The 225,796-nt window shown below is 73.5% G+C and carries 207 protein-coding genes, 3 tRNA genes and 1 riboswitch (1 of these 211 only partly in view); of the genes, 101 read left to right on the forward strand and 109 right to left on the reverse strand.

The genetic code is table 11. The features are described from left to right. The first annotated feature begins 373 nt into the window (after window positions 1-373). Window positions 374-889, forward strand: coding sequence for an FBP domain-containing protein (locus ACFVS0_RS07260; protein ID WP_430584532.1), 516 nt, complete (start codon window positions 374-376; stop codon window positions 887-889). Between the two features lie 114 nt (window positions 890-1,003). Here ACFVS0_RS07260 and ACFVS0_RS07265 read toward each other — a convergent pair whose 3' ends face one another. Then, on the reverse strand, window positions 1,004-1,480 hold the full coding sequence (locus ACFVS0_RS07265) for an SRPBCC domain-containing protein (protein ID WP_430587569.1): 477 nt from the start codon (window positions 1,478-1,480) through the stop codon (window positions 1,004-1,006). Window positions 1,481-1,496: 16 nt separating this feature from the next. Here ACFVS0_RS07265 and ACFVS0_RS07270 point away from each other — a divergent pair, with 16 nt between their 5' ends. After that, complete coding sequence (locus tag ACFVS0_RS07270; RefSeq protein WP_430587570.1) at window positions 1,497-1,835, forward strand: ArsR/SmtB family transcription factor; 339 nt, start codon at window positions 1,497-1,499, stop codon at window positions 1,833-1,835. An 18-nt stretch (window positions 1,836-1,853) separates the two neighbouring features. On the opposite strand, the gene ACFVS0_RS07275 is transcribed toward ACFVS0_RS07270, so the two are convergent. The 8 genes from ACFVS0_RS07275 to ACFVS0_RS07310 all read right to left on the reverse strand — a co-directional run bounded on the left by ACFVS0_RS07275 (window position 1,854) and on the right by ACFVS0_RS07310 (window position 9,856). Then, window positions 1,854-2,516: a GPP34 family phosphoprotein gene (locus ACFVS0_RS07275; RefSeq protein ID WP_430587571.1), complete on the reverse strand. Its 663-nt coding sequence runs from the start codon at window positions 2,514-2,516 to the stop codon at window positions 1,854-1,856. Between the two features lie 43 nt (window positions 2,517-2,559). Beyond that, entirely contained in the window at window positions 2,560-4,059 is a 1,500-nt protein-coding gene (locus ACFVS0_RS07280; RefSeq protein ID WP_430587572.1) for an aldehyde dehydrogenase family protein, read from the reverse strand. A 10-nt stretch (window positions 4,060-4,069) separates the two neighbouring features. Next, window positions 4,070-5,071, reverse strand: a complete 1,002-nt coding sequence (locus tag ACFVS0_RS07285; protein ID WP_430587573.1) for a proline racemase family protein — start codon at window positions 5,069-5,071, stop codon at window positions 4,070-4,072. A gap of 54 nt (window positions 5,072-5,125) precedes the next feature. Beyond that, window positions 5,126-6,043 carry a dihydrodipicolinate synthase family protein gene (locus tag ACFVS0_RS07290; protein ID WP_430563544.1) on the reverse strand — a complete coding sequence of 306 codons (918 nt, stop codon included), beginning with the start codon at window positions 6,041-6,043 and terminating at the stop codon, window positions 5,126-5,128. A gap of 87 nt (window positions 6,044-6,130) precedes the next feature. Continuing rightward, window positions 6,131-7,603 (reverse strand): NAD(P)/FAD-dependent oxidoreductase, encoded by a 1,473-nt coding sequence (locus ACFVS0_RS07295; RefSeq protein ID WP_430587574.1) that lies wholly within the window; start codon window positions 7,601-7,603, stop codon window positions 6,131-6,133. Next, on the reverse strand, window positions 7,600-7,899 hold the full coding sequence (locus tag ACFVS0_RS07300) for a (2Fe-2S)-binding protein (RefSeq protein WP_430550795.1): 300 nt from the start codon (window positions 7,897-7,899) through the stop codon (window positions 7,600-7,602). Before ACFVS0_RS07300 ends, ACFVS0_RS07295 begins: the two co-directional genes overlap by 4 nt. Further along, the gene (locus ACFVS0_RS07305; protein ID WP_430587575.1) at window positions 7,896-9,095 is read right to left on the reverse strand and encodes an NAD(P)/FAD-dependent oxidoreductase; all 1,200 of its coding nucleotides are present in this window, start codon (window positions 9,093-9,095) and stop codon (window positions 7,896-7,898) included. The genes ACFVS0_RS07300 and ACFVS0_RS07305 overlap by 4 nt, the downstream gene beginning before the upstream one ends. A gap of 83 nt (window positions 9,096-9,178) precedes the next feature. Further along, window positions 9,179-9,856: a GntR family transcriptional regulator gene (locus ACFVS0_RS07310; protein ID WP_429762740.1), complete on the reverse strand. Its 678-nt coding sequence runs from the start codon at window positions 9,854-9,856 to the stop codon at window positions 9,179-9,181. A 303-nt stretch (window positions 9,857-10,159) separates the two neighbouring features. Between ACFVS0_RS07310 and ACFVS0_RS07315 the strand changes: the two genes are divergently transcribed. The 8 genes from ACFVS0_RS07315 to ACFVS0_RS07350 all read left to right on the forward strand — a co-directional run bounded on the left by ACFVS0_RS07315 (window position 10,160) and on the right by ACFVS0_RS07350 (window position 20,391). Beyond that, complete coding sequence (locus tag ACFVS0_RS07315) at window positions 10,160-12,097, forward strand: glycoside hydrolase family 127 protein (protein WP_430587576.1); 1,938 nt, start codon at window positions 10,160-10,162, stop codon at window positions 12,095-12,097. An 86-nt stretch (window positions 12,098-12,183) separates the two neighbouring features. Continuing rightward, complete coding sequence (locus ACFVS0_RS07320; RefSeq protein ID WP_430587577.1) at window positions 12,184-13,899, forward strand: ABC transporter substrate-binding protein; 1,716 nt, start codon at window positions 12,184-12,186, stop codon at window positions 13,897-13,899. A gap of 3 nt (window positions 13,900-13,902) precedes the next feature. Further along, on the forward strand, window positions 13,903-14,859 hold the full coding sequence (locus tag ACFVS0_RS07325; protein ID WP_430563550.1) for an ABC transporter permease: 957 nt from the start codon (window positions 13,903-13,905) through the stop codon (window positions 14,857-14,859). Continuing rightward, window positions 14,859-15,857 (forward strand): ABC transporter permease, encoded by a 999-nt coding sequence (locus tag ACFVS0_RS07330; protein WP_430550789.1) that lies wholly within the window; start codon window positions 14,859-14,861, stop codon window positions 15,855-15,857. The genes ACFVS0_RS07325 and ACFVS0_RS07330 overlap by 1 nt, the downstream gene beginning before the upstream one ends. Before the next feature lie 10 nt (window positions 15,858-15,867). Further along, window positions 15,868-16,722, forward strand: a complete 855-nt coding sequence (locus ACFVS0_RS07335) for an ABC transporter ATP-binding protein (protein ID WP_430587578.1) — start codon at window positions 15,868-15,870, stop codon at window positions 16,720-16,722. Further along, on the forward strand, window positions 16,719-17,690 hold the full coding sequence (locus ACFVS0_RS07340) for an ATP-binding cassette domain-containing protein (protein WP_430587579.1): 972 nt from the start codon (window positions 16,719-16,721) through the stop codon (window positions 17,688-17,690). Before ACFVS0_RS07335 ends, ACFVS0_RS07340 begins: the two co-directional genes overlap by 4 nt. Next, a complete protein-coding gene (locus tag ACFVS0_RS07345) occupies window positions 17,687-18,970 on the forward strand; it encodes an alpha/beta fold hydrolase (protein WP_430587580.1) in 1,284 nt (427 codons plus the stop codon). The genes ACFVS0_RS07340 and ACFVS0_RS07345 overlap by 4 nt, the downstream gene beginning before the upstream one ends. Then, on the forward strand, window positions 18,967-20,391 hold the full coding sequence (locus ACFVS0_RS07350) for an aminopeptidase P family protein (RefSeq protein WP_430587581.1): 1,425 nt from the start codon (window positions 18,967-18,969) through the stop codon (window positions 20,389-20,391). The genes ACFVS0_RS07345 and ACFVS0_RS07350 overlap by 4 nt, the downstream gene beginning before the upstream one ends. A 102-nt stretch (window positions 20,392-20,493) precedes the next feature. Here ACFVS0_RS07350 and ACFVS0_RS07355 read toward each other — a convergent pair whose 3' ends face one another. Then, window positions 20,494-20,718 carry a hypothetical protein gene (locus ACFVS0_RS07355; RefSeq protein ID WP_430550784.1) on the reverse strand — a complete coding sequence of 75 codons (225 nt, stop codon included), beginning with the start codon at window positions 20,716-20,718 and terminating at the stop codon, window positions 20,494-20,496. A 64-nt stretch (window positions 20,719-20,782) separates the two neighbouring features. After that, the gene (locus ACFVS0_RS07360; protein WP_430587582.1) at window positions 20,783-24,886 is read right to left on the reverse strand and encodes a phosphodiester glycosidase family protein; all 4,104 of its coding nucleotides are present in this window, start codon (window positions 24,884-24,886) and stop codon (window positions 20,783-20,785) included. A 275-nt stretch (window positions 24,887-25,161) separates the two neighbouring features. On the opposite strand from ACFVS0_RS07360, the gene ACFVS0_RS07365 reads away from it, so the two are divergent. Beyond that, a complete protein-coding gene (locus ACFVS0_RS07365) occupies window positions 25,162-25,884 on the forward strand; it encodes a PAS and ANTAR domain-containing protein (protein WP_430563556.1) in 723 nt (240 codons plus the stop codon). 10 nt (window positions 25,885-25,894) lie between these two features. Here the strand turns inward: ACFVS0_RS07365 and ACFVS0_RS07370 are convergent, their stop codons facing one another. After that, a complete protein-coding gene (locus ACFVS0_RS07370) occupies window positions 25,895-26,836 on the reverse strand; it encodes a helix-turn-helix transcriptional regulator (RefSeq protein WP_430563557.1) in 942 nt (313 codons plus the stop codon). 161 nt (window positions 26,837-26,997) lie between these two features. Here ACFVS0_RS07370 and ggt point away from each other — a divergent pair, with 161 nt between their 5' ends. Continuing rightward, on the forward strand, window positions 26,998-28,878 hold the full coding sequence (gene ggt / locus ACFVS0_RS07375; protein WP_430563558.1) for a gamma-glutamyltransferase: 1,881 nt from the start codon (window positions 26,998-27,000) through the stop codon (window positions 28,876-28,878). 19 nt (window positions 28,879-28,897) lie between these two features. Here ggt and ACFVS0_RS07380 read toward each other — a convergent pair whose 3' ends face one another. Beyond that, window positions 28,898-29,185, reverse strand: a complete 288-nt coding sequence (locus tag ACFVS0_RS07380) for a hypothetical protein (RefSeq protein WP_430563559.1) — start codon at window positions 29,183-29,185, stop codon at window positions 28,898-28,900. 26 nt (window positions 29,186-29,211) lie between these two features. Next, window positions 29,212-29,697 (reverse strand): MarR family winged helix-turn-helix transcriptional regulator, encoded by a 486-nt coding sequence (locus ACFVS0_RS07385; protein WP_430563560.1) that lies wholly within the window; start codon window positions 29,695-29,697, stop codon window positions 29,212-29,214. 39 nt (window positions 29,698-29,736) lie between these two features. Between ACFVS0_RS07385 and ACFVS0_RS07390 the strand changes: the two genes are divergently transcribed. Then, window positions 29,737-30,696, forward strand: a complete 960-nt coding sequence (locus tag ACFVS0_RS07390; protein ID WP_430587583.1) for a DMT family transporter — start codon at window positions 29,737-29,739, stop codon at window positions 30,694-30,696. Here ACFVS0_RS07390 and ACFVS0_RS07395 read toward each other — a convergent pair. Both ACFVS0_RS07395 and ACFVS0_RS07400 read right to left on the reverse strand, forming a co-directional pair. Beyond that, window positions 30,654-33,548 carry an FAD-binding and (Fe-S)-binding domain-containing protein gene (locus ACFVS0_RS07395; protein WP_430587584.1) on the reverse strand — a complete coding sequence of 965 codons (2,895 nt, stop codon included), beginning with the start codon at window positions 33,546-33,548 and terminating at the stop codon, window positions 30,654-30,656. The genes ACFVS0_RS07390 and ACFVS0_RS07395 overlap by 43 nt on opposite strands. Continuing rightward, window positions 33,545-34,579, reverse strand: a complete 1,035-nt coding sequence (locus tag ACFVS0_RS07400) for a serine hydrolase domain-containing protein (protein ID WP_430563563.1) — start codon at window positions 34,577-34,579, stop codon at window positions 33,545-33,547. Before ACFVS0_RS07400 ends, ACFVS0_RS07395 begins: the two co-directional genes overlap by 4 nt. Before the next feature lie 134 nt (window positions 34,580-34,713). Here ACFVS0_RS07400 and ACFVS0_RS07405 point away from each other — a divergent pair, with 134 nt between their 5' ends. Together ACFVS0_RS07405 and ACFVS0_RS07410 are read left to right on the forward strand one after the other, a co-directional pair. Next, complete coding sequence (locus ACFVS0_RS07405) at window positions 34,714-35,268, forward strand: AAA family ATPase (protein WP_430587585.1); 555 nt, start codon at window positions 34,714-34,716, stop codon at window positions 35,266-35,268. Window positions 35,269-35,381: 113 nt separating this feature from the next. Then, entirely contained in the window at window positions 35,382-36,638 is a 1,257-nt protein-coding gene (locus ACFVS0_RS07410; RefSeq protein WP_430549476.1) for an ion channel protein, read from the forward strand. On the opposite strand, the gene ACFVS0_RS07415 is transcribed toward ACFVS0_RS07410, so the two are convergent. The 8 genes from ACFVS0_RS07415 to ACFVS0_RS07450 all read right to left on the reverse strand — a co-directional run bounded on the left by ACFVS0_RS07415 (window position 36,625) and on the right by ACFVS0_RS07450 (window position 45,074). Then, the gene (locus ACFVS0_RS07415; RefSeq protein ID WP_430549475.1) at window positions 36,625-37,296 is read right to left on the reverse strand and encodes a GAP family protein; all 672 of its coding nucleotides are present in this window, start codon (window positions 37,294-37,296) and stop codon (window positions 36,625-36,627) included. The two genes, ACFVS0_RS07410 and ACFVS0_RS07415, sit on opposite strands and share 14 nt — an antisense overlap. 66 nt (window positions 37,297-37,362) lie before the next feature. Further along, a complete protein-coding gene (locus ACFVS0_RS07420; protein ID WP_430549474.1) occupies window positions 37,363-37,800 on the reverse strand; it encodes a (deoxy)nucleoside triphosphate pyrophosphohydrolase in 438 nt (145 codons plus the stop codon). Between the two features lie 119 nt (window positions 37,801-37,919). Further along, window positions 37,920-38,150 (reverse strand): LuxR C-terminal-related transcriptional regulator, encoded by a 231-nt coding sequence (locus tag ACFVS0_RS07425; RefSeq protein ID WP_430549473.1) that lies wholly within the window; start codon window positions 38,148-38,150, stop codon window positions 37,920-37,922. Between the two features lie 250 nt (window positions 38,151-38,400). Next, the gene (gene gcvH / locus ACFVS0_RS07430) at window positions 38,401-38,769 is read right to left on the reverse strand and encodes a glycine cleavage system protein GcvH (RefSeq protein WP_430587586.1); all 369 of its coding nucleotides are present in this window, start codon (window positions 38,767-38,769) and stop codon (window positions 38,401-38,403) included. A gap of 63 nt (window positions 38,770-38,832) precedes the next feature. Then, on the reverse strand, window positions 38,833-39,987 hold the full coding sequence (gene gcvT / locus ACFVS0_RS07435; protein ID WP_430587587.1) for a glycine cleavage system aminomethyltransferase GcvT: 1,155 nt from the start codon (window positions 39,985-39,987) through the stop codon (window positions 38,833-38,835). A 33-nt stretch (window positions 39,988-40,020) separates the two neighbouring features. After that, on the reverse strand, window positions 40,021-42,945 hold the full coding sequence (gene gcvP / locus ACFVS0_RS07440; protein WP_430587733.1) for an aminomethyl-transferring glycine dehydrogenase: 2,925 nt from the start codon (window positions 42,943-42,945) through the stop codon (window positions 40,021-40,023). Window positions 42,946-43,249: 304 nt separating this feature from the next. Continuing rightward, window positions 43,250-43,356, reverse strand: a riboswitch (glycine riboswitch). 78 nt (window positions 43,357-43,434) lie between these two features. Further along, a complete protein-coding gene (locus ACFVS0_RS07445; RefSeq protein WP_430549470.1) occupies window positions 43,435-44,094 on the reverse strand; it encodes an HdeD family acid-resistance protein in 660 nt (219 codons plus the stop codon). Between the two features lie 71 nt (window positions 44,095-44,165). Continuing rightward, complete coding sequence (locus tag ACFVS0_RS07450; RefSeq protein WP_430549469.1) at window positions 44,166-45,074, reverse strand: LysR family transcriptional regulator; 909 nt, start codon at window positions 45,072-45,074, stop codon at window positions 44,166-44,168. A gap of 184 nt (window positions 45,075-45,258) precedes the next feature. On the opposite strand from ACFVS0_RS07450, the gene ACFVS0_RS07455 reads away from it, so the two are divergent. Then, a complete protein-coding gene (locus ACFVS0_RS07455) occupies window positions 45,259-45,702 on the forward strand; it encodes a hypothetical protein (RefSeq protein ID WP_430584500.1) in 444 nt (147 codons plus the stop codon). Between the two features lie 42 nt (window positions 45,703-45,744). Here ACFVS0_RS07455 and ACFVS0_RS07460 read toward each other — a convergent pair whose 3' ends face one another. The 3 genes from ACFVS0_RS07460 to ACFVS0_RS07470 all read right to left on the reverse strand — a co-directional run bounded on the left by ACFVS0_RS07460 (window position 45,745) and on the right by ACFVS0_RS07470 (window position 48,402). Further along, complete coding sequence (locus tag ACFVS0_RS07460) at window positions 45,745-46,242, reverse strand: DUF6328 family protein (RefSeq protein ID WP_430549467.1); 498 nt, start codon at window positions 46,240-46,242, stop codon at window positions 45,745-45,747. Next, a complete protein-coding gene (locus ACFVS0_RS07465) occupies window positions 46,239-47,018 on the reverse strand; it encodes an endonuclease/exonuclease/phosphatase family protein (RefSeq protein ID WP_430587588.1) in 780 nt (259 codons plus the stop codon). The genes ACFVS0_RS07460 and ACFVS0_RS07465 overlap by 4 nt, the downstream gene beginning before the upstream one ends. 202 nt (window positions 47,019-47,220) lie before the next feature. Then, window positions 47,221-48,402 carry an aminotransferase class I/II-fold pyridoxal phosphate-dependent enzyme gene (locus ACFVS0_RS07470; protein ID WP_430587589.1) on the reverse strand — a complete coding sequence of 394 codons (1,182 nt, stop codon included), beginning with the start codon at window positions 48,400-48,402 and terminating at the stop codon, window positions 47,221-47,223. A 76-nt stretch (window positions 48,403-48,478) separates the two neighbouring features. Here ACFVS0_RS07470 and ACFVS0_RS07475 point away from each other — a divergent pair, with 76 nt between their 5' ends. From ACFVS0_RS07475 to ACFVS0_RS07490, 4 genes are read left to right on the forward strand one after another with little or no spacing between them, the layout of a single operon-like run. Further along, a complete protein-coding gene (locus ACFVS0_RS07475) occupies window positions 48,479-49,024 on the forward strand; it encodes a DUF1992 domain-containing protein (RefSeq protein ID WP_430587590.1) in 546 nt (181 codons plus the stop codon). Window positions 49,025-49,031: 7 nt separating this feature from the next. After that, entirely contained in the window at window positions 49,032-49,616 is a 585-nt protein-coding gene (locus ACFVS0_RS07480; RefSeq protein WP_430584499.1) for an AAA family ATPase, read from the forward strand. Continuing rightward, window positions 49,613-50,395, forward strand: a complete 783-nt coding sequence (locus ACFVS0_RS07485; RefSeq protein WP_430563574.1) for an HAD-IIA family hydrolase — start codon at window positions 49,613-49,615, stop codon at window positions 50,393-50,395. The genes ACFVS0_RS07480 and ACFVS0_RS07485 overlap by 4 nt, the downstream gene beginning before the upstream one ends. A 31-nt stretch (window positions 50,396-50,426) precedes the next feature. Beyond that, complete coding sequence (locus tag ACFVS0_RS07490) at window positions 50,427-51,278, forward strand: Nif3-like dinuclear metal center hexameric protein (RefSeq protein WP_430587591.1); 852 nt, start codon at window positions 50,427-50,429, stop codon at window positions 51,276-51,278. Here the strand turns inward: ACFVS0_RS07490 and ACFVS0_RS07495 are convergent. Continuing rightward, window positions 51,266-51,682, reverse strand: coding sequence for a RidA family protein (locus tag ACFVS0_RS07495; RefSeq protein ID WP_430563576.1), 417 nt, complete (start codon window positions 51,680-51,682; stop codon window positions 51,266-51,268). The two genes, ACFVS0_RS07490 and ACFVS0_RS07495, sit on opposite strands and share 13 nt — an antisense overlap. A gap of 107 nt (window positions 51,683-51,789) precedes the next feature. Here ACFVS0_RS07495 and ACFVS0_RS07500 point away from each other — a divergent pair, with 107 nt between their 5' ends. From ACFVS0_RS07500 to ACFVS0_RS07515, 4 genes are read left to right on the forward strand one after another with little or no spacing between them, the layout of a single operon-like run. Next, window positions 51,790-53,136, forward strand: coding sequence for an amino acid deaminase (locus ACFVS0_RS07500; protein ID WP_430587592.1), 1,347 nt, complete (start codon window positions 51,790-51,792; stop codon window positions 53,134-53,136). Between the two features lie 10 nt (window positions 53,137-53,146). Continuing rightward, window positions 53,147-54,763 (forward strand): amidohydrolase family protein, encoded by a 1,617-nt coding sequence (locus ACFVS0_RS07505; RefSeq protein ID WP_430587593.1) that lies wholly within the window; start codon window positions 53,147-53,149, stop codon window positions 54,761-54,763. Between the two features lie 17 nt (window positions 54,764-54,780). Next, window positions 54,781-56,223 (forward strand): gluconate:H+ symporter, encoded by a 1,443-nt coding sequence (locus ACFVS0_RS07510; protein ID WP_430549457.1) that lies wholly within the window; start codon window positions 54,781-54,783, stop codon window positions 56,221-56,223. Between the two features lie 57 nt (window positions 56,224-56,280). After that, on the forward strand, window positions 56,281-57,450 hold the full coding sequence (locus ACFVS0_RS07515) for an alpha/beta hydrolase (protein ID WP_430587594.1): 1,170 nt from the start codon (window positions 56,281-56,283) through the stop codon (window positions 57,448-57,450). Here ACFVS0_RS07515 and ACFVS0_RS07520 read toward each other — a convergent pair. After that, window positions 57,383-57,928, reverse strand: coding sequence for a GNAT family N-acetyltransferase (locus ACFVS0_RS07520; RefSeq protein ID WP_430563580.1), 546 nt, complete (start codon window positions 57,926-57,928; stop codon window positions 57,383-57,385). The genes ACFVS0_RS07515 and ACFVS0_RS07520 overlap by 68 nt on opposite strands. 55 nt (window positions 57,929-57,983) lie before the next feature. After that, entirely contained in the window at window positions 57,984-58,523 is a 540-nt protein-coding gene (locus tag ACFVS0_RS07525; RefSeq protein ID WP_430587734.1) for a low molecular weight protein-tyrosine-phosphatase, read from the reverse strand. A gap of 80 nt (window positions 58,524-58,603) precedes the next feature. On the opposite strand from ACFVS0_RS07525, the gene ACFVS0_RS07530 reads away from it, so the two are divergent. Further along, entirely contained in the window at window positions 58,604-59,527 is a 924-nt protein-coding gene (locus ACFVS0_RS07530) for an SDR family oxidoreductase (protein ID WP_430549454.1), read from the forward strand. Window positions 59,528-59,843: 316 nt separating this feature from the next. On the opposite strand, the gene ACFVS0_RS07535 is transcribed toward ACFVS0_RS07530, so the two are convergent. Further along, a complete protein-coding gene (locus ACFVS0_RS07535; protein WP_430549453.1) occupies window positions 59,844-60,803 on the reverse strand; it encodes a diguanylate cyclase domain-containing protein in 960 nt (319 codons plus the stop codon). Between the two features lie 181 nt (window positions 60,804-60,984). On the opposite strand from ACFVS0_RS07535, the gene ACFVS0_RS07540 reads away from it, so the two are divergent. Both ACFVS0_RS07540 and ACFVS0_RS07545 read left to right on the forward strand, forming a co-directional pair. Beyond that, a complete protein-coding gene (locus ACFVS0_RS07540) occupies window positions 60,985-64,365 on the forward strand; it encodes a DUF5979 domain-containing protein (protein ID WP_430587595.1) in 3,381 nt (1,126 codons plus the stop codon). 22 nt (window positions 64,366-64,387) lie between these two features. Further along, window positions 64,388-65,185, forward strand: a complete 798-nt coding sequence (locus ACFVS0_RS07545) for an alpha/beta hydrolase (protein ID WP_430587596.1) — start codon at window positions 64,388-64,390, stop codon at window positions 65,183-65,185. 10 nt (window positions 65,186-65,195) lie between these two features. Here ACFVS0_RS07545 and ACFVS0_RS07550 read toward each other — a convergent pair whose 3' ends face one another. The 5 genes from ACFVS0_RS07550 to ACFVS0_RS07570 all read right to left on the reverse strand — a co-directional run bounded on the left by ACFVS0_RS07550 (window position 65,196) and on the right by ACFVS0_RS07570 (window position 72,268). Next, window positions 65,196-66,119, reverse strand: a complete 924-nt coding sequence (locus ACFVS0_RS07550; protein WP_430587597.1) for an ornithine cyclodeaminase family protein — start codon at window positions 66,117-66,119, stop codon at window positions 65,196-65,198. Then, a complete protein-coding gene (locus ACFVS0_RS07555; protein ID WP_430563584.1) occupies window positions 66,116-67,453 on the reverse strand; it encodes an MFS transporter in 1,338 nt (445 codons plus the stop codon). The genes ACFVS0_RS07550 and ACFVS0_RS07555 overlap by 4 nt, the downstream gene beginning before the upstream one ends. A gap of 113 nt (window positions 67,454-67,566) precedes the next feature. Further along, window positions 67,567-68,310, reverse strand: coding sequence for a GntR family transcriptional regulator (locus ACFVS0_RS07560; protein WP_430587598.1), 744 nt, complete (start codon window positions 68,308-68,310; stop codon window positions 67,567-67,569). Between the two features lie 186 nt (window positions 68,311-68,496). Next, a complete protein-coding gene (locus ACFVS0_RS07565) occupies window positions 68,497-71,199 on the reverse strand; it encodes a hypothetical protein (RefSeq protein ID WP_430563585.1) in 2,703 nt (900 codons plus the stop codon). Window positions 71,200-71,410: 211 nt separating this feature from the next. Beyond that, window positions 71,411-72,268, reverse strand: coding sequence for a DUF3800 domain-containing protein (locus ACFVS0_RS07570; protein WP_430563586.1), 858 nt, complete (start codon window positions 72,266-72,268; stop codon window positions 71,411-71,413). Window positions 72,269-72,484: 216 nt separating this feature from the next. On the opposite strand from ACFVS0_RS07570, the gene ACFVS0_RS07575 reads away from it, so the two are divergent. Beyond that, window positions 72,485-73,054, forward strand: a complete 570-nt coding sequence (locus ACFVS0_RS07575; protein WP_430563587.1) for a small multidrug efflux protein — start codon at window positions 72,485-72,487, stop codon at window positions 73,052-73,054. Window positions 73,055-73,061: 7 nt separating this feature from the next. Here ACFVS0_RS07575 and ACFVS0_RS07580 read toward each other — a convergent pair whose 3' ends face one another. Together ACFVS0_RS07580 and ACFVS0_RS07585 are read right to left on the reverse strand one after the other, a co-directional pair. Next, complete coding sequence (locus ACFVS0_RS07580; RefSeq protein ID WP_430563588.1) at window positions 73,062-73,637, reverse strand: dihydrofolate reductase family protein; 576 nt, start codon at window positions 73,635-73,637, stop codon at window positions 73,062-73,064. Window positions 73,638-73,740: 103 nt separating this feature from the next. Then, the gene (locus ACFVS0_RS07585) at window positions 73,741-74,568 is read right to left on the reverse strand and encodes an NAD(P)H-dependent oxidoreductase (RefSeq protein WP_430587599.1); all 828 of its coding nucleotides are present in this window, start codon (window positions 74,566-74,568) and stop codon (window positions 73,741-73,743) included. Between the two features lie 153 nt (window positions 74,569-74,721). Here ACFVS0_RS07585 and ACFVS0_RS07590 point away from each other — a divergent pair, with 153 nt between their 5' ends. Continuing rightward, the gene (locus tag ACFVS0_RS07590; protein ID WP_430587600.1) at window positions 74,722-75,693 is read left to right on the forward strand and encodes a cupin domain-containing protein; all 972 of its coding nucleotides are present in this window, start codon (window positions 74,722-74,724) and stop codon (window positions 75,691-75,693) included. A 324-nt stretch (window positions 75,694-76,017) separates the two neighbouring features. On the opposite strand, the gene ACFVS0_RS07595 is transcribed toward ACFVS0_RS07590, so the two are convergent. Both ACFVS0_RS07595 and ACFVS0_RS07600 read right to left on the reverse strand, forming a co-directional pair. Further along, window positions 76,018-76,794, reverse strand: a complete 777-nt coding sequence (locus tag ACFVS0_RS07595) for a hypothetical protein (protein WP_430587601.1) — start codon at window positions 76,792-76,794, stop codon at window positions 76,018-76,020. 601 nt (window positions 76,795-77,395) lie between these two features. Further along, window positions 77,396-77,479 (reverse strand) — tRNA-Leu (locus ACFVS0_RS07600). 254 nt (window positions 77,480-77,733) lie between these two features. Between ACFVS0_RS07600 and ACFVS0_RS07605 the strand changes: the two genes are divergently transcribed. The 8 genes from ACFVS0_RS07605 to ACFVS0_RS07640 are packed head-to-tail and all read left to right on the forward strand — an operon-like array spanning window position 77,734 to window position 87,926. Further along, the gene (locus ACFVS0_RS07605) at window positions 77,734-78,453 is read left to right on the forward strand and encodes an FhaA domain-containing protein (RefSeq protein WP_430549440.1); all 720 of its coding nucleotides are present in this window, start codon (window positions 77,734-77,736) and stop codon (window positions 78,451-78,453) included. A 10-nt stretch (window positions 78,454-78,463) separates the two neighbouring features. Beyond that, window positions 78,464-78,961, forward strand: a complete 498-nt coding sequence (locus ACFVS0_RS07610) for an FHA domain-containing protein (protein ID WP_430587602.1) — start codon at window positions 78,464-78,466, stop codon at window positions 78,959-78,961. A 7-nt stretch (window positions 78,962-78,968) separates the two neighbouring features. After that, window positions 78,969-80,384, forward strand: a complete 1,416-nt coding sequence (locus tag ACFVS0_RS07615; RefSeq protein ID WP_430587603.1) for a Stp1/IreP family PP2C-type Ser/Thr phosphatase — start codon at window positions 78,969-78,971, stop codon at window positions 80,382-80,384. After that, entirely contained in the window at window positions 80,381-81,955 is a 1,575-nt protein-coding gene (locus ACFVS0_RS07620; RefSeq protein ID WP_430587604.1) for an FtsW/RodA/SpoVE family cell cycle protein, read from the forward strand. The genes ACFVS0_RS07615 and ACFVS0_RS07620 overlap by 4 nt, the downstream gene beginning before the upstream one ends. Beyond that, a complete protein-coding gene (locus tag ACFVS0_RS07625; protein WP_430587605.1) occupies window positions 81,952-83,415 on the forward strand; it encodes a peptidoglycan D,D-transpeptidase FtsI family protein in 1,464 nt (487 codons plus the stop codon). Before ACFVS0_RS07620 ends, ACFVS0_RS07625 begins: the two co-directional genes overlap by 4 nt. Then, window positions 83,412-84,959: a protein kinase gene (locus ACFVS0_RS07630; RefSeq protein ID WP_430587606.1), complete on the forward strand. Its 1,548-nt coding sequence runs from the start codon at window positions 83,412-83,414 to the stop codon at window positions 84,957-84,959. The genes ACFVS0_RS07625 and ACFVS0_RS07630 overlap by 4 nt, the downstream gene beginning before the upstream one ends. Further along, on the forward strand, window positions 84,960-86,978 hold the full coding sequence (pknB, locus tag ACFVS0_RS07635; protein ID WP_430549434.1) for a Stk1 family PASTA domain-containing Ser/Thr kinase: 2,019 nt from the start codon (window positions 84,960-84,962) through the stop codon (window positions 86,976-86,978). Window positions 86,979-87,026: 48 nt separating this feature from the next. Then, the gene (locus tag ACFVS0_RS07640) at window positions 87,027-87,926 is read left to right on the forward strand and encodes an aminoglycoside phosphotransferase family protein (protein WP_430587607.1); all 900 of its coding nucleotides are present in this window, start codon (window positions 87,027-87,029) and stop codon (window positions 87,924-87,926) included. A gap of 32 nt (window positions 87,927-87,958) precedes the next feature. Here the strand turns inward: ACFVS0_RS07640 and ACFVS0_RS07645 are convergent, their stop codons facing one another. Both ACFVS0_RS07645 and ACFVS0_RS07650 read right to left on the reverse strand, forming a co-directional pair. After that, window positions 87,959-88,639 (reverse strand): aminodeoxychorismate/anthranilate synthase component II, encoded by a 681-nt coding sequence (locus ACFVS0_RS07645; RefSeq protein WP_430549432.1) that lies wholly within the window; start codon window positions 88,637-88,639, stop codon window positions 87,959-87,961. 107 nt (window positions 88,640-88,746) lie between these two features. After that, window positions 88,747-89,478 (reverse strand): DUF881 domain-containing protein, encoded by a 732-nt coding sequence (locus ACFVS0_RS07650; protein WP_430587608.1) that lies wholly within the window; start codon window positions 89,476-89,478, stop codon window positions 88,747-88,749. A 130-nt stretch (window positions 89,479-89,608) separates the two neighbouring features. Between ACFVS0_RS07650 and ACFVS0_RS07655 the strand changes: the two genes are divergently transcribed. Beyond that, window positions 89,609-89,869 (forward strand): cell division protein CrgA, encoded by a 261-nt coding sequence (locus ACFVS0_RS07655; protein ID WP_430549430.1) that lies wholly within the window; start codon window positions 89,609-89,611, stop codon window positions 89,867-89,869. Window positions 89,870-89,943: 74 nt separating this feature from the next. Here the strand turns inward: ACFVS0_RS07655 and ACFVS0_RS07660 are convergent, their stop codons facing one another. Beyond that, complete coding sequence (locus tag ACFVS0_RS07660; protein ID WP_430587609.1) at window positions 89,944-90,612, reverse strand: rhomboid family intramembrane serine protease; 669 nt, start codon at window positions 90,610-90,612, stop codon at window positions 89,944-89,946. A 363-nt stretch (window positions 90,613-90,975) separates the two neighbouring features. Then, the gene (locus tag ACFVS0_RS07665) at window positions 90,976-91,515 is read right to left on the reverse strand and encodes a peptidylprolyl isomerase (RefSeq protein WP_430549428.1); all 540 of its coding nucleotides are present in this window, start codon (window positions 91,513-91,515) and stop codon (window positions 90,976-90,978) included. 105 nt (window positions 91,516-91,620) lie between these two features. On the opposite strand from ACFVS0_RS07665, the gene ACFVS0_RS07670 reads away from it, so the two are divergent. Further along, a complete protein-coding gene (locus tag ACFVS0_RS07670) occupies window positions 91,621-92,631 on the forward strand; it encodes a hypothetical protein (protein ID WP_430587610.1) in 1,011 nt (336 codons plus the stop codon). Between the two features lie 84 nt (window positions 92,632-92,715). Here the strand turns inward: ACFVS0_RS07670 and ACFVS0_RS07675 are convergent, their stop codons facing one another. The 7 genes from ACFVS0_RS07675 to gyrB form a co-directional block, all read right to left on the reverse strand. Further along, window positions 92,716-93,084 carry a YciI family protein gene (locus ACFVS0_RS07675; protein ID WP_430549426.1) on the reverse strand — a complete coding sequence of 123 codons (369 nt, stop codon included), beginning with the start codon at window positions 93,082-93,084 and terminating at the stop codon, window positions 92,716-92,718. Window positions 93,085-93,226: 142 nt separating this feature from the next. Beyond that, window positions 93,227-93,302: transfer RNA gene (locus ACFVS0_RS07680), tRNA-Ala, on the reverse strand. 30 nt (window positions 93,303-93,332) lie between these two features. Next, on the reverse strand, window positions 93,333-93,470 hold the full coding sequence (locus ACFVS0_RS07685; RefSeq protein ID WP_430587611.1) for a DLW-39 family protein: 138 nt from the start codon (window positions 93,468-93,470) through the stop codon (window positions 93,333-93,335). A 45-nt stretch (window positions 93,471-93,515) separates the two neighbouring features. Further along, window positions 93,516-93,589 (reverse strand) — tRNA-Ile (locus ACFVS0_RS07690). A gap of 116 nt (window positions 93,590-93,705) precedes the next feature. Continuing rightward, complete coding sequence (locus tag ACFVS0_RS07695) at window positions 93,706-94,575, reverse strand: DUF3566 domain-containing protein (RefSeq protein WP_430587612.1); 870 nt, start codon at window positions 94,573-94,575, stop codon at window positions 93,706-93,708. Next, complete coding sequence (gene gyrA, locus ACFVS0_RS07700) at window positions 94,575-97,169, reverse strand: DNA gyrase subunit A (protein WP_430587735.1); 2,595 nt, start codon at window positions 97,167-97,169, stop codon at window positions 94,575-94,577. The genes ACFVS0_RS07695 and gyrA overlap by 1 nt, the downstream gene beginning before the upstream one ends. Window positions 97,170-97,312: 143 nt before the next feature. Next, the gene (gene gyrB, locus ACFVS0_RS07705; protein WP_430587613.1) at window positions 97,313-99,424 is read right to left on the reverse strand and encodes a DNA topoisomerase (ATP-hydrolyzing) subunit B; all 2,112 of its coding nucleotides are present in this window, start codon (window positions 99,422-99,424) and stop codon (window positions 97,313-97,315) included. 442 nt (window positions 99,425-99,866) lie between these two features. Between gyrB and ACFVS0_RS07710 the strand changes: the two genes are divergently transcribed. Beyond that, window positions 99,867-101,426 (forward strand): LPXTG cell wall anchor domain-containing protein, encoded by a 1,560-nt coding sequence (locus ACFVS0_RS07710; protein WP_430587614.1) that lies wholly within the window; start codon window positions 99,867-99,869, stop codon window positions 101,424-101,426. Between the two features lie 81 nt (window positions 101,427-101,507). On the opposite strand, the gene ACFVS0_RS07715 is transcribed toward ACFVS0_RS07710, so the two are convergent. The 5 genes from ACFVS0_RS07715 to dnaA all read right to left on the reverse strand — a co-directional run bounded on the left by ACFVS0_RS07715 (window position 101,508) and on the right by dnaA (window position 107,461). Beyond that, window positions 101,508-102,002 (reverse strand): DUF721 domain-containing protein, encoded by a 495-nt coding sequence (locus ACFVS0_RS07715; protein WP_430549500.1) that lies wholly within the window; start codon window positions 102,000-102,002, stop codon window positions 101,508-101,510. A gap of 100 nt (window positions 102,003-102,102) precedes the next feature. Continuing rightward, entirely contained in the window at window positions 102,103-103,293 is a 1,191-nt protein-coding gene (recF, locus tag ACFVS0_RS07720; protein WP_430587615.1) for a DNA replication/repair protein RecF, read from the reverse strand. A gap of 32 nt (window positions 103,294-103,325) precedes the next feature. Beyond that, window positions 103,326-104,219: a phosphogluconate dehydrogenase (NAD(+)-dependent, decarboxylating) gene (gene gnd / locus ACFVS0_RS07725; protein WP_430587616.1), complete on the reverse strand. Its 894-nt coding sequence runs from the start codon at window positions 104,217-104,219 to the stop codon at window positions 103,326-103,328. A gap of 44 nt (window positions 104,220-104,263) precedes the next feature. Continuing rightward, window positions 104,264-105,397 (reverse strand): DNA polymerase III subunit beta, encoded by a 1,134-nt coding sequence (dnaN, locus tag ACFVS0_RS07730; RefSeq protein WP_430549419.1) that lies wholly within the window; start codon window positions 105,395-105,397, stop codon window positions 104,264-104,266. A gap of 648 nt (window positions 105,398-106,045) precedes the next feature. Next, window positions 106,046-107,461, reverse strand: a complete 1,416-nt coding sequence (gene dnaA, locus ACFVS0_RS07735) for a chromosomal replication initiator protein DnaA (protein WP_430549418.1) — start codon at window positions 107,459-107,461, stop codon at window positions 106,046-106,048. A 407-nt stretch (window positions 107,462-107,868) separates the two neighbouring features. Here dnaA and rpmH point away from each other — a divergent pair, with 407 nt between their 5' ends. From rpmH to ACFVS0_RS07775, 8 genes are all read left to right on the forward strand, one after another. Next, window positions 107,869-108,006 (forward strand): 50S ribosomal protein L34, encoded by a 138-nt coding sequence (gene rpmH / locus ACFVS0_RS07740; RefSeq protein ID WP_013840089.1) that lies wholly within the window; start codon window positions 107,869-107,871, stop codon window positions 108,004-108,006. Between the two features lie 3 nt (window positions 108,007-108,009). Beyond that, window positions 108,010-108,399: a ribonuclease P protein component gene (rnpA, locus tag ACFVS0_RS07745; protein WP_430549417.1), complete on the forward strand. Its 390-nt coding sequence runs from the start codon at window positions 108,010-108,012 to the stop codon at window positions 108,397-108,399. Then, window positions 108,396-108,719, forward strand: a complete 324-nt coding sequence (gene yidD, locus ACFVS0_RS07750) for a membrane protein insertion efficiency factor YidD (protein ID WP_430549416.1) — start codon at window positions 108,396-108,398, stop codon at window positions 108,717-108,719. Before rnpA ends, yidD begins: the two co-directional genes overlap by 4 nt. 57 nt (window positions 108,720-108,776) lie before the next feature. Continuing rightward, window positions 108,777-109,712, forward strand: a complete 936-nt coding sequence (gene yidC / locus ACFVS0_RS07755) for a membrane protein insertase YidC (RefSeq protein WP_430544843.1) — start codon at window positions 108,777-108,779, stop codon at window positions 109,710-109,712. Window positions 109,713-109,735: 23 nt separating this feature from the next. Next, entirely contained in the window at window positions 109,736-110,266 is a 531-nt protein-coding gene (locus ACFVS0_RS07760; RefSeq protein WP_430549415.1) for a protein jag, read from the forward strand. Window positions 110,267-110,342: 76 nt separating this feature from the next. Continuing rightward, window positions 110,343-111,005, forward strand: a complete 663-nt coding sequence (gene rsmG / locus ACFVS0_RS07765) for a 16S rRNA (guanine(527)-N(7))-methyltransferase RsmG (RefSeq protein ID WP_430587617.1) — start codon at window positions 110,343-110,345, stop codon at window positions 111,003-111,005. A gap of 289 nt (window positions 111,006-111,294) precedes the next feature. Further along, complete coding sequence (locus tag ACFVS0_RS07770) at window positions 111,295-112,239, forward strand: ParA family protein (RefSeq protein ID WP_430587736.1); 945 nt, start codon at window positions 111,295-111,297, stop codon at window positions 112,237-112,239. Window positions 112,240-112,405: 166 nt separating this feature from the next. Beyond that, a complete protein-coding gene (locus ACFVS0_RS07775) occupies window positions 112,406-113,824 on the forward strand; it encodes a ParB/RepB/Spo0J family partition protein (RefSeq protein WP_430587618.1) in 1,419 nt (472 codons plus the stop codon). Between the two features lie 2,180 nt (window positions 113,825-116,004). On the opposite strand, the gene trxA is transcribed toward ACFVS0_RS07775, so the two are convergent. The 6 genes from trxA to ACFVS0_RS07805 form a co-directional block, all read right to left on the reverse strand. Next, a complete protein-coding gene (gene trxA, locus ACFVS0_RS07780; RefSeq protein ID WP_429762817.1) occupies window positions 116,005-116,337 on the reverse strand; it encodes a thioredoxin in 333 nt (110 codons plus the stop codon). Between the two features lie 34 nt (window positions 116,338-116,371). After that, complete coding sequence (gene trxB / locus ACFVS0_RS07785) at window positions 116,372-117,421, reverse strand: thioredoxin-disulfide reductase (RefSeq protein WP_430549411.1); 1,050 nt, start codon at window positions 117,419-117,421, stop codon at window positions 116,372-116,374. A gap of 106 nt (window positions 117,422-117,527) precedes the next feature. Further along, on the reverse strand, window positions 117,528-119,465 hold the full coding sequence (locus ACFVS0_RS07790) for a hypothetical protein (protein ID WP_430587619.1): 1,938 nt from the start codon (window positions 119,463-119,465) through the stop codon (window positions 117,528-117,530). 148 nt (window positions 119,466-119,613) lie between these two features. After that, window positions 119,614-121,437 (reverse strand): murein biosynthesis integral membrane protein MurJ, encoded by a 1,824-nt coding sequence (gene murJ, locus ACFVS0_RS07795; RefSeq protein WP_430584466.1) that lies wholly within the window; start codon window positions 121,435-121,437, stop codon window positions 119,614-119,616. After that, window positions 121,434-123,809 (reverse strand): DUF6049 family protein, encoded by a 2,376-nt coding sequence (locus ACFVS0_RS07800; protein WP_430587620.1) that lies wholly within the window; start codon window positions 123,807-123,809, stop codon window positions 121,434-121,436. The genes murJ and ACFVS0_RS07800 overlap by 4 nt, the downstream gene beginning before the upstream one ends. Window positions 123,810-123,834: 25 nt before the next feature. After that, window positions 123,835-124,485: an NUDIX hydrolase gene (locus ACFVS0_RS07805; protein WP_430549407.1), complete on the reverse strand. Its 651-nt coding sequence runs from the start codon at window positions 124,483-124,485 to the stop codon at window positions 123,835-123,837. A gap of 83 nt (window positions 124,486-124,568) precedes the next feature. Between ACFVS0_RS07805 and ACFVS0_RS07810 the strand changes: the two genes are divergently transcribed. Both ACFVS0_RS07810 and ACFVS0_RS07815 read left to right on the forward strand, forming a co-directional pair. Next, window positions 124,569-126,065, forward strand: coding sequence for a CCA tRNA nucleotidyltransferase (locus ACFVS0_RS07810; protein WP_430587621.1), 1,497 nt, complete (start codon window positions 124,569-124,571; stop codon window positions 126,063-126,065). Window positions 126,066-126,161: 96 nt separating this feature from the next. Further along, window positions 126,162-127,484: an MFS transporter gene (locus ACFVS0_RS07815; RefSeq protein WP_430587622.1), complete on the forward strand. Its 1,323-nt coding sequence runs from the start codon at window positions 126,162-126,164 to the stop codon at window positions 127,482-127,484. A gap of 90 nt (window positions 127,485-127,574) precedes the next feature. On the opposite strand, the gene ACFVS0_RS07820 is transcribed toward ACFVS0_RS07815, so the two are convergent. After that, a complete protein-coding gene (locus ACFVS0_RS07820; RefSeq protein WP_430587623.1) occupies window positions 127,575-129,152 on the reverse strand; it encodes an MDR family MFS transporter in 1,578 nt (525 codons plus the stop codon). Between the two features lie 258 nt (window positions 129,153-129,410). Then, on the reverse strand, window positions 129,411-130,745 hold the full coding sequence (locus ACFVS0_RS07825; RefSeq protein WP_430562212.1) for an MFS transporter: 1,335 nt from the start codon (window positions 130,743-130,745) through the stop codon (window positions 129,411-129,413). A 211-nt stretch (window positions 130,746-130,956) separates the two neighbouring features. Between ACFVS0_RS07825 and ACFVS0_RS07830 the strand changes: the two genes are divergently transcribed. From ACFVS0_RS07830 to ACFVS0_RS07865, 8 genes are read left to right on the forward strand one after another with little or no spacing between them, the layout of a single operon-like run. Beyond that, a complete protein-coding gene (locus ACFVS0_RS07830; RefSeq protein WP_430587624.1) occupies window positions 130,957-132,498 on the forward strand; it encodes an alkaline phosphatase D family protein in 1,542 nt (513 codons plus the stop codon). Window positions 132,499-132,508: 10 nt separating this feature from the next. Then, entirely contained in the window at window positions 132,509-133,363 is an 855-nt protein-coding gene (locus ACFVS0_RS07835) for a hypothetical protein (RefSeq protein WP_430587625.1), read from the forward strand. A gap of 35 nt (window positions 133,364-133,398) precedes the next feature. Next, on the forward strand, window positions 133,399-135,888 hold the full coding sequence (locus ACFVS0_RS07840) for an ROK family protein (protein WP_430587626.1): 2,490 nt from the start codon (window positions 133,399-133,401) through the stop codon (window positions 135,886-135,888). Window positions 135,889-135,916: 28 nt separating this feature from the next. Next, window positions 135,917-137,218: an ABC transporter substrate-binding protein gene (locus tag ACFVS0_RS07845; RefSeq protein WP_430587627.1), complete on the forward strand. Its 1,302-nt coding sequence runs from the start codon at window positions 135,917-135,919 to the stop codon at window positions 137,216-137,218. Beyond that, window positions 137,215-138,189 carry a carbohydrate ABC transporter permease gene (locus tag ACFVS0_RS07850; protein WP_430562100.1) on the forward strand — a complete coding sequence of 325 codons (975 nt, stop codon included), beginning with the start codon at window positions 137,215-137,217 and terminating at the stop codon, window positions 138,187-138,189. Before ACFVS0_RS07845 ends, ACFVS0_RS07850 begins: the two co-directional genes overlap by 4 nt. Beyond that, window positions 138,182-139,069: a carbohydrate ABC transporter permease gene (locus ACFVS0_RS07855; protein ID WP_430587628.1), complete on the forward strand. Its 888-nt coding sequence runs from the start codon at window positions 138,182-138,184 to the stop codon at window positions 139,067-139,069. Before ACFVS0_RS07850 ends, ACFVS0_RS07855 begins: the two co-directional genes overlap by 8 nt. A gap of 8 nt (window positions 139,070-139,077) precedes the next feature. Next, window positions 139,078-140,151 carry a Gfo/Idh/MocA family protein gene (locus ACFVS0_RS07860; protein ID WP_430562102.1) on the forward strand — a complete coding sequence of 358 codons (1,074 nt, stop codon included), beginning with the start codon at window positions 139,078-139,080 and terminating at the stop codon, window positions 140,149-140,151. Continuing rightward, window positions 140,148-141,188, forward strand: a complete 1,041-nt coding sequence (locus ACFVS0_RS07865) for a Gfo/Idh/MocA family protein (protein ID WP_430587629.1) — start codon at window positions 140,148-140,150, stop codon at window positions 141,186-141,188. Before ACFVS0_RS07860 ends, ACFVS0_RS07865 begins: the two co-directional genes overlap by 4 nt. Window positions 141,189-141,243: 55 nt before the next feature. Here the strand turns inward: ACFVS0_RS07865 and ACFVS0_RS07870 are convergent, their stop codons facing one another. Next, window positions 141,244-142,335 carry an inositol-3-phosphate synthase gene (locus tag ACFVS0_RS07870; protein WP_430549395.1) on the reverse strand — a complete coding sequence of 364 codons (1,092 nt, stop codon included), beginning with the start codon at window positions 142,333-142,335 and terminating at the stop codon, window positions 141,244-141,246. After that, entirely contained in the window at window positions 142,332-143,006 is a 675-nt protein-coding gene (locus ACFVS0_RS07875) for a helix-turn-helix transcriptional regulator (RefSeq protein WP_430549394.1), read from the reverse strand. The genes ACFVS0_RS07870 and ACFVS0_RS07875 overlap by 4 nt, the downstream gene beginning before the upstream one ends. A gap of 311 nt (window positions 143,007-143,317) precedes the next feature. On the opposite strand from ACFVS0_RS07875, the gene ACFVS0_RS07880 reads away from it, so the two are divergent. The 5 genes from ACFVS0_RS07880 to rplI all read left to right on the forward strand — a co-directional run bounded on the left by ACFVS0_RS07880 (window position 143,318) and on the right by rplI (window position 147,788). Further along, a complete protein-coding gene (locus ACFVS0_RS07880) occupies window positions 143,318-145,867 on the forward strand; it encodes a transglycosylase domain-containing protein (RefSeq protein ID WP_430587630.1) in 2,550 nt (849 codons plus the stop codon). A gap of 157 nt (window positions 145,868-146,024) precedes the next feature. Next, window positions 146,025-146,315 carry a 30S ribosomal protein S6 gene (gene rpsF / locus ACFVS0_RS07885; RefSeq protein WP_430549392.1) on the forward strand — a complete coding sequence of 97 codons (291 nt, stop codon included), beginning with the start codon at window positions 146,025-146,027 and terminating at the stop codon, window positions 146,313-146,315. A gap of 129 nt (window positions 146,316-146,444) precedes the next feature. Then, on the forward strand, window positions 146,445-146,996 hold the full coding sequence (locus ACFVS0_RS07890) for a single-stranded DNA-binding protein (RefSeq protein WP_430549391.1): 552 nt from the start codon (window positions 146,445-146,447) through the stop codon (window positions 146,994-146,996). An 86-nt stretch (window positions 146,997-147,082) separates the two neighbouring features. Next, the gene (rpsR, locus tag ACFVS0_RS07895) at window positions 147,083-147,319 is read left to right on the forward strand and encodes a 30S ribosomal protein S18 (protein ID WP_100422261.1); all 237 of its coding nucleotides are present in this window, start codon (window positions 147,083-147,085) and stop codon (window positions 147,317-147,319) included. Between the two features lie 19 nt (window positions 147,320-147,338). Further along, window positions 147,339-147,788, forward strand: a complete 450-nt coding sequence (rplI, locus tag ACFVS0_RS07900; protein ID WP_429731013.1) for a 50S ribosomal protein L9 — start codon at window positions 147,339-147,341, stop codon at window positions 147,786-147,788. 77 nt (window positions 147,789-147,865) lie between these two features. Here the strand turns inward: rplI and ACFVS0_RS07905 are convergent, their stop codons facing one another. Further along, window positions 147,866-151,978 (reverse strand): carboxypeptidase regulatory-like domain-containing protein, encoded by a 4,113-nt coding sequence (locus tag ACFVS0_RS07905; RefSeq protein WP_430587631.1) that lies wholly within the window; start codon window positions 151,976-151,978, stop codon window positions 147,866-147,868. A 281-nt stretch (window positions 151,979-152,259) separates the two neighbouring features. Between ACFVS0_RS07905 and ACFVS0_RS07910 the strand changes: the two genes are divergently transcribed. Then, the gene (locus ACFVS0_RS07910) at window positions 152,260-152,838 is read left to right on the forward strand and encodes a winged helix-turn-helix domain-containing protein (RefSeq protein ID WP_430562106.1); all 579 of its coding nucleotides are present in this window, start codon (window positions 152,260-152,262) and stop codon (window positions 152,836-152,838) included. Between the two features lie 51 nt (window positions 152,839-152,889). Here the strand turns inward: ACFVS0_RS07910 and ACFVS0_RS07915 are convergent, their stop codons facing one another. Beyond that, on the reverse strand, window positions 152,890-154,194 hold the full coding sequence (locus ACFVS0_RS07915) for an MATE family efflux transporter (RefSeq protein ID WP_430562213.1): 1,305 nt from the start codon (window positions 154,192-154,194) through the stop codon (window positions 152,890-152,892). Between the two features lie 432 nt (window positions 154,195-154,626). Here ACFVS0_RS07915 and dnaB point away from each other — a divergent pair, with 432 nt between their 5' ends. Together dnaB and ACFVS0_RS07925 are read left to right on the forward strand one after the other, a co-directional pair. Beyond that, window positions 154,627-156,417 (forward strand): replicative DNA helicase, encoded by a 1,791-nt coding sequence (dnaB, locus tag ACFVS0_RS07920; protein WP_430549388.1) that lies wholly within the window; start codon window positions 154,627-154,629, stop codon window positions 156,415-156,417. A 585-nt stretch (window positions 156,418-157,002) separates the two neighbouring features. Continuing rightward, window positions 157,003-157,725 carry an AAA family ATPase gene (locus ACFVS0_RS07925; RefSeq protein WP_430584452.1) on the forward strand — a complete coding sequence of 241 codons (723 nt, stop codon included), beginning with the start codon at window positions 157,003-157,005 and terminating at the stop codon, window positions 157,723-157,725. A 35-nt stretch (window positions 157,726-157,760) separates the two neighbouring features. On the opposite strand, the gene ACFVS0_RS07930 is transcribed toward ACFVS0_RS07925, so the two are convergent. Beyond that, on the reverse strand, window positions 157,761-158,258 hold the full coding sequence (locus ACFVS0_RS07930) for a MarR family winged helix-turn-helix transcriptional regulator (RefSeq protein ID WP_430562108.1): 498 nt from the start codon (window positions 158,256-158,258) through the stop codon (window positions 157,761-157,763). Window positions 158,259-158,410: 152 nt separating this feature from the next. Between ACFVS0_RS07930 and ACFVS0_RS07935 the strand changes: the two genes are divergently transcribed. Continuing rightward, window positions 158,411-159,169, forward strand: coding sequence for an SDR family NAD(P)-dependent oxidoreductase (locus ACFVS0_RS07935; RefSeq protein WP_430587632.1), 759 nt, complete (start codon window positions 158,411-158,413; stop codon window positions 159,167-159,169). Window positions 159,170-159,422: 253 nt separating this feature from the next. Next, entirely contained in the window at window positions 159,423-160,124 is a 702-nt protein-coding gene (locus ACFVS0_RS07940) for a DUF6518 family protein (RefSeq protein WP_430587633.1), read from the forward strand. Window positions 160,125-160,221: 97 nt separating this feature from the next. Here the strand turns inward: ACFVS0_RS07940 and ACFVS0_RS07945 are convergent, their stop codons facing one another. The 3 genes from ACFVS0_RS07945 to ACFVS0_RS07955 form a co-directional block, all read right to left on the reverse strand. Beyond that, window positions 160,222-162,078, reverse strand: coding sequence for a glycosyl hydrolase family 28-related protein (locus ACFVS0_RS07945; protein ID WP_430587634.1), 1,857 nt, complete (start codon window positions 162,076-162,078; stop codon window positions 160,222-160,224). Window positions 162,079-162,234: 156 nt separating this feature from the next. Beyond that, on the reverse strand, window positions 162,235-163,338 hold the full coding sequence (locus tag ACFVS0_RS07950; RefSeq protein WP_430587635.1) for a Gfo/Idh/MocA family protein: 1,104 nt from the start codon (window positions 163,336-163,338) through the stop codon (window positions 162,235-162,237). Continuing rightward, window positions 163,323-164,030, reverse strand: coding sequence for a ThuA domain-containing protein (locus ACFVS0_RS07955; RefSeq protein ID WP_430562113.1), 708 nt, complete (start codon window positions 164,028-164,030; stop codon window positions 163,323-163,325). The genes ACFVS0_RS07950 and ACFVS0_RS07955 overlap by 16 nt, the downstream gene beginning before the upstream one ends. 151 nt (window positions 164,031-164,181) lie before the next feature. Here ACFVS0_RS07955 and ACFVS0_RS07960 point away from each other — a divergent pair, with 151 nt between their 5' ends. Beyond that, the gene (locus tag ACFVS0_RS07960) at window positions 164,182-165,219 is read left to right on the forward strand and encodes a LacI family DNA-binding transcriptional regulator (protein WP_430587636.1); all 1,038 of its coding nucleotides are present in this window, start codon (window positions 164,182-164,184) and stop codon (window positions 165,217-165,219) included. A gap of 1 nt (window position 165,220) precedes the next feature. Here ACFVS0_RS07960 and ACFVS0_RS07965 read toward each other — a convergent pair whose 3' ends face one another. The 8 genes from ACFVS0_RS07965 to ACFVS0_RS08000 all read right to left on the reverse strand — a co-directional run bounded on the left by ACFVS0_RS07965 (window position 165,221) and on the right by ACFVS0_RS08000 (window position 173,850). Continuing rightward, on the reverse strand, window positions 165,221-166,075 hold the full coding sequence (locus ACFVS0_RS07965) for a sugar phosphate isomerase/epimerase family protein (RefSeq protein WP_430587637.1): 855 nt from the start codon (window positions 166,073-166,075) through the stop codon (window positions 165,221-165,223). After that, on the reverse strand, window positions 166,072-166,977 hold the full coding sequence (locus tag ACFVS0_RS07970; RefSeq protein ID WP_430587638.1) for a hypothetical protein: 906 nt from the start codon (window positions 166,975-166,977) through the stop codon (window positions 166,072-166,074). Before ACFVS0_RS07970 ends, ACFVS0_RS07965 begins: the two co-directional genes overlap by 4 nt. A gap of 20 nt (window positions 166,978-166,997) precedes the next feature. Further along, complete coding sequence (locus ACFVS0_RS07975; RefSeq protein WP_430562117.1) at window positions 166,998-168,290, reverse strand: ROK family protein; 1,293 nt, start codon at window positions 168,288-168,290, stop codon at window positions 166,998-167,000. Next, the gene (locus ACFVS0_RS07980; RefSeq protein WP_430587639.1) at window positions 168,287-169,555 is read right to left on the reverse strand and encodes an enolase C-terminal domain-like protein; all 1,269 of its coding nucleotides are present in this window, start codon (window positions 169,553-169,555) and stop codon (window positions 168,287-168,289) included. Before ACFVS0_RS07980 ends, ACFVS0_RS07975 begins: the two co-directional genes overlap by 4 nt. Before the next feature lie 8 nt (window positions 169,556-169,563). Continuing rightward, the gene (locus tag ACFVS0_RS07985; protein ID WP_430587640.1) at window positions 169,564-170,484 is read right to left on the reverse strand and encodes an NAD-dependent epimerase/dehydratase family protein; all 921 of its coding nucleotides are present in this window, start codon (window positions 170,482-170,484) and stop codon (window positions 169,564-169,566) included. Further along, window positions 170,481-171,470 carry a carbohydrate ABC transporter permease gene (locus ACFVS0_RS07990; RefSeq protein ID WP_430549374.1) on the reverse strand — a complete coding sequence of 330 codons (990 nt, stop codon included), beginning with the start codon at window positions 171,468-171,470 and terminating at the stop codon, window positions 170,481-170,483. Before ACFVS0_RS07990 ends, ACFVS0_RS07985 begins: the two co-directional genes overlap by 4 nt. Next, on the reverse strand, window positions 171,467-172,402 hold the full coding sequence (locus tag ACFVS0_RS07995; protein ID WP_430587641.1) for a carbohydrate ABC transporter permease: 936 nt from the start codon (window positions 172,400-172,402) through the stop codon (window positions 171,467-171,469). Before ACFVS0_RS07995 ends, ACFVS0_RS07990 begins: the two co-directional genes overlap by 4 nt. A gap of 62 nt (window positions 172,403-172,464) precedes the next feature. Beyond that, entirely contained in the window at window positions 172,465-173,850 is a 1,386-nt protein-coding gene (locus ACFVS0_RS08000) for an extracellular solute-binding protein (protein ID WP_430587642.1), read from the reverse strand. 124 nt (window positions 173,851-173,974) lie between these two features. On the opposite strand from ACFVS0_RS08000, the gene ACFVS0_RS08005 reads away from it, so the two are divergent. The 4 genes from ACFVS0_RS08005 (at window position 173,975) to ACFVS0_RS08020 (ending at window position 176,768) form a co-directional block, all read left to right on the forward strand. Continuing rightward, window positions 173,975-175,138 carry a Gfo/Idh/MocA family protein gene (locus ACFVS0_RS08005; RefSeq protein ID WP_430587643.1) on the forward strand — a complete coding sequence of 388 codons (1,164 nt, stop codon included), beginning with the start codon at window positions 173,975-173,977 and terminating at the stop codon, window positions 175,136-175,138. A gap of 132 nt (window positions 175,139-175,270) precedes the next feature. Continuing rightward, on the forward strand, window positions 175,271-175,582 hold the full coding sequence (locus tag ACFVS0_RS08010; RefSeq protein WP_430587644.1) for a dihydrofolate reductase family protein: 312 nt from the start codon (window positions 175,271-175,273) through the stop codon (window positions 175,580-175,582). Window positions 175,583-175,636: 54 nt separating this feature from the next. Then, complete coding sequence (locus ACFVS0_RS08015) at window positions 175,637-175,969, forward strand: hypothetical protein (RefSeq protein WP_430549369.1); 333 nt, start codon at window positions 175,637-175,639, stop codon at window positions 175,967-175,969. Between the two features lie 52 nt (window positions 175,970-176,021). Next, window positions 176,022-176,768: a sulfite exporter TauE/SafE family protein gene (locus ACFVS0_RS08020; RefSeq protein ID WP_430549368.1), complete on the forward strand. Its 747-nt coding sequence runs from the start codon at window positions 176,022-176,024 to the stop codon at window positions 176,766-176,768. A 10-nt stretch (window positions 176,769-176,778) separates the two neighbouring features. Here the strand turns inward: ACFVS0_RS08020 and ACFVS0_RS08025 are convergent, their stop codons facing one another. The 4 genes from ACFVS0_RS08025 to ACFVS0_RS08040 all read right to left on the reverse strand — a co-directional run bounded on the left by ACFVS0_RS08025 (window position 176,779) and on the right by ACFVS0_RS08040 (window position 179,844). Beyond that, window positions 176,779-178,146, reverse strand: coding sequence for a threonine/serine exporter ThrE family protein (locus ACFVS0_RS08025; protein WP_430562123.1), 1,368 nt, complete (start codon window positions 178,144-178,146; stop codon window positions 176,779-176,781). Between the two features lie 95 nt (window positions 178,147-178,241). Continuing rightward, window positions 178,242-178,364, reverse strand: a complete 123-nt coding sequence (locus ACFVS0_RS08030) for a hypothetical protein (RefSeq protein ID WP_430549366.1) — start codon at window positions 178,362-178,364, stop codon at window positions 178,242-178,244. Further along, entirely contained in the window at window positions 178,361-179,383 is a 1,023-nt protein-coding gene (locus ACFVS0_RS08035) for an alpha/beta hydrolase (protein WP_430587645.1), read from the reverse strand. Before ACFVS0_RS08035 ends, ACFVS0_RS08030 begins: the two co-directional genes overlap by 4 nt. Window positions 179,384-179,388: 5 nt before the next feature. After that, window positions 179,389-179,844: a nitroreductase/quinone reductase family protein gene (locus ACFVS0_RS08040; RefSeq protein ID WP_430549364.1), complete on the reverse strand. Its 456-nt coding sequence runs from the start codon at window positions 179,842-179,844 to the stop codon at window positions 179,389-179,391. Between the two features lie 235 nt (window positions 179,845-180,079). On the opposite strand from ACFVS0_RS08040, the gene ACFVS0_RS08045 reads away from it, so the two are divergent. Continuing rightward, window positions 180,080-181,330 (forward strand): MFS transporter, encoded by a 1,251-nt coding sequence (locus tag ACFVS0_RS08045; protein ID WP_430587646.1) that lies wholly within the window; start codon window positions 180,080-180,082, stop codon window positions 181,328-181,330. Further along, a complete protein-coding gene (locus ACFVS0_RS08050; RefSeq protein WP_430549360.1) occupies window positions 181,327-181,911 on the forward strand; it encodes a TetR/AcrR family transcriptional regulator in 585 nt (194 codons plus the stop codon). Before ACFVS0_RS08045 ends, ACFVS0_RS08050 begins: the two co-directional genes overlap by 4 nt. On the opposite strand, the gene ACFVS0_RS08055 is transcribed toward ACFVS0_RS08050, so the two are convergent. The 3 genes from ACFVS0_RS08055 to ACFVS0_RS08065 form a co-directional block, all read right to left on the reverse strand. Then, complete coding sequence (locus ACFVS0_RS08055) at window positions 181,905-183,077, reverse strand: D-alanyl-D-alanine carboxypeptidase family protein (protein ID WP_430587647.1); 1,173 nt, start codon at window positions 183,075-183,077, stop codon at window positions 181,905-181,907. The genes ACFVS0_RS08050 and ACFVS0_RS08055 overlap by 7 nt on opposite strands. Before the next feature lie 208 nt (window positions 183,078-183,285). Then, complete coding sequence (locus ACFVS0_RS08060) at window positions 183,286-183,933, reverse strand: DUF305 domain-containing protein (protein WP_430587648.1); 648 nt, start codon at window positions 183,931-183,933, stop codon at window positions 183,286-183,288. 80 nt (window positions 183,934-184,013) lie between these two features. Then, window positions 184,014-184,454 (reverse strand): hypothetical protein, encoded by a 441-nt coding sequence (locus ACFVS0_RS08065; RefSeq protein ID WP_430587649.1) that lies wholly within the window; start codon window positions 184,452-184,454, stop codon window positions 184,014-184,016. A 115-nt stretch (window positions 184,455-184,569) separates the two neighbouring features. Between ACFVS0_RS08065 and ACFVS0_RS08070 the strand changes: the two genes are divergently transcribed. Next, on the forward strand, window positions 184,570-184,887 hold the full coding sequence (locus ACFVS0_RS08070) for a DUF4235 domain-containing protein (RefSeq protein ID WP_430549356.1): 318 nt from the start codon (window positions 184,570-184,572) through the stop codon (window positions 184,885-184,887). A 4-nt stretch (window positions 184,888-184,891) separates the two neighbouring features. Further along, on the forward strand, window positions 184,892-185,809 hold the full coding sequence (locus ACFVS0_RS08075) for a hypothetical protein (RefSeq protein ID WP_430587650.1): 918 nt from the start codon (window positions 184,892-184,894) through the stop codon (window positions 185,807-185,809). A gap of 19 nt (window positions 185,810-185,828) precedes the next feature. Here ACFVS0_RS08075 and ACFVS0_RS08080 read toward each other — a convergent pair whose 3' ends face one another. Together ACFVS0_RS08080 and ACFVS0_RS08085 are read right to left on the reverse strand one after the other, a co-directional pair. After that, window positions 185,829-186,122 carry a DUF4287 domain-containing protein gene (locus ACFVS0_RS08080; protein WP_430549354.1) on the reverse strand — a complete coding sequence of 98 codons (294 nt, stop codon included), beginning with the start codon at window positions 186,120-186,122 and terminating at the stop codon, window positions 185,829-185,831. Continuing rightward, on the reverse strand, window positions 186,122-186,472 hold the full coding sequence (locus ACFVS0_RS08085) for a cupin domain-containing protein (protein WP_430562134.1): 351 nt from the start codon (window positions 186,470-186,472) through the stop codon (window positions 186,122-186,124). Before ACFVS0_RS08085 ends, ACFVS0_RS08080 begins: the two co-directional genes overlap by 1 nt. Before the next feature lie 188 nt (window positions 186,473-186,660). Between ACFVS0_RS08085 and ACFVS0_RS08090 the strand changes: the two genes are divergently transcribed. The 6 genes from ACFVS0_RS08090 (at window position 186,661) to ACFVS0_RS08115 (ending at window position 193,495) form a co-directional block, all read left to right on the forward strand. Continuing rightward, window positions 186,661-187,836: an ROK family protein gene (locus ACFVS0_RS08090; RefSeq protein ID WP_430587651.1), complete on the forward strand. Its 1,176-nt coding sequence runs from the start codon at window positions 186,661-186,663 to the stop codon at window positions 187,834-187,836. Window positions 187,837-187,861: 25 nt separating this feature from the next. Continuing rightward, window positions 187,862-189,109 carry a Gfo/Idh/MocA family protein gene (locus tag ACFVS0_RS08095; RefSeq protein WP_430584427.1) on the forward strand — a complete coding sequence of 416 codons (1,248 nt, stop codon included), beginning with the start codon at window positions 187,862-187,864 and terminating at the stop codon, window positions 189,107-189,109. A 101-nt stretch (window positions 189,110-189,210) separates the two neighbouring features. Beyond that, window positions 189,211-190,131, forward strand: a complete 921-nt coding sequence (locus ACFVS0_RS08100) for a carbohydrate ABC transporter permease (RefSeq protein ID WP_430549350.1) — start codon at window positions 189,211-189,213, stop codon at window positions 190,129-190,131. A 12-nt stretch (window positions 190,132-190,143) separates the two neighbouring features. Next, a complete protein-coding gene (locus ACFVS0_RS08105) occupies window positions 190,144-191,103 on the forward strand; it encodes a carbohydrate ABC transporter permease (protein ID WP_430549349.1) in 960 nt (319 codons plus the stop codon). A gap of 11 nt (window positions 191,104-191,114) precedes the next feature. After that, window positions 191,115-192,470: an ABC transporter substrate-binding protein gene (locus ACFVS0_RS08110; RefSeq protein ID WP_430587652.1), complete on the forward strand. Its 1,356-nt coding sequence runs from the start codon at window positions 191,115-191,117 to the stop codon at window positions 192,468-192,470. Between the two features lie 32 nt (window positions 192,471-192,502). Next, on the forward strand, window positions 192,503-193,495 hold the full coding sequence (locus tag ACFVS0_RS08115; RefSeq protein ID WP_430587653.1) for an ArsR/SmtB family transcription factor: 993 nt from the start codon (window positions 192,503-192,505) through the stop codon (window positions 193,493-193,495). A 12-nt stretch (window positions 193,496-193,507) separates the two neighbouring features. Here ACFVS0_RS08115 and ACFVS0_RS08120 read toward each other — a convergent pair whose 3' ends face one another. Beyond that, a complete protein-coding gene (locus ACFVS0_RS08120) occupies window positions 193,508-193,921 on the reverse strand; it encodes a type II toxin-antitoxin system VapC family toxin (protein WP_430587654.1) in 414 nt (137 codons plus the stop codon). Beyond that, complete coding sequence (vapB, locus tag ACFVS0_RS08125; protein WP_430549345.1) at window positions 193,918-194,148, reverse strand: type II toxin-antitoxin system VapB family antitoxin; 231 nt, start codon at window positions 194,146-194,148, stop codon at window positions 193,918-193,920. The genes ACFVS0_RS08120 and vapB overlap by 4 nt, the downstream gene beginning before the upstream one ends. Before the next feature lie 64 nt (window positions 194,149-194,212). Here vapB and ACFVS0_RS08130 point away from each other — a divergent pair, with 64 nt between their 5' ends. The 7 genes from ACFVS0_RS08130 (at window position 194,213) to manD (ending at window position 201,198) form a co-directional block, all read left to right on the forward strand. After that, window positions 194,213-195,400, forward strand: coding sequence for an MFS transporter (locus ACFVS0_RS08130; protein ID WP_430587655.1), 1,188 nt, complete (start codon window positions 194,213-194,215; stop codon window positions 195,398-195,400). A 62-nt stretch (window positions 195,401-195,462) separates the two neighbouring features. Continuing rightward, window positions 195,463-195,807, forward strand: a complete 345-nt coding sequence (locus ACFVS0_RS08135; RefSeq protein ID WP_430549343.1) for a DUF5808 domain-containing protein — start codon at window positions 195,463-195,465, stop codon at window positions 195,805-195,807. A 41-nt stretch (window positions 195,808-195,848) separates the two neighbouring features. Continuing rightward, window positions 195,849-196,646 (forward strand): FadR/GntR family transcriptional regulator, encoded by a 798-nt coding sequence (locus tag ACFVS0_RS08140; protein ID WP_430587656.1) that lies wholly within the window; start codon window positions 195,849-195,851, stop codon window positions 196,644-196,646. A 246-nt stretch (window positions 196,647-196,892) separates the two neighbouring features. Continuing rightward, entirely contained in the window at window positions 196,893-198,065 is a 1,173-nt protein-coding gene (locus ACFVS0_RS08145) for an ABC transporter substrate-binding protein (protein ID WP_430562141.1), read from the forward strand. Next, on the forward strand, window positions 198,065-199,042 hold the full coding sequence (locus ACFVS0_RS08150) for a carbohydrate ABC transporter permease (protein WP_430549340.1): 978 nt from the start codon (window positions 198,065-198,067) through the stop codon (window positions 199,040-199,042). Before ACFVS0_RS08145 ends, ACFVS0_RS08150 begins: the two co-directional genes overlap by 1 nt. Continuing rightward, a complete protein-coding gene (locus tag ACFVS0_RS08155; protein ID WP_430549339.1) occupies window positions 199,039-199,920 on the forward strand; it encodes a carbohydrate ABC transporter permease in 882 nt (293 codons plus the stop codon). The genes ACFVS0_RS08150 and ACFVS0_RS08155 overlap by 4 nt, the downstream gene beginning before the upstream one ends. 51 nt (window positions 199,921-199,971) lie before the next feature. Beyond that, a complete protein-coding gene (gene manD / locus ACFVS0_RS08160; protein WP_430549338.1) occupies window positions 199,972-201,198 on the forward strand; it encodes a D-mannonate dehydratase ManD in 1,227 nt (408 codons plus the stop codon). Between the two features lie 46 nt (window positions 201,199-201,244). Here manD and ACFVS0_RS08165 read toward each other — a convergent pair whose 3' ends face one another. The 3 genes from ACFVS0_RS08165 to ACFVS0_RS08175 all read right to left on the reverse strand — a co-directional run bounded on the left by ACFVS0_RS08165 (window position 201,245) and on the right by ACFVS0_RS08175 (window position 203,726). Further along, the gene (locus ACFVS0_RS08165) at window positions 201,245-202,024 is read right to left on the reverse strand and encodes a thioesterase family protein (protein ID WP_430587657.1); all 780 of its coding nucleotides are present in this window, start codon (window positions 202,022-202,024) and stop codon (window positions 201,245-201,247) included. 62 nt (window positions 202,025-202,086) lie between these two features. Further along, entirely contained in the window at window positions 202,087-202,785 is a 699-nt protein-coding gene (locus ACFVS0_RS08170) for a hypothetical protein (protein ID WP_430587658.1), read from the reverse strand. Between the two features lie 53 nt (window positions 202,786-202,838). Then, a complete protein-coding gene (locus tag ACFVS0_RS08175; protein ID WP_430587659.1) occupies window positions 202,839-203,726 on the reverse strand; it encodes a helix-turn-helix domain-containing protein in 888 nt (295 codons plus the stop codon). Between the two features lie 113 nt (window positions 203,727-203,839). On the opposite strand from ACFVS0_RS08175, the gene ACFVS0_RS08180 reads away from it, so the two are divergent. Further along, window positions 203,840-205,069, forward strand: a complete 1,230-nt coding sequence (locus ACFVS0_RS08180; RefSeq protein WP_430587660.1) for a multidrug effflux MFS transporter — start codon at window positions 203,840-203,842, stop codon at window positions 205,067-205,069. A gap of 25 nt (window positions 205,070-205,094) precedes the next feature. Continuing rightward, on the forward strand, window positions 205,095-206,114 hold the full coding sequence (locus tag ACFVS0_RS08185) for a zinc-dependent alcohol dehydrogenase family protein (protein WP_430587661.1): 1,020 nt from the start codon (window positions 205,095-205,097) through the stop codon (window positions 206,112-206,114). 12 nt (window positions 206,115-206,126) lie between these two features. On the opposite strand, the gene ACFVS0_RS08190 is transcribed toward ACFVS0_RS08185, so the two are convergent. The 6 genes from ACFVS0_RS08190 to ACFVS0_RS08215 form a co-directional block, all read right to left on the reverse strand. Next, a complete protein-coding gene (locus tag ACFVS0_RS08190) occupies window positions 206,127-206,768 on the reverse strand; it encodes a LysE family translocator (protein WP_430562148.1) in 642 nt (213 codons plus the stop codon). Between the two features lie 62 nt (window positions 206,769-206,830). After that, a complete protein-coding gene (locus ACFVS0_RS08195; protein WP_430587662.1) occupies window positions 206,831-207,601 on the reverse strand; it encodes a hypothetical protein in 771 nt (256 codons plus the stop codon). Between the two features lie 41 nt (window positions 207,602-207,642). Then, entirely contained in the window at window positions 207,643-208,818 is a 1,176-nt protein-coding gene (locus ACFVS0_RS08200) for an FAD-dependent oxidoreductase (RefSeq protein WP_430587663.1), read from the reverse strand. After that, the gene (locus tag ACFVS0_RS08205; RefSeq protein WP_430587664.1) at window positions 208,808-209,041 is read right to left on the reverse strand and encodes a helix-turn-helix domain-containing protein; all 234 of its coding nucleotides are present in this window, start codon (window positions 209,039-209,041) and stop codon (window positions 208,808-208,810) included. The genes ACFVS0_RS08200 and ACFVS0_RS08205 overlap by 11 nt, the downstream gene beginning before the upstream one ends. After that, the gene (locus ACFVS0_RS08210) at window positions 209,041-209,520 is read right to left on the reverse strand and encodes a DUF2975 domain-containing protein (protein ID WP_430587665.1); all 480 of its coding nucleotides are present in this window, start codon (window positions 209,518-209,520) and stop codon (window positions 209,041-209,043) included. Before ACFVS0_RS08210 ends, ACFVS0_RS08205 begins: the two co-directional genes overlap by 1 nt. 86 nt (window positions 209,521-209,606) lie before the next feature. Continuing rightward, on the reverse strand, window positions 209,607-210,269 hold the full coding sequence (locus ACFVS0_RS08215) for a hypothetical protein (RefSeq protein WP_430587666.1): 663 nt from the start codon (window positions 210,267-210,269) through the stop codon (window positions 209,607-209,609). 57 nt (window positions 210,270-210,326) lie between these two features. Here ACFVS0_RS08215 and ACFVS0_RS08220 point away from each other — a divergent pair, with 57 nt between their 5' ends. Further along, complete coding sequence (locus ACFVS0_RS08220) at window positions 210,327-211,559, forward strand: low temperature requirement protein A (protein WP_430587667.1); 1,233 nt, start codon at window positions 210,327-210,329, stop codon at window positions 211,557-211,559. Here ACFVS0_RS08220 and ACFVS0_RS08225 read toward each other — a convergent pair. Continuing rightward, window positions 211,498-212,346 (reverse strand): alpha/beta fold hydrolase, encoded by an 849-nt coding sequence (locus tag ACFVS0_RS08225; RefSeq protein ID WP_430562154.1) that lies wholly within the window; start codon window positions 212,344-212,346, stop codon window positions 211,498-211,500. The genes ACFVS0_RS08220 and ACFVS0_RS08225 overlap by 62 nt on opposite strands. Before the next feature lie 92 nt (window positions 212,347-212,438). On the opposite strand from ACFVS0_RS08225, the gene ACFVS0_RS08230 reads away from it, so the two are divergent. Together ACFVS0_RS08230 and ACFVS0_RS08235 are read left to right on the forward strand one after the other, a co-directional pair. Continuing rightward, window positions 212,439-213,035, forward strand: a complete 597-nt coding sequence (locus ACFVS0_RS08230) for a sugar O-acetyltransferase (RefSeq protein WP_430549320.1) — start codon at window positions 212,439-212,441, stop codon at window positions 213,033-213,035. Window positions 213,036-213,093: 58 nt separating this feature from the next. After that, window positions 213,094-214,314 (forward strand): MFS transporter, encoded by a 1,221-nt coding sequence (locus tag ACFVS0_RS08235; RefSeq protein WP_430587668.1) that lies wholly within the window; start codon window positions 213,094-213,096, stop codon window positions 214,312-214,314. Here the strand turns inward: ACFVS0_RS08235 and ACFVS0_RS08240 are convergent. Beyond that, the gene (locus tag ACFVS0_RS08240; protein ID WP_430584410.1) at window positions 214,268-214,699 is read right to left on the reverse strand and encodes a VOC family protein; all 432 of its coding nucleotides are present in this window, start codon (window positions 214,697-214,699) and stop codon (window positions 214,268-214,270) included. The two genes, ACFVS0_RS08235 and ACFVS0_RS08240, sit on opposite strands and share 47 nt — an antisense overlap. Before the next feature lie 69 nt (window positions 214,700-214,768). On the opposite strand from ACFVS0_RS08240, the gene ACFVS0_RS08245 reads away from it, so the two are divergent. Further along, window positions 214,769-215,824, forward strand: a complete 1,056-nt coding sequence (locus tag ACFVS0_RS08245; RefSeq protein ID WP_430587669.1) for a YdcF family protein — start codon at window positions 214,769-214,771, stop codon at window positions 215,822-215,824. Window positions 215,825-215,864: 40 nt separating this feature from the next. On the opposite strand, the gene ACFVS0_RS08250 is transcribed toward ACFVS0_RS08245, so the two are convergent. The 3 genes from ACFVS0_RS08250 to ACFVS0_RS08260 form a co-directional block, all read right to left on the reverse strand. Beyond that, on the reverse strand, window positions 215,865-216,647 hold the full coding sequence (locus ACFVS0_RS08250) for an oxidoreductase (protein ID WP_430587670.1): 783 nt from the start codon (window positions 216,645-216,647) through the stop codon (window positions 215,865-215,867). 73 nt (window positions 216,648-216,720) lie between these two features. Then, complete coding sequence (locus tag ACFVS0_RS08255) at window positions 216,721-217,299, reverse strand: TetR/AcrR family transcriptional regulator (RefSeq protein WP_430587671.1); 579 nt, start codon at window positions 217,297-217,299, stop codon at window positions 216,721-216,723. Between the two features lie 145 nt (window positions 217,300-217,444). Then, window positions 217,445-218,935: an MFS transporter gene (locus ACFVS0_RS08260; RefSeq protein ID WP_430587672.1), complete on the reverse strand. Its 1,491-nt coding sequence runs from the start codon at window positions 218,933-218,935 to the stop codon at window positions 217,445-217,447. A 93-nt stretch (window positions 218,936-219,028) separates the two neighbouring features. Between ACFVS0_RS08260 and ACFVS0_RS08265 the strand changes: the two genes are divergently transcribed. From ACFVS0_RS08265 to glmS, 4 genes are all read left to right on the forward strand, one after another. Further along, window positions 219,029-219,520, forward strand: coding sequence for a MarR family winged helix-turn-helix transcriptional regulator (locus tag ACFVS0_RS08265; RefSeq protein WP_430587673.1), 492 nt, complete (start codon window positions 219,029-219,031; stop codon window positions 219,518-219,520). A gap of 172 nt (window positions 219,521-219,692) precedes the next feature. Continuing rightward, complete coding sequence (locus ACFVS0_RS08270) at window positions 219,693-219,944, forward strand: hypothetical protein (protein WP_430587674.1); 252 nt, start codon at window positions 219,693-219,695, stop codon at window positions 219,942-219,944. A gap of 84 nt (window positions 219,945-220,028) precedes the next feature. Beyond that, window positions 220,029-220,289 carry a hypothetical protein gene (locus ACFVS0_RS08275; protein WP_430549311.1) on the forward strand — a complete coding sequence of 87 codons (261 nt, stop codon included), beginning with the start codon at window positions 220,029-220,031 and terminating at the stop codon, window positions 220,287-220,289. Window positions 220,290-220,317: 28 nt separating this feature from the next. Further along, window positions 220,318-222,156 (forward strand): glutamine--fructose-6-phosphate transaminase (isomerizing), encoded by a 1,839-nt coding sequence (gene glmS / locus ACFVS0_RS08280; protein WP_430549310.1) that lies wholly within the window; start codon window positions 220,318-220,320, stop codon window positions 222,154-222,156. Between the two features lie 39 nt (window positions 222,157-222,195). Here the strand turns inward: glmS and ACFVS0_RS08285 are convergent, their stop codons facing one another. From ACFVS0_RS08285 to ACFVS0_RS08300, 4 genes are all read right to left on the reverse strand, one after another. Then, window positions 222,196-222,612 carry a VOC family protein gene (locus ACFVS0_RS08285; RefSeq protein WP_430587675.1) on the reverse strand — a complete coding sequence of 139 codons (417 nt, stop codon included), beginning with the start codon at window positions 222,610-222,612 and terminating at the stop codon, window positions 222,196-222,198. 151 nt (window positions 222,613-222,763) lie between these two features. Beyond that, complete coding sequence (locus tag ACFVS0_RS08290) at window positions 222,764-223,357, reverse strand: hypothetical protein (RefSeq protein WP_430587676.1); 594 nt, start codon at window positions 223,355-223,357, stop codon at window positions 222,764-222,766. Between the two features lie 124 nt (window positions 223,358-223,481). Continuing rightward, window positions 223,482-224,255 (reverse strand): alpha/beta fold hydrolase, encoded by a 774-nt coding sequence (locus ACFVS0_RS08295; protein ID WP_430587677.1) that lies wholly within the window; start codon window positions 224,253-224,255, stop codon window positions 223,482-223,484. Window positions 224,256-224,257: 2 nt separating this feature from the next. Beyond that, a complete protein-coding gene (locus tag ACFVS0_RS08300) occupies window positions 224,258-225,514 on the reverse strand; it encodes an MFS transporter (RefSeq protein WP_430587678.1) in 1,257 nt (418 codons plus the stop codon). Between the two features lie 103 nt (window positions 225,515-225,617). Here ACFVS0_RS08300 and ACFVS0_RS08305 point away from each other — a divergent pair, with 103 nt between their 5' ends. Further along, on the forward strand, window positions 225,618-225,796 hold the 5' portion of the coding sequence (locus tag ACFVS0_RS08305; RefSeq protein ID WP_430587679.1) for a LysR substrate-binding domain-containing protein. 667 nt of this gene lie beyond the right edge of the window; 179 of the gene's 846 nt are visible here — the first part of the coding sequence; it begins with the start codon at window positions 225,618-225,620; its stop codon lies beyond the right edge, outside the window.

A 225,796-nucleotide genomic window follows, 5' to 3' on the forward strand; every position in this document is an offset into this window, starting at 1 on the left:
GGCCGGCTCGACCTTTTACCCCCTCCACACCAGGCTGTTTCCTGCTTTCGGAGTTTTCAGAACGTGCGCAACCGCATGGTCGGCGGGTCTTGGCGCCGGGGGTGACGGAATAGACGTCGACCCGGGCGACGGTCCCGTGCCACCATGGAGGGGCCGGTCGTGCCCTCGGGGCGCGAGCGGACCACGACTTTTCACACGAGCGAGGAGACAGCGATGCCGGGCGTCGCAGGGAGCGGGGTGGGCCACCAGGCCTGCTCGGGCAGTCCCGCCTGCCCCGGCACCGCCTCCGTCTGAGCCCCCGCAGGGGCCGGCAGATGAGGCGGTGCGGGGCTTCGTCCTGCCCACCCCTCGCTCACCTGAAAGCCGATCCCTCATGACCCCACTCACCGAGCAGCAGCTCCGTGCCTCCCTCGTCAACGCCACCCGCAGCGAGCGGCAGCGCATGATCGTCCCCGACCTCGCCGACGTCGACTGGGACCGCCTCGACTACCTGGGCTGGCGCGACCGCAAGCAGCCCCTGTCCGCGTACGTCGTCATGACGCTCGACGACGCGCCCGACGCCGAGCCCGTCGGCGTCCTCCTGCGCGCGGCCGAGCGCACCGGCCCGCGCCGCGCCGCCATGTGCGCGTGGTGCGAGGACGTCGTCGAGACGCGCGACGTGCAGCTCTTCGTCGCCAAGCGCGGCGGCGCCGCCGGCCGCAAGGGCGACACCATCGGCACGCTCGTCTGCGGCGACTTCCGCTGCTCCCGCAACGCGCGTCGTCGTCCCACCCTCGCCGAGGCGGGGCGCGACGACCCCGGCGTCCGCGAGGCGATCGTCGAGCGGCGCGTCGCCGCCCTGCGCGAGCACACCCGCAAGTTCCTCGCCGAGGTGCGCAGCACCGCCTGACCTTCCCCGGGCTCCTGTCACTGCCGAACAGGCGGTTGACACCGTTATCGGGGGCCGTCGCCCGCGATAACGGTGTCAACCGCCTGTTCGGCGGACTGCTCGGTGCGGGCAGTCCTACCGGTAGAAGCCCTCGCGGAGATTGATGCCGTGCTCGACCCACGCCTTGAGCGCGGCGAGCATGCCGGTCCAGCCCTCGCAGTTGCCGAACGCGTTCTTCGCGCCGTCCGGCGTGAGGGCCCACGAGGACTCGGTGATGGTGACGAGGGTGCGGGTGTCGTCGTCGAGCGGCTCGAGCTCGAACGTGGTCGTGGTCTCGGCGGAGCCGTCGGCGGTGTCGGTACCCTCCCACCGGACGACGATGCGGCGGGGCGGGGCGGCCTCGACGACGGTGACGGGGAAACGGCCGGGGAAGTCCGCGAAGTCCCAGGACACGTCGACCCCGGGCTCCAGGCGCCCTCGGGCGCCGCCGGTCGTGAAGTACTGGGACAGCTGTGCGGGGTCCGCGATGGCCTCGTAGACGTCACGACAGGGTCGCGAGACGCGGCCCGAGACCGTGAAGGTGAGCTCGGTGAGTGCCTGCTTCTCGTTCATGTTGTATTTTTATCACATGAACTCCTCGCCGCCCAGGGATGACGACGACCCGGCCGACGACGACGCCGTGTTCAAGGCCCTCGCCGCCCCCGTGCGCCGGCGAATGCTGGACGCGCTCAAGGAGTCCACGCGCACCACCGGCGAGCTGTGCGCGCTGTTCCCCGAGCTCGACCGCACCACCGTGTTGCAGCACCTGCGCGTGCTCGAACGGGCCGAGCTCGTCACCGGCCGCAAGGTCGGGCGCGAGCGCCACCTCGCGCTCGCGCCCCTGCCCATCAAGCGCCTCCACGACCGGTGGATCGGCGAGTACGCCCGCGCCGCCGTCGACCTGCTCGGGCGGCTGGACGACGCCTGACCGCCCGGGCGGCGCGCGTCAGGTGGCGGCGGGCAGCACCAGGGTCGCGGCGCTGACGACGCCCACGACGGCCGCGGCGACCGCACCGGCCGCCTCCCGCGCCGTGCTCCCCCGCCACCACGTCGCCGCCAGCTCCCGCATCCGGGCGTCCGCCTCGCGACGGCGGTCGCGCGGCACGGGCGGCCGGAGCCAGCCGGAGCCCTCGGCGAGGGTGAGGAGCGCAGCGGTGCGGTCGTCGGGCACCGCGCCGTCGAGCAGGACGCCGTGCACGCGGCGGCGCAGGGCGGCGACCGCCGGCCCGTCGACCGTGCGCCACCGGGTGCTGCGGAGCACGCCCCAGACGGCACGGTCCTCGCGCCGGAGCAGGCCCTGCGCGACGAGCCCGTCCAGCAGCGGCCGCTCGACGCGGCGGGCCAGCACGTCGACGAGCTCCGTCGCGCGCCGGGGTGCCGAGGCGGCGAGGTCGAGGACGTCGTCGAGCTCCCGGCGCCCCGTCGGCGCGCGGTCGAGGACCACGACCGGCCCGTCGTCGCCGGGCACCGGGCGCAGGGCGGCCCGGCCCGCGATCACCAGCTCGACGAGCAGCGCACCGGCCAGCCGGTAGGGCGCGTCGTCGAACAGCGACGGACCGGTGCGCAGGTCGTCGTGGGCCAGGAGCAGCAGCTCTTCGCCGATGAGCACGTGGTCGGTCCTCCCGTGAAGCGCCTGGTCGTGGCCTCGCTGCCTACCAGTGCGCCGACTCTGCCACACCCGACCGCGCCTGCGGGACCCCCCACGGGTTACCGTCCTGCAACGGCGCGGGGAGCGCGGCCTGCGGGGCGTCCTGGAAGGTGATGCCGCGCAGGAACCGGCCGATCGCGGCGGTGCCCACGGACGTCGCGTCGCTCGTCGTGGCCGGCCACGGGCCGCCGTGCTGCATCGCCGGCGTGACGGCCACGCCGGTGGGCCAGCCGTCGACGAGCACGCGGCCCGCGTGCCGGCCCAGGGTGGCCAGCAACCCGGCCACCTCGGCGTCCTCGTCCGGCCCGCGGTGCACGGTCGCGGTGAGCTCGCCGGGGAAGAGCTCCGCGACGACGGCCCCCAGGTCGGTCCCCTCCGGGTAGGTGACGAGCACGGCGAAGGGCCCGAACACCTCCTCCAGCAGGGTCCCCCGGTGCTCGCGGAGCGAGGCCAGGTCCGTCTCGACGAACGTCGGCGTCGCGCTCACGACGCCGTCCTCCCCGGTCCGCGCGGACCCCTCGGCCAGGACGACGACGCCAGGGGCGCCCAGGACGGCTGACCGACCGGCGACGTACCCCGCGCCGACGCGGGGGTTGAGCAGCGCGTGCTCGGGCACCGCGGCCGCCGCCTCGGCGACGACCGGCCCGAGGTCGTGCCCCTCGGGGACGAGCAGGAAGCCGGGCTTGGTGCAGAGCTGGCCGGCCGAACCGCTCACGGACCCGACCCAGCCGCGGGCGATCTCCTCGCCGCGGTGGGCGAGGGCGGCGGGGCGCACGAGCACCGGGTTGAGCGAGCCGAGCTCGCCGTAGAACGGGATCGGGTCGGGGCGGGCCGCCGCGGCGTCGGCGAGCAGCCGGCCGACGCGCGTGGAGCCGGTGAACGCGGCCGCCCGGACCGCGGGATGCTCCAGCAGGTCACGACCGGCCTCGTCGCCCTCCACGAGCGCGAACGTGCCGTCCGGCAGCCCGGCGCCGGCGAGGGCCTCGGCCATGAGGTCGGCGACGCGGCGGGACAGCCCGACGTGCCCGGGGTGCGCCTTGACGATCACGGGGCACCCGGCGGCGAGCGCGGCCGCGGTGTCGCCGCCGGGCACGGAGAACGCGAACGGGAAGTTGCTCGCCGCGAAGACGAGCACGGGCCCGACCGGCCACAGCGTGCGGCGCAGGTCGGGGCGGGGGCCGAGCACGAACTCCGGGTCGGCGGCGTCGAGCCGGACGTCGAGGTAGGCGCCGGACTCGACCACGCGGGCGAACAGCCGCAGCTGCACGCGGGTGCGCTTCAGCTCGCCGCGCAGCCGCGCCTCGGCCAGCCGGGTCTCGGCCACGGCGAGCGCGACCAGCTCGTCCTCGTGCGCGCCGAGGACGTCGGCGACGGCGCGCAGGGCGTCGGCCCGCGTCGACGGCGGGAGGTCCGCGAGGAGGGGCGCGGCCGCGGCGGCGGCGCGGGCCGCCTCGTCCGCCTGCGCGGGAGCGGTCGTCGTCGGGGCACCTGTCGGGGTCGTCATCGTCTGCACCTCAGAACTGGAAGCCGGTGGGGAACGGGTCGCTCGGGTCGAGCAGGTAGGTGCCCAGGCCGGTGACCCAGGCGCGGCCGGTGATGGTGGGCACCACGGCGGGGATCCCGGCGACCTCGGTCTCCCCCACCAACCGGCCCACGAAGCGCGAGCCGATGAAGGACTCGTTGACGAAGTCCGTGTCGAGGGCGAGCTCGCCCCGCGCCCACAGCTCCGCCATCCGGGCGGACGTGCCGGTGCCGCAGGGCGACCGATCGAACCACCCGGGGTGGATCGCCATCGCGTGCCGGGAGTGCTCCGCGGTGGAGCCCGGTGCGATGAACTCGACGTGGTGGCAGTGGTCCACGCCCGCGATCGTGGGGTGCGACGGCGGGGCCGTCGTGTTGATCGCGTCCATGATCGCGAGCCCGGCGGCGAGGATGTCCTGCTGCCGGGCGCGGTCGAACGGGAGCTTCACGTCATCGAGGTCCACCATCGCGTAGAAGTTGCCGCCGAACGCCAGCGAGTAGGCGACGGTGCCGAGCCCGGGCACGTCGACCTCGTCGTCGAGCCGCACGACGAAGCTGGGCACGTTCTCGATCGTCACCGACTCGGCGTGCCCGTCGCGCACCTCCACCCGGGCGACGACCACCCCGGCCGGCGTGTCCAGCCGGATGGTGGTCGTCGGCTCGGTGACGGTCACCATGCCGGTCTCCACCAGCACGGTGGCGACGCCGATCGTGCCGTGCCCGCACATCGGCAGGCAGCCGGAGACCTCGATGTACACGACGCCCCAGTCGCAGTCGTCGCGCGTCGAGGGCTGCAGGATCGCGCCGCTCATCGCAGCGTGCCCCCGCGGCTCGTTGACGAGCAGCTTCCGCACGTCGTCGAGGTGCTCGATGAAGTGCAGCCGCTTGTCGTTCATCGTCGCGCCGGGGACGACCCCCAGCCCGGACGTGACGACGCGGGTGGGCATCCCCTCGGTGTGCGAGTCGACGGCGGTGAAGGTGCGGGACGATCGCATGGTCGGCCTCTCTGGGTGACGGGCCCGGTGCCGGGCTCAGGGCGATGTACAGGCTCAGCGCTGGGCGATGTACGCGAGGGCCTTCTCGGTGTCGGCGCGCACGGCGGCCTCCTGCTCCGGGGACAGCGGTCCGCGCGGCGGGCGGGTCTCGATGCCGAACGGGCGCCCCGCGATCTGCGTGGACAGCTTGATGGCCTGCACGAACTCGGTGCGCGAGTCCCAGCGGAACATGGCGACGACGTTCTCGTACAGGTCCCGCGCGTCGGTGATCTTCCCGGCCCGCACCAGCTCGTACAGCTCGACGGCGACCTCGGGGATCGCGTTCGGGTAGCCGGCGAACCAGCCCGTCGCGCCCATGACGAGCGACTCGAACAGCAGGTCGTCGGCGCCGGCGATGACGTCGATGTCGGCCACCTCGCGCAGCTCGGAGATCCGGCGCACGTCGCCCGAGAACTCCTTGATGGCCACCACGTTCTCGAGCTGCGCCAGCTCGGCCACGAGATCGGGCGTGAGGTCGACCTTGGTGTCGAACGGGTTGTTGTAGACCATGATCGGCAGGCCCACCTCGTTCACGCGGCTGTAGTGCTCGACGATCTCGCGCCGGTTGGCGCGGTAGATCGTGGGCGGCAGCAGCAGGACGGCGTCGGCGCCGTCCTCCTGGGCGAGCTCGGCCCAGTGCTGGGCCTGGTGCCAGCCCACGCCGTGCACGCCCGCGATGACGATGCCGCGGCCCGCGACGGCCTCGACGGCGGTCTGCACGACCTTGCGGCGCTCCTCGTCCGTGAGGGACGAGTACTCCCCGAGCGAGCCGTTCGGCCCGACGCCGCGGCAGCCGGCGTTCATGAGGTGGTCGACGTGCGCGGCGTAGCCCGCGTAGTCGACGGCGAGCCCGGCGGGCGCCGCGTCGTCGGGGGTGAACGGCAGCGTCGTCGCGACGACGACGCCGCCCAGGTCGATCTTCTGGGAGCTCATGCGGTGTCCTCTCGGTTCACGCGCCTCCGGACTCGGGGCGCGAGGGTCGGTGTCGGGATGAGGTCGGTGTCGGGATGGCGGTCGGAGTCAGGGGGTGTCGGCCGCCGGGTCGTCGGGCAGGGTGGCGAGGTCGCCGAGCCGGACGGGCACCACGAGGGGCCGTCGGTCGGGCACCGCGGGCGCCGCCCCCGTGCCCTCGCCGGCCGCGGGATCCGCGACCCCGACGAGCTCCGCGACCGTGCGGCCGCAGATCCTCGCCTGGCAGGGGCCGAGCCCGGCGCGGCTCGTGAGGCGCACGGAGCGCAGGTCGGTCGACGCGGTGGCGCAGGCGGCCGAGCGCAGCGTGCCGGCGTCGACCTCCTCGCAGCGGCAGACGAGCGTGTCGTCGCGCAGCCACGACGTCCAGCCGCTGCGGATGCCGTGCGCGGCCTCGAGCCGGCGCGCGAAGTCGGCGGACCGGCCGCGACGGCGCACCGCGCGGGCGAGCGCGGCGTCCTCGGGCACGGCCTCGTCGGAGGGGGCGGACGGGCCGGTCGCGGCGTGGTGCCCGGCCACCCAGCCCTCGGCGAGCGCGGCCTCGGCCCCGCCGATGCCGGTCAGCTCGCCGGCGGCCCACACGCCGGGCGCCGTCGTGCGCTGCCGGTCGTCGACGACGACGAAGCGGTCGGGCGAGATCGCGCACGCGGCCGCGACCGCGAGCTCCAGCCGCGGCGTGAACCCGTGCGAGACGCACACCGCGTCCGCCGCGACGGTGCGCTCGGTGCCCGGCAGGGGTGCCCAGCGGTCGTCCACGCGCGCGACCGTCACCTCCTCGACCCGGCCGTCCCCGCGGGCGGCGACCACGGCCTCGCCGAGGCGGTAGGCCACCCGGTGGCGGGCGAGCGTCCCGACGTACGCGCCGAGCTCGCCGGTCTTGTGCGCCGCGCCCAGCAGCCCGGCCGGCCGCGCGCCCCAGCCGCGGGCCAGCGACGCCGGGGTCGCGGCCTCGTGCACCGACAGCACGCGGGCGCCGATGCGCAGCAGCGACGTGGCCACGGGCAGCAGGAACGGGCCCGCCCCCGCGACGACGACACGGTCCCCCACGGCCACACGCTCGGCCTTGGCGAGGGCCTGGGCCGCGCCGGCCGTCGTGACGCCGGGCAGCTGCCAGCCCGGGAAGGGCAGCGTGCGGTCGTGCGCGCCCGTCGCGAGCACCAGGGCGTCGGGGGTCAGGGTGAGGTGCTCGCGCCCGGCGGCGTCGGCGGGCCCGACCAGCACGCGCAGCCGTACTCCGTCGTCGAGCCGCTCGAGCGCCCACACCTGGGCCGAGGTCAGCAGCGCGATCCGCGGGTGCGACGCCACGACGTCGCGCAGGGCCGTGAACGTGCCCCAGCCGTGGTGGAAGGAGGCCTCGTCGGGCGCCGTGCCGCCGCCCGGGAGCACCCGGTGCCGCCAGAACTGGCCGCCCACCTGGTCCGACGCGTCGAGCAGCGTCACCTCCGCGCCGGCGCGGGCCGCGGCGCGCGCGGCGGACAGGCCCGCCGGCCCGGCGCCGACGACGACGACCGTCCGGCGGCTCACGACGCCACCCCCGGCAGCGGGTCGTGCTGCGTCTCGACGACGTCCCCGTCGGCCGCGCGGCGCAGGCATGCCCGCACGTCGCGCGCGCCGTTGACGGTGACGAGGCAGTCGAAGCACACCCCGATGCCGCAGAACACGCCGCGCGGGGCGGCCTCGACGCTGGTGGTGCGCCACGACCGCCGCCGGGCGGCCAGCAGCATCCCCGCGATCGTCTGCCCCTCGGTGCCCGCGAAGGGCTCGCCGTCGAGCGTGATGGTCAGCGCGCGCGGTCCGGCGTCCGGCCGGTGGGTGGTCATGAGGCCTCCCCTGAATTCTCGATGGACGAGCCGGCGGCGAGCACCGCCGGCCGGTCGACGCGGAACGGCGCGGGGTCGACCTCGGGCTCCGCGCCGGTGAACAGGTCGGCGAGCAGCTCGCCGCTGACAGGCCCCAGCCCGATGCCGGCGCCCTCGTGCCCGGTCGCGACCCAGAGGCCGGGGGTCCTGGGGTCCGGCCCGACGATCGGCAGGTGGTCGGGCACGTACGGGCGGAAGCCGAGATAGGTGCGCATGACGCTCGCGTCGGCGAGGAACGGGAACAGGCGCACGGCGCGCGCGGCCATCTCGCGCAGCACGACGGCGCGCAGCCGGTCGTCGAAGCCGACCTGCTCGCGGCTCGAGCCGATGAGGACGGTGCCGGCGGCGGTCGACTCGACCACGCTCGACGTCTGGAGCGCCGCGTCGCCGGACTGCGTGGCGCCCACGTAGTCGCCGTCGTAGACCTTGTGCCGCACGACGTGCGGCATCCGGGTGGTCACCAGCACCATCCCGCGGCGCGGGCGCACGGGCAGCGCGGCCCCGAGCCGGGCGGCGACGACGCCGGACCACGGCCCCGCGGCGAGCACGACGGCGCCCGCGGGCACGTCGCCGGCGGTGGTGCGGACCCCGACGAGACGGTCGCCGTCGCGCAGCGCCCCCACCACCTCGACACCGGTGCGCACCCGCGCCCCCGCGCGCCGGGCGGACGCGAGCAGCGCCTCCGCCGCCGCGACGGGCTGGACCTGCGCGTCCTCCGGGTACCAGACCGCGGCGGTGAGGCCGGGGTTGAGCGCCGGCTCGAGCTCGAGCGCGCGGGTGACGTCGACCTCCCGTGCGTCCACCCCGGCGCCCCGCTGCCGGGCGGCGAAGTCCCGCAACGGCTGGGCGCCCTCGGGGGTGGTCGCGGCGACGAGGCCGCCCTTCGGGTCGTACTCGACGGCGGGGAAGCGGGGGCCGAGCTCGTCGGCCAGCTCCGCGACGAGGGACGGCCAGCGGCGGGCCGCGTGCCGCGCGAGCGCCAGCTCGGGGCCGGGCTCCTTGTCGGAGACGAGCAGGTTGCCCTCGCCGTGGGCGGTGGTGCCCGACGCCGCGCCGCCGCGGTCGAGGACGGTCACGGCGAGCCCGCGCCGGGCGAGCGCGCGGGCGCATGCGGCGCCCACGATGCCCGCTCCCACGACCACGACGTCGACGGTCATCGGCTGCTCCTTGGGTAGATGGGCAGTAATATGTCACATACCAAGACAGGTGAGGGGCCGGCCACGTCGCCCACCCCGGCGGGTCAGTCCTCCTCGGGGCGCCCCGCCCACCAGCCGGTGGTGTGGCCGATGTGGCGGCGCATGAGATCCCGTGCGCCGGCGGCGTCGCCGGCGGCGAGCAGGTCGAGCAGCTCGTGGTGCTCGGCCGCCGACTGCTCCAGATGATCGGTGGCGACCATCTGGGACAGGCCGAGCAGCCGCGCACGGCTGCGCAGGTCGGCCACCACGTCCACCAGCAGGGGGTTGCCCGCCAGCGTCGTGAGCCGCAGGTGGAAGTCGCGGTCCGCCTCGAGGTAGGTCACCAGGTCGCCCGAGCGCGCGCCCGTGACGATGGCGTCGGCCTGCTCGCGCAGTGCCGGCAGCGCACCCTGCGGGAAGCGCCCCGCCAGCTTCTCCATCGCCGGCGGCTCGAGGAGCTGGCGCACCTCGGCGATGTGGCTCAGCATCTCCGGCGACACCTCGGTGACCCGGAAGCCCTTGTTGCGGACCGCCGTGACGAACCCGCGCTTCTCGAGGTCCAGCATCGCCTCGCGCACGGGCGTCGCCGACACGGCGAAGCGCGCGGTGAGCGACGGCACGGAGACCAGCGTGCCCGGGGCGAGATCGCCCGAGACGATCGCGGCGGTGAGGGCCCGCGACACGGTCTCGCGCAGGCTCACCGGCGCCTCGATGCGGCGGAACGACGCTACGGCTTCCGACATGAGCACTTCCTCACGGGGGCTGATCCGGGGGTGGTGGACATCACAGTAGTGCATGATATGTTACCGCCCACATCGGCTGGCAGGTCAAGGCGACCCGCCCGGCGACGGGCACAGGGACCGCGACCCGGCACCCGGCCCACCTGCAGGAACGGCGCGGTTCCGGGCATGATCCGGGGCCGAGGTCGACCCGCCGGACGCGAGGACGCGGACGGCGGCAGCGGTACCGGACGACGACGTCACGCCGGCTCGCCCTGGGCGACGTGGGCGTCCATGTGCAATGTGATATACCACCGAGGAGATTTCGTGGCCGTCACCCCGAACCTGGCTCCCCTCCCGACCCGCGCCCCCGCCGTCGCGGCGGCCGGCCGCGCCGGCACCCCGCTCGGCACGGACCGCGTGCGCCTGACCGGCGGCCTGCTCCACGACTGGCAGCGGCGCAACCGCCTCGTCACCGTGCCGCACGTCGTCCGCGAGGTCCGGCAGGCCGGGAACCTCGACAACTTCCGCCGGCTCCTCGACCCGTCGGTCGGCGACTACCGCGGGCGCTACCCGTTCCTCGACACCGACGTGTACAAGACGCTCGAGGGGATCGCCTACGAGCTCGGCCGCGACCCGGCCGACGACGGCGAGGCGGCGGCGCTGGAGGCGGCCCGCGACTTCTTCGAGGAGGCCGTGGCGCTGATCGAGCGGGCCCAGCGCCCCGACGGCTACCTCGGCACCTTCTACCAGTCGCCGCAGAGCCCCAAGGAGCCCTGGCAGGACCTGTCGTGGGGGCACGAGATGTACAACCTCGGCCACCTCGCCCAGGCCGCCGTCGCCGCCTCCCGCCAGCTCGGCGACCGCCGCCTGCTCGACGTCGCCACCCGGTTCGCGGACCTCGTCGTCGAGCGGTACGGCCCCGACGGCGAGGCGGCGTACTGCGGCCACCCCGAGGTGGAGATGGCCCTCGTGGAGCTCGCCCGCGAGACGGGCGACCGCCGCTACCTGGAGCAGGCCCGCCTGTTCGTCGAGCGCCGGGGCGCCGGCACGCTCGCGCACACGATCTTCGCGGCGGACTACTTCCAGGACGCCGTGCCGCTGCGCGAGCTGGGCTCCGTCACCGGGCACGCCGTGCGCATGGTCTACCTCGCGGCCGGGGCCACCGACGTCGCCCTCGAGACGGACGACGACGGGCTCCTCGCCCACCTCGAGCACCTGTGGGACGACATGGTCGCCCGCAAGTCCTACCTCACCGGCGGCATCGGCTCCCGGCACTCCGACGAGGCGTTCGGCGACCGGTTCGAGCTGCCCGCAGAGCGCGCGTACGCCGAGACGTGCGCCGCGATCGGGACGGCGCAGTGGGGCTGGCGGCTCTTCCTCGCCACGGGCCGCGCCGACGTCCTCGACCACGTCGAGCGGGTGCTGCACAACGCGTACGCCGTGGGGCTGTCGGAGGACGGCGCCGCCTTCTTCTACGACAACCCGTTGCAGCGCCGCCCGGACCACGAGCAGCGCAGCGGCGCGGAGAAGGACGGCGAGCTGCTGCGCCGGGCCTGGTTCGGCTGCCCCTGCTGCCCGCCCAACGTGGTCCGCTGGATGTCGGAGCTCCAGGACCACCTGGCCGTGGCCGACGACGACACCCTCACCCTCGCCCTGTACGCGAGCGCCGCGATCGACTCCCCCGCGCTCGACGTCGACGTGACGACGGACCTGCCGTGGGACGGCCGCGTCACCGTGCGGGTGCGCCGGGCCTCGGACGGCCCCGCGACCCTCGCGCTGCGCGTGCCCGCGTGGGCCGAGGGCGCCACCGCCACGGTGGACGGCGAGCAGGTCGCCGAGCTCCCGGTCGACGGCTGGCTCCGCCTGACCCGCGCCTGGACGGCCGGGCAGACGGTCGTGCTCGACCTGCCGATGCCGGTGCGGGCGGTCACCGCCCACCCGCACCTGGACGCCGCGCGCGGCAGCGCCGCCGTCCTGCGCGGGCCGCTCGTGTACTGCGTCGAGCAGCAGGAATCGCCCGCCCCGGTGGACGACCTGCTCCTCGGGGCCGACGACGTGGCGCGCCTGACCGTCGACGACGCCCACCCGTGGCGCGTGCTGCGCGGCGACCTCGCCGTCGCACCCCCGACGGACGACGACCCGTACCCCCCGCTGGGCGCCACGGCGCCCACCACGCACCGCGCGCCGGTGGCCTTCGTGCCCTACGCGCTCTGGGGCAACCGCGAGGTGGGCGCCATGCGCGTCTTCCTCCGGACGTCCTGAACCGCACCACCGCACCCGCACCACCGCACGTCCCGACCGACCCGTCGCACCATCCCCACCCTGGGAGGTTTTCCATGACACGACGAGTGACCAGACCAGCCCTCCGTGCCGCAGCGTTCGGCGTCGCGGCCCTCCTCGCGCTCGGCGCGTGCTCGTCCGGGGGCGGAGGCGGCGGCTCGACGGCGAGCACCGCCGGCGGCCTCGAGGGCCAGCCCGCCGAGGGCGGCGTCGTCCAGGTGCTGCAGAACGCCGACTTCTCCTACCTCGACCCGGCCAAGGGCTGGGACGGCGGCGTCAACAACTTCTACCGCCTCGTGTACCGCACCCTCACGACACCGGCGTCCGGCAGCGCCGAGGACCCGAACGAGATCGTGCCCGACCTCGCCACGGACACCGGCACGGTGTCGGACGACGGCCTCACCTGGACGTTCACGCTCAAGGACGGGCTGAAGTTCGACGACGGCACGCCCATCACGTCCGCCGAGGTGAAGTTCGGCGTCTCGCGGGCCTGGGACCCGGAGATCGGCATCGGCTCCCCGTACGCCAAGCAGGTCATCGACGCGCCGGAGGACTACGAGGGGCCGTACAAGTCCGGCGACCTGAAGACCATCGAGACGCCCGACGACACCACGATCGTCTTCCACCTCAAGGCGCCGTTCCCCGACTTCCCGGCCGTCGCGTCGCAGCCCAACTTCGCGCCGTTCCCCGTGGGCTCCGGCGCCGGCGACGAGTTCCTCAACGACCTCGTCGCGTCCGGCCCGTACACGCTCGACGAGTACACCCCCGGCAGCGTCATCAAGCTCGTGCGCAACGAGAACTGGGACGCGGCCACCGACGAGGTGCGCACCGCCAAGCCGGACGGCTGGAACTTCCAGCTCGGCCTGGACCCGGCCACCATCGACGAGCGCCTGCTCGCCGGCCAGGGCACCGACGTCAACGCCATCGGCGGCAACCTGCAGCCCGCCACGCTCGCGCGCCTGCAGGACCCCAAGTACAAGGACCGGCTGGTCGACTGGCCGGGCGTCTGCACGACCTACATGGGCCTGAACACCACCAAGAAGCCCTTCGACGACGTCAAGGTACGTCAGGCGATCTCGTACGCGGTGGACAAGGCGGCCGTGCAGAACGGCACCGGCGGCACGATGCTCGCCGACATCGCCAGCACGACGATCCCGCAGTCGGTGGCCGGGTTCAAGGACTTCGACCTGTACCCCAGCGAGGGGAACACCGGCGACGTCGACAAGGCCAAGGAGCTGCTCGCCGAGGCCGGCTACGCCGACGGGTTCGAGATGACGCTCGACATGCGCACGCAGCCCAAGCTGCAGGCGCAGGCCGAGGCCGTGCAGCAGTCGCTGTCCCGCGTGGGCATCAAGGTCACGTTCAACCCGATCGACACCTCGAAGTTCTACGAGACGATCGGCACGCCCAAGCTGCAGAACGATGCCGCGATCACGGGCTGGTGCCCGGACTGGGCGTCGTCGGCGAGCACCGTGATCCCGCCGCTGTTCGACGGGCGCCGCATCACGGACAAGGGCAACTCGAACCTCGCCCAGATCGACGACCCGGCGATCAACTCCGCCATCGACGACGCGCTCGCCGTCACGGACCCGACGGCGGCGAACGAGGCGTGGGGCAACCTCGACGAGCAGGTCCTCACCGAGGCGCCGATCGTGCCGCTGCTGGTGGAGAAGGTCGTGCTGCTGCCCGGGGAGAACGTCACCGGGGTGTACTCCAGCCCCGGCGTCGCGACCGGTGGGCTCGACTACACCGGCGTCGGGCTCAAGGACCCGAGCAAGGGCTGAGCCATGACCCTCAGCATGACCACGCTCGAGACCGAGGCCGGGGGCGCGCCGTCCGTCGGCGCCGCGCCCCCGGCGCGCCGGCAGGGGGTCTGGCACCACCTGCTCCGCCACCGCGGGGCGGTGCTCGCCCTGTCGTACATCGCGCTCGTCGCGCTCCTGGCCGTCGCCGCGCCGCTCGTCGTCCAGCTCTCGGGCTGGGGCCCGTACGAGTTCGACCAGACCGCCATCGACCCGAACCTCGGCGGCCTGCCGATCGGACCGCTCGGCGGGATCAGCGCCGAGCACTGGTTCGGCGTCGAGCCCGGCACGGGCCGCGACCTGTTCGCGCGCATCGTCTACGGCGCGCGCACCTCCATGCTCATCGCGCTGGCCGCCACCGCCCTCACCACCCTGCTCGGCGTCCTCTTCGGGCTCCTCGCCGGGTACCACGGGGGCAAGGTCGACCAGGTCGTCTCGCGCGTCATGGACTTCCTCATGGCGTTCCCCGCGCTGATCTTCATGATCGCGATCCTGTCGGCGCTCCCCGCGAGCAACCGGGCGCCGTTGCTGGTGCTGGTCATCTCCGTGTTCGGGTGGCCGTACCTGGCGCGCGTCGTACGGGGGCAGACGATGACGATCACCCAGCGCGAGTTCGTCGAGGCGGCCCGGGCCTCCGGGGCGTCGGGCTGGCGGATCGTGCTGCTGGAGATCCTGCCGAACCTGCGCTCCACGATCATCGTCATGACGACGCTCGCCGTGCCCGGGTACATCGGCACGGAGGCGGGGCTGAGCTTCCTCGGCGTGGGCGTGGTCCCGCCGACCCCGTCCTGGGGGCAGATGATCGCGCAGTCGATGAGCTGGTACGCCGTCGACCCCATGTACTTCCTGATCCCCGGAACCTTCCTGTTCCTGCTCGTGCTGTCCTTCACGGTCCTCGGCGACCGGCTCAAGGACGTCGTCGACGCGGGGGAGAGGCGCTGATGGTCCGCTTTCTCGTGACGAGGCTCGCCGGCATGGTGGGCGTGCTGTTCCTCGTCGTCCTGTTCACGTACGCGATCTTCTTCGCGCTCTCCCCCGACCCTGCCGTGCAGATCTGCGGCAAGAACTGCACGCCCGAGCTGATCGACCAGATCCGCACCAACCTGGGCCTCGACCGGCCGTTCTACGAGCAGTTCTTCGGCTTCCTGTCCGGGCTGTTCGTCGGCACCACCTACGGCACGGGCGCCAACGCGATCGACTGCGCCGCGCCCTGCCTGGGCTACTCCTTCCAGACCGGGCAGCCCGTGCTCGAGATGTTCGAGCAGCGCTTCGGCGTCTCGGCCACGCTCGCCGTGGGCGCCGCCGTGCTGTGGCTGCTCATGGGCGTCTCGGGCGGCATGATCGCGGCGATCAAGAAGGGCACCTGGTTCGACCGGGCGGCGACCGGCGCCGCGCTGGGCGGCGTCTCCATCCCTAACTACGTGCTCGCCCTGGTGCTCCAGTACGTGCTGGTGGTCAGGCTCGGGTGGCTGCCGTTCCCCCAGGCGGTGCCGTTCGCCGCCGACCCCGGGCAGTGGTTCCTCAACTTCGTCATGCCGTGGCTGGTGCTCGCGTTCACCTACGCGTCGATGTACCAGCGGCTCACGCGGGCGAACGTGCTCGACACCCTGGACGAGAACTTCGTGCGCACGGCGCGCGCCAAGGGGCTCGCGCCCCGGCTGGTGTGGCGGCGGCACGCGCTGCGGCCCGCGCTGACGCCGGTCGTGACGCTGTTCGGCATGGACTTCGCCGGCCTGCTGGGCGGCGCGATCATCATCGAGACCGTCTTCGGCCTCAACGGCATCGGCAAGATGGCGTCCGACTCGATCACCAAGAACGACCAGCCGGTCATCATGGGCGTCACGCTCGTCGCGGCGTTCCTGGTGATCGTCGGGAACGTGATCGTCGACATCGTCTACACGACCATCGACCCGCGCGTCCGGGTCGGGGCCAGGGCATGAGGGGGCCGGCATGAGCACGCTGCTCGAGGTCGAGGACCTCACCATCACCTTCCGGACGGCGCACGGGCCGGTCGACGTCGTGGACGGGCTCTCGTTCACGCTGGAGCAGGGCGCGTCGCTGGGGATCGTCGGCGAGTCGGGCTCCGGCAAGTCGATGACGTCGCTGGCCGTCATGGGGCTGCTGCCGCCCACGGCGAGCCTGCGCGGCCGGGTGTCCCTGGACGGCGCGGACCTGACGTCGCTGCCCGAGTCGAAGGTGCGGCGCCTGCGCGGCGACCGCATGTCGATGATCTTCCAGGACCCGCTGTCGTCCCTGAACCCGTACTACTCCGTGGGGATGCAGATCGAGGAGGCCTACCGGGCGCACCGGCCCGGGGTCACCCGGCGCCAGGCGCGCAAGGTCGCGGTCGAGGCGATGGAGCGCGTGCACATCGCGGACGCCGCCCGGCGGGTGGACCACTACCCGCACCAGTTCTCCGGCGGGATGCGCCAGCGCGTGATGATCGCGATGGCGCTGTCCACCGAGCCGGACCTGCTCATCGCCGACGAGCCCACCACGGCCCTTGACGTCACCGTGCAGGCCCAGATCCTCGACCTGCTCCAGGAGGTGCGGCGGGAGACGGGGACGGCGCTCATCCTCATCTCGCACGACCTCGCCGTCGTGTCCGAGATCGCCGAGGACGTCGTCGTCATGCGGCACGGCGTGGCCGTGGAGCAGGCACCGGCCGAGCGGCTGTTCTCCGACCCGCAGCACCCGTACACGCGGGCGCTGCTCGACGCCGTCCCCCGGATCGACGACGAGATCGGCGAGCTGCGCGGCATCGACAGCACCGCCGGCACCGCCGGCGTGGGAGGGAAGCCATGAGCACGACGAGCACCGGGCAGAGCACCGGGGCCGACGCCGTCGCCCCCGCGAGCGCCCCGGCGTCGGCGACGTCGCGCGACGCCGGGCCGCTGCTGCGCGCCACCGACCTGGTCAAGGAGTTCGCGGTGCCCGGCACCGGCGGGCTGCTGGGCCGCGCGGACACGTTCCGGGCGGTCGACGGGGTGAGCCTCGAGGTGCACGCGCGGGAGACGCTGGCCCTGGTCGGCGAGTCGGGGTCCGGCAAGTCGACGACGGCGCGGATCGTCGCGCGGCTGACGGACGCGACGTCGGGCGAGGTCGTCTTCGACGGCGAGCCCGTGACGCACGCGAAGGGCGACCGGCTGCGGCGGTTCCGCAGCGACGTGCAGGTGGTCTTCCAGGACCCGTACTCGTCGCTCAACCCCCGGCACACCGTGGAGCGCATCGTCACCGCGCCCCTGGTCTACCAGGGGCGCGAGGTGCCGGGCGGCGCGCGGGCGTTCACGCAGCAGCTCATGGAGCGGGTGGGCCTGGACCCCGACCACCACCGTCGCTACCCGTCGCAGTTCTCCGGCGGCCAGGCGCAGCGCATCGGCATCGCCCGCGCGCTCGCGGTGTCGCCGCGGCTGGTGGTCTGCGACGAGGCGGTCTCCGCGCTCGACGTGTCCGTGCAGGCGCAGATCATCAACCTGCTGCGCCGGCTGCAGCGCGAGGAGGGGTTCAGCTACCTCTTCATCGCGCACGACCTCGCCGTGGTGCGGCAGATCGCCGACCGGGTCGCCGTGATGTCGCAGGGCCGCATCGTCGAGCAGGGCGAGCGCGACGCCGTCTTCGACGACCCGCAGCACGAGTACACCCGGACCCTGCTGGCCGCCGTGCCGCGCATCCGGCCCGAGTGGGAGCGGGCGCGCCGCGAGGCGGCCGCGGCGCGGGCCACCACGACGAGCGAGCCCACCGCCACCGCCACCGAGGAGGAGACGACCGCGTGACCACCTATCACCTGCCGGGCCTGCACGTCACCGAGCACAGCACCACCGTCCCTCTCGACTGGTCGCGGCCCGACGGCGAGCAGATCCGCGTCTTCTGGCGCGAGCTGGTCGACCCGGACCGGCGCGGCGACGACCTGCCCCTGCTCGTGTACCTGCAGGGCGGGCCGGGCGGTGCGTCGCCCCGCCCCCTGAAGCGCGACGGCTGGATCGACGAGGCCCTGACGACGTACCGCGTGATCCTGCCGGACCAGCGCGGCACCGGCCGCAGCACGCCGTTGGACGGCGAGGCCGTCGCGGGCCGCGGGGACGCCGTCGCGGGCGCCGACTACCTGGCGTGCTTCCGCGCCGACTCGATCGTGGCCGACCTCGAGCACGTGCGCCGCACGCACTACGACGGCCGCCGGTGGGCGAGCCTGGGCCAGTCGTTCGGCGGCTGGATCACGCTCGCCTACCTCTCGACCGCGCCGGAGGGTCTGGCGGCCTGCTACGTCACGGGCGGCATCCCCGGCACGCCCGCGAGCGCCGACGAGGTCTACCGGCGCACGTTCGCGCGCGCCGAGGCCAAGACGCGCCGCTACTACGACCTGTACCCGCAGGACGTCGACGCCGTGGCCGCGGTCGCCGACCGGCTCGCCGAGGGCGACGTGCGCCTGCCCGACGGCGACACCCTCACGGTGCACCGGTTCCAGTCCCTGGGGATCGACCTGGGGATGAAGCCCGGCACGGAGCGCCTGCACTGGCTGGTCGACGAGGCGTTCGTGCGCCCCGGCCGCTTGTCGCACGCGTTCCTGGAGCAGGTGCTGGTGCGCTCGTCGTCGGCGTCGAATCCGCTGTTCTGGACGCTGCAGGAGTCCATCTACGGCGACGGCGCGAACGGCCCGACGGCGTGGGCGGCGCAGCGCGCCCGCGACGAGCGGCCGCAGTTCGGGCCCGACGAGCGACCGCTGCTGCTCACGGGCGAGATGGCGTTCCCGTGGATGTTCGACGAGGTGCGGCTGCTGAGGCCCTTCGCACCGGCGGTGCACGAGCTCGCCGCGCGCCGGGAGTGGAGCCCGCTGTACGACGTCGAGCGGCTCGCCGCGAACGACGTGCCGCTGGCCGCCGCCGTGTACTTCGACGACATGTACGTGGACTCGGGCCTGCAGCTCGACACCCTGTCCAGGCTGGGGAGCTCCCACGCGTGGGTGACCAACGAGTACGAGCACGACGGACTCGGCGACCCCCGGGTGCTGCGGCGCCTGCGGGAGCTCGTCCGGGACGCGGGAGGAGAACGACGATGACGCAGCACCAGAGCCACCGGCCGCCCCACTCGGGGAACCGGACCCCGCGCCTCACGGAGGTGCCGGCCTTCACCGAGATGATCGCCCAGGGCTGGTCCGCCGACGTCGTGCCCGCCCGGGTGCCCGACGGCGCGGCCGAGGCCGCCGCGGCCCACCGCGCCCGGCTGGCCGAGCGGCTCGGCGGGCGGACCGTCGTCGTCGGCGCAGGGCGAGCGCCGGTGCGCAGCAACGACACGTCGTACGACTTCCGCGCCGACAGCGACTTCGTGTGGCTCACCGGCTGCCAGCTCGAGGACGCCGTGGTCGTGCTGCACGGGGCGGACGCCGTGCTCTACGCGCCGCCGCCGGCCCGGCCGGGCGACCCGGCGTTCTTCTCCGACGCGATGCACGGCGAGCTGTGGGTGGGCGCCTCCCCCGGGCTCGGCGAGTGGGAGCAGGCGCTGGGCGTCCCGGTGCGCCCGCTGGCGGAGCTCGACGACGCGCTCGCGCACGGCTCCGGCTGGTGGGCCGGCCGCGCGGTCCCGGCCGACGTCGTGGCGCGGCACGGGCTGGAGCCGTCGGCCGAGCTCGCCCGCGCGTGCGCGGACCTGCGCATGGTCAAGGACGCGTGGGAGGTGGCGCAGCTGCGCGCCGCCGTCGACCACACGGTGACGGGCTTCGAGGCCGTGGCCCGGGAGATCCCCGCGGCGGTGCGGTCCGGCGGCGAGCGCTGGCTGCAGGGCACGTTCGACCGGCACGCCCGCACCACCGGCAACGGGCCGGGCTACGCCACGATCGTCGGCAGCGGCCCGCACGCGCCCACCCTGCACTGGGTGCGCTGCGACGGCCCCGTGCTGCCCGACGCGGCCCTGCTGCTCGACATGGGCGTCGAGACCGACACCCTGTACACCGCCGACGTCACGCGCACCGTGCCGCCGTCGGGCCGGTTCAGCGCCGAGCAGCGCGCCGTGCACGACCTGGTCGAGAAGAGCCACCGCGCGGGGATGGCGCACGTGAAGCCCGGGGTGAACTACCTCGACGTCCACTACGCGGCGATGGAGGTCATCGCCCAGGGCCTGCACGACTGGGGCCTGCTGCCCGTGTCCGTCGACGAGGCGCTGTCCCCGCAGGGCCAGCACCACCGCCGCTGGCTGGTGTGCGGGATCGGCCACCACCTGGGGCTCGACGTGCACGACTGCGCGCACAGCGACTGGAAGGACTACATGGGCGCCGACCTGGAGCCGGGCGTCGTCATGACCGTCGAGCCGGGGCTGTACTTCCACGCCCACGACCTCACCTTGCCGCCGGAGCTGCGCGGCATCGGCGTGCGGCTGGAGGACGACCTGCTGGTCACCGAGGACGGCCACGAGGTGCTCTCCGACGCCCTGCCCATCGACGCCGCCGGCGTCGAGGCCTGGACGTCGGCCCTGCTGAGCCCCTGACCGCCCCCGCAGCACGACGAACAGGCGGTTGACACCGTGATCGAGCGAACTGGCGCTCGATAGCGGTGCCAACCGCCTGTTCGGCAGTGCGGTGTGGCGGGGTCAGCCGCGCTCGTGCGCGCCGATCATCGGCAGGCCGAAGGCCAGCGAGACGGCGAGGATGCCGCCGACGACGAAGTAGGGGTCCAGGGTCGGGTTCCCGCCGGAGACGCCGGAGCCGAACAGCACGAGGCCGCCCAGGAAGAGCACGAACGCGCCGAGGAAGCGCCCGAGGACGGCACCGGTGGGCTCGGACTTGACGCGCGGGTTGACCTGGAAGTCGCTCATGCTCCGAGGATAGGCCGACCGCGGCGGGCGGGGCGAACGCCTGCCGCGGTCGGCGCCGGCGTGCTCAGCGGCGCACGCGGACCGTCAGCTCCTTGCTGCGGGTCTCGCCCGCGGCGTTGGTGAGCACGGCGACGTACCGGTAGGTGCCCGGCTCCCGGCCCGTCACGGCGGTGGTGGCGTGCTGCGCCTCTCCCCCGGCGCCGGGCACGAGCTCCTGTCGGTCGATCTCGACGCCGTCCTCGTACAGCACGTATCCGGTGGCCTGCGTGCCCCACCACTTGGTGGTGGTGACGGCGTAGTCCCCGTCCCCGTCGTGGTTGTCGTGGGAGAGCACCGGCGTGCCCGGGTTCGCGTCCACGACGCGCACGGTGTGCGGGCCGGCGCACGGCGTGGTCCCCGCGGCGTTGACCAGCTCGCACGTGTACACGTACTCGCCGTTCGGCCTGCCCGTCACCGGGACGGCGACCCGCTGCGCGTCGGTGCCGCCGTGCGTCAGCCTCTCCGTGTGGATGAGCTCGCCGTCCTCGTAGAGCCGGAGGCTCGTGGCGTTCTCGCCCCACCACAGGTCGACGAGCACGCGGTAGTCGCCGTCGCGCAGGCCGGTGTCCCAGCCGTTGTCGTCGCTGATCCGCGCCTGGCCGGGCGCCCCTGCGGGGACCAGCACCTCGCGCGTCCCGACGACGCCGTTCACCTCGACCTGGACGGTCGCGCGGCCGGGGGCGACGGCGGTCGCCTCGTGGGTGACCGGGTCGAGGGCGAGGACGGTGCCGCGAGGGGCGTCGTCGGCCGACCCGACGAACACCCGGTCACCGCCCCAGAGCGAGGAGACCGGCCACGCCACCGGCACCTCGCGGGAGCCGTCCTGCGTGAGCAGGGCGCTGACCTGGCCGGACGTACCGACCGCGAGCTCGTCGGGCCCGCTCACCGCGACGCTCGCGGCGCGGGCGTTGACCTCCCAGGAGAACCAGCCGCCGTCGCCGGTGCCCTCGGCCGCCGGGTCGATCCCGATCATCGACCAGCCGGTGAACCCGCCGTCCGCGGGCGTGCTGGCCGGGCTCTTGCCGGAGTTGCCGTTGACGACGTACGGGATGCCGTCGGCGGTGGCGGCGTGGAAGACGCCCACGTGCGACCCGACGGAGGCGACCTGCTTGCCCGACGTCTCGCGGAAGTCCTCGAACCAGCCGCGCAGCGTCTCGGCCTCCACACGGTCGACGAGCTGGCTGGCCTGGGTCGGCAGCGGGTCGTCCAGCGGGTGGTGGAAGAGGGTCACGACGCCGGTCACGGCGTCGTCCGTGGCCGCGTCGTCGAGCGCGTCCCGCAGGGCGCGGAGCTGGGCGAAGTCGCTGCCCAGCCGCCCGCTGGACGAGTCGAGCATGACGAGGCGGGTGGTGCCGCCGTCACCACGCGGGTCGGGCACGTCGACGACGTGCGTCCGCTCGCCGAACTCGTCCTCGAAGTTCTCGATCGAGCCGCCCATGACCTCGTGGTTGCCCGGCAGGTAGTACCAGGGGAAGTCCGCGTCGGCGAGGCCCTCGTCGAGCACCTCCCGGGCCAGGTCGAAGTCGGCGGGCGACGCCTCGTCCACCAGGTCGCCGTTGATGACGAGCAGGTCCGGGTCGGCAGCGACGATCTCCGCCAGCGCCTGCCGCGCGCCCTGCACCGCCCCGGACTCCGGGTCGCGGGCGACGAACTGCGCGTCGGACAGGACGGCCACGCGCAGCGGCGCGTCGTCCGTGGCGCCCTCCGCAACCACCACCGGGTCCTCGACGCGCTCGGCCTGCGGCGCGTCGACGTCCGGCGGCACCTGCGCCCGCACGTCCGAGATCGTGAGCGCGCCCTTGTACTGCGAGGCCGCGCGGGTCTCCAGCACCCGCACGCGCTGCAGCGTGAGCGGGTACGCGACACCCTCCGGCACGGCGAGCTCGACCTGGCGCCACCCCTTCCAGGAGACGGTCGGGCCGTCCAGGTTGGTGACGACGCCGTCTCCCTGGCGCACCTGGAGGCGCAGCCAGGCGCCCTGCTCGTCGCCGTCGACCCACATCGTCACCGTGCGCGGCTGACCTGCGACGACGACCCCGCCGTCCGGGGCCACGGCGTACTGGCCGCGCGTGGCGGTGGACTGCGTGAAGTCGTAGGTGAGCTTCAGCCCGGCCGCGCCGTCGTGCCCGGCGGCGGGGGCGACCGAGCCGCCGGGGGCCCGGTCGTGCGCGGAGGTCCAGCGGGCGGCGTCGGCCAGGTCGGCGACGACGACGTCCTCGAGCGAGACCGCGACGGCGACCTCCACCTGCTCGTCCCCGACGGCGAGCGTGAAGCTCGCGGCGCCGGAGTCCTGCAACGCCCGCACCGTGAACGACCCGTCGGCCGCGGGCTCCAGCGCGGCGACGCCGTCGCCGCCCGAGACCTCGACGTCGCGCGCCTCGATCGGCGCGGAGTACCCGTCGGCGTCGTGCCCGACGACGGTGAGGGACGCCGTCGCCTCGTCGTCGGGGAGCGTCACCACGGGTTCGGGGACGGTGAGCCGCACCGGCGCGCCCAGCACCGTGAGGTCGGCGGAGCCCGTCGCGACGCCGTCCGACGCGGGGGTCGCGGGGGTCGCGGCGCGGACGGTCGTCGTGCCGGCCGCGACGCCGGTGACGACGCCCGCGCCGTCCTCGCCGGTCGCGACGGTGGCCGCGCCGGCGTCGCTCGTCGTCCAGGAGTCGGGCCGGGTGTCGACCGGCGCGCGGGTCTCGTCGAACCCGGCCGCCGTCAGCGTGCGGTGCAGGCCGGGGAAGACCCGCAGCGCGTCGGTCGCGGGGGCGTCGCCCGTCGGGACGGCAGCGCGCACGTCGAACGCGTGCACCTCGCCCGAGCCCTCCGGGGTGAACAGCCCGAGACCGTTGGCGTCCAGCCGCTCCGTGCCGTCGGACGGGCTGTTGAGCACGCTGGTGCCGGCGTCGCCGGGCAGCCGCGCCACCATCGTCGTGGAGCCGCCGCCGTCGAGGTTGATCGCGTCGTCCGCGCCGAGCTGGCCGAGGAGCCGGCCCAGCTCCGGCAGCGACGCGCCGATGCTCTGTGCCTGCCGGCCGTCCACGACCACGAGGTACGCCGTCGTGCCGTCCGCGCTGAGGCCCACCGCCGTGCGCGGGTGCCGGAGCGTCGCGAAGTCGCTGGTGGACGACGTGACCTCGCCGTCCTCGAGCAGCCAGTCGTCCGGGTCACCGCCGATGGCGGTGCGGAGCTCGCCGAGGTCGTCGCGCAGCCCGTAGGCGAGGGACACCTCGTCGCCGGGGGCGAGCGCCTTCAGCGCGTCGGCCGCGGCCCCCGGGCGGGCGACGACGGCCCGCACGTCCGCGGGCAGGCGGCCCTCGCCGGGCGAGCCCACCGCGACGACCGTCCCCGCGGCGGCGCCGCCGGTCGTGCGGACCTGCACCTCCACGCCCTGCTCCCCCGCGCCGAGCGGGCGGGTGCGCGCGGCGTCGCCCCAGGACGCGTCGAAGACGGCGACGCCGCCCGCCGGGACGGCGGTGACGTTGAGTCCCGCGACGGGCAGGTCGTGCCGGTCCGCCCCGGCGCCGAAGGACACCGTGCCCTCCAGGAACACCTCCGCGAGGCGCGCGACGCCGGACGCGTCGACCGTGAGCGCCTTCTCGCGGCCCGGCGTCGCGGACTTGAGCAGCGTGCCGTCGTCCACGGCCGCGCCGAGCGCGGCGCCGGAGTTGTTGATGTCGAAGAAGTCGCCGTTGATCGCGGCGACGGCGCCCCGGTCGGCGGCCATCTCGCTCACGGTCGCGTTTCCCGCCACGGCGTCCGGCCCGAGGTAGCCGAGCCGCGGGCCGTCGTCCCGGCCGAGGTGCGCGACGAGCACCTCGCCGCTCAGCCAGCCCTCGGCGGAGACGCGCGCGAACTCGGTGAGCTCCAGCCCCGGGGCGATCAGCCGCTCGGTGCGCTCGGTGACGATCGCGGCGCCGGCGTCGTCCAGCGGCAGGTCGGCGACGTCGTCGGTGCGGGTCGTCACCTCGGCGGGGGCGGTGCCGGCGGTCGCGACCGGCAGGTCGCGCGGGTCGGCCGGCGCGGCGGCCGCGGCGGCGCCCGCGGGCACCGCCATCGCCAGGCCGAGCAGGAGGCCGACCCCGACAGGGACGGTACGTCGGGCAGGGGGCAGAGCTCGGATCGGTGCTCGGCTCATCGGGGATCCTCCGCTGGTCGGGCCGGGACGTGCGCCGTCGCAGCGTCCCGCGACCAGGTTGCCATCAACTTTCACGATGTCAACCGACAGGGAAACTCTTCTACCTCCTCGGGGCACCCGGTTGTCCCTCAGACGCACACGGCTGTCCCCGACACGCAGACGGCCCCGTCGAGGGCGGCCCACCCGTGGTGTGGTGATCCACCGGCATCGGACATCGGTCCCGGAAGCAGACCGCGCACCGATCCCGCCGGAACGCGCATGGCCAGGAGGTGCCCGTGGATCCCCGTCGCATGCCGACCGACCCGCCCCAGCCCACCTCTCCGCCCGCGCCGGCGGACGACGGTTCCACCCTGGAGCACGCGCTCGACATCCCGCCGGCGCCGCTCACCGGCTCCTACCGCTGCCTGCTCCCGGCTGAGACCTGGTGGTGGTCGGAGGGGATGTACCTCGTCCACGGGTTCGAGCCGGGCGAGGTGGTGCCGTCCACCGCTCTCGTCCTGGCCCACAAGCACCCCGACGACCGCGAGCGGGTGCGGCGGCTGCTCGCCGCGGCGCAGCGCACCGGGACCCCCTTCGCCAGCGTGCACCGCATCATGGACGCGCGCGGTCGCGAACGTACCGTCGTGCTCTCCGGCCAGGTCCGGCCCGCCGCGGAGGACCCCGCCATGGCCGTGCTCCAGGGCTTCGTGACCGACGTGACGGCCGAGGTCAGCGAAGACGCGGCCCGGATGGCCTCGCGGCAGGTGGCCGCGTCGGCGCAGAGCCGGTCCGCGATCGACCAGGCCAAGGGGGTGCTGATGCTGCTCTACGGCCTCGCGGCCGAGGACGCCTTCACCGTCCTGCGCAGCGCCTCCAACACGCACAACGTCAAGGTGCGGGACCTCGCCGCGGCCGTGCTGGCCGCCGCGCGCACGCACGGGACGGCGGCGCGGCCCGTCGTCGAGGACCTGCTGCGCCAGGCGCTCCTCGCGACCGGACGGTCCGTCACGACGCCCTGACGTCCGGCGCTCACCGGCGCAGGGTCTGCGACGGCAGTTCGTCGTGCGCCCGGCGGTAGGCGGCGGCGAAGTGGCCGAGGTGCAAGAAACCCCACCGGCGCGCCACGGCCGCGACCGTGACCACCTCCGGGTCACCGTCCAGGAGCTCGCGCCGCGCCCCGTCCAGCCGGGCCCGGCGCAGCGCGTCCCCCGGGGTGGCGCCCAGCGAGCGCCGGAACGCCGCCTGCAGTCCGCGGGTGGAGACGTGCACGGCGGCCGCGACGTCGTCGACCGTGATCGCCTCGTGCGCGTGCTCGTCGATGTACGCCGACGCCCTGCGGACGACCGGCGGCAGCACGCGCTCGGCCGCTCGCCCCTGGTCGTCGAGGGCGACGTTCGGGAAGGCGTGCAGCAGGGAGAGGGCGACGTGGTGCGCCAGCGAGCTCTGCAGCACCGCCGACGACAGCGCCTCGGCGTCGCGGGTCAACGACTGCGCGGCGTACCGTGTCGTCGCCTTCCAGGCGCGCGCCGCCGCCGGGTCTCGCGGGGACCCTGACCGGAACAGGTGGGTCGGCTGGTCGCGCCCGGTCAGCCGCGCGGCCACCGCGCGCACGTAGCCGCGGTCGAGGGTGAGACCGCTGGTCCGGGCGGTCTCCCAGGTCGCCGTCGCGCGGTCCGGCGCGTCGAGCAGCACCGGGCCAGGGCCGAAGGCCTCCCCCGCGTGCTGCAGCTCGATCTCCCCCCGCAGCTGGAGCACGACGATCGGCTCGGGCTCGTCCAGAGCCGAGCGCCCCGGCATGGGGAGCGTGTGGTCCGTCCAGGCCAGGCGCGCGATCGCGGCGGAGCGGATGGAGAACTCGAAGGCCTGCTTCGGCGCGCGCAGGTGGACCCGGGGAAAGATCCTCTCGAGCGCCTGCTCGGCCTCCTGGGCGTCGGAGGTCCGCAGCTCGAAGCCCGCGACCGGTGTCGTCATCCGCCTACCGTCGCGATCCCGCGGGCGCAGCGCAACAGACCAGGTCACGAGTTCGGGACACGGGCCGGTCGCCCCGCCCCGCCGCGTTCGGCGGGCGTCCGACGTCGTTCTCCGCCACTGTGGGAGAAGCGCCTCGGGACCCGCCCGCCACAGGAGACCCCATGGACCACCGTCTGGACCACCGCCGCTCCAGCTCACGCCCCCGCCGCACCCGCGTGCTGGCCGCCCTGGGCGCGGCGGTGCTGACCGCGACGACCGCCGTCGTCGGCACCACCGCCGCGTCCACCGCGAGCGCCCACCCGCACGGTGGCGGGCACGGTGACGTGAAGGTGCCCACCGCGGTCGGGTACGGCGGCGCCGTCAGCACGGTGGACCCGGAGGCGAGCCGGGTCGGCCTGGACGTGCTGCGCAAGGGTGGCAACGCGGTCGACGCGGCGGTGGCGGCGGCCGCCGCGCTGGGGGTGACCGAGCCGTACAGCGCCGGGATCGGCGGCGGCGGGTACTTCGTCTACTACGACGCCGACACCGGCGAGGTGCAGACGATCGACGGCCGGGAGACGGCGCCGGCGGAGATGCCGAACAACGCGTTCATCGACCCGGCGACCGGCAAGCCGTACCCGTTCACGCCGGACCTGGTGACGAGCGGCGTCTCGGTGGGCACGCCGGGCACGCCCGCCACCTGGCAGACGGCGCTCGACGAGTGGGGCACCTACTCCCTGAAGAAGGCGCTGAAGCCGGCGACGCAGCTGGCGCGGCGGGGCTTCGTCGTCGACCAGACGTTCCACGACCAGACGGCGGACAACGCCGAGCGGTTCGCGGCGTTCCCCGCCACGGCGGAGCTGTACCTGCCGGGCGGGGCGCCGCCCGCCGTCGGCAGCGTGTTCCGCAACCGCGACCTCGCCGCCACCTACGACCTGCTGGCGAAGCGCGGGACCGACGCGTTCTACGGCGGGCGGCTCGCGGCGGAGATGGTCGACGTCGTGCAGCACCCGCAGACCTCCCCCGACACGGACCTGCCCGTGCCCCCGGGCTACCTCGACCTCGACGACCTGGCCGGGTACGAGGCGCTGGTGCAGGACCCGACCGTGTCCGACTACCGCGACTACGACGTCTACGGCATGGCGCCGTCGTCCAGCGGCGGGTCCACGGTGGGCGAGGCGCTGAACATCCTCGAGACGTTCGACCTGTCCGGGATGGACGACGCGGCCTACCTGCACCACTACCTGGAGGCGAGCGCCCTGGCCTTCGCCGACCGCGGCGCGTACCTGGGCGACCCGGCGTTCGTCGACGTCCCCCTCGACACCCTGCTGTCGGACGACTTCGCGGCCGAGCGCGCGTGCCTGCTCGACCCGGAGGCGGCGGCGACCAAGCCCGTGGCACCCGGGGACGTCGACGCCGACGACGCGGCGTGCGGCGAGACGATCGCCCCCGCCGACTCGGACACGGAGAACGTCTCGACGACGAACCTCACCGTGGTGGACGAGGACGGGAACGTCGTCGAGTACACCCTCACGATCGAGCAGACCGGCGGCTCGGGGATGCTCGTGCCGGGCCGCGGCTTCCTGCTGAACAACGAGCTCACCGACTTCTCCACCGTGTGGGCGGCCGACGACCCGAACCGCATCGAGCCGGGCAAGCGGCCACGGTCGTCGATGGCGCCGACGATCGTGCTGCGCGACGGCGAGCCCGTCCTGGCCCTCGGCTCGCCCGGCGGCTCCACGATCATCACGACCGTGCTGCAGACGCTCACCAACCACCTCGACCGCGGCATGCCGATCGGCGACGCGCTCGCGGCCCCGCGCGCCGCTCAGCGCAACACGGCGTCCGTCACCGCGGAGCCGGAGTTCATCGAGGCCTACGGCCCGGAGCTGGAGGCGTACGGGCACACGCTCGTGCCGGCCGGAGACGCGTTCACGTCCGCCGCGGAGATCGGCGCCGCGACGGCGGTGCAGATCGGCGACGACGGCCTGCTCACCGCCGTCTCCGAGCCGCGCCGCCGCGGCGGCGGCGCCGCGATGGTGGTGCATCCCACCGACGGGTGAGCGCCCGCACCGGCCCGCGTCACCGCAGGTGCGGCGGCTGCTTGTCCTGCCCGAGGAGGGAGCGACGGTCGAACTGCGGCGCCGGTCCGCTCTCACCGGCACCGTCGGGCCTGACGCGGTCGCGCGTGCGCTGCCGGCGCCCCATCGAGCGCGCCGTGCCCCAGCACAGGACGACGACGACCACGATCCACACGCCCTGCAGGGCGAGCTCGACGCCCTCGGGGAGCCGGACCGTGAACAGCACGACCGTGGCGGCGACGAGCACGGCCAGCCCGACGCCGGCCAGCACCCCGGGCCGGATCCTCATGCCAGCGAGCGTAGCGACCTCCGGCGTCAGCCGGTGACGAGCTTGCGGAGCAGGCCCTCGAGCTGTGCGCGCTCCTGGCGCGAGAGGGGCGCCAGCAGCCCGTCCTCGAGCTCGAGGTGCGCGGGGTAGGCCTCGTCGATGAGCCGGCGTCCCTGCGGCGACAGCGTGACGACGCGCCCGCGACCGTCGTCGGCACGGCCCTGCCGGACCACCAGGCCCGCGGCCTCCAGCCGGTCGACCCGCTTGGACGTCGCGCCGGCCGTCACCATGGTGTGCTCCGCGAGCTCGCCCGGGTTCAGCGCGAACGGGGCGCCCGCGCGCCGCAGCGCGCACAGGACGTCGAACTCGCCCTCCCCGATCCCGAACCGCCGGTAGTTCGCCACGAGCGCGGCGGTGAAGTCGTCGGAGATCCGTCGCATCCGCCCGATCACCGCCATCGGGCTCGGGTCGAGGTCGGGGCGTTCCCGCCGCCACTGCTCGACGAACGTGGCGACGCGATCGGTCTCGGTCATGACCCCATCCTACTTTCCACGGAAAGTATGATGGTTTCCATGGAAACTTCTTCGCCGGCGCGCCGGGCGCTGGCCCGCGTCCGCTGGCCCCTCGTCGCCGCCGTCGGGCCGGTCGCGTTCGGGTCCACGTACTTCGTGACCCATCACTTCCTCCCCGGGGACGCCCCGCTGTGGGGGTCGGCCCTCCGCGCGCTGCCGGCGGGCGTCGTCCTCCTGCTGGTCGCGCGCCGGCTGCCTCGCGGCTCCTGGTGGTGGCGGTCGGTCGTGCTCGGCACCCTCAACATGGGGATCTTCTTCTGCCTCGTGTACGTCGCGGCCCAGCTGCTCCCGTCGAGCGTCGCCGCCTCGCTGATGTCGCTCAGCCCGCTCGCGATCGCGGGCGCGGCCTGGCTCCTGCTCCGCGAACGGCCCACCCCCCGCGTGGTCGTCGGGGCCGCCGTCGGCGGGGCGGGCGTCCTGCTGATCGTCGGCACCGCGACCGGCGCGCTCGACGGCTGGGGCATCGCGGCGTCCGTCGCCTCGATGGCCCTCTCGTCCGTCGGGGCGGTCCTCACCAAGCGGTGGCAGGACGGGACGCCCGTGCTCACGGTCACCGCGTGGCAGCTCGTCGTCGGCGGGGTCGAGCTGCTCGTCGCCGCGGCGCTCGTCGAGGGCGCGCCCCCCGCGCTGTCGGGCACCGAGGTCCTCGCGTTCGCGTACGTGAGCCTCGTCGCGACGGCGCTCGGGTTCGTCTGCTGGTTCAGCGGGTTCCGCCACCTCCCGGCCGGGGCCGTGGGCGTGATCGGCCTGCTGAACCCCGTCACCGGAGTCACCCTCGGCGTCGCGGCCGGTGGCGAGGTGCTCACCGGGTCCCAGGCGCTCGGGATCGCCCTGGTGCTCGCGAGCATCGTGCTCGTCAACCTGCCGGGCGGGACGCGTCGTCGCGGGGAGCAGCCGGACCTGGAGGTCGAGCCCGCTCAGCGCGTCGCCGCCTCCAGCAGCTCGAGCACGTGCACGTAGTCGCGCCCGGTGGCGCGCGCCATGCCCATCTCGCAGGTGCGGTTGTTCGAGACGTACGCGTCGTAGCGGCCCCCGGGCAGCTCCCGCTCCCCCGCCGCGACGTCGGCCGCCTCGGCGTGCGTGGCGGCGGCGGTGAGCTCGGGGTGCAGCATGCCGCGGTCGCCGGCGAAGCCGCAGCAGCCCCAGGCCGCGGGCACGACGGCGTCGTCGGCGACGGCGGCCGCGACGGCGCGCAGGTCGTCCACGGCGCCCAGGTGCACGGTCGCGCAGGTCGGGTGCACGACGACCCTCCCCCGGCGCTCGACGTCGACCCCGCGGTCCGCGAGCGCCGGCAGCACGTCGGTGCGCACGAACGTCACGGCGTCGACGATGCGCAGCCGGGCGAACCTCTCGGCGTCCTCACCGGAGAGGTGGTGCGGCGTCTCGACCAGGCCGTGCGTGCAGCTCGACGCGTCGCACACGACCGGCAGCTCTCCCCCGCGGGTCGCCGTCCACAGCGCGTCGAGCACCTGCCGCGCCATCCGCGCCGCGCCACCCGGCAGGCCCTTGCTCACCCACGGCGTGCCGCAGCACAGCCCGCCGATGCCCTCCGGCACCGCGAGCCCGATCCCGGCGCGCTCGCACAGCACGCGGAAGGCGTGCTCGGCGCCCACCGCGCTGCCGTCGAAGTCCGGCAGGCCCCGGGGCGCGGGGGCGAACAGCTCGCCCATGCACGACGAGAACAGGACGGCCCGGGGCGCACCACCGTCCGCGGCCGGGAGGTCGTCGGCCTCGCGCCGGAGTCCCGGGCCGGGCAGGTCGGCGTCGGCCCGCGGCACGACGTCGGTGCCGACGACGCCGCGCGCGACCTCCGAGGCGACCCGCACCACGGGCGTCGGCACCTTCGCCGCGACGCCCAGCGCGCCGCGCAGCACGTCCACGACCGGCCCCCACGACCCGGCGAGCGCCTCCCCGCCCTTCTGCACGACGGGCGGGTTCGACCGCGCCCGGTGCCCCTTCATCACGACGCCCGTGTCGATGCCGACGGGGCACGCCTCCACGCACATGGAGTCGGCGGCGCAGGTCTGCACGCCCCAGTACCGGTACGCCTGCTGCAGCTCCTCCCGCTCGCCCTCGGGCGCGACGGCGAGCTCCTTGAGCAGCGCGATCCGCTGGCGCGGCGTCGTCGTGACGGTGCGCGAGGGACAGCCGGGCTCGCAGTAGCCGCACTCCACGCAGCGGTCGACGAGCGGCGCGTCCTCGCCGCCGGCGGACGCCTCGACCTTGAGGTCGCGCAGGTGCTCGTGCGGGTCGTCCGTGATGACGACGCCCGGGTTGAGCAGGCCCCGCGGGTCGAACAGGTCCTTGACGCGGCGCATGACGGCGTACAGGTCGTCGCCGTACTGGCGGCGCACGAACGGCGCCATGATGCGGCCCGTGCCGTGCTCGGCCTTGAGCGAGCCGCCGTGGCCGAGGACCAGGTCGACGAGGTCGTCGCTGAACGCCGCGTACCGGTCCAGCTCGGCGGCGTCGCCCAGTCGCGGCGTGATCATGAAGTGCAGGTTGCCGTCCTTCGCGTGCCCGAAGGTGACGGCGTCGTCGTAGCCGTGACGGGCGAACAGGCCGCCCAGGTCGCGCACCGTGGCGGTGAGGTCCGGCACCGGGACGACGACGTCCTCCAGCAGCGCCGTCGCACCCGCGGGGCGGGCGCCCGCGACCGCGGTGTACAGGCCCTTGCGCACGCGCCAGAGGCGCTCGCGCGTGGCGGTGTCGGTGGTCAGCGCGGCGGGCAGCTCGAGCCTGAGGCCGTCGACGACGGCGCGCGCGGCGTCCTGCAGCGGGGCGAGCGCGTCGTCGGTCCCGGCGCGATACTCCACCAGCAACGCCGTCTGGCCGGTGATGCCGGCGCCCTCCGCGAGGGACCGCATCGACGCGTCGGCCTTCGGGTCGGCCGCCGCGACCCGCAGCGACGCGGCGTCCATGAGCTCGATCGCCTCCGGCCCGGAGGCGCCCAGCGGCACCAGCGCGTCCGTGGCGCGCTCGAGGGAGTCGAAGACGAGCAGCGTCGTCGCGACCTTCGTGAGCAGCGGCACCGTGCGGAAGGTGACGTCCGCGACCCAGCCCAGCGTGCCCTCGGACCCGATCATCAGGTGCTCGAGGATCTTCACCGGGCTGTCGTGGTCGAGCAGCGCGTTCACCGAGTAGCCCATGGTGTTCTTCATCGCGAACTGCCGCTGGACCTCGGCGCGCATCGTCGCGCTGCCGCGCACCCGGTCGCGGAGCTCCGCGAGGCCGCGGTGCAGGTCCGGCTCCAGGACGGCGAGGCGCGCGTCGGCGTCCGGCGCCCCCGTGTCGACGACGGTTCCGCCGGGCAGCACGACCGTCATCGCCTCGACCGTCCGGTACGCGGTACGGGTGGTGCCCGACGACATCCCGGAGGAGTTGTTGGCCACCACTCCCCCGACGGTGCACGCGATCTCGCTCGCGGGGTCCGGGCCCAGCCGCCGCCCGTGCCGCGCCAGGTGCCCGTTGACCAGGCGCAGCGTGGCGCCGGGCTGGCAGCGCACCCGTTCCCCGCCGTCGAACACCTCGACGCGCGCGAACCGCGTGCGCGTGTCGACCAGCATCCCCGCGCCCGACGCCTGCCCCGACAGGCTCGTGCCGGCGGAGCGGAACGTCACCGCCAGGCCGCGGCGGCTCGCCTCCCGCATCGCGGCGACCACGCCGTCGACGTCGTGCGCACGCACCACCACCTCCGGGCGCAGCAGGTAGTGCGACGCGTCGTGCGCGTGCGCCACCCGCGTCAGCAGGTCCGTCCGCAGCTCGTAGCCGTCCGCGCGGGCCGCCCCGCGCGTCGTGTCCCGTCCCGTCATCGCCCCTCCTGCGTGCCGAGCCCTGCGGCGAGCGCCGCCAACCGTCGACGCCGCGCCACGACGCTCGACGCCCGCCCACCGTGGACACGGTTCGTCAGCAGCACCGCCGTCGCTCCCGTGGCGAGGTCGACGACGAACGATGTCCCCGTGAACCCCGCGTGCCCCACCTGGTCTCCCGACACCATGAACCCGGGGTCGCCGCGCCGCAGCCCGAGCGCCTGCCCCCACGGCGCGCCGGCGCGGCGGGTGACGTCGTCCGGCTCGACCAGCGCGCGCCACGACGCCTCGCTCACGACCTGCCGGCCGCCCGCGGCCCCGCGGTCGGCGACCAGCGCCGCCAGCCGTGCGACGTCGTCGAGCGTGCCGAACAGCCCGGCGTTCCCCACCGGACGGGCGGTCGCCGCGGCCAGCTCGTCGTGCACGCGACCCGTCGGCGTGCCCGGCTCGGTCGGTGCGACGTCGGCGGCGTCGACGACGTCGACGGGCGACCACCGCAGCCCCGCCGCCCCGAGCGGCGCACCGACGCGCCGCGCGACCACGCGGTCGAGCCGCTCGCCGGCGAGCTCCTCCAGGACCCGGCCGAGCGCGATGAAGCTCAGGCAGGAGTAGGCGTGCGCCGTCCCCGGCGGCGCGACCGGCGGCCCCAGGGCGTCGGCGAGCACGGCGTCCGGGTCGGCCGTGGTGCGCCAGGCGAGGGCCGTGGGACGCAGCCCGGCGGTGTGCGTGAGCAGGTGACGCGCGGTCGCGCCGGACGACGTCGCGGGCACGTCGAGCACCTCGCGGGCCGGGGCGTCGAGGTCGAGCAGGCCGTCGTCGACCAGCGTCGCCGCGGCGAGCGCCACGAAGGCCTTGGTCACCGACGCGAGGTCGAACCGGGTCTGCCCGCCCGTCGTCGCCCCCACGTCCCCCGGCCCGTCCGCGAACGCGCTCACCGTGCCCGCCGACGACGCGACGAGGGCCGCTGCGGAGGACCAGCCCTCGTCGGCGGCGCGCCCGTCGAGGAGACCGGCGGGCTGCGCGGGGTGCGGCACGGTGCGCTCCGTCCTCCGGGGTCGGCGCCGATCCCGGTCCTGGCAGATTTCTCCCTACCGTACTAGTGGTCCGGCACATGTCTTCAGGCCGGTGGCGGTGTCCGCGCCGCGACCGCGTTCCGTACTCTCGGCGGGTGCCCCACGACGCCCCCGCTCCCCCGCCCGCCGTCACGGCCCGCCGGATCCTGGTGGCGGGCACGTCCGGAGCGGGCAAGACGACGCTCGCCGGTCGGGTGTCGGCCGTCCTCGGCCTGCCGTACACGGAGCTGGACGGCCTGTACCACGGCACCGGGTGGACACCTCGCCCGGAGTTCGAGGACGACGTGCGCGCCGTCGTCGCGCAGGACGCCTGGGTGAGCGAGTGGCAGTACACGGCCGTGCGGCCCCTGCTGCTGGAGCGTGCCGAGCTGCTGGTCTGGCTCGACCCGCCGGTCCCCGTCGTGCTGTGGCAGGTCGGGACCCGCACGGTCCGGCGCCGGCTGCGCAGGACGGAGCTGTGGCACGGGAACGTCGAGCCGCCCCTGCGCACCGTGCTCCGGGACCGCGACCACATCCTGCGGTGGGCGTGGCGCACGCGGCACAAGCTCCGCGGCCTCGACGAGCGGCTGGCCCGCGAGGCGCCGCACGTGCGGGTCGTGCGGCTGCGCAGCCGCCGTGCCGTCGAGCGCTGGGTGCGCTCCCTGGCGTGACCCCGGGCGGCGCCGTCAGGAGCCGAACGTCTCCAGCCGGGTCGAGTGCTCCGCCTCCGTGAGGTCGGTGGTACCGCGCGCCGAACCGGAGGGCCGCGGCTACGTTCGCCTCTGTGACGACCGACCAGTCCGCCGCGACCGCGCCGCTGACCACCGCCCGCCTCGCGGCGCTCGCCGTCCCCGCCGCCGTGGTCGGCGTCCTGTCCGCCCTCGGCCTGGTGCTGGTGTCGTGGCTCGCGGGCCGGCTGCAGGGCTGGCTGTGGGGCGCCCTGCCCGAGGCGCTCGGGGCACGCGCCGACTCCCCCTGGTGGATCGTCACGGTGCTCACCGCGACCGGCCTCGCCGTGGGCGCCGTCGTGCGCTGGGCGCCGGGGCACGCCGGCGACGACCCCGCGACCACCGGGCTGGTCGCCGCCCCGCTCCCGGTCGGCACGGTCCCCGGCCTGGCGGCCGCCCTGGTCCTCGGTCTCGCGGGCGGGGTGAGCCTGGGCCCGGAGAACCCGATCATCGCCGTGAACGTCGCGCTCGCCGTCTGGCTCGTGACGCGGTCGCGCGTCGGCGTTCCCGTGCCCGCGGTGACGCTCATGGCGTCGGCCGGCACCATCGGCGCGATGTTCGGCACCCCCGTCGGCGCGGCGCTCGTCATGACCGAGTCGCTCGGCGGGCAGGGCCGCGGGCCGCTGTTCGACCGCCTGTTCGGCCCCCTCGTCGCCGCCGGCACCGGGTCGCTGACGATGTCGCTGATCGGGTCGCCCCAGCTGTCGGTGGACGTGCCCGGCTACACCGACCCCGCGTGGGGCGACCTCGTCGCCGCGCCCGCCGTGGCCGCCGCCGCTGCCCTGGTCTGCCTCCTCGGGGTGTGGGCGTTCCCCCACGTGCACGCGGCTTTCCACCGGATCGGCCACCCCGTGCTCATGCTCGGCGCCGGCGGCCTCGTGCTCGGCGTCCTCGGCGCGGTCGGCGGCCCGCTCACCCTCTTCAAGGGGCTCGACGAGATGCAGGAGCTCACCGCCGACGCCGCCGGCTACGGCGCCTGGGCGCTGCTCGGCCTCGCCGTCGTGAAGATGGTGGCGCTCGTCGTCGCGTCGAGCGCCGGCTTCCGCGGCGGCCGGATCTTCCCCGCCGTGTTCGTCGGGGTGGCCGTGGCGCTGTCCGCGCACGCCGTGGTGCCCGACGTGCACGTCGGGCTCGCCGTCGCCGCCGGGGTGATGGGCGCGACGCTCGTCGTCGCCCGCGACGGCTGGCTCGCCCTGTTCATGGGCGTCGCCATGGTGGCCGACGTCGCCGTCCTGCCCGTCCTGTGCCTCGCCGTCCTGCCGCTGTGGCTCCTGGTGCGCGGCCGGCCGCCGATGCTCGTCACAGCGCCGTGATGCCGTCGCCGATCATCTTGGCGCCGATGACGAGCAGCAGGACCGCCATGATCACGGCGTTGTTCTGGACCATCCAGGTCTTCAGGCCGTCGAGGACGGCGGCGGCGCGGTCGCCCGTCGCCAGGTAGATCACCAGCGGGGTCACGACGCCGACGCTGGCGACGAGGGCGAAGACGACGGCGGCCACGACCTGGGCGTTCGTGTCGCCCGGCGCGGCCGCGGCGATCGCGGCGCCGCCGGAGACGACCAGCAGCAGGTTCTTCGGGTTGACCGCGGACAGCAGGACGGCGAGCCCGAGGGCCTTGCCCGGCGTGAACTGGTCGATGGCCGCCATCCACTTCGGCGTCTCGGGCTCGACGCCCTCGCGCGGCCGCCCGCGCCACTGCCGCACCGCGAGCAGCAGGAGCAGGACGCCGAGCACGATCTTGACGACGCCCGCCCAGGCGGGCGGGCCGTCGTCGTCCGGCGCGGACGACCCGGCCAGCACGGCGACCAGCGCGACGACGACCAGGACGGCGACGAACCAGCCGATCAGGAAGGCGGCGGCGTTGGCCTTCGCCCGCCGGCTGACGAGCATGAGCACCACCGCCACGATCGGCAGCGGGCTGATGAGCACGCCCACCGCGACGGGAAGTGACTGGCCGATCGCTGCGCCCACCTGCGCTCCTCCGTCCGGTGACGGTCCGACCGTAGGCGGGGCGCGACGATGTCGCGCGCCCAGGCGTCAGCGCGAGGTGTCGACGCGGTCGTGCAGGACGGCGTCGAGCTGCTCGACGATCCGGACGTCGCCGTCCAGCCAGTCGACGTCGAGCAGCGACGTCCGGTCCAGCCAGCGCAGGTCGTCGTGCTCGACGAGAGGCCGCGGGTCGCCGTCGGTGACGGCTGCCAGCCAGAGGCGCAGCACGTGCCGGTCGGTGATGATCCAGGCGCCGTCGTCGGGGCCGGGCAGCTCGTCGCCGAGCTGGACCCGCACCCCCAGCTCCTCCATGAGCTCCCGGTGCAGCGCCTCGACCGGCGTCTCCCCCGGGTCCACCTTGCCGCCGGGGAACTCCCACCGGCCCACGAGGTGCTCGGGCCGGCTCCGCCGCGCCGCGAGCAGGCGCGCCGGGCGGTCGAGGTCGTCGACGATCGCGGCGGCGACCACGAGGCGGCGTGCTGTCATGACCGCGAGTCTGCCATCCGGACCCCCGGCGGGCCGTGCCGTGCCCGGTGCCCGGACGTGCGAGAGCCCCGCGCCGACGACCTCCCCTGTCGTCGGGCGGGGCTCGCACCTACCCGCTGTCAGCTGACCCCCAGGCCGGCCTGTCGCGCCCATGCGACGGCCTCGGCCCGGTTGGAGACACCGATCTTGCGATACACGCTGCGCACCTGCGACTTCACCGTGTTCCGGGTGACGAACAGCTTGGTCGCGATCTGCTCGAGGGTGACGTCCTCGGACAGGTTGGACAGGACCACCCGCTCGCGCCGCGTCAGCAGACGGTTAGTCACCGGGGCCATTTCGATCGTGCTCATCGTTCTTCCTCCGTCGACGGCCGTCGACCGAAGGTCGACCAGGGGAAGCCGTCATGGATGAAGATGGGAAGGGGCCCCTGTCATGACGCGGAATGTCGCGGGTTGTTGCCGCGCCGGGACGACGACGGCCGGTCGCTCCCCGTCGGAGGGTGCGGCCGGCCGTGTCGTCGCAGGTCAGCGCGGTTATCCCAGGCAATCAACGCAATTCGGGCCCGATGGTCACGATTCGGTCACGGGTTTCGGGAAAGCGTCAGCCCGCCTGGGCGGCGTACTCCTCGGCCGTCAGCAGCGCCCCGCGGGAGGTCACGTCGACCTTGAAGAGCCAGCCCGCGCCGAAGGGGTCGGAGTTCACGACGGCCGGGTCGTCCACGGCCGACTGGTTGACCTCCACCACGGTGCCGCTCACCGGCGAGTACAGCTCCGAGACGGACTTGGTGGACTCGATCTCGCCGACGACGGCGCCGGCCTCGATCGTCGCGCCCACCTCGGGCAGCTCGAGGTAGACGACGTCGCCCAGCGCGTCGGCGGCGACGGACGTGACGCCGATCGTGGCGGGCGACGCGTCGTCCACCCACTCGTGCTCGGCGGAGTAGCGGAGGCTCTCGGGGAAGTCGGCCATGGGGTCAGCTCCTTCGGGGTTCACGGCAGAAAGGTGGGGACCGGGTGGTTCAGGACGATCGTCCTACGCCCGCCGGTAGAAGGGCAGCGGGACGACGACGAACGGCTCGGCGCGGCCACGCACGTCGACGGCGAGGGCGGTGCCCTCGGCGGACACCTCGGGCGTCACGTACGCCATCGCCACCGGGTAGCCGAGCGTCGGCGACGGCGCGCCGGACGTCACGTGACCGACGACGGCGCCCACGGCGCCGTCGAGACCGCGCTGCACGACGTCGTACCCCGCACGGGCGGGACGGCGCCCCTCGCCCCGCAGCCCGACGAGGACGCGTGCCGGTGCGCTCTCGGCGCGCGCCGCGAGGGCGTCGCGGCCCACGAACGGCAGCGGCTCACCGTCGGCGCCGGTCTTGTCGAGCTTCACGACCCGGCCGAGGCCCGCCTCGTACGGCGTGGTCGTCTCGTCGAGCTCGTGCCCGTACAGCGGCATGCCCGCCTCGAGCCGCAGCGAGTCGCGGGCCGACAGCCCGGCCGGGACGATGCCGCGCCCCTCCCCCGCCGCGAGCAGCGCACGCCAGATCTCCACCGCCCGGTCCGAGGGCACGAACAGCTCGAAGCCGTCCTCCCCCGTGTACCCGGTGCGCGCCACGAGCACCCCGATCCCGGCGACGGTGGCCTCGGCCGACGCGTAGTACCTCATGCCACGGACCGTGTCGACGTCGCCGTCCGCCGTGAGCGACGCGACGATCTCCTCCGCCTGCGGGCCCTGCACCGCGACCAGTGCCGTCTCGGTCGACCGGTCGGTGACGACCGTGTCGAACGCGGCGGCACGCGCGACCAGCTCGGCGGCGACCCGCGGCGCGTTGCCGGCGTTCGCGACGACGAGGAAGTGCTCGTCGGCCAGGCGGTAGACGATGAGGTCGTCCAGCACCGAGCCGTCGTCCGCGCAGATCATCGAGTACCGCGCCCGGCCGACGCCGATCGCGCTCGCGTTGCCCACGAGCGCCTGGTCCAGCGCGGCGCCGGACTGCGCGCCCTCGAGGTGGATCTCCCCCATGTGCGACAGGTCGAACAGCCCCGCGGCCTCACGCACCGCGCGGTGCTCCGCGAGGTCGGAGGTGTACCGCAGCGGCATCAGCCAGCCGCCGAAGCCGGTGAGGCTGGCGCCCAGCGCGACGTGCTCGTCGTGCAGCGGCGTGGTCTTGTCCTGCTGGTCCTCGGCCATCGAGGCTCCCTTCGGTGTGGTGGGCGCTCGGGCTCAGTGAGCGGTCGGCTCGGCGTAGGACTCGAGCGGCGGGCAGGCGCAGACGAGGTTGCGGTCGCCCTTGGCCCCGTCGATCCGGCGCACGGGCGACCAGTACTTCGCCCCCCGCAGGCTGGCCAGCGGGAAGGCGGCGAGCTCGCGGGAGTACGGGTGCGTCCACTCGTCGGCGACGACGCTCGCCGCCGTGTGCGGCGCGTGCCGCAGCGGCGAGTCCTCGGCGCTCCACTCCCCCGCCCCGACGCGGTCGATCTCGCCGCGGATGGCGATCATCGCGTCGACGAAGCGGTCCAGCTCGGCCAGGTCCTCGCTCTCGGTGGGCTCCACCATGAGCGTGCCTGCCACCGGGAACGACATCGTCGGCGCGTGGAAGCCGTAGTCGATGAGGCGCTTCGCCACGTCCTCGGCCGTCACGCCGGTCTCGGCGGTCATCGGCCGCAGGTCGAGGATGCACTCGTGCGCCACCAGGCCGTTCTCGCCCGTGTAGAGCACCGGGAAGTACGGGTCCAGGCGCTTGGCCACGTAGTTGGCGGTCAGGACGGCGGCCTTCGACGCCTCCGTCAGCCCGTCCGGGCCCATCAGGGCGAGGTATGCGTACGAGATCGGCAGGATGCCCGCCGACCCGTGCGGCGCCGCGCTCACCGGCGCGATGCCGTCCTGCGCGTCGATCCCCGGCGTCGGGTCCGCCGGGAGGAACGGCACCAGGTGCGCGGCCACCGCGACCGGGCCCACGCCCGGGCCGCCGCCGCCGTGCGGGATGCAGAACGTCTTGTGCAGGTTGAGGTGCGAGACGTCGCCGCCGAACTCCCCCGGCCGGGCCAGCCCGACCAGCGCGTTGAGGTTCGCGCCGTCGATGTACACCTGCCCGCCAGCATTATGTACAAGGTCGCAGACCTCGCGGACGTGCTCCTCGTAGACGCCGTGCGTCGACGGGTACGTGATCATGATCCCGGCCACCTGCGGACCGTGCTGCTCCAGCTTCGCCCGCAGGTCGTCGAGCTGGATCTCGCCGTCGTCCGCCGTCGCCACGACCACCACGCGCAGGCCCGCCAGCGCCGCCGACGCCGCGTTCGTGCCGTGCGCCGACGCCGGGATCAGCACGATGTCGCGGTGCTCCTCGCCCCGCGACCGGTGGTAGCCCTTGATCGCCAGCAGCCCCGCGAACTCGCCCTGCGAGCCCGCGTTCGGCTGCACCGACACGCCCGCGTACCCGGTGATCTCCGCGAGCTGCGCCTCCAGCGTCGACACCAGCTCCGCGTAGCCCAGCGCCTGGTCAGCCGGCACGTACGGGTGGATATCCGCGAAGCCCGGCCAGCTGATGGCCTCCATCTCCGCCGTCGCGTTGAGCTTCATCGTGCACGAGCCCAGCGGGATCATCGTGCGGTCCAGCGCCAGGTCCTTGTCGCTCAGCGACCGCAGGTACCGGAGCATCGACGTCTCGCTGCGGTGGACGTGGAAGATGGGGTGCTGCAGGTACTGGGTCGTTCGGGTCACGGCCGCGGGGAGGTCGGAAACCCCTCGCGCGGACGCGTTCACGGGCGCCTGGGCGCCCTCCACGTCGGGAGTTCTTACGTCCGCGCGAAGGCCCTCCGACCTCCCCGCTCCCTGCACCGTGTCGGCGTCGCCTCCGCCCAGCACGGCGACGAAAGCGGCGACGACCGCCGCGACGTCGTCGGGGGTGGTGGTCTCGTCGCAGGCGATCTGTACATGGTCGGCGTCGGCCTTGTACAGGTTGTGGCCGGCGTCCGCTGCGGCGGTCACGACCTGCTGGGCCTGGCCGGGGACGACGGCGCGGACGGTGTCGAAGAAGACGTCGTGCTCGACGGTGACGCCCGCCGCGCGGAGGCCCGCCGCGACGGCGGCGGCGCGGGCGTGGGTGCGCTCGGCGATCGCGCGCAGGCCGTCGGGGCCGTGGTACACGGCGTACATCGAGGCCACGATGGCGAGCAGCGCCTGGGCGGTGCAGATGTTGCTCGTCGCCTTCTCGCGGCGGATGTGCTGCTCGCGGGTGGCGAGGGCCAGGCGCAGGCCCGTGGCGCCGTCGGCGTCGGTCGAGACGCCGACCAGGCGGCCGGGGAGCTGGCGCTCCAGGCCCTTGCGGACCGCCATGAAGGCGGCGTGCGGGCCGCCGTAGAACAGCGGGACACCGAAGCGCTGCGCCGAGCCGACCGAGACGTCCGCGCCCAGCTCGCCGGGGGAGGTCAGCAGCGTGAGGGCCAGCAGGTCGGCGGCCACGGTCACCAGCGCGCCGCGCTCCTTGGCCTCCGCGACGACGCCGCGCGCGTCGAGCACCCTGCCCGAGGCGCCCGCCTGCTGCACGACGACGCCCACCAGGTCGCCGTCGGGCAGCGCGCCGCCCGCCGCGACGAACGCGTCGAGGCCTGCCGCCAGGCCGCCGTCGAGCCCCACCACGACCACCGGCAGCCCGATGGCCTCCGCACGACCGCGCGTGACCGACAGGCTCTGCGGGAACAGGTCCGCGTCGAGGACGACGTACCCCCTCTTCGCGCGCGAGGCGCGCCACATCAGCGCGACGGCCTCGGCGACGGCGGTGGCCTCGTCGAGGAGGGACGCGCCCGCGATCCCCAGGCCGGTGAGGTCCTCCACGGCCTGCTGGAAGTTGAGCAGCGCCTCGAGGCGGCCCTGCGAGATCTCCGGCTGGTACGGCGTGTACGCCGTGTACCAGGCGGGGGACTCGAGCACGTTGCGGCGGATCACCGGGGGAGTGGTGGTGCCGTAGTAGCCCAGCCCGATCATCTGGCGCTTGACCTGGTTCTTCCCCGCGAGGTCCCGCAGGTGCGCGAGCACCTCGGCCTCCGAGCGGGCGGCCGGCAGGTCCAGCGGGCGGTCGGTGCGGATCGACGCGGGGACGGCGGCGTCCACCAGCGCGTCGAGGCTCGCGTGGCCGAGGGTGTCGAGCATCGCGGCGACCTCGCGGCCGCGGGGGCCCACGTGCCGGTCGGCGAAGACGTCGGGGTCGGCGCCGGTGAGGACGTCGTCCGGGATGGTGGTCACGTCGGAGCTCCGTAGGTCGGGCCGGGCAGGCGGGGACTGGCGGGTCCTCCCCGCTCTGTCATCGGACGCGCACGCGTCGACCTGAGAGTTTTGCCGGTCCGCCATCGCGTCGTCGCAGACGTGACCTACGACGTCGACGGGGCGCGCCGACTTGCACCGTCGGTGGGCCCGCACCGTCGCGAGGACGGGCAGGGCCGCTTTCCAGAGTTGCCTCGCCGTGACGGTACGGATGCCTGAGAGATTCCCGGGGAGGGTTGCTCCTTCGGCGCCGGCCGGCCACCTTGCGGGGCACGGCGCGAGCTCTCCCGTCGCGGTTCGAGCGGCTATGTGGCAACCGCACCTGAGGTACGGCCGCGTTGTGGGGGCAGCCGGGGCTGCGGTGTGACGCTGCCGATCCTACCCGGCCGCGGCGCCGTCCCGGGCCTTGCGGGCGTCGCGGGCCCGGGTGCCGGTGGCGAAAGCGCCCACGACCAGCACGGCGCCGGCGAGCACCAGGTAGAGCGCCAGGAGCTGCGCCGACGTGGCGACGTCCGCGCCCGGCCGCAGCAGCATGACGAGGCCGAGCACGATCCACAGCACCGCGTTGACGAGCTGCCAGTCCCACGACGTCGTGCGCAGCGCGCGCCCGCGCAGCGCGCCGATGACGCCGACCACGCCGGCCGCGCACGCCCACACCGCCACGACCAGGTACATCACCGGGCCGGTCATCGACGGCCACACGATGATGAGGACCCCCGCGAGGAGGCTGACCACGCCCGCGATGAGGCGCCAGCTGATCTCGTCGCCGGCGCCCTGCGGGCGGCCCGACCGCTTGGTCGGGGCGCCCTCGACGGTGAGCAGCACGCCCTGCACGACGATCAGCGCCCCGACGAGCCATCGCACCCACACGAGGCCGCGGTCGGGGTTCGCGAACAGGACGATCCCCGCCGCCAGGTACAGCAGGGCGCGCAGGTAGACCAGTCCCCAGAGGCGGCGCGCGACGCCGAAGGTCCGGTCGGACAGGGGAGCGGCCCCCGCGTCCGACGACCCGGCCGGCCCCGACGTCGTTCCGCTCATGCTGGTGATGCTAGGAGCGGTCCCGCCAGGTCGCGCGCCGGGGACCTGCGACGTCGCGGGCAGGACGAGCGTCAGCCGAGCTCGAGGTCGCGCGTCACCTCGACCATGGCGTCGACGACGGCGCGCACGGCGGGGCCGGGCTCGTGCCGCGTGGCGCGGTGCCGCGCCACGATGCGGCGGGTGCCGAGGCCGGCGAGGCGCGCGACCTCGACGCCCTCCGGCACGTCCCCGCCCTGGAGCGCGAGCGCCGGCAGCATGGCCACGCCCTGGTTCGCCGCGACGAGCGAGAGCGCGGTGTCGAAGTCGAAGAAGGCGTGCCGCTGGCTGACCGTCGTCCCCAGGGTGCGGGCCAGGCGGCGCAGGGCGCGGTCGGAGGCGGTGTCCGCCTCCGCGCCGACCCACTGCAGGTTCGCCAGGTCGTCGAGGCGCTCGGGCATGGGCAGGCCGGCGGGCACGACGACGCACCAGGGCTCGTCGAGCAGCGGGACGTCGTGCACGCCGCGGGGTGCGGGGGAGTCCATGTCGGCGTCGCGCTCGAGCAGGATGACGTCGAGGTCGCCGGCGCGCAGCATGCGGATCGCCTCGGCCGGCTCGTGCTCGCGCACGTCCACCTCGACGGCGGGGTACTGCTCGGCCAGGTCGAGCAGCATGGGCGCCACGACGGCGCGGATCCCCGTCTGGAAGGCGCCCAGCACGACCTTGCCGCTCACCCCCTCGCCGAGCCCGGCGATCGCCTGCCGGGCCTCGAGCAGCTCGGCCTCGATCCGCTCGCCCGCCTCGGCCAGCACCCGGCCCGCCGGGGTGAGGGTGACGCCGCGCGGCCCGCGGTCGAGGACGGCGATGCCCTCCTCGGCCTCGAGACGGGCGATCTGCTGGGACACCGCGGACGGGGTGACATGCAGAAGATCTGCTGCCGCGAGCACGCCCCCGGCGCGGTGCACGGCAAGGAGGAAGGCAAGTCTCCGTGGGTCTGTGGCCATGTAGGGATACTAACTGCCGGTCGGAGAAGGATTTGATTGTGCTGAACGCAGATCGTGTTGCAGAATCGTTTCGACGCCAGCCGGACCACTCCGGTTCCCGGTTCTCGGGGCGGCGTCCCACATCCCTCAGATCTTCCTTCCCGTGGCACACCTGTGCCACGCCGACCCCCCGGAGGTGCCCGTCATGACGATCTCCCTGTTGACCGTGATTACTGCCCTCGGGTGGGTCGGCGCCGTCGCCGTCGTCCTCGCCTACGGCATGGTGAGCAAGGGCCGCTGGACCGCCGACTCGCTCCCGTTCCAGCTGTCCAACTTCGCCGGCGCGGCCGTGATGCTCGTCATCGCGATCACGAACGGCATCTGGCCGTCCGCCCTGTCCAACGTCGCCGCGGTCATCATCGGCGCCGCCGCGATGCGCACGATGGCCCGCGCCCGCCGCGCGGAGCGCGCCGCCGCCGCGCAGCTCGCCGCCGTCCAGGCGACCGGCGACCCGCACGCCGTCGCCGTCGTCGACGGGTCCGCCGACCCGACCGCCGGCGCCCTCGTCGCCGAGACCTCGGCCGACGCCGCGTCCGTGTCCGACGTCGCGGAGCTGCCGCGCCAGGAGCGCGTCGACCTCGCCGCCTGACGGCGACGACCGGGACGGTCCGGCGCTGGTGACGCCGTCGCGTCACTCCCGTCGGTGCCGCACGAACGCGGGCACCACCGCCCACAGGCCGAGCAGCACGACGGCCGACCCGGCGCCCACGACGATCCCCGCCGTGCGGCCCAGGACGACGTCGAACACGAGCTCCGCCGTGCCCGCCAGCGCGACGGCGAGGAGCACGAGCCCGGCGCGCGCCATCAGGTCGCCCCCGGTCACCACCGAGCGCTTGAGGTGCTTGCGGAACAGCGCCCGGTGCAGCGCGACCGGGGCCACCAGGAGCCCCGTCGTCGCCACGCACACGAGCACGAGGGTGAGGTACACCGCGCGCTGGAAGTCGTCCAGGTCCGCGAAGCGGCTCTGGAACGGCAGGATCAGCAGGAAGCCGGTGAGGATCTGCACGCCCGTCTGCATGACGCGCAGCTCCTGCAGCAGCTCGTTCCAGTTGCGGTCCGAGCGCTGCTCCGGCGTCTCCGGGCGGCCGTGGGCGCGGTCGGGCACGCCGCCCGTGGGCTCGTCCGTCATCCCGCGTCCTCACCGAGCGCGACGTCGACCACGACGGCGCGGTGGTCGCTGACGCCGAGGTCCACGGCCCGCGCGGCGGCGGCCGCGGTGACTGGACCGTCGGCGAGCGCGTGGTCGATCCTGAGCCAGGGCCTCGTGCGCGGATAGGTCGGCACGTGCACGAGCTCGCGCCAGCCCGTGCGCCGGGCGGGCAGGTCACCCCGGGTGTTGAGATCGCCCAGCAGCACCAGCGGGCGCGGCGCGTGCCGCAGCCGGCGCCGCAGCCGCCGCAGCTGCGCGCCCTTCCACGGCTCGCTCTTCGACAGGTGCGTGGCGACGACGGTCAGCGGGCCGTCGGGGGTCGCCACCGCGGCCGCGACGGCGACGCGCGGCTCGTCCACGCCGAGCGGCGGCACCCCCGGCAGGTTCAGGCCGGGCAGCCGCATGGCGTGCCAGGCACGCACCGGGTGCCGGCTGAGCAGCGCGATGCCGTAGCCGGCCGGGGCGGGCAGGCGGCCGTCGTCGCCCTCGGTCGTCCGCGGCGCCCGTCGTCGGCGCCACGCCGGGTCGAGCGACCCGCGGACCGCGGGGACGAAGCGGTGCTCCGGCATCCCGAGCGCCGCGGCGAGGCGGTACGCCTGCGCCTCGCCGTCGGACCGCGCCTGGCCGTGGTCCACCTCCTGCAGCGCGACGACGTCGGCGTCCAGCGCCTCCAGCGCCGCGGCGAGCCGGTCGAGGTCCACCTGCCGTCCGTCCACCAGCGCGTGCTGGACGTTCGCCGTCACCAGCCGGATCATCCGCCCTCCGTCCGCGAGGTAGTCCGGGGCCTGCCGAGGTAGTCCGGGGCCTGCCGAGGTAGTTCAGTGCTCGCCGAGGTAGTTCGAGTCATCGCGAGGTAGTGAGAGCCTCCCGCACGACGCCGCGTCTCGCACCCACGGCCGGTCCGAACTACCTCGCGGAGATTCCGACTACCTCGGCGAGGGTCGAACTACCTCGGCATCAGACGGTGCGGTGCCACGCGACGATGCGGTCGACGGCCCGGGAGACGACGTCGGGCGCGGCGGCGAAGGAGAGGCGTACCCAGTCGCCCCCGCCCACGACGTCGAAGTCCGCGCCCGGGGTGATCGCGACGTCGGCCTCGGCGAGCAGCCGGCGGCAGTACGTCACGGAGTCGCCGCCGACGGCGTCGCGGAAGCCGGCGACGTTCCCGTACAGGTAGAACGCACCGTCGGCGGGGGCGACGGGGCGCCACCCGAGCTCGTCCACGCGGTCGAGCAGGGCCTCGCGCGACGCCGCGTACCGGGCCACGTTCTCGGCCGCGGCGGCGTACCCGGCGGGGGAGAACGCCGCGACGCCCGCGTGCTGCGCCAGCGCCGGGGGCGACAGGGCCACGTTGCCCGCGAGCGCGTCGACGGGACCGACCAGCTCGTCGGGCAGCACGAGCCAGCCCAGCCGCCATCCGGTCATGGCCCAGTACTTGGAGAACGAGTTCACGACGACCGCGCCGGAGTCCGTGTACATCGCCGCGGTGGCCTGCTGTACATCGCTGGAGTATGCGATGCCGTGGTAGATCTCGTCGCTGATCAGGCGCACGTCGTGCTCGTCGCACCAACGGGCGAGGGCGGCCAGCTCGGCGGGCGGCAGCATCGTGCCGGTCGGGTTCGCGGGGGAGGCCACGACCAGACCGTCCAGGCCGCCCTCGTAGTACGCCTCCATGAGCTGGGACACCGTGGGCTGGTACCGGGTGTCGGGGCCGCAGTCGAGCTCCACCACCTCGCAGCCCAGCGCGGCGAGGATGTTCTTGTACGCCGGGTAGCCCGGGCGGGCCAGCGCGACCCGGTCACCGACGTCGAACGCCGCGAGGAACGCGAGCAGGAACCCGCCGCTCGACCCGGTCGTCACGGCGATGCGCGCCGGGTCGACGTCGACGTCGTACCAGCGGCGGTAGTGCCCGGCGATCTCGCGCCGCAGCGCGGGCACGCCCATCGACTCCGTGTAGCCCAGGTCGGCGGTGCGCAGCAGCTCCGCCGCCTTCTCCCGGACGACGTCCGACGCGCCCGTGGACGGCTCGCCCGCGCACAGGTTGAGCACGTCGTGGCCGGCGGCGCGGCGCTCGTTGGCCGTGGCCAGCACCTGCATCACGGCGAACGGCGGCACGTGGCTACGACGCGAGACCTTCATACGGCCATCATGCCGGGTCGCCCGCGACCGCCGCCGCCGGGTCCGCACCTAGTCTGGGTGCAGACGAACCGGAGGGATGCCGATGTTCCGACGCCGCCGTGCCGACCAGGGCGACCCCGCGCGCCGGGCCGCGCAGTACCAGGTGGACCGGGAGGTCGCCGCGGAGGCCGCGGACCCGGACGCCGAGGCCGGCGACACGGACCGCGCCGCCGCGCAGCCCCGCCGCCGCATGGACGACCGCGCCCTGTGGGTGGACACCGTCGTCGACCAGGCGATCCGGCGCGGCGAGTTCGACGACCTGCCGCTGGCCGGCAAGCCCATCCCCGGGCTGCGCGGCACCCACGACCCCGACTGGTGGCTCAAGAACCTCGTCGAGCGGGAGCAGATCACCGGCGTCCTGCCGGCCGCGCAGCTGCGGCGCGACGACGCCGAGCTGGACGAGACGCTCGACCGGGAGCCCGAGGAGAAGCGGGTCCGCGAGGTCGTCGAGGACTTCAACGCGCGGGTGGTCGACGCCCGCCGGCAGCTGCTCGGCGGCCCGCCGGTCGTGACGCCGACGCGCGACGTCGAGCGCGAGGTGCAGCGGTGGCGCGAGCGCCGTCGCGCCCGCGGGATCTTCTGAGGCCGCCGTGGGCGACGTCGTCGTGGTGACGGGACCGCCGGGATCGGGGAAGTCCGCCGTCGGGTCGGCCCTGGCCGACCTGCTCGACCCCTCCGTGCTCGTCGAGGCGGACTGGTTCTTCGGCCGGTGGCGGCGCGGCGCCGTCGACCCCTGGCTCCCGGAGGCGGCGGCCCAGACCGCGCCCGCCGGCCGGGCCGCGCTCGCCGCGACCGTGGAGTTCGCCCGCTCCGACGCCTGGGTGGTCTACGACGGCGTGCTGCACCAGGAGGCCGCCCGGGACCTCGCGGTCCGCGCCGCGGACGTGGGCGCCGCCGTGCACCGCGCCGTCCTGCTGCCGCCGGTCGACGTGTGCCTCGCCCGCGTGGCCGCGCGCACGGGTCACGGCTTTGACGACCCCGCCGCCACCCGGGCCATGCACGCGGCGTTCGCGGCGGAGGTCGACGGCGCGGAGGCCGACCCGGCGGCGGAGCACGCCGTCCTGCGCGACGACGCCGCGTCGCCGGCCGGCCTCGCGACGCGGGTCCGCGACCTGCTGCTCGCCGGGGCGCTGCGGGCACCCGGGCCGGTCGCGACCGGGGGAGCGCGGCCGTGACCCGGCACGCCGTCCTGCTCGACCTCCAGGGCACGGTCCACGAGGGCGACGGCCTGGTCCCCGGCGCCGACGCCGCGGTCGCCGCGCTGCGCGACGCCGGCCACGCCGTCCGCTTCGTCACCAACACGGACTCGCAGGACTCGGCGTCGATCGTCGCGCGGCTGCGGGGGATGGGGCTCGGCCTGGACGCGGACGAGCTGTTCACCCCGGTGGACGCCGCGGTCGCGGACCTCGAGGGGACCGGCGCTCGGGTGCACGTCCTCGCCACCGCCGCCGTCCGCGACCAGCTCGCCGCGCGCCTCGACGTCGTCGGGCCGGAGGACGACCCCACGCACGTGCTCGTGGGCGACGTGCACGACGTGCTCGACTACCCCGCCCTCGACGCGGCGTTCCGCGGCGTGCTCGGCGGGGCGGAGCTGCTGGCGCTGCAGCACGGCCGCTGGTTCCTGCGCGACGGCCGGCCGGCGCTCGACACGGGGTCCGTGGTCGCCGCGATCGAGCACGGCGCCGAGGTGACGGCCCGCACGCTGGGCAAGCCGAGCACGGAGTTCCTGCGGCTCGCGCTGAGCACCGTCAGCCCGGCGCCGGAGCCCGACCGCACGTGGGTGGTGGGCGACGACCGCTCGTCGGACGTCGCGATGGGCCGGGCCGCCGGCGTCCGCACGGTGCTGGTGCGCACGGGCAAGTTCGCCCGTCAGGCCGCCGACGACTCCCTGCCACGCCCCGAGCACGTGCTGGACGACGTCACCGCGCTGCCGGAGCTGCTCCGCCGGGGGTGAGGGCGTCGGGGACTGCGGTTACCGTGACGCCGTGACGACGCGCCCGCACGACCCCACCCTCACCGCCGCGTGCCTGGTGTCCCGCGCCGCGGCGGCGCTGGCGGTGACGCCGCGGCCCACGACGGTCGACGGCCTCGTGGCCGGCGACCCCGGCGCGGTGGTGCGCGGCGTCGCGGTGACCACGCTGGCCACGCTCGAGGTGCTGGAGCGCGCGGTCGCGGCCGGGGCGAACGTCGTCGTCACGCACGAGCCGCCCGACTACGACCACACGGGCGCCGCGGTGCCCGACCTGGAGGCGGAGGGCGACCCCGTGCTCGCCGCCAAGCGCACGTTCGTGGCCGACCACGGCCTCGTCGTGTGGCGCGCGCACGACGCCTGGCACGACCGGCGCCCGGACGGCGTCGACGAGGGCACGGCCCGGGCGCTGGGCTGGACGCTCGACCCCGCCGCGGACGGCGCGTCGGTGTGCGACGTCGGCCCGACGACGCTGGGCGCGCTGGCCGCGCACGTCGCGACGGCGCTCGGGTCCCGCACGGCCCGCTTCGTGGGCGACCCCGCCCAGCCGGTGCGCCGCGTCGGCCTGGACCTCGGGTTCCGCGGCTTCGCGCGCAACCGCGCGCTGCTGCGCCGCGCCGACGTGGACGCCGTCGTCGTGGGGGAGGCGCACGAGTGGGAGACCCAGTCCTACGCCCTGGACGCCGCGCACCTCGGCACGACCGGCCGGGGCGCGCCGAAGGGGCTGGTCGTGGCCGGGCACGTGCCGGCCGAGCAGGCGGGCATGAGGCACTTCGCCGACTGGCTGCGCGACGTCGTGCCCGAGGTGCCGGTGACCTTCCTGCCCACGCCGGACCTCGCCCGCCCGGCGACGACTCACTCCACGTAGGCGAGCGCGTCGATCTCGACGAGCATCTCCTCGCGCGGCAGCCCGACCATGACGGTGGTGCGCGACGGCAGCACGGCGTCCGGGCCGAGCCGCTCCGTGAGGAACGCGCCGTACGCGTCGTTCATGGCGGCGAAGTCGTCGCGCGTCGTGAGGTAGACGCGCAGCATGACGACGTCCGCCATCGTGCCGCCGCCGGCCTGGACGATCGCCTCGACGTTCTGGAGCGTGCGCGTGGTCTGCGCGGCGACGTCGCCGGGGTAGAGGTACTCGTTGGTCGCCGGGTCCACGGGGCCCTGACCGGAGACCTGCAGCAGGTTGCCGACGCGTACGCCCTGGTGGAACGTGTGCGCCGGGGCGGGGGCCTGGTCGGTGGAGATCGCGGTCTTCGAGGTCTGCTCAGCCATGTGCTGGTCCTTTCGGGGGGTGGTGCGGCCGCTCTGGACCCGGCGTGCATTTCGGCGGCCGGTGCGGCATCGTCGCACCGTCGACGGGGAACGAGGAGGGCCTGACGATGGACGGTACCGGAGCCGAGGACACCTGTCGGATCGACCGCGAGAAGGTCGCCGCCCGGGAGGGCGAGCGCGTCGGCTGGCGGCACAAGGCGATCCCGCCCGAGCTGTGGGGGCTGACCGTCGCGGAGGTCCGCGAGCGCCGCCCCCGCCTGTCGCAGCTCCCCACCCCGCTGCTCACGCTGTCCCGCTCGGCGCTCGACACCAACCTGCGCGTGATGGCCGACTGGTGCGCCGAGCGCGGCCTCGACCTCGCCCCGCACGGCAAGACGACGATGGCGCCGCAGCTGTGGGCCGAGCAGGTCGACGCCGGGGCGTGGGCGATCACGGTCGCGAACCCGTTCCAGCTGGGCGTGGCCCTCGAGTTCGGCGTGAGCCGCGTGATGGTCGCGAACAGCGTGGTCTCGCCGCTCGCGCTGCGCTGGATCGCCGACGAGCTGGCCGCCGACCGGGACCTCCGGGTGCTGGTCTGGGCGGACTCGCCGGTCACGGTCGACCTCATGCACGACGCCCTGGCCGCGCACGTCGCCGCGTCCGGCTCGCGCCCGCCGATCGACGTGCTCGTCGAGCGCGGCGGCGCCGGGGGCCGCACGGGTGCCCGCGACCTGGGCACGGCGCTGGCGGTGGCGGAGCGGGTCGTCGCGTCGCCGCACCTGCGCCTGGCGGGCGTCGGCGGGTACGAGGGTGCGCTGGCGCACGACTCGGACGCCCGCAGCCGGGACGTGGTGCGCGGCTACCTGCGCGACATGGTCGAGGTGCACGAGCACCTCGCGGCCGACGGGCGCTACGAGGTGGACGTCCCGGTCGTGACGGCGGGCGGCAGCGCCTACTTCGACGTCGTCGACGAGGTCATGTCGCCGCTGGTCGCGACGGGGACGCGCGTGGTGCTCCGCAGCGGCGCGTACGTGGTGCACGACGACGGCTTCTACCGGCACATCTCCCCGCTGGGCGAGGAGCCGCGCAGCGGCGGCCCCGGGTTCCGCAGCGCGATGCACGGATGGGTGCGGGTGAGCTCGCAGCCCGAGCCGGGGCTCGCGCTGTTCGACGCCGGCAAGCGCGACCTGCCGTTCGACGAGGGCCTGCCCGAGGTGCAGCTCCGGCGCCCGCGCGCGGCGGGCGAGGAGCCCGCCGCCGTCCCCGGCGTCCAGGTCACCGCCCTCAACGACCAGCACGGATTCCTGCGCTGGGACGCCGCGGACGCACAGGTCGACCTGCGCATCGGCGACGAGCTGCGGCTGGGCCTGTCGCACCCGTGCACGGCGATGGACAAGTGGTCGCTCGTGCCGGTGGTCGACGACGCCGACGCGGCCGACCCGGTCGTCGTCGACCTCGTGCGGACCTGGTTCTGAGGGGGCGGGCATGACCGCCGACCTGCTGGTCCGCGACGCGCTGGTGCTCGACGGGACCGGCGCGCCGGGCGTCGTCGCCGACGTCACCGTCACCGACGGGCGCATCACCGCCGTCGACGAGGGCCGCTCCGACGCGCGCGCCGCCGGCGCCCGGCGGACCGTGGACGCCGAGGGCCGCGCGCTGACCCCCGGGTTCATCGACATGCACGCGCACTCCGACGTGCAGATCCTCGCGAACCCGGACCACACGGCGAAGGTGAGCCAGGGCGTCACGCTGGAGGTGCTGGGCCAGGACGGCCTGTCGTTCGCCCCGGTCGACGAGCGCACCCGCACGGCGATCCGCGCGCAGATCGCCGGTTGGAACGACGACCCGCCCGGCTTCGCCTGGGACTGGGAGTCCGTGGCGGGCTACCTGGACCGCCTGGACCGCGGGATCGCGTGCCACGCCGCCTACCTCGTGCCGCAGGGCACGCTGCGCCACCTCGTCGTCGGGCCGGACGAGCGCCCGGCCACGCCCGCGGAGGTCGCCCGGATGGGCGAGCTGCTCGCCCAGGGGATGCGGGAGGGCGCGCTCGGCATGAGCAGCGGGCTCACCTACACGCCCGGCATGTACGCCGACGACGACGAGCTCGCCGCGCTGCTGCGCGTCGTCGCGGCCCACGACGGCTACTACAGCCCGCACCACCGGTCGTACGGCAAGGGCGCGCTCGAGGCGTACGCCGAGATGATCGACCTCGCCCGCGCCACGGGCTGCGCGCTGCACCTCACGCACGCGACGATGAACTTCAAGCCCAACAAGGGCCGCGCGGGCGAGCTGCTCGCCCTGATCGACGCGGCGCTGGACGACGGCGTCGACATCACGCTCGACACGTACCCGTACCTGCCCGGCTCGACGACGCTCAGCGCGATCCTGCCGAGCTGGTCGTTCTCCGGCGGCACGGACGCGCTGCTCGCGCGGCTGGCGGACCCCGCCGACCGCGAGCGCATCGTCGACGAGCTGGAGCACGTCGGCACCGACGGCTGCCACGGCTGCGTCGCCGAGTGGGACACGATCGAGATCAGCGGCGTGCAGAACCCGGCGCTGGCCGGTCGCGTGGGCCGCACGGTCGAGGCGATCGCCCGCGACGAGGGCCGCGCGCCCGGCGACGTGTTCGTGGAGCAGCTCGTGGCCGACCGGCTCGGCACGACGATCCTGCAGCACGTGGGGCACGAGGAGAACGTGCGCGCGATCATGCAGCACCGCACGCACTGCGGCGGCTCGGACGCGATCCTCGTGGGCGGACGCCCGCACCCGCGCGCCTGGGGCACGTTCCCGCGCTACCTCGCGCGGTACGTGCGCGAGCTCGGCGTCCTCACCCTCGAGGACTGCGTGCACCACCTCACCGGGCGGCCCGCCGCACGCCTGAAGCTCGTCGACCGCGGCCTGGTCCGCCCTGGCTACGCCGCGGACCTCGTGCTGCTCGACCCCGACACCGTCCAGGACACCGCCACGTTCGAGGACCCGCGCCAGCAGGCGGCGGGCATCGACCTGGTCCTGGTCGACGGCGTCGCCGTCATCGACGACGGCGCACGGACCGACGCCCTCCCCGGGCACGCGCTGCGACGCACGGGGAGCGGCACCCGCTGAGACAGGAGGAACCCGGGATGCGCATGCTGCTGCACGCCGCGGGGGACGACGACAACACCCTCGAGCTGATCAACCAGCCGTGGTCGGAGCACGACACGCAGGTGCTGGTGGTCACCGCCATCGGCATCGCCGTCGTGGTGCTGCTCATCACGATGCTCAAGATGCACGGCTTCCTCGCCCTGACCATCGGGTCGTTGTTCGTGGCGATCGGGTCCGGCATCCCGCTCGGCGACGTCGCCGGGGTGTTCGAGACCGGCGTCGGGGACGTGCTGGGCACCGTCGGCGTGCTGGTGGTGCTGGGCGCCATGCTCGGCAAGCTGCTCGCGGACTCCGGGGGAGCCGACGAGATCGTCGACAAGATCTTCCGCGGCAGCACGGGGAGCCTGCCCTGGCGGATGGCGCTCATCGCGTTCCTCATCGGCATCCCGATGTTCTTCGAGGTCGGGCTGGTGCTGCTGATCCCGGTGATCATGCTGGCCGTGCGCCGCTCCGGCCTGCCCGCGATGCTGCTGGCCATGCCGGCGCTGGCCGGCCTGTCGGTGCTGCACGGCTTCGTCCCCCCGCACCCCGGGCCGCTGGCGGCCATCGGCAACCTGGGCGCGGACGTCGGCATCACCATGGCGCTCGGCCTGGTCATCGCGGTGCCCACCGTGATCATCGCCGGCCCGGTGTGGGGCCGGTTCGCCGCGAAGCTGGTCCCGATCGGCGCGCAGGGCGGCGGCGGGGGCATCGTCGCCGGCGACACGGACGGGGGCTCGGGCGGCTCCGGCGAGCCGGGCACGGTGAAGACCCGGAACCCCACGTTCGTGCTCACGCTGGTGACCATCCTCAGCCCGGTGATCCTCATGCTGGTGCGCGCCGGCGTCGAGGTGTGGGCCAGTCCCGACTCGTGGTTCTTCCCGTTCGTGTCGTTCATCGGCGAGCCGCTGGTGGCGCTGCTCATCGCCGTCCTGCTCGCGATGATCACGTTCGGCACCAGCGTCGGGTTCTCGCTCGGCACCCTCGGCTCGAAGATGACGGAGAGCCTCAAGCCCATCGCGAGCGCCACGATGATCGTCGGCGCCGGCGGCGGCTTCAAGGCCGTGCTGGTCGAGGGCGGCACGGGCATCGCGATCGGCAAGGCGGCCGTCGCGATGAGCCTGTCCATCCTGCTGCTCGGCTGGCTCATCGCCGTGCTGGTGCGCATCGCCACCGGGTCCGCCACGGTCGCCATCGTCACGGCGTCGGGCATCGTCGCGCCGCTCGCCACCGGCCTGACGCCGACGCACCTCGCGCTCCTCGTGCTCGCCATCGGCGCCGGGTCGCTCATCCTGTCGCACGTCAACGACGCCGGGTTCTGGCTGGTCAAGGAGTACTTCGGCATGACCGTCGGGCAGACGTTGAAGACCTGGACGGTGATGGAGACGATCATCGCCGTGCTCGGGCTGCTGTTCACCTGGCTGCTCTGGCTCGTCGTGTAGCCGGTCGTCCGGCACGGCCGGGTCGCGCGTCCTCGCCGGGTTCCTTACCTTCGGGTCGTGGAGCAGTCCGGCACGAGCAGCACGTGGGAGCCCGACGTGCTGCCCGGCTTCGAGCGCCTGACCCTGCCGCTGGAGCCGGACTTCGAGGGCGACGTCGTCGCGACGCTGGTGCGGAGGGCCGTCGAGCCCGAGGTCGCGACGTCCGGCCCGCCCGCCGACGGCACCGGGCGGGACGCGGGCATCGACGTCCTGTACGTGCACGGCTGGGTGGACTACTTCTTCCAGACCCACCTCGCGGCGTTCTGGGAGCGGCAGGGCGCCCGGTTCTACGCGCTCGACCTGCGCAAGTACGGCCGCAGCCTGCGCGAGCACCAGACCCCGGGCTTCGTCACCGCGCTGGCGACGTACGACGAGGACGTCGAGGCGGCGCTGGCGGTCCTCGGCCACGGCCCGGAGGCGTCGTCGGGGCGCCGCCTGGTGCTCATGGGCCACTCGACGGGCGGGCTGGTGCTCAGCCTGTGGGTGTCGCACCGGCCGGGCCGGGCGGACGCGCTGGTGCTCAACAGCCCGTGGCTCGAGTTCCAGACCCGCAGCGTGGGGAGGTGGGTGCTGGAGCCGGGCCTGCGCGCCCAGGCCGCGCTCGCACCGCGCAGCCACCTGGTGAACGTGGACCTCGGGTTCTACGCCCGCAGCGTCTCGCGGCGGTTCGACGGCGCGTGGGACATCGACCCGACCTGGCGCCCCGACACGGGCTGGCGTGCCACGCCGGCATGGCTGTCGGCGATCTTCCAGGGGCAGGAGCGGGTGTCCCGCGGGCTCGGCATCGACATCCCGGTGCTGGTGCTGCTGTCCGCCCGCTCGACGGCGCCCGTGCGGTGGAGCCCCGAGATGATGACCACCGACTCCGTGCTCGAGGTGGGCGGCGTCGCCCGCCGCGTCCCCGCGCTGGGCAGCCTCGTCACGCTGGCCCGGATCGACGGCGCCCTGCACGACGTCACGCTCTCCGCCCCCGCCGTGCGCGACGTCGTCTGGCGCGAGATGTCCCGCTGGGTCCGCGCCTACGTGCCCTCCGCGCCGCCGGCGGCCGCGCCGGAACCGCGGGGCGTGGCCGCCTGGTGGCGTCGCACCTTCGGCGACGGCCGCCCGTCGCGGCGCGAGGTCAGAGCGCCCGCACCAGCTCGATCTCCTCGCCCTGCTCGAGGACGAAGCGCTCGCCCGACGGCGTGAACCCGAGCTTCGCGTAGGCGGCCTGCGCGCGCGGGTTGTCGACGTGCACGCACAGCCGCGCCCGCTCGATGCCGAGTCCGCGCGCCCAGTCCTGGACGCCGTCGAACAGCCGCGCCAGCAGGCCGCCGCCACGGTGCTCGGGCCGCACGAACACGCCCACCAGGTGCACCTGCCGCTGCGTGACCGGTCCGCCCAGGACGTCGGTCGACCCCGGCTCCTCGACCAGGCCGATCGTCGTGCCGACCCAGCGACCGTCGGCGTCGACGGCGACGAACGCCGCCGCCGCGTCGCTCGTGGCGTTGCCGCGCGCCCGCTCCTGCCAGAACGCGTCCGGGCGGGCGGCCGCCACGTCGTGCGTCTCGAGGAACGCCACGGGCGCCGCCGGGTCCTGGAGCGCCGCCAGGCGCAGGTCGCGGGTCTCGCGCCACTCGCCCTCCCGGGCGCGGCGGACGATGAGCGGGGCCGGCGGAGTCGTCATCCGCCGATCCTGTCACCTCGGGACCCGGCCCGGCCGCCACCCTCCGCGGAGGTGGTCACCGATCTGCCGAGGGAGCACGTCGCGTCGGCGACTCGCCGAGCCGGGCGCGCACGTGCGCGACGACGCCGTCGGCGGCGGCCTCGACCTCCGCCAGGGTGGTCTCGAAGCCGGACTCGTCGCCATACCAGGGGTCGTCGACGTCGAGCAGGTGCTCGTCGCCACCCGGCTCGACGACGGGGGCGTCGGGGTCGAACGACCGGTACAGGCGGATCTCGGCGAGCCCGGCGGAGCCCGCGGCGCCGTCGGCGAGACGGCGCAGGCGTCGGGCGTGCTGCGCCGTCATGGGCAGGACCAGGTCGTGGTCGGCGAGGTCCGCGGAGGTGACCTGGCGGGCGCGGTGGCCGTCGCCCGTCGGGTAGCCGTGCGCGGCCAGCGTGCGGCGGGCGCGCCCGTCCACCGGGTTGCCGTGCTCCTCGTCGCTCACGCCCGACGAGTCCACGACCACGCGGTCGCCGAGACCGGCGGCCTCGAGGCGGTCGCGCAGCACGATCTCCGCCATGGGGGAGCGGCAGATGTTGCCGGTGCAGACGGTCATCACGCGGTACGGGGTGGCGGTCACGGGCCCATTCTCGCCTCTCGCCGAGCCCCGCTCCCGATCCGTGCCTACCGTGAGGCATGGCGAGATGGGCGGCGGACGGGCTGATCGCCGTGACCGGCGCCAGCGGGCGGCTCGGGTCACGACTGGCGTTCCGGCTCGCGGCGGAGGGCGCGCGACAACGGCTGGTCGTGCGGGACCCGGCGCGCGCGCCCCGGCTCAGCGACGGGCGGGCGCTGCCGGTGTCGGAGGTCGCCGTCGCCGACGGCTTCCACGACGCCGACGCGATGCGGGCCGCGTTCGACGGCGTCCGCACCGTGTTCCTGGTGAGCGCGCGCGAGGCGCCCGACCGTGTCGCGCAGCACACCGCGATGATCGACACGGCGGCGGCCGCCGGCGTCGAGCGGCTGGTGTACACGTCGTTCGCGGGCGCGGCGCCCGACGCCGTGTTCACGTTCGCCCGCGACCACTGGCACACGGAGCAGCACCTCGCCGACGTCGCCGCGCGCACCGGGCTGCGCTGGACGGTGCTGCGCGACAACCTCTACTTCCACGCGCTGAGCACGTTCGTCGGGCACGACGGCGTGATCCGCGGCCCGGCGTCGGACGGGCGCGTCGCGGCCGTGTCGCACGACGACGTCGCGGACGTCGCGACCGCCGTCATCCTCGACGAGCGGCCCGCCCGGCACGACGACGCCGTCTACGAGGTCACCGGGCCGCAGGCGCTCACCCTCGACGAGGTCGCGGCCACGCTCGGCCGCGCCGCCGGCCGCGACCTCACCTACCACCCCGAGACGGAGGAGGAGGCGTACGCCTCCCGCGCCGGGTACGGGGCGGAGCCGTTCGAGCTCGACGGGTGGGTCTCGTCGTACACGGCCATCGCCGCGGGCGAGCTGGCGCACGTCTCCGACGACGTCGGCCGCCTCGTCGGCCGGCCCGCGCGCTCGCTCGCGCAGTGGCTGGACGACTACCCCGGCGAGTGGGCGCACCTGCGGCGCGCGTAGGCCGCCTCCCCGGGCCTCGCGTTCACCCTGAGGAAAACCCTTGGCCTCCCCGCGGCGGCGGGCGTAGCGTCGTCGGCACATGAGAAGGGAGGTGATCCGAGCTGTGAAGACTCTTCGGACCCATGAGGTGGTCGCGCGCTAGTCGCGCGCGCTAGAACGTCGGGCGGGTAGCGAGTTCCTCGCGACCACCGGAGCCCGCGGGTGCCGTGACCTCGTCCAGCACGGCAGGAGGTTCGACCTCCAGCCCGCGGGCTTTCTGCTGCCCAGGACCGGGCTGCCCAGGACCGGGCTGCCCAGGACCGCGGACGCCCCGACGTCAGGCGAGCACCGCCGCACGGCGCTCCCGCCGCAGCCGCCGCTCGGCCTGGGCGACGAGCTCGTCCGCGTCGGCGGCGCCGGCCACCGACCACGCGGCAGCGGCGTGCAGCCCCGGCCACACCGGGGCGTCGAGCGCGCTCGAGGCCTCGGCGACGTGCGCGAGCAGGTGCTGACGCAGGGCGTCCGCGGACGCCGCCGCCTGGATGTCGTCCATCGCCGGCAACGTCGCCAGGACGGCGAACCCGTCGCCCTCCACGCGACCCGCCTCGCACCCGGCGGGCAGCGCCGCCCCGATCCGGGCCGCGAGCTCCGCGAGCACCACGTCTCCGGCGTCCTGCCCGTGGTCGGCGTTGAGCCTTGCCATGTCCCGCACGTCGAGCAGCACCAGCACCACGCGGGTCGCGCCGCCGCGCACCAGGGCGCAGCGGCGCCGCAGCGCGTACCAGGTGGCGGCCCGCCCCGGCAGCCGCGTCAGCGGGTCGTGGGTCGAGCGCTCGGCCAGCTCGGCGACGACGGCGCGCATCACGTCGGCCGTGCTCGCCGCGCCCCAGGCCGACGGTCCCCTCACCAGGACGTCGTCGTAACGGCGGTCCGCGGTGCGGGCCATCGCGAGCGACGCGACGTCCGCGAGCGCCGTCCCGGGCTCGACGACGAGCGGCGACCAGTCCGCGACCGCCCCGGTGGGCCGTCGCTCCAGGACCGCGCGCCCGTACCCGAGGCGTCCCGTGAGCGCGGCCGTCAGGCCCGACCGCGTGACGATGCCCGTGCGGGTGGGCGCCGTGTCGTCCTGCACGGCGACCGAGCCCACCTCCGGACGCCGGAAGATCACCTCGAGCTGCCCGACGGGCAGCGTGGAGCCCACCACCAGCACCGGCTGGGCCAGCTCCGCGACCGACGCGACGCGCGTCGCCCGGCGAGGAGCGACGTGGCGGGCCAGGCGGGCGATCTCGTCGTGCACAAGCGGAAGTATGGCCAGCCTGGACGTCGTGCGAGGCGCTCCGCGGAGATGTTCGCTGAGCGTTCGCGGGCCGTTCAACCACGGGACCACGATGGGAGCGCGACCACCCAGCGCCCGGGTTGTCGTGTCCCTAGAGTGTCGCGAGGGTACGCGATGTCTGTGATGTCTCGGGGGGCGACACATGCGAAGGACGAGGACGACGGCCGGTCGCAGGACGACGAGCGGCCTGCTGGCCGCCGCGCTCGCGCTGGGCGGTCTGGTGGGCGTCGGTGCGCAGACCGCGACGGCGCCGCCGGCGGCCGCCGCCGCCGAGGGCGACGTCAACCCGTTCTCCTCCTCCGGCGGGTACACCGTGTACGCGCAGCGCGACGCGATCGTCGGCAACCAGGAGCTCGAGGGCTCGCTGGCCGCCGGGCGGAACCTCACCGACACGACGGCCGCGCAGTGGGCGGTGATCCACGTGGCCGCGGGCACCGCGGACTACACGATCCCCACCGTCGACGGCGACCCGACACGCCTCCTCATCGGCCGGTTCGACCCGGACGAGTCGCGCAACGTCGGCCAGGTCAACATCACGAGCCGCGGTGCGACCACCCCGGAGAACGTCGGCACCCTCAAGACGGTGGACCGTGACCTCGGTCCGTACGCCACGTCGGCCCGGGGCGAGGGCTGGGTGCGGGAGTCCGAGCAGGGCTCCAACCCACCCCTCATCGACGCGACCGCGCAGACGTTCCCCGCCGACGCGGAGCCTCCGACGGGCAGCAACACCTCGATCTTCACCGAGCAGACCGGCGACACGCAGGACGTCGTCGCCGGGTACGTGCAGGCCGGGCAGGACGCCAGCCTCGACGACACCACCGCGTGCCTCGCGACGATCACGGACCCGGGCGGCCACGACGTGAACCACGTGACCGTCGCCGAGGACGACGGGTCACGGAAGGTCCTCTCGCTCCTCGCCTCCGACCGGCCCAACGTCGTGGCGTACGAGGACGTCGCGGGCGCCGACCTCCTCCAGTTCTCGGCGGGCAGCGCGGTGCCGGGTCAGCAGAACCCGCTGATCATCCGCGTGCCCGCCGGGACGACGGACGTGCAGGGGCTGCGGGTCGACCCGCAGGGCCAGTACTCGCCGTACATCCTGTGGGACCTGTCGGCCGTCACGGGTGACGTGACCGTCGCGCACACCGGGGAGCGCATCGACGGGTCGATCTTCGCGCCCAACGCCAACGTCACGGTGGACGCGGCGCCCCTGGACGGCCAGGTCGTCGGGCAGGACGTCACCCTGCTGGGCGGCGAGGTGCACTCCTTCATGTTCGCGGGCACGGTGCCGTGCGGCGAGCCGCACGGCACGTTCGAGCTGTCCAAGGAGCTCGACGGGATCGGCGCCGACGACCTGCCCGACGGCACGACGTTCCAGGTCGACTGGACCGCCACGTCGCCGGACGGCGAGGTGCTCGGCTCCGGCACGCTCGACCTGCCCGCGGACGGCGGCGCGGTGCGCCCGCAGGACGTGGACGGCACGCTGAGCACCTTCCCCGTCGGCACGGTCGTGACGTTCGAGGAACGGCCCCCGGGCGACGTGCCCGGCTGGGACTGGACGGGCGCGTCCGTGTCGCCGTCCTCGCTGACCATCACCGACGAGGGCGACGCCGTCGTGGACGCGACGGTGACCAACACGGCGGAACGCACCCGCGGCACGTTCGAGGTCGTCAAGACCGTGGTCGCCACCCTGGACGACCCGATCGAGGTCGACGAGGGCACCACCGTCACCGTGGGGTGGACCGCCGTCGACCCGGACGCCAACGAGAGCAGCGGCACCATCGAGCTCGTCGCGAACGAGGACGGGTCGTTCGATCCGACCGGGCCGGTCGACGACGCCGGGAACGAGGTCACCTTCCCGGTCGGCACCGAGGTCACCGTGGCGGAGACCGACCGCGGCGTCCCGCCCGACGGCGCCACCTGGGGCGACGAGTCGTGGAGCCCCGGCACGACGTTCACGATCGACCGCGAGGACCAGGTGGTCGAGGACATGGTCACCAACATCCTCGTCGACGAGACCGTCGTCCCCGCCACCGCGCGGTTCAGCGTGGTCAAGGTGCTCGACGTCGACGGCCCGGTCGACCCGAACCTCCAGTTCTCGGTCGAGTACACGTTCGACCCGCCCGGCGGCCCGCGGGAGGGGCGCGTCCGCGAGATCGCCGTCGGCGACCCGGTGACGATCACCACCCTGCTGGACGACGAGCCCATCCCTGCCGGGACCACCGTGTGGGTGCGCGAGCACGACCCGTCCTTCGACGACGGCATCGTGTGGGAGGACCCGGTGCTCTCGGTGGACGGCGAGCCGCTCACCGACCCCGACGAGGACGGCTTCTACCCGCTGGAGCTCGCCGGCGGCCCGACGGTCGCCCTCGAGGTGACCAACGTGGGGAGCGTCCCCACAGGGTCGTTCACCGTGGCCAAGACCCTCGACGGGCCGGTCGCCGAGGACGTGCCGGAGGGCCTGGAGTTCACGGTGGCCTGGACCGCGACCTACGTCGACGGCACCACGACCAGCGGGTCCACCACGCTCGCGCCCGACGGCGAGCCCGTCGCGCCGACCGACGCCACCGGCGACCCGGTCGACTTCCCGGCCGGCACGACGGTCACGTTCGACGAACCGGTGCTGCCCGACGTGCCCGGCTGGGACTGGGGCACCCCGACGATCTCACCGGCGGAGATCACGGTCGGCGCCGACGAGACGGCGGCGGTCTCCGTCACCAACTCCGCCACGGTGGAGCACGGCACGTTCGAGGTCGCGAAGGCCCTCGAGGGCGCCGAGCCGGGCGACGTGAGCGCGGACGGCTTCGACGTGCCGTGGACGGCCACCCTGCCCGACGGCAGCACCGACGACGGCGTGCTGCGCGTGCCGACCGACGGGACCGCCGTCGGCCCGGACCGCGCGTTCCCCGTGGGGACCACCGTGCGCGTCACGGAGGAGGAGCCGTCGGACGACGTGCTGCCCGACGGGTGGACCTGGGCCGTCCCGACCTGGTCCCCGGGCAGCAGCCTCACGATCGACGAGGGCACCGGCACGACGTCGTTCACCGTGACGAACTCGGCCGTGCCCACGACGACGCTGCGGATCGAGAAGCTGGTCGAGGGCACGGACCTGCCCGACGGCACCCGCTTCCCGGTCGAGTACCGCGTGGACGACGGCCCGGTCCAGCTGGGCGACCTCGTGCTCGGTGACCCGTTCGAGGCGGACGACGTCCCGCTGGGCACCACGGTCGAGATCCGCGAGGCCGACCCGCCCGCCGTCGACGACGCCACCTGGGCGACGCCGCGCTGGGCGATCGGCGGCCAGGAGCTCGAGGCCGACGACGACGGCTGGGTGGTGATCCACGCGAACGACGAGCGGCTCAACGCCGTCACGCTGACGAACACGGCCCGTCCGACGACGCCGGAGACCCCGGGCGGCCAGCTGCCGGAGACCGGGTTCGGCGGGGGCGCCCTCCCGCTGCTGGCCCTCGGGCTGCTGCTCCTGGGGATCGCGGTGCGCCTCGTGGCCCGGACGATCCGCGCCTGACGGCCGGGGGGAGGTGCGTCCGGTGACTCCGGGGACGGAGGGCGTACCCGACGTCGGGGCGCTGCGGCGCGGCGCGTACGAGCGCGCCGTCGCCCGCCCGCGGCAGCCGTTCGCCGGCACGGTGAACGACCTGGCGCACGACGGTGTCGCGATGCGTCGCTACACCCCCGACCGCCACCAGCCCGGCGCCGCGGCGGTCTTCCTGCACGGCGGGTACGGCCTCTTCGGCGACCTCGAGCTGCAGGACGGCTGGTGCCGGCGGACCGCCGACACCCTCGGCGTCGTCGTGCTCGCCGTCGACTACCGGCTCGCGCCGGAGGCGACGCTCGACGACGCCGTCGCGGACGCCGTGGCCGCGCTCGACCTGCTCGCGGGCGAGGGCGTCGACCGCGTCTACCTCGCCGGCGACTCCGCGGGCGGCGCCGTCGCCGTCCTCGCCGCGTCGCGCCCGGCCCACCGGCCGGCGGGCCTGCTGCTCACCAACCCCAACCTCGACCTGTCGCTCGAGTCCTACGACGACGCCCTGCCGGGCGGACCGGGCCGCGAGCTGTCGACGTACGCCATGCGCGCGTGGACCGGCGTCGACCCCGCGGACGCGCCGCGGCTGCACCGGTCCGCGCGCGGGCTGCCCCCGACCCTCGTCGCGGTGGGCGAGCGGGACTCGTTGCTGCCCGAGGCGCGGGCGCTGGCGGACGCCTGCCGCCGCGACGGCGTGCCCTGCCTGCTGGTCGAGCTGCCCGGCGCCGAGCACGGGTTCGTCGGCACCGAGCGCGCGGGCGAGGTGCTCGCCGAGGCCGCGACGTTCTTCGGCCTCGGCTGAGCCCGCCCGGTCAGCGCCCGGCCGCCTCCGCGACGCCCACCGCGACGGCGAGGTCCTGCCACGACATGCCGGACCCCTTGAAGACGTTCGGCCGGTCCGTGGCGCGGGATCGCCCGCGCACGACGTCGGCGAGCGGCACGAGGGCGTCGGGTCGCATCGCGCCCTCCTCGACCGCGAGCACGACGTCGCCGCACTCGCGCATCGCGGTCGCGCGGTCCTCGACGACGACGAGCGCCCGCCCCATGAGCCCGGCGTCGAGCTCGCGACGGTCGGGCTCGTGCGAGCCGATGGCCACGACGCACGCGCCGTCGCGCACCAGGGCGCCGTCGAAGAGCGGCTCGCCCGCCGACGTCGCGCACACCACGAGGTCGGCGTCGGCGACGTCGGCGGTGCTCCCCGCGCGGGCGGGGATCCCGCGCGCGACGAGGCCGTCGACGGCGGCCGTCAGGCGTCCGCGGTCGCGGCCGACGAGCGCGACGTCGTCGAGGTCGCGCACCGCCGCCATCGCGACCGCGTGCTCGACGGCCTGCGGCCCGGTGCCGACGACGACCAGGCGCCGCGCGTCCGGCGCCGCGAGGTGGTCCGCCGCGACGGCCGAGGTCGCGGGCGTGCGCAGCTCGGTGAGGGCCGACCCGTCGAGCTGCAACCGGGGCGTGAGCGTGGCGGCGTCGAGCAGCAGGTAGGTCGCCTGGATGCGCGGCAGGCCGCGCGCGGGGTTGCCCGGCGCCACGGACGCGATCTTGACTCCGGCCCACCCGCCCAGCACCGACGGCATGAGCAGCAGGTGCCCCGCGCCGGCGGCCACCGACGACCGGGCCGGGTCGTCGGCGGGGTCGAAGCCGTCGCGCAGCGCGCGCTCGACGAGCCGGCGGGCGTCGTCGGGCCCGACCCGGCGGCGGACCTCGTCGGCCGTGACGAACGGCAGCCCGGTCACGCGGCCACCTCCTCGCGCGCCTCGCGCGCCTCGATCCGGGCGCGCTCGAGGCGCACGACCCGGCCGGACAGGGACACGGCGACGAGCGCGACGACCGCGAGTCCCACCATGTACACGGCGATCGGCCACCAGGCGCCGTCGAACCGCGAGAGCAGCCAGGTCGCGAGCAGCGGCGCGGTGCCGCCCGCCAGCGCGGCGCCGATCTGGTAGCCGAGCGTGACGCCGGTGTAGCGCACGCGGGTGGTGAAAGTCTCGGACATCAGCGTGCCCAGGGTGGCGGTGACCGGGGGCCACACGATGCCCAACCCGATGACGACGGCCGCGTAGACGGCCCAGTCGACCTGGAGGTCGAGCAGCAGGAAGAAGGGCGCCGCGAAGAGGGCGATGAGCACGGTGCCGCCGAGGAAGACGGCGGGTCTGCCCAGCCGGTCGGAGAGCCTTCCCATCGCGAGGATCGCCAGCGTGCTGACGAACGCGGCGGCGCTCACGGCGTTGAGGACCACCGACTGCTGCATGCCGAGGGTGCCGGTCGCGTAGCTCACGACGAACGTGGCGAAGATGTAGAACGGGCCGGTCTCCACGACCTTGGCGCCGACGGCGACGAGCACGGAGCGCCAGTGGTCGCGCAGCGTGTCCTTGATCGGGAGCTTGGCCACGTCGCCGCTCGCCTTGGCCTCCCGGAAGGCGGGGGTCTCGGCGAGGCCCTTGCGGATCCACAGGCCGACGAACACGAGCACCACCGAGGCGATGAACGGCAGGCGCCAGCCCCAGGACTCGAACGCCGCGGAGGGCAGCGAGGTGACCAGCGCGAAGGCGATGGTCGACAGGAGCATGCCGATGGTCACGCCGGTCTGGGGCACGGAGCCGAAGAAGCCGCGGCGGTTCTCCGGCGCGTACTCGTAGGCGAGCAGCAGGGCGCCGCCCCACTCGCCGCCGATCGCGAGGCCCTGGATGACGCGGCAGAGGATGAGCAGCGCCGGCGCGAGGACGCCGACCTGCGCGTACGTGGGCAGCAGGCCGATCGCGATCGTCGCGCCACCCATGAGGGAGAGCGTGATGACCAGCGTCTTCTTGCGGCCGATCTTGTCGCCGATGTGGGAGAAGACGATGCCGCCGAACGGGCGGATGAAGAACGTCAGCGACAGCGACAGGTACGACAGCATCAGCGAGACGGCCGGGTCGTCCGTCGGGAAGAACTGCTTGTCGAAGATGAGGGCCGCCGCGGTGGCGTAGAGGAAGAAGTCGAACCACTCGATCGCGCTGCCGGAGAGGCTGCCGACCAGCACCCGGAGGTTGGTGGCCGGTTTCCCGACCGTGGACTGCTGCGAAGTCACGCGCCTGCTCCCGTCCGGCCCGCCACGTCGGGGGCCTCGAATGGCGTGCAACGTACAATTGCACCGACCGCGGACGCAAGGGCTTCCCGCGTCGTGAGCAGGGCGGATCCCGGTCAGCCGGCGTCGGCGGCGTCGCCCGCCGGACCCGCCGAGGCCCCCGACGACACGCCCGAGCCCTGCCCCGACCAGACGTCGCGCACGTGCCTCAGGTGCCGGCGCATCCACGCCTCCGCGCCGGCCGCGTCGCCGGCCTCCAGGAGGTCGAGCAGCTCGTGGTGCTCCCGGATCGTGGCCACGAGACGACCCTCCTCGTGCAGGCCCTGGAGCCCGAGCAGTCGCGACATGCCGCGCAGCCGGCGGACCTCCTCGACCAGGCGCGCGTTCCCCGCGAGGGCGAGCACCTCGGTGTGGAAGGCCGTGTCGGCCGCGACGAACTCCTGCAGCTCGCCGGCCGCCGCCGTCGCGTCGATGCGGTCCGCGAGGGGGCGCAGCGCCCGCACCTGGGCGGCCGTCGCCAGCGTCGCGACGCGCGCCACCGTCGGCGCCTCGATGAGCTCGCGGATCTGGAGGATCTCCTCGAGCGCGACGTCGCCGAGCTCCACCACGCGGTAGCCCCGATGCCGCAGCGTCTCGACCAGCCCCTCGCGGGTGAGCTCCATCATCGCCTCGCGCACCGGGGTCGCCGAGACGCCCAGCCGCTGGGCGAGGGCCGGGGCCGAGTAGATGGCCCCGGGCTCGAGCTCGCCGGCCACCATCGCCTCCCGCAACGTCACCAGGACGCGCGACCGGATGCTGTCGGGGACGTCCATCGACCCCAGGATCGACGGCCTGCCGCGGCCGCCCGCACCGCTGCTCATCTGCTGTCTCCTGGCCTCGACGTCACGGACGTGGCCAGGATGCCACGGGACCGCCACGGGTGTGCGCAGAGCGGACGCCCACGGCCCGGTCATGGGACCGGCCGGCCCGTCGGAGGGGTCGACGGGCCGGCCGGGGTCGGGGTGACGGTGCGCCCGCGAGGGGCGCTCCGTCGAGAGCGGGTCGGCTCAGCCGAAGGTCACCTCCAGCGTGCCGTCCGCGGCGAAGGACCAGTCGAGGTCGCCCGCGTAGGCGCCGCAGGCGGCGCTGTTGGAGCCGGACCAGAACTCGTTGGTGCCGTCGTCGCTCCCGACGATCCGGTCGTTGGAGCCGCTGTCGCACGACACGTTGCCGCTGAACCGGTGACTGCCCTCGTCGAAGTTGAAGTTGCGCTCCTCGTTGCCGATGCTCACGTTGTCGGCGACCGTGATCGAGCCCGGGTTGCTGTTGTACGTGAACCCGTGCTTGCCGTTCTCGTAGGCGATGCTGCCCGTCACCACGTGGTCGACGGGGATGTCCTCGCCGCCCAGCTTGTAGCCGTTGCGGTCGCCGCTGCCGGCCTGCGAGCCGTCCGACAGCGTGCCGTTGTCGTAGGAGAGCGAGTCCTCGATGGTCACCACGCCGATGGGGCCCGTGTCCGACTTGGCGTACAGGTCCCAGCCGTCGTCGATGTTGTTGTGGGACACGCAGTCGCGGAACACGTTGCCCTCGCCGACCGTCAGCTTGGCCGCGAAGCCGTCCGCGTCCTCGCCGTCGGAGTCCACGTTGTCGTAGGACTCGGAGGAGAGCACCAGGTTGTTCGCCGGCCACTCCGCCTTCGGCGCGCCCGCGACCAGGCGGGCGATCTGCAGACCCGTGTCGGCGTTCCCGCGGGTGACGACGCGCTCGATCACGTTGTCGTCGCCGCCGAGCAGGATGCCGTTGTCGCCGGAGTTCTGGACCGTGATCCCGTACACGTGCCAGAAGTTGCCGCCGATGGCGAGGCCCCGGTTGGCGGAGTCCTCGGCCTGCGCGGAGAAGTCGAGCACCGGCGTCTCGCCCGGGTACGCCGACAGGAGCGTCCGCTCCGACGACGTGCCGTCGTTGCCCGGCTCGATCGTGAGCGTGTCGGCCAGGTCGTACTGGCCGCCGCGCAGGTAGATCGCCCCGCCCGGCTCCACGGCGGCGATCGCCGCGGCGACCGTCGTCGGGTCGGCCTCCGTGCCCGCCGCGCCGGCCGAGCCGTCGGGCGCCGCGTAGATGACCTCGCCGCTCGGGGTCGGCGGGTCGGTCGGCTCCGGGTCGGTCGGGTCCGTCGGGTCGGTGGGGTCGGTCGGGTCCGTCGAGCCCTGGCCGGCGTACGTCTCCAGCTCGGCCACCTTCGGCGTGCCGGAGGCGCTGGTGATCTCGAGGTCGAGCTTGCTCAGCGTGGTCGTGGGCAGGTTGACGACGCCCGCGCGGCTGCCGGTCGCGAGCACGGCGCCGGTGTCGTGGTTGACGATGCGGAACGCGGTGATCGTGCCCGCGGAGCCGGCCGCCTCCACGACCTTGGCCTGCGACACGGTCTGCGGGGTCGACCACTTGACGGACACGCGACCCGTGGTGCTCGACGGCGACCAGAACGTGCTCAGGTTGCCGTCGGTCACGTTGCCGAAGCTGCTGCCCGACGCCTTGGACGAGCCGTCCGCGCCGGCGCCGAGGCTGAGGTTGGCCCCGCTCGGCTCGTCCGTCGGGGGGTCGGTCGGCTCGCCGGTCGGCGGGTCCGTGGGCTCGCCGGTCGGCGGGTCGGTCGGCTCCGGCGTCGTCGCCTCGCACGAGCCGTCGGACACCCTGAGGCCCTTGTTCGCCCCGGCGGTCGCGGCGACGACGTCCGGCACGCAACCGGCGTCGTCGAGCGAGTAGTCGTAGGGGATGCTGACCGTCGTCGTCGACGTCGGGTTCGGGCCGGCGGGGTTGTTGTCCTCGCCCGGCTCCGACCAGGTGACGTTGTCGAACGTGTTCCCGGCGACCTGCCAGTAGCCGGGCAGGTCGGTGTAGAACGTGCCGAGCACGTCCTTCGAGTCCTGGAAGTAGTTGCTGTCGACCTTCGCCTTGCCGCCGGCGCGCGCGTTGATGCCGGACTCGTGGATGTCGACGTAGTGGTTGTTGTAGATGTGGGCCGTCGCCCCGCGCAGCAGGGGGAGGCGCGAGTCGATGTTCTCGTAGAGGTTGTGGTGGTAGGTGACCGGCCCGTTGCCCAGGTCGCTGTCGCCCGAGCCGACGAGGCCGCCGCGGCCGGAGCCGCGAAGGATGCTGTAGGAGAGCGTCACGTACTTCGTGTCGCCCTTCATGTCGAAGAGGCCGTCGTAGCCCTCGGACTCGCCGCCCGAGGCCTCGAGCGTCACGTGGTCCGCCCACACGTTCGAGACGCCGGACTCCATGCCGATCGCGTCGCCGCCGTTGGACGTCGGGGAGCCCGACTTCTTGACGTTCTTGACCGTGACGTTCTGGATGATGATGTTGCTGGCCTCGCGGATGTGGATGCCCACCTGGTCGAACGTCGCGCCGCTGCCCACCCCGACGAGCGTGACGTTGCTGATCTGCTTCAGCTCGATCACACCGTCCGCGGTGTTGCAGCTGTCTCCCGAGACCTTGCTCGTGTTGCCGTGGTTGATCGTGCCCTCGACCTGGATCGTGATCGGGGTGTCCTCGGACGCGCGGCCGCACAGGGCCTCGTGGATCTGGGTGCCGGTCGTCGCCCTCACGACGGAGCCGCCGGAGCCGCCCGTCGTGCCGCCGTTCTGGGTGGCGAACCCGGTCACGCCACCCTCCGCGGCCTGGGCGCCGAGCGTCATCGCGGTGACCCCGATCGCGGCCACCAGTGACGTCGTCACCCCCGCCGCGAGAAGTCGTCGTTTCGCGTGCCGTCTCATCGTTGCTGCCTCACCTTCGTCGTCGAACGCGGGACCTGCAGCCGGTGCCGGGGCCGCTCCGCTCGGCGGAACGACCGCTGTCCGAACCCACATTGGTTACGAACAGATCACAGCAACCGGTTTCTTGACCGTAGGGGACCGGTTTCCCGGAGCGCAACCCCCAATTTCACCCGGTCCGCGGATCGACGTGTGTTGACGGGACCGCCGGACGTCAGGCGGCGGGCTCCGCGGAGCTCCGCGCCCACCCGGCCAGGAGGTCGGCCACCTGCACGCGCGGATCGCGGCGGGAGTCCACCTGCCGCACCCCGAGGAGCGGCGGCGGTGCGGGCGAGACCGCCGCGGCGAGGGTCGCGGCCAGGACGGCGGTGCGCTGCCGCGTCAGCGCGCTCTGCTCGTCGTGCACGACGACGACCGAGCGGCGGCCGTCGCTCCACCGCAGCACCGTCTCGGCCAGCGCCGGCACCAGCGGCTCGAGCGGGGGCGGGACGGCGGGGTCGCCGTCGAGCAGCCGGTCCAGGACCGCCACGACGTCGCGCCGGGCCACGCCGGCCAGCTCCGGCACCCCGTCGGCCACCACGCCCGGGACCAGGGCGAGGAACCGGTCGACGGCGGCGCGGTCCGGCCGGCGCCGGTGCTTGAGGTGGGTCATCGCGACGAACGCGGCGAGGACGTCGGCCCGCTCCCGCAGGACGGCGACCGCGCGGACGCGGTCGTGACCGAGGCGCGTCCCGTCGACGTACGACGGCTCGCCCGTGAGCAGGTCGAGCACCCGCCCCGCGACGTGGTCGCGCTTGTCGACGACGTGCACCGTCGAGCGTCCCGCGAGCTCCGCCAGGAACCACGCCACCGCCTCCGGCTGCCCGGGCCGCAGCAGCAGGTGGGCCTTGTGCTCCGTCGTCCGGCGATGGTTGAACCGCGACCGCAGCGTGCCGAGCACGGCCGCCGCCTCGTCGCGGGTGAGGTCCACCCCCGCGTGCGCGATCACCGGCGACGCCGGGTCCAGCAGGTTCGTCCCGGTGAAGCCCGACTCGTCGCACGCGATCTCCACGATGGCGACCGGCCCGGACATGACGTCATCGTGGCGCGGCCGCTCGCCCACCACCACCGCATTCCGGGGACGGACCTGCCGTCTCCCCGTCCCTGCCGGCCGACCCCATGACAGATGTCACGGCCGAGGCGTGCGATCGGCACGGGAACCGGTGACTCCGGGCACTACCGAGCCTTCTCGCTCGCGGGTGGACTGGGTGCATCGTCCGACACGCCCCCGACACCCCCGGAGCACCTCGTGAATCTCGTCGACACCTTCCAGGACCTGGTCGCCCAGGTACCCGACCTGGTCCAGCCTCTGATCGTCGCGGTCGCGGCCATGGTCCCCTTCATCGAGGGGGAGGGCGGCGCGACCATCGGCATCATCGGCGGGATCCATCCCGCGGTCGCGGCCGTCGCCGCGATGCTCGGCAACTTCCTCGCCGTCACCGCCGTCGTGCTCGCCAGCGCCGGCGCCCGTGACGCGGTCGTGAACCGCCGCCGGGCGAAGGCCCGGCAGAGCAGCCCCGTCCCGGTGGGCTCCGGTCCCGCGCCGGGCGGCCAGGGCGCGCTCGCACCGGCGGAGGACCGCCGCGACGCGCGCCGCGCGAAGTTCCAGCGCGCCTACGAGCGCTACGGCGTCCCCGGCGTCAGCCTGCTCGGCCCGCTGCTGCTGCCCACCCACTTCACGGCCTCGATGCTGGTGGCGTCCGGCGTCGGCAAGGCGCGCGTGCTCGTCTGGCAGGCGGTGGCGATCGTCGGCTGGACCACGGTCACCGCCTTCGTCGCCAGCCGGCTGCTGAACCTCGTCTCCGGAACGGCTTCCTGAGACGCCGTCAGCGCACGACGTCGTAGACGAGCTTGACCACGCCGTTCGCGTACGCGGCCGACTCCCGCAACGACAGGGCGCGGCGGTCCGCACCCTTCGTGCCGAAGATCGTCTTCCCCCCGGGGAGCAGGTACGGGAACACCAGCAGGTTGTAGCGGTCGACGAGGCCGGCCTCGCCCAGCCGCAGCGCGAGCTCCGCGCTGCCGTGGATGAAGATCGGGCCGCCGTCGGTCTGCTTGAGGGCGGCGACGTCCTGCGTGCCGCGCAGGATCGTCGTCGGACCCCAGCCGTCGACGAGGGCGTCGTCGTCGAGCGTCGACGACACGACGAACTTCGGGAGGTCCCGGTACGCCGCGTGGTCGTCGGAACCGGGCCAGACCGCCGAGAACGCCTCGTAGCTGCGACGACCGAACATCAGGGCCGTCGTCTCCTCGAGCTCCTCGCCCTTGAGCGCGTACGCCTCGGGGAGGAACTCGGTGTCGACCACCCACCCGCCCCCGGGGTGGCCCTCGGCCGTCCCGCCCGGAGAGTCGACCGAGCCGTCGAGGGTGATGAATCCGGTGTAGACGAGCTCTCGTGCCATGGTCCCGCTCCTGTCGTGTGGCCTTCACTGCTGTCACTCCGAGGTCGAACGGCCGCGGCCCGGATCGACATCGTCGCGCGAACCGCCTGCGACCGGTGCGGCGTCAGGCAGGCAGCCCGAGGCTCCCCGGCGCCTCGGCACGGTGGATGCCGAGGTCGGTGCGGCCGGGCAGCAGGTCCGGGTGCAGCGCCCGGAGGTCCGACGGGTAGTCGCCGTCGCGCAGGCGGCGGAACGGCCGGCCGCGCTCGGTGCCGATCCCCGCGAGCCGGGCACGCAGCCGCTGCGCCTCGCGCTCCGCCGCTGCGGCGTCCAGGGAGTCGGCGTCGTGCACGACGTGCAGGTCGAGGGCCTCGATCCCGACGTACCAGAGCGCGCCGTGGGTGAGCGGGAAGAGCAGGGAGTCGAGGTCGCCGCTGACACCCCGGGGTCCCAGCGTGCGCTCGTCCTCGCCGACGGTCACCACGATGAGCGCCTTGCGCCGCGTGAGCCCGCCGTCGCCGTACCGTCGCGGCAGCCCGAGCACCGGGTCGAGGCCGTTGTCGTAGGCGAAGCCCTCCGTGAAGGTGCGGTCCAGCCAACCCTTGAGGATCGCCGGCGGCCCGTACCACCACAGCGGGAACTGGAGCACGAGCAGCTCCGCGCGAGCGACCTTCTCGTGCTCCGCCCGCACGTCCGGGGCGGTCTGGCCGCGGGCGTAGGCCTCCCCGGCCAGCGTGGCCAGGTTGCCGGGCCGGTCCGCGAGCTCGCCCAGGTCCCGCGCGCCGAGCACGGGGTCGAAGCCCAGCTCGTAGAGGTCCGACGTCGCGACGTCGTGGTCCCGGGACAGCGCCTCGACGCCGGCGCGGAACAGGTGGCCGTTGAGGGAGCGGCTGCGCGGGTGCGCGAGGACCCACAGCGCGGAGCCGGGGGTGGGCGTCTGGTCGACGGGCATCGAGACCTCCAGGGGTGGGAGCGGATCGGAGCCTCGCCCGGTGCGTCGTGCGGGGCCGGGCTCCTCGGGTACGAGACGAGTCCACCCCTCGCCCGTGAGACGGAGAATGGTTGGAACGCTGGACCAGATACGTCGTCGTCTAACCTCGTGAGGGTGGACACCCTGACGGAAGTGCTCGACAGCCTCCGCGCCTCGGGCTCCCTCATCGGGCAGGACGTGCTCACCGCGCCGTGGTCGGTCTGCGTCGAGGCGGGCCCCACGATCACGCTCGTGGCGATGCTCCGGGGTGACGGGTGGGTCCTGCACGACGACGCCGACCCGGTCCACCTGGGCACCCGGGACCTCGCGGTGCTCACCGGGCAGGGCAGTGCCCTCCTGGCCAGCGACCGCGAGGGCGGCGGTCACCCCATCTGCGCCCTGACCGCGGAGGGCGTCCGCGACGACGCGTCCGGGCAGCTCCTCGAGCAGGAACGTCTCGGCCACGGTGAGGCGGGCGGCACGTCGCCCCTGGTGGCCGAGCACGCGCTGCTGGCCGGGTCGTTCCGCACCTCGGGCCGCATCGCCGAGCGCCTGGTCGGTGCGCTGCCGCCCGTGCTCGTGGTGCCCCGCGCGCAGCAGAGCGCCCGCACGCTGGACCTGCTCGAGAGCGAGCTCGATCGGCAGGAGCCCGGCCAGCAGGCCGTGCTCGACCGGCTCCTGGACATCCTGCTGATCGGGGCCCTGCGGGACTGGTTCGCCCTGCCCCAGGCCGCCGCCCCCGCCTGGTACGGGGCCGCGGGAGACCCGGTGGTCGGCCCGGCGCTCAGGGCTCTGCACGCCGACCCGTCGCGCGCGTGGACCGTCGAGGCGCTGGCGCGCCGGGCCCGCGTCTCGCGGGCGACCTTCGCCCGCCGCTTCACCGAGGCGATGGGGGAGCCACCCATCTCCTACCTCGCGGGCTGGAGGCTGTGCCTCGCGGCGGACCTCCTGCAGGAGCGCGACGACACCCTCGAGTCCATCGCCCGTCAGGTCGGCTACTCCAACGCCTACGCCCTCAGCGCTGCGTTCACCCGGGAGTACGGCGTGCGCCCGAGCCGGTACCGCTCCCAGGCCCGGCACGGCACCGAGCAGCCCGTGGCGTCGTGAGCCGGCCGGGTCGCACCGTCCCCAACGCAGCGAGGCCCGTCCATGGTGGCCTCCGGGCACACCCGGCTGCGACCCGCAGGCACACCGGCCTCTCCGCGACGGTTTCCTGGCTGGGGCGGACGCCGCTCTTCAGTAGCGAGGGTCAGCCAGGGCCCCGTTCGGCACTACTGGTCAGGGGCGTTGCTGGAGCCAGGCGATGGGGACGGCCGCGATCTGGGCGACGTCGCGCGGAGGGGCTGATCTCGGTGCGAGAAGGGCCTCCGGCCCGGCGACGTGGAAAGGGACGTCCCCGGGCCGGAGGCCCTTGCTGCGTGGTGCGACGCGTCAGACCTTCGGGGTCGCGGTGGTCGTGCCGCCCCCGTTGGTCGTGGTCGGAGCGATCGTGACGCGGTAGTTGTACTTGTGCGAGGCCGTGAACTTGTAGGTCTTCAGGCCGTACTTGTCCAGGGTGAGCGTCTTGCGCGTGTGCCAGCCGGTGGAGTTCTTGTACTGCACCTTCACCTTGGCGTACGAGTACGAGTGCCAGCCGGACGGGGTGTACCTCTTCAGGCCGATCTTGACGGTCTTGTGGCTGCCGCTCGAGGTCACCCGGACGACGTTGCCGTACTTGAGCTTGCCGTCGATCGAGGACTTCATCATGAAGGTGCCGCGGGAGTACGAGGCGTCCTTGAGCGTGACGTCCGGCGTGGTCGAGTTGTAGTCGGTGTCGACCACCACGCGCACGTTCTTCACCTTGAAGGTGCCGCGGCCCCAGGACGACTTCGCGGCGATGTAGGTGTCCAGGCTCTTGTAGTTCTGCGAGGCGACCGAGCCCAGGTCGAGGTTCTTCGCGACGCGGGTGCTGCCGCGGTAGACGTCGGCGGAGATGTCCGCCCACCAGTACTGGCCGTAGCCGCTGAGGTTGCCGAGCTTCACGCTCGTGTGGACGTCGTAGTACTTCGTCGCGGAGTTGGTCCCGGTGCTGCCGTTGGAGGGCGTGATCTTGATCGAGGTCACGTCGATCGCCGGGGCGGCGGCTGCGGTCGCGGGAGCGACGGCGGTGCCGAGCAAGAGCGAGGCCGCCGCCACCGTGGTGACCGCGAGCTTGGACAGGATGCGCATGGGGACCCTTTCGAGGGGAGAGATGAGCCGCGCGGATCCTATTCAGGTACCCGTGATATGTGCCCGCCGAAACCACCGCCCGGACCGCCCAGGACCTGCGGTAGCGGATACCGGCGAGCGGCCTCGCCGGCGGGGCGACAGGTCGCGCAGGCCCGGGATGCCGGGCCTCGCGGGGGCTGACCGGTCGGCCGTCGCCTCCCGGCCCGCCCTCCCGCGCGGCACGCGGCGGTCGTCCGAGGCCCGGAGATTTCACCCGCCCGGCCCACGCTCGGCCGCCTCCGCAGGTGCGCAGAGACCCCGGCCAGACAGACACCCGCTCCTCACCGATCCGTAGGCATGAGGCGTCGCCTCCTCCGTCCTCACGGGGAGGCCCTCGCCAGCGAGGATCGACGGTGGCCGGGGCGGTGTGGTGGCGGTCGTGGTTGCCGTCGGAGCTCGGCGGGTGTGACGGGTCCGCTTGACCAGCTCGAGACCAGGAGAGGGCTCGCGCCGTCGCCCAGATCCGGACTGCACCTCCCGGAACGCAAAAAGTCCCGGCCAGGAGAACCTGACCGGGACTTTCCGAAGGTGTTCCGGCCCTGAAGCCGAAACCCTCCTCACGTGCGCGAGGGGGGAGTTGAACCCCCACGCCCTCTCGGGCACACGGACCTGAACCGTGCGCGTCTGCCTATTCCGCCACTCGCGCGTGCCGCAGAAGATTAGCACGGCGCCGGGGGTGCTCCCCAATCCCCTGCTGAGGGGTCCGCGCACCCCGGGAACGGCCCGGACCCGCCGCTGACGGTGAGCGTGGCGGCCGTCACCGCGCCGTGACCTGCCGGTTCCGCTTCTGCGCCGAGCGTTCGCAGGAAATCCACACCGCGCGGAGGAGTGGTGCTGCGGCGCTGCCTACGATCTAGATAGTCTGCCCGCGGACGTGTCGGGCCAATGGGAGGAGGTGGCATGGGCGCCCTGGATCGCTTCGAGAAAGGCGTGGAGCGCGTGATGAACAACGCGTTCGCGAAGGTGGGTCGCAACAGCGAGATCAAGCCGGTCGAGCTGGCGAGCCGCCTGCGGCGCGAGATCGACGACCGCGCTGCCGTCGTCGGGCGCGACCGCACGGTCGTGCCGAACGAGTTCACGATCGAGCTGTCGTCCGCGGACTTCTCGCAGATCGACGCCTGGGGCGCGGAGACGATGGCCGACGAGCTGGCCACGAACCTCACCGAGTACGCCGCCTCGCAGCACTACGCCTTCGTGGGCCCGGTCAGCGTGTCGTTCGAGGAGCACGAGGACCTGCCGGGCGGCCGGTTCCAGCTCCGCTCCGCGACCGTGCGCGGCAACGTCGCCCCCGCCACGTCGGCGGCGCCGTCCACCCGCCACCCCCTTATCGACATCGACGGCCAGCGCTACCTGCTCACCGGCCCGGTGACGGTCATCGGCCGCGACGCCGAGGCCGACATCGTGGTCGACGACCCGGGGGTCTCGCGCCGCCACCTGGAGATCCGCGTAACACCGGAGGGTGTCGTCGCGACCGACCTCGGCTCCACGAACGGCCTGTTCGTCGAGGGCCACCAGGTGCCCGCCGCCACCCTGCTGGACGGCAACACCCTGACCATCGGCCGTACCCGCATCATGTTCTGGACCGGCAGCGCCTCGGGCCAGCAGACCGAAGGCTGGTGATCCCCCCAGGATGAGTGAGCTGACGATCACCCTGCTGCGGCTGGGCTACCTGGTGCTGCTCTGGGTGTTCGTACTCTCCGCGATCGCGGTGCTGCGCCGCGACCTGGCGCCGCGCGGCGCCCCGCGAGCCTCCAAGGCCGAGCGCCGTCGTGCCGAGTCCGCACCGGCCGCCGGTGCTCCCGCCGCCGCCGCCGCGCCCGCGCCCGCCCGGCGCTCCGGTCCCACGCGCCTGGTCGTGACGACCGGCCCGCTGACCGGCACCACCCTCCCGCTGTCCTCGGCGTCGATCCTCATCGGGCGGTCGCCGGGCTGCACCCTCGTGCTCGACGACGACTACTCGTCGTCACGGCACGCCCGCATCTTCCCGCAGGGTGACCAGTGGTACGTGGAGGACCTCGGGTCGACGAACGGCACCTTCATCGGGGACACCCAGGTGTCGGGACCGCAGCCGCTGGCGCCGGGAGTCGGCGTCCGGATCGGCCAGTCCGTCGTCGAGCTCCAGGGGTGACCGCTCCGTGACCCTCACCCTGCGCTACGCCGCGCGGTCCGACGTCGGGCTCGTGCGGTCCAACAACCAGGACTCCGCGTACGCCGGGCCGCACCTGCTGGCCGTCGCCGACGGCATGGGCGGGCACGCGGGCGGCGACGTCGCGTCGCGGCTCGCGATCGCCGCCCTCGCGCCGCTCGACCGCACGGAGCACGGCCCCGAGGAGGCGCTGACCGACCTCGAGCAGACCGTGGAGCGTGCCCGGCAGGACCTGGTCCGGGTCAGCGACGCCGACCCCGAGCTGGTCGGCATGGGCACCACCGTCACCGCCCTCCTGCACACCGGCACCACCCTGGTGATGGCGCACCTCGGCGACTCGCGCGCCTATCTGCTGCGCGAGGGCCGCCTGACGCAGGTCACGGTGGACCACACGTTCGTGCAGCACCTGGTGGACACCGGCCGCATCTCGCCCGAGGAGGCGGAGCACCACCCGCAGCGCAACGTCGTCATGCGGGTGCTGGGCGACTTCGACGTCGACCTCACGCCCGACATGTCGGTGCGCGAGGCGCGCGCCGGCGACCGGTGGCTGCTCTGCTCGGACGGGCTGTCCGGGTTCGTCTCGCCCGAGCAGATCACCGAGGTGCTCACCGAGACCTCGGCGCCCGACGAGGCGGCCGACCTGCTGATCACGCTGTCCATGACGGCGGGCAGCACCGACAACATCACCGTCGTCGTCGCCGACGTCGTGGAGGACGGCGACGCCCCCGCGACCGAGGACGCGGCGTCGGCCCCGGTCGAGGGCGCGACCGTGCCGCAGGTCGTGGGCGCGGCCGCGACGGGCGAGCTCCCCGCGGTCCTCCAGAACCCGGTCGAGGACCCGGCCGACGACCCCGTGCCCACCGAGCAGGACGCCGCCGACGACGACGCGGACGACCCCGAGGACGACGACGACGCCCGGCCCGCCCGCAAGCGCCGGCCCTGGATCACGGTGCTCGTGGTGCTCGTGGTGCTCGGCGGCCTCGGGTACGGCCTCTGGCGCGCGTACGGCTGGACGCAGCAGCAGTACTACGTCGGCGTCGCCGACGGCGAGGTCGCCGTCTTCCAGGGCATCCCGGCCAGCGCCGGCCCCCTCACCCTCTCCACCCCGGTGGAGCTCACCGGCACCCCGGTCTCCGACCTGCCGGACTACTGGGCGGATCGCCTCGACGGGTCCATCCGGGCGTCGTCCGAGGCCGAGGCTCGCGAGCGAGCGGACCGGCTCATCACCGAGGCCGCCCCCGAGCCGACCCCGTCCCCCACCCCCTCCGCGACCCCGTCGAGCACGCCGTCCCCCTCGAAGAGCACGGCGACCTCGAAGCCCTCGAAGCAGCCCTCCGACTCCGAGCAGGCGGCGGGCACGACCGACAGCGCAGACAGCAAGGCCGACGGGGGGTCGAAGGGGTGAGCGCCGCCGTCGAGACCCCCGCCGGGCGCACGGTCGAGCCCACCGAACGCCGTCCCGCACGCCTGGCCGAGCTGTTCCTGCTGATCCTCGCCCTGACCGCGGGCATCAGCGCGTTCGCGATGGTCGGCCGCAGCGTCACGGGCGAGCTGCCCGGCGACTTCTGGGCCGTCAGCCTGCTCCTGGTGGGCATCGCCGCGGCCGCGCACGTCGTGCTGCGCCTCCGCGCGCCGTGGGCCGACCAGGTGATCCTGCCCGCGGTCGTGCTGCTCAACGGGCTCGGCCTGGCCATGATCCTGCGGCTGGAGCTCGCGGGCACGAAGGGCGCCGACGCCTGGTCGCAGATGATGTACACCGCGCTCGGCGCGGTCATCGCGATCCTCCTCGTCTGGTTCCTGCGCGACCACCGCTGGATCCGCCGCCTCACCTACACGGCGATGCTGGTGGGCCTGGGGCTCGTCGTCCTGCCGCTGCTGCCCGTCATCGGGCGCGAGATCAACGGCGCCCGCATCTGGGTGAACATCGCCGGCTTCTCCCTGCAGCCCGCCGAGTTCGCGAAGATCGCGTTCGCGATCTTCTTCGCCGGCTACCTCGTGACCAACCGCGACACCCTGGCCCTGGCGGGCAAGAAGGTGCTCGGCCTGCAGCTGCCGCGCATCCGCGACCTCGGCCCGATCATCATCGTGTGGGCCGCGTCGCTGGCCGTCCTCGTCTTCGAGCGCGACCTGGGCACCTCGCTGCTGTTCTTCGGGCTGTTCGTCGCGATGCTGTACCTCGCCACCGAGCGGTTCAGCTGGGTGCTCATCGGCCTCGTGCTGTTCGCGGCGGGCGCGCTCGTCGCCGCGAGCGTGTTCCCGCACGTCGGCGCCCGCATGGACGTCTGGCTGCACCCGTTCGACAACGAGCTGTACAACGCGGTCGGCGGGTCGTACCAGATCGTGCAGGGCACGTTCGCGCTCGCCGCGGGTGGCCTGTTCGGCACCGGCTGGGGCGAGGGCTACCCGTACCTCGTGCCGTACGCCTTCTCCGACTTCATCTACTCCTCGCTGGGCGAGGAGCTCGGTCTCACCGGCCTGCTCGCCATCCTGCTGGCCTACCTGCTCATCGTGCAGCGCGGCCTGCGCACGGCGATCGCGGTGCGCGACGGCTTCGGCAAGCTGCTGGCCGGCGGCCTCGCGTTCGTCATGGCGCTGCAGCTCTTCGTCGTCGTCGGCGGCATCACGCGGATCATCCCGCTCACCGGCCTGACGCTGCCGTTCATGGCGCAGGGCGGGTCGTCGCTGCTCGCCAACTGGATCGTCATCGCGCTGCTGCTGCGGATCTCCGACAACGCCCGGCGCCCGTCGGCGCTGCCGATGCGCGGCACGGTCGCGCAGGGCGGCGCCATGCACGACCCCATCGTGGTCGGCGCGCACGACGGGACGACGCCCGGTGGCGGCGTCCCCGTCCGCCGGTCCGCCGCGGACGCGCCCTCGCGCGGGTCGACGCCGTCGCACCCCACCGAGGCGTTCGGCGGGCCGCTGGACCCCCGACGCGACGATCCCCGAGGCACGACTGGAGGTGAGCACCTGTGAACACGACCCTGCGCCGGCTCGCGAGCGTCGTCATGGTCATGTTCCTGGCGCTCATGGTGTCGACCACGTGGATCCAGTTCTTCCACGCCGACGAGCTCAACAGCGACACCCGCAACATCCGCTCGATCTACGCCGAGTACGGGCGCGCCCGCGGCCCGATCGTCGTCGGGGGCGAGGCGGTCGCGCTGTCCAAGCCCGTCGACGACGAGTTCGGCTACCAGCGCGGGTACACGAACGGCAAGCTCTACGCGCCGCTGACCGGCTTCTTCTCGCTGGCCAACGGCACGACGGCGATCGAGCACGCGGAGAACGACTACCTCAACGGGCAGGCCGACGCCCTGTGGGTGGACCGGCTGCAGAACCTGCTCACCGGTCGTGACCCGGAGGGGTCGTCGGTGGAGCTCACCATCGACCCGAAGGCGCAAAAGGCCGCCTGGGACGCGCTCGGCGACCAGCAGGGCGCCGTCGTCGCGCTCGACCCGAAGACCGGCGCCGTCCTCGCGATGGTGTCCAAGCCCTCCTTCGACCCGAACGACCTGGCGTCGCACTCCACCAAGGAGGCAGGCCAGGCGTACACCGACCTGCTCAACGACGACGACGACCCGCTGGTCAACCGCGCCACGGCGTGGAACCCGCCCCCGGGCTCGACGTTCAAGCTCGTCACGACGGCCGCCGCGCTCGAGAGCGGCGACTACACGCCCGACACCGTGATCGACGCCCCGTCCACCTACACCCTGACCGGCACGAGCACCCAGGTCGGGAACTTCGCGGGCACCTCCTGCGCCTCCTCGGGGGAGATGACGCTGGCCGACGCGCTGCGGATCTCCTGCAACACGGCCTTCCTGGGTCTCGGTGGCGAGCTCGGCGCCGACGCGATGAACGAGCAGGCCGAGAAGTTCGGGTTCGGCAGCAGGTACGAGGTCCCGTTCTCGACCGCCGCGAGCCAGTACGACCCCGACCCGGACGAGATGAACTCCGCGCAGGTGGAGCTGTCCGGAATCGGCCAGGGCAGCGTGGCCGCCACGCCGATGCAGGTCGCCATGGTCTCCGCCGCGATCGCGAACGGCGGCGAGGTCATGCAGCCCTACTCGGTCGACACGGTCCGCGACCCGCAGCTCGAGGTGGTCCGCCAGACGTCGCCCACCAGCCTCGGCCGTGCCGTCTCGGACAAGACCGCGAGCCAGCTCACCGACATGATGAAGAGCGTCGTCGAGTCCGGGTCGGGCACCACCGCCCAGATCCCGGGCGTCCAGGTGGCCGGCAAGACCGGCACCGCCCAGCACGGCGACAACTCCCAGCCGCCGCACGTGTGGTTCACCGGGTTCGCGCCGGCCGACGACCCGCAGGTCGCCGTGGCCGTCGTCGTCAAGAACGGCGGGAAGCTCGGCGGCCAGGCCACCGGCGGCTCGGTGTCCGCGCCGATCGCGAAGGCCGTCATGGAAGCGGTGCTGAACGGATGAGGCCGTCCACGGGGCTCGCGCTCGGCGAGCGTTACCGCCTCACGCGCCGGATCGCCATCGGCGGCATGGGCGAGGTCTGGGTGGCCGACGACGGCTACCTGGGCCGCGAGGTCGCCGTGAAGGTGCTCCGCGAGGAGTACACGGGCAACGAGGACTTCCTGCGCCGCCTGCGCACTGAGGCGCGCAACAGCGCCGCCCTGTCGCACCCGAACATCGCCCAGATGTACGACTACGGCGAGCAGGACGGCGCCGGCTTCCTCGTCATGGAGCTGGTGCTGGGCGAGCCGCTGGCCGACCTGCTGGAGCGCGAGCCCGTCGTCGCGCCCCGCAAGCTGCTGCCGATCCTCGCCGCCACGGCGCGGGGCCTGCACCACGCGCACCTGGCCAAGGTGGTGCACCGCGACGTCAAGCCCGGCAACATCCTGCTGGAGCACGGCGGCAGCGTGAAGATCACCGACTTCGGCGTCTCGCTCGCCGCGAACCAGGCCCCCATGACGGCCACCGGCATGGTCATGGGCACGGCGCAGTACCTGTCGCCCGAGCAGGCGGTGGGGCAGCCCGCGACGGCGGCGTCCGACCTGTACGCGCTCGGCGTCGTCGCGTACGAGGCGACGGCGGGCAAGCGCCCGTTCACGGGCTCGACGCCGGTCGACATCGCCGTGGCGCACGTCAACGCCCCGGTCCCGCCCCTGCCCACGCACGTGCACCCGGGTCTCGCGGACGTCATCGGGCGCATGCTCGAGAAGGACCCGTCGCGCCGACCCGAGTCGGCCGCCGCGCTCGCGGGGGAGCTCGAGTCGCTCGCCCGCGAGATCGCGGAGGACCCGCTGGGCGCCCGGTCCCGGTCCGCGCGGCGCGCCGCCGCCGCCCGCCAGGGCGCCCGACCCGCCCGCGCCGTCCCCGCGCACGCCGCCCCCACGACGCCGCGACCCGCCGGCCCGGCCGGCCCCTCAGGTCCCGCCGGCACCGCCGGACCGAACGCTCCCGCCGGCCCCGCCACGCCGCCGTCGGCCGCGCTGCCGGTCGCGTGGTCGTCGGTCACGCCGTCCGACGACGAGCGCACGACGGCCTCCGGGCCGGCGCCCCACGGCGACGAGCCGGCCCCGCCGACGCCCGTCGACGACCTCGCCGCCGGCCGCGCCTACCCGCTGCGCCGCGACGTGCGCGCCGGCGCCCACGACGCCCGCCGTCCCCCGGTGCGCAAGACCGCCCCGACCGGCACCCGGAGCCGTTCGGCGTCCCGCGCCGCGCCCGAGTCGAAGCCGGAGCGCCGGACGTCCACGTCGACGGGCCAGCGCTTCGGCCCCCTCGGGCGCCTCTCCTGGCCGCTGCTCGCGCTGCTCGGCCTCCTCGTCGTCCTGCTGCTCGCCACCATCGTGCAGGCCATGGCGGCCGACGCCGGGGGCCAGGCGGCGGCCCTCCTGGTGGGACCGGCCCTCGCGGTCTCCCGCCCCTCCCGCACGGTTGCCCCTCCCTCCTCTGGGATGATGCTCCGAGACACGCCGCGCGCCCCGCGCGCGGCCATGACCGAGAAGGACTTCTGAGTGGTGGACAACACGCCCCGGGTACTCGCCGGCCGCTACGAGGTCGGTGAGCTCATCGGCCGCGGCGGCATGGCCGAGGTGCACATCGGGCACGACACGCGCCTGGGTCGCACCGTCGCGATCAAGGTGCTGCGGTCCGACCTCGCCCGCGACCCGTCCTTCCTGGCACGGTTCCGTCGCGAGGCCCAGTCGGCCGCCGCGCTGAACCACCCCGCCATCGTCGCCGTGTACGACACCGGTGAGGACACGCACACGGACACGCAGGGCGCGTCCGTGCACGTCCCGTTCATCGTCATGGAGTACGTCGAGGGCCACACGGTCCGCGACATCCTCCAGGACGGCGCGGCGGTGCCGATCGAGGAGGCCGTCGAGATCACGGCGGGCATCCTCAGCGCGCTCGAGTACTCGCACCAGGCCGGCATCGTGCACCGCGACATCAAGCCCGCCAACGTGATGATCACGCCGACGGGCGCGGTCAAGGTGATGGACTTCGGCATCGCCCGAGCGATGGCGGACTCCGCCGCGACCATGACGCAGACGCACGCCGTCATCGGCACGGCCCAGTACCTGTCGCCCGAGCAGGCCCGCGGCGAGACGGTGGACGCCCGCAGCGACCTGTACTCCACCGGGTGCGTGCTGTTCGAGCTGCTCACCGGGCGTCCGCCGTTCATGGGCGACTCCCCGGTCGCCGTGGCGTACCAGCACGTCGGGCAGGCGCCGCAGCGACCCAGCGAGCTCGCCTCGGACGTGCCCGAGGTGCTCGACCGCATCGTGCTCAAGGCGCTCACGAAGGACCGCGACGCCCGATACTCGACGGCGGCGGAGTTCCGCGCGGACCTCGAGACCGCGCTGCGCGGGGGCGACGTCACCGCGCCGCTCATCGGCGCGGCCATGGCCGGCGCCGCGGCGACGCAGGTCATGGGCCAGCCCCAGGGCACGCAGGTGATGGACCCGGCGAGCACGTCGCAGTGGGGCACCACCGGTGTCCAGGGCGCGAACGGCGAGCCCGACGACGAGAAGAAGAGCCGCAAGGGGCTCATGTGGACGCTCATCGCGATCGGCGCCGTCGCGCTGGCCGCGATCATCACGTTCCTCGTCATGAACGGCGCCGAGGCCAAGACCACCGTGCCCGAGCTCAAGTCCAACGTCACGCCCGCCGAGGCGGAGCGGGAGATCACGGCCGCGGGGCTCGAGTACGAGCAGGCCGTGGACACCGAGTCCACGGAGCCGGAGAACACCTTCCTGGGGCAGAACCCGGCGGGCGGCGCCGAGGTGGACCGCGGGACCATCGTCACCGTGACGTTCTCCGCCGGCCCGGACACCGTCGCCGTGCCGAAGCTCTCCGGCCTCACGCAGGACGAGGCCGAGGCAGAGCTCGAGAAGCTGAACCTCACGCTCGGCGAGGTCTCGCAGGAGAACAGCAAGGGCGTCGAGAAGGACCACGTCGTCAAGTCCGACCCGGCCGAGGGTCAGGCGGTCAGCGAAGGATCGGCCGTCGACATCGTCGTCTCCACCGGTCAGGTCGACCTGCCGAACCTGGTGGGCATGACCGAGGGCAAGGCCAAGGAGACGATCACCAACCTCGGGCTCAACTCGGAGACCAGCACCGAGGAGAGCGACGAGAAGGCCGGCACCGTGATCCGCCAGAGCCCGCAGTCCGGTTCGGTCCCGCAGGGCAGCGGGGTCTCGATCGTCATCGCCAAGGAGAAGGCCCCGGAGATGACGACGGTGCCGAACGTCGTCGGGCAGACTGCTGCGGACGCCCAGGCCGCCATCAGCGGCGCGAGCCTGAACCCGCAGATCACCTTCGAGCCCTCGGACGACGTGCCGAACGGCACGGTGATCTCCCAGGACCCGGAGGGCGGGGAGGCCGAGGTCGGCTCGAACGTCGCCGTCGTGGTGTCCAGCGGCCCGGAGGCGGAGGAGACGCCCACGGGTGAGCCGTCCGGCGACCCCACGGACGACGAGACCGACGACGCCGGCGGGCTGCCGGGTCTCGACCTCGGCGGCGACAGCTAGGGCCGGTCGAGCTCCCCAGCCGCATCGGATCCACTAAGGTCGCTCAGCATGACCGAGGTCGACATCACCGCCGGCCTCGTCCGCGACCTGCTGCGGGACCAGCACCCGGACCTGGCGGAGCTGCCCCTCCGCGAGGTGGAGGGCGGCTGGGGCAACCAGATGTGGCGGCTCGGGGACGAGCTCGCCGTGCGCATCCAGCGGATGGATACCGTCCCCGATCACCAGCTCAAGGAGCGCCGGTGGCTGCCGCTGCTCGCCCCGCGTCTGCCGTTGCCCATCCCCGTCCCGGTGCGCAGTGGTGCGCCCTCCGAGCGGTTCCCCAAGGTGTGGACGGTCATGACCTGGGTGCCGGGCACGCCGCTGGACCACGCCTCGATCACCCGCGGCGAGCACGCGGCCGACACCCTGGCGGCGTTCCTCCGGGCGCTGCATGTGGCAGCGCCCGCCGACGCACCGACGGAGGGCGGGCGCGGCGCGCATCCCCACGACTGGTCGGACGGCTTCGACCACTTCTTCGACTCCGTCGACGCCGACGCGATCGGCTCCGACGCCGCCGACGTCCGGGCGGTCTGGGACGACGCGGTCTCGGCCGCGGCCTGGGCGGGTCCGCCGGTGTGGGTGCACGGCGACCTGCACCCCGCGAACGTGGTCGTCGCGGACGGGACGCTGGCCGGCGTCGTCGACTTCGGTGACCTGTCCGCCGGCGACCCGGCGTCCGACCTGGCGGCCGCCTGGGTCCTGCTGCCGAAGGGCGCGGCCGCACGCTTCTTCGCCGCCTACGGGGAGGCGGACGACGCGACGGTCCGGCGCGCCCGCGGGCTGGCCGCGCTGAAGAGTCTCTTCCTGATGCTGATGGGTCAGAACGGGGACCGCGGCCTTCCCGGCGGCAAGCCGGCATGGGGTCCAGCCGGACGGGCGGCTCTCGACCGGGTCCTGGCGAGCGTCTGACCCGGCTTCCCGACGAGCCGCTCGGGACGACGTCAGCCCTGGTGCACCAGCGGTGCCATGCCGGCGGACCGCTCGACCGCGCCGTCGTCGCCGCACACGGCGAGCCAGTTGGCGAGCAGCCGGTGCCCGCCCTCGGTGAGCACGGACTCGGGGTGGAACTGCACACCGTGCAGCGGCAGCTCGCGGTGCTGGAGACCCATGACGACGCCGCTCGCCGTCGCGCCCGTCACCTCGAGCTCGGCGGGCACGGTCTCCGGGAGCACGGCGAGGGAGTGGTAGCGCGTGGCCGTGAACGGCGACGCGAGGCCGTCGAGCACGCCCTCGCCGTCGTGCTCGACGAGGCTGGTCTTGCCGTGCATGAGCTCCGGCGCGTGCGCGACCGTGGCGCCGTACACCTCCGCGAGGGCCTGGTGGCCCAGGCACACGCCGAGCATCGGCGTGCGGGAGCGGGCGCAGGCGCGGATGACGTCCTCCGACGAGCCGGCCTCCTTCGGGGTGCCGGGGCCGGGGGAGACGAGCACGCCGTCGAAGGGCGCGCCGTCCGCGTCGTGGAAGACGCCGTCGGCGTCGGGCTCGGGCACCGCGTCGTTGCGCACCACGACGGTGCGGGCCCCGAGCTGGTCGAGGTAGCCGACGATCGTGTAGACGAACGAGTCGTAGTTGTCGACCACGAGGATGCGCGGGCCGGCGGGGGTGGGAGCGGGGGTGGTCATGGCTGTCTCGCTTCGGGGAGGTGGTCAGGCGGGCTGCGGGGCGGGACGGCGGCCACGCCATCGCCGGCCCGGCCCCGGCACCGCGGCGCCCACGACGGTCGTGGCGCTCACGAGAACACGTCCGTGCCGGCGGGGACCGTCGCGTACTTCATCTCGGAGCTGCCGGTGTACGCGGGGAGCTGGAGCGTGCCCGCCTCCTTGACCGACCAGCCGAGGGCGACCCAGTCGACGTACTGCTGATAGATCGCGACGCCCGGGTCCGCGTCGAGCGAGTGCCGCAGCTCCTGGGGGTCGCCCACCGCCTCGATCACGTACGGAGGGGAGAAGACCTTGCCGTGCAGCAGCAGGATGTTGCCGGAGCAGCGGAACGCCGACGTCGCGGTGACGCGCTCGCCCTGCAGCGTCATCGCCTCGGCGCCGCCCGCCCACAGCGCGTTGATCACGTGCTGCACGTCCTGCTGGTGCACGACCAGGTCGTCCGGCCGCACCCCGGCGATCGACTGGCTGGACGCGGGCGCATCGTCGAGCGCCACCCGCAGCCCGGGCCCCGAGACGGCCGCGGCGCCGGTGACGACCGACTCGTCGGCCACGAGGTCGGCGCTCCGCGTGGGCAGGTCCGTGCCGGTCTGCTTGCCGAGGTCGTCGATCTCGGCCTCGAGCTCGTTCATGCGGTCGGTGAGGCCTGCCACCCGGTCGGACTCCGTGGTGACGAGCTCGGCGAGGTCCTGCGGGTCGCGACCGTCCTTGGTGTCAGCGAGCTGCGCGCTGGCGGTGAACAGGAGCCCGGACGCGGCGAGGACGCACGCGACGGTCGCGCTCTGGCGCAGTCGGCGGTTCATCGGCACCCCTGTCAGTCCCCTGCTGTCCTTCTCGAGCCTGCTGACGACTACGCTAGTCGACAGAATCGCCGACGGTGGCGGGCATCCGGCCCGCGGCCGCCACCCACCCGTCCGGACAGGAGACCTCCCCGTGCCCGAGTCGAAGTCCCGCAAGAAGAAGAGCACGCCCGACGAGCAGCCGGTCACGCCGAAGGCGAAGCCGCAGGGCAACCCCCGCTGGCTGGTGCCGACGATGCTCACGCTCATGCTGCTGGGCCTCGCGTGGATCGTCCTGTACTACCTCACGGCACAGGGCCTGGGGCTCCCGATCCCGGCGCTCGGCGCCTGGAACCTCGCCGTCGGGTTCGTGCTGATCATCGCGGGTTTCGGGCTCACCACGCGCTGGCGCTGACGCCAGGACTTCCACCCGTGTAGTTCGTTCCACACCTGTGGGCAACCCTGTGGACGACGGGTCGGGCCGTGCGGTCAGAGCCAGCCGACGGAGGCGTACTTCCACAGGGTCGCGGCCACGAGGACGACGGCCACCCCCAGCGGCAGCAGCCATCCCACGAGCGCCTGCCACTCGCGGGGCGCGAAGGCGAAACCTGCGCCCATCGCCAGTCCGACCGCCAGGCCGCCCAGGTGCGCCTGCCACGCGATCCCGCCGACGAAGAACGGGATCGCCATGTTGATGGCGATGAGCACGAGGATCTGCGCGGCGCTGCGCCCGGTGCGGCGCAGGACCGGGATGATCGCGCCGAACAGCCCGAAGACGGCCCCGGAGGCCCCGACGACGGCGGTGTTCCACCCGCCGTCGATCGTCGGCGTCGCGAGCAGCAGGTAGCCCACCGAACCGCCGATCGCCGACAGCACGTACAGCGCGACGAAGCGTCCGCGCCCGAACGCCTGCTCGAGGAACGGGCCGGTGAGCCACAGGGCGTACATGTTGAACAGGATGTGCAGGATGCTGGTGGAGTGCAGGAACGCCGCGGTGAGGAAGCGCCACGGCTGGTCCAGCCCCACGGACGGGGCGAACGCCCACCGTTGCGTCCACTCACCGCCCGTGACGAGCTGCAGCACCCAGCTCACCACGCACAGCGCGACGATCGTCAGCGTGACGACCGGCCGCCCGCCCCGCACCGTGCCCCCGAACATCGTGCGTGCGCTCGGGACCGCGCGCGACGCCTCCTTGACGCAGTCGACGCACTGGATCCCGACGGCGGCGGGCCGCTGGCACTCGGGGCACGTCGGCCGCCCGCAGCGCTGGCAGCGCACGTAGGAGACGCGGTCCGGGTGCCGCGGGCACACCGGCGGCGCGTCGGCGGGCTGTCCGAACTGCGGGGCTGGCGGTGTCGAGATGAGTCGGCCCTCCGTGAGGCGATGGAAAGGTCGGGGTCGGGAACCTCGTCGCAGTTCCATCTTTCCCGAAGTGGAGCGCCCCTTGGGCGCGTGAACGGGACTGCGACGAGGTTCCCGACCCCGACCGTGACCGGGTGACCCGGTATCGGTCTGTGTCGGTCAGTCCTCGATGGTGACGCTGTTGATGACGATGTCCTGGACGGGGCGGTCGCCCGGGCGGGTGGGGGTGTCACCGATCGCGTCGACGACGGCGCGGGAACCGTCGTCCACGACCTTGCCGAAGATGGTGTGCTTGCCGTTCAGCCACGGGGTGTCGCCCGTCGTGATGAAGAACTGCGAGCCGTTGGTGCCCTCGACGGCGCCCGTGACGGGGTTGCGGCGCTTGCCGGCGTTCGCCATCGCGAGGATGTACTTGCCGTCGAACTGGAGCTCGGGGTGGATCTCGTCGTCGAAGGTGTAGCCGGGGCCGCCGGTGCCGGTGCCCAGCGGGTCCCCGCCCTGGATCATGAAGTTGTCGATGACGCGGTGGAAGATCACGCCGTCGTACAGGGGGTCGTTGCGCTCGGCGCCCGTGGCCGGGTCCGTCCACGTCGTGGTGCCCTTGGCCAGCCCGACGAAGTTCGCGACGGTCTTGGGCGCGTGGTTCGGCAGCAGCTCGATGCGGATGTCACCGGCGGTGGTGTGGAGGGTTGCGAACATGCCCTCATCCTCTCACCCTCCCTCTCACCATCCGTCTCCACGACCCGCACGGCGCGGCCCGCGCGTACCGCTGCAGGCCAGGGCGCCAGGTGGCACAGTGGGTCCATGGTGCGAAAGAACGTGGGCGACAGCGTCAAGGACACTGCCAAGGACCAGGCCGAGAAGCTCTCCGCCAAGGTGAGCTCGACGATCAACGACATCGACACCGAGAAGCTCAAGGGCTCCGCGACCGAGGCGGCCGCCGTCCTGGTCGACGTCGGCGCCCGTGCTGCGGGCGGGGCGAAGGACGCCGCGAACCAGGCCAAGGACTGGGCCGAGCCGCGGGTCGACTCGTTCCTCGAGTGGCTCGTGCCCCGCGCCGAGAAGGCGTGGCGCGAGAGCGTGCTCGCGGCGGCGCCGCGGGTCGAGAAGGCCGCCGACAAGGCGGGCCCGCTCGTGGACACCGCGCACGACAAGATCGTGGACGACTACCTGCCGCGGGTCGTCACCGCCTTCAACGAGGCGGCGACGCGCGCCGGGGCCGCCGCGGGTGCGGCCGGCGTCCTGGCGGCGGACGCCGCGCGCGACGCCGCGGAGAAGGCCGGACGCGCGGGCAAGAAGGCCGCGAAGAAGGCGGCCAAGGAGGCCACCAAGGCCCAGGCCGCCGCCGAGAAGGCGGCGCAGAAGGCCGCCAAGGAGGCCGAGAAGTCCGGCAAGGGTAAGGGGCTCTTCTGGTTCCTCGCGCTCGCCGGGGCCGCCGTGGCCGGCTATGCCTTCTGGCGCCGCGCCCAGCCGCAGAACGACCCGTGGGCCGAGCCCTGGGAGCAGCAGTCGGGCCCGGACTACGACGGCGCGGCCCGCGACGCGCGGCACGCCGTCGCCGACGCGGCGGAGGCGGTCGGCGAGGCCGCGGGGCACGCCGTCGCGAAGGGCCGCGAGGCCGCCGAGCGCGCCTCGGAGAAGGCCGCCGAGCTCGGCGAGGAGGTCACCGAGGCTGTGGACAAGGCCAAGGACAAGGCGACCGACGCCGCCAAGAAGGCCACGAACCGCACGCGCTCGGCCGCCCGCAAGACCGAGGACGCCGCCGAGGACGCGGCGGACGCCGCGAAGGACGCGGGGGAGGGCGACAAGGCCTGATCCGACCGCCGTCCGGGACGGCACCGCACCGCTCGCCGCAGGGCCCCGTCCACAGGACGGGGCCCTGCGGCTCTCGGTCGGTCGTCAGCCGGACGGCACGTCCTGGAACGCCCGGACCTCGACCCGACCGCCGAGCGCCTCGGCCGCCAGGGTGCCCCATGCGATGGCCGCGGCGTCGTCCGCCGCCTCGATCACCCAGAGCCCGCCGAGGTACTCGGGAGCCTCGACGAACGGTCCCGGGGCGACGGTCGCCGTCTCACCCGACCCGTCGATCGTCGTGGCCGTGCTCGGCGGGTGCAGTCCTCCGGCGAACCGCAGCGCGTCCGCGGCCTCCAGCGACTCGTTGAAGGCGCCCACCGCCGCGAGCGTCGCCTCCAGCTCGTCCGGGTCCATCGTCGCCATCGTGGGTTCGGTCTCGGAGTCGTGCGGCACGGACAGCAGGTACAGCGTCATCGTGACCCCCTCGTCGTGACGGCCGGCCGGTCGGCGGGCCCACCCACCACCATGCGGGACCGGGGGCGGGGGCTCAACACCTCGGGCACGCCGGCACGGAACGACGAGACCCCGCACGCCGGCAGGCGTACGGGGTCTTCGGTGGTGGAGCCAAGGGGACTCGAACCCCTAACCCCCTGCTTGCAAAGCAGGTGCGCTACCAATTGCGCCATGGCCCCTGGCGGCCTCGTCAGACGGGCCGGGCGTGCTCAGTCGATGGTGTCGGTGACCTCGGACCACAGGTCCCGGTCGGCCGAGTCCTCGTTGAGACGGCGCCAGACCAGGTAACCCGCGCCCAGCGCGAGCAGGAGGACGAACAGCTTCTTCATCTTCTGCCTCCTCGTCACGACCGTCGTCGTGCGTCTCGGGCCCGGGCCTGAGGTGGCCTGGAGTGGGGCTAGGAGGACTTGAACCTCCGACCTCTTCCTTATCAGGGAAGCGCTCTAACCGTCTGAGCTATAGCCCCGAGCGCGCCCCCGCGAGGGAGCGCGTGCAGCACGGAACATTACCGTACGCGCGGGTCCGTTCCCAAACCGGGGGTGCCGTCGCGCAGTGTGACGTCGGTCCCGGTCGGGACGGGGTTCACTCGTCCGTCAGCGTGAGGTGCACGCCGCCGACGAGAGCTGCGGTGATGTTGTACAGGATGGCCATGATCGTGGCGAGCGCGGTCAGCAGCACCACGTTGACGATGGCGATCAGCACCGACAGGGAGACGACCCGGTCGAACTCGATGAACTGCATGAGGTTCACGGCCTGCGGGCCGATCGTCTCGCTCAGGAAGCCCTGGATCTTCGCGAACGTGCCCATGTCGTTGAGCACGTACCAGACCACCATCGTCGCGACGACGGTGATGAAGCCGATCGCGACGGACAGCAGGAACGCCAGCTTCATGATCGACCACGGGTCGACGCGCGAGACCGACAGCCGCACGCGGCGCGCGCCGGCGCCGGGCTGCGCGGCCCCGACCATCGGGCTCCCCACGGGGGCCGCGGCGGCGGGAGCGGCCGTCCCGTGCACGCCACCGGCCGAGTAGTGCATCTCCGGACGCGGCTCGGCGGGCTTCGCGGCGTTCTTGGCCGTGCCCGCGACGCCGGTGCTGCCCGCGCCGTCCTGCGCCTTGGCCGGCGCCTCCGGCATGACCGACTGGACCTTCTTCGCCGCGCTCCGCGCGGCGGCGAGGGCGGCGGCAGCGGCCTTCACCGCGCCTTCCTTGACGGGGGACGCGCCCTGGGCGGCGGTGGTGCCGTCCGAGGTGACGCCGGCAACGGGCGACGGGGCGGTGACCGGCGGTGCGGGCGGTGCGGGCACCTCACCGAGTCGGACGGCGCCGGCGGACGCCGCGGCCGGCGCCGCGCCCGCAGCCGGGCTGCGGCGGTGGGTCGAGTCGTCGATCTCCGCCTCCCGCGTGGGAGGCGCCGACGACGCCCGGGTCGACGCGCTGTTCTCCGTCATCAGTCCTCGTCCCCGCTCGTGGTCTGCTCGTCGGCGGCCTGCTCGTCCACGCTAACCGACTCGTCGCCGCTTGCCTCGTCGACGTCCCGACGCTCGACGTTACGGGCGACGGCGATGATGCGGTCCCCGCGGTCGGGCTTCGCGAACGTCACGCCCTGCGTGGTGCGGCCGGTGAGGTTCACCTCCGCGACCGCCGAGCGCACGATCTTGCCACGCTCCATGATGACCAGCACCTCGTCGTCCGCCTCCGTGACCAAGGCCCCCACGAGGTCTCCACGAGCCTCGACCAGGTTGGCGACCTTGATGCCGTAGCCGGCGCGGCCCTGGACGCGGTACTCCGTGATCGCGGTGCGCTTCGCGAAGCCGCCCTCGGTCACGACGAACAGGTCCGTCCCCGGGGTGACGACGTCCGCGTTGAGCAGCTCGTCCTCCTCACGGAACTTCATGCCGGTGACGCCGGACGTCGCGCGGCCCATCGGGCGCAGCGTGTCGTCGTCGGCGGGGAAGCGGATCGACTGGCCCTTGCGGGACACGAGGATGAGGTGGTCGTCCGCGTTCACGAGCCGCGCCGCGACGAGCTCGTCGGGGTGGCCCTCGTCGTCCTCGCGCAGGTTGATGGCGATGAGGCCGCCCGAGCGCGGCGAGTTGTACTCGCCCAGGCGGGTCTTCTTCACCAGGCCGCGACGGGTCGCGAGCACCAGGTAGTCCGCCGCCTCGTAGTCGGGCAGGTCCAGCACCTGGGCGATGTGCTCGCCGGGCTGGAACGCCAGCATGTTCGCCACGTGCTGGCCCTTGGCGTCCCGACCGCCCTCGGGCAGCTCGTAGCCCTTGGCGCGGTACACCCGGCCGAGGTTCGTGAAGAACAGCAGCCAGTGGTGCGTCGTCGTGACGAAGAAGTGCTCGACGATGTCGTCCTCGCGCAGCGCGGCGCCGCGCACGCCCTTGCCGCCGCGCCGCTGGGCGCGGTAGCTGTCCGAGCGGGTGCGCTTCGCGTACCCGCCGCGCGTGATCGTGACGACGACCTCCTCCTCGGGGATGAGGTCCTCGACCGACATGTCGCCGTCGAACGGCAGCACCGTGGTGCGGCGCTCGTCGCCGTAGCGCGCGACGATGTCGTCGAGCTCGTCCTGGACGATGGTCCGCTGGCGCTCCGGCTTCGCGAGGATGTCCTTGTAGTCCTCGATCTCCCGCTGGAGGGAGTCGTGCTCGTCGATGATCCGCTGGCGCTCGAGGGCGGCGAGCCGGCGCAGCTGCAGCGCCAGGATCGCGTTCGCCTGCTGCTCGTCGACGTCAAGCAGCTCCATCAGGCCGGTGCGGGCCTGCTCGGCGTCGGGCGAGCGGCGGATGAGGGCGATGACCTCGTCCAGCGCGTCGAGGGCCTTGAGGTACCCGCGCAGGATGTGGATCTGGCGCTCGGCCTCCGCCAGCAGGTACTCGGTGCGCCGGCGGACGACCTCGATCTGGTGCGTGGTCCAGTGCCGCACGAAGGCGTCGAGGCTGAGCGTGCGCGGCACGTCGTCGACGAGCGCCACCATGTTCGCGCCGAAGCTGAACTGCAGCGGTGTGTGCTTGTACAGGTTGTTCAGAACGACCTTGGCGATCGCGTCGCGCTTGAGCACGATGACGAGGCGCTGGCCGGTGCGGCCCGACGTCTCGTCGCGGATGTCCGCGATGCCGGCGAGCTTCCCGTCGTTGACGAGGTCCGCGATCTTGCTGGCGAGGTTGTCCGGGTTGACCTGGTACGGCAGCTCGGTGATGACGAGGCAGATCCGGTTCTGGATCTCCTCGACGTTCACGACGGCGCGCATCGTGATGGAGCCGCGGCCGGTGCGGTACGCCTCCTCGATGCCCTTGGTGCCGAGGATCGTGGCGCCGGTCGGGAAGTCCGGCCCCTTGATGCGGAGCATCAGTGCGGCGAGGAGCTCCTCGCGCGACGCGTCGGGGTTGGCGAGATGCCAGCGCACGCCCTCCGCGACCTCGCGCAGGTTGTGCGGCGGGATGTTGGTCGCCATGCCCACCGCGATGCCGGCGGAGCCGTTGACCAGAAGGTTCGGGAACCGGGCGGGCAGGACGACGGGCTCCTGCGTGCGGCCGTCGTAGTTGTCCTGGAAGTCGACCGTGTTCTTCTCGATGTCCCGGACCATCTCCATGGCCAGCGGGGCCATGCGGCACTCGGTGTACCGGGGGGCGGCGGCCGGGTCGTTGCCGGGCGAGCCGAAGTTCCCCTGGCCAGCGACGAGCGGGTAGCGCAGCACCCAGTCCTGCACGAGGCGCACGAGGGTGTCGTAGATCGCGGTGTCGCCGTGCGGGTGGAACTTGCCCATGACGTCGCCCACGACGCGCGAGCACTTCGAGTACGCGCGGTCAGGGCGGTAGCCGCCGTCGTACATCGCGTACAGCACACGGCGGTGCACCGGCTTGAGGCCGTCCCGCACGTCCGGGAGCGCACGCCCGACGATGACGCTCATCGCGTAGTCGAGGTAGCTCCGCTGCATCTCCAGCTGGAGGTCCACCTGGTCGATGCGGCCGTGCTGCACCGTGACCGCACCGTCGGTCGTGTCGATCGCCTCGTCGTCCGGGGCGCCGTCCGTCATGTCGGGACCGGGGTTCTCGTCCGTCACCGTCTACCTTCTTCCTGTCCTGCGCCGCCGGGGCGCGGGTTCCGTCGTCCTCGAGATCATGGATGGGCTGACGTACAACGACGTCCGTACGAGTTGTACGGCGTCGTCGTCAGCCGCTAGATGTCGAGGAAGCGGACGTCCTTGGCGTTGCGCTGGATGAAGCTGCGGCGGGACTCGACGTCCTCGCCCATGAGCACCGAGAAGATCTCGTCGGCCGCGGCCGCGTCGTCCATGGTCACCTGCAGCAGCGTGCGGTGCTCCGGGTCCATCGTGGTGTCCCAGAGCTCGGTGTAGTCCATCTCGCCCAGACCCTTGTAGCGCTGGATGCCGTTCTCCTTGGGGATCCGCTTGCCGGCCGCGATCCCTTCCTTGAGGAACGCGTCCCGCTCGCGGTCGGAGTACACGTAGTCGTGCGGCGCGTTCGACCACTTGAGCCGGTACAGCGGCGGCTGCGCCAGGTACACGTGGCCGTGCTCGATGAGCGGTCGCATGTACCGGAACAGCAGCGTGAGCAGCAGGGTGCAGATGTGCTGGCCGTCGACGTCGGCGTCGGCCATCAGCACGATCTTGTGGTACCGGAGCTTCGAGATGTCGAAGTCCTCCCCGATACCGGTGCCGAACGCCGTGATGAGGGACTGGATCTCCTGGTTGGAGAGCGCCTTGTCCAGCCGGGCCCGCTCCACGTTGAGGATCTTGCCGCGCAGCGGCAGGATCGCCTGGTTGTGCGGGTTGCGGCCGCGGACGGCGGAGCCACCGGCCGAGTCGCCCTCGACGATGTAGACCTCGCAGTCCTCGGCGCGGTTGGACTGGCAGTCCTTGAGCTTGCCGGGCATCCCGCCGGAGCTGAGGATCCCCTTGCGTCGCGTGGCCTCGCGCGCCTTGCGCGCCGCGATGCGCGCCTGCGACGCCTGGATGGCCTTGCGGATGACGTCGCGCGCCTCCGTCGGGTGCGCGTCGAACCAGTCGACGAGCTTCTCGCGCACCACGCGCTGCACGAACGTCTTCGCCTCGGTGTTGCCGAGCTTCGTCTTGGTCTGGCCCTCGAACTGCGGCTCGCCGAGCTTGACGGAGATGACGGCGGTGAGCCCCTCGCGGATGTCGTCGCCCGTGAGGTTGTCGTCCTTCTCCTTGATGATCTGCTTGTCGCGCGCATAGCTGTTCACCAGGGTGGTGAGCGCCGCGCGGAAGCCCTCCTCGTGCGTGCCGCCCTCGGTGGTCGAGATGGTGTTCGCGAACGTGTGCACCGACTCGCTGTACGCGCTGGTCCACTGCATCGCGATCTCCACCGAGATCTTCCGCTCCGTGTCCTCCGACTCGACGTCGATGATCTCGGGGTGGATGAGCTCGGACTTCTTGGCCGCGTTGATGTGGGCCACGTAGTCCGTGAGGCCGTTGTCGTAGCGGTACGTCACCGTCCGGACGGGGTTCGCGACCTCGGCGTCGGCGGCGCCGTCGGCGGCGGTGACGTCGGTGTCCGCACCCTCCGGGGCCTGGCCGGCGACCTCGTCGTCCGCGACCGCGTGGCCTGCGCGCTCGTCGCGCAGCGTGATCTGCAGGCCCTTGTTGAGGAACGCGTACTGCTGGAAGCGCGAGCGGAGCGTCTCGAAGTCGTAGTCCGTGGTCTCGAAGATCGAGTCGTCGGCCCAGAAGGTCTGCGTGGTGCCGGTGGGCTCGCCCTCGGCGAGCGGCTCGAGCTTCTGCACCTCGGTGACGGGCTCGCCGCCGTCCCGGTACTCCTGGCGCCAGTGGAAGCCGTCACGCTTCACCTCGGAGACGAAGCGGGTGGACAGCGCGTTCACCACCGACATGCCCACGCCGTGCAGGCCTCCGGAGACGGCGTACCCGCCGCCGCCGAACTTGCCTCCCGCGTGCAGGATCGTCATGACGACCTCGAGCGTCGGCTTGCCCTCGGTGGGGTGCATCGCGACAGGGATGCCGCGCCCGTTGTCGCGGACCCGGACGCCGCCGTCGGCGAGGAGGGTCACCTCGACGCTGTCGGCGTGACCCGCGAGGGCCTCGTCCACAGAGTTGTCCACAATCTCGTAGACCAGGTGGTGCAGGCCTCGCTCGCCCGTCGAGCCGATGTACATGCCCGGGCGCTTGCGGACGGCCTCCAGGCCCTCCAGGACGGTGATGTTGCCGGCGTCGTACCCGCTCCCCGGTCCGGCGGCTCCGTTGGCTCCGTTGGCGACAGTGTCGGGACGGGGGGTGTCGGTTCGGTCTGCCACAGGCGGAGCTGCTCCTCGGTCGTCGTGCACGCGCCGACGCTTCGTGCAGTGTGCAGGCGGCGCGGCTCTCAGGTTCCGGGCTGCGCTCGACCGAGCCGTGCGAGAGGTCGCAGCACGACCCGGAATGACCGTCCCAGTCTACCTGCCAGAGGCAAGGAAACGGCGGATTGACGCCGCTGGAGGGAAGTTCCGCACACGTTGTCCACAGGTCGTGGACGACGGGCTCTCCACAGCCTTGTCCACAGTGTTTTCCTCAGGGTTGTCCACAGTTTGGGGGCGATCAGCGCCACTCCTCCGGAACGTCGGGTATTTGTGCTCTGACCGTTATCAACGACTCTCCCGATTTACTCCAAAACCTGGTGTACTACACGACGATTCCCCGTTCCGCACGTCGACTGGCGCGCGCCTGTGCACCGGTCACCACCGAAGGGACAACCCCACAGTGAAGAGGACCCTGGCAGGCGTCGCCGCGACGACGCTCGCCGTCGGAGGGATGCTCGTCGCCACCGCGGCGCCGGCCTCCGCCCACACCCCGCGAGTCAGCGACTCCTGTACCAGCCTCGAGGTGAAGCTCACCCAGTACCAGGGCGCCGACGTCGTCGTCACCATCGACGGCGCGATCGCCGCCGACGAGTCCTTCGGAGACTCGTGGCGCCGCACCTTCGAGCTCGACGGGTCGAAGGCCCACGAGTGGTCGGTGCAGGTCGACGCCCACGACGGCGACCGCTACGACTGGCCGCGCACCCCGGAGGAGGAGAAGGACGCGAAGGGCACGACGACGCCCTGTGTCCCCACGACGCCGGAGCAGCCCGAGGGCACCGACGTGCAGGTCGGGATCTACCTGTACCCGAAGCTCGACAAGGACAAGCCCGCCGCGTGGGAGAACTCCGGGAAGCAGCAGCTGCTCGGCACCACGCCGCTCACCGTCCCCGAGGACGAGCTCACGAACGACCAGCACTGGTACACCGAGCTCCCGGAGACGGACGCGCTCGACGACATCGACCTCTGCACCGGCTGGGGCATCCAGCAGGACCTGGTGCGCGGCGGCGTCGACGACTACACGATGCCCGAGACCATCACGTACCCGGACGGCTCGTCCATGGACGGGCACCTGGTCGACTGGCAGCACCAGGAGCTGAGCGACTTCGGCATCGAGCTGCCGTCCACCGAGGACTGCGCCACGCCGACCGAGCCGGAGGTCCCGGAGCCCCAGGTCGTGGTGCCGCAGGCGCCGGCCGCGCTCGAGATCTGCGGCGCGGACGCGTCCGACGTCATCCTCCCGGCGGACACGGGGGACGTCACCTACCTCACCACCGAGCAGGGCGTGCTCGCCGTGCCGACCGAGGGGCGCACCTTCGGCGACGACCTCGCCGGGTACACCCGCACCGAGGGTGGCGACGTGATCTTCCCGATCGAGCAGCTCGTCCCGTCGGAGGAGGACTGCGCGCTGGTCCCCGGTGACATCGGCGCGGTCTGCGTGGGCGACACGCCCTACCTGGACTACGGCGTCTCCCTGCCCGAGGGCGTCGAGGTGGACAACGACACTCCGCTGACCATCACGTTCCTCCACCCGGAGGGCGGCGAGAACTACGTCGCCGCCGACCAGCCGCTGGAGGGCGAGCTGCTGTGGCCGGGCGCCTCCGACACCGCGCCGAAGCAGTGGCCGGGCTGGGAGCAGCAGGACGACGGCTCCTACGTGGAGACCGACGGGAACTACGCCTGGACGCGTGACGACGTCGAGGTGCTCTTCGAGGTCAACCCGGAGTACTCGCAGATCGTGAGCTACCCCGAGGCCAACACCGAGTGCGCCAACCCGATCGGCGCCGGCGGCGCGGACGTGGAGGTCGTCGCGGACGACACCGACGTCCCGCCGGCCGAGGCCGAGGGTGCCGACGAGCTGCCGCAGACGGGTGCGACGGTCGGCGTCTTCGCCGGGATCGCCGCGCTGCTGATCGTGGGTGGCGGCGTGCTGTTCTGGCTGCGTCGCCGCATCCAACACTGACGCACCGACGCACTGAGCGAACGACGGGCCCGGCCGCACCTGCGGCCGGGCCCGTCGTTCGTCTCGTCGTCGCCCCGGACGTCAGCCGTAGGTGTCGCGGGGGCCGGGGCCGCGTACCGACCGCCGTCCACGGCGGAATCCCGGCCCGGCAGGCCCGAGCACGGTGACCTGCTCGACCACGCCCTCGCCGACCTCTTCCTCGAGCCGGCGGAGCAGCGTCGGCACCAGCAGTCGCACCTGTGTGGCCCAGGCGGTCGAGTCGGCGCGCACGACGAGCACCTTCTGCTCGAAGGTCTCCGGCTGGCAGTGGTCGGCGACCTGGGCGCCCACCACCTCCCGCCAGCGCCCGATCACGCCGCCCACGGAGACGTCCGCCGTCCACCCCTTGTCACGCATGAGTCGCCCCAGCACCTCCGACAGGAGCTGGGGATCGCGGGCGCCCGGCCCCTGCCCGGACAGGCGCGGCTCCGCGAGGGGGGAGCGTCGCGCCGGCGAGCCCGGCCGGAGTCCCTTGGCCCGCGCCGCCGCCTTCGCGCGGTTGAGGGCCTCCCGCGCGACCGCCGAGGGCGGCGTCAGCTCGGTGCGGTCCTTGACCGGTCGCGGGTCCTCGCCGGACGACGTGCCGCCCGCGTCGTCGCCGTCGTCGGGGAGGTCGCCCACGACGCTCTCGCCGTCGTCACTCCGCACGACGCACCTGGCCGGGCGTGACCTCGAACCGCGCACCGAGCAGTCCCGGCGGGACGTCGTCGGGCACTGCGGCGGTCACGAGCACCTGACGTGCCGGCGCGACGAGCTCCGCCAGCCGTTCCCGACGTCGCACGTCCAGCTCGGCGAAGACATCGTCCAGGATCAGCACGGGATCCGCGTCCGTGTCGAGGTCGGGGTCCCAGAACGCGGCGTCCGGCACGTGCTCCGGCTCGTCGCCGCCGCCGAGCAGCCGGTACGACGCGATCCGCAGCGCCAGCGCGAACGACCACGACTCCCCGTGGCTCGCGTACCCCTTGGCCGGCAGCCCACCGAGGGCGAGGACCAGGTCGTCGCGGTGCGGCCCGACGAGGCTGACGCCGCGCTCCAGCTCCTGGCTCCGCGCCTCCGCCATCGCCTCGAGGATCGCCTTCTCCAGGTCCTCCGCGGCGCGAGTCGTCCCGTCCGCCGTCCCCGGGACGCTGGAGCGGTACGCGAGCTCGGCATCCCCGTCGGCGTCGCTGACCTGCGCGTACGCGGCCGCGACGTGCGGCCGCAGAGCCTCCACCAGCGCCAGCCTCATGGCGAGGATCTGCCCGCCGAGCTGCGCGGCCCGTGCGTCCCAGACCTCGAGCGTGCTCGTGTCCACAGGTCCGGCACCAGACCGGCGTGCACCGCGCAGCGACTTCAGCAGCGCGGACCGCTGGCGCACCACGCGCTCGTAGTCGCCCAGCAGGCCCGCCGCCCGGGGGAGGAGCTGCACCACCAGCTGGTCGAGGAACCGGCGCCGACCGTCGGGGTCGCCCTTGACGAGCGCCAGGTCCTCCGGTGCGAAGAGCACCGTGCGCAGGATGCCGAGCACATCGCGGGCCCGGCCGAGCTGGCCGCGGTTCACGCGCGCGCGGTTCGCCTTGCCCGCGGTGATCTCCAGCTCGACGGTCGATGCCCGATCCCCGCGCACGATCCGGGTCCGGACCACGGCCCGCTCCGCGCCGGCCCGGATGAGGGGGGTGTCGTTCGCGACCCGGTGGCTACCGAGTGTCGCGACATAGCCGATCGCCTCGACGAGGTTGGTCTTGCCCTGGCCGTTGCGCCCGACGAACGCATTGGGGCCGGGTTCGAGCTCGACGTCCGCTGCGGCGTACGAGCGGAAGTCGAGGAGGGAGAGGTGGGAGACGTACATCTAACCTGCTCGGCGGCCTGGCACCGCCGGCCTCACTGCGCGGGCTTGACCGCGTGCCCACCGAACTGCTGGCGCAGCGCGGCCACGGCCTTCATCGCCGGGGACTCGTCCTGCCGAGACGCGAAGCGGGCGAACAGCGCCGCGGAGATCACGGGAAGGGGCACGGCGTTGTCGATGGCCTCGTCGACGGTCCAGCGGCCCTCGCCCGAGTCGTCGACCCAGTCGTCGATCGCGGCCAGCGCCGGGTCCTCCTCGAGCGCCTTGACCATGAGGTCGAGCAGCCACGACCGCACGACCGTGCCGCGCATCCACGCCTTCATCGTGCCGTGCACGTCCGTGACGATGTCCTTGGCCGCGAGGAGCTCGTAGCCCTCGGCGTAGCTCTGCATGAGGCCGTACTCGATGCCGTTGTGCACCATCTTCGCGAAGTGCCCCGCGCCCACCTCACCGGCGTGCACGAAGCCCTCCTCGCGCGGCCCCTCGGGGCGCAGCACGTCGAAGACCGGCATGAGTGCCTCGACGTGCGCGCGGTCTCCGCCGCACATCAGGCCGTACCCGTTCTCCAGGCCCCACACGCCGCCGGAGACGCCGACGTCGACGTACCCGATGCCGCGCTCCGCCAGCTCCGCCGCGCGGGCCTGGTCCTCCGGGTAGTGCGAGTTGCCACCCTCGACGACGACGTCGCCCTCGCCCAGCAGCGTGCCGAGCTCCTGCACGACGCCGCGCGTCGGGTCGCCGGCCGGCACCATCACCCACACGACGCGACGGTCCGCGGGCAGGGCGGCCACGAGGTCCGCGAGCGACGCGACGTCGGACACCTCGGGCCGCGGGTCGTACCCGGTGACCTCGATGCCGCCGCGGCGCAGCCGCTCGCGCATGTTGTTGCCCATCTTGCCCAGACCGACGAGTCCGATGTGGCTGACCATGGGTACCTCCGGGGACGGTGCGGGGCGAACGGGCAGGACGGCGCTCAGCCGGCGAAGCGGATCGGCACGAGCAGGTAGCGGTAGTCCGACGAGTCCTCGCCGTCGAGCGACTCCTGGCCGGTGAACTCCACCGGCTTGTTCGGGTGCGTGAACGAGAGCCGGACGAAGTCGGTGCCGAGCGCGCCCAGACCGTCCAGCAGGAACTGCGGGTTGAACGCGACCTGGATGTCCTCGCCGACCAGCACCGCCTCGAGCGCCTCGGACGCCTGCGCGTCGTCGCCCTGACCGGCGTCGAGCACGACCTGACCGTCCGTGAAGGACAGCCGGATCGGCGTGTTGCGCTCCGCGACCAGGGACACGCGCTTGGCGGCCTCGATCAGCGGCGCCGTGGCGACGACGGCATGGATCGGCGTCGCGTCCGGGAACAGCCGCCGCACGGGCGGGTAGTCGCCGTCGACGAGCTGCGACGTCGTGTGGCGGCCACCCGCCTCGAACCCGATGAGGTCGACGCCCTGTCCGGTGGACAGGCCGACGTTCACGAGGCCCCCGCCCCCGCCGAGCGACTTCGCGACGTCGGTCAGGGTGCGTGCGCGCACGAGCGCGACGGCCGAGTAGCCAGGCGTGGCAGGCGTCCAGGTGAGCTCGCGCAGGGCGAGCCGGTACCGGTCGGTGGCGATGAGGGTGATGCGTTCGCCCTCGATCTCCATGCGCACGCCGGTGAGCAGGGGGAGCGTGTCGTCGCGGCTCGCGGCCACGCTGACCTGCGCGACGGCGTGCGTGAGCGCGTCGCCGGTCACGGTGCCGCTGAGCTCGGGCATCTGCGGCAGCGCCGGGTAGTCCTCCACCGGCATCGTCAGCAGCGTGAAGCGCGAGGCACCGCACGTCAGGACGACCTTGGTGCCCTCGAGCGTGACGTCCACGGGCTTGTTGGGCAGAGCGCGGGAGATCTCGGCCAGCAGCCGGCCGGAGACGAGCACCGTGCCAGGCTCGGAGACCTCTGCCGGGATCTCCGCCCGCGCCGACACCTCGTAGTCGAAGCTGGACAGCCAGATGGTGCCGGCCGTGTCGACCTCGATGCGGACGCCCGCGAGCACCGGTGCCGGCGGGCGCGTGGGGAGCGTGCGCGCCGTCCAGGTCACGGCCTCGGCCAGGACGTCACGCTCAACCCGGAACTTCATCCCACTCCTCGCGTTGTCGACCCTTGTCGATCGAAGCGGACGTGCGGGCGTGGGGTCGGTGGCCCAGGACCGGCCCGGACCGTCGACGTGACCCGACCTGCCTCGTCGTCCGAGCCAAACCCTACGCGAGACAGGGGCTCTTCGGCACGTGATCCTCAGGCCGAGGCGGGCCTCGCCCTGGATCGACGAGCCGGCCTGATGAAGGTGTGTGGAATTTCTTCTTGATCAATCGTTCGTCATCGTCATCGGGGTTGTGGAATCTGGGGATGACCGGTGTTTGCGCAGGTCAGCGCACTGGTCGGGGTGTGGAGGCCGTGGGGGCGCAGCTGTGGACAACACCTTGGGCCTGTGGGCGACGGAATCTGTACCCACAGCCGTCCACCGATCGGGGCGTCGTCGTCCACGGATCCGAGGCTGTCGTCCACACACATCCACAAGTTTGTCCACAGGTGTGAATCTCTCTGCGGCGTGCGCGCTGGTCGTTGTCCACGATTTTGCTCCACAGGCCTGGGGACAGATGGCGCGCAACCGGCTGTTTCCGGGCATTCCCCTGTGGGTGGGCATGTGGAGAGACGCCGACGGGCCCGGATCCACAGCCCTGTGGAGAGCGTGGTCGGGCCCGTGAGGCGTCCGTCGAGCGGCGAGACGTCAGCCGCGGTGCTGCTGCTTGATGCGGCTCGTGAGCTCGGTCACCTGGTTGTAGGTGGAACGGCGCTCGGCCATCTGGCCCGCGATCTTCTTGTTCGCATGCATCACGGTGGTGTGGTCACGGCCGCCGAACTGCTGGCCGATCTTGGGCAACGACAGGTCCGTGAGCTCGCGGCACAGGTACATGGCGATCTGTCGGGCCGTGACGAGCACGCGCGAGCGGGAAGAGCCGCACAGGTCGTCGATCGTGAGGCCGAAGTACGCGGCCGTCTGCGCGATCACCATCGACGGGGTGATCTCCTGCGTGTCGTCGTCGGTGATGAGGTCCTTGAGGACGATCTCCGCGAGGGCGAGGTCGACGGCCTGCCGGTTGAGGTTCGCGAAGGCTGTGACGCGGATGAGCGCGCCCTCGAGCTCGCGGATGTTCGTCGAGATGCGCGAGCCGATGTAGCTCAGCACCTCGGCGGGGACGTCGAGCCGCTCGCTCGCGGCCTTCTTGCGCAGGATGGCGATGCGGGTCTCGAGGTCCGGCGGCTGCACGTCCGTGATGAGGCCCCACTCGAAGCGCGACCGCAGCCGGTCCTCGAAGCCGTTCAGCTGCTTGGGCGGGACGTCGGAGGTGATCACCACCTGCTTGTCCGCGTTGTGGAGCGCATTGAAGGTGTGGAAGAACTCCTCCATCGTCTGTTCCTTGCCCTCGAGGAACTGGATGTCGTCGATGAGGAGGACGTCGACGTCGCGGTAGCGGCGCTGGAAGGCCCCTGCGCGCCCCTCGCCGATGCTGTTGATGAAGTCGTTCGTGAACTCCTCGGAGTTCACGTAGCGCACGCGCACATGGGGATAGAGGTTGTGGGCGTAGTGGCCGATGGCATGGAGCAGGTGCGTCTTGCCGAGCCCGGAGTCCCCGTAGATGAACAGCGGGTTGTAGGCCTTGGCGGGCGCCTCGGCCACCGCGACGGCGGCAGCGTGGGCGAACCGGTTGGACGAACCGATGACGAAGGTCTCGAAGATGTACTTCGGGTTGAGCCGCGTCGGCTCGGCCGACTGCTTGGGACTCGGCGGCAGCGGAGGCGCCTCCGGCTCGTCGGGGACACCCGGCTCCGGGGGAGCGGTGTAGTCCTGCGACGGCCCGGTGAGGGTGTCGCTGCTCAGTTCGGGATCCACCGTGATGCCGAAGCGGATGTCGCGGCCGAGCGTGGAGGCCATCGCCGAGACGAGCTGGTCGCGAACGCTGGTCTCGAGGTAGGCGCGGGTCTGCTCGTGCGGCACCGCGATGAACACGGTGTCCTCCAGGATCGCCATCGGCTTCGCGAGCTTGATGAACGCGAGCTGCCGGGCGGTCATGTCCGGCCGTGCCTCGAGGGTGGCGAGCGTGTGTGCCCAGACGTCGGTGATGTTCTCGTCCGGCTGGGCCACGGGCGTCGTCCTTCGGGTCGTTCGGGATGGTCAGCGAGGTCGCGAGTCTGCCACGCCAGATCTCCGTCCACAGTGTTGTCCACATGCTGTGGAACCTGTGGACAAGGCTGTGGACGATGAACGTACCGGGCGGCCGGCGCGACGTCGCGCCGAGGTGCGTGAGGTCCTCCACATCGTAGCCACCGGCCGGTGCGGGTCGCCCCTGGGCGGGTTTGACCTGAGGGGTCTCCTCGGCGTAACGTCAGACAGCCGTTCCAGGTCCTTTCGCGCGCCCTTATCCGGGCTGCCGGTCCTCGGGTCGGCCCGGTCGGTGCTTCCACGTCTCGTACGCGAGGCCTGACCTGCGACAAGACCTGCATCGTCGAGGAAATGACGGTGTGCCTCCCCGACGTTTCTTGGAGTACCTCGTGAGCAAGCGGACCTTCCAGCCGAACAACCGCCGTCGTGCCAAGACCCACGGCTTCCGGCTGCGCATGCGCACCCGTGCCGGCCGCGCCATCCTGGCGAACCGTCGGCGCAAGGGTCGCGCCGAGCTCTCTGCCTGACGGATGCTGCCCGCGGCGCACCGACTGCGCCGTTCCGTCGACTTCGAACGGACGGTGCGCCGCGGCACGCGTGCAGGTCGATCGACCGTGGTGGTGCATCTCCTTGTCGACCCCGACGCCGGCCCTGAGGCCGGCGTCGGTGCTGTCGCGGGCCATGCACCGTCACAGGTCGGTCTTGTCGTATCCAAGGCCGTGGGGAACGCCGTGCACCGCAACCAGGTGAAACGCCGCCTGCGGCACATCGCGGCGGCGCACCTCCCCGCGCTCCCCGCCGGAGCCCGGCTGGTGGTTCGCGCACTGCCGGCCTCGAGCGGCGCCACGTACGCCGAGCTCGACAGCGACCTCACGAGCAGCCTCGACCGCGCCGTCGCGCGCGCACGGAGGACGACGTGACCGCCTCGACGCTCGACCGCGGGCGGAACGTGCTGCGGAACCTCCCGGCCACCGTCCTCATCGGCGTCCTGCGCGTCTACCAGTCGGTGATCTCCCCGCTGACTGGGCCTACCTGCAAGTACTACCCGTCGTGCTCCCAGTACGCGATCATCGCGATCCGTACGCATGGCACGCTACGGGGAACCGGCCTCGCTCTGTGGCGGATCCTGCGGTGCAACCCGTGGAGCCTCGGCGGAGTCGACGACGTCCCACCGGCTCGTTCCCACCACGTCGATGTCGACGCGGCGGGTCACGAGCACCGCGGCGCAGCACACCACTGACCCTCCCGGACCGCGCCGCCGGGGACGCAGACTTTCCGACAGAGGAGACAATTCGGGATGTTCGACACCATCCTCTACCCCATCGAGTGGGTCGTGGCCTGGATCATGTACGGGGCTCATGCCCTGTTCACGACCCTCGGGATGCAGGACGGCCCTGGCTGGGCGTGGGTGTTCTCGATCGTCGCTCTGACGGTCGTCATCCGTATCGCGCTGATCCCCCTCTTCTTCAAGCAGATCAAGGCCTCGCGCGGGATGCAGATGATGCAGCCCGAGCTGCAGGCGGTGCAGAAGAAGTACAAGGGCAAGACGGATCCCGCGTCCCGTGAGGCCATGGGCCGCGAGACCATGGAGCTCTACCGCAAGCACGGCACCAACCCCATGGCGTCGTGCCTGCCGATCCTCCTGCAGTCCCCGATCTTCTTCGCGCTGTTCCGGGTGCTCAACAACCTGCAGGGCATCGCGGAGGGCACGCACAAGGCGATCGGCCCGATCGACCAGCGCATCGCCGGCGACATCGAGTCGTCGAGCCTCTTCGGGGCCCAGCTCTCCGACGTCTTCCGCACCACCGACTCGATGACGTCGCGCGTGGTCGTCATCTGCCTCATCGTCCTGATGAGCGCCACGATGTTCTTCACCCAGCGTCAGCTCACGATGAAGAACATGCCCAAGGCCGCCCTCGAGGGGCCGATGGCGAGCACGCAGAAGATGATGCTCTACATCCTCCCGGTGATCTTCCTGATCTCGGGCATCAACTTCCCCGTCGGTGTGCTGATCTACTGGGTCATCTCGAACCTCTGGTCGATGGGCCAGCAGTTCTACACGATCAAGAAGATGCCGGCTCCCGGCTCGGAGGCGGAGCGTCTCCTCAAGGAGAAGCAGGCGCGGAAGGCCGCGGCCAAGGGGGCCATCGAGGCGACTCCTGAGCCCGAGCCCGAGAAGCCCCGTGGGCAGCGCGAGCAGCCCAAGCGCAAGAACCGCCAGAAGCGCCGTTGAGCAGCGAGAGGAATCGAACACCGATGACGACGGACACGCCGGTGGAGCAGGGTCCCGACCGTACGAAGCGCCTCGAAGAGGAAGGCGAGATCGCGGCGGACTACCTTGAGGAACTCCTCGACATCGCCGACCTCGACGGGGACATCGACCTCGACATCCAGCACGACCGGGCCGCGGTCGAGATCGTGGCTGACGAAGACGAGGACCTGTCGGCTCTCGTCGGGCGTGACGGCGAGGTGCTCGAGGCGCTGCAGGAGCTCACCCGGCTCGCCGTTCAGGCGCGTACGGGGGAGCGGAGCCGGCTGATGCTCGACATCGCCGGGTTCCGCTCGGCGCGTCGGCAGGAGCTGACCGTGCTGGCCGAGGACGCGATCCGCCAGGTGCGCGAGTCTGGTCGTGAGGTCGAGCTCGACCCGCTCAACGCCTTCGAGCGCAAGGTCGTGCACGACGCCGTCGCGGCGGCGGGCCTGGTCAGTGATTCGCGAGGCGTGGAGCCGTCACGGTACGTGGTGGTCCAGCCGGCCTCGGAGCAGGACGCCGCGCCGGAATCCTGAAAGACGATTCGAGAGCCCGTTGTTTCACGTGAAACGACGGGCTCTCGGCATGTGGTGGCAGTGCAAGGGAGAGATCATGAGCGACGAGACACGGGCCCCGACGGGCGACGATGACGCCGAGCTCGGTCGGAGCGACGCTGTGCGCGCGTACTTCGGGGACCGGTACGAGCTGGTGGCGCAGTACGCCGCGAGCCTGAGGGACGAGGGCGAGCTGCGCGGCCTGATCGGTCCACGAGAGGTCGCACGGCTGTGGGAGCGGCACATTCTGAACTCGGCTGCCGTTACCCCCTACCTCGGCGACACGCGTTCGGTGGCGGACATCGGTTCGGGCGCGGGTCTGCCGGGGATCGTGCTGGCGATCCAACGCCCGGACGTCGAGGTTCATCTCATCGAGCCGATGGAGCGTCGGACGGCGTGGTTGCAGGAGTGCGTCGAGAGCCTGGGCCTGGAGAACGTGCAGGTGAAGCGGGGTCGCGCGGAGGAGTACCACGGCGCCTTCGAGGTGGACGTCGTGACATCGCGCGCGGTGGCGGCTCTGAGCAAGCTCGCGCGGATGAGCCTTCCGCTCGTTCGGAAGGGCGGTGCGATGGTCGTGCTGAAGGGCCGCAACGTCGAGCGAGAGATCGAGCCGGCGCGCAAGGTGCTGCGGTCCTTCAAGACTGCTGAACCGGAGATCCTCGAGGGCCGCACGGTCGACAACGTCGAACCCACGACGATCCTCCGCGTGCGGCGCTCCTGACTGTCGTTGGTCCTCGGCCCGTGGACGTTCTGCCTGTCCACGGGCCGGAGTTTTGACCCGTCCGGACGTCGGTGAGGCCGTAGAGTGAGCGCGGAGCACCGGGCCGTGGCGTCGTACGTGCCGCGACTCGGGTGCAAGTCCCTGTGACGAACCGGAGGAGTGGCACGTGAGCACGAGTACGGAGCACGTCGACGACGTCCCGCAGAACGATGGGACCGCGACGGCTGATCCGCACGTTTCACGTGAAACCGCGCCCGCCCTGTCGTGGGCCCAGGGAGGACTTCCTCCTGTGATCGACGGTCATAGGGCGGCACTCGTCGCCTCGGTTCCTAAGGCCGACGAGTCCACCCCCCTCGCAGCGCAGCTCGCCATCGACGCGCGGCGCCGGATCGAGCTGCAGGGTCGGCAGTTCCCCCGCCCCGCTCGTACCCGGATCATCACGGTGGCGAACCAGAAGGGTGGCGTCGGCAAGACCACGACGACGGTGAACATTGCCGCCGGCCTGGCCCAGTCGGGACTGAAGGTGCTGGTGATCGACAACGACCCCCAGGGGAACGCCTCCACGGCGCTCGGGCTGGAGCATCGTGCCGGGACGCCGTCGATCTACGAGGTACTCGTCGAGGATGAGCCGCTCGCCAACACGGTCCAGGAGTGCCCGTCGGTTCCCGGTCTCTATGGGGTGCCGGCAACCATCGATCTCTCCGGGGCCGAGATCGAGCTCGTCTCTCTCGTTTCACGTGAAACACGTCTGCGGCGGGCGCTCGACGCGTACCTGTCCGAGCGGGAGGAGCGAGGCGAGGAGCAGATCGACTACGTGCTGGTGGACTGCCCCCCGAGCCTCGGCCTGCTCACGGTGAACGCGTTCGTCGTGGGGCGCGAAGTGCTGATCCCGATCCAGTGTGAGTACTACGCGCTCGAAGGGCTCAGCCAGCTCCTCAAGACGATCGAACTGATCAAGGCGCACCTGAACCCCGAGCTTCGTGTCTCGACGATCCTCCTCACGATGTATGACGGCCGGACGAACCTGGCACAACAGGTCGCGGCGGAGGTGCGCGAGCACTTCCCCGACCAGACGCTCAGAACGACCGTCCCGCGCTCGGTCCGCATCTCTGAGGCCCCGAGCCACGCGCAGACGGTCATGACCTACGATCCGGGCTCGACGGGATCCTTGGCCTACCTCGAGGCCGCCCGAGAGCTCGCCGAGCGCGCGCCGCAGCGCTCTGACCTGCGATGAAGCCGGGTTCTGCCGCGAACCCGTCGCTGGCGCGTGCGATGGTGAACGTGCTCGATGTCGCGGCCCGTGGTGGGGCTGGCGAAGGTTCCTCGTCGGTGCGGAGACGGGGCGGAAACTTCAGGACGAACAGGGGAGCGGGGAGCCGGATGGTTCAGGAGGCTGGAGCATGAGTCAGAAGAAGCGTGGCCTGGGGCGCGGGCTCGGCGCGCTGATCCCGTCCGGGCCCGAGGGCGACCGTCCCGTCGACGTCTTCTTCCCTGCGGGCGAGGGTCGCGACTCGACGGAGAGCGGCAGCACGGTCTCCACGGTCGGCGCGGACCGTCCTGCTGGCGAGAACGGCGAGGACGCAGGCCGTACTTCGCGGCGCTCCGCCTCGTGGGACTCCGCGATCGCGGGCGGTCGGCTGAGCATCCGAACGGGTGGCGAACCGCAGGCGAAGGGGCCCGGCGCCGGAGGTTCTGGCGCCCCTACCTCGGTTCTGACCGACGAGCCGGTCGCCCCGACGGGTGAAAGTGGGTCGGGCGCCGAGCGTGTGGCGGAGGAGTCGCTGGGCGCTGACGGTCTGTCGCTGGGGCTGATCACGAGCATCGAGTTCCCGGACGTGGACGAGACACCTGACTCGTCGTCGGACCACGGGCCCTTGGATGGGGCGGGGAGTGCTCCGGAACAGCCTGCGACGGAGGACGCGTCAGGCGCGGACGATGAGCTCGCTGCCCCCGTTTCACGTGAAACGGAACTCAAGCCGGTTCCGGGGGCCCGGTTTGCAGAGATCTCCGTCGAGTCGATCCGTCCCAACACCTGGCAGCCGCGAACCGTCTTCGACGACGGCGACCTCGACGAACTGGTGGCTTCGATCTCGGAGATCGGTGTTCTTCAGCCGATCGTGGTGCGTCCTGACGCCTCCGACCCGGACCAGTACGAGCTCATCATGGGTGAGCGACGGTGGCGTGCGAGCCAGGCTGCAGGCCTCGACACGATCCCGGCGATCGTGCGTGAGACCGATGACAGTGACATGTTGCGGGACGCGCTCCTGGAGAACCTCCACCGCGCGGCGCTGAATCCCCTGGAGGAGGCAGCCGCCTACCGCCAGTTGCTGGACGACTTCGGGTGCACCCACGAGGAGCTGGCGACGCGGATCGCGAGGTCTCGTCCGCAGATCTCGAACACTCTTCGTCTCCTGAAGCTGCCGCCCCTGGTCCAGCGCCGGGTCGCCGCGGGGGTTCTCTCGGCAGGTCATGCGCGCGCCCTTCTCTCGCTCAGCGATGGGGCAGAGATCGAGCGGCTCGCTCAGCGCATCGTCTCCGAGGGGCTCTCTGTGCGAGCGACGGAGGAGATCGTCACGCTCCTGACCAGCGGTAACACCGATGTGCCGGGCCGACGTGCACCGCGCGCGGGTCAGCGCAGCGAGGCGATGGACGAGCTCGCGACGCGACTGGCGGATCGGTTCGAGACCCGCGTCAAGGTGAGCATCGGGAAGACGAAGGGCCGCCTGACCGTGGAGTTCGCCTCGGTCGAGGATCTGAACAGGATCCTGGGAGTGATGGCGCCCGAGGACCCGGGCCTCCTGCGGTCGGGACCCGCCTGACAGTCGGCAGCAGCGGACGGGCATCGCTCCTCAGAAGGAGCGATGCCCGTTCTGCGTCGCGGAGAACGAGGGTCCGCGAACTCGTCGTCCACGGCCCAAGGGGGTAGGGGCCGAAAACCGGGGAGGCGCGCCCCGCGCGTGCGGAGCGTGTTCCTCGTTCGCGGTGATGGTGCGAGCGGGCCACGCCGTCATGTTTCACGTGAAACGCGGGCCAGGCAGAACCCACCGGCGGCCGTACGGTGTCGTGGCGGGGGAGGTGATCGTGGCGGCGCGTGTCCGGTGCTGGCCGGATCAGACGGTCCAGGTCGTGCCCCAGCATCCACGATGACCTGGGCGGAGTAAGCGCTGACGTCCGACGGTGTAGCGACGACGGTGCGCACCGTTCTCTGAAGCGAGCGGAGTCGATCGACGCCCGGTGGCGCGCGTCGATGCCAGGGGGTTCGGGGAGCTGACCTGCGTCGACATCCCGCACGCGGAGCGGGGTTCCGGTCTCGTTCCGGTAGGCACGCGTCCGCAGCGCAGCGATCTCCCGATTCCAAGGCTCGTGAGTGCGACCCAGGTGGCCGGAAGGGCTCCGGCGCTCCGGCGTACCCAGGGTCGGCATCGCATCGGAGTCCGAAGAGCGCCGCACGACCTGGCCGAACGCGCGCAGTCCCGGAACAGGCTCTCGAGGCGGAGCGGTCCATGGATCCATGGATCCATGGGTCCGTGGGGGAGTGCACGGGTGTCGGCCAGGCCGCTTCCTCGTGAGTGGCGGGACGAGGTTGGGCACACCCGGATGCCTTGGCGAGTGCGGAGGGGGCGGCGACCGCCCTGACTGGGCCCGCACGGCCTGGCGGCAATCGCAGACTGCGCTGGCCGTTCCACGTGAAGCATCAACCGGCACCAGCACCGGTTGGCCGTGGGGCCGATGAGGGAACGCGCCGGGCCTTCCACTCAGATGCGTCCTCGATGTTTCACGTGAACCCCAGCCGTGGAGTCGTGCGGGTGGCATGAGGACGCGTACTGGCTCCTCCCTGGTGCGCTGCAGCAACCAGAGCCGGCAGGTGGGCGGGCGGCTCCAGTGCGCGAGTCAGGGACGCCGGACCGTGGGGTCGGGACCGCGGGCATGCCATCCATGCCTGCTGTTCATCGACAGGTGACCCACGAAGAGGGGGGCCATGTGTCTGCGAGCTCGATCAATCTCCGGCGCCGGGCGCAAGCAGACGTCGGATCGGCGCAGGTCACGGGCCTGGCCGCTGCACCGAGTCGGTACGCCGTGCGGCCGCTGCCGACTCTGGTGGGGGCGAACCCGGACGTCCGCACCGGCACGGAGGTCGGCTCGGAGCATCGGCGACGTCATCCGATCGGGAGGTCAGAGGCGAGTCATGCAACCTCTGACTCCCCGGATGATGACGCCGAGACGGCGACGACGATCCGACAGCTTGGGTCGACCTGAACGAGGAACAGAAGAGATGTGCGGGTGCGGAGGGGCTGGGCCCACCGGCTCCGATCATCCGTGCGGGTCGGACCGTGGAGACGATGGCGGCGGGCGGCGTCGCAGCGGACGGGACAAGGCGTCGTCGTGATGAAGCCGCGGGACCTCGTGGCGGGCACGACCCGTGCAACGTCAGGTCCGCTCGTGCACAGACTGCCCGGGCGACTTCGGCGCTCACGACTCTGGTGCGACCGGCGACGGTCTACCGACTCGTCCAGGCCTCGGGGAGCATCGTCGCTATCCCGTCATACAGCCGGATTCCGGGCAGACGCGTCGAACCGGCGCCGCCGTGATGGCCGAGGGTCGGCGGCCGGCGGACCAGTCGGCTCAGGGCACGGGCTGGAGACACCGGCATGGTCCGCCCGTGTGGGCGGACGAGCGCTTGGGGAGCGGGAGTTCGCGTTCGCGGGCAGTGCTGGCAAGGACTCGGCACCGATCACCGTCTGTCGCGGTGTCCCACGCGGATCGACGACGGCGCCCGCGACGCGGAGTGGCCGATGGGCGCCGGTGGCCTGCTGACAGGATTGCGGTGGTTGGGGCCGGCGCGACCGCAGACGGGAACCGTCAGCCCCGGGTGGCCGAGTCGTCAGGCACAGCGGGCCGAGCGGCGGTGTTGATGCCCGGCCGCCCGAGCACAACCAGCCGGGCGCGACGAAGGCCGCCCCTGTTTCACGTGAAACACGGGCGGCCTTCGTTGAGGTGATCAGGCGCTCGGCGCGAGGACCGCCTCGATCTCCTCCTGCAGAGCGCGCTTCGGGCGAGCACCGATCACGGACTTCACGAGCTCGCCGCCGGAGTACACGTTGAGCGTCGGGATCGACGTGATGCCGTAGGCCATCGTGGTGGCCTGGTTGGCGTCGGTGTCCAGCTTCACGATCTTGATCTTGCCCTCGTACTCGTCCGAGAGCTCCTCGAGGATCGGGGCCACCATGCGGCACGGGCCGCACCAGGTCGCCCAGAAGTCGACGAGAACGGGGACGTCGGACTCGAGTACCTCGGCCTTGAACGTGTCGTCGGTGACGGCGACTGTAGCCATGGTTCGCTCCTTCGGGATCGGTGGGGGAAAGGGGTCAGCCGGCGACGGAGTCGAGCGCGGCGGGGAGACCGTCGGGGTTGGGCACGGCAGGGGTGCCGGCGAGGGACTGCTCGCCCTCGGCGTCGGCCACCTCGGTGAGGTAGGCCTGCGCGTCGAGCGCGGCGGCGCAACCCGAGCCGGCCGCGGTGATCGCCTGGCGGTAGGTGTGGTCCACGGCGTCGCCGCAGGCGAAGACGCCCGGCAGGTTGGTCCGCGTGGAGCGGCCCTCGACGAGGATGTAGCCCTCGTCGTCGAGGTCGATCTGGCCCTTGACCAGGTCGGTGCGGGGGTCGTGACCGATCGCGACGAACAGGCCCGTGGTGTCGAGCTGGCGCTCCTCGCCCGTGACGGTGTCACGCAGCGTGAGGCCGGCGACCTTGTCCTCGCCGGAGATACCGGCGACCTCGCTGTTCCAGGCGAACTCGATCTTCGGGTCGGCCTGGGCCCGGTCGGCCATGATCTTCGAGGCGCGGAGCGAGTCGCGACGGTGCACGATCGTCACCTTCGAGGCGAAGCGCGTGAGGAAGGTCGCCTCCTCCATCGCGGAGTCTCCGCCGCCGACGACGGCGATGTGCTGGTCGCGGAAGAAGAACCCGTCGCAGGTGGCGCACCACGAGACGCCGCGGCCGGAGAGCTGCTTCTCCTCGGGCAGGCCGAGCTCGCGGTACGCGGAGCCCGTCGCGAGGATGACGGCGCGCGCCTTGAACGTCTCGCCACCGCCGGTGACGACCGTCTTCACGTCGCCGGTGAGCTCCACCTGCTCGGCGTCGTCCCACAGCACGCGGGCACCGAACTTCTCGGCCTGCTCGCGCATGGCCTCCATGAGGTCCGGCCCCTGGATGCCGGCGGGGAAGCCGGGGAAGTTCTCCACCTCGGTGGTGTTCATGAGCGCACCACCGGCGGTGACGGACCCCGCGATGACGACGGGTGCCAGACCAGCCCGCGCGGCGTACACGGCCGCCGTGTAGCCGGCCGGGCCCGAGCCCACGATGACGATGTCGTGCACGGTGGCCTCACCGGTGGTGTTGGTCGGCTGATCGGTCACGTTCTCTCCTGCTCGTCTGGTGGTCTTTCGCGTCCTGAGGCGCCATCGCCCTCAACACCCCGACGGGGTGTGGTGTTCCCGGGCGACAGGCGTCGCCCGGGAACGGTCACGAGAGGACGATCTCGTTGAGCTCCAGGTAGTTCTTGCCGTTCGTGCTCGGCAGCTCCGTGATCCAGATGACGAAGGAGTCCGCCACGGTCTCCTCCTTGAGGTCGAGCTTCGTCTCGGAGCTGAACGAGCCCTCGGCGAGCACCGGGCCGTCGGTCGGCTTGTCCCGCGACGTGGCGCGGATCTCGACGCGCCCACCCTCGGAGTTGGTGTTCAGGGTGATGGAGGTGACCGGTGCGGCATCCTCGAGCTCGACGACGTAGCCGAGGCCGGAGCGCAGGCCGGCGAAGTCCGGGGTGTTGAAGTACATCGTGTACCAGAAGGTGGACGGGTCGCCGTCGTACGCGAGGTCCACGGCCTCGGGGTGCTGGCCGTCACCCTCGGGGTCGAGCTGGTCGCCGGACTGGATGACGGGGCGGACCTCCGGCGTCTCCGACGCCTCGCTGGACTCTTCGTCCGTGGGCTCCTCGGCCGCTGCGCCGCCACCCGCGTCGTCGGTCGCGACTGGCGACTCCGCCGCCGGCGGAGAGGACGGGGACGACATGACCTTCGAGACGGCCCACAGAGCGCCCGCGAGCACGAGCACGACGACGAGGCCGAGCACGATCGGCGTCGGGTTCACACCACGGCGCTTGGGAGCCGGCGACGACGCGAAGCCGCCGGTATCGGTGCGGGGCTCACCGCCACCGGGCGGCGGAGGGACGGGGGCGTGCGCGGTCTGCTGCTGGACCGGGGCACCCTGTGCCGTGGGGTACGCCTGGTTGCCGTAGGCCGCCGCGGGCGCGGCGCCGTACGCCGCCACGGGCTGCTGCGCCGGCGCGGGCTGCTGCGGGACAGGGGCCATCGCGGCCGTCGCCTGCACGGGCGGGACGGGAGCCTGAGCCGCGGTAGGCGCCGCGACCGGCGGGATCGCCTGCGTGGACTGCGCCGGCACGGCCGCAGCGGCAGCCGCGCCCGCGGCACCACCGACGGCCGCGGAGCGGGCGATGCGGCCGCTGGCCGGCCGGCGGACGGGCGGGGCCGGCGGGGGCGTGCCCGGCAGGGCGGCGCCCGTCCCGACCGCGCCCATGACGGAGGACCGCACCGGCGGCTCGGTCGACGGCTGCACGAACTGCGGGAGCGCCGCGACGACGGACACCTCGCCCCAGGGCGCCAGCGCGGCGACGACGTCGCCGGGCGTGGTGGGGGCGTCGGGGGAGTCGGAACCGAAGGTGCGGCGCACCAGGGAGTCGAGCTCGGGGTCGACGTGCGGCACCAGCGTCGACACCGGGACCACGCCGTGCTCGTCGCGCTGCGCGGGCAGCGGGCGCACGGCGTCGGGGGCGATCCACGGCTCGTCGAGCGAGTCGCCCGGCCACCGGGCCGTGAGCGCGTAGTAGGCGAGGGCGACGAGGTCGCGTGCGTCCGCGGCCGCCGCGCCGGCGCCCGTGATGTGATCCCGACCGCCGTCGACGCCGGCGAGCGCGGCGTCGATGCCGAGCCCGGTGACGACGACGCGGTGGCCGTCCACCCGCACGGCCTCGGGCCGCAGCGCCAGGTGGTGCACGCCGCGCTGCCCGGCGGCCTCGAGCGCCGCGGCGGCCTCGCCGACGACGGCACGAGCCTGCTGGGCGTCGACCAGGCCCCCGGAGACGACCTCCGTGAGCGACGAGCCCCGATAGGGCTCGGAGATGATGTAGCTGCGCTGGCCCGCGCCGAGGTCGGTGCTGCCGACGTCGAGCACGCGGGAGAGCCGCGGGTCGGCGACGAGCGCGGCCCGGCGCGCGGCGTCGAGCGCCGCCGACGCGTACGGGCCGTCGACGAACGTCACCCGGACGGGACGGTCCAGGATCTGGTCGTGCGCTTCCCACGCCTCGGCTGCTGCGAGGTCGGTGGCAGCGAGCTGTACGAGCCGATAGCGATCGACCATGACGGTCCCGGGATGGGCGGTGCTCACCTGTGCTCCTCGGTGGGGGTGCGGGGGGAGAGGGTCCTCCGGTCCATCGGACCATGGTACGGGCGGCCCGGTGGCCGCGAGGTCGCGCCCTGCGGGCGCGCCCGCAGGGCCCTCACGGAACCCGCGCGAGCCGGGCACGCGACCATCGTCATCGCTTGAGCCGCCGGAGGACGGGGGCCAGCGCGTCATCGAGCTCGCGCACGTGGAGGACCTTGAGCGCGAGCACGTAGCCGACCACCATCACGATCCCGGCGACGGCCGTGACCAGCACGGAGTGGCCCCACGAGCTGACGTCGTAGCCGTCGAGGAGGCGGACGGTCAACCAGCCCAGGAGGGCGGCGATCAGCGCGCCGACCAGCGCGCGGACGTAGAGCTGCAGGACCCGCCGGCCGTCCATGCCCTGCAGCTTGCGGCGCATGCCGCGCACGCGCAGCAGCAGCGAGATCCACGTGGACAGCGCGTACGCGCCTCCGGCGGCGACGGCCCACCACTGGGGCGGCAGCAGGCGGGTCGCGCCCCACAGGACGACCACCATCGAGACGGTCGCGATGACCTGGATGCCGAAGATCGAGCGGCCGTCCTCGAACGCGAAGTACATGCGCCGGACCAGCACCGTCGCGCCGAGGGCGATGATGCCGATCGACATCGCCTGGATGATCGGCGCGACGGCGGCGATGCCGTCCGGTCCGAGCGACGGCAGCAGCGCGCCGGTCAGCGGGACCGCCAGGACGACGAGGACCGCGGTCGAGAAGACCGAGAAGACACCCGCGGAACGCATGCCCAGGGACATGTCCCGCCGTACGCCCGGGATGTCCCCGGCCTGCACGGCGGCCGTCATGCGCGGGAAGAGCACCGTGACGATCGAGACGACCACGAGCGAGTGGGGAAGCAGGTAGATCGTCATCGCGTTCGTGTACGCGGCATTCCCGGCAAAGGCCTCGTCGAGCGACGTCCCGGCGCGGCCGGCGGCACCGAGCACGTTCGTGAGGAAGAGGACGCCGACCTGCTCGAGCGCGACGGCCCCGATGGTCCAACCGACCACCGACCCCGCGGCACGCAGGCCGATCCCGCGCAGCCCGAGCCGGAACCGCCACCGGAATCCGGAACGGCGCAGGGCGACCACGAGCACCAGGGCCTGGGCGGCGATGCCGAGCGTCGCCGTGCCGGCGAGCACCGCCGTCTGGGCCGACGACCACTGGGACAGGTCGGAGATGCCGCGGTCCGGCGCCGAACCCCACACCAGGAGGAACGCGCCGAACCCGAGCAGGGAGACGACGTTGTTCGCCACGGGCGCGACGCCGTAGGCGCCGAACTTGCCCTGCGCGTTGAGCACCTGGCCCAGCAGCATGTAGAGGCCGTAGAAGAAGACCTGGGGGATGCACCAGTACGCGAAGACCACGGCGAGGTGGCGCTCGTCGGTGGTCCAGGCGCCGCTGAGGGTGGACAGCCAGACGATCAGCGGGGCCGCGACGACGAGCACCGCCGTGAGCAGGAGCAGGCCGAGCCCCGAGATGCTGAGCAGCTTGTCGAGCCGCTCGCGGGCGTTGTGCGCGTTCATCGCCCGCAGGATCTGGGGGATGAGCACGGCCTGGAGCACGCCCGCCGAGATGAGCGCGAACAGCATGTTGGGCAGCTTGTTCGCGATGTCGAACGCATCCGCCACCGTGCCGACGGCGCCCACGCAGGCCACCAGGAGCATCGCGCGGATCAGCCCGGAGGCGCGGGACGCGACGGTACCCAGCGTCATCACGACGGAGCCGCGGCCGAGGCTGGTGCGTCGCACGGCGCCGGCGTCGTCGCTGCCGTTGTCGTCGCTACCGTCGTCGTCCTGACCGGCGTTGCCGGCGGCGGGGTCGCCGACCGGGTGCCAGCTCGCGCCCGCGGCGCCGGTCGGCGACCCGGGGTCGGTGGCGTCGCCCTCGCCGGGCAGGTCGGGCCGGCTGTCGTCGGGGAAGGCGGACGTCGAAGTCATGAGGGGTCGGTCTCCGTGGCCTGGGCGGGCGGCGTGCGGGCGGCGGGGATCCCGCCGCCGCCCGGGTCGTTCGGGTCGTCGTCGTGCGGGTCGCGTGGCGGACTGTCGTCGGGTGCGGCGGCGTCGGGCCCCTGGGGGTCGGCGGCGGCGTCCGCGACGCCCTCGTCCGTGGTCCGGGCCGAGGACCGCCCCCGACGCACCGTACGCCAGATGCCCCCGATGAAGAGGAGAGCGACCAGGGCGGCGACGACGGCGGTGCCCGCGGTCTCCCACCCCGCGCGGACGCGGAGCGAGAAGCTCGTGGGCCCGGCGACGACCGTGCCGCTCGGCGCGAGCACCTCGACCTGCAGGTTGACGTCGCCGGAGCCGATGGCGCGCACGGGGACGTGCACGTTGGACGACGTGCCGGCGGGGACGACGACCGTCGGGCGGGACTCGACGACCAGCCGGGACGCGTCGGGCCGCAGCACCACCGTGACGGTGGCGTCCACGGGCAGCTCGTTCGAGACGGTCACGGGCAGCTTGCCGGTGTCGCTGACGAGCGTCACGTTGGACCGGTCGGCGACGCTGATGCCCTGCTGGAGGGCGTCGGACTGCTCCACGGCGAGGTCGACGGCGCGCTCACGGGCGTCGCGCTCCGTGCGTGCGGCGACGGCGAGCGGGGCGACGAGCGCCTGGTCGGCGTCGCCGCTCAGCTCGACGGGGTCGCTGGCCACGGTCGAGAACGCGGCGAGGTCGCGGTGGGAGTCGAGGAGCCGGCGGACGGAGGAGGGCGCCAGCTCGCCCTTCGACCGACCGGCCCGCTCGCCCCGTGCGGGCTCGTCGCGCGGCACGCGGGAGGCGGGGGCGGCGACGGTCTCGGACAGCGGCACGACGTCGGCCCACGACGCGTCGTGGAGGGCGCCGAGCACCGTGCCCACCAGGGCGGGGTCGGGGGACCAGTCCCGGGGCAGGGCGGCGAGCAGGTGCAGGTCCTGCTGCCCGGAGTCCTGCTGCTGGAGCGCGACGAGCGCGGCGTCGGCCAGCACGCGGGTGGACGCCTCCGCGGCGGACGGGGCGTCGTCACCGTCGGTGAGGGAGGCGAACGCGGACGACAGCCCGTCGTCGGCGACCAGCGCGGGCACCTTGCCCGACGACGTGTCCACGGCGGTGCGTGCGGAGGCGGCGGCTCCGTCGGCGGGGGCGAGGCCGTCGGCCACCACCACCTGGTCGACGGGCGCGTCGCGGCCGGCGGCGAGGGTGGCGGCGTCGGGCCGGCCCTCCGGCCAGCCGACGGTGAGGTCCCAGCCCTCCGGCCGCTGCCAGGCCGCCCCGAGCGCGGCCTCCCCGCCGGTCGCGGCCGCGACGTCCGCCCGGGTCGGGTCGGCGTGCGCGACCGCCGCGAGGTCGGGGTCGTAGCCGGGCAGCACGGCGACGTCGCTGGGTTCACCGGTCGCCGCGGTGCTCCGGGTGCCGATGGTGCTCGTCAGGCTCGCCGAGGTGTCGGCGTCGTCGCCGGTGACAGGGGCTCCGGTGAGCCGCGTGGCCCACGCCTGGGAGTCCCCGTCGCCGGAGGCGGCGGCCGCGGCGACGAGGGCCGGGTCGACCGCGAGCGACATCCCGGGTGACGTGCCGCTGACGGCCGCGGCGTCGAGCAGCCGGGCCAGCCGTCCGCCGGTCGCGGTGGCGGTGCCGAGCTCCAGGTCGTAGCCGTCCGGGTCGAGCGGGTCGACGGCGGGGCCCGTGACGGGCGCGGCGACGCTCACCGAGACCGGGTCGGGCGCGTCGCCCTCCGGCGCGAACAGCAGGAAGGTGTGGACGACGTCGAGCGTGGACCCGCCGCGGGTCAGCGCGACGGACATCTCCCGGGGCCCCCAGGGGTTCTCCGCGCTGAGGCCGAGGGAGTCGACGTCGAGCTCCATCGTCACCTGCGCGGTGTCCCCGGGCGCGAGGCGTTCGACGGTCTCGTCGACCTGGGGAGGTCCTGCGGTGCTGGTGCCGTCGTCCTGCGCCCAGGCCGACAGGCTCTCGCGCGAGGTGAGGGGCCGCCACGAGACGCCGAGGTCGAGCCCGGCGCCGTCGAGCACCACGTCGGTGCCGTTGGTGACCTGGAGGGTGAGCGTCACGGTGGAGCCGGGCGAGGCGAGCGTGGGCGCGGAGCCCACGAGCTCGACCGTCGCCTTCCCGTCGCGGGCGGCGGGCAGGAGGGACGGCGAGGTGAGGGCCGACGCCGACGTGCCGGGGAGCGCGACCAGCGCACCCGTCAGGAGCAGCCCGGCGAGCACGGCGATCACGGCCAGCACGGGCAGGAACGGCGCGCGGTGGAGGCGGGCCGGGCGGGCGGGCGGGGGTGCGGGTGCGGCGCCGGCACCCGAGGGTCGGGAGGTGGTCACGCGGCGGGCCTCACTCGACGGCGCCTCACTCGACAGCCCCGAGGCCGGGGTGCCCGAGCACCTCGGGCGTGCGGCGCAGCACCTGCTGCGCGACGACGGCGAGCCGCTGCTCGTTGGGGTAGGAGAGCCGCTCCGTCAGCTGCTCGACCGGTACCCAGAGGGCGTCCTCCGCCTCGCCGTCGGGATCGCCCTCCGCCGTGATGATGCCGCCCTCCGCGCGCAGGAGGAAGTGGTGCACCACCTTGTGGACGCGGTGGTCCTCGCCGCTGAACCAGTAGTCGATGACGCCCAGGCGGGTACGGATCGTGCCGAGGATGCCCGTCTCCTCGTGGATCTCGCGGACGGCCGCCTGCTCCGGCGTCTCCTCGCCCTCGAGGTGCCCCTTGGGCAGGCACCACTCGAGGCGCCCGCCGCGGTTGCGCCGCACGATGACGGCGGCCTCGGGACCGCCGGCGGCGACCTGGACGACGAGCCCTCCCGCCGACGTCTCCTCGTGGACCGGCAGGTGCGTCGTCGTGCCCGACGGGGCGACGCCCACGACGGCGGGTGTCGCGGTGCCGCGCGGGCCGGAGAGTCGCGCGGGGTCGACCTTGAGCGGGTGTCCTCCCGGTGGCACGGGGACCGGCGCGGCCGGGCGCCGGCGCCGCGGGCCGGGAACCGGGGCCGGGGATGACATGCGCCCCACCCTACCGAGTGGAGACGCCCCGCCGGCCCAGTCTCCGGGGCGCCGACGCCCGGGATCTGGGAGGATGGGACGCCGTGTCGACCCCTGAACCCCCGGCCCCCGCCGCGCTGCTGCGCCGCGCCCTCGCCGTGCTGACCGAGATGGCCCCCGCGGCGGTCGAGCTGGGCGAGGTGTTCCGCGCCGCCGGGCACGAGCTCGCGCTGGTCGGCGGGCCCGTCCGCGACGCCTTCCTCGGCCGCGCGAGCAACGACCTGGACTTCGCGACCTCCGCGTCGCCCGACGAGACGCAGGCCCTGCTGGCCCGCTGGGGCGACGCCCACTGGGACATCGGCAAGGAGTTCGGCACGATCGGGGCGCGGCGGTTCGCGCGCACCGGGGGAGGGTCGGGATCCGGGTCCGCGTCGGGCGACGTCGTCGTCGAGGTCACGACCTACCGCAGCGACGAGTACGACCCCGCCTCCCGCAAGCCGGTGGTGGCGTTCGGGGACACGCTCGACGGCGACCTGTCGCGGCGCGACTTCACGGTGAACGCGATGGCGGTGCGGCTGCCGGAGCTCACGTTCGTCGACCCGTTCGACGGGCTGTCCGACCTGGCGCGCGGCGTGCTGCGCACCCCGATCGCGCCGGAGCGGTCGTTCGACGACGACCCGCTGCGCATGATGCGCGCGGCGCGGTTCGCCGGCCAGCTCGGTTTCGAGGTCGAGCCCGCGACCCGCCAGGCGATCGTCGACATGGCGGGCCGGATCGACATCGTCTCGGCGGAGCGCGTGCAGGCCGAGATCTCCAAGCTGCTCCTGAGCGACCGCCCCCGCGCCGGCCTCGAGGTGCTGGTCGACACGGGGCTGGCCGACCACGTGCTGCCCGAGCTGCCCGCGCTGCGCCTGGAGATCGACGAGCACCACCGCCACAAGGACGTCTACCAGCACTCGCTCACCGTGCTGGAGCAGGCGATCGCCCAGGAGACCGGCCCGGACGGCCCGGTCCCGGCGCCCGACCTCGTGCTGCGCCTCGCCTCCCTGCTGCACGACGTCGGCAAGCCGGCCACGCGCCGCTTCGAGCCCGGCGGCGGCGTGAGCTTCCACCACCACGAGGTGGTCGGCGCGAAGCTGGTGGCCAAGCGGCTGCGCGCGCTCAAGTACGAGAAGCAGGTGGTCAAGGACGTGGCGCGGCTCGTCGAGCTGCACCTCCGCTTCCACGGCTACGGCGACGGGCAGTGGACGGACTCCGCGGTGCGCCGGTACGTCACCGACGCGGGCCCGCTGCTGGAGCGCCTGCACCGGCTGACCCGCGCCGACTCCACCACGAGGAACAAGCGCAAGGCGCAGCGTCTCGCCGACTCGTACTCCGACCTCGAGCAACGCATCGCGGTCCTGCGCGAGCAGGAGGAGATCGACGCGATCCGCCCGGACCTGGACGGATCGCAGATCATGGCGGTCCTCGGCGTCGCGCCCGGGCCCGTCGTCGGGCAGGCGTACAAGCACCTGCTCGCCCTGCGGATGGAGCACGGGCCGCTCGGCGCGGAGCGCGCGGAGCAGGAGCTGCGCACCTGGTGGGCGGGCCGCGAGGCCTGACCGACCCCTCCCTCACGGGCCCGCGACGGGTCTATCCTCACGCTTGCGCGCGGGCCCGACGACGAGCCCCCGGAGCGCGACGAGCGGAGGCTGGGCATGAGCGGGTCCGGGACGACGTCGGGTGGTGCGTCCGGCGGGGCCGTCGGCGCCCCGATCGGCGCAGGGGGCGGAGCGGGCGGCGACGCCGCCGACCGGCGAGCGCGCCTCGTGGTCACGGCGTTCTACCTGGTGCAGGGCATGTGCTTCGCCGGCCTGCTCGCCCAGGTGCCGACGCTGCAGCACGACCTCGGCATCTCGGACGGCACGCTGACGCTGATCCTGCTGCTGGTCCCGGTCGTGGCCGGCGTCGGCAGCGTGCTCGCCGGCGCGCTGGCCCCGCGGGTGGGCAGCGCCCGGCTGCTGCACGTGTGCGGGCCGCTGGTGGCGCTCGCCGTCCTGGGCGCGGGCCTGGCGCCGACCGTCACGGTCCTCTACCCGGTGGTCGCGGCGGTGGGTCTCCTGCTCGGCCTGGTCGACGCGAGCATGAACATGCAGGGCGTGGAGGTCGAGCAGCGGTACGGCCGCAGCCTGCTCAACTCGTTCCACGGCGCGTGGAGCGTGGGCGGCATCCTCGGGTCCCTGGCGGCCGTGCTGGCGCACTCGCTGGGCTGGTCGCTCGCCGCCGGGCTCGGGCTCGTCGCCGCGGTCGGCGTGGCCGTCGACCTCGTCGCGACGGCGGCGTCCGGTGGCGGCGCACCCCGCCCCGCCGAGCGGCAGGCGGTGCCGGGACTGGTGCTGCCGGAGCAGCCCGTCGCCGTCGCCCCGCGGCAGGACGCCGGCGCGTCGCGCGCCGCCCGCCCGCCGTGGGGGCCGCTGGTCCTGGTCGGCCTCGCGGTGACGATCGTGTACGTCGCCGACTCGGCGACGTCGAACTGGTCCACCAAGTACATCCAGGACGCGCTGGGAGCGGCGGCGAACGTCGCGCCGCTGGGCCTCGCCGCGTACCTGGGCTGCCAGCTCCTGGGGCGGCTCGCGGCGGACCGGCAGGTCAACCGGTTCGGGCCGGTGGTGCCGGTGGCCGTCGGCGGGGTCGTCGGGGCGGCGGGGCTCGCCGCCGTGACGCTGGCACCGGGGCCGTGGGTCGCCGTCGTCGGCTTCGGGCTGACCGGGCTCGGCCTGAGCGTCGTGGTGCCGCTGTCGTTCTCCGTGGCGGGGCGCCTCGACCCCGACGGGACGGGGATCGCCGTCGCGCGCGTGAACCTCTTCAACTACGTGGGGTTCGTCGTGGGCGCGGGGCTGATCGGAGGTGTGGCCGAGCTGCTGAGCATGCGGCTCGCGTTCGCCGTCCCCGCGCTGCTGGCGCTCGGCGTGATCGCGCTGGCGCCCGCGTTCAAGGTCGCGGCGCGCGACGGCGTCGCCTCCCCGGCCGCGGCGCCCTGACGACGGGCGTGGGGACGACGACGGGCGGCCACCGTCGTGCGACGGTGACCGCCCGCGGCGGCGCTCCCGGCCCGTGACGGGGCCGACCGGTCAGTGCGCCGCCGGCGCACCCTCGCCCTCGGGCGAGGCGGGCACGCGGCGCAGCAGGAGCGACAGCCCCACCGCGACGAGCATGATCGCCGCGCCCCAGACGAACGCGTCGCCGACGCCCTCGGCGAGCGCGACCTGCGCCGTCGCGCCGTCCTCCATGAGGGCGACCGACCGCGTGGTCATGACCGCGACGAACATCGCGGTGCCGGCGGCCCCGGCGAGCTGCTGGACCGTGCCGATGGCGGCCGACCCGTGCGAGTACAGGGGCGGGGTGAGCGACGACAGCGCCGAGGTGAACAGCGGCGTGAACATGAACGCCAGGCCGAGGCTGAGCGTCACGTGCAGCGCCAGGATGTACCAGGGCGACGAGTCCGCGTGCACCTGCGTGAACAGGGCGAGCGCGATGGTCACGACGACCAGGCCGGGCGTGACCAGCGGGCGCGGGCCCACCCGGTCGTACAGGCGGCCGACCGTCGGTCCGAGCAGACCCATGAGCAGGCCGCCGGGGAGCACGACGAGGCCGGTGGCCAGCGGCTCGAGCCCCATCGCGTCCTGCAGGAACAGCGGCAGCAGGATGAGCGAGCCGAACATGGCGAGCATGCCGACCGCCATGATGGCGAGGCCGACCGAGAACCCGCGGAACCGGAACACGCTCAGGTCGAGCAGCGCGCGGTCGTCGCGGGCCAGGAGGAGCTGGCGCCACACGAACGCACCCAGCACCAGCAGCCCGACGACGATCGGGATCCACGGCGCGACGGGCGGCGCGTGCCGCGCGGCCTCGCCGATGCTGGACAGGCCGTACACGAGGCCGCCGAACGCGACCGCGGCGAGGAACAGCGACAGCGGGTCGAGGCGCGAGTGTGTACGGTCGGCCACGTCCCGGACGTACAGGAAGCCCATGACCAGGGCGATCACGGCGATCGGGAGCACGATGCCGAAGACCCAGCGCCAGCTCAGCGCGTCGAGGATGATGCCCGAGATGGCCGGGCCGAGCGCCGGGGCGGCCGCCATGACGATGGAGATGTTGCCCATCACCTTGCCGCGGATCGCCGGGGGCACGACCGTCATGATCGTGGTCATGAGCAGCGGCATCATGATCGCAGTGCCCGACGCCTGCACGATGCGACCGCCCAGCAGCCAGCCGAAGCCGGGGGAGAGCGCCGCGAGGAGCGTGCCCGCGCTGAACAGCGACATCGCGAGGAGATAGGCGCCGCGCGTGCCGAGGCGCTGCAGCAGGAACCCGGTCGCCGGGATGATCACCGACATCGTGAGCATGAACGCGGTGGTGAGCCACTGTCCGGTGCTCGCGGTGATGCCCAGGTCGGTCATGAGCGGGGCGAGGGCCACGCTCATCGTCGTCTCGTTGAGGATGACGACGAACGCGGAGCCCAGGAGCAGCGCGATGACGGTGAACTGCTGGCGCGTGAGGCGCTGGGGCACGGCCTCGTCGATGACGATGCCGCGCGACGGCGCGGTCGTGTCGGCGGTGCCGGGAGCGGTGGCGGGAGTCGTCAGGGTGGCCTCCGGGGTCTGCGCGTCGGGTGTGACGGTGGGGTCGGTCTGTCGGGGGGCTGGCACGCTGTGCTCCGCTCGCGTCGTGCCGGGGAACCCGGCGGAGGGCAGGTGAGAGCCGACGCCGGTGGGCGCGGCACGTCGTCGTGGTCGGTCGTGGTCCCGGGGGACGGTCACCCTCGGAGCGGTCGCCGGACGGGCGAGACCGTACTGTGTACGACCACGAACCATCCTGCGATATTCCCGCTTCCCGTGACGACCTGATTTCCGGTCGGAACTCGTCGGTCGCTCAGGGCGGGGTCGTGCGCGGCGTGCGGGCGGGCGTCAGGCGCGCGCGGCGGCGTCCTCGGCGCCCCCGGCCCGGCGGACGCGGGGCGGCACCGGTGCCGGGGTGCGGGCGCCGCGCGTCGCCATGAGCAGCGCGGCGAGGACGTACGCGACGGCGAGGCCGACGAAGACGCCGCGGGACCAGCCGGTGTCCGGCAGGGTGAAGGCGGCGAGGGCGGCGGCGCCGACGAACGCGGCGTTGTAGAGCACGTCGTAGAAGGCGAAGGCGCGGCCGCGGAACTCGTCCTCGGCGTCGCGCTGGACGATCGTGTCGACGGCGATCTTGGTGCCCTGCGCCGCGAGGCCGAGCAGCGCGGCGCCGGTGTACACGACCGCGCGCTCCGGCGTCGTGACGAGGAGCAGCTGGCTGGCGGCCGCGAGCAGCAGCATGACGGCGATCCAGCCCTGCGGTCCGGTGCGGCGCGAGAGCGTGGGCGTCAGCACCATCGCGACGGCGCCGCCCACGCCCGTGAGGCCGATGACGACGGCGAAGGTCGCCATCCCGGCGCTCTGGCTGCCGGGGTCCAGCAGGTTGCGCGAGATGAGGATCGACGCGATGAACACGACGCCGTAGAGGAAGCGGTGCACGGCCATGGCGAGCAGCGCCTGGCCGGGGGTGCGGCGCGCGACGAGGTAGCGGGCGCCGTCGGCGAGCCCACGGGCGACCTTGGCGATCTCGCCCCGCAGGTCGGCCTCCGCCGGCCGCTCGGGGCCGAGCTGGGTGCGCCGCAGGCGGGTGGCGAGCAGGGACGCGACGCCGAAGACGAGCGCCGCGCACACGAGGGCGGACGAGTCCTTGACCCGGCCGGGCTCGAACGCCAGGCCGAGGACGAAGCCGATGCCGCCGCCGACGAACGCCGCGCCCGCGCCGAGCGTGGGGGACAGCGAGTTGGCGGTGAGCAGCAGCGGGCCGTCGACGACGCGCGGCAGGCCCGCGGACAGCCCGGCGAGGAGGAAGCGGTTGACCGACAGGGCGGCCAGGCCGATCGCGTAGATCGCCCAGCCGACGCCGCCGGCCAGCATGACGCCCGCCATCGCGAGCGTGAGGACCACGCGCACCGCGTTGCCCCACACCAGCACCTGGCGGCGTTGCCACCGGTCGAGCAGCACGCCCGCGAAGGGGCCGACGATCGTGAACGGCGCGAGCATGACGGCGAACGCGCCGGCGATGGCCGCCGCCGTGCCCTGCGACTCGGGGGAGAAGAACAGCAGGGACGCCAGGCCCACCTGGAACATGCCGTCGCCGGCCTGCGAGACCAGCCGGACGGTGAAGAGCTTGCGGAAGCCCTCCAGCCGCAGCAGCGCGCGCAGCTCGTGCCAGGTCTCGCTCATCGCTCCCACGCCCACAGCCTAGGCGTTCGCCGTACCGCGCCTCCCGGGGGCGGTCCCCCCGATGGCCCGCGCGGCCGGCTCGTGAGTTCTGCAACCGGGCGACGGAAAGCTTTCGCCGTGACACCTCTTGTCGAGGCCTACTTACAAAGGTACCTTTCATAACTCCACGACGATGTGCTCCAGGTCACGTCGCGTCCGGACAGGAGGGCGTATGCCTCGCACGACCCCCACCCTCAGCCGTCGGGAGGTGCTCCGCGCGGGTGGCCTCGGCGCCGCCACGCTGGCGCTCGGCATCAGCGCACCGGAGACGGCCGGGGCGGCGTCGCCGTCGGACGGCTCGTTCGGTCTGGGGGTCGCGAGCGGCTCGCCGCGCCCGGACTCGATGGTGCTGTGGACGCGCCTCACCCGCGACCCGCTGGCCCCCGACGGACACGCAGGCATGCCGCTGCGGAGCTACGGCGTGCACTGGGAGGTCGCGACCGACCCGGACCTCGAGCACGTCGTGCGGCGCGGGCACGCGCTCGCGCAGCCGGAGCTGGCGCACTCGGTGCACCCCAAGGTCACCGGCCTGCGACCGGGGACCGAGTACTTCTACCGGTTCCGCTCGGGCACCACCGCGAGCACCGTGGGGCGCTTCCGCACGCTGCCGGCCGCCCCCGCCGTCCCGGACACGTTCACGGTGGGCGTCGTCTCGTGCCAGGCCTGGTACCACGGCCACTTCACGGCGCACCGGCACCTCGCGGCAGAGCCCGGGCTCGACCTGGTGGTCTTCGGGGGCGACTACGTCTACGAGTACGGGATCACGGCGGCGAACCTGTGGCGTCAGGGGGTGTCGGTCGCGCCGGAGCACGCCGCCGAGGTGCAGACCCTGGAGCAGTACCGGCTGCGGTACGCCCTCACCAAGAGCGACCCGCACCTGCAGGCGCTGCACGCGCGCGTCCCGGCCGTGGCGATCTGGGACGACCACGAGGTGCAGAACAACTACGTGGGCGGTCGCTCCGCCTACGGCCTGCCCGACGAGATCTTCGCGCACCGCGTGGCCGTGGCCTACCGGGCGTTCTACGAGCACCTGCCGGTGGACCTCGAGGCGCTGCCCGACGGCCCCGGCTCGGACATCACCACGGGCTTCGACGTCGGCCGCCTGGCGAGGTTCTCCCTGCTGGACACCCGGCAGCACCGCGACCCCGTCCCGGAGACCGCCGAGGAGCAGGCCGACCCCGCGCGCACCATGCTCGGCCGTGCGCAGGAACGATGGGTGGAGGAGCGCCTGGTCGACAGCCCGGCGGTCTGGAACGTCGTGGCGAGCGGCGTGGTGCTCATGCCGGTCACGGAGGACCGGACGGACCAGTGGGACGGCTACCCCGCGGCGCGGGCGCGGCTGCTCGACGCGATGGCCCGCAGCAGCGGCGTCGTCGTCCTCTCGGGGGACATCCACCACGCGGTCGCCGGCGAGCTGCGCGCGGACGTCGGCGACCCGGGGGCGGGGAACCTGGGCGTGGAGCTGGTCTGCACGTCCGTGGCCTCGGACGGCGACGGCGCTCCGACGGACGACTACGCCCCGGACTGGCTCCAGCACGACTACGTGCGGCTCTACGACGGCCGGCGCGGCTACCTGACGGTCACCCTGACCCCGCAGGCGATGACGTCGACCTTCGTCTGCGTGCCGTGGGTGGAGGCCGACGACACCGCCCCGCGCGAGGTCCTCGCCCGTTTCGTCACCCCCGCGGGCACGTCCCGCCTCGTCGAGGCCTGAAGGAGGCATCGTGCCCGTCCCGTCGTCCCAGCGGCCCAGGCAGGTCACCGGCCTGCGCGCCGAGCCCGCGATCGCCCGCACCGAGCTGAGCTGGCGCTCGCTCGGCTTCGAGCCGCTCATCGACCACTACCGGGTGCACGCGGTCCGGGGAGCCCGCGGCCGCTTCGAGCCGGACGGGGCCAACCTCGTCGGCAAGACGGTGTACCCGCAGCTCACGCACCACGTCGACCCCCGCGGCGAGACCTGGACCTACCGCGTCGTCGCGGTGTCCGACGCCGGGCGGACCGCGCGCGCGAGCGACGTGCTCGTGGCCAGCTCGGTGGCGTCCGTCGTGGGGACCGGCCTGCCGGTCGCGACGATCGGCGACTTCGACGCCCGGACGCTGGAGCACCGCTTCGCGCCGTCGGGGTACGCGCAGATCCCGGCGGCCTACCCGGACGCCGTGATCGAGCTCGAGCAGGGCGTCGACACCCCTGCGGACGCCTGGCCCTACCTGCTGCCGGGACCCGGCGACGCCTGGGCGGGCCGCAAGGCGTACACCGCGCGCTGGCGCCTCCCGCTGCCCGCCGCTCCCGCGGCCGACCACGACCTCGCGCTCTGGCTCGTCGACACGACCCGCCTGGGCGGCACGCTCCGGGTGGCCGTCAACGGCACCGCGCTGGCCGACGTCGCCCTGCCCCCGGGCGGGACGCGCGGCTCGCGCGAGGGGGACGCCACCGTGCCGGGGACGGCGCTGGTCCGCTCGTACCACGAGCTCCCGGTGCCCGCCGGGCTGCTGCGCGAGGGCGCGAACACGATCGAGCTCGTCCTCGCCGAGGGTGGCTGGGTGGCGTGGGACGCCCTCGGCCTGTTCGCCCGGCGATGACGGCTCGAGGAACACGGGGAGAGGGACGGGGAGACATGGTCCGCAGCGGTGGTGACCGGCACGTCACGGACGTGCGCCGACGCAACACGCTCAGCTGTATCGAGGTGCTGCGGGGCAGCCAGGCGACGACGCTGACCGCGCTCGCGAAGGACACCGGCCTGTCGCGACCCACCGTCGAGTCGATCGTCGCCGAGCTCGTCGAGCGCGGCCTGGCCCGCGAGGTGTCCGGGGTGGAGGAGGGCGCGGTGGGGCGGCCCGCACGCCGGTACGCCTTCGCGGCCGACGCGCGGTACGTGGTCGGCCTCGACCTGGGCGTGCACTCCGTGACCGGGATGCTGGCCGACCTGGCGGGCCAGGTCCGCGCCGTCGTGCGGCGCACCGTGGACGGCCCGGTCGACGGCGTGGAGCGGCTCGAGACGGCCCGCGCCGTGCAGCGCGAGCTCCTGGACGTGGTCGGGGCGCCGCGGTCGCGCGTCGCCGCCGTGGCAGCGGCGGTGCCCGGCATCGTGGACGGCGAGCGGGTCCGCCTCTCGCTGCCGATCCCCGACTGGACCGGCGTCAATCTCGCGGCCCGGCTCAAGACGGGCGGCGAGCACCCGGTGATCGTCGAGAACGACATCAACATGGCCGCCCTGGCCGAGCACGCGCTGGGGGCGGCCCGGCTCGCCGACGACGTCGTCCTGGTGCAGCTGGGCTACCGCGTGGGCGCCGCCCTCGTGCTCGGGGGCCAGGTCTACCGCGGGAACCGGTTCGCCGCGGGCGAGGTCGGGGACTTCGAGTGGATGGGCTGGGACGGCTGGCTCGAGGGCAGCCTGCTCCGGGAGATCGAGGAGGCGGGCGGCGCCGAGCAGGTCGCCCAGCGCGCCCAGGAGGGCGACGGCGCGGCGCTCGGCCTGCTCCAGCAGTACGCGCGCCGGGTCGCCCCCGGCGTCGCGACGCTCGCGATGGTCGCCGACCCGGAGTGCGTGGTGCTCGGCGGCGGTCTGTCCCGCGCGGGCGAGCTGCTCCGGGTGCCGCTGCAGGAGGAGGTCGACCGGCTCGTGCGGCCGCGCGCCGCGGCGTCGCTGGTGACGTCGGCGTTCGCGTCGGACGGCGCCGCCCTCGGCGCGCTCGTGCGGGCCCTGGAGGTCGGCTCCCGCGACGTCTTCGGCAGCAGCGACGTCGCGGCCCCGCCGCTGAGCGCGGCGGACCCGGCGGCGACGCTCGCCGAGGCGCTCGCCGCCGCCACGCCGTCCTCGGCGTCGGTCGCCGTGGGGAACGACACGAACGACACGGACGACACGGAGGTCCCGGGGGAGCCGCGGGCGGCGGAGGTCCGCGAGCCGCTGCGGGTCGCGGTGGTCGGGGTCGGCGCGCGCGCCGGGCTGGCACGGTGGGTGGGCCGCACGGGCGTCCCGGCCCGCGTCGTCGAGGCGGTCGACGTCGACCCCGGGGGCCGCGCCCGCGCGCACGAGCTGTTCGGCCCCGGCACGGCGTTCGCGGCCGACCACCGCGGGCTGGTCGCCCGGGCGGGCGCGGAGGACGGCGTCGACGCGGCCTTCGTCTGCACCCCCGACGACACGCACGCCGACATCGCCGAGGACCTGCTGCGGGCGGGCGTCGCCGTCTACCTCGAGAAGCCGCTGGCCACGACCACCCAGGACTGCGACCGGGTGCTCGCCGCGGCGGCAGAGACCGGCACGAAGCTCTACGTGGGCCACAACATGCGGCACATGGCGGTCGTGCGGACGATGCGGGACGTCGTCGCCCGCGGCGAGATCGGGGACGTGCAGGCCGTGTGGTGCCGGCACTTCGTCGGCAACGGCGGCGACTACTACTTCAAGGACTGGCACGCCGACCGGGCGCGCAGCACGGGGCTCCTGCTGCAGAAGGCCGTGCACGACATCGACGTCATCCACTGGCTGGCCGGCTCCACGACGCGGGACGTCGTCGGGATGGGCGACCTGCAGGTCTACGGGCGCGTGACCGATCGCGCGGACCGCACCGGGCAGCTCATGACCGACTGGTTCTCCTACGACAACTGGCCGCCGCTCGAGCAGACGGGCCTGCACCCGACGATCGACGTCGAGGACACGTCGATGATGCTCATGCGGCTCGACAACGGTGTGCTCGCGAGCTACGAGCAGTGCCACTTCACGCCCGACTACTGGCGCAACTACACGGTGATCGGCACCCGCGGCCGCCTCGAGAACGTCGGGGACGGCGACGGCGCCTCGGTCCGGGTGTGGAACCGCCGCACGTCGTGGTCCGAGCACGGCGACGTCGAGTACCCGGTGGACGCGGCCGGCCCGGGCCACCAGGACGCCGACCGGCTCACCGTGGACGAGTTCCTGCGTCACGTGGCCGAGGGAGCCCCGATCACCACCTCACCGGTGATGGCCCGCGACGCGGTCGCGACCGGCATCGCCGCCACCGTCTCGCTGCGCGCAGGGTCCGCGCCGCAGCGTGTCCGACCCGTGGCCCCCGAGGTCGCGGCCCACTTCGACGACGATGTCGACCCCGCGGCACCGACGCCGCGGACCTGAGAGACCCATCAACCCGAGGAGCACCCCGATGAAGCATCTCCTGCGCAGCGCGTCCCTCGCGGGCGTCGCGGCCGTGGCACTGACGCTCTCCGCGTGCGGGGGCGGCGGCGACGCCGCCGAGGACAGCGCCGAGGTCGCGCCGACCGACGCCCAGGCCGAGATCACGTACGCGATCTGGGACGAGAACCAGAAGCCCGCGATCGACCAGAACATCAAGGACTTCAACGAGACGTACCCGAACATCAAGGTCACCGTGGACCTGACCCCGTTCCAGCAGTACTTCACCAAGCTGCAGACGCAGGGGGAGTCGCGGACGCTGCCCGACGTGTTCTGGATGAACGGCCCGAACGTCCAGCTCTACGCCGCGAACGACCTGCTCCAGCCGGTCACGGGCCTCGTGGACGCCGGCGAGATCGACCCGTCGAAGTACCCCGACGCCCTCAACCAGCTCTACTCGTTCGAGGACACGCAGTACGGCGTACCCAAGGACTTCGACACCGTCGCCCTCTGGTACAACAAGGCGCTCTTCGAGAAGGCCGGCGTCGACCTCCCCACCGACGACTGGACGTGGGACGAGTTCCAGGACGCGGCCGGCAAGATCTCCGACGAGCTCTCCGACCAGGGCGTCTACGGGGTGGTCTCCGAGATCAACGGCATCGGACAGAGCAGCTACTACAACACGATCCTCCAGGCCGGCGGAGAGATCATCTCGGACGACGGCACGACGTCCGGGTACGACAGCCCCGAGGCCGCCGAGGGGCTCCAGCTGTGGGCCGACCTCATCGCCGACGGGGCCGCGCCGACCCTCCAGCAGATGTCCGACACCAAGCCGAACGTGTGGTTCGGCTCGGGCAAGGCGGCGATGTTCTGGTCCGGCAACTGGTCGGTCGCGGAGATGAAGGACTCGCCGAACAAGGACGACTTCGGCATCGTCCGGCTCCCCGCCGGGCCCGAGCGGCGCGCCACCGTCATCCACGGCGTCGGGAACGTCGTCGCCGCGGACAGCGAGAACAATGCGGCCGCCAACGCCTTCCTGGCCTACCTCGGCTCCGAGGAGGCGCAGCGCACGCAGGCGGAGATGGGCGTGGCGAACCCGGCCTACTCCGGGACGCAGCAGGCGTTCGTCGACTCGGTCCCGAGCTTCGGCATCGACGTCTTCATCGACTCGGCCGAGGACATGGCCTTCCCGTACCCGATCTCGCAGAACACGGCGGCGTGGAACGCGCTCGAGACCGAGCTGCTGCCGCAGGCGCTCTCCGGGGAGCGCCCCGTCGAGGAGGTCGCCCAGGAGCTGGCCGACGCCATGAACGAGGAGCTCGCGAAGGAATGACCTCCGTCGACCGATCCCCCCGGGCGGGCGTCGTCGCGCCCGCCCGGGGCTCCGCCCCGCGCACCGTGGCCGGGGGCACCGCGCCCCGGGGGCCCCGGCACGGGTACGACGGCTGGTGGCCCGTCCTCTTCGTGCTGCCCACGATGTTCGGCGTCGTCCTGTTCTACCTGTGGCCGATCGTCCAGACGGGCTACTTCAGCCTCACCGAGTGGGGCGCCTTCGGCGGCCAGACGTGGGTGGGCCTCGAGAACTACCAGCGGCTCGCCCGCGACCCCGACCTGGGGACCGCCGTCGTCAACACGCTGGTCTACACGGCGATCGTGCTGCTCGGCATCCCGATCGCGATGTTCGTCGCGAGCCTGCTGCACCGGCCCGGGATGCGGTTCACGGCGTTCTACCGGGTGCTGTACTTCATGCCCTACGTCGCGATGCCGACGGCCGTGGCGATGGTGTGGCGGCTGATCTTCAACGGCGACTTCGGGATCCTCAACCAGGCGCTCGCCGTGGTCGGCATCGACGGCCCGTCGTGGACCTCGACGCCGGGCTTCGCGCTCGTCGCGGTGTCCGTCGTCGGCCTGTGGACGTCGCTCGGCTTCGCGATCATCATCCTGTCCGCCGGGCTGCGGACCATCCCCCCGGAGCTCTACGAGGCGGCGTCGCTCGACGGCGCGTCGGCCTGGCGGCAGTTCCGCTCCGTCACCGTCCCGCTGCTGACCCCCAGCGTCTTCTTCGTCACCGTCATCACGGTCATCAACGGCTTCCAGCTGTTCGACCTGCTGTACGCCCTCATGGGCCAGGCCAACCCGGCGATGCAGCAGACGCAGTCCCTCGTCTACCTCTTCTACAACGAGGCCTTCCTGCGCAACGACAAGGGCTTCGCCGCCGCCATCGCGATGGTGATCCTGCTGATCGTCGGCGCCGTCACGCTGCTCCAGTTCCGCATGCAGAGGAGGTGGGTCACCTATGCCTGACGCGACCCTCACGACGACCGCTCCCGCGCTCGCCGGGCGACCGACGGCGCCCCGCCGCCGCACGTCGCGCCACGGGTCCAACGCCTGGGCGCACCTGGTGCTCGCCGTCGGCGGCGTGGTGATGGTGTTCCCGTTCGTGTGGCAGCTGCTCACGTCGCTGTCCACGAACGCCCAGGTGATGAGCGTGCCCCCGGTGTTCTGGCCGGGGGAGCTGCAGTGGGGCAACTACGCCGAGGTGTTCTCCAAGCTCCCGTTCCTCCAGGAGTTCTGGGTCTCGGTCTCGATCACCGTGGCGCGCACGGCGGGCCAGCTCGTGCTGTGCTCGATGGCCGGCTACGCGTTCGCGCGCATGCGGTTCCCGCTGCGGGGCGTGCTGCTCGCGCTGGTGCTGTCCATCCTCATGGTGCCGTCGCAGGTGTACCTCATCCCGCAGTACCAGATCATCAACGGGCTCGGCTGGCTGAACACCGTGGCCGGCATCGCCGCCCCGGGGATCTTCAGCGCGTTCGGCACCTTCCTCATGATGCAGTTCTTCAGGGGCGTGCCCGACTCGCTCGAGGAGGCCGCGCGGCTCGACGGCGCCAACCCGTTCCAGGTCTTCTGGCGGGTCATGCTGCCGCTCGCCGGGCCCAGCCTCGGCGCCCTGACGATCATCACCGTCCTGTGGTCCTGGAACGACCTCCTGTGGCCGCTCGTCGTCTCGACCCGCGCCGAGAGCATGCCGCTCGCGGCCGGCATCGCGACGTTCGCGGGGCGCACCACCACCGACTACACGGTGATGATGGCGGCCAGCGCGCTCGCCATGGCGCCCATCCTCCTGCTCTTCGTCGTCATGCAGCGCCGTGTGATCGACGGTCTCGCCCATTCCGGACTCAAGTAGGGAGCACGATGACTGCTGCAGAGCCTTCCCCCGCCCTCACGGTCGGTCTCGTCGGCGCGGGCGGCATCGCCCGGGCCCACGCGCCGGCGTGGCGCGCGCTCGGCGCGGACCTCGTCGTCCACTCGACGGACGGCGCCGCCGAGCTCGCGGCCGCGCACGGCGGACGGGTCGTCGCCGGGCTCGACGAGCTGCTCGACGTCGCGGACGTCGTCGACGTCGTGACCCCGACGCCCACCCACCTCGAGGTGGCGACGGCCGCCCTCGCGGCCGGGCGCCACGTCCTGTGCGAGAAGCCGCTGGGCCGCACGTCGCGTGACGCCGTCGCGATGCTCGAGGCGGCCCGCGCCGCGGACCGGCAGCTCTACCCGGGGCACGTCGTGCGGTTCTTCCCGGAGTACGCCCTGATGCGCCGGGCCGTGCGGTCCGGGGAGATCGGGGCGCCGGCCGTCCTGCGGTTCGCGCGCGGTGGGATGTTCCCCGCCTGGTCCCCGTGGTTCGCGGACGACGCCCAGTCGGGCGGCGTGGTGCTGGACCTCATGATCCACGACCTCGACCTCGCCCGGTGGGTCGCGGGCGAGGTCACGAGCGTGCACGCCACCCGACGGTCCCTCGAGGAGGGCGGGGCCCCGCACACGCTCGCGCACGCCGTGCTCACCCACGCCGGCGGCGCGATCAGTCACGTGCGAGGGCTGTGGGGGGCGCCGCACACCACCTTCCGGACGTCGTTCCACGTCGCCGGGGCCGCCGGGACGCTGCGGTTCGACTCGGCCGAGGCCGCGGGGGTGCGGTCGGACCTCCCGCCGGTCCCGGCCGGCGGACAGGACCGGCCGGCCCCCGCCGCCGGCGAGAGCCCGTACCTCACGGAGATCCGGGAGGTCGCCCGGGCGTTCGCGGCGTCCCCGACGTCGTTGGCGCCCGACGACCCGCACCACCCGCGGGTGAGCGCCGTCGACGGCGTGATCGCCGTCGAGATCGCCGAGGCCGCGCTCGCCTCCATCGCGTCCGGGGAGCCCGTCGCCCTGGACACGGCCGCCCGGGCCCGCGCCCTGGCCGACCTCGAGACCACCGGGAGCCGAGCATGACGCCCACCCCGGCCCCGCTGCGGGTCGCGATCCTGTCGTTCGCGCACGTGCATGCCGCGTCGTACGTCGCGCTGCTGCGTGGCCGGCACGACGTCGAGCTCCTCACCGCCGACCCCGACGCCGCCATGGCCCCCGCCGGCGAGCTGCGCGGGGCCGCGTTCGCCGCGGAGCACGGCGCCGCCTACGTGGACACCTATGCGGAGGCGCTCGCCTGGCGGCCCGACGCCGTCATCGTGTGCAGCGAGAACTCCCGGCACCGGGACGTCGTGCTCGCCGCCGCGGCGGCCGGCGCGCACGTGCTGTGCGAGAAGCCGCTCGCGACCCGGGTCGAGGACGCGGAGGAGATGGTGGCGGCGTGCGACGCCGCCGGGGTGCGCCTCATGACGGCCTACCCGGTGCGGTTCAGCCCCGAGTTCGGCACGCTGCGCGGACTGGTGGCGTCGGGCGCGCTCGGCACGGTGCTCGGCGGGACGGGGACGAACAACGGCAAGGTGCCCGCGGGCCGCGCCTGGTTCACCGACCCCGAGCTGGCGGGGGGCGGGGCGCTCGCGGACCACGTGGTCCACCTGGCCGACCTGCTCGACGCGCTGCTCGGGGAGGAGCCGGTCGCGGTGCGCGCCGTGAGCAACCGGGTCCTGCACGGGGACGACCCGCAGGTGCGCGCCGAGACCGGCGCGCTGGTGAGCCTCACCTACGCGGGCGGCGCGGAGATCGTCGTCGACTGCTCGTGGTCCGTGCCCGACGGCGCACCCACGTGGGGCGGCCTCACGCTGCAGGTGGTCGGCACCGGCGGCACGGTCGAGATCGACCCGTTCGCGGCGCACGTCGGCGGGCTCGTGGCGCAGGGGACGCGGCAGGCGTGGCTCGGGTTCGGCGAGAACCTGGACGCGCTGATGCTCGAGCACTTCCTGGGGTGCGTCCGCACGGGGGAGACGCCGGGACCGGACGGGCAGGTCGGGCTGCGCACGCTGCGCGTCGTCGCCGCGGCGCAGCGTTCGGCCGCCGAGGGCGGTGCGGTGGTGCGGCCGGGGGCATGACGCGACGAGGCCGGGGCACGTCCGTGCCCCGGCCTTCGTCCTCACGCGGTGGTCGTCAGCGCTCGACCTCGCCGCGGATGAACGCCTCGAGCTGGGCGCGGCCCGCGGTGTCCTCCATCTGCACGGGCGGGGACTTCATGAAGTACGTCGACGCCGAGAGGATCGGGCCGCCGATGCCGCGGTCGAGCGCGATCTTGGCGGCGCGCACCGCGTCGATGATGATGCCGGCCGAGTTGGGGGAGTCCCACACCTCGAGCTTGTACTCCAGGTTCAGGGGCACCTCGCCGAACGCGCGGCCCTCGAGGCGCACGTACGCCCACTTGCGGTCGTCGAGCCAGGCGACGTAGTCCGACGGGCCGATGTGGACGTTGCGGTCCTCCTTCTTGCCGCCGAGCGGGCCCTCGAGGTTCGAGGTCACCGCCTGCGTCTTGGAGACCTTCTTCGACTCGAGGCGGTCGCGCTGCAGCATGTTCTTGAAGTCCATGTTGCCGCCGACGTTGAGCTGGTACGTGCGGTCGAGCACGACGCCGCGGTCCTCGAACAGCTTGGCGAGCACGCGGTGCGTGATCGTGGCGCCGACCTGCGACTTGATGTCGTCGCCGACGATCGGCACACCGGCATCCTCGAACTTCTTCGCCCACTCGGGGTCGGACGCGATGAAGACGGGCAGCGCGTTGACGAAGGCGACCTTCGCGTCGATCGCGGCCTGCGCGTAGAACTTGTCCGCCGCCTCGGAGCCGACGGGCAGGTAGGAGACGAGGACGTCGACCTTCGCGTCCTTCAGCGCCTGCACGACGTCGACCGGCTCGGCGTCCGACTCGTCGATCGTGGCGGAGTAGTAGTCGCCGAGGCCGTCGAGGGTGTGGCCGCGCTGGACGGTGACGCCGGTGGGCGGCACGTCGGCGAACTTGATCGTGTTGTTCTCGGACGCGTGGATCGCCTCGGCGAGGTCGAAGCCGACCTTCTTCGCGTCGACGTCGAACGCCGCGACGAACTCCAGGTCACTCACGTGGTAGTCGCCGAGCTGCACGTGCATGAGGCCGGGGACGGTGTCGGTCGGGGCGGCGTCGCGGTAGTAATGCACGCCCTGGATCAGGGACGATGCACAGTTTCCGACACCGACGATGGCAACGCGGACGGAGGTCATCCTCGCTCCTTGTTTCTCTGGGCCGGGGCGTCCTGCACCCCGGCGCTGTGGTCGCGGGCGCGGCCGAGAGCACGGTCGCGTTCCGTGGTGATGAGTCCGTCGAGCCAACGCACCTCGCGCTCGACCTGTTCGAGCCCGTGGCGCTGCAGCTCGAGGGTGTACTCGTCGAGCCGCTCGCGGGTGCGTGCGGCAGACTCTCGGACCGCCTCCAGCCGCTCGGTGAGCCGGGTGCGCCGGCCCTCGAGGATACGGATGCGGGTCTCGGCGTCCGTCTGCGCGAAGAACGCGAAGCGGACGTCGAAGTTCTCGTCCTCCCAGGCGGCCGGGCCGGACGACGCGAGGACGGTCTGGAGGTGCTCCTTCCCGTCCGCCGTCAGCCGGTACACGATCCGCCCGCGCCGGCCCGACAGCGGCGCCTTGCCCGAGGGCTTGGCGCCGGCCTGGCGGGTGCCCGACGCCCGACCCGCGGGGGCCGGGGCCTCGCGCTCCGTGGTCTCGATGAGGCCGCGGGCGACGAGGGACTTGAGGGCCGGGTAGAGGGTGCCGTAGGAGAACGCGCGGAACGAGCCGAGCAGCAGGTTGAGCCGCTTGCGCAGCTCGTACCCGTGCAGCGGGGCGGAGTTGAGCAGGCCGAGGATGGCCGTCTCGAGCACCACAGACCTGCTGCGCACGAGGGTTCTCCTTCCCGTCCTGTCCCGATGTCGCTGCCGACCCGTCGTCACGACGTATCGAGTCGATACATCGCGAGAATAGGACTCGCCGACATGGTCGTGCAACGGGAAGCACCCGCCACGGGCGTCCGGGCAGTTGTGAAGGTTCCGCGGAGCGCAGGCCAGAGGGCTGCGGACGCCTGGGGTCGAACCGTCGCCCTGGGCGCCCGAGGCTCCCGTCGGCCCTACCGCATCGCCTAGTGTTCCCTGTGGTCCGCAGGCCGGCGCACTGTACGAGCACGACGCCGGTCCCGCACGACGAAAGGCTTGACGTGGCGAGGAGACGTCGCTTCTGGAACTACCCGCGCCCGCGCAAGGGCCCGGTGCAGCGCTGGCTGCCGTCCTGGCGCATCGTCGTCGGCACCCTGCTCACCGGGACGGCGCTGGGCGCCGGCTTGTTCGTGGCCGCGTGGAGCACGACGACGATCCCCAAGAACCTCGACGAGGTGAACAACCAGGCCACGACCGTCTACTGGTCGAGCGGCAAGCCGATCGGTCAGTTCGCCGAGCAGAAGCGGGAGCTCGTCAAGCTCGACGACCTGCCGGCGTACGTCGGGAACGCGGTCGTCGCGTCCGAGGACGACACGTTCTGGACCAACAACGGCATCGACGTCAAGGGCATCGCGCGCGCGGCGTACAACAACGTCACGGGCGGTGGCCGGCAGGGCGCGTCCACGCTGACGCAGCAGTACGTCGAGCGGTACTACCTCAACACCGAGGACTCGTACGCGGGCAAGGCCCGCGAGGCGATCATCGCGCTCAAGGTGGCGCAGAGCCAGCCCAAGCAGCAGGTGCTCGAGAGCTACCTCAACACCATCTACTGGGGCCGGAACACCTACGGCATCCAGGCCGCGTCGCAGGAGTTCTTCGGCAAGGACGCCAAGGACCTCACGCCGTCCGAGGCCGCGATGCTGTCGGGGATCATCCCGTCGCCCAACAACTGGGACCCGTCGGTCAACCCGGAGCGGGCCCAGGAGCGCTGGGAGCGCAGCATCAACCGGATGTACCAGCAGGGGTACATCACCAAGGACGAGCGGGCGAAGGCGGAGTTCCCGAAGTTCAAGAAGAAGAAGGAAGCCACCAACACCTGGGGCGGCCAGAAGGGCTACCTCATGGCCCAGGTGCGCAAGGAGCTCGTCAGGTCGGACAGCAACCCCGACGGCCCGCTCGAGTCCGAGCAGGAGCTGGAGACGCGCGGCCTCAAGATCACCACGACGATCGACCAGAAGCTGCAGAAGGCGGCCGTCGAGGTCGAGAAGACGCTGCACGAGGACGGCCAGTACGGCAAGGCGAACAAGAACGTGCGCATGTCGCTGGTGTCGATGGACCCGAAGACCGGCGCGGTGAAGGCGCTCTACGGCGGGCCCGACTACGTGAAGCAGTCGCTCAACACCGCCACGCAGGACGTCGTCCAGGCCGGCTCGACGTTCAAGCCGTTCACGCTCATGGCGGGGCTCGAGAACGACGTCACGCTCGAGGACCGGTTCGACGGTCAGTCGGGGAAGGTCTTCCCCGCGGCGAACAACGGCGAGGACTGGACGGTCCCCAACTTCGGTGGCGCCAACTACGGCGGCAGCATCGACCTCACCACGGCGACCGCGCACTCGGTCAACACCGCGTACGTGCAGCTCAACGAGGAGATCGGGCCGGAGAAGACGCGTGAGGTGGCCGAGCGCGCAGGGATCCGCAAGGACGAGAACTACCCGCTGACGGCGGGGCTGTCGAACGTGCTCGGCGTCGACTCCGTGCGACCGATCGACCTCGCGCGGGCCTACTCGACCATCGCGTCGGGCGGCTACCGCACGACGCCGCACATCGTGTCGAAGGTCGAGACGCTCGACGGCACGGTGCTCTACGAGGCCCCGCAGGAGCAGGAGAAGGAGTTCGACGCGGACGTCACCACGGCGGCCACCTACGCGATGACGAAGGTCGTCGAGGACCCGACCGGCTCCGGCCGGGTCGCGCAGGAGCTGGGCCGCCCCGTGGCGGGCAAGACCGGTACCTCGAACGACAACAAGTCGGCGTGGTTCGCGGGCTTCGTGCCGCAGCTCACGACCGTCGTCGGCCTGCGCCAGTACAAGACGCTCGACCTCGAGGCGGGCAAGATCGCCGGGCAGGACGACATCGACGGCTTCGGCGAGTGGCCGGAGATCACCGGCGGTACCTGGCCGGTGCGCGCGTGGACCGACTTCATGCAGGTCGCGACCGAGGGCATGGACGAGGAGAGCTTCCCCGAGTACGTGCCGGCGCAGCCGACCTTCTCGCCCTCGCCGACCCCGTCCGAGACGGAGGAGGAGACTGTCACCGTGCCGGACGTCACCGGCTGGGACATCGCGAAGGCCACCAGGGAGCTGGAGAAGCTGCAGCTCGTGGTGAGCACGAGGGCGCAGAACGGCGACGAGCGCAAGGGCACGGTGCTGCAGGTGTCCGGAGCGGGGCAGGAGGTACCCGTGGGCACGACCGTCACCCTCGTGGTCTCCACCGGCCAGCCGGACAAGCCCGAGCAGGTCGTGGTGCCGAACGTCGTCGGGCAGCCGCGGACCACGGCCGAGCAGATGATCTACGGCGACGCCCTTCAGCCGGCGGTGCGCGAGGAGTTCAGCGACCAGCCGGTCGGCATCGTGATCGACACGGACCCCGGCCAGGGCAGCAGCGTCGATCAGGGCTCGACCGTGACGCTGATCGTCTCGAAGGGTCCGGAGCCGGGCAACGGCGACAACGGGAACGGCAACGGGAACGGGAACGGGAACTCGCCGTCGCCCGACCCGACCGCCACGGACGACGGCGGCATCTTCGACGACCTGGAAGGCGCCGACAACTGACCGATTTCCGGGACACCCGCCCCGGCGGGTATCCTGGTCGACTGGCTGTGCCCACCACCCCGGACCGTTCCGGGATGGCGCGCGGCCGACGCACGCAAGAACCCTCCTGTCACGGAACGACCGTGACCGCTGAGACCAGAGGAGGTGGGTTGAACACATGCGTCAGTACGAGCTGATGGTGATCCTGGACCCGGAGGTCGAGGAGCGCACGGTGGCCCCGTCGCTGGACAAGTACCTGTCGGTCATCTCGACCGAGGGTGGTTCCGTCGACAAGGTCGACATCTGGGGCCGTCGCCGCATGGCGTACGAGATCTCCAAGCGTTCCGAGGGCATCTACGCCGTCGTCGACTTCACCTCGACGCCGGCCACCGCGAAGGAGCTGGACCGCCAGCTCGGCCTGAACGAGGCCGTGCTGCGGACCAAGATCCTGCGCACCGACGCCCGCTGAGACCTGAACCGAAACTCTGCCCCCGTCGCGGGCGGCGTCCCGGCCCAGCCTGTGGACGTCGACATCGTGGATGTCACAGCCCCGTGATGGGATCCCCTCACGACTCTCGGACGAACGAAGGAGCATGGCATGGCTGGTGAGACCGTCATCACGGTCGTCGGAAACCTGGTCGCGGACCCGGAGCTGCGCTTCACCCCGTCAGGGGCTGCCGTCGCCAACTTCCGCATCGCGTCCACGCCGCGCACGTTCGACCGCCAGACCAACGAGTGGAAGGACGGCGAAGCGCTGTTCCTGTCCTGCTCGGTCTGGCGCGAGGCCGCGGAGAACGTCGCCGAGTCGCTGACGAAGGGCATGCGCGTCGTCGTGCAGGGCCGTCTGACTCAGCGCTCGTACGAGACCCGCGAGGGGGAGAAGCGCACCGTCATGGAGCTGCAGGTCGACGAGGTCGGCCCGTCGCTGAGGTACGCCTCGGCGAAGGTCACCCGCGCCCAGCGTTCCGGTGGCGGTGGCGGCTTCGGCGGTGGCGGCGGCAACCAGGGGGGCGGCTACGGCGGCCCCCAGGGTGGCGGCCAGCCCGGCGGAGGCTTCGGTTCTTCCGGCGGCGGTCAGAGCAACGACCCGTGGGCCACGGCCGGTCCCGCCTCCTCCGGTGGCGGGTTCTCGGACGAGCCGCCGTTCTGATCGGCGCCAGTCCCCAGATCACCCGTCCTCCGACGCCGGCCCCGGCCGGCGCCTCGTGAGGACAGCACCTGTGAAGGAGCAACACCATGGCGAAGCCTGTGGTGCGCAAGCCCAAGAAGAAGGCCAACCCGCTCAAGACGGCCAAGATCGAGTCCGTCGACTACAAGGACACCGCGCTGCTGCGCAAGTTCATCTCCGACCGCGGCAAGATCCGCGCGCGTCGCGTGACCGGCGTCTCCGTCCAGGAGCAGCGCCAGATCGCCCGTGCGGTGAAGAACGCCCGTGAGATGGCGCTGCTGCCGTACTCGTCCTCGGCCCGCTGACCGGAAGGATCACTGAATCATGTCGAAGCTGATCCTGACCCACGAGGTCACCGGTCTCGGTGAGCCTGGCGACGTCGTCGAGGTGAAGGACGGGTACGCCCGGAACTTCCTCATCCCGCGCCGTCTGGCCACCCCCTGGACCAAGGGCGCCGAGTCCCAGGTCTCCGCGATCCGCAAGGCCCGCAAGGCCCGCGAGATCGCCACGCTGGACGAGGCCAAGGCGGTGGCCGACTCGCTCGCCGCCAAGACGGTCGTCGTCACGGCGCACGCCGGTGAGTCCGGCCGCCTGTTCGGCGCCGTCACCACCGGTGACATCGCCGACGCGGTCGTGGCCGCCGAGGGCCCGCAGGTCGACAAGCGCAAGATCGAGATCGGCCAGCCGATCAAGACGACCGGTGAGTACACCGTGTCGGTGCGCCTGCACCCCGAGGTCTCCGCGAAGATCGCCGTCAAGGTCGTCGCCGGCTGAACGCCTGACGCCTGACGCACGAAGGTCCCGGCCCCCGCGAGGGGACCGGGACCTTCGTCGTTCCTCCTGTCAGGCGATCAGGGCAGCGGCTTCAGGGCGACGTCGTAGACCGTGGTCTGCCCGGCCACGATCGGGGCGGTGCGGACGGCCGGGACGAACCCGTTCGCCGCGACGACGAGCTGGAGCGGCCCGTTGGCCTTGGGCATCCAGTACCCGTAGGTGCCGTCGGCCCCCGTGACGAGGGTCTTGTCGTACGCCTTCCCGTCGAGGTGCACGACGGCGCCGTCGAGCGGGCCGCCGCCGCCGGTCACCGTGCCGGTGACCTTGCCCCAGCCGGTCGGCGCCTTCACCGTCATCAGCGCCGCGACGGTGGGCGCCTCGTACGGGGTGTTCCCGGCCGCCGTGATCGTGGCCGAGTACGCCCCGGGCTGCTCGACCGCGGCGGTGAGGGTCACCGCGGCCTGCACGGACGCCCCCGGTGCGAGGGTGAGCTCGGGCGGCTGGACGTCCAGCCACTCGAGGCCGCCCCCGCCTCCCGACGTCTCGCCCGACACGTTCATGACGATGTGCATGCCGGGGTAGCCGATGTCGGCGGTGTCGGTCGGCTCCGGGATGGAGCAGGACTCCGACCGCAGGTACGACGGCGCCGTCTGGCCGGCGTCGTTGGACCCGATGAAGAACCAGCCGCCGGCCGGGACGTCGATCTCGACGACCAGCGTGCCGTCCTTCGGCACCTCGCCCTCGATTGGCACCGAGACGACCGTGCCGCCGGCGCTGGTGCCGGCCGTCGCCTCGGCGCTGCCGATCTTCGTCATGTTGGCGTAGGTCAGCGCCCCGTCCAGCGTGTACAGGTTCACGGTCAGCGGCTGCGCGACCCGGGCGGCCTCGACGGCGAACGACACGCTCTTCACGTCGAACGAGCCGTCGATGCCGAAGTCGCTCAGCGTGAACGTGCGCAGGTAGCCGTTGTCCTGGGTGGTCACCTGGTTGGTGCACGCCACCGAGTTGTTGGCCACGACGTCCTGCGACGCCGAGTGGGTCAGGGTCGTCTCGTCGAGGGGGACGGCCGACAGGTCGGGGGAGACGGTGCCCGCCTTCGCCCCGGACGTCGCCAGGCCGCCCTTCTTCCCTTCGGACGTGCCCAGCCCGGACCCGGCCGGTGTCGTCGACCTCGGCACGGTGGCGTCACCGGCGACGTGGCTGATCACCGCGCCGTCGCCGCCCTTCGCACCGAGCAGCTCGAAGCCGCCCTGGCCGGCGCCGAGGGAGACGTCCACCGGCTCCGTGCCGGTGTTCGTCACGCGGAACGCGCGGCTCGCGGTGGCGCCCATCCCGATCGAGGCGGAGACGCTCTCCTTGTTGACCTCGAGCCGGCCGGCGCCGAGCGCGACGTTCCGCGTCACGACCTGGCCGTCCTCCGTGAGGGCCGCGTTGCGGGTCGCGCCCGCGTACGCGTCCTTCGCGTAGGTGATGCCGTACCGCTCCAGCGGGAGCCGGGCCGCGTAGGCGCCGTCGGCGCCGGTGGTCACGACCGTCTCGTCGCCGTCGTCCTTCGACGTGATCGTGACGGTGGCGCCCTCGAGCGGCTCGTTCGTGTTCCCGTCGGTCACCGTGCCGGCCACGGAGCCCATGCCCGCGACGTCGTACGTGACGGACAGGCCGTCGGCGACGACCGGCGCGTTGTACGAGAACTGCGAGGCGACCGCGCCCGCCGCGTCCTCGATGCCGATCGTGGCGGAGTCGCCGCGCGCCGTGGTGGTGTCGGTGACGGAGCCGTAGCCGAGGGTGACCCGGCCGTCGGCGAGGAGGGTGGCGGAGAAGTTGACCCGGTCGGTCTCGGGCCGGTACTTGCGCACGTTGCGCCACTCGACGACGAACGCGTCGACGCCGTCCACCGTCGTCGTGGCGGTGTGGACGGACGACTCCGCATCGACGTTGAGGTCGTCCCAGAAGGGGTAGACCGCGGCGTTGGGCGCGGCCGCGCTCGGGAGCGCGCCGTTCGTCAGGCTCGTCGACGAGGTGAGGAAGTTCAGGAACCCGTTGGTCGACACGTACGCGGTGTCGTACGTCTCGCCGTAGAACGGGAAGCCGAACGGCAGGTCGACGGAAGCCGCCTTGTCGTCGCCGGTGAGCGCCAGCAGCGTGTCGCCCGTCGCGACCCCGGCGGTGCCGGTGGAGCAGTAGTACCCGTAGGAGTCGACCAGCCGCTTGAGGGTGGCGTCGACGGACTCGTCGCCGTCCACCACGACCTCCGTGCTGAACGGCGCCGCGCACGTGCCCGCCGAGACGCCCAGGGTGTAGGTGCCGTCAGGCACGCCCGAGATGGCGTACGTGCCGTCGGCCCCGGTCGTGACCGGGTCCAGCGGGCCGGAGAGGGTGACGACGGCGCCCGGGGTGGGCGACCCGTCCTTCTCGGTGACCGTGCCGGAGACGGTGCGGGTGGGTGCCCGCTCCAGCGTGATCGGCAGGGTGACGGTCTCGTCCACGGCGACGGCGACGTCGGCCGGCGCCGAGGCGAGGAACCCGAAGGCCCGCGCGCTCACGGCGTAGTCGCCCACGGCCAGCTCGGCGGTGAACGCGCCGTCGTCGCCGGTCGCGACGGTGCGGTCGCGGTCCCCGTCGAACGTCACCTCGGCGCCCGCGACGGGGGCGCCGTCGGCGGCGGTCACGGTGCCGGTGACGAGGCCGGTGTCGCCCACGGGCGCGGCGTCGAGCAGGGCCGTGACGTCGAGCTTGCCCTCGCCCCACACGTTGTTGTCCGCGGCGGTGCCGCCGCACGTCGTGTCGTCGACGTCGACCGCGGCGCCGTCGAGCAGGGCCTGCGTCTCCTCGATCTGGCCGACGAGGCTCGGTGCCGCGCTCCACAGCAGCGCGACCGCGCCCGCGAGGTGCGGGGCCGCCATCGACGTGCCGTTGTAGGAGGCGTAGCCGTCGCCCGGCACGGACGAGCGCACGTTGACGCCGGGGGCCGAGATGTTCGGCTTGGTCCCGCCGTTCTCCCCGGTGCCGCGCGACGAGAACGCCGCGATGGCGCCCGACGAGTCGAACGCGCCGACGGAGTACGTGGCCTCGTTGGCGCCCGGCGACGACGTGGACCGGCATCCCGGACCCTCGTTGCCCGCCGACCAGGTGCCGAAGATGCCGGCGGCCTCCCACGCGGCGATCTCCTCGGCCATGAAGTCGTCGATGGCGCCCGACGCGTCCAGGCCCCAGGAGTTGTTCACGACCTGGGGACGCTTGCTCGGGTCGGGGTCGCTGCCGTCCACCTTGGTGGGCGCGAGCACCCACTGCCCGGACTCGAGCAGGTCCGCGTCGGAGCAGGTGGAGCAGCCGTTGGCCGCGACCCAGTCCGCGCCGGGGGCGACGCCGATCTGGTTGCCGGCGCCGTCGTCGCCCACCATGGTGCCCATCGTGTGGCTGCCGTGGCCGTCGGTGTCGCAGGGGGAGCCACCGGCGCAGGCGTTCGACGAGTCGAACCAGTTGTAGTCGTTCACGATGCTGCCGTCGGCCTGCAGGCCGCGGTAGTGCGGTGCGAGCGCGGGGTGGTCGCCCTGCACGCCCGAGTCGATGTTGGCCACGGTGACGCCCTCGCCCGTGTACCCGAGGGCCCACGCGTCGTCGGCGTTGATGGCCTGCAGCCCCCACTCGACGGCCTGCGTGCCGCGGACGGGGGACTTGGTGCGCTCGACCGGCTCGACCAGGTCGAACTTCTGCGGCGCGGAGATCGCCTCGACCTCGGGGGACGCCGCGAGCGAGGTCGCGAGGGCTGCGTCGCCGTCGCGGACCAGGATGCGGTTGGAGATCCAGAAGGACTTGTGGTCGACGCCGGCGGCGTCGAGCTCCTTCACGAGGTCGGCCTGCGCGTCGCCCGCGACGGCGGTCAGGGTGTCGTAGACGTACTTCCCGCGGTCGTCCCAGTCGGCGATGTCCTTCGCCGCGCGCAGGTCGGCCGTGTCGGCGAGCTCGAGCCAGAAGTCGGCGGGGCCGGCGGCGAGGTCCTTCTCGACGGCGGTCCCGATCTTGTCCGCGGGGTCGGAGACGTCGACGGACGGGGCGAGCGGCGGGTCGTCGTCGGCGGCGAACGCCGGCGCGACCCCGACCGCGGACGTGGCGAGGAGGGCGACGGCCGCGCTCGTCGCGACCCACCCCCTCCTGCTGCCGGTCGACGTCCCCGTCGACTTGGTTCGCATCGATCTCGTGCGGATCGGTGAGTGCACGCTTCCTCCAGGTGAGGGAGCCCCCGGGTGCGGGGGCGTCGTGACGGGCGCCCGGTCGGGGCCCGCCCCCCAGCCCATCCGGCGATCCTCCGGCGGACAAGGACGGCCGGCGGCCAGTTTCCGGTCAACCCGGGGGCAGGTCCGGGTCGGTTCCGGGCGCCGTCGGCGGGCGGTTCGGTCTGAACTCTGATAGGCACCTGGGTAAACGATGTCCGCGACCCTGCCAGGAGCGCGCGTCGGACGGAGGACGGCAGATGCCCCCCAAGAACGTGGTCGAGCCGGTCGGCGGTTACGTGCTCTGCATCGGGCTGCCGCTGCAACGGGTGGGCGAGGTCGCCCGCCTGCTCCGCGGACGGGCGGCGGTGATCGCCACGGCGGACACCGACGGCGCGCGGACGCTCCTCGGCCAGCCCCCGCCCGCGGTGCTGCCCGACGACGAGGCCCCGCACACGCTCGAGGTGCACGCGCGCGCCCCCGCCGCACCGTCGGGCGAGATCCCGGTCGTCGCCGTCGCGGCGGCCGACGTCCGGGCGCGGCGGATCGTGCTCGGCGCGCTCGAGGTCGACCTCGCGGCCCGGGAGGTCACCGCGCGGGGCGTGCCGGTGCACCTGTCGATCCGGGAGTTCGACCTGCTGGTCGCGCTCGCGTCCGCGCCGGACCGCGTGTGGTCGTTCGCCGAGCTGACCAGCACCGTCTGGCGCACCGGCTACCTGGGTGACCCGGACCCGGTGGTCTCCGCCGTGAAGCGGCTGCGCAAGCGGCTGCGCGTGCTGCCGGAGCTCCGGGTGTCGTCCGTGCGCGGCATCGGCTACCGGCTCGTGGTGCCCTCGTGACGGCGCCGCGCCGCCGATGTCACACCGCGTTCACCGGACGGTCCGTCGGCGTCACGCGCCCGTGACCATCCAGCGGTCGCCGCGGGCGCGCAGGCCGGTCGTGAGGGCGCGGGCGAGCATGAACACGCCCGCGAACGCGCCCCACAGCCACGCCAGCCCGATCGCGCCGTCGGGCGCCCAGGCGCGGACCGCGAGGGCGAAGGGCACGTAGACGACGAGGGTCAGCATCCCCGCCCACGCGAGGAAGCGGCCGTCCCCGGCGCCGATGAGGACGCCGTCGAGCACGAAGACCCAGCCCGCCATCGGCATGAGCACGCCGGTGACGACCAGGCCCGCGGTGATCGCGACGCGCACGTCGTGGTCGGACGTGAACAGCGGAGCGATCCACCACCCGGAGACGGCGAACACGACGCCGATGGCGACGCCGGCGCCGACGCCCCACTGGAGCGAGCGGCGCAGCACGGCGCGCACCCGCCCGACGTCGCCCGCTCCGAGGCCGTGGCCCACCAGCGCCTGCCCGGCGATGGCGAGCGCGTCGAGGGCGAACGCCGCGAGCCCCCACAGGCTGTTGACGACCTGGTAGCCGGCCAGCGCCGTCGCGCCCAGGCTGGTCGCGACCGCGACGGTGAGCAGGATGGCGAGTCGCAGCGACGCCGTCCGGACGAACAGCGGCGCGCCGGCCCGGGCGTTGGCCCAGATGCCCGCGTGGTGCGGCCGCAGCGACGCGTGGTGGCGGCGGGCGCCGCGCACCACGACGACCGTGAGGACCGCTCCCATGCCGAGCTGGGTGGCGGCGGTGCCGATGGCCGAGCCCGCGATCCCGAGCCCAGCGCCGTACACCAGGACGACGGACAGGATGGCGTTCACGACGGCGCCCGTCGACGCCACCCACAGGGGGGTGCGCGTGTCCTGCAGGCCGCGCAGCACGCCCGTGGAGGCCAGGACCACGAGCATCCCCGGCAGGCCGAGCAGCGACCAGCGCAGGTAGGTGGCCGCGTAGCCCGCGATGTCCGCGCCGGCGCCCATCGCCCCGACCGCCCAGTGCGCCCCGACGGCGAGCACCGCGGCCAGCACGACGCCCAGCCCGAGGGCGAGCCACATGCCGTCGATGCCGGACTGCAGGGCGTCGCGGGTGCGGCCCGCGCCGACCAGGCGGGCGACGGCGGCCGTGGTGGCGTAGGCGAGGAACACGCACAGCCCGACCAGCGTGACGAGCAGCGTGGACGCGACGGACAGGCCGGCGAGCTGCGCGGTGCCGAGGTGCCCGACGACGGCGCTGTCGACGAGCACGAACAGCGGCTCGGCGACGAGGGCGCCCAGCGCGGGCAGTGCGAGGGCGAGGATGTCGCGGTCGATGCGGCGGCGGTCGCCCCTGTGGACAACCTTGTGGGCGGACGCGGCGGCCGGGTGACCCTCCGGCGGCGTCGGTGAAGGAGGGGTGGCGCCGGGGTGTCCGCCGTCTGGATCCGGGGTGCGGTGCACCTCACCCAACTTTTTTCTCCTCCACAGCCTGAGCGTAATGTCGTCGCAGGTCACGGGCCTGCCAAAAGTTGTACACAGCCGATATCCCCAGTTGTGCACATGCCTGTCCACCGCCCGTGCACAGCCTGAGGCGCATATCCACAGGCTCGTCCACACCTGAGTCCACACCGTCGATTGCGCACGGTCGCGGGCGCGCCTAGCGTCGTCCGCGGTGTCAGAGGGCCACGGTAGAACCTGGACCTGACAGCGGGAGTCGATGTCCGGTGACGGACCGGACGCCGGCGACGGCGGGGGAGCGGGGTGAGCATGTCGATCGAGGAGCTCGAGGCGGGATATCAGGGGGCGCCCGGCGCCACCTTCGACCGCACACCTCCTCAGGACGTCGCCGCCGAGATGAGCGTGCTGGGCGGCATGCTGCTCTCCAAGGACGCCATCGCCGACGTCGTCGAGCAGATCCGCGGCAACGACTTCTACCGCCCCGCGCACGAGGCGGTCTACGACGCCATCATCGACCTGTACGGCCGCGGCGAGCCCGCCGACGCCATCACGGTCGTCGCCGAGCTCACCAAGCGTGGCGAGCTCGCCCGCGTGGGCGGCGCCCCGTACATCCACGACCTCATGGCCGGCGTCCCCACCGCCGCCAACGCCGGCTACTACGCGCGCATCGTGCAGGAGCGCGCCGTGCTGCGCCGCCTCGTCGAGGCCGGCACCAAGATCGTGCAGCTCGGCTACGCCACCGACGGCGGCGACGTCGAGGGCATCGTCAACACCGCGCAGGCCGAGATCTACGCCGTCACCGAGCGCAAGACCTCCGAGGACTACCTGCCGCTCGCCGAGATCATCGGCGGCACCATGGACGAGATCGAGGCCGCCGGGAACCGCGGCGAGGGCATGGTCGGCGTCCCCACCGGCTTCGCCGATCTCGACCGGCTGACCAACGGTCTGCACCCCGGGCAGATGATCGTCATCGCCGCCCGGCCGGCCATGGGCAAGGCCCTGGCGCTCGACACCCCGCTGCCCACGCCGCACGGCTGGACGACCATGGGCGACGTTGCCGTGGGCGACGAGCTCATCGCGGCGGACGGGACACCCACGCGCGTCGTCCGAGCGACCGAGGTCATGACCGACCGACCCTGCTACGAGGTCGTCTTCGACGACGGCACCACCATCGTCGCCGACGCCCAGCACGAGTGGTCGACGAGCTTGTCCGGGAGCCCCGCCGACGCCACGATCCGGACCACGGAGAGCATCGTGACCTCGATGCGTTCCGGGGCTGCGCACACCGTCTCCCGACCCGGCGCCGCGTGGAAGATCGTCGATGTCGTCGCCGTCCGGTCGGTGCCCGTGCGGTGCGTCGAGATCGAGCACCCGTCGCACCTGTACCTCGCGAGCCGGGCGATGATCCCGACGCACAACTCGACCCTGGCCATCGACATCGCGCGGGCGGCGTCGATCAAGCACGGGCAGTCGTCCGTCGTCTTCTCGCTGGAGATGAGCCGCAACGAGATCACGATGCGTCTGCTGTCCGCGGAGGCGCGGGTCCACCTGCAGAAGCTGCGCAACGGCTCCATGGGCGAGGACGACTGGCAGAAGGTCGCCAAGGTGATGGGCCGGGTCTCCGAGGCGCCGATGTTCATCGACGACTCGCCGAACATGTCGCTCACCGAGATCCGCGCCAAGTGCCGGCGGCTCAAGCAGAAGCACGACCTGAAGCTCGTCGTGATCGACTACCTGCAGCTCATGACCTCCGGCAAGAAGGTCGAGTCCCGACAGCAGGAGGTCTCCGAGTTCTCCCGTGCGCTCAAGCTCCTGGCGAAGGAGATCGGCGTTCCGGTCATCGCGCTGTCGCAGCTGAACCGTGGTCCCGAGCAGCGGCAGGACAAGAAGCCTGCTATGTCTGACTTGCGTGAGTCAGGCTCGATCGAGCAGGACGCCGACATGGTGATCCTGCTGCACCGCGAGGACGCCTACGAGAAGGAGTCGCCGCGTGCCGGCGAGGCGGACCTGATCGTCGCCAAGCACCGTAACGGCCCGACGGACACCATCACCGTGGCGTTCCAGGGCCACTACTCGCGGTTCGTCGACATGCAGTCCTGACCGTATCCGCCGCCGTCATGTCGTGCCGCGTGGCCTTTCACCACAGGTCGCGCGCAGGGGGTGAGAGGCCGTCCTCCGCGACCATGGGCTCCGGGCCGTCCCGTGGTCGGAGTGTCGGGAGGAAGCCCAGGATCCGGTCTGGGGATAGGCCCGGAACAGCCCCGCCACCCGCCTCGCATCGCTCCAGAGGGCGTGACCTGGCCGGGTGGACGTGGCAGAACGGCAGGCTAATCCGATTCGCCGGGGATCGAGCCCGGGGGCGGGCCGGGGCTCTTCGGCTCGTCGAGGGCGTCGGTCGAGGAGTCCGGCGTCCCTCGACGAGTCGGCGGGCCGGGGCTCTTGGGCTCGTCGAGGGGCTCGTCCGAGCGACGTGTGACTGGGTCGGTGGGATTGCCGGGACTCGTCGGTGCGGCGGGTTCGGAGTCCTCTGAGCTGCTCACGATGTCTCCTTCGGTGGTGGAGTGCGAGCGACGCACTGACGTCGATCTTCGCGCGGGGGCGCCGTGGTCGCACGAGGTGGTGAAGTCGCGATCGACGTGGCCACCGTGCCTGCTGGTCGGGCGTCTCCCGGGGCATGATGCCCCGGTGGACTTCTCGCAGCCGCCGGTGGTGCGGGTCGCGCCGGACCCCGAGCACCCGCTTCCCGCGGGCGCGTGGCCGCGCACCGTCCCCGCCGTCGAGCAGGTGCTGCGCGACGGGCTGGAGCTCGCGCCGGGCGTGACGTTCCTGGTGGGGGAGAACGGCAGCGGCAAGTCGACGCTCGTGGAGGCGGTGGCGGTCGCCTACGGACTGTCTCCGGAGGGCGGCACGGCGTACGGCCGGCACTCGACCCGTGAGTCCGAGTCGCCGCTGCACCGGGCCGTCCGGCTGCAGCGCGGCGTCGGGTCGGGGCGGTGGGGCTTCTTCCTGCGCGCGGAGACGATGCACGGCTGGTACACGTTCCTCGAGGAGCACCCGGGGCCGAGGGACCCGGTGTTCCACGAGATGAGCCACGGCGAGTCCTTCCTCGCGGTCCTCGAGTCGCGGTTCGACGGGCCGGGCCTGTACTGCCTCGACGAGCCGGAGGCGGCGCTGAGCTTCTCCTCCACGCTGAGCCTCATGAGCGTGCTCGAGGACCTGGCCGGGCGCGGTGGCCAGATCCTCTGCGCGACGCACTCGCCCGTGCTGGCGGCGCTGCCCGGCGCGACGATCCTGGAGGTCGGGCCGTGGGGCCTGCGCCCGACGACGTGGGACGATCTCGAGCTGGTCCAGCACTGGCGCGCGTTCCTCGACGCGCCGGGCCGCTACCTGCGCCACCTGCTCGGCTGAGCGTCGCCGGCGCGCCGGGCCGGAGCAAGGGCGCGTCAGCGCGGCTGCCAGCCGCCGTCCTCCCGGACGGCGCGTCCGATCCGCCTGCTGATCTCCCGCAGCTGCCGGGTCTGCGGCGTCGTCAGTCGGTCCAGCACGAGCTGGTGGACGAGGCGCACGTGGCCGGGGGTCGCGTCCCGGACCTTCGCCCGTCCGGGCTCGGTGAGGACGGCCAGGGTGTAACGCCCGTCCGAGGGGTCGGGCGTGCGCCGCATCCATCCCTGCGTCTCCAGCCGCGAGGCTGCCCGCGAGAGCCGCGAGAGCGTGCTGTTCGCGTAGCCCGCCAGGACGCTCATCCGGAGGGTGTCGTCGGGTGCCTGGGCCAGGGCGTACAGCACGCCGTACTCGAAGTGGGACAGCTGTGCGTCGCGCTGGAGCTGGGCGTCCAGCGCGGGGGGCAGCCACTCCAGCACGGTCGCCAGGGCGGCCCAGGTCTCCAGCTCCTCGCCCGTGAGCTCCTCGGGGGCGGCGGCGCGCGTCTCAGGGTCCTGCATGACCGCCAGCGTACGGGTATCGGCCCGGCCAGCAGTAACTTGCTCAGGAAAGTCATCCCTGCCTAGTCTGCACTTGCCTGGGCAAGTGAACCAGGCGGACGACGACGGGAGGGCGGCAGGTGGACCTGGGGCTGGCAGGCAAGAGGGCGTTCGTGAGCGGGTCGACACAGGGCATCGGCTTCGCCGTGGCCGAGGCGCTGCTCACCGAACGGGCATCGGTGGTCGTCAACGGGCGGACCGAGGACGGCGTCGCGGCGGCGGTGCGAAGGCTGGAGGAGACGGTGCCCGGCGCGGCGGTCTCCGGGATCGCGGCAGACTTCGCGGAGCCCGACCAGGTCCTGCGGCTGAGCGAGACGCTGGGCGAGGTGGACGTCCTGGTGAACAACGTGGGCGTCTTCGACGTCCAGGCGTTCCAGGAGGTCCCCGACGACGCGTGGCAGCGGTACTTCGACATCAACGTCATGAGCGGCGTCCGCCTGTCCCGGCACGTGCTGCCCGGCATGCTGAGCCGTGGCTGGGGCCGCGTCGTCTTCGTGAGCAGCGAGTCCGGCGTGGACGTCCCCGCCGACATGACCCACTACGGGACGACGAAGGCCGGGGCGCTGGCCCTGGCCAACGGCCTGGCCAAGCTCACCCGAGGGACGGGCGTCACGGTCAACTCGGTCCTCGGCGGTCCGACGTACTCCGACGGCGTCGCCCGGGCCGTCGAGGACCTCTCTCGGGCCCAGGGCGTCCCCGCGGACCAGGTGAGGAGCGCGATCGAGGCGGCGAACCGGACGTCGCTCCTGCAGCGGTTCATCGAGCCGGCCGAGATCGCGCACCTCGTCGCCTACCTGGCGGGCACGGTCTCCTCGGCCACCAACGGCGCCGCCCTGCGCGCCGACGGAGGCGTCCTCACGACGACGCTCTGACGGACCGCTCGGTCCGCCGGGGCTGCGGTCGGCTCCCGCACGACCAGCCGGGTGGCGAGCTGGACGGGGTGAGAGTCCGGCCGTTGCCCGCGCGCCTGCTGCAGCACGGCGCGCAGGCGACGTGCACCGTCGCGGGGACGTCGGCGGCACTCCGGCCTTCGGACCGTCGTCGTGCCGGAGGGGGACGACCGGCGCACGGGCGTCCGACCACGGGCGGACGCCCGTGCCTCGCCACCACCCCTAGGTTCAGGACGTGCCCGACACGACACCGTCCCGCGACCGTGCGGTCGCCCCGTCGTCACCCCGCCCCGCCGGACCTGCGCCGACGCCGTCGACGCCTGCGCCGTGGGGACGGCCGTGGACGCGCGGCGCCGTCGTGCTCGTGGCGAGCCTGCTCCTCGGCGGCCTGACGTCGTTCGCGCAGGGCGTCCTGCCGGCTGCGGTCGTCCCGGTCGCGAACTCGGCGAGCGGCTGGACCCTGGTCTCCGCGGTCCTGGTCTACTGGTGGGCGGCGGCGACGGGGGCCCGCACGTGGCAGGCCGCGGTCCTGGGGGCCGCGAGCTTCGTCCTCCTCGTCCTGGGCTACACGTTCGCGGCGGACCTGCGCGGCCTCGTGTACCGGCCGTTGCTGTTCAGCGTGGTGGGGGTGGTCGTCGGCCCGTTCGTCGGGGTCGCCGCCGCATGGCTCCGCCGCCCGGGGACCCGCGCCGCGCTCGGCACGGCGCTGCTCGCGGGCGTCGGCGTCGGCGACGGGGTCTACGGCCTCACCACCGTCGCGGACACGACGGGCGCGACGTACTGGGTGGCGATCGGCGTCGTCGCGGTCGTCCTGCTCGCGAGCATGCTCGCGAGCAGCCTCCGCGGCGCGTTCGCCGTCGCGACGGCCGTCGCCGGCACCGTCGTGGTCGCGGCGCTGTTCGTCGTCGCCTTCCGCTCGCTCGGTGGGGCCGCCTGAGGCGCGACGGCTCCCGAAGCGGACTCTGCGCCCATGACACCGTGGCGGAGCGGCGAGTCCCGACCGGGCGAACTCCGCAGGGGCGCCGTCGCCCCGCCTACTCCTGCCAGGAGTTGCCCGTCTGGACCACGGCGAACGCCTCCGGGGAGTCGTTGCGGAGCGGGACCTGGCCGGCACGCAGCCCGTCGAGGCGGGTGCGGGTGATCCGGGCGGTCCCGGCGACCTCGCCCCGCACGGTGACGCCGTCGCCCGCGGGTCCCTCGATGGTGTTGCCGCGGAAGGTCAGGGCGTGGTGGTACCGGTCGACGAGGACGCCGGGCCCGAGCGAGCCGCGGAGCACGTTGTCGGTCATCCGGACGGTGCTCCGTGCGTCGGGGAACAGCGAGCCCGGCCCGGGCGAGCCGATCTGCACCCCGGCCCGGGAGCCGTTCCACCCGCCCCCGCCGCCCAGGACGTTGTGGTGCACGTGCACCGACTCCAGCGGGTTGCCGGTGTTGCCGAAGATCCCGATCTCCATGGCGTTGTTCGACGACACGCTGTCGACGAGGTTGTGGGCGACCTCGAGGTCGCTGCCGCCCGCGACGCGGATGCCGTTGGCCCACCAGACCGCGACCGCGGTGTTGTGGACGATCCGCACGCCCGTCACCTGGGGGCTGGAGCCCGCCGTGCCGGCGTCGGAGTACACCGCGAACCCGTCGTCGCCGGTGCCGCGCGCGAAGTTGTTGCGGACGGTGATGTCGTTGCCGCGCTTGTTCGGGTTCGACTCGTTGCTGTTGTTGACGTTGAAGCCGTCGCCGTAGCTGTCGGCGGTGCGGCAGTCCTGGATGGTCGCGTGGCTGCCCGAGAGCCAGTTGGCCTCGCCGTGCCGCGTCCACACCCGCTCGACGAGCCAGCCCTCGGCGCCCTCGGCGTTGATCGAGTAGTCGGCGCCGCCGCCCTCGAGGGGCTTGAAGACGGCGTTGGAGTCGATCTGCAGGTCGGTGAGGACCGTGCCGGAGCCGATGACCACCTTGGACCGCCACTTGGCCGGCGTCGGCAACGGGACGGCACGGTAGATCGTGGAGTGCCACATCCCGGCCCCGCGGACGGCCACCCCGGTGAGGTCGAGGGGGGTGGGCGCGAGGCTGTTGATCTTGTACGTGCCGGCCGGGACCCAGACGGTGCGGCCCTGCGTGCGTGCGTCGTCCACGGCGGCCTGTATCGCCACCGTCGAGTCCGCGCCGAAGTCCGGGTCGGCGCCGTAGTCCACGACCGACAGCGAGCCGGTGGGCCGTGGACGGGGCCCCGCGACGTCCTCCAGGTCGAGGCAGTCGAGGTGGTAGACGTCCGCCGTGTTGTCGGCGTCCTTGCGGAGGGTGAGGGTGCTGCCGGGGGCGATCGGCGCGCCCTCCACCCAGAACGGGAACTCGTTGTAGAAGTGCAGCGGGGGCCAGCCTGTGCGCGGGTCCTTGGACTTGGCGGTCGTGACGGGGTCGCGATAGATCCATGCCTGAGCGGAACTCAGCGTGAGCGACTGCCGGAACGTGCCGTCGACGTACAGGTTGAGCGTCGCCGTGATGCCTCCGCCCGTGGGGGCGTCGGGGATCGAGGCCCGCACGACGAGCGTGTTGGCGTGGATCCCGGTGGTGTTCGCCACGGTGACGGAGTCGCCCACGTCGCGCAGCTCGACGAGCGCGTAGCCGGACGCCTCGAGCTCGAGGGTGGCCGCCTTGCCGACCGTCGCGCCGGGGGCGAGGGACCGGACGCGGGCGTTCCCGCCCAGCCGGCCGTGCTCCGCGCCGATGGTCGCGAACGGGGTCCGTGCGCCGGCGCGGCTCGCGCCGGCGGACGCTCCCGGCGAGCCTGCCGACGCCGTCGGCGCGCCGAGGAGCGCGAAGCCGGCGGTGGCCGCGATCCCGCCGAGGACGGTGCGGCGACGCACCGTGGTCCGGGGTCGTGCGTGGTCGTTCGTCATCCGAATCTCCCTTGATCGTCGTGACAGGTCGCCAAGCAGGAAAATAAAACCATAGGTGTTAATAAGTCGCCCAGAGGGTGTCCCACGAGGTGGACGCCGCCCGGGGCGGGCGTGAGGACCCGGTCCCGGGCGGCGTCCGTGCTGGTCGGGCGTCCGTCAGATGCGCGGGGCGTCGGACAGGGGCACGGCCGCGGGTCGCTCGCAGGCGCTCGCGACGGAGACGGACGTCCCCTTCTCGACGGCGGTGAGCAGCGACGTCATGACGTCGAGCACGTGGTACGCCAGGTCGCCGTTCGCCCGGGCGGTGGCGCCGGGCGGGGTGGCGGCCAGGTCGGCGAGACCGTAGCCGCGGCCGGCGTCGCGATACCCGGCGCTCACGGGGAGGTCCTCCCACGTGCCGCCGAGCCGGTGCAGCTCGACGGTGCCGTCGAAGCCGTTGGGGTCCGGCACGACGAGCGAGCCCTGGTCCCCGTGCACCTCGATGCACGACGCGCGCGTCGCGACGGCGTCGAAGCTCATGACGAGCGTCGACAGGGCGCCGGACTCGTGCCGCAGCACGCCCGTGACGTGGGTGTCGACGTCGACCGGCACCTGATCGCCCTCGCGGGGCCCGGAGCCGATGGTGCGGGTGGCCCGCGCGCGGCTGGCGCTGCCGACCACGGACTCCACCGGGCCGAGTAGCGTGACCAGCGCGGTCACGTAGTACGGGCCCATGTCCAGCAGCGGGCCGCCACCGGGCTGGTAGTAGAAGTCCGGGTTCGGGTGCCAGCGCTCGTGGCCGGGGGTCACCATCGTCGCCGTCGCGGCGACGGGCGTGCCGACCAGGCCGTCGTCGATCGCCTTCCGCGCCGTCTGTACCCCCGTGCCCAGCACGGTGTCCGGCGCGCAGCCCACGCGCACGCCGGCGGCGCGGGCGGCGTCGACGATGGCGCGCGCGTCGTCGGTCGTGGCGGCGAGCGGCTTCTCGCCGTACACGTCCTTGCCCGCCGCGATCGCCTTGAGGGCGACCTCGGCGTGCGCGGCGGGGATCGTCAGGTTGAGCACGGCGTCGACCTCGGGGTCGGTGACGAGCTCGTCGACGGTGAGGGCGCGGACGCTCTGCTCGGCGGCGACGGCGGCCGCGCGATCGGCGTCGAGGTCCGCGACGGCGACGAGCCGCACCGCCCCGCTCCCCAGCGTCCCGAGCCGCTCGAACGTGCTCAGGTACTGGCCGGAGATCGCCCCGACGCCCACGATGCCGATCCTCAGCGGCTGGCCCACAGGATGCCCCTCTCGATGATGGTGCGGACGTTCGGGTCGTTCACGACGTCCAGGTTGTGCCCGGGCGTCGAGACGAAGACTCGGCCGTCGCCCCACTGCCGGGTCCACACGGCCGGGCAGGTCACGGGCCGGTGCCACGGGTGGTAGTCGGGCGCGGCGATCGTGGTGGTCGCCAGGACGTCGTTGTACTCGTCGCTGAGCACCCAGTACTGCTCGGTGGTGAGCTCGAAGTCGGCGATCCCGGCGACGATCGGGTGGTCGGCCTTCTCCGGCACGACGTCGACCGTGTACCGCACGAAGCAGTCCGTGCCGTCGCCCGGCAGCTCCTCGCGCGGCGCCTTGGCCGGGTGGGTGGCGAACTGCCCGCCGATCAGGTGCAGGTAGTCCGAGCTGTTGCGGTACGAGTCGGCGATCCCGCCGTGCCAGCCCGCGAGGCCGGTGCCCGCCCGGACCGCGGCGGTGAGGCCGCGCAGCTCGTCGTCGGCGATCGTGCTCATCGTGACGGTCTGCACCACGACGTCCACACCGGCCATGTAGTCGGCGTCGGCATAGACGGTGGTCTCGTCCTCGACGTGCACCTCGTAGCCCTGCCCGGTGAGGAACGGGACGAACGAGTCGGTGGTCTCCACCGGCTGGTGCCCGTCCCACCCGCCCCTCACGACCAGCGCTCGTCGCTGTCTGCGGTCTGTCATCTGCAACTCCCGTTGTTGCGCAACTTCATGGTGGCTCTCGACTGTGCCCGACGAGTCTTCCATGGGCGAAGTTCGCCCTTCAAGGGGTGAGAGACGATCCATCTGGGCCAAATAGTTGCGCAACTTCTGTGGGCGTCGCTAGAGTCCGGACGTGCCCGCCGACCGCCCCACCACGCTCGCCGACGTCGCCGCCGCCGCCGGGACCACCGTCCCCACGGTCTCCAAGGTGCTGCGCGGCCGCTCCGACGTCTCCGCCGCGACGCGCGCCCGCGTGATGGCCGCGGTCGACGACCTCGGCTACCGGGGCCGGGCGGGCCGGGGCGTCGCTCCGCGGGGGCAGCGGCCGCCGCTGGTGGACCTCGTGCTCAGCGGCGTCGACGGGACCTGGGCCAACCGTGCCCTGAGCGGCGTGGAGCAGGCGGCCACCGCGGCCGGCCTCGACATCGTCGTCTCGGTGGCCCGACCTCCGGACGACGCGTGGCTCACGCGGCTGCTCGCGCGGCACTCGCGCGGTGCCGTCGTCGCGCTCGTCGACACGACGCGCGAGCAGCTGGCCACGCTCACCGCGGCGCGCGTCCCCGTCGTCCTGCTCGACCCGGTGACCCAGCCGCCGCGGACCGTCGCGAGCGTCGGCGCCACCAACTGGGCCGGCGGCCGGGCGGCCGCCGAGCACCTGCTGGGCCTGGGCCACCGGCGGCTCGCGGTCCTCGCGGGCCGGCGCCGGCACCTGTACAGCCAGGCCCGCGTGGACGGCTTCCGCTCCGCGGCCGCCGAGGCGGGCGCCGAGCTGCCCGACGACCGCGTCGTGCACGGCGACTGGACGCGGGCCGGCAGCGCTGCGCTCGCGGGCGGGTTGCTCGCCGGCCGCGGCCGCCCGACCGCAGTCTTCGCCTGCTCGGACACGATGGCGCTCGGGGTGTACGACGCCGCGTCCGCCGCCGGTCTCCGGGTGCCGGAGGACCTCGCCGTCGTCGGCTTCGACGACCTTCCCGAGGGGGAGTGGGTCCACCCCGGCCTGACGACCGTGCGCCAGCCCATCGCGCAGATGGGCGCCGCCGCGCTGCGGATGCTGCTGCGCCTCGGCGACGAGCCCTCCGCGCAGCCGCCGACGGACGCGCCGCGCGAGGAGCTCGCCACCACGCTCGTCGTGCGCGGCTCGACGTCGACCCCGGACCGGTCGGCCGGGTAGGTCAGAACAGGCCGCCGTACCCCATCGCGACGAGGTTGTCGTGGGAGGTGCGCAGGCACTCCAGCGCGGTGCGGCCGTAGAACTCGTCCTGCTCCACGAGCAGGTACTCGGCCCCGACGTCCAGGCTGGTCTCGACGATCGACGGGAAGTCGAGGTTCCCCTCGCCCACCTCGGCGAACTGCACGATCTGCCGCAGCTCCTCCTGCCACGGCCCCTGGTCGCCGGCGTCGAGCGCCTCGTACACGGCGGGGGAGAGGTGCCCGATCCGGTAGTCCTTGAGGTGCACCATCGCGACCCGGCCCGCGTACCGGCGCAGCGTGCGCACGGGGTCCAGGCCGCCGCGCTGCACCCAGTGCACGTCGATCTCGAAGCCGACGAGCGGCGAGCGCTCGGCGACGACGTCGAGCAGGTGCCGCCCGTCGTACCTCGCGAAGTCGACGTGGTGGTTGTGGTAGTAGAGCCGGATGCCGTGCTCGGCCAGCGCGGCCGCGACGTCGTTGCACCGGTCGGCGAACTCCTCGACCCGCGCCGTCGTCGCCATCGCCGCGGCGGGGAGCATGCCGATGCGGATCATCCTGGCGCCGAGCATCTGCGCGTCGGCCACGAACGCGTCGAGATCCGTGCCCAGGGACGGCGCGCCCGGCGGGGCCGTGAGCCCGCCGGAGATCGACGCGATCTCCACGCCGAGGTCGTCGCGGACCTTGGCGAGCTCGGCGACGTTCTGCGGGCTCATCTCGACCGCGGAGATCTCCGCGGCCCGGTACCCGAGGTCGCGCACCTCGCGGAAGGTCTCGAGGATGCCGCGCTTCGCGAACTCGTCGCGCAGCATCATCGTCTGGACGCCGATCCTGGTCACCGGGGCTCCTTCGCCATGGGGTGGGGGGTGGGGTGGGGGGTGGGGTGGGTGCCGCGCACCGTGGCCGCGATCTCGAACCGGGCGGCGAGCTCTGCGCCGCCCGCGAGCACGAGCGGCCCGAGCGCGTCGTCGTCGGGGTCGTAGGGGCGGCACGCGGGCTCGAGCGCGACGGCGTCGACCGCGCCCCACCAGGGGAAGCCGGCGGTTGCGCGGTGCTCCTGCCACACGTGCACGTGGGGGAACAGGTCGGGGTCGAAGCGGAGCACGACGGCGACCCCGGCGGCGTCGTTGCGCAGCTCGACGTCGCCGCGCCCCTTGGCCCGCAGGGACTGGAAGCCGCCCGAGGGTTCACCGTCGCGCGGGAACGCGGCCTCGACCGGGTCGCCGCCGAGAGTCACGGTCGAGCCGGGGCCCGCGAGGGCGCCGCCGAACGCCGGGTGCTCCGTCCAGGTGAAGGCGACGGGCCGAGGCGCGTGGTTGGCGACGCGCTGCTCCACCTCGAGGCCGGCCGCGGTGGCGCGCACCGTGCGCCGCACGGTCAGCGGGACGGTGCGCAGCACGACCTCGAGCGTGCAGGAGCCGGCGTCGTGCGCCAGCACCCGCCACCGCCGCCACGCGGCCTCGCCGTGGAACGGGTGCTGCACCCCGTCGACGGTGCGGGCGTCGCCCGCGTGCGGCACGAGCGTGTGCCAACCGCCCGCGTACCGGCGGTGCCACTCCTCGTTCGAGCTCGCCGACGGGAACGCGCCCGACCAGTCCTCGTCCTCCCAGGGCAGCCGCAGCAGCAGCTCCGTGCCGGTGGGCGTGTGCACGAGGGACGCGACGCGCGCCCCGGTCGGGTCGACCTCGACGGCGTGCTCGCCGCCGGGGGAGCGCAGCCGCAGGCGTCCCGCTGTCGTCATGGCAGTCGTGGCGGCCGCCGTCACGAGATCGAGTACTGCCGCGTGCGCCGCACGGAAGGCGCGAACGAGGCGTGGAAGATCGTCGAGGCGGCGCCCACGGCGCCCGCCTCGTCCTGGACGAGGGACCGCTCGACGACGACGTGCCGCGCGTGGTGCGCCGTCGGGAGGCTGTTCACGGCGCGGTCGATGGTGTCCACGAGGAACGGCTGCAGCTCGGGCGCGAACGCCGGGCCGCCCACCACCAGCAGCGGCAGGTCGAGCAGGTCGATGAGCGCCACGGCGCCGAGGGCGATGACGTCCGCGATCTGCTGCGCGGCCGCGACGGCGGCGGGGTCGCCCGCGCCGACCTCCGCGCACATCTCCCGGAAGCTGCGCGCCGTGCCCGCGTACCCGAGCTCGCGGGCGATCTCGGGCAGTGCGACGGTCGGGTTGCACTCGCGGACGAGCTGCGGGCCGCCGTCCTCGTCGACGAGCCCGAGCCGGATCGCGCACAGCTGGCCGAACTCGCCGGCGTTCGCGCTGCCGCCCCGATAGGTCTCGCCGTTGAGGACGAGACCCGAGCCCATGCCGGTGCCCACGTAGAGGTAGACGAAGTCGCCGGCGCGCTCCGTCCGGCCGATCCACCGCTCGCCCACGGCGGCCGCCGCGCCGTCCTTCTCGAGGACGACGGGGCAGTCGAGCCGCTCCGCGAGCATGCTGCGCAGCGGCACGTTGCGCCAGGCGTGCGACAGGGGCAGGTCGAGCAGCTGGCCGTCGATCGTGATCGGCCCGGGCGCGGCGACGCCGACACCGAGGAACGTCGCGGCGTCGATCCCGGACGCGACCACGACGTCGTCGACGGCGTCCGCGACGATCTCCACGAGCGCCTCGGGCGCGACCTCGGCATCCAACGGGACCGTGCGACGCTCGAGCACCGCCCCGTCCAGGTCGGTCAGCACGACCGACACCAGCTCCGGGTCGACGAGCACGCCCGCCGCGTGCGCTGCCTCGGCCCGCAGCCGCACGGGGGTGCGCGGCTTGCCGAGTCGCTCGGTCCGCTCGGCGGCGCCCTCGGCGAGCAGGCCGCGCTCCAGCAGCCCGCGCAGGATCCGGGACACGGACTGCTGCGTGAGGCCGGTCTGCTGCGCGATCTCCGTCCGCGAGATGGTGCCCGCGATCCGGATGGTCTCGATGATCGTCGCCTCGTTGAAGGACCCGAGGTCGTACTGGTTGGCGCCCGGCTGGCTCCGGTCGCCCGCCGGCCGCGGGCGGCGCGAGGCGTAGGGCCGGACGTCGCCCTGGCGCTGCCTCGAACGGTCGGTCAGCTCGGTCACGGCGCCTCCAGCGCTCCGTCGGGTCGGCGGACGCCCGCGGCCCAGGCGTCGTGTCCGGAGAGCTCGGCGGGAAAACGGGCCGCCGCCTCCTCGTCGACGTCGATCCCCCAGCCCGGCGCGTCGTTCGGGACCAGCCAGCCGTCCTGGATCCGCAGGGTCCCCGGGAAGACCTCGTGGGTCGCCTCATTGTAGAGATGGCCCTCCTGGATGCCGAAGGCCGCGGAGGTCACGTCGAGGGCCACGTTGGCGGCCGCGCCGATCGGCGACGTGTCGCCCGGGCCGTGCCACGCCGTCTTCACCCCGCAGAGCTCGGCGAGGTCCGCGAGCTTGCGCGCCGGCGTCAGGCCGCCGATGTCGGAGACGTGCGAGCGGATGAAGTCCACCCCGCCGTCGCGCACGAGCCTGACGGCGTCCGTCAGGGACGTCGTGAGCTCGCCGACCGCGATCGGCACCGGGCTGGCGGCCCGCACCTCGGGCAGCCGGTCCCAGTGCTCGGGCGGCAGCACGTCCTCGAGGAAGTACGGGCGGAACGGCTCGACGGCGCGCGCCAGCCAGACGGCGTCCTTCGGGGTGAGGCGCGAGTGCACGTCGTGCAGCAGCTCGACGCGGTCGGGCAGAGCCTCGCGCACCGCCTCGAACAGGCCGGGCACGCGCCGCAGGTAGTCCCGCGCGCTCCAGCCGTTCGGGTACGGGGCGTCCGGGTACTCGGTCGGCACCGCGGGCGCGCCGTACCCGCCACCGCCCGGCGTCGAGAGCTGGATGCGCACGTGCCGCCACCCGGCCTCCACGAAGCCCTGCGCCTGCTCGACGACCTCCGCCGCCGTGCGCCCCGCCGCGTGGATGTAGGTGTCGGCCGCCGCGCGGACCTTCCCGCCCAGCAGCTCGTGCACCGGCATGCCCGCCCGCTTGCCGGCGATGTCCCACAGGGCCTGGTCGACGCCGGAGATCGCGTTGTTCGTCACCGGGCCCCCGCGCCAGTAGCCGGAGAACGCGGCGAGCCGGGTGAGGTCGCCGATGTCGCCGGGGTAGCGGCCCACGAGCAGCCGCGCCAGGTGCTCGTCGACGAACGTGCGCACCGCCTTCCAGCGCTGCGTGAACGTGGCGCAACCCAGGCCGTACAGGCCGGGCACGTTCGTGTCGATCCGCACCACGACCAGCGCCGTGCCCTCGGGGGCGGTCGTGATGGCGCGGACGGACGTGATCCGGATGTCCTCCCGGGGCGGCCAGGGGTTGGCGAAGGTGTCGAGCGGCAGGTCGTGCGGCATGGCGGGGATCAGTGCTCCTTGCTGGCGATGGTGCCGGAGGTCGTGCGAGGGGCGGTGCCGGGCAGGTCGAGCGTGGGGAGGTCGATCTCCTGCTCCGCGCGGAAGCCGATGAGCTCGCGAGCAGGGGTGAGGTCGATCGGCACCTCGCGCCCGACGAACCTGCGGGTGCGGGGGACCTGGGGCGCGTACGCGTCGAGCAGGTCCTCCGTCCGGTACGGCGCGAGGGTGCGGTCGGCGGCGAGGAAGAACGCGTGCGCGCCGGTGGTGGCCGCCGTGAGGGACAGCTCGACCGCGCGCGCGGCGTCGTCGGTGGTGAGGTACGACCAGCCCTCGAGCACGCCGGGGCGCGGGTCGTCGGTGAGCTGACGGGCCTGGGCGCGAAGCGCCTCCGCGGAGTTCACGTGCGGGAAGCGCAGCGTGACGACGTCGATGCCCCAGTGCCGCCACGCCATCCGGGCCGTGCTCTCGTCCTGGTGCTTGGACAGCGAGTACCAGTCGGCGATGTCGACGGGCAGGTGGGTGTCGTACGGGACGTACGCCGGCCACACCTCGTGCACGTTCTGCGGCAGCCCGCACGCGTTGATGCTGCCGGCGACGACGGCCCGGGAGATACCGAGCGCCCCCGCCTGGGCGAGCACGTTGAACGTGGAGACCACGTTCGTCGAGTAGACGTCGTACGGCGGGGCGATGTCCCGGTGCGCGAGGGCGGCGAGGTGCACCACCGCGGAGACGCCGTCGAGCGCGTCTGCGACGTCGTCCTGCGAGGTGGTGTCGCCGACCAGGACCCGGTCCGCCTCGAGCGACGGCACGTCGTCGATGGACAGCGCCGTCACCCACGCCCCGGCGGCCCGCAGCCGCCGGGTGACGACGCTGCCGATCCGCCCCGACGCACCGGTGACGAGGATCTTCGTGCCTTCGACCGTGCTCATCCCTTGATCCCTCCAGCCGTGCCGACCCCGCGCAGGAACTGCTTCTGGAAGATCACGAACAGCACGACGGGGATGATGATCGTGAGGAAGACGGCCGCCATCTGCACCGACAGGGGCGCAGTCCCGGCGGCCAGCTTCGGCAGCATCACCGACACCGGCTGCAGGTCGGGGTTGGACAGCACCAGCATCGGCCAGAGGAACTCCTTCCACGCGCCGACGACGGACAGCAGCGCGACCACGCCGATGATCGGCCGCGACAGCGGCAGGATGACCATGGACAGGATCCGCAGCGGTCCGGCGCCGTCGATCTTGGCGGCCTCGAGGTACTCCCGGGGGATCGAGTCGAAGAACCGCTTGAGCACGATGACGTTGAAGGCGCTCGCGGCGGACGGCAGCCACACGGCCCAGAACGTGTCCTGGAGCCGGATGTGCAGCAGCGGCATGTCGAGCACGGTGAGGTACAGCGGCACGAGCGAGATGACGCCGGGCAGGAACAGCGTGGCCAGGATGGCGCCGGTGAGCCACGGGCCCCACTTCGGTCGCAGCACGCTGAGCAGGAACGCGGCCGCGACGCTGACGACCAGGGTCGCGACGGTCGAGCCCACCGCGAGCATCACGGTGTTGCCGAGGGACTGCCCGATCTGGGCGCCCTTCCAGGCGAGGGCGAGGTTGCCCCACTCGTTCGGCGTGAACCAGATCCCCATCGGGTCGGACACGATCGCCTGGCTGCTGGAGACGGACGCCTTGGCGGACCACAGGAGGGGGCCGAGGCAGGCGACGATCAGGCCGACCAGCAGCACGCCCTGGATGAGCGTGAGCCAGAACCGGACGCTGCGGCGCTTGCGGTCGCCGGCAGAGATGAGGCCGCGGGTCTTGGGCTCCTCCGGGGCCCGCCGTCGGCGGCGGGATGCCCGAGGCGGCGGCGCGGCCGCGGGATCGGGGGCGGGCACGGTGGTCGTGGCCCGCGAGGCGTCGACGACGCTCATGACTGGCTCCACCTCTTGGTCGCGTAGTAGTAGACGACGGAGAGCAGGCCGAGGAAGGCGGCCAGGAGCACGCTCAGGGCCGTCGCGGCGCCGAAGTCCCCGTTGACGAAGGCGTAGTTGTAGATCTTCAGCAGGATGGTCTGGGTGGCGTTGTTGGGTCCCCCGCCGGTGAACAGGAACGGCTCCGTGAAGATCTGGAAGGTGCCGATGAGCTGCAGCAGGAGCATCACGAGGATGACGCCGCGCAGCTGGGGGATCGTGATGTGCCAGACGCGGCGCCAGATACCGGCACCGTCGATCTCGGCGGCCTCGTACAGCTCGGTCTGCACGGTGGCCAGCGCGGCGATGTAGATGATCGCCGTCGAGCCGGCGCCCGCCCAGGTGGCGTAGAGGACGATCGACGGCATGGCCATCGCCTCGGAGTTCAGCCAGGGGTACGGGCCCAGTCCGATCCACCCGAGCATGGTGTTGAACATGCCGGCGGACGACGGGTCGAAGAAGAACTTCCACAGCAGGATCGCGGCCACGGGCGGCACGATGGCGGGCAGATATGCCAGCGCGTTGTACAGGCCGTCGTGCTTGCGCAGCTCGTTGATCATCACGGCGAGAAAGATCGGGATCGGGAAGCCGATCACCATCGCGAGCAGCGCGAAGTAGGCCGTGTTGAGCGCGGCCTGCGCCAACCCGGGGTCGGACAGCACGTACTCGAAGTTGCTGAGCCCCACCCACTGGGCGGGGGCGATGAGGTTGGTCTTCTGCAGGCTCAGCACCAGGCCCTGGATGACCGGGCCCCAGCTGAAGTACGCGAAGACGAGGACGACAGGGATCGCGAACAGCACGGCGTGCAGACCGCCGGCCCGGTACCAGCGGGTGATGCCGGGGCGCGGTCGCACGCGCGGCACGGCGGCCGGCGCCGCAAGGGTCTTGGACAAGGCGATGCCTCCCTTCGGGGGACCGGCCGGGCGCGTCGCGCGCCCGGCCGGTCGACGTTCGGCTAGCGCGCGGCCTGCGCGATGATGCCGTCGACGGTCTTGTTCGCCTCGTCGACGGTGGAGCCGATGTCGGCGTTCTTGTCGGTGAGCACCTTCTGCACGACCGGGTCGAGCGCGGCGTACGTCTGCTGGGTGCCCGTCGGCGGCTCGGGGACGAGCTGGAGCCCGGAGTCGGTGTAGCCCGAGAAGTTCTCCAGCGGCACGTTGATGTAGGGCTCGATCCAGCCGAGATACCGGTCGTAGACCTCCTGGGAGACGGGCGGCAGCCCGGGCAGGCCGACGGGCTTGTCCTCGCCGGCGTTGGTCTTGGCCTCGTCGACGGCGACGTCCTCGTCGTAGTACTTGTCGAACTCGTAGTACTTGACCCACTTGGCGGCGGCGAGCAGCTCGTTCGGGGTGGCCTTGGCGTTGAACAGCTTGAGGGAGCCGCCGGTGAGCGTGCCGTGGTCGCCGCCGGTCTGCGGCAGCGCCGTGATGCCGAAGGCCTCGGGGTCGAAGCCGTACGTCTTCACGACCGTGTCGTACGCGTCCGGCGCCTGGAGCACCATGCCGATCTTCCCGGCCGCGAACGCCTGGCGGACAGACTCCTGGTCGTAGAGGAACTCCTTGCCCATCGAGTCGTCCTCCCAGCGCATGTCGTGCAGCACCTGGAGCGAGTCGGCGGTGGCGTCGCCCATGGTGGCCTTCGTGCCGCCGGCGTCCTGGACCTCGCCGCCCTTGCTGTAGGTCATCGTGGTGAGCATCCAGCCGCCGGTGTTGTTGGTCGTCATCTGCGCGTAGCCGGCGACCCCGGGCACCTTCTCGGCGATGGTCTTGGCGTACTCGCGCACCTCGTCCCAGTCGGCCGGCGGCTTGTCGGGGTCGAGGCCCGCCTGCTCGAAGACGTCGCGGTTGTAGGCCAGGCCCACGGAGAACAGGCCGGTGGGGATCGTGTAGATGTGCCCCTCGTCGTCCTTGACCTTGTCGAGCGCGAGCGGGTTCAGGTCGTCGACCATGTCGAGCTCTTCGAGGTACGGAGTCATGTCGGGCAGCTGCCCGTTCGCGATCAGCTCGTGGCTGTAGGTGAGCGAGACACCCATCACGGTGGGCAGCGTGCCACCCGCGAGCTTGGCCTGGAACGTCTGCGCGTCCCACACCTCCGTGGTGGGCTCGATGGTGATGTTCGGGTTCTCCGACTCGAACTCGTCGATCCGCTTCTGGAAGGCGGCCTGCTCCTCGGGCTTGTCCGCCGTGGGCTGGTCCCCCACGGAGATGGTCACGTCGGCCTCGGGGTCGAGCGCGGCGTCCTGGCCACCGGCGGTTCCGCCGCCGTTGGAGCACGCCGTCAGCGCGACGAGGGCTCCGGTCGTTCCGACTGCGACGGCGAGCCGCAGCGACAGTTTCCTCATTGAAACTCCTCGGGTCGGGGCTCGGGTGGTGGGACCGAGCCTGCGGTCGAGACATTAAAACCATGAGTGTTAATTAGTCAAGACCCCTGTTCACCTGGGCGATCACGTGCCTACCATCGCCGCCATGACCAACAGCACCGGCGCACCGCTGCGCCTCGCCATCGTCGGCTGCGGCGTCATCGGCCGCCTGCACGCGGAGGTCGCGGCCGCGAGCCCCGACCTCGCCGTCGTCGCCCTCGTCGACCCGCGCACCGACCGTGCGGCGGTCGTGTCCGAGCAGCTCGTGACCGCGGGCCGGCCCGCGCCCGAGGTGTACGCCGCCCTCGGGGAAGCCCTCGCCGTAGGCGGCATCGACGTCGTGAGCGTCTGCACGCCCAGCGGCGAGCACGCGGACCTCGCGGTCCAGGCCCTGGAGGCCGGGACGCACGTGGTCGTCGAGAAGCCGCTCGACGTCGCGATCGAGCCCGCGCGCCGGTTGCGGGACGCCGCGGCGGCGCGCCCGGACCAGGTCGTCGCCGTCATCTCCCAGCACCGGCACGACGAGTCGGCGCTCGGCGTCCGCCGCGCGCTCGACGCGGGCCGCCTCGGCCGGGTGACCTCCGCCGTCGCGAACGTCGACTGGTACCGCACGCAGGAGTACTACGACTCCGGAGCGTGGCGCGGCACCTGGGCCCTCGACGGGGGCGGTGCTCTGATGAACCAGGGTGTGCACACCCTCGACCTGCTGCTCTGGTACCTCGGCGAGCCGGTCGAGGTCGTCGCCTACACCGCGCGCCTCGGCCACGAGCGGATCGAGGTGGAGGACGTCGCCGTCGCGATCGTCCGCTTCGCCTCCGGCGCGCTCGCCACCGTGCACGCCACCACCACGGCGTACCCCGACCTCGGGGTGCGGCTGCAGGTCCACGGCACGGACGGGTCGGCGGTCATCGAGGCCGACGAGCTCACGTACTTCCACGCCCGGGACGCGGAGGGCAGCGAGTGGTCGGCGAACCAGGTCGAGGCCGCGTCCGGCGGAGCCCGCGGCGCCCTCGACCCGCAGGAGTCGCACGTCGCGCAGTACGGCAGCTCGCACGGCGCCCAGTGGGCCGACGTCGTCGGTGCCGTCCGCGAGGGCCGATCGCCCTGGGTGACGCTGGACGACGGCCTGCGGGCGCTGGCGACCGTCCGGGCGGTCTATCTGTCCGCGACTCTCGGTGCGCCCGTGCGGGTCGCGGACGTCGTGGAGGGCCGGTACGACGGCGTCAAGACGCGGACCGGCGAGCCCGAGCGCGTGGCCGCGGGGGCCTGAGCGCCGGGGGCCTGAGCACCGCGGTCGGCGTCGTCGCCGCGGGCGGATGTCGAGAACCCGCCCGCGGCTCCGTCCCCGGGGTGCGTGCCGACGGACGGCACGCCACGAGACCGACGGAGACAGGAGAAGGTGGTGCTCTCGCGCACCCTCACCACGGCGTCGTGGCCGGGGACCCGCGTGGTGAACGCCCCCGCGAGCGACGTCGTGCGCAGCCTCCGGGGCTCCGGCGCGGGAGAGATCCTCGTCAACAGCAGCGCGAGCGTCATCAAGCCGCTGCTCGCCGCGGGCCTGGTCGACCGCCTGTACCTGCTGATCGTCCCCGTGGTCGTCGGCGGCGGGCCGCGACTGTTCGACGACGGCTCGCCGGGCTCCACCTGGACGCTGTCCTCGCAGGTCGTGGGCGCGCAGGGGGAGGTTGCCGCGGTCTACGACCGGGTACGGTGACGGCACGACCGGCGCCGCCGGGCGCCGTCCCGGACTCGAAGGAGAGCACCGCCCATGGGCACCACCAGGAAGATCCTCACCGCCGCCGCCGGTCTCGGGCTCGCCGCCGGGCTCGTGGCCTCCGCGTCGTCCGCGGTAGCCGCGGAGCCGGCCGGCGACGTCACCTTCTGGGCGAGCGAGTGGTTCACGGGGGAGTCGGCCACGCTCCCGGTCACGGACGACTGCACCACGCTCCCGTTCGTCGCCCACGCCGAGTACAACGCGGGCTCGGTGGGCATCGACGTCTACGCCACCCCCGACTGCAGCGGGCACGCGCTGCACTTCCCGGCCAACGACATCCACAGCTTCGTGGACTTCGACGGCCTGAGCTTCCGCGCCTCGCGCTGACACCTGACGGACCCGCACGCGACGACGGCCCGCCCGCCACTACGCTGCCCCGGTGCTCGAACCCGCCCCGCTGATCGCCGGACTGCCGTGGACCGGGTGGGCCGTCGTCGTCCTCGTCGCGCTGCTCGTGGGCTTCTCCAAGACGGCGCTGGGCGGGCTGGGGATGATCGCCGCGGCGCTGATGGCGCTCGTCGTCCCGGCCAAGGAGTCGACCGGCGCGGTGCTGCTGCTCCTGATCACGGGCGACCTGGTCGCCATCTGGGCCTACCGCAGGTACGCGGACTTCCGGGTGATCGGGCGCCTGCTCGCACCGGTGCTCGCGGGCGTGGCGCTCGGCGCGGCCTTCCTCACCGTCGTCAGCGACGACGTCATGCGCCGCACGATCGGCGGCATCCTGCTGGCGCTGCTGGTGCTGAACCTCTGGCGCGACAGGCTGCGCGTGGACACGCGCGCCGCGACGCTCGGGTACGGCGGCCTGGCCGGCTTCACGACGATGGTCGCGAACGCCGGCGGTCCGCCGATGAGCCTCTACCTGCTCGCCGCGCGCTACGAGAAGTGGCGGTTCCTCGGCACGACGGCGTGGTTCTTCTTCACGGTGAACGTCATCAAGCTGCCGGTCGCCGTCGGCGTCGGGATCGTCGGCGCCGACACGGTCGGGCTGTGGGCCGTCCTCGCGCCCGTCGTGCTGGTCGGGACCTGGATCGGCCGGCGCGTCATCGGGCACGTGGACCAGCAGCTCTTCGAGCGACTCGTCACCGTGCTCGTGGCGCTCGCGGCCCTCAACCTCCTGCTGCTCTGACGCCGGCGCGTCAGGTCGGGCGCAGGCCCCAGCGTGCGGGCGCCATCGTGTAGATCTGCCGGTACAGCGCGGTGCCGACGAGGACGCCGAGCGCGATGGCGACGATCGACCCCGCGATGGTCGGCAGGTTCGTGGAGCTGACGGCGTCGCCGCTGGCGGTCTGGGTGAGCCCGATCAGCCCGGTCGCGCCCGGCACGAGCAGCCAGAACGCGGGCAGGAAGCACACGACGGCGGGCGGGGCGCCCCGGACGGTCTGCACGAGGTACGCGCACAGCGTCAGCGCCGCGGCGCCGAGGAAGCCGCTGTAGATGCCGCTGGTGACGGTCGCGCCGACGACCTGCCCGCCGTAGGCCACCAGCAGGACGACCGTGAGGAAGAAGAGCGACCGGGGCGGCCCGCAGTGGTACAGGAAGATGCCGAGCGAGAAGAGGAGCACGCCGATCCACGGCTGGAACGCGCCGAGCGTCGTGGGGGAGGAGGCCAGCGCGTCGGCGCTGGGCACGGCGGTGATCGCCAGGGCCGCGAGGATCCCGAACGCGAGGAACAGCAGCTGCGCCATGCCGGACACGAGCCGGCTGGCCCCGGCGACCATGTCGCCGGCGGCGAGCTCCTGCACGCCGGTGGTCAGCGCGGCCCCCGGCAGCAGCGTGACCAGCGGGGGTACCAGCACCTGCAGCGGCTCGCTCACGACGGCGGTGTCCGCGAGCCCGAAGACGAGCAGCGCCAGCACGAACGCGGTGACGACGGGCAGCAGGGTCGCGGCATACGTGCCGGGCCGCACGGTCAGCTTGACGGCGCCCACCAGCACGCCGAGCACGAACGCGTACAGCAGGCTGAGGGGGTTGCCGCCGAGCAGCACGAGCCCGAGGCCCGCCGCCGCCAGCCCGTGGCCGGCCGTGCGCACCCAGACCGGGAACCGCGGGTGCGCGTCCCGGACCTCCCGCAGCCGCTCGACCCCCTCGGACGCGTCGACCCGGCCCGCGACGGCGTCGTCGACGATGGCGTAGACCTGCGCGGCGCGGTCGAAGCGGACCTCGCCGCCGGCCGACTCCGCGACGTCGAACCGCGTCTCCGTGTCGCCGGGCATCCGGATGAGGATCAGCGTCGGGAACACGAACAGCGTGGTCTGCGGCGACCCGAGCGCGACGGCCACCCGCTTGAGCGTGTGCTGGATGTCGGTGGCGGCCGTGCCGACGGTGAGCAGCGCGCCGCCGAGCAGCACCAGGAACTCCTGCAGCCGCTCGGACGCCTCGTCCACCACCGGCTCCGCCTCGAGCGACCGGCGCCGCAGGGAGAACCGGCCCAGGTGCAGGTGCCGGGGCCACCGTCGCGCCGGCGGGGCCGCCCGCGGTGCCTCGTCGCCGCCGTCACCGGTCACCGTGCCTCGCCCTCTCCCGACGGGTGCTGGATCGCGCTCGCCACCCTAGGGCCGGTCCGGGAGGCCGACCACCGCGACGCCCGGCGTCGCGGCGATCAGCGCCCGAGCAGGACGAGGACGGCGTAGGCGACCACGGCCGACGCCGCCGTCAGCAGGGCCAGGGCGGTCCAGCCCACGGCGCGTCGGGCGCGCCCGGGGCGGGGCGCGTGCGCCGTCATCCGGTCCGGTCCTCGAGGAAGTCGAGCGTGGCGTCGAAGGATCGGGCGGCCTGCGGGCGGTCGAAGTGGAACTGGTACTCGTGGGGCAGGTCGTCGCCGTCCCAGAACAGGGTCTCGGTGGGGACGCCGCGCTCCTCGAGCGCCGCCGCCAGCTCGCGGCTCTGGCTCTCGAACGGGTCCGCGTCGCCGACGGTGAGGTACGTCGGCGGGTAGTCCGCCGTGGCCTGCTCGGTCGTGGAGAGCTCGTCGGCGAACGGGGCGTCCGCCCAGTCGCGGTGGCCGGTGTACGCCCAGAGGAACGTCTGCAGGCCCGGGAACCCGGTCGCGGCCAGGGTGTCCAGGTCGTACGCGCCGCAGTACAGGACGACGGCGCGCAGGCGGTCCGCCGGGACGCCCGGCGTGAGGCCGAGATCGTCCGCGAGCCGCGGGTTCGTCTGGACGGCGGCGAGCTGGCTCGCGATCTGCGCCCCGGCGGAGTCGCCGCCCAGGACGATGCGCGCGGGGTCGCCGCCGAGCTCCGCGATCCGCTCCTGGACGACGGCGAGCGCGGCGTTGCCCTGCCGCACCGGCACGGGGTACCGGGCCTCGGGGGCCAGGGTGTAGTCCAGGCTGACGACCGTGTAGCCGCGGCTCGCGAGCAGGAAGGAGAAGTCCTCGACGGTGGCCGGGGAGCCCGAGACGAAGCCGCCGCCGTGCACCCACAGCACCACGGGGTGCGGCCCCTCGGACCGCGGCATGTACACGACGGCGCTCGCGTCGGGGGCGTCCGGGGTCGGGATCGGCACGGTCCGCGGGGCCGCGACCGCCGCCCGCGCGGCCTCGACGTCCGGCGGTGCCGTGACGCCGGGACCGGAGTCGAACAGCGCCCGCAGCATCGCCGCGCCCGGCTGCACGGAGACCTGGTACAAGCCCAGCGCGAGGAGCGCGCCGACCACGACGGCCGTGACCGCGCGTCCCGTGCGGCGCAGCCACGGTCGACCGGCGCGTGCCGGCGGGCCGGGCCCCTCGGCGGCGGGCACGACGTTCAGCGCCGCGTCAGGCGGATGACCGGGAGCTCGCGGTCCGTCCGCTCCCCGTACCGCGCGAACCCGGGCGCGGTGGCGGTGATGGTCCGCCACACCTCGGCCCGCTCGTCGCCGTGCAGCTCGGTGGCGGAGACGGGGATCTTCTCGCCGCCCGTCTCGACGGTCGCGCGGTCGGGCGCGGCGGCCAGGTTCAGGTACCAGGCCGGGTTCTTCGCCGCGCCGGCGGCGGAGGCGACGACGTACCAGGACCCGTCGCCGCCCGGGAACGACGCGACCGGCACCGGCCGCTCCTCGCCGCTCCTGCGGCCGAGCGTGGTCAGCACGATCGTGTCCCCCGCCCCGGTCCGGCCGCTCCTCCGCCGGATCCGGTGCGCCATCCGCCGGTTGATCCACGCGAGGAGCGGGCCGCGCGGCTGCCGCGCCCCGCGCGTGCCCTGGGGGTGCGTGAAGGTCATCGGTTCCTCCATCGTCGTCGACGTCGTCGCTGGCCGGGACGGTCCCGGCCGACTGTACGCCCGGGTGCGGGCTCGGCCCGGCCGGCACGGTGCAGCACCACGAAGGCGCAGGCGGCCGAGAGGACCTCGCCGGTGGGAACGCTCCCACGCCGTCTGCCCAGGAGGGCAACCGAGTCCTCGACAAATGACTACCATCCGGTAGGCAATCGGCTGATCACTATGTACGATCGTACGCATGCCCCGTCCCGACCTCGGCCCCGCCCTCGCCGACCGCCGTGCCCGCGCCGCCGTCGCGGCGCTGTTCCTCACCAACGGGGCGCTGTTCGCCAACCTCATCCCGCGCTACCCGGAGATCAAGGCCGACCTGCAGATCAGCAACGCGACCTACGGCCTCGCCGTCGCCGCGTTCCCCGCGGGCGCCATCGCCGCGGGCCTGGCCGCCGGGCTCCTGGTCCGGCGGTTCGGGTCCGCGCGCGTGGCCGTGGCCGGCACCGTCCTCACGAGCCTGGGGGTGCTCGCGGCCGGCGTCGCGCCCGGCCTCGGGCTGCTCGTCGCGGCCCTCTTCCTCGGCGGCGCGATGGACGCCTGCACCGACGTGGCCCAGAACGCGCACGGCCTGCGGGTGCAGCGCCGGTACGGGCGCTCGATCCTCAACTCGTTCCACGCGGTGTGGTCGATCGGCGCCGTGCTCGGCGGCTCGATGGCCGCCGTGGCGATCGCGCTCGACGTGCCGCGCGGCGTCCACCTGGGGGTGTCGGCCGTCCTGTTCTCCGCCGTCGCGCTCGTCGCGCTGCGGTTCTGCCTGCCCGGGCTCGACGGCGCCGTGCAGGACGGCGACCCCGCACCCGCCGCAGACGCCGGCGCCGCCTCGCGGTCGCGGGGCCGCACGGTGCTGGTGCTCGCGGCCCTGGTGCTGGTCGCGTTCGCGGGCACCCTCGTGGAGGACGCCGGGAACTCCTGGGCCGCCGTGTACCTGTCGGGCAGCCTGGGCGCGGCCGCGGCCGTGGCGGCGACCGGCTACATCGCGCTCACCGGGGCGCAGTTCGTCGGGCGGATGCTCGGCGACCGGTTCGTGGACCGGTTCGGCCAGCGGGCGGTGGCGCGTGCGGGCGGCCTGCTCGTCGCGGTGGGCACCGGCCTCGCGCTGGCGTTCCCGTCGGTCCCGGGGACGATCGCCGGGTTCGCCTGCGCCGGCTTCGGCGTCGCGACGCTCGTGCCCGCCGCGATGCACGAGGCCGACGAGCTGCCGGGCCTGCGGGCCGGCACCGGGCTCACCGTCGTGTCGTGGCTGATGCGCCTCGGGTTCCTGCTCTCGCCCCCGGTCGTCGGGCTGGTCGCCGACGCCACGAGCCTGCGCACCGGTCTCCTGGTGCTGCCGCTCGCCGGCGTGGTCGTCGTGCTCGCCGCGGGAGTCCTCTCCGGTCGTCGCCCGGCCCGGGCCGCGACGGCCGCCCCGCAGCCCGCGGACGCCATCATGGGGTCATGACCGACGGCACCCGACCGCGCCGCTACGACCCCGAGCGCCGCGACCGCATCATCGACGCCTGCCTCGACGTCGTCGCCGCCCACGGCGTCGCGGGCACCTCGCAGCGCCGCGTCGCCGCGGCCGCGGACGTGCCGCTGGGCTCCATGACCTACCACTTCGCCGGGCGGGACGAGCTGCTGCGGGAGGCGTTCGGACGCTTCACCCGTCAGGCGTCCGCGCAGTTCGACCGGCGCATGGCCGAGGCGCCGGACCGTGACGCCGCGCTGCGCGCCGTCGTCCGGCTCATCACGCTCGACGTCTTCGCCACCCAGCGCGACCTCGTGCTGTCCCACGAGCTCTACACGCTCGCCGCGCGCGACCCCGCGTTCCGCGACCTGACGAACGACTGGATGCGCCGCAGCCGCGCGGCCCTCGGCCGGCACTTCGACCCGGCGACCTGCCGCGTGCTCGACGCGTTCGTGGAGGGCATGACCATCCACCGCGCCCTCGACACCGAACCGCCGGACGGGGTGGACGTGCTCGACGCGGTGCGCCGGCTCGCGGGCCCGGGCTCAGGTGCGGAGGCCGGGACCGGTCAGTAGCCGCCCATCTGCGTGACGCCCGCGGTGTACTCCCAGTGCCACGGCTCGTACTTGGAGCCGCCGGGCCGGGCCCAGTCGGGGTTGTCCCAGCCGTAGGCCGGGGCGTTCGCGGCGAGCCAGGCCCACCGGGAACCGGAGTACGTGTCGGGGCAGATGTCGACGGCGAGGCCCCAGCCGTGGTTCGACGTGCCGGGCACGGCCGCGAGGTACCCCTTGGCGGCCTTGGTCGCGACCTGCTGCGCGTAGCTGCGGAAGCCGTCGGTGATGCACATCGACTCGCCCCACGCGGCCTTGTACGCCTCGTTGAGCTCGGCGAGCTTCACGGCCGCGTCCGCGCGGACCTGCGTGCGCCCGTCCCACAGCGTGCACAGCTCGCTCGACGGGATCTGCCCGTTGGACCCGCTCCCGGAGGCGAACCCCTCGCACCCGGGGAGCACCGGCGGCGCGGCCTCGATCTCGCCCCGGTCGAGCGTCTCGACCGACATCTTCGCCTTGTTCGACACCGTGACGGTCGCGCCGCCCGCGGTCTGCTTCACGGCCGAGGCCTGCGCGACCCCCGCCCGGGCGCCGCTGCGCGAGGCACCGCCGGCGCGGTCGTCGACGGCGGCGGCGGCCGCGGCCGTGATCGACTCGAGCGAGCCGGTCGTCGGCTGGTCGTCGGGCTCCGGTGCCGCGGCCTGGGGCGCGATGGCGGTGAGCGTCGTGGTGGTGGCGACGGCGACGGTCAGCCCGACGCCCAGTCCCGCCAGGCGGCCGGGGACGCGCTTGCGTGCCGACTTGCGCACCGGACGGCGCTCGGAGCGGGTCGTCTCGGAGCGGGTCGTCCCGGGGCGGGCGGTCTCGGAGCGGGGCTTCTGGCTGCGGGGCGTCTCGTGCCCGGCGGCCGGGCGGACGGGGTCGAACGCGTGCACGTGCACGACGGCGGGCGCCGCAGGCGCCGGAGCGTGGACGTGCACGGGAGCCGCGGGTGCGGCCGGCGTCGGAGCGTGGACGTGCACGGGAGCCGCGGGTGCGGCCGGCGCCGCGTCGGCCTGGTGGACGGGCCCGTGGACGGGCTCCGGGACGTGCCGCACGGCGGTGGCGGGACGGCTGCGCCCGCCGCGGCCGGGGTCGCGTCGGCTCGGGTAGGTGCGGGTGGGGGCCGGTGCGGGCTGCGTCTGCGTCATCGGGCGGCCAGCGCCGAGGCGTCGGGCAGAGCGGATGCGCCGCGGTGCGCGGTGCTCCTGTGAACGTGCGTTGTCATGCGACCTCTCCTGCTGCCTGAACCACCGGCCCGGAGGAACGTACCGCACCGGCGGGTGGAATGTCACGAAACGATCACGAGGTGGTATGGCGGCGGCGACCCGGGCCGCGGGGACCCGGGTCACCGGAGCGTCACCGGGACGCCAGGAGGTCCCGCATCTGCTGGATCTCGGCCGTCTGGGAGTCGACGACGGACCGCGCCATCTCGACGGCGCCGGCGTGCTCGCCGGCGGACACCTCGGCCTGCGCCATCTCGACCGCGCCCTCGTGGTGCGCGACCATCTGCTCGAGGAACAACCGCTCGGCATCCGTCCCGGTCGCGTCCTCGAGGGCCTGTAGGTCCTCGGCCGACATCATGCCGGCCATGCCGTGATCGCCGTGATCGCCGTGGCCCGCGTCGGCTCCGGCCCCGGCGTCGGCGCCCCAGTCGTCCAGCCAGCCGGTGAGGGTGTCGATCTCGGGCCCCTGGGCGGCCTTGACCTGCTCCGCCAGGTCGACGAGCTCGGGGCTGACGCCGTCCTTGGCGAGCAGGGCGTCCGACATCTCGATCGCCTGCTCGTGGTGGGGGAGCATCATCTGCGCGAACATCACGTCGGCGGCGTTGAACGGGGCGTCGGTCGCGGTGCCCGACGGTGCGTCGGACGACGGCGAGGAGCCGCCCGTGCCGGTCGTGCCGTCCATGTCGTGGCCGGCGTCGTCCGCGGCGCACGCGGCGAGCGCGAGGCCGACGGCGAGGGCGAGCGCGGGCACGCGGGCGCGCGTCAGGAATCGGTGCGTCATGAGGATGGGGCCTTTCTCGAGGTTCTCGGTGGGATCCGCGGCGGGCCGGCGCCCCCGGACGGGGGCGGGCCCGGGCGGTCCTACGTCCGAGAGATCCCGAGGGCGTGCAGGCGGGGACCGGCCGCCGGGCGGGCGGCGACCGGGAGCGGGAGCCACGCCACGACGCGCGGGCCCTCGGCCCGCAGCAGGGCGCGTGCCCCCGGCCCGGCGAGCGAGAGCAGCACCGCGAGGATCATGAGGCACATCGCCGTGACCATTTCGTGGCCGCCGCAGCCGTCGGCGCCACAGCCGGAGGGGGTGCCGGCGTCGTGGACGACCGGGGCGTCGGCGTGCGACGTCGTGCCCGGGTCGCTCTGCGCCTGGGCCACGACGGCGACGGGGGCGTGGTGCTCGGCGTGCCGGGTCGCGGAGCCGCTCATGGCGTGCATGAGGACGACGCCCACGACGACCGCGAGCACGAGCAGCACCCCGGCCAGGCGCCGGCGACGGCCCGTCAGCAGGGGGCGCACGGTGCGGATCATGCGTCCTCCTTCGGGGGTGTTCGCTGCGGGTGCCGGCGGGCGACCCTGGCACTGTAACCACCGCGCGGGCGCGGTGCCCCGTGCGGGACGCCCGGGCCCGGCCTAGCGTCGGGGGATGAGCGAGGACAACGACGTGGACCGGACCGAGAAGTCGGGCGGCAAGGCCGCGAAGATCCTGTACCGGCCGGTGGGGATCGTCAGCTCGATCGTCGGCGGCATCGTGGCGGGGCAGGTCTTCAAGCAGGTCTACAAGCGGGTCGCGCCCGGGCACCCGGACGACGCGCCCACGCCCCTGCAGTCCGAGTACCGGATGCGGGAGATCCTGCTCGCGTCGCTGCTGCAGGGCGCGATCTTCGCCGTCGTGAAGGCGGCCATCGACCGTGGCGGCGCCCGGGCGTTCGAGCGCTGGACGGGGGAGTGGCCGGGCGACTGACCCGATGACCACCGACGGGTCCCGCCCCGCCGACCGGGTGTGGCGGCGGCTGCCCCACGAGGCGAGGCCGCTGCTCGAGACCGGCCTGCCCGGGGCCGACCTGCGCACCCTGCTGCTCGACGTCGCGGCCGCGCGCGCCGCCGCGACGCGGCCCGCCGACGTCCTCGCGCAGTGGCGTCGTGACCGCATGGTGCGGCCGACGGACGTCGACCCGCGGCGCCTCTGGCCGCTGGAGGCGCGCCTGTGGGCGGAGCTGCCGGAAGAGTTCGCCGCCGTCGAGCCCGCGCCCGTCGCGCCGCTCGCCACGGCCGCGGCGCTCGGCGGGGTGAGCCAGCAGCGCGTCGTCACGACGACGCGGCTCACCGAGGTGGTGAGCGACTCCAGCAACGTGCTCGCCGTCGAGGCGGCGGACCGCCGTTCGTCCCGCCCCCGCGACGAGCCCGTGCACGTCGCCGCGGTCCAGCGCCAGCTGCGGGCCCAGGTGTTCGGCCCGGGCGCGGCCGCGCACTTCCGCCTCCTCGTGCTGGTGTCGAGCGCCCGAGCGACCGGCTCCGGGCGGACGGAGGCGGGCCTGCTCGTCACCCACGTGCGCGCGTGGCAGCGTCTGCTGGGCGCCACGGTCCCGCACCGGCGGCCACGGGTCGCGCTGACGGTGTGGGACGACGGCGGGGTGGCCGAGCGCGTCGCGGACACGGTGCTGCCCGCGGTCCGGGACGACGTCGTGCCCGTGGTGGTGGACCAGGCCCGGGAGCGCGGCCGGTCGTACTACGAGGGCGTCGCCCTGCGCCTCACCACCGACGACGCGGCCGAGCTCGGCGACGGCGGCCTCACCACCTGGACCGCGCGGCTGCTCGGCGACCGCAAGGAACGGTGCCTCGTGTCGTGCGTCGCCACGGAACGTCTCCTGGAGCCCGACGGCTGACCTGCGCCCGGCCCGCCTCTCACCAGTCCGCGGGCCGGGAGTCCTTGCCGTCGAGCCACAGCCGGTCGCTGGAGTCGCGGTGCGTGCCGGTCGTGCCGACGTGCTTGGTGCTGATCCGGTCGCCCTTGACGATCACGTGCGCCACCGCCTGGGCGTGCCCGTGGCCGATCCCGTACGTCTCCTTGAGCCACGCGACGACGGGCGTGGTCCTGCTCTCGGGGCCGAAGCCCTGCTCCGCGGCGGCGGCGACGATCTGGCGGGGCGTGAGCCCGGTCTTCGTCTCGACGGTGTCGAGGTAGGCCTGGAACGACATCAGCGGTGCTCCTCGCTCTTGTTCTCCTGGATCATCGTGGCGGAGGCGTGGATGCACATCATGCGCAGCACGCCGGTGCCGGTGTTGGTGAACCCGTGCCAGACGTCGGGCCCGACGACCGCGGTGTCCCCGGCACGGGCGACGACGGTCTCGGCGCCGACGCGGATCGTCGCCTCGCCCTCCAGCACCGACCAGGTCTCCGTGTAGGGGTGACGGTGCAGGTCCGGGCCCTGGCCGGGGTCGTTCGTGACGAGGAAGAACGACACGCCGGAGCCGTGGTGGTGGCCCTCGAAGCGCAGCGTGCGCGAGCCGGGGAGGCGGAGGGTGTCGGCGGGGACGACGGCGGCCATGGTGGCTCCTTCGTGAGGTCGGGGCGTCGTCGGACCCGGTGCCGGCGACGTGTCCCCAGCCTGGGGCGCCGCTTCCGGGTCCACGAGGGTTTCGGTCCTGGTCGAAAGGTGGTCGCGCAGCGCCGACGGCCCGACGAGTTTCGCGTCTTTCGTTGACACGCTGAATGAAAGGGGATCAGAGTGTCGGGGTGCAACGACGCGCAGACGTTCCCCGCCTCGGTTCGCTCGGGCCCTCCGCCCGAGCGGTGGTCCGCACGCTGCTGCTCGCGGGGCCGCTGTCCCGGGCGGAGCTCGCCCGGCGCCTGGAGCGCTCGCCGGCGAGCATCACCAAGACCACCCAGCCCCTGGTCACCTCCGGCCTGATCAGGGAAGATGTGGCCCAGTCGGCCGAGAGCCGGGGTCGTCCCGGCGCCCCGCTCGTGCTGCAGGCGGCCCTGCACCGGTTCATCGGGGTCAAGGTCACCGCCGACGAGGTCTACGCGGTCCGGACGGACGCCGCCGGACAGGTGGAGGCCGCCGGGCACCGGCGCCTGCCCGACGTCGAGGAGTCGACCGTCGTCGCGCAGATCCTTGAACTGGTGAATGAACTACGGGGCGCAGGCGAGATCCAGGCGCTCGGCGTCGGCCTGGCCGGGCGGATGTCCCGCTTCGACGACACCGTGCGCGCCAACCCGTTCCTCGGCTGGGACCAGGTCCCCCTGGCACGGGTGCTGGAGCAGGCGACCGGCATCCCCACCGTCCTCAGCGAGGACGCCCGCGCGCTGACCGCCGGGGTGCAGTGGTCCGGTCCCGGCCGCGGCATGAGCGACCTCGCGGTGCTGACGGTCGGCGTCGGCGTCGGGCTGGGCATCGTCATCGAGGACCGGGTGCTCGCCGGCCCGTCGGGCCGGGTCGGCCGGATCGGGCACATGCGGGTCGCGGACTCCGGCCCGGCGTGCGAGCGCGGGCACCGCGGCTGCGCGTCGGCGTTCCTCACCACGGCGGCCATCACCCAGGGCATCGGGGTGCCGCGCGGGCGGGCCGACCTGGACCTGGACGGCGCCCTCGCGCTGGCGGCCGACGGCGACGCGGTCGCGCTGCGCGTGTTCGCCGACGCCGGCCACGCCCTGGGCGTGCTGATCGCCCAGCTCGCGAACACGCTCGGCCTGCCCGCCGTGATCCTCGCCGGCGACGGCCTCGGCATGCTCGCCCACGGGCGGCCGGCGCTCGACGCCGCGCTCGCCGACCACCTCGACCCCCACGCCACCCGGCCCACCGTGGTGGCGTTCTCCTCCGGTTTCGACGAGTGGGCGCGCGGCGCGGCGGTCGTCGCGTGCCAGTGGATGCTCGTCGACCCGCCGCCGCACCGCACCGACCCGGCCTGACCCGACACACCCGCAGGAGGCACCGTTGTCCGCACTTCCCCTCGACCCGACCGCCCCGCTCGCCGAGGACGCCGGCTCGATCAGCGTCGGCATCGTCGGCGCAGGCCAGTTCTCGCGCAGCTTCGCGACGCTCTGGGACCTGCACCCGAACGTCGACCGGCTCACGATCACCGACCTCGTCCCGGAGCGTGCCAAGGCGCTGGCGGACCGTTACGACCGGGCCACCGTCGTCGACAGCTTCGAGGAGATGCTCGACTCGGACGTCGACGCCGTCGCGATCTTCACCCAGCGGTGGACCCACGCGCCGCTGGTGCTGGCGGCGCTGGAGGCCGGCAAGCACGTGTACTCGGCGGTGCCGATGGCCACCGAGCTCACCGACATCGAGGAGATCATCGCCGCCGTCCGGCGCACCGGGCTCACCTACATGATGGGCGAGACGAGCTACTACAACCCGGCCACCGTCTTCGTCCGCGAGAAGGTCCGTGAGGGCGCGCTCGGCCAGGTCTTCTACGCCGAGGGCGACTACGTGCACGACATGGACCTCGGCTTCTACGCCGCGTACCAGTACAGCGGCGGGGAGAACTGGAAGGCCACGGCGAGCTACCCGCCCATGCTCTACCCGACGCACGCGATCGGGGGCGTGCTCGGCGCGCTGCCGACCCGGGCGGTGAGCGTGAGCTGCCTCGGCGTGGAGGACCGGCGCGGCGACGGCGTCTTCGACCGGGAGGTCAGCCAGTTCGGGAACAGCTTCTCGAACGCGACGGCGCTGTTCGAGCTGGCCGACGGCGGCGCGATGCGCACCAACGAGATGCGCCGGGTGGGCTACCCCTCGCACATCCGCGAGTCGCGGTTCCGCTTCTTCGGCACCGAGGCCAGCTTCGAGCAGCTCGCCCACCAGAGCGTGTGGAACGACAAGGAGACGTCCACGGACGTCTCCGCCGACTTCGTCCCGGTCCGGGGCGGGGGCGACGACGCCGACCTCGCCGACGTCGACCCGGCGCTGCGCGAGGCGTTCACCTCCGGCTCGGCGCCGGTCCACGACCGGACGCGGCTGCCCGCCACCTACGCCGACGCGCCGAACGGGCACGAGGGCTCCCACCACTTCCTCGCCGACGACTTCGTGCGCGCCGTGGTCACGGGCGAGCACGCGCCCGTGGACGCCTGGCTCTCCGCGAAGTTCACCGCGCCCGGCATCGTGGCGCACGCCTCGGCGCTGGCCGGCGGCGAGCGGCTGCCGATCCCGGACTTCGGGAGCCGGCCCGCGCACGACTGAGCACCACCGCCCGCGCACGCGGCCCGGCGTCGTCCACGACGCCGGGCCGCACCGCGCCGCACTGTCCGAGCACTGCTTGCAACGACGCAAGGAGGAACCTGATGGCTGCACCGACCGCTCCACCCGTACCGACCGTCCGTGGACGACGGTCGGGCCGCCGGGACGACACCCGGCTCGCCCTGCTCTTCATCCTGCCGGCCAGCATCGGGCTGGTCGTCTTCTACTTCTGGCCGCTGGTCCGCGGCATCTGGCTGAGCTTCACGTCCTGGGACCTGCTCAGCCCGGCGCAGTTCGTGGGCCTCGACAACTACCGCGCGATGGTGGCCGACCCGGTGTTCTGGAACGCCGTCCGGGTCACGCTGCTCTACGTCGTGATCAACATCGGCCTGCAGACCGTCGTGGCCCTGGTGATCGCGGTGCTGATGCAGCGGCTCAGCCGGTCGACGCTGCTGCGCTCGCTGGTGCTCGCCCCGTACCTCGTCTCGAACGTGGTCGCGGCCCTGGTGTTCCTGTGGATCCTCGACTTCCAGCTGGGGATCGGGAACCAGGTGCTGGAGTGGGTCGGCCTGGAACGGATCGGGTTCTTCACCTCCGAGGCCTGGGCCATCCCCACCATCGCGATGGTCAACGTCTGGCGGCACATGGGCTACACGGCGCTGCTGATCTTCGCGGGCCTGCAGGCCATCCCGCCCACCACGTACGAGGCGGCGCGGGTCGACGGCGCGTCGGAGGTGCGCACGTTCTTCGGCATCACGCTGCCGCTGCTGCGCCCCATCCTCGGCCTCGTGCTGATCATCTCGGTGATCGGCTCGTTCCAGGTGTTCGACACCGTCGCGGTCACCACGAACGGCGGCCCCGTGGACGCCAGCCGCGTGCTGCAGCTCTACATCTACGACAAGGCGTTCGGGCAGTTCGACTTCGGCTACGCGTCGGCGCTGAGCGTGGCCATGCTGCTGATCCTGGTGGTCGTCACCTTCTTCCAGTACCGCATGACGCGGGCCGGCCAGACGGACCTGAACTAGGAGGAGGCGACCATGATCGAGACCACGACGGCACCTGCCGCACCCACGACCGCCCCCGCCCCTGACGCGCACCGCGCGGCGCCCCCGCGTCGTCGACGACGGGTCACCCCCGGCCGCGTGCTGGCCTGGGCGGTGATGATCCTCGTCCTGCTCGTCACGCTGTTCCCCTTCTACTGGATGCTGCGCACGGCGCTGTCCAGCAACGGGGCCCTCTACGCCAACTCGACGTCCCTGCTGCCGGTCGACTTCAGCTGGGGCGGGTTCGAGCGCGTCTTCGGGCTGCAGTCCACGGAGGAGGCCATCGCCCAGGGCGGCTCCGGGGCCTCCATCGACTTCTGGCTCTACCTGCGCAACTCCGTGGTGGTGGCCACGGTCGTCACGGCGTGCCAGGTGTTCTTCTCCGCGATGGCCGCATACGCGTTCTCGCGGCTGCGCTGGCGGTGGCGCAACGCCGTGTTCGCCGTCTTCCTGCTGTCGCTGATGGTGCCGGTGATCTTCACGCTGCTGCCGAACTTCGTGCTGGTCCGGGAGCTCGGGCTGATCGACACGCTGCTCGGCATCATGCTGCCGGGGCTGTTCATGACACCGTTCGCGATCTTCTTCCTGCGGCAGTTCTTCATGAACGTCTCCACCGAGGTGGAGGAGGCCGCGCTGATCGACGGCGCCAGCAAGGTCCGGGTGTTCTTCTCGATCATCATCCCGATGTCGGTGGGGCCGATCGCGACGATCTCGATCCTCACGTACATCGGGTCGTGGAACGACTACTTCTGGCCGTTGATGGTGTCCTACACCGACGACTCGCGGGTGCTCACCGTGGCGCTGGGGAACTTCAACGCGCAGACGCCGCAGACGGGGCCGGACTGGGCGGGGCTGATGGCCGCGACCCTGGTGGCCGCGCTGCCGATGATCCTGCTCTTCGTCGTCTTCGCGAGGCGGATCGTCAACTCCATCGGCTTCAGCGGGATCAAGTGAGGAGGCGGACCGTGCACCACGCACGTCGTACGACAGCGACCCTCGCCGCGGCCGTGGCCGCCGGCACCCTCGCCCTGGCGGGCTGCGCCGGGCCGGGCACCGCGGCGGCGGACGACTCCGTCGTCCTGGACTACTGGCTCTGGGACGCGAACCAGCTGCCCGCGTACCAGCGCTGCGCGGACGAGTTCGAGCGGCAGAACCCCGACCTGCAGGTGCGCGTCAGCCAGTACGGCTGGAACGACTACTGGCGCAAGCTCACCGCCGGGTTCGTGGCGGGCGCCGGGCCGGACGTGTTCACCGACCACCTCACCCAGTACCCCGGCTTCGCGCAGCGGGGCCTGCTGCTGGACCTGAACGACCTCGAGGCGACGGCCGACGTCGACTACGGCGGGTTCCAGGAGGGCCTGGCGGACCTGTGGGTGGGCCAGGAGGGCGCCCAGTACGGCATGCCCAAGGACTTCGACACCGTCGCGCTGTTCTACGACCAGAACATGGTCGCCGAGGCCGGCCTGACCCCGGACGACCTCGCGGACCTCGACTGGAACCCGGACGACGGCGGCAGCTTCGAGGAGGCGATCGCGCACCTCACCGTGGACGAGAACGGCGTCCGCGGCGACGAGGACGGCTTCGACCCCGAGAACGTGGCCGTCTACGGCCTGGCGTCGAACGGCTCGGGCGGCATGTCCGGCCAGACGACGTGGTCCTGGCTGGCGGGGACGACCGGCTGGACGTTCACCGACAAGGACGTGTGGGGCACGGAGTACCACTTCGACGACCCGCGGGTGCAGGACACCCTGGACTGGCTGTTCGGCCTCGTCGACAAGGGCTACATGGCCCCGTACGAGGAGGTCGGCACCGAGCCGAACCCGCAGCAGGCCCTCGGCTCGGGTCGCGCGGCGCTCTCGGCGAACGGTTCCTGGATGCTCGGCACCTACGCCAACCTGGCGGGTGTGGACCTGGGCATCGCACCCCCGCCCAGCGGGCCCGTCGGGCACCCGGTGTCGATGTACAACGGCCTCGCGGACTCGATCAGCGCGCAGTCCCCGGACCCGGAGGAGGCGGCCCGGTGGGTCGAGTTCCTCGGGTCGGACGACTGCCAGCGCATCGTGGGCGAGGCCGGCGTGGTCTTCCCGGCCCGGCCCGCGGGCACGGAGGCGGCGGTCGAGGCCTTCGGCGACCGCGGCCTGGACGCCTCCGTCTTCACGGACATGGTGGAGAAGAAGCAGACCCTCTTCTTCCCGGTGACCGAGGAGTTCGGCGCGATCGACGCCCTCATGACGCCGATGATGGACGAGATCTACATCGGCGACCGGGACGCGTCCACGCTCACGGAGGTGAACGACCGGATCAACGGCCTGCTGAAGTAAGGGGCGGCGGGGCACGCGGCTACCGTGACGTCGTGCCCCGCCCCCGCCGTGACCGCACCGTGGAGTTCCGCCTCGCCCCCGACGACGTCTCGGCGATCCGGTTCGGCGTCTCGCCGGGCCACGAGCTGGCGCACGCGGTGCGCGTGCTCGCCCAGCCGGCGTACCACCCGCTGCAGTGGGGGTGGCTCCGCGCGGCGCGGGGCCGCGCCCCGGCGCGTCCCCTCGCGCTGCTGACCCTGCTGGTCGGCGCGGACGGGTACCTCCCGGACTTCCTCACCTCCACGCCCGGCTGGGACCTCGGGCCGGACGAGGAGCTCGAGCGCCTGCGGGAGGCGGACCTCGGCCCGCTGCGGGTCGACCTGCTCAAGCGGGTGGACCGCACCGCCGGCGCCGACCGGCGGCTGCTGCAGGCCCTCGCCGACGACCCGGCGCACGCCCGCGACCTCGCCGTCGACGCATGGCGGCAGGTGTGGGACGCGGTGCTCGCGCCGTCGTGGCCGCAGCTCGAGCGGATCCTGCGTGCCGACATCGGGGCCCGCTCCCGCCGCGTCACGACGCACGGCCTGGGCACGATGGTCGAGACCCTGCACGAGGCCGTGGCCTGGGCCCCCGACGCGGTGCACGTGCGACTGCGGCTGCACGGCGAGGTGCTCGACTGCGCGGGCAGCGGCCTGGTGCTGGTGCCGTCCGTGATGGCGCCGCGCTGCTCGGTGGTGACCGAGCCGCCCGCGCAGCCCACGCTCTTCTACCCGGCGCTGGGGATCTCCGAGCGGTGGGCCGACGACGCCCCCGACGCGTCCGGGGCGCTCGCGGACCTGCTCGGGGCGGGACGGGCAGGCGTGCTGCTCGCGCTGCGCGGCCCGCTGTCCACGAGCGAGGTCGCCGCGGCGGGAGGGCTCGCCGTGTCGACGGCGTCGCACCACCTGGCGCTGCTGCGCGCGTCGCGGCTCGTCGACTCGCGCCGCGACGGCCCGCGCGTGCTGCACGAGCGCACGCCGCTGGGCGAGGCGCTGGTCGGGGGCTGACGGCGCCCGAGGTCAGTGGGTCGTGGAGAGCCAGTCTTCGACCTCCAGGCCCGGCACGCGGGCGAACTCGCGCACGTTGTGGGTGACGACGACCATCCCGAGGGAGCGGGCGTGGCCCGCGATGAGGGCGTCGTAGGGGCCGATGGGCGTGCCTCGGCCGGCGAGCACGGCGCGGATCCGCCCGGCGTGCATGGCAGCGGTGGTCTCGAAGGGTACGACCTCGACGAGGGACAGGAGCTCGTCGACGGCCTGACGGTTGCGTCCGGGATCCCGGGACCGCTCGATCCCGTACTCCAGCTCCATCTCGCTGATCGTCGACACGGCGATGCGCCCCTCGGCGTCCCGAAGTCGCGGCCGTGCCGAGTCGCCCTCGTCGCGGAGCAACGCGATGAGGATGTTCGTGTCGAGCATGTAGAGGCTGCTCACAGGCTCTTCCGCTCGTCGGCGACACCCTGGTCGCGCTCCTCCAGGAAGTCCGGCTCGGCGCGCAACCCGTGCTCGAACCAGGTGTCCCACCCCGACCCGACCGGCTCGATCACGCGCGCGCGCCCGACGACCCGGATGGTGACCTCGTGGACGTCGTCCGGGAGCGCGACCGCCTTCGGGAGCCGGACGGCCTGCGTGCGGTTGTTGCGGAAGACGGTCGTGCGCATGCGTGCCTCCTTGTATATATCGCCAGGATATACCAGGAGGGCCAAGGCGCGATAGGTTCGCCCGATGCGTCGTCCCGCTCCTCAGCCCTCGTCGTCCCTCGCGCGCGTGCCGGGGTTCCGGCCGCTGCTGGCGATGTCGGCGCTGGGCTTCTCGGGGTACGCGCTGCTGCTGCCGGCGGCGCCCCTGTGGGCCGTGCACGGCGGCGCGAGCGAGGGCGGCGCCGGGCTCGTCAACGCGGTGCTCATGCTCGCCACCGTGCTCACGCAGACCACCGTGCCGTGGCTGCTGCGCCGGGTGGGCTGGCGGCTCACGATGACGGTGGGCGTGGTGCTGCTCGGCGTGCCGTCGCTGCTGTTCATGGCCACGGACCAGCTCGGGTGGCTGCTCGCGCTCTCGGCGGTGCGAGGCATGGGGTTCGCCGTGCTGACCGTGTGCGGGTCGAGCGCCGTGGCCGCCCTCGTGGACGGGCCGCGGCACGGCCGCGCGATCGGGCTGTACGGGCTGTCGATCGCGTTCCCGCAACTGGTGCTGGTCCCCAGCGCCGCGTGGATCGCCGAGACGCTCGACTTCCGCGTGGTCTTCGCGCTCGGCGCGCTGCCCGTGCTCGCGGTGCCGTTCGCCGTCCTGCTCGGCCGGTGCCTCGACGCCGTCGACGACCGCGCCGGACAGCCCGTCGATGCCGGCGGGCCGGGGCGCGGTCGCGTCCTGCTCGCGCTGGTGATGCCGTCGCTCGTGCTGCTGGCGGTGACGACGCCCGGCGGTGCGCTGCTGACGTTCGCGCCGCAGTTCGCCGGGGGAGCGGGTGCGGCGGTGGCGGGGCTCCTCGGCTTCACCGCCGCGACAGCGCTGTCCCGCTGGGCCGTGGGCGGCCTCGCCGACCGGTTCGGGCCGCGAGTCTTCCTCGCGCCCCTGCTCGCCTTCTGCGCCGCCGGGCTGGCGGTGTGCGCGGGGGCGATCGCCGACGGCGGCCCCCGGCCCGCGCTCCTCGTGCTGGGGATGACGATGGTCGGCGTCTCCTACGGCAGCCTGCAGAACCTCACCCTCGTCGCCGCGTTCGCGGCCGTGCCCGCGCGGCAGCACAGCACCGCCAGCGCCGTGTGGAACATCGGGTTCGACGCCGGCACCGGGCTCGGGTCCCTCGTCGTCGGGTTCATCGCGGCGGGCACGTCGTTCTCCGTGGGGCTGCTGACCACGGCCGTCGTGTGCGTGGTCGCGGCGGCCGCCGTCCTGGTCACCCGACCCTCCCTCTGACCTGGGGCGCGCACCTGGTGCACGATGGTGGGGACACCGACACCCGACGAGCGGAGGCCGAGATGGGCACGAAGCAGGAGATCCAGCACGGGAAGGCGAGCGGCGGCCGGAAGCGGGGGCCGGGCCTGTTCCAGCTGATCATGGTCGGCCTGGTCGTCGCGGCCGTCACCAAGGAGCTCCAGAAGGACAAGGAGGACCGCACCTGGCACGGCACCGTCGCCGGGTTCGTCCCCTACGAGTTCCGCATCCCGACCGTCGAGCGCGTCCGCGAGCGCGTCTGGGACCCGGAGGGCGCGCACCTGCTGAGCCCGCACGTCTTCGGCGTGGGCTGGACGGTCAACGTCGGGCGCATCGTCGAGCTCGTGCGGCGCAAGGTCGACGACGCCCGCGAGGACGCCCCGGCCTGACGGGGCGACGTCGGGGAGGTGCGTGCTCGTATCCTCGTGGCATGTCTGCTGCGACCTCCGACGCCCAGCCCGGCACACCCCCGGAGGGCCGGGCGCGCCCGGCGGTGCGCGGGCTCCTGACGGAACGGCTCGCACGCCAGCTCGAGGGCGACATCCGCAAGGGGGCGCTCGCCGTCGGCGCCAAGCTGCCTTCCGAGCGCGAGCTCGCCCAGCAGTTCGGTGCGAGCCGCAACGTGGTCCGGGAGGTGCTGCGGCGCCTGGAGGCGCAGGATCTCATCGACGTCGAGCCGGGGCGTGGGTCGTTCGTCAGCGAGCGCTCGTCCGGGAGCGTGCGCGGCTACGACGCCGTCTATCGCGCGGGCCGGCCGACCGTGCGCCAGCTCATCGAGGCGCGCATGTCCCTCGAGGTCGAGATCGCGGGGCTGGCGGCCGAGCGTGCGGACGACACGGAGCTTGCCGTGATCGAGCACGCGCACGTCCGGGTGCTCGAGGCGCCCGACGTCGTGGTCAAGGCTCGGGCCGACCTCGACTTCCACGACGCCATCGCCGCGGCCAGCGGCAACCCCGTGCTGCGCGTCATGCTCTCGTCCATCGGCGGGATGATGTTCGAGATGATGCTGCGCTCGAACTCCGACCCGGCGATCGGCGAGCCCGGCGTCCCGCACCACGCCGAGATCCTCGAGGCGCTCCAGCAGCACGACGTCGAGCTGGCGCGCTCACGGATGCGTGAGCACCTCGCGCTCGGCCTGCGCACCTACGGCGCCGACCTGGACGAGCGGCTGGACGTCATGGCGACGCGCCATCTCGACACCCTCCTGCGCCAGTCCGCGGCCGGCTAGAAGCATTTGGTCCCGCCATCTCCGCCTGCTACGGTCCAACTGGTCCTACCAGTTGGACCAGCGCGGCGTCGCGACCATGGAGGCACGAAGACGATGAAGTCCGGCGGATCACGGGCCAGGGAAGGGCTGACGAGGCGTGCCTTCGGCGGCCTCCTGGCGGCAGGAGCAGGCGCGGCCGTCCTCGCGGCGTGCTCGCCACGCAGCACGGGGACCAGCAGCGCGAGCGCACCGTTGCGGGTGGCCGCCGTGAACCACGTCTGGTCGCAGGCGGTGCGTGAGCGGATCGGGGAGTTCGAGGACCTGATCGGCCGCCGGGTGGCGATGCAGCTCCTGACGTCGGACCAGCTGTCGAACAGCTACAACGTCAAGCTCAACGCCTCCTCCTCGGACGTGGACGTGATGATGGTCCGCGCGCTGCAGGAGCAGCTGCTCTTCGCGCGCAACGACTGGCTGGCCGACCTGAGCGGCCTCGTCGAGGACCCGGAGTTCGCCTGGGCGGACTTCCAGGACGCGCCGCGCGAGCGGTCCGTGACGCACGGCCGCGTGCTGAGCGTTCCGGTCGTCACCGAGCGCCCCGCGCTCTACTACCGCAAGGACCTGGTCGAGGACCACGGCGGCGCACCGCGCACGCTCGACGACCTGTACGCGGTCGCGCAGGAGCTGACCGACGCGTCGGCGGGCCGCTTCGGCTACGTCGGACGAGGGCAGCGCAACGGGGCCGTCAGCCAGTGGTCGAGCTTCCTCTACTCCTTCGGCGGCGACTTCACGACGCCCGAGGGCGGGTCCGGGATCGGGACGCCCGAGGCCGTCGCGGCGTACGAGTACTACGGGAAGCTGCTGGACCGCACCGGTCCGCCCGGCGTGACGAACATGAGCCTCGAGCAGGCGATGCCGATCTTCGCGCAGGGCAAGGCGGCGTTCTACATCGACGCCGACGCCATCTACTCGAACTTCCTCGACCCCTCGATCTCGACGGTGCAGGACACCGTGGGCTTCGCTCCGTTCCCCGCGGGGCCGGCGGGGTCCCGGCCGCACAACATCCCGTCGTGGAGCGTGGGGATCAACAAGTTCTCGCGGCTGCAGGACGACGCCTGGGCCTTCATCCGCTGGGTGTCCGGCACCGAGATGGTGACGCAGCTCCAGGCCGACGGGATCCCCGGCGCGCGTACCTCCGCGTGGGAGGACCCGACGACGCTCGCCGCCTTCCCGGAGGACCTGGCGGAAGCGATGCGCGTGAACGCGGAGAACGGCCTGGGCCACGACCGGCCGGAGGTGATCCAGGTGGGGAGGGCGCGCGACATCGTCGGGCGCCCGCTCGTGGCGGGGATCCTCGGGCAGCCTGTGCCCCCGGTCGCGCAGGACGCGCATGCCGAGTTCACCGACTTCCTCGTCCGCGACAACCGCCAGCAGGAGTTCTGATGACGCGCACGGACGCACCCCCGGTCGCCGTCCCGGCCGGCCGGCAGGCCCACGGTTCCCCGGCCCGCCGCCCGCGGCCCGGGGCGAAGCAGCTGACGTTCGAGCAGTCGAACCGCCGCCTGCGCTGGATGATGCTCGCGCCCGCGCTCGGCTTCGTCGGCCTGATGATCGTGTTCCCGCTGCTGTTCACGGTGAACCTGTCCTTCACGGACGCGTTCGGCGCCGTCAACGCGGGCCACCAGTACAACGGCGGTCAGAACTACCTCGACGCCGTCACCGACACCCGGCGCTTCTGGCCGGCGGTCTGGCGCACCGTGTACTTCACCGTCGGCGCCGTCGTCCTCGAGACCGTCCTCGGGCTCGCGATCGCGATGCTCCTGCGCCAGGCCTTCCGCGGGATGCGCGTCGTGCGGTCGATCCTCATGGTCCCGCTGCTGGCGACGCCGGTCGCCATCGGCATCCTGTGGCTGCTCATCCTCGACCCGACGAACGGCATCGCCAACCACCTGCTGGGCATGGTCGGGATCCCGCCGCAGGAGTTCCTGGGCTCCGTCTCGCAGTCGCTGCCGCTCCTCATGCTGATCGATGTGTGGCAGTGGACGCCGATGATGACCCTGCTGCTCCTGGCCGGCCTGTCGACGCTGCCGGAGGAGCCGGAGGAGGCGGCCCGGGTCGACGGCGCCAACGCGTGGCAGCGATTCCGGCACATCGTCCTGCCGATGCTGGCCACGACGATCCTCACCGCCCTGGTGCTCCGCGCCGTCGACGCCCTCAAGACGTTCGACATCCTCTACGCCACCAAGGGCCCGGGCGGGGGGTCCGACTTCGAGGTGGAAACGCTGAACGTCTACGCCTACGGGCTCACCTTCGACTACCAGGAGTACGGCCTCGCGTCCGCCGTCCTCGTCCTGTTCACCCTGTTCATCATCGGCGTCGTCGTGCTGCTGCGGCGCCGTTCGGGAAGGAACTCCGCATGAGCCTCACCACCGCGGCGGGCCCAGGGGTCCGGCCCTCGCCCCGGCCCCCTGCCGTCCGGCGGCGGCCTCGTCGGTCGGGCTGGGCGTGGCTGCGAGCGCTCGCCATCGTCGTGGTCTGCCTCGTCATCGCGATGCCGGTGGTGTGGATGATCGCCGCCGCGTTCAAGACCAACGTGCAGGTGACCGACCCGACCGTCGGGCTGATCTTCTCGCCGACGCTCGAGAACTTCCGCAACGTGCTCGCGGACGGCGAGATCGTGCGCTCGCTGGGCAACTCGGCCTACGTGGGTGTCGTGTCGACGATCCTGTCAGCGGTCATCGCCGTGCCGGCGGCGTGGGCCGTGGGCCGGTTCCGGATGCACCGCACCGGGTCGCTCGTGCTGGTGGCGCGCATCGTGCCGGCGATCTCGCTCCTCGTGCCCTGGTACTACCTCTTCGCGCAGCTCGGCCTCGTCGGCTCGTACACGGTGCTCGTCCTGAGCCACATGTTCGTCTCGGTGCCGCTGATCCTGTGGATCATGATCGGCTTCTTCGAGGGGCTGCCCGTCGAGCTCGAGGAGGCGGCCCGGACCGACGGCCTGAGCGCCTTCGGCGCGTTCCGCAAGATCGCGCTCCCGCTCGCGGCGCCCGGCACCGCGACGGCGTGCGTGCTGGCATTTATCTTCAGCTGGAACAACTTCATGTTCGCGCTGATCCTCTCGGACGAGTCGACCAAGACGATGCCGGTCACGCTGTTCAACTTCATCTCTTACGCGAGCACCGACTGGGGCGGGCTCATGGCCGCCGCCACGCTCATGACGATCCCGGTGCTCCTCGCCGCCGTGCTGGGGCAGAAGTACCTGGTCGCCGGGCTCACCGCGGGCGCGACCAAGGGCTGACCTCTCGACACCCTCCGCCCGCACGGTACGCACCACCTACAGGAAGCAGACATGAAGATCATCGACGCCCAGGTCATCGTGACCAGCCCGGGCCGCAACTTCGTCACGCTCAAGCTCACCACCGACGAGGGCGTGACCGGCCTCGGCGACGCGACGCTGAACGGTCGGGAGCTCGCCGTCGTGTCCTACCTGCGCGAACACGTCGCGCCGCTGCTGCTCGGCAGCGACCCGCACCGGATCGAGGACACCTGGCAGTCGCTGTACCGCGGCGCCTACTGGCGGCGCGGGCCCGTCACGATGGCGGCGATCGCCGCGGTCGACGTCGCGCTGTGGGACATCAAGGCCAAGGTGGCCGGGCTGCCGTTGTACCAGCTCCTCGGCGGGGCGTCCCGCGACCGCGTCCGCACCTACGGGCACGCCAACGGGCGCGACATCCCGGAGCTGCTGGACTCCGTGCGCGCCCGGCTCGACGAGGGCTACAAGAGCGTCCGCGTGCAGACGGGCGTCCCGGGCCTGCAAGCCGTGTACGGCGTGCACGCCGGCACGGCGATCGCTCCGGACGCCGCGGGCACGCGGCTCGACCAGCGCACCCTCCCGGTCGTCGAGGACTGGGACACGGGCGCCTACCTGAGGCATCTGCCGAAGGTGCTCGAGGCCGTGCGCAACGAGTTCGGTCCGGACCTGCCGCTCCTCCACGACGCCCACCACCGGCTCACGCCCCAGCAGGCGGCCCGGCTCGGGCGGGAGATCGAGCAGTACGACCTCTTCTGGCTCGAGGACTGCACCCCGGCGGAGAACCAGCAGGGCCTGCGGCTCGTGCGCGAGCACACCACGACGCCCCTGGCGATCGGCGAGGTGTTCAACACCGTCTTCGACTACCAGACGCTGATCGACGAGCAGCTCATCGACTACGTCCGCTCGGCCGTCACGCACTTCGGCGGCGTGACGCCGATGCGCAAGCTGTTCGACTATGCCGCGCAGCGCCAGATCAAGAGCGCCATCCACGGACCCGAGGACATCTCCCCGGTGGGCATGGCCGCCGCCGTGCACCTCGACCTCGCGATCCACAACTTCGGCATCCAGGAGTACTCGGGCCACACGGCGCTGACGAACGAGGTGTTCCGCCACGCGTACACCTTCGACGACGGCTACCTGCACCCGGGCGAGGCGCCCGGCATCGGGGTGGAGCTCGACGAGGACCTCGCCGCGGCGCACCCGTACGTGCCGGCCTACCTGCCCACCAACCGCCTGCACGACGGCACGGTGCACGACTGGTAGGACCCGGCTGCCGGTCGGGCCGCCGCGTCCCGCAGGTTGTCGGGGGTCACGGCACGTCGAAGGCGCGGACCACGAGCCCCTGCGCGAGCGCGCCGAACGCGCCGCGCTCGTCGTGCAGCACGCTGGAGGTGAGGCCGGCGCCGGTCGCGCCGAAGACGACGGTCGTGTCCAGGCCCAGCCACTCGCCCCGGGGCGCGCGGTGCAGGTGCGCCGAGAGGTCGACGTTGGGGAAGGCGACGCGTCGCGGGTCGGCGCGCACCGTCATCCCGTTCGCGAGGTCGAACAGCCCGACGGTGCGGGCGAGGCCGCTCACGTCCTCGTCCTCGACGAGCGGGTGGCCGGTGCGCACCCAGACGTGCCCGCGGCCCGGCCCGGCCAGGTCGCGGCGGACGTCGATCGACTCGACGAACCCGCCCGGCCAGTCCGCCGCGGGGTCCCAGGCCGGGGTCGCGTCGGGCCCGGGCAGCGGCGTGGGCGCGCCGCCCGCGAGCGGGCGCGTGTCGCCGACGGCGGTGAGCCAGGCGCGCAGCGTCACCACCGTGCGGCCGGCGCAGGCCACGGACGCCTCGACCAGCTCGACGCCGCGCCCGGGCCGCAGCACGCGGACGTCGGTGGTCATCTCCTCCAGGCGGTAGGGGCCCCAGATGTCGAACGTCAGCCGTGTGGCGGCCAGGTCCTCGCGGCCCCGCTTCTCGCGGTCCTGCTCCACCAGGTGGGTGAGCAGCCCGAGCGTGGGGGCCACGTGCTGCTCGTCGGTCCTCCAGGCGCCGCCGACGTGCTCGGTGGGCTGGAACGTCGTCGCGCCGGTGCGGCGGAAGTAGGCCATCGGATGTCCGTCCTTCGTGGGGAGTGCCGGCCATCCTGCCAGGCCACGCGGGCGGGGACGCGTCAGTGTGCGGGCGCGGCCCCCACGAGCATCAGGGGCCGGCTCGGCAGCGGCTCGAGGCCGAAGCGCCGGTAGACCGCGGCGTGCCGGGTCGTGGCGGCCAAGGTCCGCACCGTCTCGTGCGGGCCGACCACCTCGCCGACGTGCCGGGAGATCAGCGCGAGCGCGCCGCCGCGCTCCCGCGACGCGACGGAGTCGACCGTCCAGTCCGCCGCCCGGAACCTCGCGACGTCGGCGCGGCGCTGCTCCCGCGACGCGGCCCTCAGGGCGGTGCGCTGGGCGCGGGCCACGGCGAGCCCCGTGCGGGCCGCCGCGACCGCCAGGAGCAGGACCGCCGCGGCGCACCACCCGTGGATCACCACGGCCACACCGACGGACGCGACGGTCGGCGCGAACGACGCCTGACCCGCGGTCGTGCCGAGCACGGCGCCCACCAGGAGGGCCGACCCCGCCCCGCGGGCGAATATCCCCGTCGCCGGCCACGGGTTCGTGCGCGTCAGGCGCACCACGACCGTGCCGTCGTGGTGCACGAACCCGTCGAGGACCACGACGATCGCCACCCACAGCGGCCACGTCACCGCCGCCCCGGCCCTGCGGGCCCGGGCGGGAGCGTTCGTCCAGGCCAGCGTCCACGCGACGGGGGCCACCGCACGCCCCCGCACGGGTTCCATCACCGGCGCCCAGACGGCATTCATGCGCATGGCGAGAAGGTATCCCGCACCGTCGCCGTCACCACGGGCGGGGCCGGGTGAACTCAGCCCGCCCGGCCCGCCGCGACGCCGCGGGCGTCCTCGTCGGCGCCCCACGACGCCAGCAGCCGCAGCCGCTCGGCGGACGGCGAGCCGGGCTCCGCGGTGTACACGAGCAGCACCTGGCCGGGCTCTGCGGTGATGGCGAGCTCCTCGTAGGCGAGCGTCAGGTCGCCGACCACAGGGTGGCGGAAGTGCTTGGTGCCGGTGCCGTGGATGCGGACGTCGTGCGCGGCCCAGAGCGTGCGGAAGGGCTCGCTGCGGGTGGACAGCTCGCCCACCAGGTCCTGGAAGGCCTTGTCGTGGGGGTTGCGCCCTGCCTCGGCGCGCATCACGCCCACGCACATCTCCGCCATGACGTCCCACTCGGGGTAGAAGTCCCGGGCCGCCGGGTCGAGGAACTGGAAGCGCGCGAGGTTGGGGGTGCGACCGCCGTCGCCGATGACGGGGGCGTAGAACGCGCGGCCCAGCGCGTTGGTCGCGAGCAGGTTCTGCCGCGGGTCACGGACGAACGCGACGGCGTCGGTGACCGCCTCCAGCGCCCACTGCAGGCTCGGGCGCGGCTCCGCGGGCCGGGCGGCGCGGCCGCGCGAGCGCCCCGACGTGGGGATGCCGTCCGCCGCCCGTGCGAGGTCGAGGAGGTGCGCGCGCTCGGCGTCGTCCAGCCGGAGGGCGCGGGACACGGCGTCGAGCACCGACGCGCTCGCGCCGGCGATCGCGCCCCGCTCGAGCTTCGCGTAGTACTCGACGCTCACCCCGGCCAGCATCGCGACCTCGCTGCGCCGCAGGCCGGGCACCCGGCGGTTCGACCCCCCGGGCAGTCCGGCCTCGTCGGGGGTGACCTTGGCGCGTCGCGACATGAGGAACTCGCGCACCTCCGCTCGGTTGTCCATGCCGTCCAGGCTAGGCACGGCACCGACGCGGCGGCGCCCGCGAGGGGTGTACTGGCGGTACACGGTTCGTCAGGGACTCCCGCCGCGCGGCCGCGGGACGGACGCTGGATGACATGCCCGCCCCTGCCCTGCCCGCCACGGACGTTCCCGCGTCGCACCGGTTCGCCCGGCTGCTGCCGGCGCTGCTGCTCCTGCTCACCGTGTTCGGCCCGATCTCGATGGACCTGTACCTCCCGGCGCTGCCCGCGCTCACCGCGGACCTCGGGGCGGCGACGTCGGTCGCGCAGCTCACCGTGACCGCCTGCCTCGTGGGGCTCGCCGTCGGGCAGCTGGTCGCGGGCCCGCTGTCCGACCGGTACGGGCGGCGCGGCGTCCTGCTGGTCGGCGTCGTGGCCTACGTCGCGACGTCGGCCCTGTGCGCGATCAGCCCCACCGTGGAGCTGCTGGTCGGCGCCCGCTTCGTGCAGGGCCTCGCGGGCGGCGTCGGCATCGTCATCGCGCAGGCCGCGGGGCGTGACGTCTACGACGGCGGCGCCCTCATTCGCTTCTACGGCCGCCTCACCGTGGTCGGCGGGCTCGCGGCGATCGTCGGGCCGCTGCTCGGCGGGCAGCTGAGCGCGGTCACCGACTGGCGCGGCCTCTTCGTCTTCCTCGCGGCCGCGGGCGCGGCCATCCTCGTCGCCGCGCTCGTCGCGTTCCCCGAGACGCTGCCCGCCGACCGCCGCACCGCCGGCGGCTTCGCCCAGACGGGTCGCGACCTCCGCGTGCTCCTGTCCGACCGGGTCTTCGTCGGCGCGATCCTGCACCAGGGGTTCATGTACGCCGCGCTGTTCGCGTACCTGTCCGGCGCGACGTTCGTGCTCCAGGGCGTCTACGGCCTGTCCCCGCAGGGGTACGCGCTCGCCTTCGGCCTGAACTCCGCCGGCTTCATGGTCTGCGGGTTCCTCGCCGGCCGGGCCGCGGAGCGCTGGAGCGTGCCCGGCACCCTCGCCGTCGGCACCGGCCTCGCGGGGCTGGGTGCCGTCGGGCTGCTGGTGTCCGGGCTGGCGACGACGCCGCTGTGGGTCGTCGTCGTGTCGCTGCTGGCCCTGGCGAGCGGCGTGGCCACGACGTCCCCGCCCGCGACGACGCTCGCCCTCGTCGGCTACCCGCGGCTCGCGGGCACGGCGTCGTCCCTGCTCGGCATGGTCCGCTTCGGCTTCGGCGGCGTGTCCGCGCCGCTGGTCGGCCTCGCCGGCGCGGCGACGATCCTGCCCCTGGGCCTCGTCACGGTCGTCGCCGTCGCGCTCGCCGCGGCCGTCGCCGCCACCGCCGTCCGTCGGCGCACCCCGATCCGCTACTGAGAACACCAACGAACGGAGCACCACCATGCGTGGAGTCGTCCTGCACGCCCCCGGCGACGTGCGCGTCATCGAGCGCGAGGACCCCCGGATCCTCCAGCCCACCGACGCGATCATCCGGGTCACCGCCACCTGCATCTGCGGGTCCGACCTCTGGCCGTACCGCGGCGTCGAGGACGTCCACGACGCCGTCATGGGCCACGAGTACGTGGGCGTCGTCGAGGAGATCGGCGCCGACGTGCGGACCGTCAAGGTCGGCGACTTCGTCGTCGGCTCGTTCTGGGCGTCGGACAACACCTGCGAGATCTGCGCGTCCGGCTACCAGGCCTACTGCGTGCACAGGGTGCTCATGGGCACCCTCGGCACCCAGTCGGAGCGGGCGCGCATCCCGCTGGCCGACGGCACGCTCGTCGCGACGCCCGGCATGCCCGACGACGACCTCGTGCCGTCGCTGCTCGCCGCCTCGGACGTCCTGGGCACCGGCTGGTTCGCCGCCGTCGCCGCCGAGGCGGGCCCCGGCAAGACGGTCGCCGTGGTGGGCGACGGCGCGGTCGGGCTGCTCGGGGTCCTCGCCGCGAAGCAGCTCGGCGCCGAGCGCATCATCGCGATGTCCCGGCACGCCGACCGGCAGGCGCTGGCCCGCCGGTTCGGCGCCACCGACATCGTCGAGGAGCGGGGCGACGCGGGCGTGGCCCGCATCAAGGAGCTGACCGGCGGGCTCGGCGCGCACTCGGTGATCGAGGCCGTCGGCACGCAGGAGTCGATGATGCAGGCCGTGCACTCCGCCCGGCCCGGCGGCCACGTGGGCTTCGTCGGCGTCTCGCACGACGTCGCCCTGCCCGGCGACGACCTGTTCATGGCCGGCATCCACCTGCACGGCGGCCCCGCCCCCGTGCGCCGCTTCCTTCCCGAGCTGATCCGGCTCGTCTGGGACCGGGAGATCGACCCGGGCCAGGTCTTCGACCTCACGCTGCCCCTCGAGAAGGCGGCGGAGGGCTACCGGGCGATGGACGAGCGACGCGCCACCAAGGTGCTGCTCACCGTCTGAGCCGGCCGGCGCTCAGGCCTTCGCGGGCGTGAGCACCAGCGTGCCGGCGAGGCCGAGCATCATCCCGCCGCCGGTGGCGCGGACGGCGGACAGCCGGCGCGGCGACCGCGCGAACCACGCGCGCGCCGTGCCGGCCAGGACGGCCCAGGTGCCGTCGAGCACCAGCGCGATGAGCGTGAACACGAGTCCCAGCACGAACATCTGCAGCGGCACGGCGCCGGCGTGGAAGTCGACGAACTGGGGGAGCGCGGCGACGAAGAACACGATCGTCTTGGGGTTCGTCGCGCCGACGACGAAGCCCTGCCGCAGCGTGGTCCACGACGACGCGGGGCGCGCCCGCGGGTCGGCGGGGACGTCGGTGCCCTCGCGGCGGTGCCGGATCGCCTGGATCCCGAGATAGCCCAGGTAGGCGGCGCCGAGCAGCTTGACCACGGTGAACACGGCGACCGACTGCGCCACGAGGGAGCCGACGCCGAGGGCCACCAGGGTGATCGGCACCAGGGACCCGAGCTCGTTGCCGACGACGCTCAGTAGCCCGCCCCGCCGACCGAGCGACAGCGAACGGCCGACGACGAACAGCACGCTCGGCCCCGGGATCGCGATGAGCACGACCGAGGCGAGGGCGAAGGCGAGGAGCGAGTCCACTGGCGGCACAGGGGAAATCTAGCCCTGCACCGGGGCGCCGAGAACCCCTGCCTGCCGTACCCGGTCGGGTGTCACGCGCAGGGCACGGCGCTGTCCACCCTGCCGCGCCCGTCGTCGAACCTGATGCGGACGGCCGTGGACGAGGCCTCGACCGCGTACTCCCCGGCGCGGACGGGAAAGCTCTCCTCCAGGGGGAACTGCGCACCGGCACGGACGAGCAGGGGCCCGTCACCACCCTGACCGGTGAAGACGGTGACCGAGCCGGCAAAGAAGAACTGTTCCTCGTGCAGGAGGACCACGCAGCCCGCCGACGGGCGCACGACGACGTCGGTCGCCTCGGCGAGGACGCCTGCCGCGACGACGCTCACGAGCGCGACGACGGTGACGACCGCCGCGAGACCGGACGTCAGCCGGGCACAGGCCCGGCGGAGCCGCTCGCTGCGACCACGGGTCGATCCCCGGTGGGCCGATACCGCCACGGCACCGAGGAGGAGCAGCGCCACCTGCGCGGACGGTGAGGCCGCCACGGCGCGCTGCACGCCGGCGACGGCCAGGACGGCGACGAACGCGAAGGGGGCGAGCAGGGCGCCCAGGACCGGGGTCAGCAGCAGGCCCACGAGGACACCCCGCTCGGCCGCGCCCGGCCTGGTCCGGCGACGTCGTACCACCCAGCCCGCGGCGGCGACGGCCGCCGAGAGGGGCAGCACGACCCACAACGCCGGCCGGCGGCTCAGGACGACGTCGCCCAGCACCACCAGCGTGCGCGGTGCGGCGGAGGCGAGTGCGAGCGCCGCGGCTCCCGCGACGAGGCCCACGAGGAGAAGCCCCGTGCCGGCGACCACGCGCGGAGTGGCTGGCGGCGCTGGGGCCGGCTCGTCGGCAGTCACACGAACGTCGCGGCCGGGCGCGGTCGGTCGCGGCTCGAGGAGTTGCCGGGTCGGGGGTCCGGGAACGACCCGTGCCCGAAGAGGATGCGCCGGGCGGCGGCACGACCGGGCGGCGTGCGCAGCGCGGCGACGCCGGCGGCCGCCATGGCGGGCGTGCGCACCAGCGACAGGCCGCGGCGCAGGGCGAGCCGCCCGCGGAACCGGGCCCGCAGGGCCGCGCCGTCGTACCGGGCGAGCTCGCGCCGGTCGCCCGCGCGCAGGGCGCGGTCGAGGACGTCGGCCGCGTGCGCGGACAGCCGCAGGCACGGGTCGAGCCCGCCCGCGGTGAGGGGCGAGACGGCGCCGGCGGCGTCGCCCACGAGCAGGCCGCGCGGCCCGGCGACGCGGCGCAGCAGCCCGCCGACGGGGATGGGGCCGGCGCGCCTCTCGACGGCGTCCGGCACGGGCACGCCCGCGAGGCCGGGCGCGGTGGCGGCGAACCGCCGCAGCGCGTCGCGCAGGCCGTGCGGGTACCGGTCGGGGTACCCGGCGACGCCCACGTGCGCGTGCTGCCCGTCGTCGAGCACCCAGGCCAGGTAGCCGGGCGCGAGGCGCGGGTCGAGCACGCAGTGGAAGGCCGGCACGGCGTCGGGCCGGCTGTCGCGCCGCGGCACCTCGAACACCTCCTCGGCGCCGACCAGGAGCTCGCGGTTGCGGTCGAGGCCCAGCTCCCGTGCGACGGCGGACCGGGCGCCGTCGGCCCCGACGACGAAGGTCGCGCGCGCCTCGACCGGGCCCCCGGGACCGTGCAGCTGGTGCACGCCGCCGCGCGAGCCGAGGTAGCGGGTGCCGAGCTCGAGCCGCACGCCCGCGGTCCTGGCGCGCGTGGCCAGCTCGAGGTACAGCGCGGCCATGTCGCCCACGCGGAACTCGTCGTGCCTGCTGTCGAGCGTGACCGGGTCCCGGTGCGACGGCGGGTACAGCACCATCCGCCGGATCGGCGGGCCGAGGTGCTCGGGCGGCAGGTCGAAGTCCTCCAGCGTGCGGCGCACGAAGATGCCGGTGGTGCGCACGGTGGTGTCGAGGCGGGTGCGCCGGTCCGCGAGGACGACGTCGTGCCCGCGCCACGCGAGCTCCGTCGCCGTCCACAGCCCGGCCAGCCCCGCCCCCACGACGAGCACGTCAGCCCTCATCGCCGGCACTCCCGGCGGCGTCGTCGACCCACTCCAGCAGGTCGCCGGGCTGGCAGCCGAGCACACGGCACATGGCCTCGAGGGTCGCGAAGCGCACGGCCTTGGCCCGGCCGTTCTTGAGGACGGCGACGTTGGCGGGCGTGAGCCCCACGCGCTCGGCGAACTCGCCGACGCTCATCTTGCGCCGGGCGAGCTCCACGTCGAGGCGGACGACGATCGGCATCAGATCACCCCGTCGAGGTCGGTGCGCAGCTCCGTGGCCTGCCGCAGGAGCGCCCGCAGCACCACCATCAGCAGCCCGACGGCGGCCCCCACGAGCAGGACCAGCAGGAGCAGCGCGGCCAGCCCGACGAGCCCCTCGGCGGCGACGAGCAGCACGAACGCGACGAGCACGAGCAGCCACGCGCCCGCGACGGCGGCCACGATGCCGTTGACCCACACGAGGGCGTGGTCGGAGAAGATCCGGTCGTCGCGCACCATCGTCAGCAGCCGCCAGGTGCACACGATGACCGCCTCGACGCAGACCAGGCCGACGACGGCGAGCACGAGGAGCGGCCAGCGCAGCGGTGCCAGGTCGGGGGACTCGTCGGCCATCCGCGCGAACGCGGCGGGCAGCACGGCGGCCTGGGCGGCGACGAGGGCGGCGAAGACGGCGACGAGCAGGCCGCGGAGCGGTCCGACGAGGCGCTGGGTGCGGGACATGGCGACGAGCGTGGCGCGATCGCCTATCGAAAGTCAATAGATATCGATCGCTTCGCAGCGCCTTCGCAGAACCTCCGCGCGGGCCGCTATTCCTCGCCCTCGAACAGGCCGCCGTCGAGCAGCCAGTGGTAGCGCAGGCGCAGCGCGCGCTCGGTGCTGGCCAGCGCGGCGGCGACGACGAGGGCGACGTTGAGGCCCGCGGGCAGCCGAACCGGTGACGTGAACGTGCCGAGGTGCTCGGCGACGGGCGGGATCTGGGAGATCTGCTCGACGATCTGCGGGGCGCCGAGCACCAGCGCGACGGCGAGCACGACCCAGGAGACCGCCCCGATCCCGCGGCTCAGGTCGGGGCGCTCACGCTCCAGCCGGGCGCGGCGTCCCTCGGCGGACGCGGGGTCGGGCTCGAGCTGCCGTTCGTGCCCGTCCGGGGTGACGTAGTGGCAGCGGCGCAGCCCGTAGCTGCTGGTGGCCACCTGGACGGCGCCGCCGGTGACCGGGAGCTCGGCCGGGAGCTTCGACGTCGCGACGTGCACGCCGTCGCGATAGAGCCGCGCCCGCACGTCGCCGTCGTCGGAGTCGCCCCAGAGCCGCACGTCGACCGACCACCGCTCAGGTGCGCCGCCGTGCACGAGGTCCAGGTGGAACAGTGCCCGCGACAGGGGCTGCCACCACCGGAAGCGCTGGAGGGCGTGCCCGTCCCCGGGCCTGATCCGTCGCGCGGCGCGCCGACGTCTACGGTCCGAGAACATCCCGGGCAGCGTAGCCGGGCCCGGGACCCGTGGCCCGTCGGGCGCGACGGGTGCACGATGACTCGCGTGAGCCCGCCCGAGAACCCCGCACGGTCGCGCCTGGTGCGCATGTCCGCACGCGACCCGCACGAGCCCGGCCGCACAGCGAGCACGCTGGAGCTGTTCTTCGACCTCGTGTTCGTGGTCGCGGTGAGCGTCGCGTCCGTGCAGCTGCACCACGCGCTCACCGAGGGGCACGTCGGGAGCGGGCTGGCGTCGTACGGCATCGTGTTCTTCGCGATCTGGTGGGCGTGGATGAACTTCACCTGGTTCGCCACGTCGTTCGACACCGACGACTGGCTCTATCGCGTGCTGACGATCGTGCAGATGTCGGGGGTGCTGGTGCTCGCGGCGGGGATCGAGTCGGTGTTCACCGAGCGCGACTTCACCGTCGTCATCGCCGGGTACGTCGTGATGCGCGTGGCGATGATCGCGCAGTGGCTCCGCGCGTCGGGCACGGCCGGGCCGACGCGCGGAGCGACGCGGGCGTACGCGGCGGGCATCGCCGTCGTCCAGGTGTGCTGGCTCGCGCTCCTCGCGCTGCCCGAGTCCGTGCAGGGGGCGGCCTGGGTGGTCCTCGCCGCCGCCGAGCTGGCGGTCCCGGTGGCGGCGGAGACCCGCGGCCGCACGCCTTGGCACCCGCACCACATCACCGAGCGGTACGGCCTGTTCACGCTGATCCTGCTCGGCGAGAGCCTCCTCGCGTCGTCCAACGCCATCATCGAGGCGCTGCACGACGAGCAGGACCTCGCCTCCCTGGTCTCCGTCGCCGTGCTGACCGTCGTCGTGACCGCCGCCCTCTGGTGGGTCTACTTCTGGCCGCCCCACCATCGTGCCCTCGGCCACGAGGGTCGGCTGTCGCGCTCGTTGCGGTACGGCTACGCGCACTACTTCGTCTTCGCCGCGGCGGGCGCGTTCTCCGCCGGTATCGAGGTGGAGGTCGACGCGATCACCGGGCACACCGCGCTGTCCGACGTGGGGGCGTCGTTCACGGTCACCGTCCCGATCGCCGTCTTCGTGCTGGGCGTCTGGTGGATCGCGATCCGCGACAACGCCGACCGGGTGGTCGACACGGTGGTCCCGGTGGGCGCGCTGCTGGTGCTGCTCGACCCGGTGATCCCGGTCCCCGTCACGCTCACCGCGGTGATCATGGTGGCGGTCGTCGTGGTGCTGGTGCTGCACCCGCCGCTCAGCGAGCCGCGAGCTCCGCGAGCACGTCGGCGGCCGCGGCGGGGCGCACCAGCCAGCTGAGGTGGCTCGATGCGAGTGTGCGCACCGCGTAGGGGTTGTCGGGGGTGAGGGCGTCGCCCTCGCGGATCAGCCGGTCCTGCATCGCGAGCGGCATGCTGGCGTCCTCGCTCAGCCGCACGTAGGCGCGGGGCACCGTGCCCCAGGTCGCGGCCTGCGCCCGGTCGTCCGGGGTGCCGGCGTCGAGGTTCTCGTCGGGCTGGAAGGTGTTGAGGAAGCCGCGGAACTCGTCGTCGGTGCCGTCGGCGAGGAACGCGGCCTTGAGGCCCGCGAGCACGTCCGGGTCGGCCGTGCGGAAGTTGCACCGCAGCAGGCCGACGTCGGCGGGGTTCGCCGCCGCGGCGCCCGCGACCGCGGTCGCGTCGAACGTCGCCATCTCCGGCTCGGCGTAGTAGTCGCCCACGTCGAGGTCCACCGGCGCCCACGCCGACACGTACACGAGGCGGTCGACGAGGTCGGGGCGGGCGTTCGCGACCGCGGTCACGGTGACGCCGCCGCGGCTGTGGCCGACCAGGACCACCGGCCCGTGCTCGCGCGCCCGCTCGAGGACCTCGATCACGTGCGCGGCGTTGTCCGCGAGGGTCACGCCCTTGATCGCCCCGGGTGCCGACGCGAGCCCGGCGAGGTCCTGCGGCGCCTGGTACTCCACCGGGAACGTGGCCGCGAACCCGTGGCCGGGAAGGTCGACGGCGAGGGACCGGTGCCCGCGCAGGGCGAGCTCGGCCTGCAGCGGCGCGAACGAGAAGGAGTTGGCGAAAGCGCCGTGGACCAGCACGAACGTGGGAGACATGCGCCGAACGTAGCGGAACGGGGGTCGGGGAGCAGTCCGGTGGGGCGCGCGCGATATGTACGTCCGTACACATGCCCGCTACGCTCCTCGCCATGACCACGGACCACTTCGCCGGAGACCCGCGCACCAACCACGAGCGCATGCTCGCGGGCGACCTGTACATCGCGGACGACCCGGAGATCGAGCGCCGCGCCCTGCGGGCCGCGCGGCTGCAGGACGAGTACGCGCGCACGGCGCCCCACGACCCGGCGGGCGCCCGCCCGGTGCTCGAGGAACTGCTCGGCACCCTCGGTGAGGGCGCGGCGATCCGGCCGCCGCTGTACGTCGACTACGGCGAGAACCTGCACGTCGGGCCGCGGACGTTCGTCAACTACCACCTCACCGCGCTGGACGTGGCGCCGATCGTCATCGGCGCGGACTGCCAGATCGGCCCGAACGTGCAGCTCCTGACCCCCACCCACCCGGTCGAGCCGACCCCGCGGCGCGACAAGCTCGAGGCCGCGAAGCCCATCACGCTCGGCGACAACGTGTGGCTGGGCGGCGGCGTCATCGTCTGCCCCGGCGTCACGATCGGTGACAACTCCGTGATCGGTGCCGGCTCCGTCGTCACGCGCGACGTGCCCGCGAACGTGATCGCCGTCGGCAACCCCGCCCGGGTGGTGCGCAGCATCGCGGAGGACGGCGCCTGAGCGGCGCGTCGAATCGGCGCGTCGAATCGATACGAGAATCGCGGATACGATGCACCGCATGCCCGACCAGCTCCGCCGACGCCTGTCGCTGTTCTCGCTGACGTTGCTCGTGGGGCTCGGCATGTCGTCGTGGATCACCCGAACGCCCGACGTCCGGGACGCGCTCGGCGCGTCCACCGCGGGGATGGGGCTGGTCCTCTTCGGGCTGTCCGTCGGTTCGATGACCGGCGTGCTGTCGGCGGGGCCGATCGTGCGCCGCCGCGGAGCCCGCCCGGTGATCCTGGTCGGCTCCCTGCTGGTGGTGGCCGGCGTCGGGGTCATCGGCCTGGCCGCGGCCGCGGGCCTCGCGGCGGGGGCGTTCGCGGGGCTGCTGCTCGTCGGGCTGGGCGGCGGGCTCGGCGAGATCGGCCTCAACATCGAGGGCGCGGCCCTGGAGGTCGAGTCCGGGCGGCCGGTGCTGCCCGCGCTGCACGGCAGCTTCAGCCTCGGCACCGTCGTCGGCGCCCTCGTGGGCATCGCGCTCACGGCGCTCGACTTCCCCGTCGTGTGGCACCTCCTCGCCATGGCGGCCGTCATGGCCGCGCTCGTGGCCTGGGCGATGCCCGGGATCCCGGCGGGCACGGGCCGGGAGGAGGCGCGGGAGGCGCCGGAGGCCGGCGCCCCGCGCGAGCGCCGCCCCAGCGTGTGGCGCGACGGGCGCCTCGTGCTCATCGGCGTCGTCGTGCTCGCGATGGCGTTCGCCGAGGGCGCCGCGAACGACTGGCTGCCCCTGCTCATGGTCGACGGCCACGGGATGTCGGCCACGCACGGCTCGCTGGTCTACGCCGGCTTCGCCGCGGCGATGACGGTGGGCCGGTTCTCCGGCGGGCCGGTGGTCGAGCGGTTCGGGCGCGCCGCGGTGCTGTCCGTGAGCGCCGTGTGCGCCATCGCCGGCATCCTCGCCGTGGTGTTCGCGCCGAGCCCGGTGGTGGCCGGCGTCGCGGTCGCGCTGTGGGGCCTGGGCGCGTCGCTCGGGTTCCCGGTCGCCATCTCGGCGGCGGGCGACGACCCGGAGCGCGGCGCCGAGCGGGTGAGCGCCGTCGCCACCAGCGGGTACCTCGCGTTCCTGGTGGGCCCGCCGCTGCTCGGCTTCCTCGGCGAGCACCTGGGGCTGCGGCTCGCGATGCTCGCCGTCGTCGTGCTGCTCGTCGTGGCGGTCTTCGCGGCCCGCGCGGCCGCCCCCCGCCCCCGGGTCACGCCTCCCGAGCCGCGAGCACCGCAGCCCGCTCGGCGTCGCTGAGCAGGATGCAGAACTCGTTGCCCTCCGGGTCGGCGAGCACCACCCAGCCGCCCTGGCCGTCCGGGCTGCGCAGGTCGGCCACCTGCGTGGCGCCGAGCGCGAGCAGGCGCTCCACCTCCTCCGCCTGCGTGCGGTCCGTGGGGCGCAGGTCGAGGTGCCCGCGGTTCTTCACCGTCTTGGGCTCGGGCACCTCGATGAACAGCAGCCTGCCGTGGCTCTCGGCGGGCGCGTCGTGGCCGGCCGGCGGCACGATCATGCACTCCTCGTGGCCGGGGAGGTTGGGGTCGCCCGGCACGTCGACGTAGCCGAGCACCTGCTTCCACCACTCGGACTGCGCATAGGCGTCGCGGCAGTCGAACGTCGTGTGCGAGATGCGTGAGGTCATCCCCGCATCGCACCACGACGACGCCTGGCGGTCCCGGCATTTTCGTCCGCGCCCACCTATCCTGCGGGCGTGAGTGCCGAGGTCAACGCCACCGTCTGGTCCGTCGTCGTCTCGGCGGTGATCTGCGGCCTGTGGGTGGCCTGGCTGGTGCACTCGCTGCGGGTGGACCGCCGCCGCCTGCGCAACGGGTTCCTCGCCCTCGCCGTCGTCTACACGGGCGTGGGGCTGGTGGGGCAGCTCGTCGCGCTGGTGCCCGGCGGCACGACCGCCATGGGGTGGCTCACGTTCCTGCTCTTCGGCGTCCTCGGCCTGGGTCTGCTCGCGCTGCCGGTCTTCCTCGTGGTCAACGGGCTGACGATGGTGCGCCGCGAGCGCCGCAGCCTCGGCAACCTCCTGTCGCTGCTGGTCGGGGTGGCGATGCTCGCCGCGCCGTTCGTCGTCGTCGCGCCGTTCGTGCTGCAGGTGCCCTGGACCATGGGGCTGGTGGTGGGCCTGCTGATGGGCACGGCGTGGCTCGGCTTCGTCTTCCTGGGCTTCGTGACCCAGACGCTGCTCTACCGCCGGTACGCGGCCCGGGTGCCCGCGCGCGGCGTCATCGTGCTCGGCTCGAAGGTGATGGGCGGCCGGGTGCCGCCGCTCCTCGCGGCCCGCCTCACGGCGGGGCGGGACGCCGCGGACCGGCTGGGGTCCGACGGCGTCCCGGTGCCGATCGTCCCGTCCGGCGGGCAGGGCGCGGACGAGGACCGACCGGAGGGCGTCGCGATGGGGGAGTGGCTCGTCGACCACGGCGTGCCCGCCGACCGCGTGCTCGTGGAGGACCAGGCGCGCACCACCCGGGAGAACCTCACCCTCGGCGTCGCCGTCCTGCGGGAGCACGGCACGCCGGGCCCGTACCTCGTCGCGACGAACAACTACCACGCGCCGCGCGCCGCCATGGAGGCGATGGACCTCGGCCTCGACGTGCACGCGGTGGGCGCCCCGACGGCGGGCTACTTCTTCCCCAGCGCGTACCTGCGCGAGTTCGTCGCGGTGCTCCGCCGCCGCCCCGCGGTGCACGTCGTGGCGGCGGCGGGCATCGCCCTCGTGGTGGTTCTGGTGACCGTCGTCGCGGCGGCGGGCCTCTAGGCGAGTCCGACGCGACGGCCGATCCGGTCCGCCGGCCGGGTCAGAGCGCCTTCACCGAGCCTCCGTCGATGAAGTAGTCGGCGCCGGTGATGTTGCCCGCCGCGTCGGACAGGAGGAAGGCGATCAGCGCCGCGACCTCGTGCGGTTCGGTCATGCGCCCGGTGGTGATGCCGAAGGCCTCGGGGATCGCCTGCAGGAACGTGGCGTGGTCCACGCCCGACGCTGAGGCGACCGTCCCGCCGAACCCCTCGGGGTCCTCCCAGATCGCCGTGCGCACGACCCCGGGCGAGACGGTGTTGACGCGCACGCCCTGAGGTCCGAACTCCTCCGCCAGGGACTTGCCGACCGCCGTCAGGGCGGCCTTGGCCGCGCTGTAGGCGACGGGAGCGGCGGCCGGCAGCTTGGAGTTCATGGAGGAGACGTTGACGATCGCCCCGCGTCGCTCGACGAGGCTCGGCAGCGCGGCCCGGGTGGCACGGACCGCGCTCAGGAGGTTGAGGTCGAAGACCCTCGTCCACCGGGCGTCGTCGGTGTCGAGGAAGCCGCCCAGGTGGACGTCGTCGCCGGCCCCGACGTTGTTGACGAGGAGGTCGATGCCGCCCAGCGCGAGGGAGGCCTCGCGCATGAAGGCGTCGACTCCGTCCGCCGTGCTCAGGTCGGCAGCGACGGCGACGGCCCCGGTCTCCTTGAGCTCGGGCGTGATGGTGCGGGCCGCGCCGGCGACGCGCACGCCCTCGGCGACGAGGGCACGCACGGTCGCCAGTCCGACTCCCCGGCTCGCGCCGGTGACGACGGCCGTCTTGTGGGTGAGGTTGAGCTCCATGACGATGACCTTTCTTGAACTGTAGGTACACAACGGAGGTAGGACGAGCGGCTCGACGTCCCCGGGCGGGGACTCAGATGATGGCGAGGGTCGCGTCGATCACGCGGTCGAGCCGGTCGGGTCCGTCGGAGACGCGAGCGACGACCCGCATCCCCACGACGGTGTTCATGAGCAGGCTGCCGAGCGCCGCAGGGTCCCTGTCGGCGGCGACCTCGCCGGCTCGCTGACCCTCCTCGATCAGGGCGCGGAACGCGAGCTCCGTGCGATCGAGCATGCGGCGCACGTGCGCCACGGCCTCGGGGTCGACGCCGGCGAGCTCCGCGGCGGCGTTCACCGCCATGCAGCCGCGGTGGTCAGGGTCGGCCAGGTCCATGGCGGCCAGGGCCCGCAGGGCGCTGCCGAGCCGCTCCCGCACGGGCCCGGGCCTCTCGAGGGTCTCCACGAGCGCCGCCGTCTGCGTGTCTCGGTACCGGCGGAGCGCCCGCTCGAAGAGCGCGTGCTTGCTGCCGAACGCGTGGTAGAGGCTCCCCTTCCCGATGCCGATCGCGTCCACCAGGTCCTGAGGGGTCGTGGCGCCGTATCCCTGGCGCCAGAACACCTCCATCGCCTGGTCGACCGCCGTGTCCGGGTCGAACGTCCTGGGTCGTGCCATGGGCGACACTGTACCCCCCGTTTTGTACCTCAAAGTCAACAACGCCGGACGCGCTCCCCGCGCCGCTCACCGCCCGGGCGCTCGATGAGGCCCGGGCGGTGCTCGTGCCGGCCCGCCGTCCGGACGAGCCGGCCGACGCGCGACGTCAGCCCACGAGAGCCGGCTCGTCGTCGGGGTCGGGGACGGCGGCCAGGTGCCGGCCCTCCTCCTGCCCGGCGCGCTGCCGCGGGATGCACAGGACGATCGCCGCGCCGACGGCCGCGGCGGCGGCGCCGATGACGAAGCAGAGCTGGAACGCGCCCCCCGTCGGGACGGCCGGGGTGCCCGGGGCCAGCACGGTGGTGTGGCTGGTCAGCACGATGGCCATGACCGCCCCCGCCACCGTGGTGCCCATGGAGCGCATGAGGCTGTTCAGCCCCACGCTCGCCGCGGACTCGGCGGCGGGCGCGTTGGTGAGGATGAGGGTGGGCATCGCGGCGTAGCCGATCCCGACGCCCGCGGACGCCACGCACGAGGCGAGCATGAGCTGCCACGGCGCGTCCATGAGGAAGACCGCCACCACGTAGCCGAGCGCGAGGACGCCCGCGCCGATCGCCAGGGTGGTACGACCGCCGAGCCGGGTGAGCAGCCGGGACGAGACCGGCGTGAAGAGCATCATCATGAGGCCGGCCGGGGCCATCCACAGGCCCGCCTGGAGGATGGTCTGGCCCAGGCCGTAGCCGGTGGCCGTGGGCATCTGGAGCAGCTGCGGCACCACGATCGACTGCGCCATCATGCCGAAGCCGATGAGGACGGCGGCCACGTTGGTGAGCAGCACGGGCCGGCGGGCAGTGGTGCGCAGGTCGACCAGGGGATCGTGGTGGCGCAGCTCGTACCAGCCCCACAGCAGCAGGACGACGACGCCGCCCACGATCATGCCGAGGGTGCTCGCGGCGCCCCAGCCCCAGTCGTTGCCCTTGGAGACGCCGACCAGCACGCCGACGAGGCCGACGGCGAGCCCGAGGGCGCCCACGACGTCGAGGCGGCCGGGGTGGGCGTTGCGCAGGTGCGGGACGACGACGAGGGTGCCGATCGTCATGACCGCGGCGAGGGCGGCCGAGACCCAGAACAGGACGTGCCAGTCGAAGTCCTGGGCGATCCACGCGGCCAGGGGAAGGCCGAGCGCGCCGCCGACGCCGAGCGTGGCGCTGATGCCGGCGACCGCGGTGTTGCGCAGGTGCTCGGGCGCCGCCTCACGCACCATGCTGATCGCGACGGGGATGTAGCCCATGGCCACGCCCTGGAGCACGCGGCCCACGATCATCGGGCCGACGGCGTCGGACAGGGCGCAGACGAGCGAGCCCACGACGAGGATCGCGGCGGACACGGCCAGGACCGGCTTCTTGCCGTAGAGGTCGGCGAGCCGCCCGGTGACCGGCATGGCGACGGCGCCGCCGAGGAGCGTGGCGGTCACGACCCAGGACGCGTTGCTGGCGGTGGTGCCGAGCAGCTCGGGCAGCTCGCTCTGGATGGGGATGACCAGCGACTGCATGAGGGCTGCGCACAGGCTGCTGAAGCCCAGCACGACGATGACGGCCACCGCGCGGGCGGAGGACCGTGACGCCGCGGCGGCGTCGGGGGACGGGGAAGAACTCACGGCACACCTCGAGATGTGTAAAGTACATATGACTGTGTGTATGCTACCTGCATATTGACCCGCGTCAACCCTGGAGGGAATCCGATGCCGCCCGTGACACCGTCGTCCGCGACGTCGCCCGTCGTCCCCGACCTGCCCGACGGCCCCGTCCCGTCCGGTGCCGACCTGCCCGCCGACCGGCGCGTCGCGTCGCTCCTCGCGCGCCTCGACGTCTACCGGCGCCTCGCCGAGCACCGCAGCGCGATCGGCGTCGCGGACGGGCGGCTGCTGTGGCTGCTCTCCGACGGTCGTCCGCGCACCCTGCGGGAGATCGCCGAGGCGCTCCGGCTCGAGCAGTCCACGGTGAACCGCCAGGTCAACGGGGCGCTCGCGGCCGATCTCCTGCGCCGGTTCACCGAGGCTGGCCGGTCCGCGCGGCTCGTCGAGCCGACCGAGGAGGGTCGCGCGCGATTCGAGGAGGCGACGAGCCAGGCGCTCGGCGCGTACGCCGACGGTCTCGCCGCCCTCGGTGACGACGTCGACACCTTCCTCGAGCTGTTCGCCCGGTTCGCGGACGCCTACGGCGACGCGGTCCGCGAGCCGTAGCGCCGGGCGCCAGGGTGTGACCCACGTCACCGCGAGCCAGCGGGTGCCGTCCGACGTTGGAGGCGACGGATGGATCACCGCGGGGCCGACGACGGCCCGGCGCCGACGCCCGCCGAGCCTCCTCGACCGGCGCCCGCAGGGCAGGCCGTGACCCGTGGGGAAGGAGGATGCGATGAACTGCTACGAGTGCGCCACGCGCGACCGGCGGGAGAGGGTGGCGCTGGCGAGCTGCTCCACGTGCGGGGCCGCGGCCTGCGTGGAGCACACGAGGGTCGGCGCGGCCGTGATGCACGAACAGACGCCGGGCAACCCGACCCTGACCCGGCTGCCGGGGCGGCGGCTGTACTGCGTGGTCTGCGCCCCGCCGGGGTCGGTGACGCCCGAGGAGGCCGTGCGGTCGGCGGGCGAGGTGCCGGCGCCCTGACGCCGATGCCGCCGGCAATTCCAGATCCTGCCCGATTTCGGGCAGGATCTGGCATGTCGGGAACGAGGGGCGCATGATGTCCCGGTGACCGACGCCGATCTCGTCGCCCGCATCGCGACCTCCACGGGCCTGTCCCCGGCGGAGGCGGAGCGCGTCGTCGAGGACGTCCTCGCCTGGTACCGCGAACCGGTCGAGGAGTACGTCCGTCGCCGGCACGCGTCGCTGCGCACCTACGGGCGCCGCAACGAGGAGATCTACGCGCAGATCGCCGCCGAGCTGCGCGAGCGCCTCGTGGCCGCCCCGGAGCTCAGCGAGCGCCAGGTCCGTCGCACCATCTACGGCTAGACCCCCACGGCAAGGAGCAACCAGACCCATGTGCGGAATCGTCGGCTACGTCGGCCCCCAGCAGGCAGCACCCGTCCTCGTCGAGGGGCTCACGCGCCTGGAGTACCGCGGCTACGACTCGGCCGGCATCGCCGTGCTCAACCCGCGCTCCAGCGCGCACCCGTCGCGCGTCGTGCGGGCCAAGGGCCGCGTGCGCGACCTCGAGGCCGCCCTGCCCGCGCGTCTCGCCGGCACGGTCGGCATCGGCCACACGCGCTGGGCGACCCACGGCGAGCCGAGCGAGCGCAACGCCCACCCGCACACCTCCTACGACGGCCGCGTGCACGTGGTGCACAACGGCATCATCGACAACTTCCACGCGCTGCGCTCGCGCCTCACCGCCGAGGGCGTCGAGCTCACCTCCGACACGGACACCGAGGTCATCGCGCACCTCGTGGCGCGCGAGCTCGCCGGCGGTCTGGCCTTCGAGGACGCCGTGCGCGCCGCCGTCGCGCAGATCGACGGCACCTACGCGCTCGCGGTGACCGACGTGCAGAACCCGGACCGGATCGTCGTCGCGCGCAACGGCTCGCCGCTGCTGCTCGGCGTCGGCGACGGCGAGATGTTCGTGGCCTCCGACGCCGCGGCGATCGTGCGCCACACCAGCCAGGTCGTGCTGCTCGACGACGGCGACTTCGCCTCCGTGACGGCCGACGGGTTCCGCACCTTCACGAACGACGAGGAGCACACGGCGCGCGACGCCGTCACCATCGACCTCACCGTCGAGGAGCTGGAGCTGGGCGGCCACGCCCACTTCATGCACAAGGAGATCCACGAGCAGCCGGAGACGGTGGAGCGGATGCTGTCCGGCCGCCTCGACGACCGGTTCGGCACCGCCAAGCTCGACGGCCTCAACCTCGACCCGCGCCAGCTGCGCCGGTTCACCCGCGTGAAGATCCTCGGCTGCGGCTCCGCGTACTACGTGGGCCAGCTCGGGGCGTCGATGATCGAGGACCTGGCGCGCATCCCCGCCGACGCCGAGCCCGCGAGCGAGTTCCGCTACCGCAACCCGATCATCGAGCCGTCCACCCTCTACGTGGTGGTGAGCCAGTCCGGCGAGACCGCCGACACGCTCTTCGCCGTCCGCGAGGTGCAGCGCAAGGGCGGCACCGTCGTCGGGCTCGTCAACGCCGTCGGGTCGTCCATCGCCCGCGAGGTGGACGGCGGCATCTACCTGCACGCCGGCCCCGAGGTGGCGGTCGCGTCGACCAAGGCCCTCACGCACATGGGCGTCGGGTTCGCGCTGCTCGCGCTCGCGCTGGGCCGCGTGCGCGACCTGTCCTTCGCGGACGGCAAGCGGATCATCGCCGGCCTGCGGGCGATCCCCGGGCAGATCGCGCAGATCCTGGGCGACGAGGAGGACCTCGCCGCGGCGGCGAAGGAGCTCTCCGAGGCGCCGAGCCTGTTCTTCATCGGCCGCGTGCGGGGCTACCCCGTGGCGCGCGAGGGCGCGCAGAAGTTCAAGGAGATCACCTACCGGCACGCCGAGGCGTACCCGACCAGCGAGCTCAAGCACGGCCCGCTCGCCCTCATCAGCCCCGAGCTGCCGACCGTCGCGATCATGCCCGCCGACGACCTGCTGGAGCGCAACATCACCGCCGCGCAGGAGATCCGTGCCCGCGGGGGCGCCGTCGTCGCGATCACGCACCCGGGCGTCGAGCTCGGCGACGCCGCGACCGCGCGCATCGAGGTGCCGCGCAACGAGGTGGAGCTGGACCCGATCCTGCTGACCATCCCCACCCAGCTGCTCGGCTACCACGCGGCCGTCGCCCTCGGCGAGGACGTGGACCGGCCGCGCAACCTCGCGAAGTCCGTCACCGTCGAGTGACGGCGGCCGCGGGGGAGGTGCGGCGGCTCGCGCTGGAGGTCAGCCACCGACCTCGTCGAGGAGCTGCCGCACCCCCTCGCCGTCCATCAGGCCGATGACGTTGCCCGCCGGGTCGGTGAACCAGGCGCCGTCGCCGCCCTCCATGAAGCCGCGGGCGACGCCCTTCTCGTCCTGGTCGAAGCCGTCGTAGCGCTCCAGGCTCACGCCCTTCGCGACGAGGTCGTCCACCACCGGGTCGACGTCGTCCACCGCCAGGTGGAAGACGGTGAACGCCGCCGGGGTGTGGTCCTCCTTCGGGTACACGAACACCGGGGAGCCCGTGTCGAGGTGGAGCACCAGGCCCATGCCGTCGTCCAGGGTCGTGACGCGGAGCCCGAGGGTGTCCGCGTAGAAGCTGCGTGCCGCGTCGAGGTCGTCCACCGAGAAGCTGGAGAACCCGCGCCGAGTCGTGACCATCGCCGATCCACTCCCTTGTGACCGCCGGTCCCCGGGCGTGGGGAGCCGCCACGAGGGTGCCGGACCCCTCCAGGATCCGTCCGTCGGCGGCGCCACGCCGCTGCCCGGCCAAGATGGTGCGGGTGAAATGGTGCGGGCGGCGTGGGTGTCGTCATGCCGGGTCGGGCTGGTCCTCGATCTGCACGGCCTTGAGCTCCGGGGTGAAGGCGAACAGGTCGCCGTCCTGGGTGCCCACCCACCAGCCGCCGCACTGCAGCGTCGCGTCCTGCTCCTGGCCGGTGGCCCACCAGTCCGCCTCGAGCGTCGAGCCGGTGCGGTAGTCGTCGGCGGTGAGGGTGCCGCGCGCGGGCTTCGCGACGAGCGGGTGGTCGGCGTCGACGGACGTGCAGTCGGACGGCAGGGACGTCACGTCGGCGTCCATCGTGAGGATCACCTCGTCGCCGGTGGTGCGGAAGACGCCCTGGACGTCGGAGGCGTCGTCCGGCACCCAGGAGGGCAGCCCCTCGTCGGCCTTGCCGTCCGCGCCGCTGTCGTACGCGAACGCCTTGGTGTGGCCGGAGCCGCGCTCGCTCAGGGCCTCCGTGATCGCGCCGCACGCCGTCGTCGTGACGGCGACGACGGAGGCGAGGGCCAGCACGCCGACGCCGCGGTAGCGGCGCACGGGGGACGTGGTGACCGCCGAGACGTCGGCGCGGTCGGCGCGGTGGGTGCTGTGGTGGTCGTGGTGGTTCTCGTGCTGCGTCATGTCCTCGACGCTACGAACGCGCAGGTGGTGGCGTCGTCGGCCTCGGAGGGGAACCTCGCCGGCGACGCGTACGACCACGGGAGGACGGCGGGCTCAGGGCCGGCTCAGGGGTTCACCGGAGGGATCACCCGAGGAACTCGCGCACGAGCGGCGTCGCGACGGCCCCGCCCTCGTGGAAGTACGCGTGCCGCAGACCGGGCAGCACCTCGACGCGGGCGCCGGGGATCCGCTGCCCCAGCAGGTCCGCGTTCACCGCGGGGGCGAGCACGTCGTCCGCGCCGTGCAGCACCAGCGTGGGCGCCAGCACCCGGGGCAGGGCCTCCCACGCGTCGTGGCCGTCGCTGGCGCGCAGGTGGTCGCGCCGCGCCTGCGGCGACATGGAGGGGTCGCCCTCGACGGTCGTCGGGCCGGGGTGCGCGGCCACCCAGCCCGGCGTGTACATGAGGTCCAGCAGGGCGCGCCGGGCCGCGCGCCGGTCGGGCTGCACCATCGCGCGGCGCACCTCGAGCGAGCGCTCGACGGCGTGCGCGCCGCCGGGCGTCGTGCAGCCCAGCACGAGCCGCCCCAGCCGGTGTGGGTGGTCGACGGCGAACCACTGCGCCACGCGGCCGCCCATCGACGTGCCGTAGACGTCCGCCCGCTCGACGCGCAGGTCGTCGAGGACGGCGGCGACGTCGCCCGCGAGGCGCCGCGTGCTCAGTTCGCGGTCCGTCGGGCCGGACGCGCCCGTGCCGCGCCAGTCCAGGGTGATCGTGCGGCGCCCGGCGCCGAGCCCGGCGCGCACCGGGTCCCACCACCGGTGCGAGTTCGCCTGCCCGGCCAGCAGCACCAGCGGCGGTCCGTCGCCTCGCACCTGGTAGGCGATCTCGGCGGCGTCGTCGGCGATCGCGTGCGGCACGGTCACAGCGTAGGGCGCCGGTCGAGGCGCGCGGCGACCGCAGCGGCGGTGACGGCGACGGCGGTGGTGACGGTCGCCAGCCCGACCACCCCCGCCCAGCCGGCGGCCTCCCAGACGTGCGTCGCGACCGCACCCATGACGGCGCTGCCCACGTAGTACGCGAAGAGGTACGCGCTCGACGCCTGGGCGGTGCCGCGCCCCTGGCGGTGCGCCCGGTCCACGGCCCAGCCGCTGACCAGCGAGTGCGCGCAGAAGAAGCCGACCGTGAGGATCCCCAGCCCGGCGACGACGGCCACGACGGAGGGCGGCACGGTCACCGCGACCCCGACGGCGAGCAGCACGAGGCCGGCGACGACGGCCGGACCGCGCCCGCGGCGTCGGGCCAGGAGCTGCGCGACGGACGGCGTGACGATGCCGACCGGGTACGCCAGGTACACGAGCGTCACCGCGTGCCCGAGGGAGAACGGCGGCGCCTCCAGCCGGAACGCGACCGCGTTGTAGACGCCGACGAACGTCCCCATGCTCGCGAAGCCGACGGCGCACAGCAGCGCCACGACCGGGTCGCGGAAGGCCGACGCCGTCCCCGTCAGCACGCTGCCGAGCCGCAGCGGGCGCGGCGTGAAGCGCGCCGAGCGCGGCACGAGCGCCCATAGGGCGACGGCGGCGAGGAGCGTCGTGACGCTCAGCACCTCGGTGGCCAGCGGCCACCCGCCGAGCGCGGCGAGCGGGCCGGGCACGAGCCGGCCGACGGCGCCGCCCACCGCCGTGCCCGCGATGTAGGCGGCGTTGGCGCGGGCGTGCGCGCCGGGGTGCATCTCCTCGCGCAGGTAGGCGAGCGCGACGGCGGGCAGGCCGGCCAGCGCCACGCCGGCGAGGCCGCGCAGCACCAGCAGGCTGCCCCAGGTGGGGGCGAAGGCGCTCGCGAGCCCCAGCACGCCCGAGGCGAGCAGCGACCAGCGCATCACCTCGACCCGCCCGAACCGGTCCGCGACGGGGCCGACCGCGAGCAGGGCGACCGCCATCGCCGCCGTCGTCACCGACAGCACCTGGGCCGACGCGCCCGCCGAGACCTCGTAGTGGGCGGCGACCTGCGGCAGCAGCGGCTGCACGTAGTAGAGCAGGGAGAAGTTCGCGAGCCCGCCCGCGGCGAGCCCCAGCAGGGTGCGGCGGTACGCCCGCGACCCGGGGCGGTGGCCCTCCAGGGGTGCGGTGGTGGGCGTCGACGTCGGAGCGGTCGGCGCGGGCGGGGCGGTGGTCACCGGTCCACGATGCGCCCGCCGTTCCGATGCGCCAAATGATCCTGACGCCGGCCGTGATGACAGAATCGCATCAGACCACGGGACGTGAGTCACGGGAGGTGACGTGGACGAGCAGACCCTGCGGGTGTTCCTGTCGCTGTGCGAGACGGAGAGCACGCGCGACACGGCGGCGCTGCTGCGCGTGGACCAGTCGACGGTCTCGCGCACGCTCGCCCGGCTGGAGGCGGGGCTCGGCGTCGAGCTGTTCCGCCGGCACGGGCGCCGGATCGCGCTCAACCGGGC

It is taken from the genome of Isoptericola sp. NPDC058082, from assembly GCF_042885055.1.
Lineage (GTDB): Bacteria > Actinomycetota > Actinomycetes > Actinomycetales > Cellulomonadaceae > Isoptericola.

Bases quoted from the DNA above. Each gene is read 5' to 3' on its own strand.
- ACFVS0_RS07260 (WP_430584532.1), top strand. From the start codon at position 374: ATGACCCCACTCACCGAGCAGCAGCTCCGTGCCTCCCTCGTCAACGCC.
- ACFVS0_RS07265 (WP_430587569.1), bottom strand. From the start codon at position 1,480: ATGAACGAGAAGCAGGCACTCACCGAGCTCACCTTCACGGTCTCGGGC.
- ACFVS0_RS07270 (WP_430587570.1), top strand. From the start codon at position 1,497: ATGAACTCCTCGCCGCCCAGGGATGACGACGACCCGGCCGACGACGAC.
- ACFVS0_RS07280 (WP_430587572.1), bottom strand. From the start codon at position 4,059: ATGACGACCCCGACAGGTGCCCCGACGACGACCGCTCCCGCGCAGGCG.
- ACFVS0_RS07285 (WP_430587573.1), bottom strand. From the start codon at position 5,071: ATGCGATCGTCCCGCACCTTCACCGCCGTCGACTCGCACACCGAGGGG.
- ACFVS0_RS07290 (WP_430563544.1), bottom strand. From the start codon at position 6,043: ATGAGCTCCCAGAAGATCGACCTGGGCGGCGTCGTCGTCGCGACGACG.
- ACFVS0_RS07300 (WP_430550795.1), bottom strand. From the start codon at position 7,899: ATGACCACCCACCGGCCGGACGCCGGACCGCGCGCGCTGACCATCACG.
- ACFVS0_RS07305 (WP_430587575.1), bottom strand. From the start codon at position 9,095: ATGACCGTCGACGTCGTGGTCGTGGGAGCGGGCATCGTGGGCGCCGCA.
- ACFVS0_RS07310 (WP_429762740.1), bottom strand. From the start codon at position 9,856: ATGTCGGAAGCCGTAGCGTCGTTCCGCCGCATCGAGGCGCCGGTGAGC.
- ACFVS0_RS07325 (WP_430563550.1), top strand. From the start codon at position 13,903: ATGACCCTCAGCATGACCACGCTCGAGACCGAGGCCGGGGGCGCGCCG.
- ACFVS0_RS07330 (WP_430550789.1), top strand. From the start codon at position 14,859: ATGGTCCGCTTTCTCGTGACGAGGCTCGCCGGCATGGTGGGCGTGCTG.
- ACFVS0_RS07335 (WP_430587578.1), top strand. From the start codon at position 15,868: ATGAGCACGCTGCTCGAGGTCGAGGACCTCACCATCACCTTCCGGACG.
- ACFVS0_RS07340 (WP_430587579.1), top strand. From the start codon at position 16,719: ATGAGCACGACGAGCACCGGGCAGAGCACCGGGGCCGACGCCGTCGCC.
- ACFVS0_RS07350 (WP_430587581.1), top strand. From the start codon at position 18,967: ATGACGCAGCACCAGAGCCACCGGCCGCCCCACTCGGGGAACCGGACC.
- ACFVS0_RS07355 (WP_430550784.1), bottom strand. From the start codon at position 20,718: ATGAGCGACTTCCAGGTCAACCCGCGCGTCAAGTCCGAGCCCACCGGT.
- ACFVS0_RS07360 (WP_430587582.1), bottom strand. From the start codon at position 24,886: ATGAGCCGAGCACCGATCCGAGCTCTGCCCCCTGCCCGACGTACCGTC.
- ACFVS0_RS07370 (WP_430563557.1), bottom strand. From the start codon at position 26,836: ATGACGACACCGGTCGCGGGCTTCGAGCTGCGGACCTCCGACGCCCAG.
- ggt (WP_430563558.1), top strand. From the start codon at position 26,998: ATGGACCACCGTCTGGACCACCGCCGCTCCAGCTCACGCCCCCGCCGC.
- ACFVS0_RS07380 (WP_430563559.1), bottom strand. From the start codon at position 29,185: ATGAGGATCCGGCCCGGGGTGCTGGCCGGCGTCGGGCTGGCCGTGCTC.
- ACFVS0_RS07385 (WP_430563560.1), bottom strand. From the start codon at position 29,697: ATGACCGAGACCGATCGCGTCGCCACGTTCGTCGAGCAGTGGCGGCGG.
- ACFVS0_RS07390 (WP_430587583.1), top strand. From the start codon at position 29,737: ATGGAAACTTCTTCGCCGGCGCGCCGGGCGCTGGCCCGCGTCCGCTGG.
- ACFVS0_RS07395 (WP_430587584.1), bottom strand. From the start codon at position 33,548: ATGACGGGACGGGACACGACGCGCGGGGCGGCCCGCGCGGACGGCTAC.
- ACFVS0_RS07420 (WP_430549474.1), bottom strand. From the start codon at position 37,800: ATGACAGCACGCCGCCTCGTGGTCGCCGCCGCGATCGTCGACGACCTC.
- ACFVS0_RS07425 (WP_430549473.1), bottom strand. From the start codon at position 38,150: ATGAGCACGATCGAAATGGCCCCGGTGACTAACCGTCTGCTGACGCGG.
- gcvH (WP_430587586.1), bottom strand. From the start codon at position 38,769: ATGGCCGACTTCCCCGAGAGCCTCCGCTACTCCGCCGAGCACGAGTGG.
- gcvT (WP_430587587.1), bottom strand. From the start codon at position 39,987: ATGGCCGAGGACCAGCAGGACAAGACCACGCCGCTGCACGACGAGCAC.
- gcvP (WP_430587733.1), bottom strand. From the start codon at position 42,945: ATGCTCGACACCCTCGGCCACGCGAGCCTCGACGCGCTGGTGGACGCC.
- ACFVS0_RS07445 (WP_430549470.1), bottom strand. From the start codon at position 44,094: ATGAGCGGAACGACGTCGGGGCCGGCCGGGTCGTCGGACGCGGGGGCC.
- ACFVS0_RS07450 (WP_430549469.1), bottom strand. From the start codon at position 45,074: ATGGCCACAGACCCACGGAGACTTGCCTTCCTCCTTGCCGTGCACCGC.
- ACFVS0_RS07455 (WP_430584500.1), top strand. From the start codon at position 45,259: ATGACGATCTCCCTGTTGACCGTGATTACTGCCCTCGGGTGGGTCGGC.
- ACFVS0_RS07460 (WP_430549467.1), bottom strand. From the start codon at position 46,242: ATGACGGACGAGCCCACGGGCGGCGTGCCCGACCGCGCCCACGGCCGC.
- ACFVS0_RS07465 (WP_430587588.1), bottom strand. From the start codon at position 47,018: ATGATCCGGCTGGTGACGGCGAACGTCCAGCACGCGCTGGTGGACGGA.
- ACFVS0_RS07470 (WP_430587589.1), bottom strand. From the start codon at position 48,402: ATGAAGGTCTCGCGTCGTAGCCACGTGCCGCCGTTCGCCGTGATGCAG.
- ACFVS0_RS07475 (WP_430587590.1), top strand. From the start codon at position 48,479: ATGCCGATGTTCCGACGCCGCCGTGCCGACCAGGGCGACCCCGCGCGC.
- ACFVS0_RS07495 (WP_430563576.1), bottom strand. From the start codon at position 51,682: ATGGCTGAGCAGACCTCGAAGACCGCGATCTCCACCGACCAGGCCCCC.
- ACFVS0_RS07500 (WP_430587592.1), top strand. From the start codon at position 51,790: ATGGACGGTACCGGAGCCGAGGACACCTGTCGGATCGACCGCGAGAAG.
- ACFVS0_RS07505 (WP_430587593.1), top strand. From the start codon at position 53,147: ATGACCGCCGACCTGCTGGTCCGCGACGCGCTGGTGCTCGACGGGACC.
- ACFVS0_RS07510 (WP_430549457.1), top strand. From the start codon at position 54,781: ATGCGCATGCTGCTGCACGCCGCGGGGGACGACGACAACACCCTCGAG.
- ACFVS0_RS07520 (WP_430563580.1), bottom strand. From the start codon at position 57,928: ATGACGACTCCGCCGGCCCCGCTCATCGTCCGCCGCGCCCGGGAGGGC.
- ACFVS0_RS07525 (WP_430587734.1), bottom strand. From the start codon at position 58,523: ATGACCGTCTGCACCGGCAACATCTGCCGCTCCCCCATGGCGGAGATC.
- ACFVS0_RS07530 (WP_430549454.1), top strand. From the start codon at position 58,604: ATGGCGAGATGGGCGGCGGACGGGCTGATCGCCGTGACCGGCGCCAGC.
- ACFVS0_RS07540 (WP_430587595.1), top strand. From the start codon at position 60,985: ATGCGAAGGACGAGGACGACGGCCGGTCGCAGGACGACGAGCGGCCTG.
- ACFVS0_RS07560 (WP_430587598.1), bottom strand. From the start codon at position 68,310: ATGAGCAGCGGTGCGGGCGGCCGCGGCAGGCCGTCGATCCTGGGGTCG.
- ACFVS0_RS07565 (WP_430563585.1), bottom strand. From the start codon at position 71,199: ATGAGACGGCACGCGAAACGACGACTTCTCGCGGCGGGGGTGACGACG.
- ACFVS0_RS07570 (WP_430563586.1), bottom strand. From the start codon at position 72,268: ATGTCCGGGCCGGTCGCCATCGTGGAGATCGCGTGCGACGAGTCGGGC.
- ACFVS0_RS07580 (WP_430563588.1), bottom strand. From the start codon at position 73,637: ATGGCACGAGAGCTCGTCTACACCGGATTCATCACCCTCGACGGCTCG.
- ACFVS0_RS07585 (WP_430587599.1), bottom strand. From the start codon at position 74,568: ATGCCCGTCGACCAGACGCCCACCCCCGGCTCCGCGCTGTGGGTCCTC.
- ACFVS0_RS07595 (WP_430587601.1), bottom strand. From the start codon at position 76,794: ATGCGCATCCTGTCCAAGCTCGCGGTCACCACGGTGGCGGCGGCCTCG.
- ACFVS0_RS07605 (WP_430549440.1), top strand. From the start codon at position 77,734: ATGGGCGCCCTGGATCGCTTCGAGAAAGGCGTGGAGCGCGTGATGAAC.
- ACFVS0_RS07610 (WP_430587602.1), top strand. From the start codon at position 78,464: ATGAGTGAGCTGACGATCACCCTGCTGCGGCTGGGCTACCTGGTGCTG.
- ACFVS0_RS07630 (WP_430587606.1), top strand. From the start codon at position 83,412: ATGAGGCCGTCCACGGGGCTCGCGCTCGGCGAGCGTTACCGCCTCACG.
- ACFVS0_RS07640 (WP_430587607.1), top strand. From the start codon at position 87,027: ATGACCGAGGTCGACATCACCGCCGGCCTCGTCCGCGACCTGCTGCGG.
- ACFVS0_RS07645 (WP_430549432.1), bottom strand. From the start codon at position 88,639: ATGACCACCCCCGCTCCCACCCCCGCCGGCCCGCGCATCCTCGTGGTC.
- ACFVS0_RS07650 (WP_430587608.1), bottom strand. From the start codon at position 89,478: ATGAACCGCCGACTGCGCCAGAGCGCGACCGTCGCGTGCGTCCTCGCC.
- ACFVS0_RS07660 (WP_430587609.1), bottom strand. From the start codon at position 90,612: ATGTTCGGGGGCACGGTGCGGGGCGGGCGGCCGGTCGTCACGCTGACG.
- ACFVS0_RS07665 (WP_430549428.1), bottom strand. From the start codon at position 91,515: ATGTTCGCAACCCTCCACACCACCGCCGGTGACATCCGCATCGAGCTG.
- ACFVS0_RS07670 (WP_430587610.1), top strand. From the start codon at position 91,621: ATGGTGCGAAAGAACGTGGGCGACAGCGTCAAGGACACTGCCAAGGAC.
- ACFVS0_RS07675 (WP_430549426.1), bottom strand. From the start codon at position 93,084: ATGACGCTGTACCTGCTGTCCGTGCCGCACGACTCCGAGACCGAACCC.
- ACFVS0_RS07695 (WP_430587612.1), bottom strand. From the start codon at position 94,575: ATGACGGAGAACAGCGCGTCGACCCGGGCGTCGTCGGCGCCTCCCACG.
- gyrA (WP_430587735.1), bottom strand. From the start codon at position 97,169: ATGACGGACGGCGCCCCGGACGACGAGGCGATCGACACGACCGACGGT.
- recF (WP_430587615.1), bottom strand. From the start codon at position 103,293: ATGTACGTCTCCCACCTCTCCCTCCTCGACTTCCGCTCGTACGCCGCA.
- gnd (WP_430587616.1), bottom strand. From the start codon at position 104,219: ATGGTCAGCCACATCGGACTCGTCGGTCTGGGCAAGATGGGCAACAAC.
- dnaN (WP_430549419.1), bottom strand. From the start codon at position 105,397: ATGAAGTTCCGGGTTGAGCGTGACGTCCTGGCCGAGGCCGTGACCTGG.
- rnpA (WP_430549417.1), top strand. From the start codon at position 108,010: ATGCTGCCCGCGGCGCACCGACTGCGCCGTTCCGTCGACTTCGAACGG.
- yidC (WP_430544843.1), top strand. From the start codon at position 108,777: ATGTTCGACACCATCCTCTACCCCATCGAGTGGGTCGTGGCCTGGATC.
- ACFVS0_RS07760 (WP_430549415.1), top strand. From the start codon at position 109,736: ATGACGACGGACACGCCGGTGGAGCAGGGTCCCGACCGTACGAAGCGC.
- rsmG (WP_430587617.1), top strand. From the start codon at position 110,343: ATGAGCGACGAGACACGGGCCCCGACGGGCGACGATGACGCCGAGCTC.
- ACFVS0_RS07775 (WP_430587618.1), top strand. From the start codon at position 112,406: ATGAGTCAGAAGAAGCGTGGCCTGGGGCGCGGGCTCGGCGCGCTGATC.
- trxA (WP_429762817.1), bottom strand. From the start codon at position 116,337: ATGGCTACAGTCGCCGTCACCGACGACACGTTCAAGGCCGAGGTACTC.
- murJ (WP_430584466.1), bottom strand. From the start codon at position 121,437: ATGACTTCGACGTCCGCCTTCCCCGACGACAGCCGGCCCGACCTGCCC.
- ACFVS0_RS07805 (WP_430549407.1), bottom strand. From the start codon at position 124,485: ATGTCATCCCCGGCCCCGGTTCCCGGCCCGCGGCGCCGGCGCCCGGCC.
- ACFVS0_RS07815 (WP_430587622.1), top strand. From the start codon at position 126,162: ATGAGCGGGTCCGGGACGACGTCGGGTGGTGCGTCCGGCGGGGCCGTC.
- ACFVS0_RS07825 (WP_430562212.1), bottom strand. From the start codon at position 130,745: ATGAGCGAGACCTGGCACGAGCTGCGCGCGCTGCTGCGGCTGGAGGGC.
- ACFVS0_RS07830 (WP_430587624.1), top strand. From the start codon at position 130,957: ATGCCTCGCACGACCCCCACCCTCAGCCGTCGGGAGGTGCTCCGCGCG.
- ACFVS0_RS07840 (WP_430587626.1), top strand. From the start codon at position 133,399: ATGGTCCGCAGCGGTGGTGACCGGCACGTCACGGACGTGCGCCGACGC.
- ACFVS0_RS07845 (WP_430587627.1), top strand. From the start codon at position 135,917: ATGAAGCATCTCCTGCGCAGCGCGTCCCTCGCGGGCGTCGCGGCCGTG.
- ACFVS0_RS07850 (WP_430562100.1), top strand. From the start codon at position 137,215: ATGACCTCCGTCGACCGATCCCCCCGGGCGGGCGTCGTCGCGCCCGCC.
- ACFVS0_RS07855 (WP_430587628.1), top strand. From the start codon at position 138,182: ATGCCTGACGCGACCCTCACGACGACCGCTCCCGCGCTCGCCGGGCGA.
- ACFVS0_RS07860 (WP_430562102.1), top strand. From the start codon at position 139,078: ATGACTGCTGCAGAGCCTTCCCCCGCCCTCACGGTCGGTCTCGTCGGC.
- ACFVS0_RS07865 (WP_430587629.1), top strand. From the start codon at position 140,148: ATGACGCCCACCCCGGCCCCGCTGCGGGTCGCGATCCTGTCGTTCGCG.
- ACFVS0_RS07870 (WP_430549395.1), bottom strand. From the start codon at position 142,335: ATGACCTCCGTCCGCGTTGCCATCGTCGGTGTCGGAAACTGTGCATCG.
- rpsF (WP_430549392.1), top strand. From the start codon at position 146,025: ATGCGTCAGTACGAGCTGATGGTGATCCTGGACCCGGAGGTCGAGGAG.
- ACFVS0_RS07890 (WP_430549391.1), top strand. From the start codon at position 146,445: ATGGCTGGTGAGACCGTCATCACGGTCGTCGGAAACCTGGTCGCGGAC.
- rpsR (WP_100422261.1), top strand. From the start codon at position 147,083: ATGGCGAAGCCTGTGGTGCGCAAGCCCAAGAAGAAGGCCAACCCGCTC.
- rplI (WP_429731013.1), top strand. From the start codon at position 147,339: ATGTCGAAGCTGATCCTGACCCACGAGGTCACCGGTCTCGGTGAGCCT.
- ACFVS0_RS07905 (WP_430587631.1), bottom strand. From the start codon at position 151,978: ATGCGAACCAAGTCGACGGGGACGTCGACCGGCAGCAGGAGGGGGTGG.
- ACFVS0_RS07910 (WP_430562106.1), top strand. From the start codon at position 152,260: ATGCCCCCCAAGAACGTGGTCGAGCCGGTCGGCGGTTACGTGCTCTGC.
- dnaB (WP_430549388.1), top strand. From the start codon at position 154,627: ATGTCGATCGAGGAGCTCGAGGCGGGATATCAGGGGGCGCCCGGCGCC.
- ACFVS0_RS07930 (WP_430562108.1), bottom strand. From the start codon at position 158,258: ATGCAGGACCCTGAGACGCGCGCCGCCGCCCCCGAGGAGCTCACGGGC.
- ACFVS0_RS07945 (WP_430587634.1), bottom strand. From the start codon at position 162,078: ATGACGAACGACCACGCACGACCCCGGACCACGGTGCGTCGCCGCACC.
- ACFVS0_RS07955 (WP_430562113.1), bottom strand. From the start codon at position 164,030: ATGACAGACCGCAGACAGCGACGAGCGCTGGTCGTGAGGGGCGGGTGG.
- ACFVS0_RS07970 (WP_430587638.1), bottom strand. From the start codon at position 166,977: ATGACGACAGCGGGACGCCTGCGGCTGCGCTCCCCCGGCGGCGAGCAC.
- ACFVS0_RS07980 (WP_430587639.1), bottom strand. From the start codon at position 169,555: ATGCCGCACGACCTGCCGCTCGACACCTTCGCCAACCCCTGGCCGCCC.
- ACFVS0_RS07985 (WP_430587640.1), bottom strand. From the start codon at position 170,484: ATGAGCACGGTCGAAGGCACGAAGATCCTCGTCACCGGTGCGTCGGGG.
- ACFVS0_RS07990 (WP_430549374.1), bottom strand. From the start codon at position 171,470: ATGAGCGTCGTCGACGCCTCGCGGGCCACGACCACCGTGCCCGCCCCC.
- ACFVS0_RS08000 (WP_430587642.1), bottom strand. From the start codon at position 173,850: ATGAGGAAACTGTCGCTGCGGCTCGCCGTCGCAGTCGGAACGACCGGA.
- ACFVS0_RS08005 (WP_430587643.1), top strand. From the start codon at position 173,975: ATGACCAACAGCACCGGCGCACCGCTGCGCCTCGCCATCGTCGGCTGC.
- ACFVS0_RS08015 (WP_430549369.1), top strand. From the start codon at position 175,637: ATGGGCACCACCAGGAAGATCCTCACCGCCGCCGCCGGTCTCGGGCTC.
- ACFVS0_RS08030 (WP_430549366.1), bottom strand. From the start codon at position 178,364: ATGACGGCGCACGCGCCCCGCCCCGGGCGCGCCCGACGCGCCGTGGGC.
- ACFVS0_RS08040 (WP_430549364.1), bottom strand. From the start codon at position 179,844: ATGACCTTCACGCACCCCCAGGGCACGCGCGGGGCGCGGCAGCCGCGC.
- ACFVS0_RS08045 (WP_430587646.1), top strand. From the start codon at position 180,080: ATGCCCCGTCCCGACCTCGGCCCCGCCCTCGCCGACCGCCGTGCCCGC.
- ACFVS0_RS08050 (WP_430549360.1), top strand. From the start codon at position 181,327: ATGACCGACGGCACCCGACCGCGCCGCTACGACCCCGAGCGCCGCGAC.
- ACFVS0_RS08055 (WP_430587647.1), bottom strand. From the start codon at position 183,077: ATGACGCAGACGCAGCCCGCACCGGCCCCCACCCGCACCTACCCGAGC.
- ACFVS0_RS08060 (WP_430587648.1), bottom strand. From the start codon at position 183,933: ATGACGCACCGATTCCTGACGCGCGCCCGCGTGCCCGCGCTCGCCCTC.
- ACFVS0_RS08065 (WP_430587649.1), bottom strand. From the start codon at position 184,454: ATGATCCGCACCGTGCGCCCCCTGCTGACGGGCCGTCGCCGGCGCCTG.
- ACFVS0_RS08070 (WP_430549356.1), top strand. From the start codon at position 184,570: ATGAGCGAGGACAACGACGTGGACCGGACCGAGAAGTCGGGCGGCAAG.
- ACFVS0_RS08075 (WP_430587650.1), top strand. From the start codon at position 184,892: ATGACCACCGACGGGTCCCGCCCCGCCGACCGGGTGTGGCGGCGGCTG.
- ACFVS0_RS08080 (WP_430549354.1), bottom strand. From the start codon at position 186,122: ATGTCGTTCCAGGCCTACCTCGACACCGTCGAGACGAAGACCGGGCTC.
- ACFVS0_RS08085 (WP_430562134.1), bottom strand. From the start codon at position 186,472: ATGGCCGCCGTCGTCCCCGCCGACACCCTCCGCCTCCCCGGCTCGCGC.
- ACFVS0_RS08100 (WP_430549350.1), top strand. From the start codon at position 189,211: ATGGCTGCACCGACCGCTCCACCCGTACCGACCGTCCGTGGACGACGG.
- ACFVS0_RS08105 (WP_430549349.1), top strand. From the start codon at position 190,144: ATGATCGAGACCACGACGGCACCTGCCGCACCCACGACCGCCCCCGCC.
- vapB (WP_430549345.1), bottom strand. From the start codon at position 194,148: ATGCGCACGACCGTCTTCCGCAACAACCGCACGCAGGCCGTCCGGCTC.
- ACFVS0_RS08130 (WP_430587655.1), top strand. From the start codon at position 194,213: ATGCGTCGTCCCGCTCCTCAGCCCTCGTCGTCCCTCGCGCGCGTGCCG.
- ACFVS0_RS08135 (WP_430549343.1), top strand. From the start codon at position 195,463: ATGGGCACGAAGCAGGAGATCCAGCACGGGAAGGCGAGCGGCGGCCGG.
- ACFVS0_RS08140 (WP_430587656.1), top strand. From the start codon at position 195,849: ATGTCTGCTGCGACCTCCGACGCCCAGCCCGGCACACCCCCGGAGGGC.
- ACFVS0_RS08150 (WP_430549340.1), top strand. From the start codon at position 198,065: ATGACGCGCACGGACGCACCCCCGGTCGCCGTCCCGGCCGGCCGGCAG.
- ACFVS0_RS08155 (WP_430549339.1), top strand. From the start codon at position 199,039: ATGAGCCTCACCACCGCGGCGGGCCCAGGGGTCCGGCCCTCGCCCCGG.
- manD (WP_430549338.1), top strand. From the start codon at position 199,972: ATGAAGATCATCGACGCCCAGGTCATCGTGACCAGCCCGGGCCGCAAC.
- ACFVS0_RS08165 (WP_430587657.1), bottom strand. From the start codon at position 202,024: ATGGCCTACTTCCGCCGCACCGGCGCGACGACGTTCCAGCCCACCGAG.
- ACFVS0_RS08170 (WP_430587658.1), bottom strand. From the start codon at position 202,785: ATGCGCATGAATGCCGTCTGGGCGCCGGTGATGGAACCCGTGCGGGGG.
- ACFVS0_RS08175 (WP_430587659.1), bottom strand. From the start codon at position 203,726: ATGGACAACCGAGCGGAGGTGCGCGAGTTCCTCATGTCGCGACGCGCC.
- ACFVS0_RS08180 (WP_430587660.1), top strand. From the start codon at position 203,840: ATGCCCGCCCCTGCCCTGCCCGCCACGGACGTTCCCGCGTCGCACCGG.
- ACFVS0_RS08185 (WP_430587661.1), top strand. From the start codon at position 205,095: ATGCGTGGAGTCGTCCTGCACGCCCCCGGCGACGTGCGCGTCATCGAG.
- ACFVS0_RS08200 (WP_430587663.1), bottom strand. From the start codon at position 208,818: ATGAGGGCTGACGTGCTCGTCGTGGGGGCGGGGCTGGCCGGGCTGTGG.
- ACFVS0_RS08205 (WP_430587664.1), bottom strand. From the start codon at position 209,041: ATGCCGATCGTCGTCCGCCTCGACGTGGAGCTCGCCCGGCGCAAGATG.
- ACFVS0_RS08210 (WP_430587665.1), bottom strand. From the start codon at position 209,520: ATGTCCCGCACCCAGCGCCTCGTCGGACCGCTCCGCGGCCTGCTCGTC.
- ACFVS0_RS08215 (WP_430587666.1), bottom strand. From the start codon at position 210,269: ATGTTCTCGGACCGTAGACGTCGGCGCGCCGCGCGACGGATCAGGCCC.
- ACFVS0_RS08220 (WP_430587667.1), top strand. From the start codon at position 210,327: ATGACTCGCGTGAGCCCGCCCGAGAACCCCGCACGGTCGCGCCTGGTG.
- ACFVS0_RS08225 (WP_430562154.1), bottom strand. From the start codon at position 212,346: ATGTCTCCCACGTTCGTGCTGGTCCACGGCGCTTTCGCCAACTCCTTC.
- ACFVS0_RS08230 (WP_430549320.1), top strand. From the start codon at position 212,439: ATGACCACGGACCACTTCGCCGGAGACCCGCGCACCAACCACGAGCGC.
- ACFVS0_RS08235 (WP_430587668.1), top strand. From the start codon at position 213,094: ATGCCCGACCAGCTCCGCCGACGCCTGTCGCTGTTCTCGCTGACGTTG.
- ACFVS0_RS08240 (WP_430584410.1), bottom strand. From the start codon at position 214,699: ATGACCTCACGCATCTCGCACACGACGTTCGACTGCCGCGACGCCTAT.
- ACFVS0_RS08250 (WP_430587670.1), bottom strand. From the start codon at position 216,647: ATGGAGCTCAACCTCACCCACAAGACGGCCGTCGTCACCGGCGCGAGC.
- ACFVS0_RS08255 (WP_430587671.1), bottom strand. From the start codon at position 217,299: ATGGCACGACCCAGGACGTTCGACCCGGACACGGCGGTCGACCAGGCG.
- ACFVS0_RS08270 (WP_430587674.1), top strand. From the start codon at position 219,693: ATGAACTGCTACGAGTGCGCCACGCGCGACCGGCGGGAGAGGGTGGCG.
- glmS (WP_430549310.1), top strand. From the start codon at position 220,318: ATGTGCGGAATCGTCGGCTACGTCGGCCCCCAGCAGGCAGCACCCGTC.
- ACFVS0_RS08285 (WP_430587675.1), bottom strand. From the start codon at position 222,612: ATGGTCACGACTCGGCGCGGGTTCTCCAGCTTCTCGGTGGACGACCTC.
- ACFVS0_RS08290 (WP_430587676.1), bottom strand. From the start codon at position 223,357: ATGACGCAGCACGAGAACCACCACGACCACCACAGCACCCACCGCGCC.